The 225,730-nt window shown below is 64.8% G+C and carries 209 protein-coding genes and 2 pseudogenes (2 of these 211 only partly in view); 113 read left to right on the top strand and 98 right to left on the bottom strand.

From position 1 onward, the window contains the following. The 3 genes in view from oxlT to AB3X96_RS08090 are tightly spaced (at most 30 nt apart) and all read left to right on the top strand, a layout consistent with a single transcriptional unit that may run on beyond the window. Positions 1-72 carry the 3' portion of an oxalate/formate MFS antiporter gene (gene oxlT, locus AB3X96_RS08080; protein ID WP_368589286.1) on the top strand. 1,278 nt of this gene lie to the left of the window's left edge, so 72 of the gene's 1,350 nt are visible here — the last part of the coding sequence; its start codon lies beyond the left edge, outside the window; it ends in the stop codon at positions 70-72. A 30-nt stretch (positions 73-102) separates the two neighbouring features. After that, entirely contained in the window at positions 103-1,161 is a 1,059-nt protein-coding gene (locus tag AB3X96_RS08085) for a LysR family transcriptional regulator (protein ID WP_368589287.1), read from the top strand. A 23-nt stretch (positions 1,162-1,184) separates the two neighbouring features. Further along, on the top strand, positions 1,185-2,636 hold the full coding sequence (locus AB3X96_RS08090) for an aldehyde dehydrogenase family protein (RefSeq protein ID WP_176107660.1): 1,452 nt from the start codon (positions 1,185-1,187) through the stop codon (positions 2,634-2,636). Positions 2,637-2,713: 77 nt separating this feature from the next. On the opposite strand, the gene AB3X96_RS08095 is transcribed toward AB3X96_RS08090, so the two are convergent. The 4 genes from AB3X96_RS08095 to AB3X96_RS08110 form a co-directional block, all read right to left on the bottom strand. Further along, positions 2,714-3,691 carry a 2-dehydropantoate 2-reductase gene (locus tag AB3X96_RS08095; protein WP_176107661.1) on the bottom strand — a complete coding sequence of 326 codons (978 nt, stop codon included), beginning with the start codon at positions 3,689-3,691 and terminating at the stop codon, positions 2,714-2,716. Positions 3,692-3,847: 156 nt separating this feature from the next. After that, a complete protein-coding gene (locus AB3X96_RS08100) occupies positions 3,848-4,468 on the bottom strand; it encodes a LysE family translocator (protein WP_176107662.1) in 621 nt (206 codons plus the stop codon). Positions 4,469-4,576: 108 nt separating this feature from the next. Further along, on the bottom strand, positions 4,577-5,158 hold the full coding sequence (locus tag AB3X96_RS08105) for a hypothetical protein (protein ID WP_368589288.1): 582 nt from the start codon (positions 5,156-5,158) through the stop codon (positions 4,577-4,579). A gap of 176 nt (positions 5,159-5,334) precedes the next feature. Next, positions 5,335-5,976, bottom strand: coding sequence for a YigZ family protein (locus tag AB3X96_RS08110; protein ID WP_368589289.1), 642 nt, complete (start codon positions 5,974-5,976; stop codon positions 5,335-5,337). A gap of 114 nt (positions 5,977-6,090) precedes the next feature. Here AB3X96_RS08110 and AB3X96_RS08115 point away from each other — a divergent pair, with 114 nt between their 5' ends. Together AB3X96_RS08115 and AB3X96_RS08120 are read left to right on the top strand one after the other, a co-directional pair. Further along, positions 6,091-6,717: a LysE family translocator gene (locus AB3X96_RS08115; protein WP_013091224.1), complete on the top strand. Its 627-nt coding sequence runs from the start codon at positions 6,091-6,093 to the stop codon at positions 6,715-6,717. Between the two features lie 41 nt (positions 6,718-6,758). Next, positions 6,759-7,418 (top strand): 2-hydroxychromene-2-carboxylate isomerase, encoded by a 660-nt coding sequence (locus AB3X96_RS08120; protein WP_368589290.1) that lies wholly within the window; start codon positions 6,759-6,761, stop codon positions 7,416-7,418. On the opposite strand, the gene AB3X96_RS08125 is transcribed toward AB3X96_RS08120, so the two are convergent. Beyond that, positions 7,403-7,657, bottom strand: a complete 255-nt coding sequence (locus AB3X96_RS08125; protein WP_368589291.1) for a DUF2866 domain-containing protein — start codon at positions 7,655-7,657, stop codon at positions 7,403-7,405. The two genes, AB3X96_RS08120 and AB3X96_RS08125, sit on opposite strands and share 16 nt — an antisense overlap. A gap of 344 nt (positions 7,658-8,001) precedes the next feature. Between AB3X96_RS08125 and AB3X96_RS08130 the strand changes: the two genes are divergently transcribed. After that, entirely contained in the window at positions 8,002-9,114 is a 1,113-nt protein-coding gene (locus AB3X96_RS08130) for a DUF484 family protein (RefSeq protein ID WP_368589292.1), read from the top strand. 33 nt (positions 9,115-9,147) lie between these two features. On the opposite strand, the gene AB3X96_RS08135 is transcribed toward AB3X96_RS08130, so the two are convergent. From AB3X96_RS08135 to AB3X96_RS08145, 3 genes are all read right to left on the bottom strand, one after another. Further along, complete coding sequence (locus AB3X96_RS08135) at positions 9,148-10,887, bottom strand: peptidoglycan D,D-transpeptidase FtsI family protein (RefSeq protein ID WP_368589293.1); 1,740 nt, start codon at positions 10,885-10,887, stop codon at positions 9,148-9,150. Between the two features lie 323 nt (positions 10,888-11,210). Further along, positions 11,211-12,752, bottom strand: coding sequence for a methyl-accepting chemotaxis protein (locus AB3X96_RS08140; protein WP_368589294.1), 1,542 nt, complete (start codon positions 12,750-12,752; stop codon positions 11,211-11,213). A gap of 219 nt (positions 12,753-12,971) precedes the next feature. Next, positions 12,972-13,217, bottom strand: a complete 246-nt coding sequence (locus tag AB3X96_RS08145; protein ID WP_368589295.1) for a hypothetical protein — start codon at positions 13,215-13,217, stop codon at positions 12,972-12,974. An 86-nt stretch (positions 13,218-13,303) separates the two neighbouring features. On the opposite strand from AB3X96_RS08145, the gene aepX reads away from it, so the two are divergent. Genes aepX through AB3X96_RS08160 form a run of 3 tightly spaced genes read left to right on the top strand, consistent with a single transcriptional unit; the run spans position 13,304 to position 17,294 of the window. After that, positions 13,304-15,031: a phosphoenolpyruvate mutase gene (gene aepX, locus AB3X96_RS08150; RefSeq protein WP_368589296.1), complete on the top strand. Its 1,728-nt coding sequence runs from the start codon at positions 13,304-13,306 to the stop codon at positions 15,029-15,031. Beyond that, positions 15,028-16,203, top strand: a complete 1,176-nt coding sequence (gene aepY / locus AB3X96_RS08155; RefSeq protein ID WP_368589297.1) for a phosphonopyruvate decarboxylase — start codon at positions 15,028-15,030, stop codon at positions 16,201-16,203. The genes aepX and aepY overlap by 4 nt, the downstream gene beginning before the upstream one ends. Positions 16,204-16,226: 23 nt before the next feature. Beyond that, positions 16,227-17,294 (top strand): 2-aminoethylphosphonate aminotransferase, encoded by a 1,068-nt coding sequence (locus tag AB3X96_RS08160; protein ID WP_368589298.1) that lies wholly within the window; start codon positions 16,227-16,229, stop codon positions 17,292-17,294. Between the two features lie 23 nt (positions 17,295-17,317). Here AB3X96_RS08160 and AB3X96_RS08165 read toward each other — a convergent pair whose 3' ends face one another. The 12 genes from AB3X96_RS08165 to hyfB all read right to left on the bottom strand — a co-directional run bounded on the left by AB3X96_RS08165 (position 17,318) and on the right by hyfB (position 30,851). Continuing rightward, the gene (locus AB3X96_RS08165; protein WP_167335679.1) at positions 17,318-17,458 is read right to left on the bottom strand and encodes a hypothetical protein; all 141 of its coding nucleotides are present in this window, start codon (positions 17,456-17,458) and stop codon (positions 17,318-17,320) included. Positions 17,459-17,598: 140 nt separating this feature from the next. Beyond that, positions 17,599-18,306: a PIG-L family deacetylase gene (locus tag AB3X96_RS08170; RefSeq protein ID WP_013091233.1), complete on the bottom strand. Its 708-nt coding sequence runs from the start codon at positions 18,304-18,306 to the stop codon at positions 17,599-17,601. A 473-nt stretch (positions 18,307-18,779) separates the two neighbouring features. Then, complete coding sequence (locus tag AB3X96_RS08175) at positions 18,780-19,367, bottom strand: NTP transferase domain-containing protein (protein ID WP_368589299.1); 588 nt, start codon at positions 19,365-19,367, stop codon at positions 18,780-18,782. Between the two features lie 136 nt (positions 19,368-19,503). After that, the gene (locus AB3X96_RS08180) at positions 19,504-21,717 is read right to left on the bottom strand and encodes a xanthine dehydrogenase family protein molybdopterin-binding subunit (RefSeq protein ID WP_368589300.1); all 2,214 of its coding nucleotides are present in this window, start codon (positions 21,715-21,717) and stop codon (positions 19,504-19,506) included. Then, positions 21,714-22,715 carry a xanthine dehydrogenase family protein subunit M gene (locus AB3X96_RS08185; RefSeq protein WP_368589301.1) on the bottom strand — a complete coding sequence of 334 codons (1,002 nt, stop codon included), beginning with the start codon at positions 22,713-22,715 and terminating at the stop codon, positions 21,714-21,716. The genes AB3X96_RS08180 and AB3X96_RS08185 overlap by 4 nt, the downstream gene beginning before the upstream one ends. Positions 22,716-22,726: 11 nt before the next feature. Then, positions 22,727-23,443, bottom strand: a complete 717-nt coding sequence (locus tag AB3X96_RS08190; RefSeq protein WP_368589302.1) for a (2Fe-2S)-binding protein — start codon at positions 23,441-23,443, stop codon at positions 22,727-22,729. 266 nt (positions 23,444-23,709) lie between these two features. Further along, positions 23,710-24,219 carry an NADH-quinone oxidoreductase subunit B family protein gene (locus tag AB3X96_RS08195; protein WP_368589303.1) on the bottom strand — a complete coding sequence of 170 codons (510 nt, stop codon included), beginning with the start codon at positions 24,217-24,219 and terminating at the stop codon, positions 23,710-23,712. Further along, positions 24,219-25,781, bottom strand: coding sequence for an NADH-quinone oxidoreductase subunit C (locus AB3X96_RS08200; protein ID WP_368589304.1), 1,563 nt, complete (start codon positions 25,779-25,781; stop codon positions 24,219-24,221). Before AB3X96_RS08200 ends, AB3X96_RS08195 begins: the two co-directional genes overlap by 1 nt. 3 nt (positions 25,782-25,784) lie before the next feature. Continuing rightward, positions 25,785-27,248 carry a hydrogenase 4 subunit F gene (locus AB3X96_RS08205; protein ID WP_368589305.1) on the bottom strand — a complete coding sequence of 488 codons (1,464 nt, stop codon included), beginning with the start codon at positions 27,246-27,248 and terminating at the stop codon, positions 25,785-25,787. Further along, positions 27,241-27,900, bottom strand: coding sequence for a formate hydrogenlyase (locus AB3X96_RS08210; RefSeq protein WP_368589306.1), 660 nt, complete (start codon positions 27,898-27,900; stop codon positions 27,241-27,243). Before AB3X96_RS08210 ends, AB3X96_RS08205 begins: the two co-directional genes overlap by 8 nt. After that, positions 27,901-28,851: a respiratory chain complex I subunit 1 family protein gene (locus AB3X96_RS08215; protein WP_368589307.1), complete on the bottom strand. Its 951-nt coding sequence runs from the start codon at positions 28,849-28,851 to the stop codon at positions 27,901-27,903. After that, a complete protein-coding gene (hyfB, locus tag AB3X96_RS08220; RefSeq protein ID WP_368589308.1) occupies positions 28,845-30,851 on the bottom strand; it encodes a hydrogenase 4 subunit B in 2,007 nt (668 codons plus the stop codon). The genes AB3X96_RS08215 and hyfB overlap by 7 nt, the downstream gene beginning before the upstream one ends. Before the next feature lie 197 nt (positions 30,852-31,048). Between hyfB and AB3X96_RS08225 the strand changes: the two are divergent. Further along, positions 31,049-31,270, top strand: a pseudogene (locus AB3X96_RS08225) (DUF1275 family protein); the annotation flags it as partial. A 188-nt stretch (positions 31,271-31,458) separates the two neighbouring features. Further along, entirely contained in the window at positions 31,459-31,644 is a 186-nt protein-coding gene (locus AB3X96_RS08230; RefSeq protein ID WP_090809355.1) for a CopG family transcriptional regulator, read from the top strand. Positions 31,645-31,669: 25 nt separating this feature from the next. Here the strand turns inward: AB3X96_RS08230 and AB3X96_RS08235 are convergent, their stop codons facing one another. Beyond that, a complete protein-coding gene (locus tag AB3X96_RS08235; protein ID WP_368589309.1) occupies positions 31,670-32,506 on the bottom strand; it encodes a spermidine synthase in 837 nt (278 codons plus the stop codon). An 89-nt stretch (positions 32,507-32,595) separates the two neighbouring features. Continuing rightward, a complete protein-coding gene (locus AB3X96_RS08240; protein WP_026229011.1) occupies positions 32,596-32,940 on the bottom strand; it encodes a zinc ribbon domain-containing protein YjdM in 345 nt (114 codons plus the stop codon). A 301-nt stretch (positions 32,941-33,241) separates the two neighbouring features. Here AB3X96_RS08240 and xth point away from each other — a divergent pair, with 301 nt between their 5' ends. Further along, on the top strand, positions 33,242-34,051 hold the full coding sequence (xth, locus tag AB3X96_RS08245) for an exodeoxyribonuclease III (protein WP_368589310.1): 810 nt from the start codon (positions 33,242-33,244) through the stop codon (positions 34,049-34,051). A gap of 113 nt (positions 34,052-34,164) precedes the next feature. On the opposite strand, the gene AB3X96_RS08250 is transcribed toward xth, so the two are convergent. Both AB3X96_RS08250 and AB3X96_RS08255 read right to left on the bottom strand, forming a co-directional pair. Then, on the bottom strand, positions 34,165-34,431 hold the full coding sequence (locus AB3X96_RS08250; protein ID WP_176107689.1) for a CsbD family protein: 267 nt from the start codon (positions 34,429-34,431) through the stop codon (positions 34,165-34,167). A 181-nt stretch (positions 34,432-34,612) separates the two neighbouring features. Beyond that, positions 34,613-35,296 (bottom strand): Pr6Pr family membrane protein, encoded by a 684-nt coding sequence (locus AB3X96_RS08255; RefSeq protein ID WP_368589311.1) that lies wholly within the window; start codon positions 35,294-35,296, stop codon positions 34,613-34,615. Between the two features lie 241 nt (positions 35,297-35,537). On the opposite strand from AB3X96_RS08255, the gene AB3X96_RS08260 reads away from it, so the two are divergent. Further along, a complete protein-coding gene (locus AB3X96_RS08260; protein WP_368589312.1) occupies positions 35,538-36,950 on the top strand; it encodes a DUF2252 domain-containing protein in 1,413 nt (470 codons plus the stop codon). Positions 36,951-36,984: 34 nt separating this feature from the next. On the opposite strand, the gene AB3X96_RS08265 is transcribed toward AB3X96_RS08260, so the two are convergent. Further along, on the bottom strand, positions 36,985-37,818 hold the full coding sequence (locus tag AB3X96_RS08265; protein WP_368589313.1) for a polysaccharide deacetylase family protein: 834 nt from the start codon (positions 37,816-37,818) through the stop codon (positions 36,985-36,987). A gap of 275 nt (positions 37,819-38,093) precedes the next feature. Between AB3X96_RS08265 and AB3X96_RS08270 the strand changes: the two genes are divergently transcribed. From AB3X96_RS08270 to AB3X96_RS08300, 7 genes are all read left to right on the top strand, one after another. Next, complete coding sequence (locus tag AB3X96_RS08270) at positions 38,094-38,858, top strand: SDR family oxidoreductase (protein ID WP_176107693.1); 765 nt, start codon at positions 38,094-38,096, stop codon at positions 38,856-38,858. A 93-nt stretch (positions 38,859-38,951) separates the two neighbouring features. Beyond that, a complete protein-coding gene (locus AB3X96_RS08275; protein WP_368589314.1) occupies positions 38,952-39,227 on the top strand; it encodes an oxidoreductase-like domain-containing protein in 276 nt (91 codons plus the stop codon). Between the two features lie 28 nt (positions 39,228-39,255). Next, the gene (locus AB3X96_RS08280) at positions 39,256-40,125 is read left to right on the top strand and encodes an NAD-dependent protein deacetylase (protein ID WP_368589315.1); all 870 of its coding nucleotides are present in this window, start codon (positions 39,256-39,258) and stop codon (positions 40,123-40,125) included. A 46-nt stretch (positions 40,126-40,171) separates the two neighbouring features. Next, a complete protein-coding gene (locus AB3X96_RS08285) occupies positions 40,172-40,789 on the top strand; it encodes a pyridoxamine 5'-phosphate oxidase family protein (RefSeq protein ID WP_368589316.1) in 618 nt (205 codons plus the stop codon). A gap of 33 nt (positions 40,790-40,822) precedes the next feature. Continuing rightward, the gene (locus tag AB3X96_RS08290; RefSeq protein WP_368589317.1) at positions 40,823-41,431 is read left to right on the top strand and encodes a DUF938 domain-containing protein; all 609 of its coding nucleotides are present in this window, start codon (positions 40,823-40,825) and stop codon (positions 41,429-41,431) included. A 285-nt stretch (positions 41,432-41,716) separates the two neighbouring features. Then, entirely contained in the window at positions 41,717-43,126 is a 1,410-nt protein-coding gene (gene gndA / locus AB3X96_RS08295; RefSeq protein WP_368589318.1) for an NADP-dependent phosphogluconate dehydrogenase, read from the top strand. Positions 43,127-43,398: 272 nt separating this feature from the next. Further along, positions 43,399-43,734, top strand: coding sequence for a DUF4148 domain-containing protein (locus AB3X96_RS08300; RefSeq protein ID WP_368589319.1), 336 nt, complete (start codon positions 43,399-43,401; stop codon positions 43,732-43,734). A gap of 154 nt (positions 43,735-43,888) precedes the next feature. On the opposite strand, the gene AB3X96_RS08305 is transcribed toward AB3X96_RS08300, so the two are convergent. Then, positions 43,889-44,209, bottom strand: a complete 321-nt coding sequence (locus tag AB3X96_RS08305; protein ID WP_013091261.1) for a hypothetical protein — start codon at positions 44,207-44,209, stop codon at positions 43,889-43,891. 230 nt (positions 44,210-44,439) lie between these two features. Between AB3X96_RS08305 and AB3X96_RS08310 the strand changes: the two genes are divergently transcribed. From AB3X96_RS08310 to ltaE, 3 genes are all read left to right on the top strand, one after another. After that, positions 44,440-44,751 (top strand): cupin domain-containing protein, encoded by a 312-nt coding sequence (locus AB3X96_RS08310; protein WP_368589320.1) that lies wholly within the window; start codon positions 44,440-44,442, stop codon positions 44,749-44,751. A 164-nt stretch (positions 44,752-44,915) separates the two neighbouring features. Continuing rightward, entirely contained in the window at positions 44,916-45,719 is an 804-nt protein-coding gene (locus AB3X96_RS08315) for a peptidoglycan DD-metalloendopeptidase family protein (protein ID WP_368589321.1), read from the top strand. Positions 45,720-45,920: 201 nt separating this feature from the next. Beyond that, complete coding sequence (gene ltaE, locus AB3X96_RS08320) at positions 45,921-46,928, top strand: low-specificity L-threonine aldolase (protein ID WP_368589322.1); 1,008 nt, start codon at positions 45,921-45,923, stop codon at positions 46,926-46,928. A 142-nt stretch (positions 46,929-47,070) separates the two neighbouring features. On the opposite strand, the gene AB3X96_RS08325 is transcribed toward ltaE, so the two are convergent. Next, positions 47,071-48,441, bottom strand: coding sequence for an MFS transporter (locus AB3X96_RS08325; protein ID WP_368589487.1), 1,371 nt, complete (start codon positions 48,439-48,441; stop codon positions 47,071-47,073). 672 nt (positions 48,442-49,113) lie between these two features. Here AB3X96_RS08325 and AB3X96_RS08330 point away from each other — a divergent pair. Next, positions 49,114-51,567 (top strand): glycogen/starch/alpha-glucan phosphorylase, encoded by a 2,454-nt coding sequence (locus AB3X96_RS08330; protein WP_176107703.1) that lies wholly within the window; start codon positions 49,114-49,116, stop codon positions 51,565-51,567. 72 nt (positions 51,568-51,639) lie between these two features. Here AB3X96_RS08330 and AB3X96_RS08335 read toward each other — a convergent pair whose 3' ends face one another. After that, positions 51,640-52,029 carry a DUF6232 family protein gene (locus AB3X96_RS08335; RefSeq protein WP_368589323.1) on the bottom strand — a complete coding sequence of 130 codons (390 nt, stop codon included), beginning with the start codon at positions 52,027-52,029 and terminating at the stop codon, positions 51,640-51,642. A gap of 155 nt (positions 52,030-52,184) precedes the next feature. Between AB3X96_RS08335 and gltS the strand changes: the two genes are divergently transcribed. From gltS to phaC, 9 genes are all read left to right on the top strand, one after another. Then, entirely contained in the window at positions 52,185-53,387 is a 1,203-nt protein-coding gene (gltS, locus tag AB3X96_RS08340; protein ID WP_368589324.1) for a sodium/glutamate symporter, read from the top strand. A 15-nt stretch (positions 53,388-53,402) separates the two neighbouring features. After that, positions 53,403-54,263 (top strand): class I SAM-dependent methyltransferase, encoded by an 861-nt coding sequence (locus tag AB3X96_RS08345; protein WP_368589325.1) that lies wholly within the window; start codon positions 53,403-53,405, stop codon positions 54,261-54,263. A gap of 83 nt (positions 54,264-54,346) precedes the next feature. Continuing rightward, complete coding sequence (locus tag AB3X96_RS08350; RefSeq protein ID WP_176107707.1) at positions 54,347-54,811, top strand: hypothetical protein; 465 nt, start codon at positions 54,347-54,349, stop codon at positions 54,809-54,811. Positions 54,812-54,934: 123 nt separating this feature from the next. Further along, positions 54,935-55,939: an AraC family transcriptional regulator gene (locus AB3X96_RS08355; protein WP_368589326.1), complete on the top strand. Its 1,005-nt coding sequence runs from the start codon at positions 54,935-54,937 to the stop codon at positions 55,937-55,939. 212 nt (positions 55,940-56,151) lie between these two features. Further along, positions 56,152-57,954, top strand: a complete 1,803-nt coding sequence (locus AB3X96_RS08360; RefSeq protein WP_368589327.1) for an acyl-CoA dehydrogenase — start codon at positions 56,152-56,154, stop codon at positions 57,952-57,954. A 69-nt stretch (positions 57,955-58,023) separates the two neighbouring features. After that, complete coding sequence (locus AB3X96_RS08365; protein WP_176120758.1) at positions 58,024-58,773, top strand: electron transfer flavoprotein subunit beta/FixA family protein; 750 nt, start codon at positions 58,024-58,026, stop codon at positions 58,771-58,773. A gap of 22 nt (positions 58,774-58,795) precedes the next feature. Then, a complete protein-coding gene (locus tag AB3X96_RS08370; RefSeq protein ID WP_368589488.1) occupies positions 58,796-59,731 on the top strand; it encodes an electron transfer flavoprotein subunit alpha/FixB family protein in 936 nt (311 codons plus the stop codon). A 24-nt stretch (positions 59,732-59,755) separates the two neighbouring features. Next, positions 59,756-60,226, top strand: coding sequence for a MaoC family dehydratase (locus AB3X96_RS08375; protein WP_368589328.1), 471 nt, complete (start codon positions 59,756-59,758; stop codon positions 60,224-60,226). A gap of 14 nt (positions 60,227-60,240) precedes the next feature. Beyond that, positions 60,241-61,983: a class I poly(R)-hydroxyalkanoic acid synthase gene (gene phaC, locus AB3X96_RS08380; RefSeq protein WP_368589329.1), complete on the top strand. Its 1,743-nt coding sequence runs from the start codon at positions 60,241-60,243 to the stop codon at positions 61,981-61,983. A gap of 73 nt (positions 61,984-62,056) precedes the next feature. On the opposite strand, the gene AB3X96_RS08385 is transcribed toward phaC, so the two are convergent. Then, a complete protein-coding gene (locus AB3X96_RS08385) occupies positions 62,057-63,058 on the bottom strand; it encodes an AraC family transcriptional regulator (RefSeq protein ID WP_368589330.1) in 1,002 nt (333 codons plus the stop codon). A 241-nt stretch (positions 63,059-63,299) separates the two neighbouring features. Here AB3X96_RS08385 and AB3X96_RS08390 point away from each other — a divergent pair, with 241 nt between their 5' ends. The 9 genes from AB3X96_RS08390 to AB3X96_RS08430 all read left to right on the top strand — a co-directional run bounded on the left by AB3X96_RS08390 (position 63,300) and on the right by AB3X96_RS08430 (position 72,076). Then, the gene (locus tag AB3X96_RS08390; protein WP_368589331.1) at positions 63,300-64,355 is read left to right on the top strand and encodes a 3-keto-5-aminohexanoate cleavage protein; all 1,056 of its coding nucleotides are present in this window, start codon (positions 63,300-63,302) and stop codon (positions 64,353-64,355) included. 154 nt (positions 64,356-64,509) lie between these two features. Further along, positions 64,510-65,832, top strand: a complete 1,323-nt coding sequence (locus AB3X96_RS08395) for an MFS transporter (protein ID WP_368589332.1) — start codon at positions 64,510-64,512, stop codon at positions 65,830-65,832. Between the two features lie 106 nt (positions 65,833-65,938). Further along, positions 65,939-66,919 (top strand): quinone oxidoreductase, encoded by a 981-nt coding sequence (locus AB3X96_RS08400; RefSeq protein WP_368589333.1) that lies wholly within the window; start codon positions 65,939-65,941, stop codon positions 66,917-66,919. Positions 66,920-66,929: 10 nt separating this feature from the next. Then, positions 66,930-67,778 (top strand): TauD/TfdA family dioxygenase, encoded by an 849-nt coding sequence (locus AB3X96_RS08405; RefSeq protein WP_176107717.1) that lies wholly within the window; start codon positions 66,930-66,932, stop codon positions 67,776-67,778. Between the two features lie 18 nt (positions 67,779-67,796). Then, positions 67,797-68,363: an alpha/beta hydrolase gene (locus AB3X96_RS08410; protein ID WP_176107718.1), complete on the top strand. Its 567-nt coding sequence runs from the start codon at positions 67,797-67,799 to the stop codon at positions 68,361-68,363. A gap of 32 nt (positions 68,364-68,395) precedes the next feature. Next, positions 68,396-68,770 carry a Rieske (2Fe-2S) protein gene (locus tag AB3X96_RS08415; protein ID WP_368589334.1) on the top strand — a complete coding sequence of 125 codons (375 nt, stop codon included), beginning with the start codon at positions 68,396-68,398 and terminating at the stop codon, positions 68,768-68,770. Next, the gene (locus AB3X96_RS08420; protein WP_368589335.1) at positions 68,758-70,383 is read left to right on the top strand and encodes a 3-(methylthio)propionyl-CoA ligase; all 1,626 of its coding nucleotides are present in this window, start codon (positions 68,758-68,760) and stop codon (positions 70,381-70,383) included. The genes AB3X96_RS08415 and AB3X96_RS08420 overlap by 13 nt, the downstream gene beginning before the upstream one ends. Before the next feature lie 139 nt (positions 70,384-70,522). Continuing rightward, the gene (locus AB3X96_RS08425; protein ID WP_368589336.1) at positions 70,523-71,668 is read left to right on the top strand and encodes a porin; all 1,146 of its coding nucleotides are present in this window, start codon (positions 70,523-70,525) and stop codon (positions 71,666-71,668) included. Positions 71,669-71,698: 30 nt separating this feature from the next. Next, positions 71,699-72,076, top strand: a complete 378-nt coding sequence (locus AB3X96_RS08430) for a BON domain-containing protein (protein ID WP_368589337.1) — start codon at positions 71,699-71,701, stop codon at positions 72,074-72,076. A 55-nt stretch (positions 72,077-72,131) separates the two neighbouring features. Here AB3X96_RS08430 and AB3X96_RS08435 read toward each other — a convergent pair whose 3' ends face one another. After that, positions 72,132-72,575 (bottom strand): VOC family protein, encoded by a 444-nt coding sequence (locus tag AB3X96_RS08435; protein ID WP_368589338.1) that lies wholly within the window; start codon positions 72,573-72,575, stop codon positions 72,132-72,134. A gap of 241 nt (positions 72,576-72,816) precedes the next feature. Between AB3X96_RS08435 and AB3X96_RS08440 the strand changes: the two genes are divergently transcribed. From AB3X96_RS08440 to AB3X96_RS08455, 4 genes are all read left to right on the top strand, one after another. Beyond that, positions 72,817-73,608, top strand: a complete 792-nt coding sequence (locus AB3X96_RS08440) for a DUF899 domain-containing protein (RefSeq protein WP_176107723.1) — start codon at positions 72,817-72,819, stop codon at positions 73,606-73,608. A gap of 142 nt (positions 73,609-73,750) precedes the next feature. After that, positions 73,751-74,605 carry a lysostaphin resistance A-like protein gene (locus tag AB3X96_RS08445; RefSeq protein ID WP_368589339.1) on the top strand — a complete coding sequence of 285 codons (855 nt, stop codon included), beginning with the start codon at positions 73,751-73,753 and terminating at the stop codon, positions 74,603-74,605. A gap of 121 nt (positions 74,606-74,726) precedes the next feature. Beyond that, the gene (locus AB3X96_RS08450) at positions 74,727-75,152 is read left to right on the top strand and encodes a DUF1801 domain-containing protein (RefSeq protein ID WP_368589340.1); all 426 of its coding nucleotides are present in this window, start codon (positions 74,727-74,729) and stop codon (positions 75,150-75,152) included. A 226-nt stretch (positions 75,153-75,378) separates the two neighbouring features. Then, positions 75,379-77,112 carry an IlvD/Edd family dehydratase gene (locus AB3X96_RS08455; RefSeq protein WP_368589341.1) on the top strand — a complete coding sequence of 578 codons (1,734 nt, stop codon included), beginning with the start codon at positions 75,379-75,381 and terminating at the stop codon, positions 77,110-77,112. A gap of 86 nt (positions 77,113-77,198) precedes the next feature. Here AB3X96_RS08455 and AB3X96_RS08460 read toward each other — a convergent pair whose 3' ends face one another. The 5 genes from AB3X96_RS08460 to AB3X96_RS08480 all read right to left on the bottom strand — a co-directional run bounded on the left by AB3X96_RS08460 (position 77,199) and on the right by AB3X96_RS08480 (position 83,566). Further along, positions 77,199-78,251, bottom strand: a complete 1,053-nt coding sequence (locus tag AB3X96_RS08460; protein ID WP_368589342.1) for a serine hydrolase domain-containing protein — start codon at positions 78,249-78,251, stop codon at positions 77,199-77,201. Positions 78,252-78,294: 43 nt separating this feature from the next. Beyond that, positions 78,295-79,587 (bottom strand): MFS transporter, encoded by a 1,293-nt coding sequence (locus AB3X96_RS08465; protein ID WP_368589343.1) that lies wholly within the window; start codon positions 79,585-79,587, stop codon positions 78,295-78,297. A 303-nt stretch (positions 79,588-79,890) separates the two neighbouring features. Beyond that, positions 79,891-81,072, bottom strand: a complete 1,182-nt coding sequence (locus tag AB3X96_RS08470; RefSeq protein WP_368589489.1) for a porin — start codon at positions 81,070-81,072, stop codon at positions 79,891-79,893. A 329-nt stretch (positions 81,073-81,401) separates the two neighbouring features. After that, positions 81,402-82,517 (bottom strand): succinylglutamate desuccinylase/aspartoacylase family protein, encoded by a 1,116-nt coding sequence (locus tag AB3X96_RS08475; RefSeq protein WP_368589344.1) that lies wholly within the window; start codon positions 82,515-82,517, stop codon positions 81,402-81,404. A gap of 266 nt (positions 82,518-82,783) precedes the next feature. Next, positions 82,784-83,566, bottom strand: a complete 783-nt coding sequence (locus AB3X96_RS08480) for an ABC transporter substrate-binding protein (RefSeq protein WP_176107730.1) — start codon at positions 83,564-83,566, stop codon at positions 82,784-82,786. Positions 83,567-84,217: 651 nt separating this feature from the next. Here AB3X96_RS08480 and AB3X96_RS08485 point away from each other — a divergent pair. Both AB3X96_RS08485 and AB3X96_RS08490 read left to right on the top strand, forming a co-directional pair. After that, positions 84,218-85,447, top strand: coding sequence for an extracellular solute-binding protein (locus tag AB3X96_RS08485; protein ID WP_368589345.1), 1,230 nt, complete (start codon positions 84,218-84,220; stop codon positions 85,445-85,447). After that, on the top strand, positions 85,447-87,375 hold the full coding sequence (locus tag AB3X96_RS08490; RefSeq protein WP_368589346.1) for a diguanylate cyclase: 1,929 nt from the start codon (positions 85,447-85,449) through the stop codon (positions 87,373-87,375). Before AB3X96_RS08485 ends, AB3X96_RS08490 begins: the two co-directional genes overlap by 1 nt. Here AB3X96_RS08490 and AB3X96_RS08495 read toward each other — a convergent pair. From AB3X96_RS08495 to phnG, 7 genes are read right to left on the bottom strand one after another with little or no spacing between them, the layout of a single operon-like run. Then, on the bottom strand, positions 87,348-88,481 hold the full coding sequence (locus AB3X96_RS08495; RefSeq protein ID WP_176124648.1) for an alpha-D-ribose 1-methylphosphonate 5-triphosphate diphosphatase: 1,134 nt from the start codon (positions 88,479-88,481) through the stop codon (positions 87,348-87,350). The two genes, AB3X96_RS08490 and AB3X96_RS08495, sit on opposite strands and share 28 nt — an antisense overlap. 36 nt (positions 88,482-88,517) lie before the next feature. Next, positions 88,518-89,294, bottom strand: a complete 777-nt coding sequence (gene phnL / locus AB3X96_RS08500) for a phosphonate C-P lyase system protein PhnL (protein ID WP_368589347.1) — start codon at positions 89,292-89,294, stop codon at positions 88,518-88,520. Positions 89,295-89,302: 8 nt separating this feature from the next. Continuing rightward, positions 89,303-90,073, bottom strand: coding sequence for a phosphonate C-P lyase system protein PhnK (phnK, locus tag AB3X96_RS08505; RefSeq protein ID WP_368589348.1), 771 nt, complete (start codon positions 90,071-90,073; stop codon positions 89,303-89,305). After that, positions 90,070-91,002, bottom strand: coding sequence for an alpha-D-ribose 1-methylphosphonate 5-phosphate C-P-lyase PhnJ (locus tag AB3X96_RS08510; RefSeq protein ID WP_368589349.1), 933 nt, complete (start codon positions 91,000-91,002; stop codon positions 90,070-90,072). The genes phnK and AB3X96_RS08510 overlap by 4 nt, the downstream gene beginning before the upstream one ends. Continuing rightward, a complete protein-coding gene (locus AB3X96_RS08515) occupies positions 90,999-92,135 on the bottom strand; it encodes a carbon-phosphorus lyase complex subunit PhnI (protein ID WP_368589350.1) in 1,137 nt (378 codons plus the stop codon). Before AB3X96_RS08515 ends, AB3X96_RS08510 begins: the two co-directional genes overlap by 4 nt. Next, entirely contained in the window at positions 92,135-92,746 is a 612-nt protein-coding gene (gene phnH / locus AB3X96_RS08520; protein WP_368589351.1) for a phosphonate C-P lyase system protein PhnH, read from the bottom strand. Before phnH ends, AB3X96_RS08515 begins: the two co-directional genes overlap by 1 nt. After that, a complete protein-coding gene (phnG, locus tag AB3X96_RS08525) occupies positions 92,746-93,252 on the bottom strand; it encodes a phosphonate C-P lyase system protein PhnG (RefSeq protein ID WP_368589352.1) in 507 nt (168 codons plus the stop codon). Before phnG ends, phnH begins: the two co-directional genes overlap by 1 nt. Before the next feature lie 180 nt (positions 93,253-93,432). Here phnG and phnF point away from each other — a divergent pair, with 180 nt between their 5' ends. The 3 genes from phnF to phnN are packed head-to-tail and all read left to right on the top strand — an operon-like array spanning position 93,433 to position 95,500. Beyond that, positions 93,433-94,191: a phosphonate metabolism transcriptional regulator PhnF gene (gene phnF / locus AB3X96_RS08530; protein ID WP_368589353.1), complete on the top strand. Its 759-nt coding sequence runs from the start codon at positions 93,433-93,435 to the stop codon at positions 94,189-94,191. Continuing rightward, positions 94,188-94,952: a DUF1045 domain-containing protein gene (locus tag AB3X96_RS08535; protein WP_368589354.1), complete on the top strand. Its 765-nt coding sequence runs from the start codon at positions 94,188-94,190 to the stop codon at positions 94,950-94,952. Before phnF ends, AB3X96_RS08535 begins: the two co-directional genes overlap by 4 nt. Next, a complete protein-coding gene (gene phnN, locus AB3X96_RS08540) occupies positions 94,949-95,500 on the top strand; it encodes a phosphonate metabolism protein/1,5-bisphosphokinase (PRPP-forming) PhnN (protein WP_368589355.1) in 552 nt (183 codons plus the stop codon). The genes AB3X96_RS08535 and phnN overlap by 4 nt, the downstream gene beginning before the upstream one ends. A 15-nt stretch (positions 95,501-95,515) precedes the next feature. Here phnN and AB3X96_RS08545 read toward each other — a convergent pair whose 3' ends face one another. Then, on the bottom strand, positions 95,516-96,424 hold the full coding sequence (locus tag AB3X96_RS08545) for a LysR family transcriptional regulator (protein ID WP_368589356.1): 909 nt from the start codon (positions 96,422-96,424) through the stop codon (positions 95,516-95,518). A 111-nt stretch (positions 96,425-96,535) separates the two neighbouring features. Here AB3X96_RS08545 and AB3X96_RS08550 point away from each other — a divergent pair, with 111 nt between their 5' ends. Further along, a complete protein-coding gene (locus AB3X96_RS08550; RefSeq protein WP_368589357.1) occupies positions 96,536-97,726 on the top strand; it encodes a M20 aminoacylase family protein in 1,191 nt (396 codons plus the stop codon). Between the two features lie 59 nt (positions 97,727-97,785). Here the strand turns inward: AB3X96_RS08550 and AB3X96_RS08555 are convergent, their stop codons facing one another. Continuing rightward, positions 97,786-98,610: an IclR family transcriptional regulator gene (locus AB3X96_RS08555; protein ID WP_368589358.1), complete on the bottom strand. Its 825-nt coding sequence runs from the start codon at positions 98,608-98,610 to the stop codon at positions 97,786-97,788. Between the two features lie 250 nt (positions 98,611-98,860). Between AB3X96_RS08555 and AB3X96_RS08560 the strand changes: the two genes are divergently transcribed. From AB3X96_RS08560 to AB3X96_RS08610, 11 genes are all read left to right on the top strand, one after another. Next, on the top strand, positions 98,861-99,565 hold the full coding sequence (locus tag AB3X96_RS08560; RefSeq protein ID WP_176107749.1) for a FadR/GntR family transcriptional regulator: 705 nt from the start codon (positions 98,861-98,863) through the stop codon (positions 99,563-99,565). A 72-nt stretch (positions 99,566-99,637) separates the two neighbouring features. Continuing rightward, a complete protein-coding gene (gene ltnD, locus AB3X96_RS08565) occupies positions 99,638-100,528 on the top strand; it encodes an L-threonate dehydrogenase (RefSeq protein ID WP_368589359.1) in 891 nt (296 codons plus the stop codon). A 15-nt stretch (positions 100,529-100,543) separates the two neighbouring features. Further along, entirely contained in the window at positions 100,544-101,872 is a 1,329-nt protein-coding gene (otnK, locus tag AB3X96_RS08570) for a 3-oxo-tetronate kinase (protein ID WP_368589360.1), read from the top strand. Then, entirely contained in the window at positions 101,869-102,531 is a 663-nt protein-coding gene (locus AB3X96_RS08575) for an aldolase (protein WP_368589361.1), read from the top strand. Before otnK ends, AB3X96_RS08575 begins: the two co-directional genes overlap by 4 nt. Before the next feature lie 61 nt (positions 102,532-102,592). Further along, positions 102,593-103,393 carry a 2-oxo-tetronate isomerase gene (otnI, locus tag AB3X96_RS08580; protein WP_368589362.1) on the top strand — a complete coding sequence of 267 codons (801 nt, stop codon included), beginning with the start codon at positions 102,593-102,595 and terminating at the stop codon, positions 103,391-103,393. Between the two features lie 33 nt (positions 103,394-103,426). Next, positions 103,427-104,407 carry a D-erythronate dehydrogenase gene (gene denD / locus AB3X96_RS08585; RefSeq protein WP_368589363.1) on the top strand — a complete coding sequence of 327 codons (981 nt, stop codon included), beginning with the start codon at positions 103,427-103,429 and terminating at the stop codon, positions 104,405-104,407. 141 nt (positions 104,408-104,548) lie between these two features. After that, positions 104,549-104,779 carry a hypothetical protein gene (locus AB3X96_RS08590; RefSeq protein ID WP_368589364.1) on the top strand — a complete coding sequence of 77 codons (231 nt, stop codon included), beginning with the start codon at positions 104,549-104,551 and terminating at the stop codon, positions 104,777-104,779. After that, positions 104,776-105,978 (top strand): 3-oxoadipyl-CoA thiolase, encoded by a 1,203-nt coding sequence (gene pcaF, locus AB3X96_RS08595; RefSeq protein WP_368589365.1) that lies wholly within the window; start codon positions 104,776-104,778, stop codon positions 105,976-105,978. The genes AB3X96_RS08590 and pcaF overlap by 4 nt, the downstream gene beginning before the upstream one ends. Before the next feature lie 255 nt (positions 105,979-106,233). Further along, the gene (locus AB3X96_RS08600) at positions 106,234-106,812 is read left to right on the top strand and encodes a hypothetical protein (protein ID WP_368589366.1); all 579 of its coding nucleotides are present in this window, start codon (positions 106,234-106,236) and stop codon (positions 106,810-106,812) included. 272 nt (positions 106,813-107,084) lie between these two features. Next, positions 107,085-108,035 (top strand): hypothetical protein, encoded by a 951-nt coding sequence (locus tag AB3X96_RS08605; protein WP_368589490.1) that lies wholly within the window; start codon positions 107,085-107,087, stop codon positions 108,033-108,035. A 56-nt stretch (positions 108,036-108,091) separates the two neighbouring features. Further along, positions 108,092-108,331: a hypothetical protein gene (locus AB3X96_RS08610; RefSeq protein WP_368589367.1), complete on the top strand. Its 240-nt coding sequence runs from the start codon at positions 108,092-108,094 to the stop codon at positions 108,329-108,331. Here the strand turns inward: AB3X96_RS08610 and AB3X96_RS08615 are convergent. Both AB3X96_RS08615 and AB3X96_RS08620 read right to left on the bottom strand, forming a co-directional pair. Further along, entirely contained in the window at positions 108,323-108,820 is a 498-nt protein-coding gene (locus AB3X96_RS08615) for a GNAT family N-acetyltransferase (protein WP_368589368.1), read from the bottom strand. The genes AB3X96_RS08610 and AB3X96_RS08615 overlap by 9 nt on opposite strands. 13 nt (positions 108,821-108,833) lie before the next feature. Further along, on the bottom strand, positions 108,834-110,042 hold the full coding sequence (locus AB3X96_RS08620) for a sensor histidine kinase (protein ID WP_368589369.1): 1,209 nt from the start codon (positions 110,040-110,042) through the stop codon (positions 108,834-108,836). Positions 110,043-110,260: 218 nt separating this feature from the next. Here AB3X96_RS08620 and AB3X96_RS08625 point away from each other — a divergent pair, with 218 nt between their 5' ends. Next, a complete protein-coding gene (locus AB3X96_RS08625) occupies positions 110,261-110,620 on the top strand; it encodes a response regulator (RefSeq protein WP_254906040.1) in 360 nt (119 codons plus the stop codon). Between the two features lie 39 nt (positions 110,621-110,659). Here the strand turns inward: AB3X96_RS08625 and AB3X96_RS08630 are convergent, their stop codons facing one another. After that, positions 110,660-111,586, bottom strand: coding sequence for a LysR family transcriptional regulator (locus tag AB3X96_RS08630; protein ID WP_368589370.1), 927 nt, complete (start codon positions 111,584-111,586; stop codon positions 110,660-110,662). Positions 111,587-111,693: 107 nt separating this feature from the next. Between AB3X96_RS08630 and AB3X96_RS08635 the strand changes: the two genes are divergently transcribed. Next, positions 111,694-112,569, top strand: coding sequence for an aldo/keto reductase family oxidoreductase (locus AB3X96_RS08635; protein WP_368589371.1), 876 nt, complete (start codon positions 111,694-111,696; stop codon positions 112,567-112,569). On the opposite strand, the gene AB3X96_RS08640 is transcribed toward AB3X96_RS08635, so the two are convergent. After that, positions 112,570-113,478, bottom strand: a complete 909-nt coding sequence (locus tag AB3X96_RS08640; protein WP_368589372.1) for a LysR family transcriptional regulator — start codon at positions 113,476-113,478, stop codon at positions 112,570-112,572. 70 nt (positions 113,479-113,548) lie between these two features. On the opposite strand from AB3X96_RS08640, the gene AB3X96_RS08645 reads away from it, so the two are divergent. Together AB3X96_RS08645 and AB3X96_RS08650 are read left to right on the top strand one after the other, a co-directional pair. Then, positions 113,549-114,373 carry an NAD(P)H-dependent oxidoreductase gene (locus AB3X96_RS08645; RefSeq protein WP_368589373.1) on the top strand — a complete coding sequence of 275 codons (825 nt, stop codon included), beginning with the start codon at positions 113,549-113,551 and terminating at the stop codon, positions 114,371-114,373. Positions 114,374-114,529: 156 nt separating this feature from the next. Further along, the gene (locus AB3X96_RS08650; RefSeq protein WP_368589374.1) at positions 114,530-115,390 is read left to right on the top strand and encodes an alpha/beta hydrolase; all 861 of its coding nucleotides are present in this window, start codon (positions 114,530-114,532) and stop codon (positions 115,388-115,390) included. Positions 115,391-115,412: 22 nt separating this feature from the next. Here the strand turns inward: AB3X96_RS08650 and AB3X96_RS08655 are convergent, their stop codons facing one another. Beyond that, positions 115,413-116,705, bottom strand: coding sequence for an aspartate carbamoyltransferase (locus AB3X96_RS08655; protein WP_176381033.1), 1,293 nt, complete (start codon positions 116,703-116,705; stop codon positions 115,413-115,415). A 92-nt stretch (positions 116,706-116,797) separates the two neighbouring features. Here AB3X96_RS08655 and AB3X96_RS08660 point away from each other — a divergent pair, with 92 nt between their 5' ends. Together AB3X96_RS08660 and dapA are read left to right on the top strand one after the other, a co-directional pair. After that, entirely contained in the window at positions 116,798-117,013 is a 216-nt protein-coding gene (locus AB3X96_RS08660; RefSeq protein WP_368589375.1) for a hypothetical protein, read from the top strand. 130 nt (positions 117,014-117,143) lie between these two features. Continuing rightward, the gene (gene dapA / locus AB3X96_RS08665) at positions 117,144-118,043 is read left to right on the top strand and encodes a 4-hydroxy-tetrahydrodipicolinate synthase (protein WP_368589376.1); all 900 of its coding nucleotides are present in this window, start codon (positions 117,144-117,146) and stop codon (positions 118,041-118,043) included. On the opposite strand, the gene AB3X96_RS08670 is transcribed toward dapA, so the two are convergent. Both AB3X96_RS08670 and AB3X96_RS08675 read right to left on the bottom strand, forming a co-directional pair. Next, a complete protein-coding gene (locus AB3X96_RS08670) occupies positions 118,036-120,120 on the bottom strand; it encodes a putative bifunctional diguanylate cyclase/phosphodiesterase (protein WP_368589377.1) in 2,085 nt (694 codons plus the stop codon). The two genes, dapA and AB3X96_RS08670, sit on opposite strands and share 8 nt — an antisense overlap. A 153-nt stretch (positions 120,121-120,273) precedes the next feature. Then, complete coding sequence (locus tag AB3X96_RS08675) at positions 120,274-120,729, bottom strand: rhodanese-like domain-containing protein (RefSeq protein WP_368589378.1); 456 nt, start codon at positions 120,727-120,729, stop codon at positions 120,274-120,276. Positions 120,730-120,837: 108 nt separating this feature from the next. Between AB3X96_RS08675 and ftrA the strand changes: the two genes are divergently transcribed. From ftrA to AB3X96_RS08690, 3 genes are all read left to right on the top strand, one after another. Continuing rightward, on the top strand, positions 120,838-121,797 hold the full coding sequence (gene ftrA / locus AB3X96_RS08680) for a transcriptional regulator FtrA (RefSeq protein ID WP_368589379.1): 960 nt from the start codon (positions 120,838-120,840) through the stop codon (positions 121,795-121,797). Further along, on the top strand, positions 121,794-121,970 hold the full coding sequence (locus AB3X96_RS08685) for a hypothetical protein (RefSeq protein ID WP_368589380.1): 177 nt from the start codon (positions 121,794-121,796) through the stop codon (positions 121,968-121,970). Before ftrA ends, AB3X96_RS08685 begins: the two co-directional genes overlap by 4 nt. Before the next feature lie 75 nt (positions 121,971-122,045). Then, on the top strand, positions 122,046-123,263 hold the full coding sequence (locus tag AB3X96_RS08690; RefSeq protein ID WP_368589381.1) for a DUF2252 domain-containing protein: 1,218 nt from the start codon (positions 122,046-122,048) through the stop codon (positions 123,261-123,263). Positions 123,264-123,449: 186 nt separating this feature from the next. On the opposite strand, the gene AB3X96_RS08695 is transcribed toward AB3X96_RS08690, so the two are convergent. The 3 genes from AB3X96_RS08695 to AB3X96_RS08705 all read right to left on the bottom strand — a co-directional run bounded on the left by AB3X96_RS08695 (position 123,450) and on the right by AB3X96_RS08705 (position 126,956). Then, on the bottom strand, positions 123,450-124,928 hold the full coding sequence (locus AB3X96_RS08695; protein ID WP_368589382.1) for a DASS family sodium-coupled anion symporter: 1,479 nt from the start codon (positions 124,926-124,928) through the stop codon (positions 123,450-123,452). 52 nt (positions 124,929-124,980) lie between these two features. After that, complete coding sequence (locus tag AB3X96_RS08700; protein ID WP_368589383.1) at positions 124,981-125,928, bottom strand: lactate dehydrogenase; 948 nt, start codon at positions 125,926-125,928, stop codon at positions 124,981-124,983. A gap of 65 nt (positions 125,929-125,993) precedes the next feature. Beyond that, a complete protein-coding gene (locus tag AB3X96_RS08705) occupies positions 125,994-126,956 on the bottom strand; it encodes a helix-turn-helix domain-containing protein (RefSeq protein ID WP_368589384.1) in 963 nt (320 codons plus the stop codon). Between the two features lie 95 nt (positions 126,957-127,051). On the opposite strand from AB3X96_RS08705, the gene AB3X96_RS08710 reads away from it, so the two are divergent. Next, positions 127,052-128,296 carry a DUF1479 domain-containing protein gene (locus AB3X96_RS08710; RefSeq protein WP_368589385.1) on the top strand — a complete coding sequence of 415 codons (1,245 nt, stop codon included), beginning with the start codon at positions 127,052-127,054 and terminating at the stop codon, positions 128,294-128,296. A gap of 82 nt (positions 128,297-128,378) precedes the next feature. After that, positions 128,379-128,534 carry a hypothetical protein gene (locus AB3X96_RS08715; protein ID WP_368589386.1) on the top strand — a complete coding sequence of 52 codons (156 nt, stop codon included), beginning with the start codon at positions 128,379-128,381 and terminating at the stop codon, positions 128,532-128,534. A gap of 120 nt (positions 128,535-128,654) precedes the next feature. Here the strand turns inward: AB3X96_RS08715 and AB3X96_RS08720 are convergent, their stop codons facing one another. Beyond that, positions 128,655-129,041 (bottom strand): ester cyclase, encoded by a 387-nt coding sequence (locus AB3X96_RS08720; protein WP_368589387.1) that lies wholly within the window; start codon positions 129,039-129,041, stop codon positions 128,655-128,657. Between the two features lie 320 nt (positions 129,042-129,361). Here AB3X96_RS08720 and AB3X96_RS08725 point away from each other — a divergent pair, with 320 nt between their 5' ends. From AB3X96_RS08725 to AB3X96_RS08780, 12 genes are all read left to right on the top strand, one after another. After that, on the top strand, positions 129,362-130,780 hold the full coding sequence (locus AB3X96_RS08725; RefSeq protein ID WP_184227315.1) for a GH1 family beta-glucosidase: 1,419 nt from the start codon (positions 129,362-129,364) through the stop codon (positions 130,778-130,780). Between the two features lie 94 nt (positions 130,781-130,874). Then, positions 130,875-132,113: an ABC transporter substrate-binding protein gene (locus AB3X96_RS08730; RefSeq protein ID WP_368589388.1), complete on the top strand. Its 1,239-nt coding sequence runs from the start codon at positions 130,875-130,877 to the stop codon at positions 132,111-132,113. An 8-nt stretch (positions 132,114-132,121) separates the two neighbouring features. Next, on the top strand, positions 132,122-133,078 hold the full coding sequence (locus AB3X96_RS08735) for a carbohydrate ABC transporter permease (protein WP_176124737.1): 957 nt from the start codon (positions 132,122-132,124) through the stop codon (positions 133,076-133,078). Further along, complete coding sequence (locus tag AB3X96_RS08740) at positions 133,075-133,992, top strand: carbohydrate ABC transporter permease (RefSeq protein ID WP_368589389.1); 918 nt, start codon at positions 133,075-133,077, stop codon at positions 133,990-133,992. The genes AB3X96_RS08735 and AB3X96_RS08740 overlap by 4 nt, the downstream gene beginning before the upstream one ends. 3 nt (positions 133,993-133,995) lie before the next feature. Then, a complete protein-coding gene (locus tag AB3X96_RS08745; protein WP_368589390.1) occupies positions 133,996-135,156 on the top strand; it encodes an ABC transporter ATP-binding protein in 1,161 nt (386 codons plus the stop codon). A 45-nt stretch (positions 135,157-135,201) separates the two neighbouring features. Next, positions 135,202-136,254 (top strand): substrate-binding domain-containing protein, encoded by a 1,053-nt coding sequence (locus tag AB3X96_RS08750; RefSeq protein WP_368589391.1) that lies wholly within the window; start codon positions 135,202-135,204, stop codon positions 136,252-136,254. A 660-nt stretch (positions 136,255-136,914) separates the two neighbouring features. After that, positions 136,915-138,627 (top strand): SulP family inorganic anion transporter, encoded by a 1,713-nt coding sequence (locus AB3X96_RS08755; protein ID WP_368589392.1) that lies wholly within the window; start codon positions 136,915-136,917, stop codon positions 138,625-138,627. Between the two features lie 130 nt (positions 138,628-138,757). Further along, positions 138,758-139,450, top strand: a complete 693-nt coding sequence (locus AB3X96_RS08760; RefSeq protein WP_368589393.1) for a phosphatase PAP2 family protein — start codon at positions 138,758-138,760, stop codon at positions 139,448-139,450. Between the two features lie 141 nt (positions 139,451-139,591). After that, entirely contained in the window at positions 139,592-141,190 is a 1,599-nt protein-coding gene (locus tag AB3X96_RS08765) for a methyl-accepting chemotaxis protein (protein ID WP_368589394.1), read from the top strand. A gap of 118 nt (positions 141,191-141,308) precedes the next feature. Next, on the top strand, positions 141,309-141,473 hold the full coding sequence (locus AB3X96_RS08770; protein WP_368589395.1) for an FmdB family zinc ribbon protein: 165 nt from the start codon (positions 141,309-141,311) through the stop codon (positions 141,471-141,473). A 475-nt stretch (positions 141,474-141,948) separates the two neighbouring features. Beyond that, positions 141,949-142,578, top strand: coding sequence for a hypothetical protein (locus tag AB3X96_RS08775; RefSeq protein ID WP_368589396.1), 630 nt, complete (start codon positions 141,949-141,951; stop codon positions 142,576-142,578). Between the two features lie 340 nt (positions 142,579-142,918). Then, complete coding sequence (locus tag AB3X96_RS08780; RefSeq protein WP_368589397.1) at positions 142,919-144,085, top strand: radical SAM protein; 1,167 nt, start codon at positions 142,919-142,921, stop codon at positions 144,083-144,085. Positions 144,086-144,113: 28 nt separating this feature from the next. On the opposite strand, the pseudogene AB3X96_RS08785 reads toward AB3X96_RS08780, so the two are convergent. Then, a pseudogene (locus tag AB3X96_RS08785) lies at positions 144,114-144,227 on the bottom strand (MerR family transcriptional regulator); the annotation flags it as partial. Positions 144,228-144,476: 249 nt separating this feature from the next. Between AB3X96_RS08785 and AB3X96_RS08790 the strand changes: the two are divergent. The 6 genes from AB3X96_RS08790 to AB3X96_RS08815 all read left to right on the top strand — a co-directional run bounded on the left by AB3X96_RS08790 (position 144,477) and on the right by AB3X96_RS08815 (position 151,049). Further along, positions 144,477-145,388 (top strand): alpha/beta fold hydrolase, encoded by a 912-nt coding sequence (locus tag AB3X96_RS08790; RefSeq protein ID WP_368589398.1) that lies wholly within the window; start codon positions 144,477-144,479, stop codon positions 145,386-145,388. 196 nt (positions 145,389-145,584) lie between these two features. Then, on the top strand, positions 145,585-145,788 hold the full coding sequence (locus tag AB3X96_RS08795; RefSeq protein ID WP_013091358.1) for a hypothetical protein: 204 nt from the start codon (positions 145,585-145,587) through the stop codon (positions 145,786-145,788). A gap of 94 nt (positions 145,789-145,882) precedes the next feature. Continuing rightward, the gene (gene glnA / locus AB3X96_RS08800) at positions 145,883-147,388 is read left to right on the top strand and encodes a type I glutamate--ammonia ligase (protein ID WP_368589399.1); all 1,506 of its coding nucleotides are present in this window, start codon (positions 145,883-145,885) and stop codon (positions 147,386-147,388) included. A gap of 92 nt (positions 147,389-147,480) precedes the next feature. Continuing rightward, positions 147,481-148,119: a 2Fe-2S iron-sulfur cluster-binding protein gene (locus AB3X96_RS08805; protein WP_368589400.1), complete on the top strand. Its 639-nt coding sequence runs from the start codon at positions 147,481-147,483 to the stop codon at positions 148,117-148,119. Positions 148,120-148,134: 15 nt separating this feature from the next. Then, positions 148,135-149,784 carry an FAD-binding protein gene (locus tag AB3X96_RS08810; RefSeq protein ID WP_368589401.1) on the top strand — a complete coding sequence of 550 codons (1,650 nt, stop codon included), beginning with the start codon at positions 148,135-148,137 and terminating at the stop codon, positions 149,782-149,784. Positions 149,785-149,804: 20 nt separating this feature from the next. Continuing rightward, positions 149,805-151,049, top strand: coding sequence for an NADH-quinone oxidoreductase subunit F (locus AB3X96_RS08815; RefSeq protein WP_368589402.1), 1,245 nt, complete (start codon positions 149,805-149,807; stop codon positions 151,047-151,049). A gap of 23 nt (positions 151,050-151,072) precedes the next feature. Here the strand turns inward: AB3X96_RS08815 and AB3X96_RS08820 are convergent, their stop codons facing one another. The 7 genes from AB3X96_RS08820 to AB3X96_RS08850 form a co-directional block, all read right to left on the bottom strand. After that, positions 151,073-152,881 (bottom strand): SLC13 family permease, encoded by a 1,809-nt coding sequence (locus AB3X96_RS08820; protein ID WP_368589403.1) that lies wholly within the window; start codon positions 152,879-152,881, stop codon positions 151,073-151,075. 108 nt (positions 152,882-152,989) lie between these two features. Continuing rightward, positions 152,990-154,651 carry a gamma-glutamyltransferase gene (gene ggt / locus AB3X96_RS08825; protein WP_368589404.1) on the bottom strand — a complete coding sequence of 554 codons (1,662 nt, stop codon included), beginning with the start codon at positions 154,649-154,651 and terminating at the stop codon, positions 152,990-152,992. A 113-nt stretch (positions 154,652-154,764) separates the two neighbouring features. Next, positions 154,765-154,983: a hypothetical protein gene (locus AB3X96_RS08830; RefSeq protein WP_013091366.1), complete on the bottom strand. Its 219-nt coding sequence runs from the start codon at positions 154,981-154,983 to the stop codon at positions 154,765-154,767. Positions 154,984-154,993: 10 nt separating this feature from the next. Then, a complete protein-coding gene (locus AB3X96_RS08835) occupies positions 154,994-156,628 on the bottom strand; it encodes an L-lactate permease (RefSeq protein WP_176107801.1) in 1,635 nt (544 codons plus the stop codon). 308 nt (positions 156,629-156,936) lie between these two features. Next, positions 156,937-157,287 carry a hypothetical protein gene (locus tag AB3X96_RS08840; protein ID WP_176107802.1) on the bottom strand — a complete coding sequence of 117 codons (351 nt, stop codon included), beginning with the start codon at positions 157,285-157,287 and terminating at the stop codon, positions 156,937-156,939. A gap of 99 nt (positions 157,288-157,386) precedes the next feature. Beyond that, a complete protein-coding gene (locus AB3X96_RS08845; protein ID WP_368589405.1) occupies positions 157,387-158,025 on the bottom strand; it encodes a LysE family translocator in 639 nt (212 codons plus the stop codon). A 197-nt stretch (positions 158,026-158,222) separates the two neighbouring features. After that, positions 158,223-159,098 carry a LysR family transcriptional regulator gene (locus tag AB3X96_RS08850; RefSeq protein ID WP_368589406.1) on the bottom strand — a complete coding sequence of 292 codons (876 nt, stop codon included), beginning with the start codon at positions 159,096-159,098 and terminating at the stop codon, positions 158,223-158,225. A 160-nt stretch (positions 159,099-159,258) separates the two neighbouring features. On the opposite strand from AB3X96_RS08850, the gene AB3X96_RS08855 reads away from it, so the two are divergent. From AB3X96_RS08855 to AB3X96_RS08880, 6 genes are all read left to right on the top strand, one after another. Next, positions 159,259-159,693: a VOC family protein gene (locus AB3X96_RS08855; protein ID WP_368589407.1), complete on the top strand. Its 435-nt coding sequence runs from the start codon at positions 159,259-159,261 to the stop codon at positions 159,691-159,693. 411 nt (positions 159,694-160,104) lie between these two features. Further along, on the top strand, positions 160,105-163,380 hold the full coding sequence (locus AB3X96_RS08860; protein ID WP_368589408.1) for an efflux RND transporter permease subunit: 3,276 nt from the start codon (positions 160,105-160,107) through the stop codon (positions 163,378-163,380). Positions 163,381-163,403: 23 nt separating this feature from the next. Then, positions 163,404-164,630 carry an efflux RND transporter periplasmic adaptor subunit gene (locus AB3X96_RS08865; RefSeq protein WP_368589409.1) on the top strand — a complete coding sequence of 409 codons (1,227 nt, stop codon included), beginning with the start codon at positions 163,404-163,406 and terminating at the stop codon, positions 164,628-164,630. Then, positions 164,630-166,192 (top strand): efflux transporter outer membrane subunit, encoded by a 1,563-nt coding sequence (locus AB3X96_RS08870; protein WP_368589410.1) that lies wholly within the window; start codon positions 164,630-164,632, stop codon positions 166,190-166,192. The genes AB3X96_RS08865 and AB3X96_RS08870 overlap by 1 nt, the downstream gene beginning before the upstream one ends. Positions 166,193-166,295: 103 nt before the next feature. After that, positions 166,296-166,982 (top strand): heavy metal response regulator transcription factor, encoded by a 687-nt coding sequence (locus AB3X96_RS08875; RefSeq protein WP_013091374.1) that lies wholly within the window; start codon positions 166,296-166,298, stop codon positions 166,980-166,982. Then, a complete protein-coding gene (locus tag AB3X96_RS08880) occupies positions 166,979-168,469 on the top strand; it encodes a heavy metal sensor histidine kinase (RefSeq protein ID WP_368589411.1) in 1,491 nt (496 codons plus the stop codon). Before AB3X96_RS08875 ends, AB3X96_RS08880 begins: the two co-directional genes overlap by 4 nt. Here AB3X96_RS08880 and dinB read toward each other — a convergent pair. Further along, positions 168,436-169,602, bottom strand: coding sequence for a DNA polymerase IV (dinB, locus tag AB3X96_RS08885; RefSeq protein ID WP_368589412.1), 1,167 nt, complete (start codon positions 169,600-169,602; stop codon positions 168,436-168,438). The two genes, AB3X96_RS08880 and dinB, sit on opposite strands and share 34 nt — an antisense overlap. A 277-nt stretch (positions 169,603-169,879) precedes the next feature. Here dinB and AB3X96_RS08890 point away from each other — a divergent pair, with 277 nt between their 5' ends. Next, positions 169,880-171,460 carry an EAL domain-containing protein gene (locus AB3X96_RS08890; protein ID WP_368589413.1) on the top strand — a complete coding sequence of 527 codons (1,581 nt, stop codon included), beginning with the start codon at positions 169,880-169,882 and terminating at the stop codon, positions 171,458-171,460. 32 nt (positions 171,461-171,492) lie between these two features. Here AB3X96_RS08890 and AB3X96_RS08895 read toward each other — a convergent pair whose 3' ends face one another. From AB3X96_RS08895 to AB3X96_RS08905, 3 genes are all read right to left on the bottom strand, one after another. After that, positions 171,493-172,074: a YceI family protein gene (locus AB3X96_RS08895; RefSeq protein WP_176107812.1), complete on the bottom strand. Its 582-nt coding sequence runs from the start codon at positions 172,072-172,074 to the stop codon at positions 171,493-171,495. A 48-nt stretch (positions 172,075-172,122) separates the two neighbouring features. Further along, positions 172,123-172,698 (bottom strand): YceI family protein, encoded by a 576-nt coding sequence (locus AB3X96_RS08900; protein ID WP_368589414.1) that lies wholly within the window; start codon positions 172,696-172,698, stop codon positions 172,123-172,125. A gap of 116 nt (positions 172,699-172,814) precedes the next feature. Continuing rightward, positions 172,815-173,378 carry a cytochrome b gene (locus tag AB3X96_RS08905; RefSeq protein ID WP_368589415.1) on the bottom strand — a complete coding sequence of 188 codons (564 nt, stop codon included), beginning with the start codon at positions 173,376-173,378 and terminating at the stop codon, positions 172,815-172,817. A gap of 262 nt (positions 173,379-173,640) precedes the next feature. Between AB3X96_RS08905 and AB3X96_RS08910 the strand changes: the two genes are divergently transcribed. After that, the gene (locus AB3X96_RS08910) at positions 173,641-174,891 is read left to right on the top strand and encodes an arsenic transporter (protein ID WP_368589416.1); all 1,251 of its coding nucleotides are present in this window, start codon (positions 173,641-173,643) and stop codon (positions 174,889-174,891) included. On the opposite strand, the gene AB3X96_RS08915 is transcribed toward AB3X96_RS08910, so the two are convergent. Then, positions 174,880-175,158 (bottom strand): hypothetical protein, encoded by a 279-nt coding sequence (locus tag AB3X96_RS08915; RefSeq protein ID WP_176107816.1) that lies wholly within the window; start codon positions 175,156-175,158, stop codon positions 174,880-174,882. The genes AB3X96_RS08910 and AB3X96_RS08915 overlap by 12 nt on opposite strands. A gap of 317 nt (positions 175,159-175,475) precedes the next feature. Further along, the gene (locus tag AB3X96_RS08920; protein ID WP_368589417.1) at positions 175,476-175,814 is read right to left on the bottom strand and encodes a hypothetical protein; all 339 of its coding nucleotides are present in this window, start codon (positions 175,812-175,814) and stop codon (positions 175,476-175,478) included. 247 nt (positions 175,815-176,061) lie between these two features. Between AB3X96_RS08920 and AB3X96_RS08925 the strand changes: the two genes are divergently transcribed. The 3 genes from AB3X96_RS08925 to AB3X96_RS08935 are packed head-to-tail and all read left to right on the top strand — an operon-like array spanning position 176,062 to position 178,463. Then, positions 176,062-176,355, top strand: a complete 294-nt coding sequence (locus AB3X96_RS08925) for an EF-hand domain-containing protein (protein WP_176107818.1) — start codon at positions 176,062-176,064, stop codon at positions 176,353-176,355. A gap of 27 nt (positions 176,356-176,382) precedes the next feature. Beyond that, complete coding sequence (locus AB3X96_RS08930; RefSeq protein WP_176124814.1) at positions 176,383-177,096, top strand: response regulator; 714 nt, start codon at positions 176,383-176,385, stop codon at positions 177,094-177,096. Further along, positions 177,093-178,463 carry an ATP-binding protein gene (locus AB3X96_RS08935; protein ID WP_368589418.1) on the top strand — a complete coding sequence of 457 codons (1,371 nt, stop codon included), beginning with the start codon at positions 177,093-177,095 and terminating at the stop codon, positions 178,461-178,463. Before AB3X96_RS08930 ends, AB3X96_RS08935 begins: the two co-directional genes overlap by 4 nt. Positions 178,464-178,499: 36 nt before the next feature. Here AB3X96_RS08935 and AB3X96_RS08940 read toward each other — a convergent pair whose 3' ends face one another. From AB3X96_RS08940 to bcsD, 9 genes are all read right to left on the bottom strand, one after another. After that, on the bottom strand, positions 178,500-178,766 hold the full coding sequence (locus AB3X96_RS08940) for a hypothetical protein (protein WP_368589419.1): 267 nt from the start codon (positions 178,764-178,766) through the stop codon (positions 178,500-178,502). 265 nt (positions 178,767-179,031) lie between these two features. Next, complete coding sequence (locus tag AB3X96_RS08945; RefSeq protein WP_368589420.1) at positions 179,032-181,692, bottom strand: response regulator; 2,661 nt, start codon at positions 181,690-181,692, stop codon at positions 179,032-179,034. A gap of 320 nt (positions 181,693-182,012) precedes the next feature. Beyond that, positions 182,013-186,659, bottom strand: coding sequence for a cellulose synthase subunit BcsC-related outer membrane protein (locus AB3X96_RS08950; protein ID WP_368589421.1), 4,647 nt, complete (start codon positions 186,657-186,659; stop codon positions 182,013-182,015). Beyond that, positions 186,650-187,837 carry a cellulose synthase complex periplasmic endoglucanase BcsZ gene (bcsZ, locus tag AB3X96_RS08955; protein WP_368589491.1) on the bottom strand — a complete coding sequence of 396 codons (1,188 nt, stop codon included), beginning with the start codon at positions 187,835-187,837 and terminating at the stop codon, positions 186,650-186,652. The genes AB3X96_RS08950 and bcsZ overlap by 10 nt, the downstream gene beginning before the upstream one ends. A gap of 19 nt (positions 187,838-187,856) precedes the next feature. Then, the gene (bcsB, locus tag AB3X96_RS08960; protein WP_368589422.1) at positions 187,857-190,385 is read right to left on the bottom strand and encodes a cellulose biosynthesis cyclic di-GMP-binding regulatory protein BcsB; all 2,529 of its coding nucleotides are present in this window, start codon (positions 190,383-190,385) and stop codon (positions 187,857-187,859) included. Positions 190,386-190,388: 3 nt separating this feature from the next. Next, positions 190,389-192,596 carry a UDP-forming cellulose synthase catalytic subunit gene (bcsA, locus tag AB3X96_RS08965; RefSeq protein WP_368589423.1) on the bottom strand — a complete coding sequence of 736 codons (2,208 nt, stop codon included), beginning with the start codon at positions 192,594-192,596 and terminating at the stop codon, positions 190,389-190,391. Further along, complete coding sequence (bcsQ, locus tag AB3X96_RS08970; protein ID WP_368589424.1) at positions 192,593-193,381, bottom strand: cellulose biosynthesis protein BcsQ; 789 nt, start codon at positions 193,379-193,381, stop codon at positions 192,593-192,595. The genes bcsA and bcsQ overlap by 4 nt, the downstream gene beginning before the upstream one ends. Continuing rightward, positions 193,378-194,235 carry a cellulose biosynthesis protein BcsP gene (gene bcsP, locus AB3X96_RS08975; protein ID WP_368589425.1) on the bottom strand — a complete coding sequence of 286 codons (858 nt, stop codon included), beginning with the start codon at positions 194,233-194,235 and terminating at the stop codon, positions 193,378-193,380. The genes bcsQ and bcsP overlap by 4 nt, the downstream gene beginning before the upstream one ends. A 174-nt stretch (positions 194,236-194,409) precedes the next feature. Further along, positions 194,410-194,865: a cellulose biosynthesis protein BcsD gene (gene bcsD, locus AB3X96_RS08980; RefSeq protein ID WP_368589426.1), complete on the bottom strand. Its 456-nt coding sequence runs from the start codon at positions 194,863-194,865 to the stop codon at positions 194,410-194,412. 566 nt (positions 194,866-195,431) lie between these two features. Here bcsD and AB3X96_RS08985 point away from each other — a divergent pair. After that, the gene (locus AB3X96_RS08985) at positions 195,432-197,747 is read left to right on the top strand and encodes an EAL domain-containing protein (RefSeq protein WP_368589427.1); all 2,316 of its coding nucleotides are present in this window, start codon (positions 195,432-195,434) and stop codon (positions 197,745-197,747) included. A 60-nt stretch (positions 197,748-197,807) separates the two neighbouring features. Here the strand turns inward: AB3X96_RS08985 and hpaI are convergent, their stop codons facing one another. From hpaI to AB3X96_RS09020, 7 genes are read right to left on the bottom strand one after another with little or no spacing between them, the layout of a single operon-like run. Next, a complete protein-coding gene (gene hpaI / locus AB3X96_RS08990) occupies positions 197,808-198,611 on the bottom strand; it encodes a 4-hydroxy-2-oxoheptanedioate aldolase (RefSeq protein ID WP_368589428.1) in 804 nt (267 codons plus the stop codon). Positions 198,612-198,621: 10 nt separating this feature from the next. Beyond that, the gene (gene hpaH / locus AB3X96_RS08995) at positions 198,622-199,425 is read right to left on the bottom strand and encodes a 2-oxo-hept-4-ene-1,7-dioate hydratase (protein ID WP_368589429.1); all 804 of its coding nucleotides are present in this window, start codon (positions 199,423-199,425) and stop codon (positions 198,622-198,624) included. Between the two features lie 6 nt (positions 199,426-199,431). Continuing rightward, on the bottom strand, positions 199,432-199,830 hold the full coding sequence (locus AB3X96_RS09000) for a 5-carboxymethyl-2-hydroxymuconate Delta-isomerase (protein ID WP_368589430.1): 399 nt from the start codon (positions 199,828-199,830) through the stop codon (positions 199,432-199,434). A gap of 19 nt (positions 199,831-199,849) precedes the next feature. Further along, positions 199,850-200,713: a 3,4-dihydroxyphenylacetate 2,3-dioxygenase gene (gene hpaD / locus AB3X96_RS09005; RefSeq protein WP_368589431.1), complete on the bottom strand. Its 864-nt coding sequence runs from the start codon at positions 200,711-200,713 to the stop codon at positions 199,850-199,852. Positions 200,714-200,745: 32 nt separating this feature from the next. Continuing rightward, complete coding sequence (gene hpaE, locus AB3X96_RS09010; RefSeq protein ID WP_368589432.1) at positions 200,746-202,203, bottom strand: 5-carboxymethyl-2-hydroxymuconate semialdehyde dehydrogenase; 1,458 nt, start codon at positions 202,201-202,203, stop codon at positions 200,746-200,748. A 40-nt stretch (positions 202,204-202,243) separates the two neighbouring features. Further along, the gene (locus AB3X96_RS09015; protein ID WP_368589433.1) at positions 202,244-203,002 is read right to left on the bottom strand and encodes a fumarylacetoacetate hydrolase family protein; all 759 of its coding nucleotides are present in this window, start codon (positions 203,000-203,002) and stop codon (positions 202,244-202,246) included. After that, on the bottom strand, positions 202,999-203,772 hold the full coding sequence (locus tag AB3X96_RS09020; protein ID WP_368589434.1) for a fumarylacetoacetate hydrolase family protein: 774 nt from the start codon (positions 203,770-203,772) through the stop codon (positions 202,999-203,001). Before AB3X96_RS09020 ends, AB3X96_RS09015 begins: the two co-directional genes overlap by 4 nt. 201 nt (positions 203,773-203,973) lie before the next feature. Here AB3X96_RS09020 and hpaR point away from each other — a divergent pair, with 201 nt between their 5' ends. Further along, a complete protein-coding gene (gene hpaR / locus AB3X96_RS09025; protein ID WP_176380979.1) occupies positions 203,974-204,381 on the top strand; it encodes a homoprotocatechuate degradation operon regulator HpaR in 408 nt (135 codons plus the stop codon). Between the two features lie 9 nt (positions 204,382-204,390). Here hpaR and AB3X96_RS09030 read toward each other — a convergent pair whose 3' ends face one another. The 3 genes from AB3X96_RS09030 to AB3X96_RS09040 form a co-directional block, all read right to left on the bottom strand. Then, positions 204,391-205,539, bottom strand: a complete 1,149-nt coding sequence (locus AB3X96_RS09030) for a DSD1 family PLP-dependent enzyme (RefSeq protein WP_368589435.1) — start codon at positions 205,537-205,539, stop codon at positions 204,391-204,393. A 34-nt stretch (positions 205,540-205,573) separates the two neighbouring features. Then, a complete protein-coding gene (locus AB3X96_RS09035) occupies positions 205,574-206,248 on the bottom strand; it encodes an HAD-IA family hydrolase (RefSeq protein ID WP_368589436.1) in 675 nt (224 codons plus the stop codon). A gap of 100 nt (positions 206,249-206,348) precedes the next feature. After that, a complete protein-coding gene (locus tag AB3X96_RS09040; protein ID WP_368589437.1) occupies positions 206,349-207,254 on the bottom strand; it encodes a LysR family transcriptional regulator in 906 nt (301 codons plus the stop codon). A gap of 117 nt (positions 207,255-207,371) precedes the next feature. On the opposite strand from AB3X96_RS09040, the gene AB3X96_RS09045 reads away from it, so the two are divergent. Then, a complete protein-coding gene (locus AB3X96_RS09045) occupies positions 207,372-208,451 on the top strand; it encodes a hypothetical protein (RefSeq protein WP_368589438.1) in 1,080 nt (359 codons plus the stop codon). On the opposite strand, the gene aroQ is transcribed toward AB3X96_RS09045, so the two are convergent. From aroQ to AB3X96_RS09060, 3 genes are read right to left on the bottom strand one after another with little or no spacing between them, the layout of a single operon-like run. Next, positions 208,448-208,885, bottom strand: coding sequence for a type II 3-dehydroquinate dehydratase (gene aroQ / locus AB3X96_RS09050; protein ID WP_368589439.1), 438 nt, complete (start codon positions 208,883-208,885; stop codon positions 208,448-208,450). The two genes, AB3X96_RS09045 and aroQ, sit on opposite strands and share 4 nt — an antisense overlap. Before the next feature lie 52 nt (positions 208,886-208,937). Further along, the gene (locus tag AB3X96_RS09055; RefSeq protein WP_368589440.1) at positions 208,938-210,008 is read right to left on the bottom strand and encodes a Gfo/Idh/MocA family protein; all 1,071 of its coding nucleotides are present in this window, start codon (positions 210,006-210,008) and stop codon (positions 208,938-208,940) included. Between the two features lie 51 nt (positions 210,009-210,059). Then, positions 210,060-211,463: an MFS transporter gene (locus AB3X96_RS09060; protein ID WP_368589441.1), complete on the bottom strand. Its 1,404-nt coding sequence runs from the start codon at positions 211,461-211,463 to the stop codon at positions 210,060-210,062. A 282-nt stretch (positions 211,464-211,745) separates the two neighbouring features. On the opposite strand from AB3X96_RS09060, the gene AB3X96_RS09065 reads away from it, so the two are divergent. Beyond that, positions 211,746-212,702, top strand: a complete 957-nt coding sequence (locus AB3X96_RS09065; RefSeq protein WP_368589442.1) for a LysR family transcriptional regulator — start codon at positions 211,746-211,748, stop codon at positions 212,700-212,702. 39 nt (positions 212,703-212,741) lie between these two features. On the opposite strand, the gene AB3X96_RS09070 is transcribed toward AB3X96_RS09065, so the two are convergent. From AB3X96_RS09070 to AB3X96_RS09085, 4 genes are all read right to left on the bottom strand, one after another. Further along, positions 212,742-214,091, bottom strand: a complete 1,350-nt coding sequence (locus AB3X96_RS09070) for an MFS transporter (RefSeq protein WP_184228333.1) — start codon at positions 214,089-214,091, stop codon at positions 212,742-212,744. Positions 214,092-214,152: 61 nt separating this feature from the next. After that, positions 214,153-214,719 carry an isochorismatase family protein gene (locus AB3X96_RS09075; RefSeq protein ID WP_368589443.1) on the bottom strand — a complete coding sequence of 189 codons (567 nt, stop codon included), beginning with the start codon at positions 214,717-214,719 and terminating at the stop codon, positions 214,153-214,155. Positions 214,720-214,764: 45 nt separating this feature from the next. Next, on the bottom strand, positions 214,765-215,217 hold the full coding sequence (locus AB3X96_RS09080) for a MarR family winged helix-turn-helix transcriptional regulator (protein ID WP_368589444.1): 453 nt from the start codon (positions 215,215-215,217) through the stop codon (positions 214,765-214,767). A 121-nt stretch (positions 215,218-215,338) separates the two neighbouring features. Next, positions 215,339-215,986 carry a VTT domain-containing protein gene (locus AB3X96_RS09085; protein ID WP_368589445.1) on the bottom strand — a complete coding sequence of 216 codons (648 nt, stop codon included), beginning with the start codon at positions 215,984-215,986 and terminating at the stop codon, positions 215,339-215,341. 151 nt (positions 215,987-216,137) lie between these two features. Here AB3X96_RS09085 and AB3X96_RS09090 point away from each other — a divergent pair, with 151 nt between their 5' ends. Next, a complete protein-coding gene (locus tag AB3X96_RS09090; RefSeq protein ID WP_368589446.1) occupies positions 216,138-216,665 on the top strand; it encodes a GNAT family N-acetyltransferase in 528 nt (175 codons plus the stop codon). A 94-nt stretch (positions 216,666-216,759) separates the two neighbouring features. Here the strand turns inward: AB3X96_RS09090 and AB3X96_RS09095 are convergent, their stop codons facing one another. Together AB3X96_RS09095 and AB3X96_RS09100 are read right to left on the bottom strand one after the other, a co-directional pair. Continuing rightward, positions 216,760-217,818: an alkene reductase gene (locus AB3X96_RS09095; RefSeq protein WP_368589447.1), complete on the bottom strand. Its 1,059-nt coding sequence runs from the start codon at positions 217,816-217,818 to the stop codon at positions 216,760-216,762. A gap of 81 nt (positions 217,819-217,899) precedes the next feature. After that, entirely contained in the window at positions 217,900-218,202 is a 303-nt protein-coding gene (locus tag AB3X96_RS09100) for a helix-turn-helix transcriptional regulator (RefSeq protein ID WP_176107853.1), read from the bottom strand. A gap of 1,212 nt (positions 218,203-219,414) precedes the next feature. On the opposite strand from AB3X96_RS09100, the gene AB3X96_RS09105 reads away from it, so the two are divergent. After that, a complete protein-coding gene (locus AB3X96_RS09105; RefSeq protein ID WP_368589448.1) occupies positions 219,415-220,566 on the top strand; it encodes a response regulator in 1,152 nt (383 codons plus the stop codon). A 113-nt stretch (positions 220,567-220,679) separates the two neighbouring features. On the opposite strand, the gene AB3X96_RS09110 is transcribed toward AB3X96_RS09105, so the two are convergent. Further along, on the bottom strand, positions 220,680-221,468 hold the full coding sequence (locus AB3X96_RS09110; RefSeq protein ID WP_368589449.1) for an IclR family transcriptional regulator: 789 nt from the start codon (positions 221,466-221,468) through the stop codon (positions 220,680-220,682). A 141-nt stretch (positions 221,469-221,609) separates the two neighbouring features. Between AB3X96_RS09110 and AB3X96_RS09115 the strand changes: the two genes are divergently transcribed. The 4 genes from AB3X96_RS09115 to AB3X96_RS09130 all read left to right on the top strand — a co-directional run. Further along, entirely contained in the window at positions 221,610-222,884 is a 1,275-nt protein-coding gene (locus AB3X96_RS09115) for a Rieske 2Fe-2S domain-containing protein (RefSeq protein ID WP_368589450.1), read from the top strand. Between the two features lie 104 nt (positions 222,885-222,988). Then, entirely contained in the window at positions 222,989-223,771 is a 783-nt protein-coding gene (locus AB3X96_RS09120; RefSeq protein ID WP_176105618.1) for an SDR family NAD(P)-dependent oxidoreductase, read from the top strand. A 16-nt stretch (positions 223,772-223,787) separates the two neighbouring features. Beyond that, complete coding sequence (locus tag AB3X96_RS09125; protein WP_368589451.1) at positions 223,788-224,747, top strand: 2Fe-2S iron-sulfur cluster-binding protein; 960 nt, start codon at positions 223,788-223,790, stop codon at positions 224,745-224,747. A gap of 100 nt (positions 224,748-224,847) precedes the next feature. Beyond that, positions 224,848-225,730 carry the 5' portion of a nitrate/nitrite transporter gene (locus tag AB3X96_RS09130; protein WP_368589452.1) on the top strand. Its footprint extends 377 nt past the window's final position, so the window shows 883 of its 1,260 coding nt (coding positions 1-883); it begins with the start codon at positions 224,848-224,850; its stop codon lies off the right edge, out of view.

A 225,730-nucleotide genomic window follows, 5' to 3' on the forward strand; every position in this document is an offset into this window, starting at 1 on the left:
CTGGCCGTCGCGGGTCATGGCAATGGCAATGCGTCGAGAATGAGTCACTGGCCGGAACAGTCCGGCGAATAACGTGAGCGTCGCGCGCCCGGAACCGACGCCATGAATGTTTCGTTGCAGCAGCTCAAGGTATTCGTCGCGGTCGCGCGCGAGCGCAGTTTCACGCGCGCGGCGCGCGAGTTCGATCTGACGCAGTCGGCCATCAGCCGTTGTGTGCGTGAACTGGAAGACGCGGTTGAATTGAAGCTATTCGATCGCACGACACGCCAGGTCGAACTGACGAATGCGGGTGCGAGTCTCGAGAGAAGAATCGGCCGGCTGCTCGACGAAATCGAATTGACGCTGCTCGAAGAGCGCGCTGCTTACGACGGACACACGGGCGTCGTGTTATTCGCGAGTAATCCGGTGTTGTCGTCGGGCTGGGTGCCGCGGGCTTTGGCGCAGTGCGCGTCGGTTTATCCCGAACTGGTCGTGTCGGTCAAGGATCAGCCTCAATGCAGCGTAATGTCCAGTGTCGAGCAGGGTGAAGTGGATTTCGGCGCGGTCTGCGTGACCGCACCCGTCGATAGTCCTCTCTTACATGCTCAGGTACTTTTCACTACGCCACTGCATGCGGTGCTTCCATCCGTACATCCGCTAGCCCGGAACGACAGCATCGAATGGCACGCGTTGCGCGATTGTCCGCTGATCACGCTGAATGCCGATACCGGCGTGCGTGCCGCGCTCGAACCCGTACTCGCCGCGAACGAATTGAAGCGCCGGCCGATGCAGGAACTCGGACACGTCGCGGCGGTAGCGCGCATGGTCGAATTGGGACTGGGTGTCGGCGTATTGCCTGTCGATGCGCATTGGCCTTCGCCGGGCGCTTCGTTGGTGAGTCGTCCGCTGGTTCCCGAAGCGACATTGACGACGGTACTCGTGCACCGCAGAAACCGCTCGCTTCGTCCCAATGCGGCTGCTGCGTGGGCGCAGTTCGTCGCATCGACGACCGGTCATGCGCGCATCGCGGACGAAGTGCCTGCCGCAGCCGCTGCTGCAACGCAAAGCTTCAGCTGGCAGTCGGTGCGGCAAAGCCTGTTGCCGGAACCTTTGATAGGGGCCGACCGAAAAGCTCGCGCGATGCGCGGCATTCGATCGATGCGCCGCCAGTCAGCCACATAACGTCCTACTCAAGGAGCTTCATGATGGATATCCAGTCCGACCTCAGGCAACATGATCTGTTGATCGACGGCAAGCGCATGCCGCCAGGCACCGGCGAATATTCCGTCGATATCAACCCCGCGACCGAAGATCCGATCGCGCTGGTCGCGCAAGGCAGCGCCGCCGACGTCGATGCCGCGGTGCGCGCGGCGCGCAGCGCTTTGAAGGTATGGAATTCGATTCGCGCCGCCGAACGCGGTCGTATCCTGCAACGGCTCGCGGGCCTGATGCGCGAGAACATGGAAGAACTCAGCGCGCTCGAAAGTCTCGACTGCGGCAAGCCGATTGCCGCGGTGATGCGTCAGGACGTGCCCGCCGCGATCGATACCGTCGAATACTACGCAGGCTGGTGCGACAAGATCAACGGCCAGGTGGTGCCGACGCGTCCCGATGCATTGACCTATACGCTGCGCGAACCGGTCGGCGTGGTCGCTGCAATCGTGCCGTGGAATTTTCCGCTGATGATCGGCATGTGGAAGATCGCGCCCGCGCTCGCATGCGGTTGCACGCTGATCGTCAAGCCTGCCGAGATCACGCCGCTCACCGCGTTGCGCATCGGCGAGTTGGCGCTCGAAGCGGGTGTGCCGCCGGGCGTGCTCAATATCGTCACCGGCAAGGGTAGTGTGGTGGGCGACGCGCTGGTGTCGCATCCCGGTATCGACAAGGTCACGTTCACCGGTTCGCCTTCGGTCGGACGAGGCATCCTGCAGGGCGCGGCGGGCAACTTCAAACGCGTGACACTGGAGCTCGGCGGCAAGTCGGCCAACGTGATCTTTGCCGACGCGAATCTCGACAATGCGGTGCGCGCCGCGGCGTCGGGCGTGTTCTTCAATACGGGGCAAGTGTGCTCCGCTGGGTCGCGGATACTCGCGCATCGTGACGTGTATGACGAAGTGGTCGAGCGTCTGGCTACGCGCGCGAAGTCGATCAAGGTCGGCGATCCGTCGCTGCGCGAAACGTCGATGGGACCGCTGATTTCGGCCGCGCAGATGAAAACCGTATTGAGCTATGTCGACACAGGTCGCTCGGAAGGCGCGTCGCTCGTGACGGGTGGCGCGCGCGTCGGCAATCGCGGCTTTTTCGTCGAGCCCACCGTGTTCGCGAATGTCGAGCACGAGATGCGCATTTCGCAGGAAGAAATCTTCGGGCCCGTGGCAAGCGTGATTCGGTTCGATGACGAAGCGGACGCGGTCCGCATCGCCAATGGCACATCGTATAGTCTCGCGGCCGGCGTATGGAGCGCTGACCTGAGCCGCGTGCATCGCGTGGCGCGCGACCTGAAGGCGGGCACGGTGTGGATCAATACTTACGGCTATACGGATGTGCGTTTGCCATGGGGTGGTGCTGGCGATTCGGGCTTCGGTCGCGAGCATGGCGATGTCGCGATCGAGAATTTCACTGAACCGAAAGCGGTGTGGGTGGCGATCGATCAATAGCGGCGAATGTGAAAAAGGATCGGATGCATGGCATCCGATCCTTTGAGTCGCGGTGCAAGACGAAAAGGAGTATCTGGTCAATTACCCTGTAAAGCCATCTTCTCGCGCAATTTGATCAGTGCGAGTACGACGTCGATGGTGGGTGTCGGTTCGGCAACGAGTCGGCCCATTTCCTGCACGACGGTCAGCAAAGGATCGATTTCCATCGGCCTGCGGTTCTCGAGATCGACGAGCGTCGACGTCTTGTGCGCACCGACCGCGCCCGCGCCATCAATACGCCTTTCCACGTCCACACGAAAGTGCACGCCGAACTGTTCCGCGATTCGCTTCGCTTCGAGCATCATCGTGCGTGAAACCGCCCGCGTGCCCGGGTCGCTCGTGAGGACATCGAGCGTTGCATGCGTCAATGCGCTAATCGGGTTGAAGCACAGATTGCCCCACAGCTTGAGCCAGATCTCGTCGCGAATGTTGTCGCGAATCGGCGCTTCGAAGCCGGCTGCCTGCATGATCTCGTGCAATTGCTGAATGCGCGGGGTGCGTTCGCCACTCGGTTCGCCGATCGGGAACTTCTTGCCGTACACGTGTTTGATAACCCCCGGTTCGACGATTTCCGCCGCCGGATAGAGTACGCAGCCAATCGCGCGCTCGGGGCCGAGCTTGGTCCACTGCGAACCGTCGGGGTCGACGCTCGCAAGGCGAGTGCCGGCAAAGCGTCCGCCATGCTGATAGAAGTACCAATATGGAATGCCGTTGACGCCGGTAACGATCGCTGTGTGCTTGCCGAGCAGTGGCTGCATCGAATCGACCACGCCGGGCAGCGAATGCGCCTTCAGCGTGACGATGACGACGTCCTGAACGCCGAGTTCGCTTGGGTCTGAAGTACAGCGCACCGGCGCGCTGAATGTTTCGCCATCCATGATGAGGCGCGCGCCGTGCTCACGCATGGCCGCCAGATGCGGGCCGCGCGCAATGAAGCTGACGTCCGCGCCGGCGCGCGCCAATTGCACGCCCATTAAACCGCCAATCGCTCCCGCTCCGAAGATGCAGATCTTCATGATGTCGCTCCGTGACGATGAAAAAGCCGTTCGCCCAATGCCGCATTGCACCACTTCGCGGCCGGTCACGGTTCGAGCATAAGGTGGAGCAACGAAAGCTGATAGTTAAAGTTTCTCCGTCGATGTATTAGCTATTCGTTATGAAAAGGCCTCACCTCAGGCACGCCGAACCAGCAGAAAACTCACGCCGATCGCAGCGAGAAAGCCGCCGCAGCAGCGATTGAACCAGCGGCGGATCTTCGCGCGCATCAGCCACTTGCCGAGATACATACCGGCCCACGAATACAGGGCGATCGCGACCCATTCGAGTACCAGGAAGCTCGCGCCGAGCGCGGCGAATTGCGGCAGTATCGGTTGCGCGACGTCGACGAATTGCGGCAGAAACGCGGTAAAAACCAGAATTGCCTTCGGATTGCCGGCCGCGACGAAGAACTCGTGCCGCGCAATGCGCGTGAGCGCGGCTTCCTGGGGTTGCGATGTATCGATGGCGGGCGCGTCGCTGCGCCACAGCTGGACCGCGAGCCAGATCAGATAAGCGGCGCCCGCGAGTTTGATCGTCAGAAAGATCCACTCAGACGCATGCAGCACGACGGCGAGACCGGTCGCGGCGAGCGCCAGCATCATCGCGAAGGCGAGCAGCCGGCCGCTGCCGCCGACGAATGCCTTGATGAAGCCATGCCGTGCGGCGACGTTGATCGAAAGCAGGTTATTGGGCCCGGGTGCGAGGTTGATGGCAAAGCAGGCGGGCAAGAAGAATAGCCAGGCGGTAAGGGACATGACGGCTGCATTCCGAACGGGAGATCACGATGCATCGCGCGGAGGATCGCGCGCGATGCGTTACCGGGATTGTAGCGAAACCGCGCCGCGCTTCCGCCGGCCGCGTGTTCAGTTCACCGCCTTGATAAAGCCAGGGTCGCCGATCAATGTATCGACGCTGAGCTTGACCGTGTCTTCGATCGCGATCGTGTTGCTGGTGAATTTCGGCGACTTCTGCTTCACGGTGCGCGTGGTCGTGTACATGACTTTCTGGGTTGCCGCATCGACGACCACGTAGTGCATCTTCAGTGTCCACAGCGCCGGCGAGCGCTTATCGTCCACCGTGAAGGCTTCGATGCTGCCACTGAGCACGCGCTTGTTGTCGTCGATACGGAAACCGGCCACTCGCAGACTGTTCGCGACGCCATTGCGCACGACCAGGCTGACCTCGTCCTTCAAGACGAGCCCGGTCATCGCGGTGTTTTCGATGCGGTTCGGGGAGACATGACCGTCGCGCGCGGGCAGATACGCGAAGTCGCTTGCAGGGGCGACGCTGAGCGAGCCCGTGCCGTGGGTCTTCGGGTGCGTCGCGCTGGCGCTGCTGTTCAGGCCGAACCATGACCACGAGCACGCGGACAACAGCGTGGGCAGCAGCACGGCGCCGCAGCCCTTGAGCACGACGGATCTCAACGGCGAACGCGCAGCAGCCATGCGGGAGAAAGCGGCGGTCGAAGTCAGAGGAGTTGCCCTTTTAAGTGGAGTCGGCCCGGTGAAGAACAGCATGGTAGCAGCGAACCTTGCGTCTGGCTGGCTAGCCCGGCCATCATAACGGGCCGCAATAGCGATGGACATCGGGACAACGCCCGAAGGGGGTTCGCCGCAGCCGCTCAGAAAAAGCCCGCCTTTCCCTGCGTGATATCGGTCAACGTTGCCTTGGCGCCGTCGAGCGCATTGGCGGGCACGCGCATCGTCATCTTCACCAGCATGCCGTAGGCGCTGTCCACCAGTGCATAGCCTTCGGCGTCCATCCATCGACGGACTTTGGCTTCGTCGGCATAACTGACTTCGACGCCCAGCGAAACCTGGGCAATCCTCTCGACGCGCGGCGCGTCGAGCAGCGCGGACGCGATCGCATCGGTGTACGCGCGCACCAGACCGCCCGCGCCGAGCTTCACACCGCCGTAATAGCGCACGACGGCCGCGAGCACGCCATCCAGATCGTGATGCCGCAGCACTTCGAGAATCGGCCGACCGGCGGTGCCGGACGGTTCGCCGTCGTCGGACATGCCGGATTGGCCGCCCGCGAGCAGCGCCCAGCACACATGTGTCGCGGCCGGATGTTCGTCGCGCAGACGCTGCAATTCGTCCATCGCGGCATCGCGATCGGCGACCGGGAGCGCATACGCGATGAAGCGGCTCTTGCGAATCTCGAGTTCCGCGCTCAGCGGCGCGGGCAGGGTATAGGTGGGCAAGGCGGAAACGTCGGTGGATGAAAGAACGCACGCGGTACGCGCCGCGATGTCCGACATGGTAACGGATCGTCCACGCGAGCGAGGCGCCGAGGGCAGGCTCGCGGGTTCGACTACAATGGTCCGCTGAACGCGCGCCCGTCATTTCGATGCTGCGCATCGCGAGGAGACGACATGCTTGACCTATCCACGTTGGGGACTTTCGTTGCCGTCGTGCTCGGGCTCTTTCTGATTCCTGGCCCGGCCGTGCTGCTGGTTTTGACGCGCACCATGCACGGTGGACGCAAGGCCGGCATTCTGACCGGTCTCGGCATCGCAGCCGGCGACTTCGTGCATACGCTGGGCGCCGCGGTTGGCCTCTCCGCGCTGCTGATGACGTCCGCGCTCGCGTTCAATGCGGTGAAATTCGTCGGTGCCGCGTATCTCGTCTATCTGGGCATTCGCGCGTTGCGCGAAAAGCAGGCGAGTGCGCATCTGCCGGTCGTCGCGCCGGTGTCGGGTTCGAAGGCGTTTTTGCAGGCGATTCCCGCCGAAGTGCTGAACCCGAAGACCGCGCTGTTTTTCCTCGCGTTTCTGCCGCAATTCGTACGGCCCGAGCATGGCTCGACGTTCCTGCAGTTCGCGACGCTCGGGCTGATTTTCGTTGCCATGAGCGCGCTTTACACGACGCTGATCGTCCTGACGATGCGGCCATTGGGCAAACTCGTGAAGCGTTTGACGTGGTTGACGCGCTGGCAGAACAAGCTCATCGGCGTGCTGTTCATTTCGCTTGGCCTGCGCGTGGCGGTGCAAACACGCTGAGTGTGGGTGCGCGACTGGCACGCGCGATTCAGGAGACAGCGATGAATGAAGACTCAACCTCGACGGCGCGCGCGCTCGAGTTCTGGTTCGACTTCGGCAGCAACTACAGCTATCTGAGCATGATGCGGGTCGAAGCGTTGGCGGCCGCGCGCAACGTGACGATCGTCTGGCGGCCGTTTCTGCTCGGCCCGGTATTTCGCCAGCTTGGGTTCGAGAACTCGCCCTTCGTGTTGCAGAAAGAAAAAGGCGCATACGTGTGGAAAGACATGGAGCGTCAATGCCGCAAATACGGCCTTGCGCTCACGCGTCCCAGCACGTTTCCGCGCGCGGCGCTTCTCGCGATGCGCATCGCGCTGCTGGGTGCGAACGAGCCGTGGATCGGCGCCTGGTGCCGCCAGATCATGCAGTTGAATTTCGTCGGCGACCGCGACATCGGCTCGATCGACGTCGTCAGCGAAGCGCTCGACTCGCTTGGCTTACCCGTGCAGAGCGTGATCGACGCCGCGCAAAGCGACGCGAACAAGCTCCGTTTGCGCGAGCAGACCGAACGGGCCATCAGCAAGGGCATCTTCGGTGCGCCGACGTTTTTTGTCGGCGGCGAGATGTTCTGGGGAAATGACAGGCTGGAGGACGCGTTGGACTACTGCGACACGATCGGCACGCCAATGAACGTCGAACGGAGCGCTCAATCAGCCTGCTGACAGAAGCGCCGGCCAGGTACATGAGAGACCACGGCCTGAGCGATTTCGAGTGGAGTACTTTCGGCGGGAACGACGCGGCGGCTCGATTCGGGCTCGTGCTTCATCGTCCATTCGACGAGCCGGTATGAACGGCCCCAAGGCTGTTGCAGCGGATCGGAGACCTTGCAGGAATGAATCTGGCGAGTCCATTGATGGCCGCGCATCGCACGCAGGTGTTCGACTACCATCTCTTCAACCATGATTTACCTCCTTCTTCTTGTGCGCGGGACCATTCGCGGCCGCGTTTTCGGCACCCTTCAAGAAAAAACGCCGCCGATGTTCTGGCGGCTCAACAGGGGATGAAGTACATACTTGCAGCGAACAATTAAGCGAAACTTAAGAACCGCAATCATTACGCAAACGGATCTCGCAGCGTGTAAGCGAGTGCAAGCGAATGCAAGCGAGCGTTGACAACAGTGGGCGCGCACGCCCACATGCCGGCCGACGCGTCGCGAGCCTGCCCTCAAGACCCCGGCGGATCGGCCGTTATCAGTAGAGTTGGGGCGTCGACCCCGTTCGCCTTCAGGGCCGCCTTGCCGATACCGTGACGAAACTCGCCCAAACGCCGCTTTCCGAGCGCCTTCGCTCGCTCGTCGACACCGTGCAGCACAACGAGCGCACGTTGCGGCGCTTCCAGAACGTCGAGTTGCATTTGATCGGCGCGCAGGATTTCGCGTCGTTTCTCGATACCTTGTTCAGCCATCTGCCGCGCGAGTTCGCTCTCGCGAACGTGCTGCTGTGGCTCGACGACCGCGCGCCGATGCTGCTCGAACTGCTCGAGCCGGACAACCTGCAAGCGCTCGATCATGCACAGCTGAAGACCTCGCGCGAGGGTGGTCTCATCGCGCGGTCTTTGTGCGAGGACGATCGGCCGTGGCTCGGCCGCCCTGACGAGCTCGACGACGCGCGCCGCGCGTTCTTCGGCGCCGTGACGGCCCAAGTGCCGGCCAGCGCGATCCTGCTGCCGCTCGCCGCGGGCAAGAACGTCAGCGGCTATCTATGCCTCGGCAGCGACGACCCCGCGCGCTTCGGCGAGGGCATGGCCACCGACATCCTGGAGCGCTTCGCGAGCATCGTCACCGCGAGTCTCGACAACGTCGCGCATCGCGAGCGGCTCAAGCAACTCGGCATGACCGATGCGCTGACCGGCCTCGCGAATCGCCGGTATTTCGACGAGCGGCTGCGCGAGGAGTTGATGCGCGCGGTCCGTTATCGCGCGCCGGTCGCGTGTCTGTTCATCGATATCGACGGTTTCAAACTCATCAACGATAGCCACGGCCATCAGATCGGCGACCGCGCGCTCGCGGCGGTGGCGGCCTGCGTGCGACAGCAGGTGCGGCTTGGCGACACCGTCGCGCGCTATGGCGGCGAGGAGTTCGCCGCGCTGCTGCAAGGCGATCGCAGCGACGCGCTGACCGTCGCCGAGCGCGTGCGGCGGGCAGTCGAGAATCTCGACGTGCGCGACGTGCACGGCGAGCGCATCGCGTTGTCGGTGTCGATCGGCGTGGCCGCGCGCGTGGTCGCGGGCAGCCCGGCCGACGCGATGTCGCTCGGTCAGGCGATGATGGACGAGGCCGATCGCGCGATGTATCAGGCCAAGCACAACGGCCGCAATCGCATCGAGGCGCACGCCGATGCGCTCGATGAGCAGGGCTGATCGAGCGGCGCCAACACCAACAATAACTGCGCGTCACACTCCGGCCGCATCCGGCGGCACCCCGAGCAGCTGCAATGCGCCGCCCATCACACCGCTGAACACCGGTCCGGCGACCGTACCGCCATAGAACGCCTTGCCGGCCGGGTCGTCGATCATCACGGCGACGATCAGGTGCGGATCGCTCATCGGCGCCATACCGACGAACAGCGCGCGGTAGCGATTCGGCGCGTAGCCCGCGCCGATCTGCTTGCGCGCGGTGCCGGTCTTGCCGCCGACGCGATAACCCGCCACGCTCGCGGCGCGTCCGGTGCCGCCATCGCCCGTTGCCATTTCGAGCATGTTGCGGATCGCGCGCGCGGTGCCGGGCGTCGTGACCGGTTGGCTGCGAGCGGCGAACGGCGTCGGCTCGTCCGCATCGCGCGGCTCGCGCAGCAGGCTCACGCGCCGCAGCGTGCCGTCGCCGGCATAGGCGGTGTAGACCTGCGCGATTTGCAGCAGCGATACGGACAGCCCGTAGCCGTACGCCATCGTGGCCTGCTCGACCGGGCGCCAGCGGCGATATGGCCGCAGCTTGCCGGCGGCCACGCCAGGGAAGGGCAGCTCGGGCTTCATGCCGAGCCCGTATTGCTGGTACTTGGTCCAGATCGTTTCGGCCGGCAGGTTCAGCGCGAGTTTCGCGAGCGCGATATTGCTCGACTTCTGCACCGCCTCGGCGACCGTCATCGCGCCGTGATTCGACGTGTCGTGAATCACGGCCGGGCCGATCCGATACCAGCCTGGCGCGGTATCGATGATGCTTTGCGGCCGCACCCTGCCTTCGTCGATCGATAGCGCGACGACGAGCGGCTTGATCGTCGAGCCCGGCTCGAACGTGTCGATCACCGCGCGGTTGCGCAGTTGCCGGCCGGACAGGTGCGTGCGGTCGTTCGGATCGAAGCTCGGATAGTTGGCGAGCGCGAGGATCTCGCCGTTGCGCGCATCGAGCACGACCACGCTGCCCGCTTCGGCGCGGTGCTGCGCGATCGCGGCTTTGAGTTGCGTGTACGCGAGTTGCTGGATGCGCCGGTCGATCGTCAGCTGGATCGTCGCGCCGTTGCGCGCGGGCACGAGCGGCCGCGTCTCCGAGATCACGCGGCCGAGCCGGTCGCGAATCACCTCGCGCTGGCCCGGCACACCTTGCAGCCGCGCGTTGGCGGCGAGCTCGACGCCCTCCTGGCCGTTGTCCTCGATGTCGGTAAAGCCGACCACGTGCGCGGCCGACTCGCCCTCGGGATAAAAGCGTTTGGTGTCGGCGACCTGCGTGATGCCGGCGAGCCCGAGTCGGGACAGATGCTCGGCGGTGTCGGCATCGAGCTGGCGCTTGAGCAGCACGAAGCTGCGCTCGCCGTTCAGACGCCTGCGCAGTTCCGCGGGCGGCAGATCGAGCAGCCTGGCGAGCGGCGCGAACGCGCTTTCGTCGACGAGCTTCGGGGTGGCCCAGATTTCGCACGTCGCGAGACTGACCGCGAGCATCGAACCATTGCGATCGACGATCCGGCCGCGCGTCGCGTCGAGCTCGAGCAGGCGCTGATAGCGCTTCTGCCCCTGGTCGACGTAGAAGTCCTGATTCACGACCTGCACCCAGAACGCACGGGCGGCGAGCGTCGCGAACGCGGCGAACACGAGCAGCACGATGAACTTCGAGCGCCACGCGGGCAGCCGCGCATCGAGCAGCGGGTTCTTCGCGGCTAACGCATAGGGATCGGGCGACGGAGGTTTTTTCTGGCGGATCATGGCGGCGGGCAGCGGACGTTACGTACCTTCGATTGAACAGGGCCGCCAAAACCACGTGGCCTGGCGGCAAGGACTTTCGCTGGGCCGAGTGTAAACAAAACGTAATTCAAATGCGAGGGATGTGAAAGACGAAGTGTTTGCCTTCGAGCAACCGCTAGCCGAGCCGAAGCTCAAAAACGAACAGCCGCGCGGACTTGCAAAATCCGCGCGGCTGATTCGTTCGATTGATGCGTCGACTCCGACGCGGCGTGTTGATGAGGCGCTCCCTGCCTGTGGAGCGCCTTCTTTTTATGCGCGCCCGTCGCGGGCGCGGCGCAGAAGCGTCAAGCCGGCAACGCGAAACTCGCAATCGCGTCGCGCAACACGCCGACCTGGTCCTTCAGCGAATGCGCGGCGGCCGCGGCCTCTTCGACCAGTGCCGCATTCTGCTGCGTGACCTGGTCCATCTCGCCGACCGCGCGATTGACCTGCTCGATGCCCGCGCTCTGCTCGCGCGACGCGTGGCTGATCTCTTCGAGAATTTCGTTGACGCGCCGCACCGACTGCACGATCTCGCCCATCGTCGCGCCCGCGTTGGCGACCAGCGACGCGCCGGTCTCGACGGTATCGGTCGAGGTTTCGATCAGCGCCTTGATCTCCTTGGCGGCCGTCGCCGAGCGCTGCGCGAGGCTGCGCACTTCGGCCGCGACCACCGCGAAGCCGCGGCCCTGTTCGCCGGCGCGGGCCGCTTCGACGGCCGCGTTCAGCGCGAGGATATTGGTCTGGAACGCAATGCCGTCGATCACGCCGATGATGTCGCCGATCTGCCGCGAGCTTGCGGTAATCTCGCCCATCGTGCGCACCACGTCGTCGACGACGCGGCTGCCGCGCGTCGCGACGTTCGCGGCGTCGCTCGCGAGTTGCGCGGCCTGGCTCGCGCTGTCCGCGTTCTGCTTCACGTTGACCGTCATCTGATCCATGCTCGACGCGGTTTGCACGAGCGCCGCCGCCTGCTCCTCGGTGCGCTGCGACAGGTTGGTGTTGCCCGCGGCGATTTCGTTCGCGCCGACGTTGATGTTCTCGGTGCCCTGGCGCACGCGCGAGACCGTGTCGACGAGTCCCGCCTGCATCGTGCGCAGCGCATGCAGCAGGCTGCTGTTGTCGTGCGGCGCGATCGACACCGGCGTCGCGAGATTGCCTTGCGCCATCAGCCGCGCATGCTTGACCGCCGCTTCGAGTTCGCCGCCGAGCGAGCGGCGGATGCTGCGCAGCACGATGAGCATCACGACCGTGGAGAGCGCGCCGAGTGCGACCGTGATCGCCAGCCAGCGCAGCAGGTTGCGGTAGAACGCGCTTTGCACGTCGTCCATATACATGCCGGTCACGAGGTACCAGTCCCATGGCGCGAAGTGCATCGAGTAGCTGGTCTTCGCAACGGGCTGTTCGCTGCCCGGTTTGGCCCACAGATAGTCGACGAAGCCGCCGCCGTCGTGATTGCCTGCGTTGACGATATCGACGAACAGATGATTGCCGGCCGGATCGGTGAACTGTGCGAGGTTCTTGCCGATCAGTTCGGGCTTGAACGGATGCATCAGCATGACCGGCTGCGAGTCGTTGATGGACAGGTAGCCGTCCTTGCCGTAGCGCATCGCGCCGAGCGTCGCGAGCGCCTGTTTTTTCGCGTCCTCCTCGGACAGCGCATGCTGCTGCACGAGCGCGTAGTAATGGGCGGTGACGTGGTTGGCCTCTTCGATCAGCGAGCGCAATTGCTCGCGTCGGTCCGAGATCATCGACGCGCGGTTCTGCCACGCGCCGAACGCGCCGATCAGGATCAGGCCAACCCACAGCACGGCGATCATCGACGTCAGTTTTCGGTTCAGAGTCATAGCGAGGGGAATGGGATTTCTGGCCTTAGGGTCTAGTGGTTTGCGGTCGGATGCCGCTCGCTGTGTTAACGGCGGGAAATCGTGTTGGTCGAGGCAGGGGAAACCCTCTGTTTTACATCGCCATTCATCTGATTAATAAGCGGATTTATTGAGTGTTTTAGCGGCGCTGGTATGCGCGCAATTCGAAAAAGACATTTGCTAAGTATTCGGGAATCTGAATTAATTGGCGATTTGCGATAAAGCGCAGGGCATTGAAAAATGCGCACGAAAATCGACATAAAAACGGGCGGCACGAAGTGCCGGACAACCTGCCGAGCCAAATCCAGCAAGGTTCGCATCACATTCCACAAAACGCCAATCCAATCCAAAAATCTCATTAATTGACTGCGAATGCAAAAAACGACACATTTTTCCACTTAAGAGCAACCACGAAAAATCGCTGCGGCATTCCAAAAGACTCGCCATAAAAAATTCCGCTATAGTCGCCGTTTTCCGATTGCCAGCCGGGCATAGAAGAACGTCAATCCGCCCGCCACCAGGAGTCCCGAAGAATGAATGCACGCGAACCCGCTTTCGTTTCCCAGTCCCGCAGTGCGCGCCTGCGCCAGATGCTCGTCAGCAGTGAACTCGAATTCATGATGGAGGCGCATAACGGCCTGTCCGCGCGCATCGTTCGCGAAGCCGGGTTCAAGGCGATCTGGGGCTCGGGCCTCGCGATCTCCGCGCAGTTCGGCGTGCGCGACAACAACGAGGCGAGCTGGACGCAGGTGGTCGATACGCTGGAATTCATGGCCGACGCGAGCGATCTGCCGATCCTGCTCGACGGCGACACCGGCTACGGCAACTTCAACAATGTGCGCCGCCTCGTGCGCAAGCTCGAACAGCGCGGCATCGCCGGCGTGTGCATCGAGGACAAGCAGTTTCCGAAGACCAACAGCTTCATCAATGGCGAGGCGCAGCCGCTTGCCGAGATCGACGAATTCTGCGGCAAGATCAAGGCCGGCAAGGACTCGCAGAACGACGAGCATTTCTCGATCGTCGCGCGCGTCGAGGCGCTGATCGCGGGCTGGGGCATGGACGAAGCGCTGCGCCGCGCGGAAGCGTATCGACGGGCAGGCGCCGATGCGATCCTGATTCACAGCAAGCTGTCGCGCCCCGACGAGATTCTCGAATTCGCGCGCGAATGGGCCGGCCGCGCGCCGCTCGTGATCGTGCCGACCAAGTACTACAGCACGCCGACCGAGGTGTTCCGCGAAGCGGGCATCAGCACCGTGATCTGGGCGAACCATCTGATCCGCGCGGCGACCTCGGCGATGCAGGCGATCGCGAAGGAAATCCATGCGAGCGAGACGCTCGTCAACGTCGAGGACAGCATCGCGGCGGTCAACGAAATCTTCCGTTTGCAGGACGCCGACGAATATTCGGAGGCCGAAGACCGCTATCTGTCGGGCGGCCGCGCGGCCGGCTCGGCCGTCGTGCTCGCCGCGAGCCGCGGCAAGGGCCTTGAAGCGTTGACCGGGGAGCGTCCGAAGGTGATGCTGCCGATCGCCGGCAAACCGCTGCTGCGCAGGCTCGTCGATGCGTTCAAGAAGCAGGGCGTCAACGACATCACCGTGGTCGGCGGCTATCGCGCCGACGCGATCGATACCGCGGGCATCCGCCTCGTCGTCAACGAGCAGCATGCGCAGACCGGCGAACTCGCGTCGCTCGCATGCGCACTCGATAAACTGAGTGGCGACACCGTCATTTCGTACGGCGACCTGCTGTTTCGCAGCTACATCCTGCGCGATCTGGTGGAAAGCGAGGCCGCCTTCAGCGTGGTCGTCGATTCGTCGCTGACGGATACGGAGAACGCGAGCGTGCGCGATTTCGCGTGGTGCTCGGCCGCCGACGACCGCGGTCTGTTCGGCAACAAGGTCGTGCTGCGGCATGTCGCGAGCGGGCGGGAGCAGTCGTCGGCGGCGAGCGCCGCGCAAGTGCCGCATGGCCGCTGGGTGGGGCTGCTGAACGTGCGCGGCGCGGGCCTTGAACGCCTGCAAGCGGTAATGCGCGGCTTGCGGACGCGCGACGATTTCGCGTCGCTCGACATGCCCGCGCTGCTGAACGCGCTGATCGAAGCGGGCGAGTCGATCGAGGTGCAATACGTGCACGGCCACTGGCGCGGCGTCAACGATCTCGACGATTTCCGCCGCGCGGGCGACTTCGCGCACGCGCAGGCTCCGTTCGCGACGGCCGTCGACGGCGCAACGGCGAACGATGCACACGGAGGCGCGCAATGATCGAAGCAGCACAGTTCGTCGAGGCGGCGCGCGAGCGCGGTTTCGACTGGTATGCGGGCGTGCCGTGCTCGTATCTGACGCCGTTCATCAACTACGTGCTGCAGGACGAATCGCTGCACTACGTGTCGGCGGCCAACGAGGGCGACGCGGTCGCGCTGATCGCGGGCGTCACGCTCGGCGCGAAGAACGGCCGGCGCGGCATCACGATGATGCAGAACTCCGGGCTCGGCAATGCGGTGAGCCCGCTGACCTCGCTCACCTGGACTTTCCGCCTGCCGCAACTGCTGATCGTCACGTGGCGCGGCCAGCCGGGGGTTGCCGACGAGCCGCAACACGCGCTGATGGGCCCGATCACGCCGGCGATCCTCGACACAATGGAAATTCCTTGGGAGACGTTCCCGACCGAGGCCGCCGCGATCGGCCCGGCGCTCGATCGCGCGATCGCGCATATGGACGCCACCGGCCGTCCGTACGCGCTCGTGATGCGGAAGGGCAGCGTCGCACCGTATGAACTGAAGGACGGCGGCGCGCCCGCGCGGCGGGCGCCGGTCGAGGCTCGTGCGCAGTTCCGCGCGCAGTTCGGCGATATCGCCGAGAACGAACTCGCAACGCGCCACGACGCGCTGCAAAAGGTCATCGCGCATACGCCGCTCGACTCGACGGTGGTGCTCGCGTCGACCGGTTTTTGCGGCCGCGAACTCTATGCGATCGACGATCGCGCGAACCAGCTATACATGGTCGGCTCGATGGGCTGCGTGACGCCGTTCGCGCTCGGCCTAGCGCTCGCGCGCCCGGACCTGCGCGTGGTCGCGCTCGACGGCGACGGCGCCGCGCTGATGCGCATGGGCGTGTTCGCGACGCTCGGCGCGTACGGTCCGTCGAACCTCACGCACGTACTGCTCGATAACGGCGCGCACGATTCGACCGGCGGCCAGGCGACGGTGTCGCCGCAAGTGTCGTTCGCGGGTGTCGCGGCCGCGTGCGGTTACGCGTCGGCGGTCGAGAGCGACGATCCGGCAGTCATCGACGAACTGTTCGCGGCGCCGCCGCTCGACGGGCCGCGCTTCGCACGCCTGACGATCCGCCGCGGCACGCCCGCCGGCCTGCCGCGCCCGACCATCGCGCCGCCCGATGTGAAGACGCGCCTGATGCGCCACATCGGCGCGATCTGAACCCTATGCCAACAGGAGCACGCATGCTGCTGCTCAATCCCGGCCCGGTGACGCTCACCGAACGTGTCCGCAACAGCCTGTTGCAGACGGACTTGTGCCATCGCGAGAGCGAATTTTTCGACCTGCAGGAAGAGGCGCGCACGCGTCTCGTCGACGTGTACGGGCTCGATCCGAACGAATGGCAGGCAGTGCTGATGACCGGTTCCGGAACGGCCGCCGTCGAAAGCATGACGGCCGCGCTGGTGCCGCAAAACGGCAAGCTGCTCGTCGTCGAAAACGGCGTGTATGGCGAGCGCATCGCGCAGATCGCCGCGCAATACGGCATCGCGCACGAAGCGCTGAAGCACGACTGGATGGACGCGCCCGATCTCGCGAAGATCGCCGAACGGCTCGACGCCGACAAGTCGTTCACGCACGTCGCGGTGATTCATCACGAAACGACCACGGGCCGTCTGAACGACATCGCGGCGCTCGGCGCATTGTGCCGCGAGCGCGGCCTGCGTCTGCTGGTGGACGGTGTCAGCAGCTTCGGCGCCGAAGCGATCGATTTCGCGGACGCGAGCCTCGACGCGCTCGCGGCGACCGCCAACAAGTGCCTGCATGGCGTGCCGGGCGCGTCGTTCGTACTGGTGCGGCGCGCGGCGCTCGCACGCGCGGCGAGCCGCACGTACTACCTCGATCTCGCGCGGCTCGCGCGTTTGCAGGATCAGCGCAACACGCCGTTTACGCCGTCGGTACACGCGTATTACGCGCTGGTCGAGGCGCTGCGTGAACTCGCCGACGAAGGCGGCTGGCGCGCGCGTCATGCGCGCTATGCGGCGCTTGCCGAGCAGGTGCGCGCGGGCCTGGCCGCGCGCGGCATCGGCAGTGTGTTGCCGGCTGGGGAGTCGTCGGTGGTGTTGCGCGCGTACCGATTGCCCAACGGTATCGCGTATCCGCAACTGCACGACGCGTTGAAGGCGCGCGGCTTCGTGATCTATGCGGGGCAGGGCGGGCTGTCGGCGGAGCTGTTCCGCATCTCGACGATGGGCAACATTCGCGCGGCCGATATCGACCGCCTGCTGCAGGGCTTCAGCGACTTGACAGGCTGACGCTGCGTCGGGCGCGGCTCCCTTTACACCGGGTCCTTGTCCGGCGGCCCGTCAGGCCGCTGCGGCTCCTCGACATGATGCCCCGGCGACGGCGGCACCAGCGGGTCGGCTTCCGGGTCGCGGTTCGGATCGGCGTTCGGGTCGGGAATTGGGCTGGTGTGCATGTCGTAGCTCATTGCGTCACCCTTGCGGTTGAAATGCGCGGGTCCGGCGGGGCGGTTGTTACCGTCGATGCCCGCCGCCGCGTCGGTTATCTGTCTTCAAGCGTAGGCGCTCGCCGCGCTTCCTGCTCGCTCCTTTTTTGCTATTTTCTCGCGCGTTTGCGGCCGACGCTGAGCTGCCAGTAGCGCTCGGTCGCGAACACGTCTTCGTAATTGCCGGGGCCGAACGCCCGCAACTGGCTCGCGTACGCGTTGACCGCTTCGCGTTTCAGATGCGCGCGGCGCTGCACATCGATCGTGTGGCCCGCGCTCGGCGTTGCCGGCGTCGCGACGATGCCGCGCTGCGCGAGATCGGCGAGCCGCGCCTGCACCGCGCCCGGCGTGAGCCGGTGAATCGCTTCCTCGTAACCGAACCAGTCCAGATGCGTGAGGCGCGGCAGGATTTCGCAGCACGCTTCGAATACCCGCGCATGATCCTCGTGATGCAGGCCGAGCGGCATCAGCAGCGTGTTGGCGGTCGTGCGGTAAATCGTTTCCTCCAGCGCCGCCGCCATCTGGCTGATCGACGGCGAGTCGGCGTACTGGCTGTCGCGAAACGGCATGCGCAGCGGAATCGCGTCGAGCACTTCGAGCGCGCGGTTGTCTTCGACCGTGCGTTCGCGGACCGCTTCATGAGCGTTCGCGAAGCCCGCTTTCTGGTCCCACTCCGTGTGCATGTCGTGTTCGGGCGGCGCGGCGAACACGGTGCAGACGGCAGCGTCGGGATGGGCGGCGAGCAAGGCGCCGCAACTGAACACGGCGTCGTCGAAATGGGGCGAGACGATGAAAAGGCGTGGAGTGGTTTCGCTCATGGGCTTGCGTCTGGGGGTTCGAGGCGGGGCGGATGAGGCGTCGAGGCCGTCGGTCGTCAAGGCGCCGCATGTGAAAAAAACATGGCGACACCTCAGCTTAGGCGTAATCGGCACGGCTTGCGCGCGAAACTTGCAGCGCGCAAATCGCGTGCCTGGAAGGCCGCGGATCGAGCGCTCAATCTGTCCATCCAGCGACGGTCGCGGCTTTTCGGCTCGTCGCGCGTCGCTGTCGTGGCCCTGGGAGCGCACGTGTTTTGTGTAGTTCGCGAATTCTCTGAACACTGTCCGCCAGATCTGCAAAAGCAGTGCGCAGCCTCGATAAAGCGTGGCTGGTTGCGGACTGGGACAAATGCAGTCGTTCGGCGGGCGCGGCCGACGTGCCTCTCGGCCCAAATTTGCCTCGAGTACGACCAGAAGGTTGAGATCGAAACGCGTCAGCAGCCAGTCGCGGCTAGGCTGAGATTGGCCGCCTGCTAGAGCGTGCGCAAATCATCCGGCGTATCCACGTCGCGCAGAATGCCCGGATCGTCGACGTCGATGCGCGTCAGCGCTCGTGACTTGAGTAGCGCCTTCGCGCCGGTGTCGCCGTCCAGCGCGAGCAGCGCGTCGCGGCACTCGCTGCCGAAGCCGACTGGATGGCCGCGCTGGCCGTCGTAAAACGGCGCAGCGAGCGGCGCGCCGTTGTCGAGTGCGCGGGCTACCGCTTCGATCGTCGGAATTGCGATGCGCGGCATATCGGCGAGCGCGACGATCCAGCCTTCGGCGTCATCGCTCGCTTCGATGCCGGCGGAGAGGCTCGCGCCCATGCCGCGCCCGGCGTTGGCCGCGAACACGACATCACAGCCGGCATCGTTCAGCACGCGCGCGAGCGCGTCGGAGCCCGGCCGCACCACGGCGAGCACTCGCGTGACGACCTGCAGCAGCCGATGCGCGGCTTCATGCGCGACCAGGGTGCCGTCGGGCATGCGTGCGAGCAGTTTGTTGTGCAGCCCGCGCGGATCGAAGCGCGAGCCGGAACCGGCGGCGAGCAACACGCCAGTGGCGAGCGAGGCATAGGCCATCGGCGGATACCGGTAGAGAGGAATGCCCCGATTGTGCGATGCAACGGGGCGGGAGGCAAGCGCGGCAGGGCAAGCCCGATGCCAGCCGCCCGCCGCTCCGGCTTTCGCTGTTGCATCGTTTGTCGCTGCCGCCGGTTCAGGTCCGCACCACCTTGTCCAGTGTGATCGGCAGATCGCGCACCCGCACGCCGGTCGCGTTGTACACCGCGTTCGCGATCGCGGCCACCACGGCTGTGATGCCGATCTCGCCGATCCCGCGCACGCCGAGCGAGTTGATGTACGGATCGGGCCGCTCGATGAACGCAATGTCGATCGTGCCGATATCGGCGTTCACCGGCACGTGATACTCGGCGAGGTTCGCGTTGGTGAAGCGTCCGAAGCGCTCATCGAGCGTGCTTTCTTCCTGCATCGCCGCGCCGATGCCCCACACGATGCCGCCCATCATCTGGCTGCGCGCGGTCTTCTGATTCAGCACGCGGCCGACGTCGTACACCGCGACCACGCGCGGCACGCGGATCGTGCCCAACTCGGCATCGACGTGGACCTCGACGAACACCGCGCCGAACGAGTGAAACGAGTACTTCTGCTTCTCGTCGCCTGGCTTCACGGTGGCGGTCGCCTCGATCGGCTTGCCGCCCGCGCGCGCGATGATCGCCGCGGCCGGATCACGCTTGTCGGGTTGCGAGCGGCTCACGACCCAGCCGCTTGCGACGGTGACGTCGTCGAGCGGCAAGCCATGCACGGGCGAAGCCGCATCGGCGAGCGCCAGCGCGATCAGCTGGCTGCGCGCCTGGCTCGCCGCGTCGCGCACCGCGGGCGACACGCTTGCCGCCGACTGCGAGCCGCCCGACACCGGCGCGCGCGGCAGCGACGAATCACCGAGCGCGAAGTGGATCTGCTCGGGCGTGAAGCCGAGCGCATCGGCGGCGACCTGGGTCATCACCGTGTAGGTGCCGGTGCCGATGTCCTGCGTGCCCGAGGCGACCACCGCGGTGCCGTCCGGCAAAATCTGCGCGAGCGCCGACGCCTCGCTTCGGTTGGCCGGATACGTCGCGGTCGCCATGCCCATGCCGATCAGCGTGTTGCCGTTGCGCATCGAACGTGGCGTGTGCGAGCGGCGCGACCAGCCGAACTTCTCGGCGCCGATCTGATAGCACTCGCGCAGCGACTTGCCGGACCACGGCTTGTGCTCCTGCGGATCGCTTTCCGCGTAATTTTTCAGGCGCAGCGCGAGCGGGTCCATCTTCAGCGCGACCGCGAGTTCGTCCATCGCCGATTCGAGCGCGAACGAGCCGGTGGTCTCGCCCGGCGCGCGCATGAAGGTCGGCGTGCCGACGTTGAGCTGTACGAGCCGGTGCGTCGTCACCTGGTTGGGCACCGCATACAGCATGCGCGTGACCATGCAGCAGGTCTCGGTCCAGTCTTCGATCATCGACGTGTTCGAGATGCTGTCGTGGCGCATCGCGGTCAGCGTGCCGTCATGCCGCGCGGCGATCACGAAGTGCTGCTCGGTGCGCGGCCGCGCGCCGACCGGGCCGAACATCTGCGGCCGTTCGAGCACGAGCCGCACGGGCCGCCCGGTTTGCCGCGCGGCCATCGCGCACAGCGACACGTGCGACCACGACGAGCCCTTGCAGCCGAAGCCGCCGCCGATCAGCGGCGAAATCACGCGCACGTCGGACACGGGGATCGCGAACGTCTTCGCGAGCACCTGGGCGGTGCCGCTCACGCCCTGGGTCGAGTCGTAGACCGTCAACTGCGGGCCGTCCCAGTGCGCCATCGTCGCGTGCGGCTCCATCGGGTTGTGATGCTCGATCGGCGTCGTGTAGGTGGCCTCGATATGCACGTCGCCGCTTTGCATGCCGTCTTCGAAGCTGCCGCGCTGCGTATCGGTCTGCCGGCCCTGCGGCTTGTCCGGCGCATGCGCGTGCGCTTTCGCCTGCTCGAAGTCGAGCGCCGCGGTGTCCGGCTGATAGACGATGCGCAGCTGGCGCGCGGCATCGGTTGCATGTTCGAGCGTATCGGCGACGACTACCGCGACTGGCTCGTTGCTGTAGTGCACCCGGTTGTCTTGCAGAAGCGACAGGTACCGGCCGGCCGGAGGCGAGAACGCGGATTTGCCTCCGTTCGGCAGACGCGGCGCGTTCTGGTAGGTCATCACGAGCAGCACGCCGGGCACGGCCTCGGCGCGACTCGCATCGATCGACGCAATCGTGCCGGCCGGGATCGTGCTCGTCACGAGCACCCCATGCGCGAGGCGCGCCCCGGGGAATTCGGCTGCGTAACGCGCGTCGCCGGTCACCTTCAGCAGACCGTCGACGCGATCGAGCGGTTGTCCGATCAGATTCATGCGACACCTCCCGCGTTGCCGGCGGCCTGGTTGACCGCGCGCACGATCGCCCGCTGCGCGAGCTGCACTTTGAAGGCGTTGTCGTGACGCGGCTGCGCGCCGCTCAGCGCGGCCGCGGCGGCGTTCTTCAGCGTGGCCTGGCTGAGCGGCTGGCCGCTCAGCATGTGCTCGGCCACGTTCGCACGCCACGGTTTGTGCGCGACGCCGCCGAGCGCGATGCGCGCGCTCTGCACGCGCTCGCCGTCCATCTGCAACGCGGCCGCGACCGATACGAGCGCGAATGCATAGCTCGCGCGGTCACGCACCTTCAGATAGTGCGAATGCGCGCTGAACAGCGGCGGCGGCAGGTCGACCGCAGTGATCAGCTCGCCGGGCTGCAACGTGGTATCGACGTCGGGCCGGTCGCCCGGCAGCCGATGGAAGTCGGCGAACGCGATCGTGCGCTCGCCGCCGGGGCCGCTCACGCGCACCAGCGCATCGAGCGCGGCCAGCGCGACGCTCATGTCCGATGGGTTGACCGCGATGCATTGCGGGCTCGCGCCGAGGATCGCGTGCGCGCGGTTATGGCCGTCGAGCGCCGCGCAGCCGCTGCCGGGCAGGCGCTTGTTGCAATGCGTGAAAGCGGTGTCGTAGAAGTAGCCGCAGCGGGTGCGTTGCAGCAGATTGCCGCCGACCGTCGCCATGTTGCGCAACTGCGGCGACGCGCCCGCGAGCAGCGCTTGCGACAGCAGCGGGTACTGCTCGCGCACCAGCGCGTGATTGGCCGCGTCGCTATTGCGCACCAGCGCGCCGATGCGCAGGCCGCCGCCGGGCAGCGTCGTCACCGAGTCGAGGCCGCCGATGTGTGTGATATCGATGAGCCGCACCGGCCGCGCGACGCCGCCCTTCATCAGATCGAGCAGATTCGTGCCGCCGCCGATGAACACCGCGCCGGGCTGTTGCGCGGCGCGTACCGCGCTGGCGACGTCGCTGGCGCGTTCGTAGGAGATCGCATCCATGTCGGTCTCCGTCAGGCGTGCTCGTGCGCGGCGCGCACCGCGGCGACGATGTTCACGTACGCGCCGCAGCGGCAGATGTTGCCGCTCATGCGTTCGCGGATTTCGTCGTCGGTGAGCGCGGCGGGACGCGCGCGCACGTCGGCGGTCACGGTGCTCGCCGTGCCGCTGCGGAATTCGCCGAGCAGGGCGGTCGCCGAGCACAACTGCCCGGGCGTACAGTAGCCGCACTGGAACGCATCGTGTTCGATGAACGCGGCCTGCACAGGACTCAACGTGCCGTTGCTCGCGAGTCCTTCGACGGTCGTGATGTTCTCGCCTTCATGCATGACCGCGAGCGTCAGGCACGAGTTGATGCGGCGGCCGTCGGCGAGCACCGTGCAGGCGCCGCATTGACCACGGTCGCAGCCTTTCTTCGTGCCCATCAGACCGGCGTATTCGCGCAACGCGTCGAGCAGCGTCACGCGCGGTTCGAGCTGTAGCGCGTATGCGCGGCCGTTGACGGTCAATGTAACGGGGCGCGGCGGCACCACGGGGTTGCTTTGCGGCGCGGGCGGGGCGGGTGCCTGCGCTTGCGCGCGCAGATGCGGCGCCGCGCCGATCGTCGCGGCGGCCGCCGCCGATTGCAGGAAGCGGCGGCGTGACGGTTGGGAAGGTATGGTGGTTTGCTCGGCGGCCGACTCTGAAGCGGGGGTGTCCCCGCAATGCTGACATTCTGTAGGCGTGGTCATGACGATCTGTTGACTCCATTGAAAGGTCAATGCAGGCTGACGACGCGTCGATGTCCAACGCATCGCGTTGACACAAAACCATTCAGCAGCAATTTAAGTGCCGTTGCAGGTGCAGCTACAACGGTATTAAAGACTCGCTGCAAACGCAAAGCCGATCCGCGCAATAAAAGCAGGCCAATATGCGCAATGATCGGGATGGAGCCCGTGTGGAGTCGCGCAAAACGGGCGAAGTTGCGCGTTTTGCACTGGGGAAAACGACCTGCGGCTCAACGCGCCCGGCAGGCTGTGAGGATGCCTCGCAGCAAATCGAGCGGCGGCGGCGGACATCCGGGGATCGTCACGTCCACCGGCAAGATCGACGAAACCGGGCCGCACACCGCGTAACTATTGGCAAAAATGCCGCCCGTGCATGCGCACTCGCCGGCGGCAACGACGAGTTTCGGCGCGGGGGTCGCGTCGTACGCGGCGAGCAGGGCCGCGCGCATATTCAGCGTCACCGGCCCGGTCACGAGCAGCAGGTCCGCATGCCGTGGACTCGCGACGAATTTGATGCCAAGCCCTTCGATGTTGTAGTAGGGGTTGTTCAGCGCGTGAATCTCCAGCTCGCAACCGTTGCATGAACCCGCATCGATCTGCCGGATGCACAGCGCCCGCCCGAGCAGATCGAGTATGTCCCCGCGAATGCGTCGCTCCTCGTGAAGCCATGCGTCTTCCGCCGCCGGCGCGGGTTCGTCGGGGAAATCGGTGCGCGCGAATTGCCGGATCAGTTGCCACATCAGAGATCGTGCCCCGCGTAGTTCAGGTTGAACGACTTGTTGATCAGCGGGAAATCGGGAACGATGTTGCCGATGATCGCGTGTTCGAGCGCCGGCCAGTTCTGCCATGACGGATCGTGGCAATGGCATCGGCCGATGACGTCGCCTGGGGCGAGATCGAGGGCGACGAATACGTCCCCTCGCCAGCCTTCCACCCAGCCTACGCCTTGCGCGTGCGCCGTTGCAGGCGTCATGGCGACGACCGCGGGACCGTCATCGGGAAGATTGGCCAGCAGCGCCCGGATCAGGCGCAGGGATTCATCGATTTCGGCGAAGCGCACCGCGACACGTGCGGCAACGTCGCCGCGCGCATCGCTGACCGCATTGACCGCTATGTCGTCATACGGAGCAGCGCGCAAGTTCGCGCGAACGTCGAAGGTTCGGCCGCTGGCGCGGGCGGCCATGCCACGCACGCCGAAATGCTCGACGACAGCGGGCGTCAATCGTCCCGTGCCGAGGAACCGATCCTGCAGCCCGGACTGGTCTTCGTAGACTTTGCGCATCACGTGAACCTCGCGTTCGATGCGTTCGCATTGCTCGGTCATCACCGCCGCGTCGTCGGGGCGAACATCGACCGATACACCGCCCGGCACGATCCGATCCATCAGGTACCGATGTCCGAACAGGCGGGCGTTCGTGCGTATCCAGTCCTCCTTGAGCCGCGAGAATTGCGCGAGTGCGAAGCCGAACCCGGCGTCGTTCCCGAGCGCGCCGAGGTCACCGAGGTGGTTGGCCACGCGTTCGCGTTCGAGCAGAAGCGCACGCAGATACAGTGCGCGCTTCGACAGTTGCGTACCGCTGGCTTGCTCGAGCGCCATGCAAAAGGCCCACGCGAACGCGACGGTCGAGTCGCCCGCAATCCTCGCGGCAACCCGATGACCGTGCGATGCGGGAGTACGTTCAAACAGCCGCTCGACGCCGCGGTGCGCATAGCCGAGACGTTCTTCGAGGCGCAGCACCTTCTCGCCGACGACCGAGAAGCGGAAATGCCCCGGCTCGATGGTGCCGGCATGAATCGGCCCGACAGCGATCTCGTGTACGCCATCGCCCGCAACCTGCACGAACGGGTAGTCCGCCTCGCTCGATTCGAAGGCTTCGACACCGGTCGCCTGCCTTTGCAGCGGGAAATAATCATCGGGCCAGTTGCCGTGATTGAGCCACGGGCGCGTGTCCTGGGCGCCACGCGCGCGCAGGCCGATCAGATCGAAGACCGCTCGTTGCATGCGAGTCGCGCACGGGAAAACGGTGGCGAGATCGGGATAGTCTCCACCGGCATTCTGCTGACGCCCGATCGGCAGGCGCACCCACGCTATGCCGTCGTCGCATTCGTACGCGGCGTTCACCGAGAAACCGTCTTCGACTGCTTCGCTGCCCCACATTGCAACGAGGCGCCGCTGCTCCGCTCGCGCGGTGCGCGCAAGCTCGAGCCATGCTGATTCATCAGCACTCACCACTGCTGCTGGAATCTGGCCCGCACGATGTGTGAGGCGGCTGGCGGCAAGTTGCATCGATTCGAGTCGCATCCGTCACCCCGCCAACATCGTTGCGGCCTGGCGATACCATGTTGCCAGATACGGTGGCACATAGAGCCCAAGCATCAGCCCCAAGCCGAGATGCACGAATACCGGCAGCGGCGCGGGGCGATGCTCGAGCGGTTTGGCCGTCGTCGTTTCGCCGAACACCATTCGCTGCACGCGCGCGAAGATCGCCGCGAACGCAACGGCGAGGCCCAGCAGCAACAACGGCGCTGTCCACGGTAGCGTGTTCATCGCGGTCGTCAGGATCAGGAATTCGCTTGCGAACACGCCGAACGGCGGCAGTCCGAGAATCGCGAGCGCGCCGAGCATCATGCCCCAGCCGACCGTCGGGCTGACCTGCAGCAGCCCGCGAATGCCATCGATCGCCTGGGTACCCGCCTTTTGCGTCGCGTGGCCGACCGCAAAGAAGATCGCCGACTTGACGAGGGAATGGACGGTCATATGCAGCAGACCGGCGAACGTCGCGACCGGGCCGCCGAGGCCGAACGCGAACGTCATCAGTCCCATGTGCTCGATCGACGAATATGAAAACAGCCGCTTGACGTCCTTCTGCCGAAACAGCGAGAACGACGCGATCAGCACCGATACGAGCCCGAACCCGACCAGCAATCGTCCCGGCAGGCCATTGCCGAGCGCGCCGTCCGCCAGCACCTTGCAGCGTAGCACCGCGTACAGCGCGACGTTCAGCAGCAGCCCGGACAGCACCGCTGAGATCGGTGTCGGGCCTTCGGCATGCGCGTCCGGCAGCCAGTTGTGCATCGGCACGAGTCCGACCTTCGTGCCGTAGCCGACCAGCAGGAACACGAAGGCGATCGACACGATGGACGGGTCCAGGTGCGTCTTGACGGCTGCAAGGCTCGTCCACAGCAGCGCATCGCCGTCGCTCAGTTGCCGGCTCGCGGCGAGGTACAGCAGGATCGTGCCGAACAAGGCCTGCGCGATGCCGACACCGCACAGGATGAAGTACTTCCAGGCGGCCTCGAGGCTCGCGGCGGTCCGATACACGCTGACGAGCAGCACGGTCGCGAGCGTGGCGCCCTCCATCGCGACCCATAGCACGCCGAGGTTATTGGTCAGCAACGCGAGCAGCATCGCGAACATGAACAACTGGTACATGCTGTGATAGAGGCGCATCCGCGTCGCCGTCATCCGCCCGCGCGCCTCTTCGATCTGCATGTACGGCCGCGAGAACAGCGACGTCGTCCAGCCGACGAATGCAGTCAGCGCGACGAGGTACACGTTCAGGGGATCGACGAAGAATGCACGATCGAACGCGAACGACGGTCCGCGTTCGACGGTGCGCGCGGCGAGCACCAGCGTCGCCGCGAACGTCACGAAGCTGAAACCGGCGTTCAGGTTGCGCGCGACCGGAGCGGGGCGCACGCCCGCGAGAGATGCGGCCGCCACGAGCGGAATGCCGAGCACGGCGAGCACGACGTGGGCGTCATTCATCTTTGAGTTTCTCGAGGTGATGGATGTCCAGGCTGTCGAACTGCTCGCGAATCTGGAACATGAAGACGCCCAGAATCAGAATCCCGACCAGCACGTCGAGTGCGATGCCGAGTTCCACGATCATCGGCATGCCGTTGGTCGCGGCCGTGGCGGCAAAGAACAGCCCGTTTTCCATCGACAGGAAGCCAATCACCTGGGGAACCGCCTTCGCGCGCGTGATCATCGCCATGAACGACAACAGCACGCACGCAAGCGCGATCCCGAGCGTGCCGCGCGCGGCCGACGTCGCGAGCTGGCTGATCGGCGACGCGACGTTGAACGCGATGATCACGAGCACGATGCCGATCAGCAGCGTGGTCGGAATGTTGATCAGCGGTTCGACGTCGGCCTGAATGTCGAGCCTGCGCACGAGCCGATACAGAATCCACGGAATCACGCCGACCTTCAGCACGAGCGTCAGTCCGGCCGACACGTACAGATGCGCATCATCCGTCACGAAACCGAGGATCAGGATTGCCAGCACCAGCGCCACACCCTGCAACGTATAGAGATGAATCAGCGACAGGATGCGGCGCTGGCTCAGCATCGCGAACGACAGCATCAGCAGCACGGCCGCGAGGAAATTGATCAGTTGCGTCGCGTAGGCGTGCATTCAGGCTCCCAGCAGCAGATGGACGAGCATGCCGATCACGGCGAGCAGGAAGGCGCTCGCAAGGAACTCCGGAACCCGGAAAATCCGCATCTTCGCGTTGGCGGTCTCGACCACCGCCAGCGCGGCGCCGCCGACCATCAGCTTGACGAACAGTGCAGGCACCGCGAACAGCAGCGCGAGCGGATTACCCGCCGCGGCGATCCCCCACGGCATGAACAACGCAATACCGATGCACGAGTAGGCGAACAGTTTGAGGCTGGCCGCCCATTCCATCAGCGCGAGGTGCCGCCCCGAATATTCGAGGATCAGCGCCTCGTGGATCATCGTCAGCTCGAGGTGAGTGGTCGGATTGTCGACGGGCAGCCGCGCATTCTCGGCGAGCGACACCAGCGTGAAGGCGATGCCGGCGAATGCCAGACTCGGGTAGATCGTCAGCTCGCTGTGGCCGAGCGTCGCGACGATGCTCGTGAGCAGGGTCGACTGCGTGATCAGCGAGGCCGACAGCAGCACCATCAGCAGGGCCGGTTCCGCGAGGAAACCGACCAGCATCTCGCGGCGCGCGCCGAGCGTGCCGAATGCCGTGCCGACATCCATTGCCGCTAGCGACAGCGCGACGCGCGCGAACGCGAACAGGCCGACGAGCGCGATCGCATCCGCGGCGGGAGACAGCGGCAATTCGGTCGACAGCGTCGGCACGACTGCGCAGGCGAGCGTCATCGCGGCCCACACGACATAGGGCGCGCCACGGAACACCGGACTCGCGCCACGAGCGACGACCGACTCCTTGTTGAACAGCTTGTGGAGCATCCGGTACGGCTGCCAGATGCTGGGCGCGCGCCGGTTCTGCAGCCACGCGCGGCACTGGTTGACCCAGCCCGTGAGCAGTGGCGCCGCGGCAAGCGCCACGATGATCTCGAGGCTTTGCGACAGCACGCCGGATACAGTCACCATCGTCTCACCAGCATCAGCAGGAGGATCAGCACGGCGAAGCTGTAGGTCAGGTACACGGCGATCCGGCCGGTCTGCAGCCGACCCGCCCATTCCGCCGCGCGTTGCGTGAGTGCCGCGATACGCTCGTACAGAATCGACCACGTGCGGTCGGCGACCGAGACCCGGTAGGCCGGTTGCGCGTCGAATGGCGACGGCAATTGCCGCTCGATGCGCAGCAGCGGCGCGAAAATCTCGCGGATCGGTTGCCCGAAGCCCTCCGCCGTGTCCTGCATCCGCGCGGTCGTGAACGGGAAGCCGCAACTCCACGGCGCGGCCCGTCGCAGCCGACCGTGGTAGAAGCGCCGCACCAGCACCCACGCAAGGCCGCAGCAGGCGACGAAAAACAGCATGAACACGACGGGCATGTAGCTCGCCCGCGCGGTCGATACCGGCACGAAGATCAGCCAGCCATGATTCTCCGCGCCGATTCCGGCGCCGACGAGCACGCGCGTGACCCGGTCCAGGACCTTGACGAACTGCGTGGGCATCAGTCCGAGCAGCACACCGGCCACCGCGAACCAGCAGAACGCGAGCCGTTCCCATCTGTTCGCGTCGTGTGCGCGACTCAGTTTCGCTTCTCTCGGCTGCCCGAGGAAGACGATGCCGAAGAACTTGACCATCGTGTAACCGGCCAGCGCTGCCGTCATCGCGACGAGCGCGGCCGCGATCGGCACCGTCATCGCCAGCACGGAATTCTGCAGACCGGGCGTGAACAGAAAGCTTTGCAGCAGCAGCCACTCCGCCACGAAGCCGCTCATCGGAGGCAAGCCAGCGCTGGCCGCGACGCCCGTGAGCACGGCCCAGGCGGTCCACGGCATGACACGGATCAGGCCGCCGAGCTTGCCGAGATTGCGCTCCCCGGTGGCGTGCAGCACGGCCCCGGTGCCGAGGAACAGCAGGCTCTTGAAGGCCGCATGCGCGACGATCTGGTAGAGCATCGCGGTCAGCGCAAGCGCGGACAGCTCCGTCATCCCGTACGCGCGAAACAGCACCGCGAGCCCGAGCGCGACGATCATCAGGCCGACGTTGTCGATCGACGAATACGCGAGCAGACGCTTCATGTCGACCTGGATCGTACTGAACACCACGCCGAGCAGCGCCGTGCCGATGCCCAGCACGAGCAGCAGCGCGCCCCACCAGGCGATCTGCACGTGCAGCAGGTCGAACACGGTGCGGATCAGGCCATACAGACCGACCTTCAGCACGAACCCGCTGAGCAGCGCCGATACGGGGGATGGCGCCGCGGGATGGGCGTCCGGCAGCCACACGTGCAACGGGAACACGCCCGCCTTGGCACCGAATCCGACCAGCGCGAACAGGAATGCGAGCGAGGCCCAGAACGCGTCGGGCGACTGCGCGCGCAGGTTGGCAAACGTGTAGTCGCCGGTGCGCGCCTGCAGGATGCCGAAGCAAAGCAGCAGCGCGAGCGCGCCGACGTGGGAGATCAGGAAGTACAGGTAACCCGCGCGGCGGATCTCGCCGAGCCGATGATTGGTCATCACGAGGAACGTCGCGGACAGCGTCAGCGTTTCCCAGGCGACCATGAACACATAGGCGTCGTCGGCGATCAGCACGAGCGCGATGCTCGCAATGCAAACGTGGTACTCGAAGCAGATGAGTCCTGGCGCCGACCCTTCGCCCTTGCGGAAATAACCGGCGGAAAAGGCGCCGATCCCCGCGCTGACGACACCCAGCACGAACAGGAAATAGCCCGATAGCGCATCGACGCGCAGATGAAACGGCAACCCGGGCAGGCCGATGGGCAGCACCGCGGTGGTTGGTTCGGTGAAGATGGCGGCGAGTCCCGCCGCACCCAGCAGCAGCCCTCCCAGCGCGCCGAGCGGAAACAGCCCGTGAGCGACGAATCGCGTGCGATGCAGAACTCCGAGACCCAGCGTGCCGATCGCGAGCCAGGCGGCTGCGACCAGCAGGACGAAATGGACGACCGGGAAAGGTGCCATCCGGAATGTCTCCAGTACGCTCGGTTTGGACGAGGAGCATGGAATGAGCTCCGGCTTGCCGGCCTCACTCGAATCGCATTATGACATCAGAAACCAATCTGGATAACAGGATATGATAATGTCATTATCATGTGAACCACATATTCGCCACGTCTTTGCCACGTCTTTGCTGTTGCTCCAAGCGATTGAGTGATCCTATGCCTGCGCAGTACTTTCGAAGCCTGACGGGAAAACACCGCAGCACGAGCGCGAACCGTCAGCTCGGGTTTTCTCTTGCCTTCGTCGCCGGCGCCACCAATGCGGGCGGCTTTCTAGCGGTCAGGCAATACACGTCGCACATGAGCGGCATCGTGTCCGCGATCGCGGACCAGGCGGCGCTCGGCGACCTCCGGCTCGTGCTGGCTGGCATCGGTTCGCTGGCGCACTCGTCACGCTGGCGATCGTGCCCGTCGTCGATGATCTGTTGACCTGTCTCTGCCGGTTCGAGCGCAGGCACTGAGCTCACGCGAGGACGGGGGAATGCTGGCGTGAAATGCCGGTTCTGGTCGTGCCGTCCAAAGCAAATGCATTATAATTTGGTTAGCATATTTGCCGACTCGTCCTCGCAATGGAAACGAAAACCGCACGCCTGACCGTCCTGATCGACCCCGCCAAGAAAGAGGCATTCGAAATGCTCTGCTCGGCGCAGGATCTGACGCCGTCACAAGTCGTCCGCCAACTGATCCGCGAGTATCTCGAGCGTCACGGCGTGACCTACAAGACCAAGAGCCCACTCGCCAAGCGCGGAAAGTAACGCCCGGGTTGACGCCTCACGCCGGTCAACCGCCGACTTCCCAGTGCCCCTGTCCTTGCTCATGCCAGATCAGCCGCTTCGGATCGAGGCGCTCTCCCTCTTTCAGGCGGCGCGCAGTGACGGACAGTTTGAGTTCGTCTGCAAAGGCAAACGAGAGGGCACGCTCGCATAGCACTTGTCTGGGCGGCAAACGATGCCCGCTTTTCCAGGCGAACGCGACGAAGTTGCTGTCGTCGCCGCACCGAACGAGCGCATAGCAAACGCCAAATGCGGATCTCAGCCACTCGAGTTGCTGCGGTATGGCCGGATCATCGTCCGTGAAGTTGATGACGAGGACGCCCGTCTCGGTCAGTCGCTCGCGACAGGCGGCGAAGAATGCGAGGTTCGCACAGCGGCTCGCGATCCCTTCCGCGACGAACGCATCGAGCAGGATCACGTCCGTGCGGATGCCATCCTGCACCAGGTAGTCCGCGCCATCGGCGCAAACCACCTTGAACCGCGCGTCGTCCGCGGGAATCCTGAATACATCACGCAGCGCGATCACCTCGGGGCTGATCTCGACCGCTTCGATCGCGACCTCGGGCAGATGCCGATAGCAGTATTTCGCCAGCGAACCCCCACCTAGTCCGATCATGCAGATGTGCGTGGGGGCGGGCTGCAGCAACAGAAATCCCATCATCGCGCGGGTATAGCCGAGCGTGAGCTTCTCCGGGTTGCTGAGCGACATGAAGCTCTGAGTGGAGAAGTGATCGAAGTGTAGCGACACCGCGTGCTGCGTCTCCAGCACGAACGGTTGCCCATCACTGATTGGCGTGGACAGGAATTTGACGAACGCGTCGTACGAGGTTCGATCCTCAGCCATTCTCGGTATGCTCGGGTAGCCAACCAGTCGATTGAATCATGCAGTGCGAACCGCGCTTCGGAGCGGGGCCGCCAACGGCGAACGGCCCGTCAGACCTTCTTCAGAAAGCAGGCCTTGAGCATGAAGCTGCCGGCGTCGGTCTTGCAGTCGATTTCGTGATCGCCGCCGACGATCCGGATGCTCTTCACCTTGGTGCCCATCTTCAGCGTGATCGACGAACCCTTGACGCGCAAATCCTTGATCAGCACGACCGAATCCCCGTCGGCCAGCACGTTGCCGTTCGCATCCTTGACGACGCTACCGGCGGGTTCATCGCTCGCATCGGCGCCAGCGTTTGCCGACCATTCGTGACCGCAGTCCGCGCACACGTACAGCGTGCCGTCAGGGTAGGTGTTTTCCATCGCGCATTGCGGGCAGGCGGGGGCAGCGTTCATTGCAGTTTCCATTGAAACGACGTGAAGACAGTCAGTAAAAAACAGGCGGGCAACCCGCCTCGCCAGAGTCGGCATCGTGCCGGCGGCTCATGGGCGCACAAAATTATAATGGAATACACATCCTCTTACCTTCCAATTAGCATCTGCTTTCGGCGCCATTCATCAGACTTGCGGGTAGCTTCGCTGCGGATGTCGACAGCTTCGAGCTGGATGGAAAGTTGCGGGTGATAAATTTGGAACGGGCCAACCGGGCCAAAATGGGGTCGGTGCTCGCGGTGCCACAGGCGACGGAGGGACGATCATGGCGAAGCTGCGCATTGCGACGTTCAACATCAACGGAATCCGCTCGCGCCAGGCGGCGCTTTTTCAATGGCTCGAGCGCGAGGCGCCGGACGTCGTGTGTCTGCAGGAACTGAAGGCGGTGGATAGCGCGTTTCCCGTCGACGCCTTGCGCGAAGCCGGTTATGGCGCCGTCTGGCAAGGCCAGAGCGCATGGAATGGCGTGGCGATTCTGGCCAAAGGCGAAGCGCCGCTCGAACGGCGGCGCGGTCTGCCCGGTTTCGAAGACGACACGCATAGCCGCTACATCGAGGCCGCGGTCGGCGGCGTGCTGATCGTGTGTCTGTACCTGCCGAACGGCAATCCGCAGCCGGGTCCCAAGTTCGACTACAAGCTCGCGTGGTTCGATCATCTGATCGCGCATGCGGCGCAGCTCTACGAGAGCGGCCACCCGGTCGTGATCGCCGGCGACTTCAACGTCGTGCCGACCGACGAAGACATCTACAACCCGCGCTCGTGGCTAAAGGATGCGCTGTTGCAGCCGGAGAGCCGCGAGCGCTATCGAAAGCTACTCGCGCAAGGCTGGACCGATGCGCTGCGCACGCATTTCGGCGACGAACGTGTGTACACGTTCTGGGATTATTTCCGCCGTCATTGGGACACGAATTCGGGGTTGCGCATCGATCATCTGCTGCTGAGCGCCGATCTCGCGCCGCGTCTGCGAGACGCGGGCGTCGACCGCTGGGTGCGCGGCGAACCGCATGCGAGCGATCATGCGCCCGCGTGGATCGAACTGGAGATGGGCACCGGCCGCAAGAAGAAGAGTGGCTAGTAAAGCAGAGCGGCTAGTAAAGCAGCGGGCGATCCGCTTGCCGCGAATCGCCCGCTTTGGTGCGACTGCTTCGCACTATCGTTCGGCGCCTACGATCCGGCGCCGCGCCTGCATCAGTCGTAGTCGCGACCGCCGCGCGACCACAGCGCGCCCATCACGAACCCGGCGAGTGCGACGACGGCCAGCGTCGTGAACGGGCTTTCGGCCGTCGTGTCGCGCAAGAGGCTCGTCGTGTTCGCGCATAACTGCTGCGCCTTGCCGCTCAATTCGCGCGCCTTGCCCGCTACCTGCGCGCTGGTGTCGCCGACTGCGTCGCCGACTGCGCTCTGCACCTTGCCGGCGACTTCCTTTACCGCGCCTGCCGCTGAATTCGTGTCCATATGCATCGCTCCTGTTGTCATATTTACGTGCGGGCGCGCTGCAATTGCAACGCGCCCGCACAAGGGCGCCGCGCAAGCCGCGCCGGTGCGGCGTCAGCCTGCGTCAGTGACGAAAGGGGTGCAAGAAATGCGCCTGGAAACGCGGCGCAACGCATCCGGTCGGATGGAATGTGCTGGAACATCATCGTCGGCGCCTGGAATTGATGCCGACGAACACGGCCAGCAGCATTAGAAAACCGCCGAACAGCAGCGCGGAATTGACCAGCACCTGGCGCAGCCCGAGCGATTCGACGTCGATGAACGGATATGGATAGAAATCCGACAGGCTGCCGCGCCAGAACGTGATGCCGAGATAGGCGAGCGGATAGACGAGCCATAGCAGGCAGTGACGCAAGCGCAGATGGAAGCGCGGCACGAACAGCACCCAGTAGAGCGCGGCGAGCAATGGCAGCGCGCTGTGCAGCGACTCATTGAGCAGGCGCCGGTAGGGCGACAGCGGCCACATTCCGCGCAACAGCACGTTGTACGCGATGCCGACGAACACCATGTACGCGACCACCGCGGTCACAACGGTCGGCTGGCGGAAAAAGCGCACGAGCGGCGAGCGGTGCTTCCACAGCGCGACGCAGGTGAAGCAGAAGGCGCTGGCGAGCACCGTCAGATTGGTGAGGTAGCTGCTCATGCGCGCGAGGGCGTCGAACACGGTGAGACCGTGCGCGAGCGTGCGATCGATGGTCAGGTCGGCTTGCGCGAGGATCGCCATCCACGCGATCAGCGCAATCACCGCCGCCAACGTCAGCGACGACACACTGGGCGTATGCAGCGGCAGCTCGGACTCGCGCTGCGGAACGAGGGTAGGGCGCATGCGCTCGATTCTACGCGCGGTGGGCGCTCGCTCGCATGTGCTTTCTCGCGCATGCGAGCCGGCGGTTGCGAAAATACTACGGGGTACTACGGAGGTCGGATTGCTGACGACGAACGCGCTTAACCGTGTTGTTCCGACCCGTTATGATCGCGACTGCAGCCCTAGCTATTAACAGCGCCACGCGCGGCAAGCAGTCTCTATCGTCGCCGGTTGAAAAATCGCAAGGAAGCGGAGAGAAAGCATGAAAGCCAGCACCATTGCCGAACGGGAAGCGCGCGGCCGCGCCGCACGCGAGCATTCGAAACGCTCGAGCCATCGGGCGGTCGGCGAGTTGCACCGCGATCCGATCGAGCTGCTGAAGCGAAGCAGCGCGGAGCGCGTCGAGAATCTGGTGCCGCTGCGCTATGGGCGCATGGCAGCCTCGCCGCTTGCGTTTCATCGCGGCAGTGCGATTCTGCAAGCGCACGATCTGAGCAAGGTGCACGACAGCGGTCTTAGCATGCCGATCTGCGGCGACGGCCATCTGATGAATTTCGGCGGATTCGCGACACCCGAGCGGCAACTGGTCTTCGACCTGAACGATTTCGATGAAGTCTCGATCGGCCCGTTCGAATGGGACCTGAAACGCCTGTGCGCGAGCCTCGTCGTGGCCGCGCGGCAGATGCGCCTGAGCCGCGGCACCGCCGAGAGTCTCGTGATGACCGCGGTCGGTTCGTATCGCGATCGCGTCGCGCAATACGCGCAGTTCGGCGCGCTCGATCTGTGGTACGACCGCATCACGTTCGACCGCATGGCCGAGATCGCACTGACGCCCGAGCGCCGGCGCACGGTGCGGCGTGCCATGGAAAAGGCCGCGAGCCGCACGCATCAAAGCCTGCTGGGAAAAATGGCATCGTTCGACGGCAATCGTTGGACCGTCCACGACACGCCGCCCGCGCTGTTTCACGTGCTCGGTGCGAACACACTATTTACGGCCGAGGAAACCGAAACCTACCGGACCGGCAACATCGAAAAGATGATCGAGCTGGTGTGGGACGAGTACCGCAAGTCGATGTCGCACGATAGGCGCGATCTGCTCGATCACTTCACGAGGCATGACGTCGTGTTCAAGGTGGCTGGCGTCGGCAGCGTCGGCACGCGTTGTCTGGTCGTGCTGCTCGTCGATCACATGGGCGAGCCGTTGTTCCTCCAGATGAAGGAGGCGCGGCCATCGGTCATCGCGCAGTTCTACAAGTCGCCGACGGTCAAGCATCAGGGCGAGCGGGTCGTGCAAGGTCAGCGGCTGCTGCAAACCGCGAGCGACGTGTTCCTCGGCTGGGGGACGGGGCCGCACGGGCGGCAGTTCTATTTCCGCCAACTGCGCGACATGAAGCTGTCCGCGAATATCGAGTTGTTCGACAGCGAACTGCTCGACGGCTACGCGCGGCTATGCGGCTGGATCATGGCGCGCGCGCATGCGAAGGCGAGCGGGCAGGCGATCGAGATCAGCGCGTACATCGGCCGCGGCGATCAGTTCGCCGAAGCGCTGAGCGGCTACGCGAGTGCCTACGCGGATCAGGTCGAGCGCGACTACGAGGGGTTCATCAAAGCGTGTCGCGCCGGCAAGCTCGAAGCGCGTACCGATGAGGAGATGGCGGCGGATTTTCGCGTGTAGCGCTGTTCACGTGGAGTGTCACTCACGCGCGTCGTCACGCATCGACGCGCGCTTCGCGCAGCGTGACGAACCGCAGATGCCGCTCGCGGGCTGCTTCGATCACGCTCGGCAGCACCGCGAGAATCAGCGGCTGGCCTTCGATCGTCAGCGCGGCGTTGCCATCGTGCAGCAACAGGATGTCGCGCGCGGCGAGGCCATCGAGCAGCCGCCGCGCGACCACGTGCGGGTTGCGCTCGCGCGTATCGTAGCCGCGCCGTGTCCACGCGGCGAGACGCAGATCGAGCTTGCGCAGTACCGGCTCCAGAAAGAGGTTGCGCAGTCCGGCGGGCGCGCGGAAGAACATCGGCCGCGCGCCGCTGACGGATTCGAGCGTGCGTTGCGCCGCGGCGATCTCGCGCGTCAACGCGTGCGGAAACGTGACCGAAAACGTATGCACGTGCACCTGCGAATGATTTTCGAGCGCATGTCCACGCGCGACGATCTCACGCGCGAGTTGCGGATAGCGCTCGACCTTCGAGCCGATGCAGAAGAACGTCGCCCGCACGTCGAACGCGTCGAGCAGATCGAGCACTTTCGGCGTGACGACGGGATCGGGGCCGTCGTCGATGGTCAGCGCGATCGCATCCGCGTTGCGCGGGCTCGCGGGCAGTCGGGTCCAGTTCGGTCCGAGCAGCGTCGTGCGCGGCAACAGTCCGGTGATCGTAAACAGCGCGTGATTCGCGATGATCGAGGCGAGCCACCATGGCCACGCGGCTGGTGCAACAGCCACGCCGATCAGCACGATCACGTGCCAGCCGATCGTGCCGTTCATCAGTGCGGAGTTGCGGCTACGCGGCCAGCGGCGCGACGGGTTCGGGCATTCATTCATCGAAACGTGCTTCCAGTACGCCTTCGTCCGTCCAGGGAAGGCTGTGAATCTTGCGCGCGATGCGCAACCGCGAACGATACCACTATTGCGCGCGTCGACGTGCCGCGCTCGGCGGCCACGTACCCGGCGAAAGCGCGCTGAAAGACTCCCGCGGTTTGCGATCGCCGATTCGCTGTTGTATGGTGCGGAGCGAAAAGCGGCGCGCGTGTCGATGGCGATCGGACCGATTGCCGGAAAAAGCGCGCGTCGCGATCCAATACAACGGGAGATGCGCGATGTGGCAAACAGGAAACGGCAAAGTGGCGCTGGTGACAGGAGCGGGCAGCGGCATCGGCCGCGCGTGCGCGCTCACGCTTGCGAAGCACGGCTATAGCGTGGTGCTTGCCGGACGACGCCAGGCCGCGCTCGATGCGGTCGCGCAGGAAGCGCAAGCGCAGCACGGCGAAGCGCTCGCGGTGTCGTGCGACGTGACCGACGCCGACAGCGTCGCCGCGCTATTCGACACCATCCGCGCGCGCTTCGGCCGGCTCGACGTGCTGTTCAACAACGCGGGACGCAACGGCTCGCCGGTCGATCTCGACGAAGTGAGCATCGACGAATGGCGCTCGATCGTCGACACCAACCTGAACGGCGTATTCCTGTGCACGCGCGCGGCGTTCGGGCTGATGAAGACGCAAAACCCGCGCGGTGGCCGCATTATCAACAACGGCTCGATTTCCGCGCACGCGCCGCGTCCGAACAGCGCCGCCTACACGGCGACCAAACACGCGATCACCGGGCTCACGAAAGCGGTGTCGCTCGACGGCCGCAAATACGACATCGTGTGCGGGCAGATCGACATCGGCAACGCGGGAACCGAGATGGCCGCGCGGATGGCGCGCGGCGTGCCGCAAGCGAACGGCGAGATCGCGGTCGAGCCGCTGATGGACGTGCAGCATGTCGCCGACGCGGTGCTGCATATGGCGAGCCTGCCGCTGTCGGCGAACGTGCAGTTCATGACGATCATGGCGAGCAAGATGCCGTTCGTCGGGCGCGGCTGAGCGGCGCGCAGCACCGTCTCGCAAGCGGGAGCGGCGCGCGCGGGTTCAACTTATACTGGGCGCTCCGCCGTCTCTCCAGGCAAACCAAGCGCCGTGCCCCGCGCCAAACCCAGCGACGACCCGCCGCCGCAGCCGCCCGTGCGGCCCGATTTCGACGACTGCTGTCACAGCGGCTGCACGCAGTGCGTCTTCGATCTCTACGACGAAGCACTGGAGCGCTACGAGATCGCGCTGGCTGCGTGGCGGAAGCGCCAGGCGCAGAAAGCGCGGCCAGCGCGGCGACCGGACACGCAAGGCGCGAAGTCGAAGCCGCAAGCGGACGCGCATCGCTCGACAGCCCGGCGCGGCAAACCGAACCCACACCGCTGATGCGCGTAAGCAACTCCACGTCCCCGTCATGACCGACCTTCAGCTCACGCCGACCGAATCCCTCGCCGACCCGCACACGCTCGACGATCTGCATCGTTTCGTGCAGCGTCATCCGCGCCTGTTCGTGCTGACCGGCGCGGGCATCAGCACCGACTCCGGCATCCCCGGCTATCGCGACGACAACGGCGCATGGAAGCGCTCGCCGCCGATCACGCTGCAGGAGTTCCTCGGCACGCTGGCGATGCGTCAGCGCTACTGGGCGCGCAGCATGGTCGGCTGGCCGCTGGTCGCGCGCGCGCAACCGAATGCCGCGCATGTCGCGCTCGCGCGGCTCGAAGCGGCCGGTCACGTGCCGACGCTGGTCACGCAGAACGTCGACGGCTTGCATCAGCGCGCGGGCAGCCGCGACGTGATCGAGCTGCATGGCGGCATCGACGGCGTCAGTTGTCTCGACTGCGGCATGCAGCATTCGCGCGCGGCGATCCAGCAGACGCTCGAAGCCGATAACCCCGCGCTGCTCGACGTCACGGCCGAAGCCGCCGCCGATGGCGACGCGCATCTGGAGTGGCACGATCTCGGCGGTTTTCGCGTGCCGGCATGCTCGAACTGCGGCGGGCTGCTGAAGCCGTCGGTGGTGTTCTTCGGCGAGAACGTGCCGAAGGCGCGGGTCGTTGCGGCGTCGCATGCGCTCGATGCGGCCGACGCGGTGCTGGTGGCCGGCTCGTCGCTGATGGTGTATTCCGGCTACCGCTTCTGCGTGTGGGCGCAGCGCCAGGGCAAGCCGATCGCGGCGATCAATCTTGGCCGCACCCGCGCCGATCCGCTGTTGTCTCTGAAGATGGCCGCGCCGTGCGGCGACACCTTGAGCGCGCTCGCCGGGTTGCTGGCGGGCGATTGAAAACGAGTACGTTGCGCGAATCACAATAAAAACCCGAGGAAACTGCATGCTGACGACGATCGAACAACTCGAAGCCCTCTACGCACAGCCAGCCGAGCGCTCGCTGCGCAAAGAGATCCCCTATGTCAACGACGACTACCGCGCGTTCATCGCGGCCGCGCCGTTCGCGGTGCTCGCGACGAGCGGCCCCGCCGGTCTCGACTGCTCGCCGCGCGGCGATGCGCCGGGCTTCGTGCGGGTCGTCGACGCACGCACGCTCGCGCTGCCGGACCGCCCCGGCAACAACCGGCTCGACAGCTTGCGCAACGTCATCGGCGATCCGCGCCTCGCGCTGCTGTTCGTGATCCCCGGTGTCGGCGAGACCTTGCGCGTGAACGGCCGCGGCCGAATCTCGAACGACGCGGCGCTGCTGGACAGTTTCGCCGTCGACGGTAAACTGCCGCGCACCGTGCTGCTGATCGACGTCGAGGCTGTGTACTTTCATTGCTCGAAGGCGATCGTGCGCTCGCAGCTGTGGGACCCGGCGCGGCATATCGAGCGCTCGCAACTGCCGAGCACGGGCGAGATCCTGCAACACATCTTCGCCGCGAACGATGGCGAAAAATTCGACGCGGCCGCCTACGATCGCGAGCTTCCCGAACGCGTGCGCGCCACGCTGTACTAACGTAAATCGCAGAACCGAAACGCAAGGCCGACCATGACCGATGCCCGGCAACATTCGCCATCCACCGAACGCAATCGCGAACCGATCCTCGCCGTGCTGCGCGATGCGCTGCCGGCGCGCGGCCGCGTGCTCGAAATCGCGAGCGGCACCGGTGAGCACGCGATCTGGTTCGCCGGCGCGCTGCCCGGTCTCGACTGGCAGCCGAGCGACGCAGACGAAGAAGCACGCGAGTCGATTGCCGCGTGGACCGCGCACGCGGGCCTCGCGAACGTGCGCGCGCCGCTCGCGCTCGACGTGCATCAGCCGGACTGGGGCGTCGACGGGCTCGACGCGGTGGTCTGCATCAACATGATCCACATCTCGCCGTGGAGCGCGGCGCAGGCACTCATCGACGGCGCGGGGCGGCGGCTCGTCGACGGCGGCGTGCTCTATCTATATGGTCCTTACCGGCGCGGCGGCGCGCACACGGCACCGAGCAACGAAGCGTTCGAGCAGTGGCTGAAGAGTCGCAATCCCGAATGGGGCGTGCGCGATATGGAAGCGGTCGTTGCGCTCGGTGACGCGGCGGGGCTCACGTGCGAACGGGTGGTCGCGATGCCCGCGAACAACTTCAGTCTGGTGTTCAAGAAGCGGGCAGGGTAGCGGGAAGATCGACGGGTCGTGCATTCGTTCGTGTCGTCCGCCAAACCTCAGTCCGATCCCAAGCCGAACCCTCCGCGCAAGCGCCGACGCGCGCACAATACCTGTCTACCCGGCGTTACGCGGAAGTTGGAGCACGGCAGGAGCACCGCAGCAGCACGAGCAACCGGCGTGCTTGCCCGCCATCAAGCGGCAGGCGCGCATTTCTTTTATCCTTTCACCCTCGACGCCGCGCCGGTGTTTTTGCAGCGCGGCGCCACGACATTTATTGGACTCTGGAGAATTCAAATGAGCAAACAGGCAATCGGCGTGGTGGGGCTGGCGGTGATGGGCCGCAATCTGGCGCTCAACATCGAGAGCCGCGGCCACGCGGTGTCGGTCTACAACCGTAGCCGCGCGAAAACCGACGAACTCATCGCCGAATTTCCGGACCGCAAACTGGTGCCGGCTTTCACGCTGGAAGAATTCGTCGACTCGCTCGAAAAGCCGCGCCGCATTCTGATGATGGTCAAGGCCGGCGAGCCGACCGACGCAACCATTGCGTCGCTCAAGCCGCTGCTCGAAAAAGGCGACATCCTGATCGATGGCGGCAACACGCCTTTCACCGACACGATCCGCCGCAACCAGGAACTCGCGAAGGCCGGTCTGCATTTCATCGGCACCGGCGTGTCGGGCGGCGAGGAAGGCGCGCTGAAAGGCCCGTCGATCATGCCGGGCGGCCAGCGCGACGCGTACGACCTCGTCGCGCCGATCCTCACCGAGATCGCCGCGAAGGCGCCGGACGGCGAGCCCTGCGTCGCGTACATGGGACCGGACGGCGCGGGCCACTTCGTGAAGATGGTGCACAACGGCATCGAGTACGGCGATATGCAGCTGATCGCCGAGAGTTATGCGGTGTTGAAGCAGGTCGTTGGCTTGTCGAACGAGGAACTCGGCAAGGTCTATACCGAGTGGAACCAGGGCGAGCTCGACAGCTATCTGATCGAAATCACCTCGAAGATCTTCGGCAAGAAGGACGACGAAACCGGCAAGGACCTCGTCGACGTGATCCTCGACCGTGCCGCGCAGAAGGGCACTGGCAAGTGGACCAGCCAGAACGCGCTCGACCTCGGCGCGCCGCTGCCGCTGATCACCGAGGCGGTGTTCGCGCGCGTGCTGTCGTCGCTGAAGACGCAGCGCGTGGCCGCGAGCAAGGTGCTCGAAGGGCCGCGGGGCAAGCCGCTCGAAGGCGCGAAAGAGGCGTTCATCGAATCGGTGCGCCGCGCGCTGTACTTCAGCAAGGTGATCTCGTACGCGCAGGGCTTCGCGCAGTTGCGCGCAGCGTCGGAAGAGTACAAGTGGGATCTCGACTACGGCACGATCGCGAAGATCTTCCGCGCGGGCTGCATCATCCGCGCACGCTTCCTGCAGAAAATCACCGACGCCTACACGAAGGACAAGGCGCTCGCGAACCTGCTGCTCGATCCGTACTTCCGCGACATCGCGAAGAACTACCAGGCGGCGCTGCGCGAAGTCGTGGTGGCCGCGGTCAATGCGGGCGTGCCGGTACCGGCGTTCGCGTCGGCGATCGCGTATTTCGACGCTTACCGCTCGGAGCGTCTGCCCGCGAACCTCGTGCAAGCGCAGCGCGACTTCTTCGGTGCGCATACGTTCGAACGCATCGATAAGCCAGGCAGCTTCCACGCACAGTGGAGCTAAGCGGTTGAAAAAACGGCCCGGCGCGCGACAGTGATAGCGCGCCGGGCCATTGTTCCGTTTGGATCCGCAAGCAGGCGCCGCATTATTGCCAAATATACCGAGGGTTAGCTGTAAGCCTAGCAAATGCGAAATGATTATTGCGCTGGTAGGAATAGAGTTTCGCCGGTTTAAGGGTTTACCCTAGATCGTGACGCCTCTAAACTTGTTTTCAATCGCTGAGGGAAAAGCAGAAACCCCGAAGCGCACCACAACAAGTCCTTTGGAGGTTAATCATGAAGACCCTGATTTCCGCAGTTGCAATCGCCGCCGCCCTCGTTGTTCCGGTCGCTTCGTTCGCTCAAGCCAGCCAGCCGGTGACGCGCGCTCAGGTTCGCGCTCAACTGATCCAACTCGAACAGGCCGGCTACAACCCGTCCGCCAACGACGTCAACTACCCGGCCGACATCCAGGCAGCGCAAGCACGCGTCGATGCGCAGCGCGGCACGGCCGTCGCAGCCAACCGCGCGGACACCAGCGGCTATGGCGCTCCGGCTGCCGGCACGTCGGAAGCAGGCCACGCCGTCGTTCCGGCGAAGGCCAACCGTAACTCGGTGTACTTCGGCAGCTGATCGCAGTAGAAGTGTGCAGGTGTAGTGGGTAGTCGTAGTCCGTTGTAGACGCCGCTTCGTGGAATAGCGCGAGCGCGGCGGGCAAGAAAAAACGCCATCCAGTTCGATCGGATGGCGTTTTGTCGTTTACTGCGCCGTGCTGCGGCGGGATCGGTCAATGCAGGGTTCGCTGCCGCCGGCCGATGTCATCGAACAGCGCGCGGCTCGGCTCCAGCGCGAGAAGCCACGATTCGTCGTAGCCGCTCAGATTGTCGAGCGCCTCGCGCAGACGCTCGATCGCCACCGCGGGCAGCTCGACGCTCGCCTCGACCCCGCTCGACAGTCTCGCGACGCTCGCCAGTTGCACGAGCGCATCGGCGGCCTCGGCGACGTCGGCGGCGAAAATCAGGTGGGTGTTCAGCAGTTCGACGAGGCCGGCAGACGCCGCCACATCGTCGACGTTGAGTTGCACGGCCAGAAAGGTGGCTTTGTTCATCCTCGATTCCTCCCAGAATCCCAAGGTTGTCGTGAACTGCTCCGCGCGGCTTGACTGAGTATAGGCGATGACCGATTGCCCGCAACAATCGGACGAATCGGACGTGGCGGCTTGCTCGCCGAGACGCGCGGGCCATGCGACCTATAATAGGGCCAGCCGCGCAAGCGCCGTCGCCGTGGGCGGACGGCGCCGCCCGCGGGGTTTGCGCGCTTGCCAATTGCTCATCGACCATGAAGATCATCCGCAGCAAAAGCTTTACCGCGCCGCGTGCGTGGGGTGCGCTCGACATCGCGAACATGAACGGCATCACCACGCGTCTGCATTGGACCGACCAGCCGTACAAGTGGCACGTGAACGACGGCGAGGAAGTGTTCGCCGTGCTCGACGGGCGCGTCGAGATGCGCTATCGCGAAGACGGCGTCGAACGTTCGACGGTGCTCGAAACCGGCGACGTTTTCCACGCGACGGTCGGCACCGAGCATGTTGCGCATCCGCTCGGCGCGGCACGGGTGCTGGTCGTCGAAACGCAGGCAAGCGTCTGAAGAACACGGCAGTTTGACGGCGCGCGCCAGCGCGGCGCGCGTGTGGGGCTCGCGCATAATATCCACGCGGCAACAGACAGCCGCGACCTTACGCAAGCGTGGCGGCACGGCAATTGCAGCGGCGTCGATTGAATCGGAACGAGACACACGTCGAGGAAAATCAGATGACACAACAATGGCAACCGACGGCCATCCGCTTGCTGATCGCGGCGGCGCTCGGCGTGGCGATCGCCGGCTGCACGACGATGCCGTGGGAAAGCACGCCGTTCTACAACAACGCGCCGTCGAGCGCGACCAGTCTCGCGACCGTCCCGGTGCCCGCCGGCTTCTACCGCGTCAATCCGGGCGACACGCTGGCCGGCATCGCCTCGGCATATGGACGCAAGCCGCAGGAAATCGCGGCCTGGAACGGCTTGCCGGTTAACGCGGCGGTCGCGCCCGGTCAGGTGCTGCGCGTTTCTCCGCCGATGGCCTCGGGCAGCGTGGTCACGCCGCCCGTTGCAGTGACGCCGAGTGAGCCGGCTGCGCCGGGCGCGACGGCGAACGTGCCGCCGGGCGCCGTCCCCGGTACGGCGGCCCCCGCGGCCGGGCCCCAGCAGGGCGTGCTGCAATGGCCGTTGCGCGGGCCGATCCTGCGCGCGTTCGCGCCGGGCAAATACAACGGCATCGTGATCGGCGGGCAACCCGGCGATCCGGTCAAGGCCGCGGCGACCGGCCGCGTGGTCTATGCGGGCACCGGCATCGAAGCCTACGGCCCGCTCATCATCATCAAGCACAACGACTCGCTGATCACCGCGTACGGCCAGAACAGCCAATTGCTCGTCAAGGAAGGCGACGCGGTCGCGCAAGGGCAGACGATCGGCGAGGTCGGGGTCGATAGCCGCGGTGCCGCGTCGATCCAGTTCGAAGTGCGCCAGAACGGCCAGCCGGTCGATCCGCTGCAGTGGCTGCCCAAGCCGGGCGGCTGAGCGTCCCCGTCGCGTCTATTGATCCAGTGTCTATCGACTCCTCGCAGTCGGATCGGCGCCTTGCGGGGACGCGCCGATTTTCAGCGTCGCCTGAATTGAATACACTGTATGGCTCGTTTGCCGGCGCGTACGCGTTCCTCCCGGAGTGCACGCGCGGCCGGCTGCCGTAGGTTGTCATCCATGGACGCACAGGGACACACAATGATCGATTTGCGCAGCGATACCGTTACCCGCCCGACTCCGCCGATGCTCGCGGCGATGTCGGCGGCCGAAGTCGGCGACGACGTCTGGGGCGACGACCCCACCGTACTGCGTCTGCAGGCCACGCTGGCCGAGCGCACCGGCAAGGAAGCGGGGCTGTTCTTCCCGAGCGGCACGCAAAGCAACCTCGCCGCGTTGATGGCGCACTGCGCGCGCGGTGACGAATACATCGTCGGCCAGCTTGCGCACACCTACAAATACGAGGGCGGTGGCGCGGCCGTGCTCGGCAGCATCCAGCCGCAGCCGCTCGAAAACGCCGCCGACGGCTCGATCCCGCTCGACAAGATCGCCGCCGCGATCAAGCCGATCGACGATCACTTCGCGCGCACGCGGCTCGTCGCGCTGGAAAACACGATCGGCGGCAAGGTGCTGCCGGCTCAGTACGTCGCCGACGCGACGCAGCTCGCGCGCGAGCGCGGCCTCGCGACCCACCTCGACGGCGCCCGCGTGTTCAACGCGGCGGTCGCGTCGGGCAAGCCGGTCGCGGCGCTCGCCGAGCCGTTCGATTCGGTGTCGATCTGCTTTTCGAAGGGACTGGGCGCGCCGGTCGGCTCGGTGCTGGTCGGCAGCCGCGCGCTGATCGACGTCGCGCATCGCTGGCGCAAGGTGCTCGGCGGCGGCATGCGCCAGGCTGGGGTGCTCGCGGCCGCCTGCCTGTATGCGCTCGATCACAACGTCGAGCGTCTTGCCGACGATCACGCGAACGCCACCCATCTGGCGGCGGGGCTGGAGACCATCGAGCAGGTGAAGGTGCAGTCGGTCGCAACGAACATGGTGTTCGCGCAGTTTCCGCAGCAGCATTGCGCGCCGCTCGAGGCATGGCTAAAGGAGCGCGGCATCCTCACGCAGATGCTGTATGCATCGCGCTTCGTCACGCACATGGATGTGTCGCGCGACGATATCGACAGGTTCATTGACGCGGTGAAGGGGTATTTCGCGGCACGTTGATCGCGCTGCATGGGTCGGAAGCGAGGCGGCTTGCGTAGTTGCCGCCTCGTCTTCCCGCACCGGCTTCAACTCATGCGCGGTTCGTTCGAGCCGCGCTTCCTGCAAGCTTTATCCTCGTCTCATGCGCCGTCCGGCGCACATCTCACTTGACCGCCGCCTTCGCCTGCACGCCCGCGCGATGCGATGGCGCGAAGAGCCGCAAGCCGCTCGCGAGGCTCGCCGCGCCGGCAAAGAATGCGCCGAGGCCGAGCGCGAGCGTCGGCCCATGCTGGCGTCCGGCGATGCCGAAGCACAGCGCGACCAGCGCGGCACCGGTCGCCTGGCCGATTAGCCGCGCGGTCGCGACGATGCCGCTGGCGCCGCCGCTGCGCTCCGGCGGCGCGCTCGCCATCAGCGCCTTCAGGTTCGGCGACTGGAAAAAGCCGAAGCCCGCGCCGCAGATCGCCATGCGGATGCCGATGTCGAGCACGTGCGGATGGGCGGGCAGCATCGCCAGCGAGGCCATCCCCGCCGACAGCACCGCGAGCCCGACCGCGCCGAGCAGCCCCGGCGGATAGCGGTCCGACAGGCCGCCCGCGAGCGGCGCGGCAAGCGCGACCACGACGGGCCACGGCGTCATCAGGAAGCCGGTTTCGACCTGGCTGCGCAGCAGCACGTCCTCGAAATAGAACGGCAGCGACACGAATGCGAGGCTCTGCGCGGCGAACGAGCAGACGGCCGTCACCGCCGACAGCGCGAACACCGGCCGCTTGAACAGATCGACGGGCAGCATCGGCGCGGAGTGACCCGCCTCGCGGCGAATCAGCAGCAGCCCGAACACGACGGCGACCGCCGCGGCGCTGAGCACGATCTGCATCGACGCGCGTTGCGCCGCCTCGCCGAGCGCGAAGATCAGCGCGGCGAACGTGACCACGTTGAGCAGCGCCGCCAGCGGATCGAACTGATGCCGGCCCTGCGCGGTATGCGGCAGCGCCGGCATCGCAAAGCTCAGCGCGAGGACGCCGAGCGGCACATTGACCGCGAACAGCCACGGCCACGTTGCGACCGACAGAATCAGCGACGCCACCGTCGGCCCGACCGCGAACGACACGCCGACGATCAGCGCATTGGTGCCGAGCCCGCGACCGAGCCGATGCGGCGGGTACAGATAGCGGATCAGCGCGGTGTTGACGCTCATGATCGCGCTGGCGCCCAGGCCCTGCACGATGCGCGCGGCGGCGAGCAGCGGCAGCGTCGGCGCCAGAGCGCAGCCGAGCGAACTCAGCGTGAACAGCGCGATGCCGCCGATATAGATACGCCGATGCCCAACGATATCGCCGAGCGCGGCGAGCGGCAGCAGCGTCGCGACCATCGCGAGCTGATACGCGTTGATGATCCAGACCGACGCGGCCGGCGCCGCGTGCAGGTCGCCGGCGATCGCGGGCAGCGCGGTGTTGGCGATCGCGGTATCGAGCGTGGCGAGCGCGACGGCGAGCATGATCGCGGCCATCGCGCGGCGATTGGCGGCCGACATCGGGCCGTCGGCAGGGAGAGCCGGCGTGGAGACGCCGACGGTAGGGCTGAGCTTATCGGACAAGGCGTGGCTCGTCGGGTTGGGCATGCCGCTGTCGGCCGCTTCCGGAGAGGCGACGCGCGCACGGCGGTTTTGTTGTGGGCGAGGTGGCGCGCGCGCCGGACCACGGCGGAGGAGCGTGGCGGCTCGTGCGGCGCAACGTCGCGATTGTTGCAGAGACGGCACGATCGTGCAGGGAGGCGGGCAGGCGGGCGAAGAAGAGGCGCTGAGATCTGACTGTAACGCAACTAACCGTCAACCCCGCCCGACATCTCCAAAGCGGGCCAAGGCCCCACATCGAATCCCACACGCGTACGCTCGAACCGTCCGGCAGAACAGGCGGCCCGATGCGATTACACAATTAGGCAATTCGCGGTTTCATTCGCCCGTCATGCATCGAAAAAATAATCGATGTGCGGTTTTGCACTGCATCCGTGCATCGGCCGCGCGCCATTGCGCTGCAACTGGCGGTTTCACCGGGCACGGCATATGCGTCATCGTCCGCTCGCGCAGCGATGTGCGAGATCCCCAAAATGTCCTACTCTGTTTTTTTAACCGTTCCGACAGGCACGCGCCTCCCGTCCGTCTTCCGTGCGGTTCGCGTCTGCCATGTCGAACTTCCCGGAGGCTTCGATGACGACCGTCGATCTGGAATTCGACCAGCTCCACAGTACCGTCGACGCGCTACGGCGCTCAATTTCGAATCGCATGATGTACGGCGTCGGCAAGGACGCCATCACCGCTCACCCGCACGATTGGCTGCATGCGGCCGCGCTGGCCGTGCGCGACCGGCTCGTCGCGCGCTGGATGAAGACCACGCGCCTGCAATACGAGCAGGACGTGAAGCGGGTCTACTACCTGTCGATGGAGTTTCTGATCGGCAGGACCTTTACCAACGCGCTGCTCGCGCTCGGCATTCACGATCAGATGAAGGAGGCGCTCGCGAGCCTCGGCGTCGACATGGACGCGCTGATCGATATCGAACCCGACGCCGCGCTCGGCAACGGCGGCCTCGGCCGGCTCGCCGCGTGCTTTCTCGACTCGATGGCGACGCTCGGCATTCCGGGCTTCGGCTACGGCATCCGTTACCAGTACGGCATGTTCCGTCAGGAAATCGTCAACGGCGAGCAGGTCGAGGCGCCCGACTACTGGCTGCGCGCCGGTAACCCGTGGGAATTTCCGCGGCCCGAAATCAAGTACATGGTGCACTTCGGCGGCCGTACCGTGCAGCGCGGCGAGAAGACCGAATGGATCGACACCGAGCACGTGAACGCGACCGCGTACGACACCGTGATCCCCGGCTACGCGACCGACGCGACCAACACGCTGCGCCTGTGGTCCGCGCGCGCGACCGAGGAGCTCGACCTCGGCGCATTCAATCGCGGCGACTACCGCAACGCGGTCGACACCAAGAACATGTCGGAGAACGTGTCGCGGCTGCTCTATCCGGACGACTCGACGCCGGCCGGCCGCGAGTTGCGGCTGCGCCAGGAGTACTTCTTCGTATCGGCGACGATGCAGGATCTGATCCGCCGCTATCAGCGCACGCACAGCACGTTCGGACGCTTCTCGGAGAAGGTCGCGGTGCATCTGAACGACACGCACCCGGTGCTCGCGATTCCCGAGCTGATGCGCCTGCTCGTCGACGTGCATAACCTGCCGTGGGACAAGGCGTGGAAACACGTGACGCAGATCTTCTCGTACACGAATCACACGCTGATGCCCGAGGCGCTCGAAACATGGGATGTCGAAATGCTGTCGCGCCTGCTGCCGCGCCATCTCGAGATCATCTTCGAAATCAATGCGCAGTTTCTGAAGCATGTCAGCGAACAGTCGGGTCACGACGTCGATATGATCCGCCGCATTTCGCTCGTCGACGAATACGGGCAGCGGCGCGTGCGCATGGCGTATCTGGCGATCGTCGCGAGCCACAAGGTCAACGGCGTGTCGAAGCTGCATTCGCAGCTGATGACGCGCGACATCTTCTCCGACTTCGCGCGCCTCTATCCCGACCGATTCACCAACGTGACCAACGGAATCACGCCGCGCCGCTGGCTCGCGCAGGCGAGTCCGTCGCTGTCGTCGCTGATCGATGCGCGCATCGGTACGCATTGGCGCAGCAATCTGTTCGAGCTCGAGCAGCTGCGCAATCTGCGCAAGGACGACGAGTTCGTCGACGCGTTCCGTGAGGCCAAACGACAGGCCAAGCTGCGGCTCGTGCACCGGCTCGCGCAGCACACCAAGCTGCACTTCGATCCGAACGCGCTGTTCGATCTGCAGGTCAAGCGCATTCACGAATACAAGCGCCAGTTGCTCAACGTGCTGCATGTGATCGTGCGCTACAACGAGATTCGCGCGAATCCGGAGCGCGACTGGGTGCCGCGCGTCGTGCTGTTCGCGGGCAAGGCCGCGTCCGCGTACCGGATGGCCAAGACGATCATCAAGCTGATCGGCGACGTCAGCGAGAAGGTCAATCACGATCCGCTGATCGGCAACAGGCTGAAGGTCGTGTTCGTGCCGAACTACGGCGTGAGCGTGGCCGAGCTGATCATTCCGGCGGCCGATCTGTCGGAGCAGATTTCGATGGCCGGCACCGAGGCGTCGGGCACCGGCAACATGAAGCTCGCGCTCAATGGCGCATTGACGATCGGCACGATGGACGGCGCGAACATCGAAATCTGCGACGCGGTGGGGCGCGAGAACATCTTCATCTTCGGCCACAGCGCCGACGAGGTGGACGATCTGCGCGCAAGCGGCTACAGGCCGCGGCGGATTTACGAGGAAAACGAAGCATTACGCACCGCGCTCGATCAGATTCGCACGGGCTTCTTCTCGCCGGACGATCCGCTGCGCTTCTCCGATATCTTTCACACGCTGGTCGATTGGGGCGATCACTATATGGTGCTCGCCGATTTCGATGCGTTCGCGAAGGCGCAGAACGCAGTGGATGCGCGTTTCGTCAACAAGCACGCGTGGGCCGAAAGCGCGATCGAGAACGTCGCGGGGATGGGGCTGTTCTCGTCGGATCGCACGATAGGCGAGTATGCGCGCAATATCTGGCGCGTGAATCCGCTCAGCCTGGACTGAGCCGGAGAAGCCGTGCGGGGCTGGCGTCGATCAGTCGCGCACGGCTCTTTCATGTTCGATCGACGCGCCGCGTCATGTCTTCGGCGCGGCGGCCGCGGCCTTCGCCCAATGCACGGCCTCGCCGACGCGTTCGACGAACTCGCGATCCGTGCTCATCAGCGCCTCGCGCTCACCGTCGGCCGTCTTGACCATCAACCGATGCGTGACGTCCTGACTCGCCCAGGTCAGCCAGCCGACCACGACCAGCATCGCCCCGGACACGAGTCCCGAAGCCGAATGCAGCACACCGCCGACGATCGCGCCGATCAGCCCCGCCGCCGAGATCACGAGCGGCACGACCTTGTTCTTCTGCACGGTCACGACCCGCACGTCGACGATATCGCGCAGCGGGAAGACCTGACCCGCGGCCGAGAGGGCGTTGCGCGTGACCGACACGCCGCGATCGTTGAATGGGATTTCCATCGATTCAATGCAAGGGTGGTGAAGCGCGCAGCGTAGCAGACTTCGTCGCGGGCAGTGGCGCGACGTCATGGGCCGATTGCATTGCGTCAAGGAAAATCATACTTAGCCTGGACGGATTGGCTAAGATGTCGCAGGTTCGCGCTCGGAGGCCATTCATGACTGTCGGCGTATATGCCACGCTGGTCGCGACGTCTCTCGTGCTGCTGCTCGGCGAAAAGCTCGTGCAATGGATCGGCGTGCTCCGAACCTATTCGATTCCCGCGCCGGTGGCAGGCGGGCTCATCGTCGCGATCTGCGTGCTGATCACACGCGTCACCATCCACGTGCAGGTCAGGTTCGATTCGACGCTGCAGGCGCCGCTGATGCTCGCGTTCTTCTCGACGATCGGCCTGAATGCGCATCTGTCGAATCTGAAGACGGGCGGGCCGGTGTTGATCCGCTTTCTCGCGCTGGTCAGCGGGCTGCTGATCCTGCAGAACGTGATCGGCATCCTGCTCGCGTTCGCGCTCGGCGTCGATCCGCTGCTCGGCATTCTCGGCGGCTCCGTCACGATGTCGGGCGGGCACGGCACCGGCGCCGCGTGGAGCCAGGTCTTCACCGAACGTCACGGGCTGGAGTCGGCGACCGAAATCGCGATCGGCTGTGCGACCTTTGGCCTCGTGATGGGCGGCGTGCTCGGCGGTCCGGTCGCGCGTCTGCTGATGCGGCGGATCAGCGCCGACGAATTGCTGCGCGTCCAGCAGCTAGCGGACGAAACGCTGGTCTTCGAAGAACCGAAGGCGGAGCAGGCCACCACGCCCGCCGCGATCATCACGACGCTCGCGCTGATCTCGATCTGCCTCGCGGGCGGCGAAGTGTTTGCCGACTGGATCGCAGACACCGTGTTCGAATTGCCGACGTTCGTCTGCACGCTGTTCATCGGCGTGATCCTGAACAACGTGCTCGCGCTCATGCGTGTGCGGATCGACCAGCACGCGGTCGCGCTGGTCGGCAACGTCGCGCTCGCGCTCTTTCTCGCAATGGCGCTGATGCGCCTCGACCTATGGGAGCTTGCCGCGCTCGCGTTACCGATCATCTCGATCCTCGCGGCGCAGACGCTGCTGATGGCGCTCTATGCGATCTTCATCACGTTTCCCGCGATGGGCCGCAACTACGACGCGGTCGTGTTGTGCGCGGCGCAATGCGGGCTCGGACTTGGCGCGACGCCGACCGCGATCGCGAACATGCAGGCGATCACGAACCGCTTCGGCCATTCCCATATCGCGTTCCTGATCGTGCCGATGACGGGCGCGTTTTTCATGGACATCGTCAACGCGATCGTGATCAAACTGTTTCTCACGTTGCCGTTTTTCCACTGAGCCCAGGCGAATACCATGAGCAACCAACCACACATCGCACCCGACAGCACCGCCGCGCGCGTCGCGCTATGGCGTGCGCTGCACGTGCAGGCCGACGCGCCGCCGCACGTGCTCGAAGACGAAGTCGGCTTGCAATTGCTGGCTCCCGCCGAGGATTGGCGCAGCCGCGGCGACATGGACCCGCGGTTCACGCGGCCGTTTCGTGCGTCGATCGTCGCGCGCGCACGCTTTATCGAGGATCTGGTCGTCGAGCAGGCCGGCCGCGGTGTGGATCAATACGTGATCCTGGGGGCCGGTCTCGACAGCTTCGCGCAACGCCGGCCCGACATCGCGTCGCGGCTCACCGTCTTCGAGGTCGATCCGCCGGGACCGCAAACGTGGAAGCGTGAGCGGCTCAGCGAATTGGGTTACGGCCTGCCGGACTGGCTGCGTTTCGTGCCGGTCGACTTCGAAGCGGGCGATAGCTGGCGGCAGCGTCTCGTCGCCGAAGGCTTCGACGAAAGCAGGCCGGCCGTCGTCGTGTCGACCGGCGTCAGCATGTATCTGACCACAGAGGCGAATGCGGCGACGCTGCGCGAAGTGGCCGGGCTCGCGCGCGGCTCGACGTTCGCGATGACGTTCCTGTTGCCGCTGGAGATGGCGGACCCGGACGTGCGCCCCGGACTCGAAATGGCGGAGAAGGGCGCGCGTGCGAGCGGTACACCGTTCATCAGCTTCTTCATGCCGCAGCAGATGATCGCCATGGCGCGTGGAGCGGGCTTTGACGACGCGCGGCATGTGTCCGCGGCCGATCTGACGCAGCGCTACTTCGCGGCTCGCACGGATGGACTGCGTCCGCCGGCCAATGCCGAGGAACTGCTGGTGGCGAATACTTAGCGGCCGTTGCGGTGGGTTGAATGCGCGATCGCGTTCCTCACGCGGCTATAATCGCGCTCGAACATGGCCTTCGAAGTCTACTCATGAAAAAGATCGCAGCCTTCGCACTCGTCGCATGCGCACTCGCCGCCTGCTCGTCGTCTCCGGAAAAGCAGGCGCAGCGCGCCCAGCAGGAAATCCTTCACAGCGAGCCGAACCTCCGCGCCGCGCAACGCGACGCGGTGATCGACTGCACGCCGGCGAATTGCGATGCCGCGTGGGCGGCGACGAAACGCTATATCGAGCAGCATTCCGACACGCACGTGATCCGCGCGGACGCGGTCGCGATCGATACCGACGTGCCCGACGATTCGGGCAAGGCCGCTTTTTCAGCGACCCGCGCGAACAAGAGCACGGGCGGCGCGACGTTGTCGCTGTTTGCGCAGTGCCGCGGCATGTATGGGCCCGATAGCGCGAAGGGCGACGACTATGACGAGTGCGCCGAGAAGATCCTGAAGACTCAGAACGGCTACGTGCCGTATCTGCGCTCGCACGCATCGGCGCAATAGGCGAGCCGCTACCGGAAAGTGCGGGGCGGCCAACTCGGCACTCGCGCAGCGATTCGCCGAACCCTCGCCACGATGCGGCGGGAGGCGCTATGCTGATGCGTCTTCGCCTCGCGGAACCCCGTCATGCAAGCTACTGGCGCCACCGTACCGATCTCGCTCGTCAATGGGTTCCTCGGCAGCGTCGGGACGCAGCCGGATATCGTCGACCGGCACCTGTCCGGCGCGAACATCCCGCGCGCGCTGCTGGACCAGCCTGGCGCGCGCGTCACCGAGGAACAGTTCTCGACGCTCTACCGCTCGCTCGCGATCGAACTCGACGATGAGATGCCCGGCATTTTCTCGCGCCCGCTGCGCAGCGGCGCGCTCAAGTTTCTGTGTCTGAGCCTGCTGGATGCGCCGAATCTCGAAACCGCGATGCATCGGTTCGGCCAGTTCTTCCATCTGGTGCTCGACGACTTCCGTTTCGAGTCGCGCCGCGGCGACCTCGTTGCGACGCTGGCCTTGCATCCGGGAAGCACGGGAGCGCAACCGAGCATGCTGGGCCAGGAGCTGATGCTGAAGCTCGCGCATGGGATCGCGTCCTGGCTGATCGGTCAGCGCATTGCGTTGCTCCAGGTGCAGTTCGCCTTTCCTCGTCCTGCTCACGCGCTCGAGTACCTCTATCTGTTTCCCGGACCGGCGAAGTTCGACTGCAATCAGACCTCGATGCAGTTCAGCAGTAGCTATTTCGACCTGCCCGTGCGCCAGCGCAAGGCGAACCTGCGCAGGTTTCTCGCTCGTGCGCCGGAAGACTGGATCTTCGTGTCGTTCAACGAGCAGCTGTTCAGTCATCGCGTGCGGGAACATCTCGCGTCCCGGCTGCCCGACGTCCCATCCATCGAAGAGGCGGCGGAAGGCCTGCACTGTTCGGTCAGAACGCTGTGCCGTCATCTTGCCGCCGAGGGCACGGCGTTCCAGGTGCTCAAGGACGAACTGCGCCGCGACATCGCGATCCAGCGCCTGACCGGCACGCACGAGCCCATCGCCATCATCGCCGGCGACGTCGGCTTCGGCGACCCCACCGCATTCCACAGGGCGTTCCGTCACTGGACCGGCAGCACCCCGGCGGCCTATCGCCGGGGTGGCTGATCTCGTCACATCAAAGCGTCGGCAACCCCTGCCGACGCAGTTCCCACGGGGCGCTTACTTCCTCCGACGTGGCCAGAGATGTCAATAGATCGTCCGGTTTGGACAACCGGGCAGGGCCTCTCCGACGCTACGATTCAGCCATACGTTACCCCGGCCGCATCGGTGCCGAACGGGTGACTTTCCCTACGGACTATCTGATCGGAAGAATGGTAATGAGCTACGTCGCGCCTCTCAAAGACATGCTGTTTGCAATCACGGAACTGGCTGGAATCGACCAACTGGCGGGCTTGCCCGGCTGCGAGGACGCGAGTGCCGATACCGCTCGCGCGGTGCTCGAAGAGGCCGCGCGCCTGCACGAAGGCGTGCTCGCGCCGCTGAACGTGGACGGCGACCGCAACCCGAGCACGTGGAAGGACGGCGCGGTGAGCGCCACGGCCGGTTTCAAGGGCGCGTTTCGTCAATTCACCGAAGGCGGCTGGCAGGGTTTGCAACATCCGTCTGAATACGGCGGTCAGGACTTGCCCAAGCTGCTGTCGACGCCCTGCATCGAAATGCTCAACGCCGCCAACCTGTCGCTGGGGCTGTGCCCGCTCTTGACCGACGGCGCCATCGAAGCGCTGCTGACGGCGGGTAGCGAAGAACTGAAGCAGCGCTACGTGCCGAAGATGATTTCCGGCGAGTGGACCGGCACCATGAACCTGACCGAGCCGCAGGCGGGCTCCGACCTGTCGCTGGTGCGCACCCGCGCCGAGCCGCAGGGCGACGGCTCGTACCGGATCTTCGGCACGAAGATTTTCATCACATGGGGCGAGCACGATATGACGGAAAACATCGTGCATCTGGTGCTCGCACGTACGCCGAACGCACCGGAAGGTGTGAAAGGCATTTCGCTGTTCCTCGTGCCGAAGTTTCTCGTCAACGAAGACGGCTCGCTCGGCGAGCGCAACGACGTGCATTGCGTGTCGATCGAACACAAGCTCGGCATCAAGGCGAGCCCGACGGCAGTGCTGCAGTTTGGCGATCACGGCGGCGCGATCGGGCAGCTTGTCGGCGAGGAGAACCGCGGTCTGGAGTACATGTTCATCATGATGAATGCCGCGCGCTTCGCGGTGGGCGTGCAGGGCGTGGCGATCTCGGATCGCGCGTACCAGCAGGCCGTCGCGTATGCGAAGGAGCGCGTGCAGAGCCGTCCGGTGGATGGCTCCGCGAAGCAGTCGGTCGCGATCATCCAGCACCCGGACGTGCGCCGCATGCTGTCGACGATGCGCGCACTGACCGAAGGCGCGCGCGCGCTGGCCTATGTGTCGGCGTCGCACTGCGATCTCGCGCATCGTCATCCGGACGGCGCGACGCGTGCGAATCATCAGGCGATCTATGAATACCTGGTGCCGATCGTAAAGGGCTGGAGCACGGAGATGTCGCTGGAGGTGACGAGTCTCGGCGTGCAGGTGCACGGCGGCATGGGCTTCATCGAGGAAACCGGCGCCGCGCAGTACTACCGCGACGCGCGCATTCTGCCGATCTACGAAGGCACGACGGCGATTCAGGCGAACGACCTCGTCGGCCGCAAGACCATGCGCGACAACGGCGAGGTGGCCGGGATGCTGCTCGCGCAGATCGACGCGACGCTGGACGCGGTGCAAGAGCACCCCTCGTATGGTTCGAACGCGGCTTTCCAGGCGATGCACCGTCATCTGTCCGCCGGCCGCGACGCGTTGCACAGCGCGGTGCGTTACGTGGTCGAGAACGTCAAGAGCGATCCGAATGCGGTGTTCGCGGGCAGTGTCTCTTATCTGATGCTCGCTGGCATCGTGCTCGCGGGTTGGCAAGTCGCCCGCTCGCTGGTGCTCGCTGCCGACAAGCGCGAGGAAGACCCGGGCTTCTACGACGCCAAGATCGCGACCGCGCACACCTACGCGACGCAGATATTGCCCCGTGCAATCGCGCTCGAAGCGACGATCCGCGGCGCTCGCGATGGCGAAGGCGCGCTGGCGCTGCGCGAAGACCAGTTCTGATCGATCAAAGGACGTAATGTCATTCAAAACGATAGGGCCCGGCCCTATCGGTGTGGGAAGGAGAGAGTTGTGAGAGTTCTTGTAGCAGTCAAACGAGTGGTCGACTACAACGTGAAGGTCCGCGCGAAGTCGGACGGCACGGGCGTCGATATTGCGAACGTGAAAATGTCGATGAACCCGTTCGACGAAATCGCGGTTGAAGAAGCCGTGCGTCTGAAGGAAGCGGGCGTCGCGACCGAAGTGATCGCCGTGTCGGCCGGTGTGACGCAGTCGCAGGAAACGCTGCGCACCGCGCTCGCGATCGGCGCGGATCGCGCGATCCTGATCGAATCGAACGAAGACCTGCAGCCGCTGGCCGTTGCAAAGCTGCTGAAGGCACTGGTCGACAAGGAGCAGCCTTCGCTCGTCATTCTGGGCAAGCAGGCCATCGACGACGACTCCAACCAGACCGGCCAGATGCTCGCCGCGCTGGCGAACCTGCCGCAGGCGACGTTCGCGTCGAAGGTGGTCGTGGCGGATGGCAAGGCGACGGTATCGCGTGAAGTGGATGGCGGCGCGGAAACGCTGTCGCTGACGCTGCCGGCCGTGGTCACGACCGATCTGCGCCTGAACGAGCCGCGCTACGTGACGCTGCCGAACATCATGAAGGCCAAGAAAAAGCCACTGGAAACGGTGAAGCCCGAAGACCTCGGCGTCGATGTCACGCCGCGTCTGAAGACGCTGAAAGTCGCCGAGCCTCCGAAGCGCTCCGCCGGTGTGAAGGTGCCGGACGTGAAGACGCTGGTCGAGAAGCTGAAGACCGAAGCCAAGGTGCTGTGAGGAGACGCAAGAAATGACGAATCTGGTTAACCTGGTAGTAGCAGAACACGACAATGCATCGATCAAGGCCGCGACACTGAACACGATCGCAGCGGCACAGAAGATTGGCGGTGATATTCACGTGCTGGTCGCGGGTCACAACGCGCAAGCCGCGGCCGATGCCGCAGCGAAGATCGCCGGCGTCGCCAAGGTACTGCTCGCCGACGCGCCGCAACTCGAAGCGGGTCTCGCAGAAAACGTCGAAGCGACGGTGCTGACCATCGCCAGGAACTACACGCATATCCTCGCGCCGGCTACCGCGTACGGCAAGAACGTCGCGCCGCGTATCGCCGCGAAGCTCGACGTCGCGCAGATCAGCGACATCACCGCGGTGGACAGCGCCGACACGTTCGAGCGGCCGATCTACGCGGGCAACGCCATTGCGATCGTGCAATCGGCTGATCCGATCAAGGTCATCACGGTGCGCTCGACCGGTTTCGACGCCGTCGCGGCCGAAGGCGGCAGCGCAGCGGTCGAAAAGATCGAAGCCGCAGCCGACGCAGGCATCTCGCAGTTCGTGAGCCGTGAAGTGACGAAGCTCGATCGTCCGGAACTGACGAGCGCGAAGATCATCGTGTCCGGTGGCCGGGGTCTCGGCAATGGCGAGAGCTACACGAAGGTGCTCGAGCCGTTGGCCGACAAGCTCGGCGCGGCACTGGGCGCATCGCGCGCAGCGGTCGACGCGGGCTTCGTGCCGAACGACTATCAGGTCGGCCAGACCGGCAAGATCGTCGCACCGCAACTGTACGTCGCGGTCGGCATCTCGGGTGCGATCCAGCACCTCGCGGGCATGAAGGACAGTAAGGTCATCGTCGCGATCAACAAGGACGAAGAAGCGCCGATCTTCAGCGTGGCCGACTACGGCCTCGTCGGCGATCTGTTCACCATCGTGCCGGAACTCGAGCAGGCGCTCGGCTAACCGCCCCCAGCAAGCGGAATAATCATGAACGAGCTTAACGGATACGATTTCGAAGACCTGCAACCGGGTATGAGTGCCCGGTTCGCCAAGACCATCACGGAGGCGGACATTCTGTTCTTCGCGAGCGCGTCGGGAGACATGAACGCGGTTCACATCAACGAGCAGTTTGCGCAAACCACACCCTTCAAGGGGCGCATCGCTCACGGCATGCTGACTGCCAGCATCATCTCCGCGGCGCTCGCGGGGCAACTGCCCGGCCCGGGCACGATCTACCTCGGTCAGAACCTGCGCTTCAAGGCGCCGGTCCGGCCCGGCGACACCGTGCAGGCAGAAGTGACCGTCAAGGAACTGATTCAGGACAAGCGCCGCGTGGTGCTGTCCACCGTTTGCACGGTCGGCGGCAAGGTGGTGGTCGAAGGCGACGCCACGGTGATGCCGACAAGCTGCCGCGACCGTGTTGTCGAGGACGCGGCTTGCGCCGTCAGCGACGCATGATAGCGAGCCCCGCCATGAGAATGCCATTCAGCATGCCACAAGAGTTTTCTACGGGCTGGGTCAAGGCCGGCTTCGATTTCTGGCGGTTTTCGCCGCTCAAGGATGAATTCGATGCGTCGGTGGATGACACCGACGGCTCGGGCTTCGATTTCGACGGGCCGTTCGCGCGAGGCTCCGTGACCCACACGAGCGCCCACTACCTGCAACAGCAGGCTCAACTGTGGAGCGATGCCGTCGCCGGATTGATCGGCGGGCGCACGGAATTGAAGGCGGTCGCCGAGCCCGAGCCGGGAGACCGGCGCTTTCACGCCGACGACTGGTCCAGCAACGGCTGGTACAGCCTTCTGAAACAGAGCTATCTGATCAACGCCAGGACGCTCGCGGACTTCGTCGAGGCAAGCGCGCTCGACGAAAAGGGCAAGCACAAGCTGCGCTTTTTCATGCGCCAGTTCATCGACCTCGCCAGCCCCGCGAATTTCCTCGCGACGAATCCCGAGGTCCTCCGGGAGGCAGTGGAATCGGGCGGCTCTAGCCTGCTGTCGGGCGTCACGCATCTGCTCGACGATCTGGGCAGCGGCTCGATTTCGATCACCGACCGAAGCGCGTTCGAAGTGGGCCGTAGCGTCGCCACCTCCAGTGGCGCGGTGGTTTATGAAAACGATCTGTTTCAGCTGATCCAGTACGATCCGCTGACTTCGAAGGTCGCCGCGCGGCCGCTCGTGATCGTTCCGCCGTGCATCAACAAGTTCTACATTCTGGATCTGCAGCCCGAGAATTCGTTTGTGCGCTTCGCCTGCGAGCAGGGCCTGACGGTGTTCGTCGTGTCGTGGCGCAACCCGCAGCAGGACATGGCGCAGACCACGTGGGACGCCTACCTCGAGGACGGCGTGATGCAGGCGCTCAAGGTGGCGCGTGAGATTAGCCGGGCCGACCAGGTCAATGCATTGGGCTGGTGCGTGGGCGGCACGATGCTGTCGTCGGCGCTGGCGGTCATGCGTGCGAACGGCGACGACTCGGTGGCGAGCCTGACACTGTTGACGGCACTGCTCGACTTCACCGATCCGGGCGATCTCGGCGTGTTCATCGATGAGCAGGGCGTGGCGATGCGCGAGCATACGATCGGCCGCGGCGGCCTTTATCCGGGCCGCGAACTCGGCTTCGTATTTCAGGCGCTGCGTGCCAACGATCTGATCTGGCCGTACGTCGTGAACAACTACCTGAAAGGCAAAACCCCAACCGCGTTCGATCTGCTGTACTGGAACGCGGACACGACCAATCTGCCCGGTCCGATGTACAGCTTCTATCTGCGCAACATGTACCTCGAAAACAGTCTGCGCGTGCCGAACAAACTGACGTTCTGCAACACGCCGGTGGATCTCGGCAACGTCGATATCCCAAGCTATCTGATGGCGGCCGAGGAAGATCACATCGTGCCGTGGCGATCCGCCTATCAGTCGACGCAGCTACTGGGTGGTCAAACCGAGTTCGTGCTCGGGGCGAGCGGCCATATCGCGGGTGTGATCAATCCGGCGTCGAAGAACAAGCGCAGCTACCGGACCAACGATACCTGCAACGAGAACGCCGACGAGTGGCTCGCGACGTCGGTTCAGCAGCGCGGCAGCTGGTGGAATCACTGGGTCGAATGGGTCAAGCAGCATTCCGGAGAGCAGGTCGAAGCGCGCACCAGGCTCGGCAATAGGAAGTACAAAGCTATCGAGAGCGCACCGGGCCGCTACGTGAAGCTTCGCGCCGCATGAGCGGACGGTGATAGCGTGTGCGGCAACGACGGAGTGTGATGTTCAGTGCATCGCACTCCGTTTTTTTTCGTCGTCACTTCGCATGGCTCGCGCGCCAGTCGCGCGGCGTCATGTGGAAGCGCGACACGAACCAGTTCGTGAACGATCCCTGTTGCGCGTAGCCGAGCAGCGCCGAGACCCGTCCGATCGGGTAGGTGGGATTGCTCATGTAGCGCACCGCGAGTTCGCCGCGGACTTCCTCGACCTGATCCGAAAAGCTGGTGCCGGCCGAACTCAACTGCCGTTGCATGGTGCGCACGCTCAGATGCAAATAACGTGCAACCAGCTCGGCGTTCGCCTGCTCGAGCGGCAGCAGCAGGTAGATCGCCTTGCGGACTTCCAGCGCGGCCGATTCCGCGGCGCTCGCGTTCTTGGGCGAGGCGAGGCTCTCCGCATAGCGCACGAGTTCGGGATCGGCCAGCGGATTCGGGTAGTCGAGATCGGCGCTCGCGCAGACGAAGCCGTTGAAGTCGCTGCCGAACTGCAGCGGACAACCGAAGAAGCGCCGATGAAACGTCAGGTCCGCGGGTGCGGCGTGTGTGAAATGGAGCTCGCGCGGTTTCCAGAACTTGCCGAGCAGAGCGCTGGAGTGCCGCGCGAGGACGCCGAGCGCCAGTTCGATCGCCTGCTTCGTTGGGGTACCCGGTTCGACGACGAGTTCCTCCCGAATGGTGACCGTTTTATCCGCGTCCTCGACGTACACCGCCAGCGCTTCGTTGAGCAGATGACGGTATTCGGCCGCGGCCAGCAACACTTCGCGCAGCGTGCGCTTGTGCGCGAGCAGGACATTGATCACGCCGCTGCCGAAGGTCTGCCGCGTTTCCGCCATTTGCAGCGCGAGGGTCGGGCACGACGCCTTCTCGGCCGTCATTTCGAGCAGCCGGCAACAGGCGGTGGCCGAGACGCGATCGTCCGGATTCGCGAGCGCGCCGGCATCGATGCCGGCCTGTTTCGCGAGTTCGACCGGGTTCAGTCCAAGCCGTCGCGCCACCTCGAAATAACCGCTCATGGCTACCGACGTCACCATCGTTTCCATCGTAGTTTCTCCGGACGATTCAACCGCTGAGTCTTTTTCTAGTCATTAAACGCTTGCTTCGCGCAATTATTGGTGTTAACGCGCAGTGGCACGAATCGCTAAAAGGATGGCGTCCAATCATAAAAGTGTAGCGCTTGATTCCCGTATCGTGTGCACATGTCGTTCGATGTGTTCCAGCGAATTTTCATGCGACCTCGCGATAGCGGAACACCGTCACTCACAACTGGATGGAGGCAATCAAATGCAATTTCTCGACGATTCGCTGCACCCTGAGAATCAGGACAAGGTAGTCATCACCACTGCCCCTTACGGCCCGGAATGGATGCCCGCGGACTTCCCGGAAGACATCCCCGTGACGATGGACCAGCAGATCCAGAAGGCCGTCGATTGCTACAACGCCGGCGCCACGGTACTGCACCTGCACGTGCGCGAACTGGACGGCAAGGGCTCGAAGCGGCTGTCGAAGTTCAATGAACTGATCGCGGGTGTGCGTACCGCTGTGCCCGACATGATCATTCAGGTCGGCGGCTCGATCTCGTTCGCACCGGAAGACGACGGACAGGCCGCGAAGTGGCTGTCCGACGATACGCGCCATATGCTGGCGGAGCTCGATCCGAAGCCCGATCAGGTGACGGTCGCGATCAATACCACGCAGATGAACATCATGGAGTTGCTCTATCCCGAGTATCTGGCGGGCACCTCGCTTTCCAACCCCGCGTTCATGGCCGCCTACAGCGAAATGACGGTTCCGGCCGGTCCCGCATGGGTCGAGGAGCATCTGCGCCGCCTGCAGGCTTCGGGCATCCAGCCGCACTTTCAGCTCACCGGCATTCACGCGCTCGAAACGCTTGAGCGCCTCGTGCGCAAGGGCGTCTACAAGGGCCCGCTGAACCTGACGTGGATCGGCATCGGTGGCGGCTTCGACGGCCCGAATCCGTTCAACTTCTTCAACTTCGTGCATCGCGCGCCGGATGGCTGCACGGTCACCGCCGAGTCGCTGCTGAAGAACGTGCTGCCGTTCAACATGATGGCGATGTCGATGGGCCTGCATCCGCGCTGCGGCATCGAGGACACGATCATCGATCAGCACGGTAAGCGCTTCACGTCGGTGCAGCAGATCGAGCAGTGCGTGCGCGTCGCGCGCGAACTGGGCCGCGAAATCGCCACTGGTAAAGAAGCCCGCGAGATCTATCGTATTGGTGTGCAGTACGAGACGGTCGAAGAAACGCTCAGCGCCAACGGGATGGCGCCGAACCGCCAGGCCGGCGTCAAGAACCTGCCGCTTCGCGCGGCGTGAATGCCGGAAGTCCGGGCCGACGCGTTGGCCGAGGCCGGGCTTCATGGGTAACGCTCCCGCTGCATCGCGGGAGCAGATAGCTGAATCCATAACAGGTCGTCGGCCCAGCCGGGCAAGGCGGCCGCCACGGAGTCAGCGTGGAAGGAGACTAAACATGCTCGTTCAGCATGCAGCGCCCACGACGGGCGAAGTTTCGGCAGCTCAGACAGATGTGCGCGCTTATGCGTGGGTGGTGTTTGCGTTGACGGTCGGATTGCTGCTTTCCGACTATATGTCGCGGCAGGTGTTGAATGCCGTGTTTCCGCCGCTCAAGGCGGCATGGAATTTGTCCGATGCGCAGCTGGGTTCGCTCAGCAGCGTGGTCGCGCTGATGGTCGGTGTGCTCACGTTCCCGCTGTCGGTACTGGCCGACCGCTGGGGCCGCGTGAAGAGCATCGTGCTGATGGCGGCGATGTGGAGTCTCGCGACGGTGGGCTGCGCGATCTCGGCCAACTATGGGCAGTTGCTGCTGGCGCGTGCCTTCGTCGGGATCGGCGAAGCGGCTTATGGCAGTGTCGGTATCGCAGTTGTCCTGAGCATCTTCCCGGTGCGGCTGCGCTCCACGCTGACCGGCACCTTCATGGCGGGCGGCGCGTTCGGCTCGGTGCTGGGCATGGCGCTCGGCGGCGCGGTGGCGGCTCACCTCGGCTGGCGCTCGGCATTCGGCGCGATGGCGGCGATGGGGATCGTGCTGGTCGTGATCTACCGCCTCGTCGTCACCGAAAAGCGTCTTGCGCCGCTGCAGCCGGCGAGCGTGACCAGGCAGACGCAAACGCGCGGCATGCGCATGAGCCTGCGCGAGCTGATGAAGGGCTTGTTTTCGACGAAGTCCGTGGTGAGCGCCTATGTGGGCAGCGGTCTGCATCTGATGGTTCCCGCCGCTGTATGGGCGTGGATGCCGAGCTTCCTGAATCGCTACTACGGCATGGCCACAGGCAAGGCTGCGATGTGCGCGGCGGTGTTCGTGCTGGTGACCGGGGTGGGCATGGTGGTGTGCGGAAACCTCGCCGACCGGCTCAGCAAGAACGTGCGGCAACGCAAGTGGAGTGCCGCGATCGCCTACTGCCTCGCCTGTTTCGTCCTGCTCGCGATCGGCTTCCACATGACGGCGGGGCCGTGGCAACTGGTCGTGATCGGCGTCGGCATGTTCTTCTGCGCCGGTGCGAGCGGCCCGTCGGGTGCGATGGTGGCGAACCTGACGCCGCCGACCATTCACGCCTCGGCGTTTGCGACGCTGACGCTCGCGAACAACCTGCTGGGCCTCGCGCCGGCGGCTGTTCTGACGGGAATCATCGCCGACCGGATCGGTCTGCTGGGCGCGTTGCAACTGGTGCCGTTCGCACCGCTCGTCGCAGCCGCCGCATTCATGATCGGCAAACGGAACTACTCCGGCGATCTCGATCGGCTCAACACGCTGCGCGAGCAAGCCGCACGCTGACATCGGATGGTGCCGCGCGGACGGCGCGGAGAACGGAACCTGTAATGCGCGTCGGGCGCAACGAATTCTGCGAAGTGCAGATCAAGCAAAGAATTGGAGAGTCAACATGGCAAAGGCAGTGCGCTTTCATGAAACCGGTGGTCCCGAGGTCCTGCGCTACGAGGACGTCGAAGTGGGCAACCCTGGTCCCGGTCAGGTTCGCCTGCGCCATCAGGCCGTGGGACTCAATTTCGCCGATACGTACTTTCGCAGCGGCCTGTATCCGGTGCCGCTGCCCGCGGGAATGGGCGTGGAGGCCGCGGGCGTGGTCGAGGCCGTGGGCCCCGACGTCACGAACGTCGCGGTGGGTGATCGTGTGACCTACACGGGCTTCCTCAACACGCTCGGCGCGTACAGCACCGAACGCCTGATTCCGGCCGCGCCGCTGATCCGGCTGCCCGATGCGATCGACTGCGAAACGGCTGCCGGCATGACCATGCGCGGCCTGACCGCCGCGTACCTGATGCGCCGCATTCACGCCTTCAAAGTGGGCGACACGATCCTTCTGCATGCCGCCGCCGGCGGTGTCGGCCTGATCGTTTCGCAGTGGGCGAAGCTGCTGGGTCTCACCGTGATCGGCACGGTTTCGAGCGAGGCCAAGGGCGAGGTGGCCCGTGCGCACGGCTGCGATCACATCATCAACTACAGCCGCGAAGACGTGGCGAAGCGCGTACGCGAACTGACCGATGGCGTCGGCGTGAATGTCGTGTTCGACAGCGTCGGCAAGGACACCTTCGAGGCTTCGCTCGACTCGCTGAAGCGTCGCGGTCTGCTGGTTTGCGTCGGCACGGCCTCCGGCCCGATCCCGCCGTTCAATCCGCAGTTGCTGGCAATGAAAGGCTCGCTGTATCTGACCCGCCCGGCTCTGGCTGACTACATCGCCGATCCGGCCGAGAAGGACGAGCTGGCCGGGGACATCTTCGGGCTCATCGCCTCGGGCAGCATCAAGATCGAGTTGAATCAGCGCTATGCGCTCGAGGACGCGGCGCAAGCGCATCGTGATCTGGAATCGCGCAAGACGACGGGTTCGTCGGTGTTCATTATCTAAGGAGCGAGCCATGCGAGTCGAACAACTGACGTACTCGATCGGCGCCGAGCTGACCGGGGTGAATCTTGCCCACGCCATCTACGACGATGGCCTGTTTGCCCAGATCCGCTCCGCGCTGCTGAAGCACCGGGTGCTGTTCCTGCGCGACCAGGACATCACACGCGCCGAACACGTGGCGTTCGCGCGCCGCTTCGGCGAACTGGAAGACCATCCGGTCGCGGGCAGCGATCCGCAAAATCCGGGCCTCGTGCGTATTTACAAGACCCCGGACCAGCCCAACGACCGTTACGAAAACGCTTGGCATGCCGATGCCACGTGGCGCGAAAAGCCGCAGTTCGGTGCGGTGCTGCGCTGTGTCGAGTGTCCGCCCGTCGGCGGCGACACGATGTGGGCGAACATGGTCCTCGCCTACGAAAATCTGCCGGCGTACGTGAAGGCGCAGATCGCGGACCTGCGCGCGCGCCACAGCATCGAGGCGAGCTTCGGTGCCGCGATGCCGATCGAAAAGCGTCTGGCGCTGAAGGCGCAGTTTCCGGACGCGGAGCATCCGGTCGTGCGCACGCATCCGGAAACGGAAGAGAAGGTGCTGTTCGTGAGCGCTTTCACGAGCCATTTCACGAACTTTCATACGCCGGAGCGGGTGCGCTTCGGTCAGGACGCGAATCCGGGAGCGGGCGATCTGCTGCGCTATCTGATCAGCCAGGCGTACATCCCCGAGTACCAGGTCCGCTGGCGCTGGCAGAAGAACAGCATCGCGATCTGGGACAACCGCAGCACGCAGCACTATGCGGTGATGGATTACCCGCCGTGTCATCGCAAGATGGAACGCGCCGGCATCATCGGCGACAAGCCGTACTGAACCAGCAAGTAGCTTCCCATGAATTACGAATTGAAACCGACCATTCTGATGGTCCCGGGTTTGCGCGACCACGTCGCCGAGCATTGGCAAACCCTGTTGCAGCAACGGCTGCCGAAAGCGCTGTCGGTGCCGCCGCTCGAACACGACAAGCTCAGTTGCGCGGCACGGGTTGCGGCGCTCGATGCCGCGCTCGCGAGAATCGACGGCCCGGTCATTCTGGTCGCGCATAGCGCGGGCGTGATGATCACCGTGCATTGGGCGGCGCAGCACAAGCGCGAGATTCACGGCGCGCTGCTCGCGGCGCCCGCGGACCTCGAGACGCCGATGCCGGCGGGCTATCCGGAGCTGGATACGCTCGAGCAGAACGGCTGGCTGCCGATTCCGCGCAAGCGTCTGCCGTTTCCGAGCATCGTCGGCGCGAGCCGCAACGATCCGCTCGCACGGTTCGAGCGGGTGCAGGACATGGCGCAGGACTGGGGCAGCCGCCTCGTCGATCTCGGCGAAGTCGGGCACCTCAATCCCGCTTCGGGCTTTGGCGAATGGCCGATGGCGGAGACATTGATTCGCCGCCTGGTGCTGATGTGACGCGGCTAGCGTCGGATCAGAAGGAGCCTGAAATGTCGCGTCGGATCGTGGTGGGGGGCGCCGGCGAACTCGCGCCGGGCCAGCGCAAGCTGGCCTTCATCGATGGCCGCAGCATCGTGCTGTTCAACATCGCAGGCACGCTTCACGCCATCGACAACACCTGTCCGCACAACGGGGCCGCGCTTTCGAGCGGCCAGCTGGAAGGTTGCATGTTGCGCTGTCCGGCGCACGGTCTGCGCTTCGACGTGCGCACGGGCTGCATGGCGGGAACAGGCGGATTGAGTGTGACGACTTTCCCGGTCGAAATAATGAATTCAAAGGTGGTGGTGAGTCTCGACGAGCCGAATGCGACGCCCTCGCATGAGCGAGACACCACAACCCAGGAGACGGAAAGATGCAAGGCTTGATGATGCAGCAGTCGCTGCTGGTGTCCGCGCTGCTCACGCACGCGGAACGCCATCACGGCGAACAGGAAATCGTGTCGCGACGCGTGGAAGGAGACGTCCATCGTTATTCGTATCGGCACCTCGCGCAGCGCGCGCGCCGCATGGCCAACGCGCTGGCAACGCTCGGCGTCGGCCAGGGCGAGCGCGTCGCGACGCTCGCGTGGAACGGCTATCGCCACATGGAGCTGTATTTCGCGGTATCGGGCTCCGGGTCCGTGCTGCATACGCTGAACCCGCGACTGCACGTCGACCAGCTCGAATACATCATCGAGCATGCGCAAGATCGTGTGGTGTTCTTCGACCTGACGTTTCTGCCGCTGATCGAGAGCGTCGCGCCCCGGGTGAAGAGCCCGAAGGTATTCGTGGCGTTGACCGATCGCGCGCACATGCCGAAAGCGAACGAGCTGGACGGCATGCTGATCTGCTACGAAGATCTGCTGGAGCTGCACGACGACGTCTTCGAATGGCCGCTGCTCGACGAAAACAGCGCGTCGTCGCTGTGCTACACGTCGGGCACCACCGGCAATCCGAAGGGCGTGCTGTACAGCCATCGCTCTACCGTGCTGCACACCTACGCGGCAGCGCTGCCCGATGCGCTGAACTGTTCCGCGCGCGACGTGATTCTGCCGGTCGTACCGATGTTCCATGTGAACGCGTGGGGACTGCCCTACATCGCCTGCATGGTCGGCGCGAAGCTGGTGTTTCCGGGGCCCGCGCTCGACGGCAAGTCGCTCTATGAACTGATCGAGACGGAACACGTGACGCTGTCGGCCGGCGTGCCGACCGTGTGGCAGGGACTCCTCACGCATGTCGATGCGATGGGCGGCACCTTCTCGTCGATGCGGCGCACGGTGATCGGCGGCGCGCCGTGTCCGACCGCGATGACCGAGGCGTTCCAGAAGCGCCATCGGGTCGAGGTGCTGCACGCGTGGGGCATGACCGAATTGAGCCCGATCGGCACGGTCTGCAGCTTCAAGGCGCATCAGCAGTCGCTGCCGATGGACGAGCAATACCGGGTGCAGGCAAAGCAGGGACGTGCGCTGTTCGGCATCGACATGCGGATCGTCGGCTCGCACGGCAATGAATTACCGTGGGACGGCGAGAGCGCTGGCGATCTGCAGGTGCGCGGCCACTGGGTCACGCAACAGTACTTCGGCGACGACGTCGAGTCGCCGCTGTGCGACGGCTGGTTTCCGACCGGCGACATCGCGACGATCGACCGTCACGGCTTCATGCAGATCACCGATCGCAGCAAGGACGTGATCAAGTCGGGCGGCGAATGGATCAGTTCGGCGGCCATCGAAAACGTCGCGTATCTGCATCCGGAAGTCTCGACTGCGGTGTGTATCGCCGCGCGGCATCCGAAGTGGGACGAACGGCCGCTGCTGCTGGTCGTGAAAAAGCCGGGCAGCGAGCTGGCCGGCGACGAACTGCTGTCCTTCTTCAACGGCCGGGTCGCGCGCTGGTGGACTCCCGATGCCGTGGTGTTCGTCGACACGGTGCCTATCGGCGCAACCGGCAAGGTGCTGAAGAACCAGTTACGCGATCAATACGGGAATTACTACTTGCCCTGACGCACGGCTTGCGCAGCGACGCGGTTCGATTCACGCAACAACGCGGCCGGTCACGCCCGGGCGCACACAAAATCACCAATCATTTGAAGCGACCGCAGCATGGGCTTTTGCGCCACCGCCGGTACGCGAAGGAGACACAATGAAGTTAAAGACAAGCAGCGCTATCGTGTTGGCCATTTTCGCCACCGCAGCTCATGCGCAGTCGTCAGTGACGCTCTATGGCGTGATCGATACGGGTTTCCTGTATCAGAGCACTTCGGCGGCCACCTTCCTGCCGCACGCGCCGAACACGGGCAAGATTTATCAGCTGAAGGACGGCGGTATCTATGCGAGCTTCTGGGGTTTGAAAGGCAGCGAGGACATCGGCGGCGGCTATAAGGTCAATTTCAAGCTGCAGGGCGTATTCAATTCCACGAACGGCAAGTTCGGCCTGTCCGATACGCCGGGCACCACCGCGATCTTCAACCAGTTCGCGACGATCGGCGTATCTGGACCCTTCGGTACCTTCGACGCCGGCCGGCAGATCATTCCGATGATCTACGCGATGGCGGAAACCGACGTGCGCGGCGCGCAGTATTTCGGCAGTATTCTGACCGCTTGGCTGGGCATCAATCAGGCGGCCGGCTGGCCGGGTACGAGCACGAACGCGCCGATCGGCGCGCTGTACGACAGCAACGCGCTCGTCTATAACTCGCCGAAATTCCACGGCGCGTCACTTGCGCTCGAGTACGCACCGGGCGGCGTCGCCGGTCATTTCCAGGGCGGCACGCGCGAGTCGGCCGTGGCCAGGTATTCGAACTACGGTTTGAATCTGTCCGCGGTGTATTACAACGGCCACGATACCAACCCGTTCCCGATCACGTACCCGGCGGCACCCGCCATCCCTGCGACCGGGCTGGCGAACAACCGTTTCTACTATTTCGGTGCGATGTACACGATCGCCGGATTTTCGGTGTCGGCCTCGTATGGCGCCGGCAAGAACCCGGCGCATAGCAACACCGCGGACTTCGAAATGATTTCGGGGGGCCTTGGCTACCAGTTCAATCCGCGTTTCAAGGTCACGTCCGGGTACTACTACCTGAAAGACAAGAACAACTCGGCGAACCATTCGAGCGAATTCGCGGTGGGCGCGGAATACAACCTGTCCCAGCGCACCAAGGCTTACGCGCAGGTGGGTTATGTGGCCAACAAGGGGACCATGAACCAGACCATCATCTATGGCGCCCCGGTTGCGCCCGGCGTGTCCACGACGGCGGCTATGGTCGGCATCCGCCACAGCTTCTGATTACGTCACCTATAACAACTGGAGTATTCGATGAAAAGCATTCAGGCACGCGCGTTGGCGATTGCCACATTGATTCTGGCCGCGTCGGGCAGCGCATGGTCGCAGTCGGGCCAGACAGCCAGCGCAGCTTCGGGCGCGCCCGCGATGTCAGGTAGCGCGGCCGCTCCCGCCAGCCCGAGGCAAGCGAATCGCGCGCTGCGTCGGCAGGTGTATGCCGCGATCGGCAAGCACAAGGAGATCAGCGCCGGCAATATCAGCGTCATCGCAAAAGGCGGCGCGGTGACGCTGAGCGGCACGGTCACCGACGCTTCGCAGATCAATCAGGTCGCGGAGATCGCGAAGGGCGTTCCGGGGGTGACTTCGGTGACCAACAAGCTTACCGTGCAAAAGCCGTTCGGCGGGCAGTAAAAAGAGCTCACGCATCGGGGGAATCAAAGCGCAAGGAGCTCACTACAATAACCCACTAGCCGTCGAACAGCGCCGTGTAACGGCGCTGCATCTCTTCAGGCGTGAGCGCTTCGATCTGCGCGCCGAGCTGCCATTCGTGTCCGAACGGATCGCGCACTGTCCCCGAGCGCTCGCCATAGAAATGATCGGTTAGCGGGAGGACCACGGTTGCGCCCGCTTTGACCGCTTGTGCGAATAGCTGGTCGACGTCGTCGCAGTGGATATGCAGCAGCACGCCCGGCCGGCTGTCGCCGCTCGGGCCGAGCATGTCGTGCTCGGGATATTCATCGGACAGCATCACGATCGCGGGACCGATCTTCACTTCGGCATGACCGATGCGGCCGCCTGGCTCGGTCAGGCGAAACTGTTCGATGCCGCCGAATGCCTGTGCGTAGAACTCAATCGCCTGCGCGGCATTGCGCACGTGCAGATAGGGGTAGACCTCGTGGATCGCGCTCATCGTCACCTCCAGGTGGTGGGCGAATGATTCCTGGGACGTCATGGTCGTTGCGGCAGATTACATTAGAAATCGACAGCCGGGATTGGCCCACCGTGAATCCGGAATCGCGCCACATTTGTCACTCCCATCACTCGATGACCGGCGGCGTAAACTGAACCTTCATCAACAGCGAGCGATGCAAGGCGAGCGAATCGCCTTCCGACCCGAACGCACAGGACATCGCTCTAACCCGGAGGTTGCGATGACGACGAACAAGTCACCTGAGAAGAGTGGGAAAGATGGACAGCCTGCGATGAAGACACCGCCGGTCGTGTCGCGGCAAGAGTGGGAGGCCGCGCGCGAGCAGTTGCTCGTCAAGGAGAAAGCCTTGACACGTGCCCGCGACGCGCTGGCCGCCGAGCGGCGTCGGATGCCATGGCTTGCAGTGGAAAAAGCGTATGCGTTCGACGGGCCGCAAGGCAGAGTGAGCCTGCTCGATCTCTTCGAAGGCCGCCGTCAGCTGGTCATCTATCGCGCCTTTTTCGAGCCCGGCGTGCACGGATGGCCAGAGCACGCGTGCATTGGCTGTTCCCTGGGGGCCGATCAGGTCTCCCACCTTGCGCATTTGCACGCTCGCGACACGACCCTCGTGTACGCTTCCCGCGCACCGCAAGCCGATATTGCGCGGCTGAAGGCCCGGATGGGCTGGGAGATGATTCCCTGGTACACGATCACCGACAGCTTCGACGCCGACTTCGGCGTGGACGAATGGCACGGCCACAACGCGTTCATCCGGGACGGCGAGCGAGTGTTCCGAACGTACTTCATTAACGGGCGTGGCGACGAGGCGATGGGCACGGTCTGGAGCTACCTCGACATGACGGCGCTCGGGCGGCAGGAGACGTGGGAGGATTCGCCGGAGGGCTACCCACAGAGCCGGCCGTACAAGTGGTGGAACTGGAACGACACTTACGTCCCCGGCGCGGCTCCCGATCCGAAGTGGGTCGAGGTGTCGGATGCCGGCGAGGCCGCATTTCGGAAGCACGACGAGTAGCGCCTGAGGAATCGTCACTCGGAGAAACGACGTTCGCCAACGTACGGGACGGCCGTTCTCGCGGTCCAGCGGTATTTGAATGCTAGAGTCACGCTCGCACGCAAAGACAGCAATCACTGCAAGCCTGACTTCGAACCTATCTATGTTCGCACTACCGTGGATCGCGATTTTCCTCGCCGCGCCGGCGACGTGGGCCAGCACGTTTCGCTGGCTGGGCGTCGGCCTGCTCGTGATCGGATACGGCACGGCGTTGGCGACCGGGCAACTCGGCCCTTTCGCGAGCGTCGCCATTGCGCTGCTCGGCGTGGCCGCGTACGCGGTGTCGCCGGCTCGCCAGCGTTACGTTCGATACGCTGGCCATCTGCTGTTCGTCGCGCTCGCGATCGGGCTCAGCCTGCATTGGCTACCCGGCTTTCATAACCCACGCGTGATCGGCCCCGTGCATTTCACGCCGGATGCCGTGCCCTTCACGATGTACCTCAATTTCGACAAGCCGCTGATCGGCTTCTGGCTGCTGCTCGCCTTGCCGTGGATTCGGCCGCCGCACGCGCTGCGCACGTGGTTAGTCGCCGGCGTCGCCGGTTGGCTGATCACGGTCGCGGCCTGCATGGCCGTTGCGTTGTCGCTGGGGATCGTCGGATGGGCGCCGAAGCGGCCCGCCGACAGCGTGCTGTGGTTGGTGAACAATCTCTTTCTCGTCACGCTTACCGAAGAGGCGTTGTTTCGCGGCTATCTGCAAGGCGGTCTGGCGCGACTGTTTGCGCGCTGGAAAAGGGCGGACCTGCTCGCGCTATGCGTGGCGGCCGCGCTGTTCGGCCTCGCACATGGCGCGGGCGGATGGCAGTGGATCGTGCTCGGAAGTGTGGCGGGCATCGGCTATGGTCTGGCGTATCGCTTCGGCGGATTATCTGCGGCGCTGCTCGCACATTTCGGGCTGAACGTGGTCCACTTTTTCTTCTTCACGTATCCGATGCTGCAGCCCGCGAGCAAACTGTGAAACGACGTGGATCGGCCGTGCGCTGGCCGCGAATCCAGGCGAAGATTACCAATGACTGGATCGTTGCGGCATCCCGACGGTTCAACCACGACGTTTCTCCGCTTACGAGGGCCACACGCCGATGAACGCATCCGAACGTATCGACGAACTGATCACAGGACTCACCGACTGGCGCGGCGCGACCTTCGCTCGCATCCGTCAATGCGTGCTGGCGGCGGACCCGGCGATCGTCGAGGAATTCAAGTGGATGGGTAGTCCGGTCTGGTCGCGCGACGGCATGATCGCGGTCGCCAACGCGCACAAGGGTAAGGTCAAGCTGACCTTCGCGCATGGGGCGGGCCTGGCCGACCCGCACGGCTTGTTCAACGCGGGCCTCGAAGGCAACGCGCGGCGCGCGATCGACTTCTTCGAGAGCGACGAGGTCGACGAGCGCGCACTGAAAGCGCTGATCCGCGCCGCGATCGACTATAACCAGAGTCATCTGAAGAAGAATGCGCGCGGCGCCGTACCGAAAGCCATCCGTAAGCCGGCGCCCGGCGACGCCTGAAGCCGGCACGGTCTGCTCGCCGGCCCCGCCGCGCCGCCAGAGCCAGCGGATTGATACCAGAACTGATATCGATATCGCCCAAAATATAATTGGAAAGATATCACCCCGCTCCGTACACTTCACCATCCCTGGACATTGAGCGGCAAGCCTTGCGCCGTGGCGCCGGGTGGGCCGCTTCAGTCAAATATGCCGGTGAGGGTCCCGGCGCATGCATCAAGGACCTAGCATGTCGGAAAAAAAGCGGAAATTGCGCTCGGCCGAATGGTTCGGCACGGCTGACAAGAACGGCTTCATGTATCGAAGCTGGATGAAGAATCAGGGCATCCCGGATCATGAGTTCGACGGACGCCCTGTGATCGGTATTTGCAACACGTGGTCCGAGCTGACACCGTGCAACGCGCACTTTCGCAAGCTCGCCGAGCATGTGAAGCGCGGCATCTACGAAGCGGGCGGCTTCCCGGTCGAGTTCCCGGTGTTTTCGAACGGCGAATCGAATCTGCGTCCGACCGCGATGCTCACGCGCAATCTCGCGGCGATGGACGTCGAGGAAGCGATCCGCGGCAATCCGATCGACGCGGTGGTGCTGCTGACCGGCTGCGACAAGACGACCCCCGCGCTCTTGATGGGCGCGGCGAGCTGCGACGTGCCGGCGATCGTCGTGACCGGCGGCCCGATGCTGAACGGCAAGCTCGACGGCAAGAACATCGGCTCGGGCACCGCGGTGTGGCAGCTGCACGAATCGCTGAAAGCCGGCGAGATCGATCTGCATCAGTTTCTGTCGGCCGAGGCGGGCATGTCGCGCTCGGCGGGCACCTGCAACACGATGGGCACCGCGTCGACGATGGCCTGCATGGCCGAGGCGCTCGGCACGTCGCTGCCGCACAACGCGGCGATTCCCGCGGTCGACTCGCGCCGCTACGTGCTCGCGCATATGTCGGGCATCCGCATCGTCGAGATGGCGCTCGAAGACCTGAAGCTGTCGAAGATCCTCACGCGCGAGGCGTTCACCAACGCGATTCGCGTCAATGCGGCAATCGGCGGCTCGACCAATGCGGTGATTCATCTGAAGGCGATCGCGGGGCGCATCGGTGTCGATCTCGAACTCGACGACTGGGTGCGCATCGGCCGCGACACGCCGACGATCGTCGACCTGATGCCGTCGGGCCGTTTCCTGATGGAAGAGTTTTATTACGCGGGCGGTCTGCCGGCCGTGCTGCGCCGGCTCGGCGAAGCGAACCTGCTGCCGCATCCGGAGGCGTTGACGGTCAACGGCAAGTCGCTGTGGGACAACGTGAAGGATGCGCCCAACACCAACGACGAAGTGATCCGGCCGCTCGACAAGCCGCTCGTCGCCGACGGCGGCATTCGCGTGCTGCGCGGCAATCTCGCGCCGCGCGGCGCGGTGCTGAAGCCGTCGGCGGCGACGCCCGAGTTGCTCAAGCATCGCGGACGCGCGGTCGTGTTCGAGAACTTCGAGCACTACAAGTCGCGCATCGTCGACGAAACGCTCGAGGTCGATGCGAACTCGGTGCTGGTGATGAAGAACTGCGGGCCGAAGGGTTATCCGGGCATGGCCGAAGTCGGCAACATGGGGCTGCCGCCGAAGCTGCTGAAGCAGGGCGTGAAGGACATGGTGCGGATTTCCGATGCGCGCATGAGCGGCACCGCGTACGGTACCGTGGTGCTGCACGTGACGCCGGAAGCGGCGGCCGGCGGCCCGCTCACCGCGGTGCAGGACGGCGACTGGATCGAGCTCGACTGTGACGCGGGCACGCTGCACCTCGATATCAGCGACGCGGAGCTCGAGCGCCGTCTCGCGAAGCATGTGCCGCCCGAGCCGCCGGAAGGTGGCGGCTACCGGCGCCTATATATCGATCACGTGTTGCAGGCCGATGAGGGCTGCGACCTCGACTTCCTCGTTGGGTGTCGAGGCTCCGCGGTGCCGCGGCATTCGCACTGACGCGCCGTTGCAACGATAACGGCTCGAACCATGATCATGCGGGCGATGCATTCGTGCATCGCCCGCATTTTTTTGATTGGTGGCTATCAGCCGAGGTTATCGACCGCGTCGAGCACAAGCCCGAAAAACTCGTTGGCCGCGGCCGGATTCAGCCAGCGCACGACCACCGTCATGCGCCGCTCCGGTTCGACCCACGTGAACGAACTTCCCGCGCCGATGCCGAAGTAGCTCGACTCCGGCACGTTCGGGAACACCTTGCGCCCGGTGTTGAGCCACACGAGGTAGCCATAGAACGGCGCGATCGCGCACGGCGTACGCATGCGCGCGATCCATTCGGACGACAGCACGCGCTGGCCGTTCGCGACGCCGTCATCGAGCAGCATCTGCGCGACCTTCAACTGATCGTTCGCGCTCACCGACATGCCGCCGCCCCAGTGCGTGCCGCCCGGCACTGACTGCATGCGTCGCCCGTCGATTTCGACCCAAGCGTCGTCGTAGCCGACCCATTGCCAGTTTTCGCTCGCACCAATTGGCCGCATGATCGCTTCGCGAAACACCTCGGGCAGCGGCTGACGGAACAGATGCAGCAGTGCGAGCGAGAACTGGTTGATGCGGACGTCGTTGTATTCCCAGTAGCTGCCCGGCCGTTGCAGCGGACGCGGGTCGCCTTTCTTGCCATCGGGCGGCGCGGCGAAATTGACCGCGCGGTAGTGATCCGCCTGATCCGACAAACCGAAGTACGTGCCGCGCCATTCGCTGGTTTGCTGCAGCAGATGCGCCCAGCTGACCGGCGCGTTGTGTTCGTCGTCGAAGCCGATGTTGGGCACGCGCACGCGCACCGGCTCATCGACGTCGGGCAACAGGCCGCGATCGTACGCAACGCCGGCGAGCAGCGCGAGGTACATCTTCGCCACGCTGAAAGTGAGATCGGCGCGATCCGGTTCGCCCCAGCTCGTCAGCACGCGGCCGTCGACGGCGATCGCACCCGATACCGGCCCGCGATCATGCACGGGACCGAGCAGCTTGTTCCACGGCGGCGGGTCGTTCACGTGCACACCCCACGCGCCACCCACGTGGCGGTCCCAAAGCGATTCATGATCCACCGCGAACTGCACGGCTTGTTGCAAACGGTCTTGCATGGAAAAGGTCCTGTCGGTTCGACGAAGCTCGCCAGCCAGGGACTCAGCGTGCGTGCAGTCGCACGCGTGCCCACATCACGGTGAAAAGGCTGAGCACGGCCGCGAGCATCAGATAGAGGCCGGGTGCGAGGTTATTGCCGGTTGCCGCGATCAGCGCGGCGACCGCGAGCGGCGTGAAGCCGCCGAACACGGTGGTGCCGATGTTGTAGCCGAACGCCATGCCGGTCGTTCGCGTGCGGGTCGGGAACAGCTCGGACATCATGGCCGGAATCGGCGCGAAGTAGGTCGCCTTCAGCATCGCGACCCACGTGACCGCGGCCAGCAACGAGCCGAGCGACGGATGCGCGTTCATCAGCATGAAGGCCGGATAGACGGTCGCGAAGAACAGCACACCGGCGCAGAGCATGATGCGCACGCGGCCCACCTTGTCGGACAGATGACCGACGATCGGCGTGAGCACCATCATGATCAGACCGGCCGCGAGCGTCGCGATAAAGCCCGACGACGGCGCGAGCCCGAGTTGCCGCGCCGCGTAGGTAGGCATGTAGAGCAGCATGTAGTTGGCCGTGGTGGTCAGCACGAGCGCGCCGATCGACACGAGCACCTGTTCCTTTTGCGTCGCGAGCAGTTCGCGCACCGGCGCGGCGGATTTCTCCGCGCGTTCGAATTCCGGCGTTTCGTCGATGCGGCGGCGAATGTACAGCCCGACCGGACCGATCAGCAGGCCGAACAGGAATGGAATGCGCCAGCCCCAGCCTTCAAGTTGCGCGGTGCTCAGCGTGCTTGTCAACACCGCGCCGAACAGCGACGCGAGCAGCGTACTCGCGCCCTGGCTCGAGAACTGCCAGCTCGCCATGAAGCCCTTGCGCTCGGGCGCATGTTCGATCAGAAACGCGGTCGAGCTGCCGAACTCGCCGCCCGCCGAGAAGCCCTGCAACAGCCGCGACGCGAATACGCCGATCGGCGCGAGCACGCCGATCGCCGCATACGACGGCATCAGCGCGATCATGCCGGTGCCGAGCGTCATCATTGCAATCGATAGCGTCAGGGAGGCCTTGCGGCCTTTGCGGTCGCTGAACGAGCCGAGTGCGAGCGCGCCGATCGGTCGCGCGAGATACGACAGCGCGAAGGTGCCGAGCGTAAGCAGCAGCGACACGGTGCGGTCGTGCACCGGAAAAAACGTACGCGACAGCACGGCCGCGAAGTAGCCGTACACGACCAGATCGTAGAACTCCAGCGCGTTGCCGATCGAGGTCGCGAGAATCAGCCGCGATACGCTCGAGCGCGAGGTGTGCCGCGCGAGCGCGTCGGCGGTGGTGGCGGAGTCCATGCTCATGTCGAAGTCCTCGGGCGGCATTGGGAGGTGCGCCGGCAGTGTCGCGTGAGCGGCGCGGGCGCGGGATCGAAGCGTGTGACCCGATGTTGGGGTGGCCGATATTTATAGACAATTACAATATTGGGCAGATATCGTTGCCGAAACGGCAAAGCGCAGCCTGCGTCGAATTGCTGACGGGCGCGATCGGGAATCCGGCGTTGCTTGAGCGATTTCGCGCCGCAAAAAGGAAAAAGCGCCCCATAGGGCGCTTTCCATCGATTCAGCCTGGCAGGGAACAGGTGTTCCCCACCGCGAACCGTCTGCTTAGAACTTGTGACGCATGCCGACGCGGAACGCGAGCTGGTTGTCGGCGCCGACGCCCGACGTGTTGAAGTAGCTCGTGCTCGAACCGATCTGTGCCTGCAGGTCGCCACTTGCGGCGTTGTGGCCCGATGCGATCTGATAGATGCCCAGCACGTAGACGTCCGTGCGCTTCGACAGCGCGTAGTCGCCGCTCAGGTTAACCTGGTTCCAGTGACCGACGTTCGCGCCGCTCAGGTGCATGTACGTGTAGCCCGCGCCTGCCGTGATAGCCGGCGTGACCGCGTACTTCGCGCCCGCTTCGTAGGCTGCGAACGTGGTCGAGCCACCCGAGATCGGGGCGAGGCGCGTGTTCGTGTACAGGGCCCACAGCGTCGCAGGACCGAATGCGTAGCGGCCGCCAACGCCGAACGAGCGCAGATCCTGGATCTGGCCGGTGCCGAGCGTCGGGAAGCTCACGTTAGCCAGCGAAGTCGAGAAGGCCGGCGATGCCTGGCCCGGGTAACGGATGTCCGTGTACGCTGCGCCGATACCGAACGGGCCGTTCGCATAGTTCGCGCCGAAGCTGTAAGCGCGCGACGAACCCGCAACCGGTGCAGCCGACGTGCCCGTACCCGGCGTGCCGGCAAAGCCGCCTGCCGTGTTCGAGAAGCCGTACATCGCGCCGAAGGTCAGGCCCGAGAAGTTCGCGCTGCTGAACTTGACCGAGTTGTTGATACGGCTCGAGGTGAGTTGGTCGACGTCGTTGATGTGGTAAGCGTAGTTGCCCGCGACGGTCAGGCCGCCGGTCGAGTAGTTCGAGCCGAGATAGTCGGTCGAGAACGAGTACTGGCGGCCGAACGTCAGCGAGCCGATGTCGTTCTGCGACACACCGACATAGGCCTGGCGACCGAACATTGCGCCGCCCTGGCCGGCGGTGCCGTTACCGCTGTTGAAGCCGTTTTCCAACACGAACAGCGCCTTCAGGCCGTTGCCGAGGTCTTCCGTGCCACGCAGACCCCAACGGCTGCCTTGCGCGACGCCGTCGTCGTACTTGGTCAGGCTGCCATGGCCGGTGGACGTTTTCGAGTTGTTCACGTAGCTGATACCCGCGTCGATCAGGCCGTACAGCGTGACGGTGCTTTGTGCATGAGCGGCGGAGGCGAAGACGGCAAGCGTAGCGGCGGTCAGGATTTTCTTGTTCAACATACTTCTCCGAGTTAGCGAATTTTGGCGATCGCGACGCGCTGCTCTGCGGCAACGTCGCGCGATGGCCGGCAATTTAAGGGAACGCTGAGTAAGGTATGTGACAGGAAAAAATTTTTTCCACGGTGTCGTGTCGGCGCGACACTTTGCGTGGGCACCGGGGGCGGGTGTGTCGGTGGCGGGGCGGGTCGATCGACCCTGGACCGAAGCGGGGCGTGTGGCAGCGGATCGCCCGCCAGGCGGCGGGCGATTGGTTACTTCGGCTGCTGCATGAAAATTCAGTTACATGGCCGGCTGCGACGGCATCGGCGGTCGCAGCGGCTGTGGCGTCAGTTGCTCAGCAACGAGCCGCTGCGGAACGGCGTCACGCCGGCGATGCGCGCGAATTCGAGGCCGGCCGTCGCGAAACGCGCCAGATGCCGCGCGTACAGCACGCCGGCCACGGTGTTCTTGATCGTGACGACGCGGTCCGTCAACGGATCGACGATGTCGGCGATTTCCTGGCCCACGTCGACCCACGTGCCGACCTCGCAGCGATACACGAGCACGCCGCTGATCGGCGCGACGAGCGGCTCGGCGCCCGCGAGCGGCGTCGCCGCGAATTCGAGCGGCGGCAGCGGCGCCGGTTCGCCGTCGACCACGCCGCGCAGGGTCAGATACTCGATGATCGCCTGCGCGTCTTTTTCCGCGTACTCGTACGACACGTCGCGCTGGCCGCGCAGTTCGATCGTGACCGAGATGCCGCCGTTCGGGATCGGGAAGCGCTCGCCGAAACGGCCGCGCAGATCCGACCAGCAGAAGCTGTGAATCTCGTCGAACGGATTGCCGACCGAGTTCAGCGCGAGCAGCGACGCCTTCGCATCGATGTAGCGCGCGAGCGGTTCGACCTCGGGCCACAGGTCCGGATTGGTATACAGGTGCATCGCGGCTTCCCAGTCGCAATGCAGGTCGAGCACGACGTCGGCGTCGTACGAGAGTTTTTGCAGCGCGAGGCGTTGCGAGCCGAGTTCGGTGGTCGGCTTCTGCGCGTCGAGCGCTTCGCGCATCGCCGCGCGAATGGCGGCGCGGTTCTCATCTATGTCGCCGGTCAGACGCGACTCGATGGTCGGCAGCACGAGTTCCGCGAGGTCGTAGAAGTTGCGGTTGAAGTTCTGCGCGCTGCCGGTTTCGAAGCGCCCGAGCATCTGGCCAAGCAGATGCTGGTTCAGGCCGATCGGATTCGGCACCGGCACGACCACGACTTCGCCGCGCAGCTTGCCCGCGGCCTCGAGCGCGGCCAGCTTGCGGCGCAGCGACCACGACACCAGCATGCCGGGCAGCTCGTCCGCGTGCAGCGACGACTGGATATAGATTTTCTGTCCGCCGCCGGGACCGTAGTGGAAACTCGTCAGTTCACGGGCGGTGCCAAGCGACGGGGCAATCAGCGGATGGGTCTGGGTTTGCATGGTTTTGACTTCGCGGCCCGTTCGTAGCGGCCGCGCTAGGTTGTTGATTGCAAGGGGAAAGGTGCGCGCCGGCTGCGCGCGAGGTCCGCGTGCGCGAACTGCGGCCACCTGTCTCCCGGCGACCGCGCGTTGCACGATCTTAGCCGATATGCCCCACGATGTGGCTTCATGTGGCTGGATGTGGAGCCGCAAAACAAAACGGGCTCCGCATCGCGGAGCCCGTTTCGGACAAGCTGCCGGCGCGCCGTGCGGCGCGCGTCGGCGATTTAGCTGCCGTACACGTCGAAGTCGAAGTACTTCTTCTCGATCTTCTTGTAGGTGCCGTCCTTGATCATGTCGGCGATCGCCTTGTCGACCTTGGCCTTCAGATCGGTGTCTTCCTTGCGCATGCCGATGCCGGCGCCGCTGCCGAGGATCTTCGGATCGTTGAGGTCCTGACCGACGAACACGAAGCCCTTGCCGCGCGGCGTCTTCAGGAAGCCCTGGTCAGCCTGCACCGCGTCCTGCAGCGCTGCGTCCAGACGGCCCGAGATCAGGTCGGCGTAGACCTGGTCCTGGTTCTGATACGGCACGACTTTCGCGCCCGCCGGTTCCCAGTACGTCTTCGCGTAGGTTTCCTGGATCGTGCCCTGTTCGACGCCCACCGTCTTGCCCTTCAGCGATTCAGCGGTCGGCAGGATGCCCGAGCCCTGTTTCGCGACGAGGCGCGTCGGCGTGTTGAACAGCTTCGACGAGAAGGCGATCTGTTCGGCGCGTTGCGGCGTCATCGACATCGACGACAGCACGCCGTCGAACTTCTTCGCCTTCAGTGCCGGGATCATGCCGTCGAAGTCGTTTTCCACCCACACGCACTTCGCACCGACGCGCTTGCAGATTTCGTTGCCGAGATCGATATCGAAGCCAACGAGCTTGCCGTCTGCGCCTTTCGACTCGAACGGGGGATAGCTGGCATCAACGCCAAAACGGATCGTCGACCAATCTTTAGCGTGTGCGCCAATGGAGACGGTGGCAATCAAGGCAACCGTCAAAGCCGCTAGCAGTTTTTTCACTGTTTTTACTCCTGGGTGTAGTTCAATTTCGCCCTCGACGGTTGTGCCGCCTTGGGACGCCCGGCGCGACTCGCAAACGGGCTTCTGGTCAGGATGCAAGCCGGGGTGGCCTGCAACGCGCGCCAAGCTTATCAGTTCAAAAATATTGGGAAGCTAGTAAAACACCGGATGGCGCAGGAGGAGGCCCTCTGGAGCGACGCGTGCGCCCAAGCCGATGTGACCGGATCGTACACTGTTGGTGGTGTTTGCGTAACACGGGTGTAATGCATGAGGGGTAATACGGTGAACCGGCGAGCGTGATCGACCGGAATATACGGCGGTATTCTTTGCGAATTCGCCGAAAAGCGGTTCGAAACGCGGGTTTGAAACGTGGATATCGTTAAAGCTCGTGGCCGAATTTGCCGTTAATTAACAGCGGCCTCGAGACCATTGGCTTACACGGTATTACCAACGCCGATATTTTTGCGCGGCCGTTTCGAACCTGTGCGAAAACCACGGCTTTTGGCGCTATCATCGATGCTCCATGCGTAGGCGCCGACCGCCCGCGCAGGCGCGGATCGCACCGAAGCAAATCGTCGGACAGCCGTCAGGATTCAAATGCCGCGCATTTGCGCTAGATCAAAAGGCCTTTCTGCTCAACGGTGTTTATTCATGCGCACGATGTCGTTCACGGCGGATCAAACAGGCTGTTGTAAACCGACTTTTAAGCGACAAATCGCGAGCGTCGGCGCGCGGGTTCGCGCGGCATTATTGCAGCGCCGTTTTTTTATCGGCTTTTTGTCGAGAATTACATCGGGATTTGCATCGATTGGCGTATCGGGATTTCGGTGCGACGTTTTGCCCCGCGCGTTGCGCGTTCTGACAGGCGCACTGCTGTGCGCGAGTTTCGCCGTGGCCACGCCAGCCGCGGCTGCTGACAAGGTGCTGCACGTACTCGCATGGCCCGGCTACGCGGACCCGGATGTCGTCCAGGCGTTCGAAGCGCGCTACGGCGCGAAGGTCGAGGTTACGCTGGTCGATTCCGACGAGGCGCTGTGGGCGCAGATGCATAGCAAGGGCGAGCCGCCTTTCGACGTACTCGCCGCCAACACCGCCGAAATCCGCCGTTATGCGCAGGCCAATCTGCTTGCGCCGCTCGATCTCGCGAGTCTGCCCAATACGAAGAAGCAGTTGCCGCGTTTCCAGGCGCTCGGCTCGATCGGCGGCCTGACGTCGGCGGGCAAGGTCTACGCGATTCCGTTCACCTATTCGTCGATGGGCCTCATCTACGATCGCAAGCAGATTCCGGTGGCGCCGCATTCGATGCTCGAACTGTGGAACCCGCGCTATCGTGGCAAGGTGCTCGACTTCAATAGCGCGCAGCACAACTTCTCGTTCACCGCGCTTGCGCTCGGCTATCCGCATCCGTTTCAACTCGACCCCGCGCAGATGCGCACGATCGCGCACAAGCTCGTCGAGCTGCGCCGCAATCTGCTGACCTACTACACGCTGCCCGAGGAGGCGACCGCGTTCTTCATCCAGCACAAGGTCGCACTGATGTTCGGCAATTACGGCACGCAGCAGGTGCAGTTGCTGCGGCGCGCGGGCGCCGACGTCGGCTATGTGATTCCGGACGAAGGCGCGCTCGCGTGGCTCGACTGCTGGTCGATGACGCGCGCGGCGAGCGACCAGCCGCTCGCGCTCGCGTGGATCAACTACATGCTCGAGCCGAGCGTGAGCGCGCTGCTGACACAGCGCCAGGGGCTCGCGAATACGCTGACCGAGCCGGCCGAAGGCAACCCCAACGCGCACATCGTCTGGATCAGTCCGGTCGAGGATATCGACCGCCGCGAGCAATTGTGGACGCGCATCGTGTCGGGCGACCGTTCGGAGCGCTTCTGATGCTGCATCGCGGCCTGACCTTCAAGCTTTCCGTGCTGCTCGCGTGCATCGGCGTGCTGGCGTCGGGCGCGACCGGCTATTACGCGTATCGCGCGAATCGCACGATGCTGGTCAACGAAGCGGAGCGCAGCCTGCAGACTTCGACGGAGCTGCTCGGCCAGCGCATCGCCGTATCGATCGACGATGTCGCGGCGGACGCGCTGGTGCTGGCGACGATGCCGTCATCGGTGAGCGTCGCGCAGACCGACGACGGCATCGGCCCGAACCTCGGCCGCGATCGGCTCGCGCAGGTGTATTCGAGCTTCATGCTGCACCACCCGGAGTATCTACAGGTGCGGCTGATCACGCGGCAGCATCACGGGCTCGAGCTGATCCGTTTCGATCGCGACAGCGACGGCCTCGTGCGTGTACAGGGTGACGATCTGCAGGAAAAAGCTCAGTTTCCCTACGTATTCGAAACGCTCGCGTTTTCACCGGGACGCATCTACACCTCGCCGATTTCGCTCAATCACGAATACGGCACGCATGCGGCGCAAGGCAGGCCGACGCTGCGTCTCGGCACGCCGATCGCGGATGCGCGCGGCACGGTGGTCGGCGTCGTCGTGCTCGACGTCGATCTGGCCGGCATGCTGCGGCGTTTGCAGAGCGATCTGCCGAGCGACTACCAGGTCTATCTGGCGAACGAGTGGGGCGACTTCCTGGTTCATCCCGACGCGTCGAAGACCTTCGGTTTCGACCGCGGCCGGCGCGTGCTGATGCAGGACAGCTTCCCGGTCACGAAGCAGCTGTTCGAGCAGCGGCGCAGCGAAGTGCTCGTCAACGGTCTCGCGCGGCCCTATGAGGCGCACGGGCGGGTGCTCGCGTTCGTGCGGCGGCCGTTCGGCGATTCGGAAGGCAATCGCTTCATCGTGCTCGGTCTCGCGAAGCCGCTCGAGGACGTGTTGAGCGGCGCGAATCAGCTCGGCACGCGGATCATTCGCATGGTGCTGGTGTTCAGCGCTTTGTCGGTACTGCTGGCAATTCTGTTCGCGCGAGCGCTGACCAAGCCGCTTCATCAGCTCGCGCATGCGGCGACGCATCTGTTCGCCGAGCACGCGATGCACACCTTGCCGCTCAAACGCACCGACGAAATCGGCGTGCTCGCGCGCTGCTTCGAGCGTTTGCGCCGTGAAATCCGCGCGCAGATGGATGCGCTGCACAGCAAGCAGAGCGAGCTCGTGCATCTGGCCTCGCACGACGTGCTGACCGGCTTGCCGAACCGTATGCTGTTCATGCAGAAGCTCGAGAACGCGATCGAGGAGGCAAGCTTCCGCCGCGAAGGCCTCGCGGTGCTGTTCGTCGATCTCGACCGCTTCAAGCAGATCAACGATCAGTTCGGTCACTCCGTTGGCGACAAGGTGCTGGTCGCGGTCGCGCGCCGTCTGAAGGAGGTACTGTGCGCCGGGGACGTGGTCGCGCGGCTCGGCGGCGACGAATTCATCGTGCTGATCGAAGGGCCGCGGGCGGCCGAGGTCACGCCCGAAATCGCCGAGCGCATCATGGATGCGCTGAACGAAACGCTGAGCGTCGACGGTAATAGCATGACGGTCGGCGCGAGCATTGGCATCAGCGAGTTTCCGCACGACAGCGGCAATGCCGAGGAACTGCTGCTGAACGCCGATGCGGCGATGTATGCGGCGAAATCGGGTGGCCGCTGCGCGTATCTGCGCTATCAGGATCTGCTCGCCATGCGGCTCCACGAACAGGCCGAGCAGGCGCGGCTCGCCCACGCGCAACTCGTCCAGGCGCACGCCGGGCGCGATGCGACCGAGGGCGCGAGGAGGAGCCCACCGCGTGACGCGGTGTTGTCCGCGCCGTTGAGCTGTCGACCTGAGACGCAGACGCGCCTTCAGTTCCCCACTCAAACGATCCGCACCCCGCCGCGATAAGTCGCGCGCGGCACTGGCAGCTTGTCGAGCATCGTCACGCGCACGAGATCCGCGCGCAAGCCCGGCTCGATCGCGCCGCGGTCCGTGAGACCGGCTGTGCGCGCCGGTTCGGCCGAGACCGTTGCCATCGCGCGCGGCAGCGACCAGCCCGCTTTTTCGACGAGATCGAACACCGCGGTCAGCAAGCTCGACGGCACGTAATCCGACGACAGAATATCGAGCAGATCCGCGCGCGCGAGTTCGAGCGCCGACACGTTGCCCGAATGCGAGCCGCCGCGCACGATGTTCGGCGCGCCCATGATCGTCGCGATGCCGTGCTCGCGCGCGGCTTGCGCGGCGATGCGCGTGGTCGGAAATTCGGCCAGCACGATGCCCTCGGCCTTCGCCTGTTCGACGTGCTCGATCAATGTGTCGTCGTGGCTCGCGACCGGAATGCCGAGCCGCCGGCACCGCGCGACGATCTCGCGGCGATGCTCATCCGCGTAACGCTCCTGTTCGACCGCGAGTTCTGCGAGCGTGCTCGCGACACGCTCGTCGCTCATCTTGCCGTTGCGCTCCTGGAAGCGGCGCCATTGCTCGCGATCGTGCCATTGGCGCTGTCCCGGTGTATGGTCCATCACCGACGCGAGCCGCAAGAGCGGATGCGCGCACAGCGAATCGAATACCTCGAGCACGTCGGCGGTCGCGATCTCGCAGCGCAGATGCAGAAAGTGCTCGGCGCGCAGCAGCCGACGCGTGGACAGCCGCAGCAGCGATTCGGCGCATTGCGTTTGCACGTGGCGGTTACGCAGCCCAACGCTCGAGCGCGAGCCGATCGCGAGCGCGTCGAATACCGTCGTGATGCCGGCAGCGGCGACCTGTGCGTCGTGGATCACGAAAGCCGCGTCGGTATTCCATTCGACGCCGGGACGCGGCACGAGGTGCTTCTCGAGATTGTCCGTATGCAGTTCGATCAGACCGGGCAGCAGATAATCGCCGTCCCAGTCTTCGGCGTTGCGCGCCGAACTCGCGCCGCGTTCGACGTCGCGAATCACGCCGTCTTCCACGCGCACGGTGCCAATGAATTCTTCATCTCGCGTCACGATGCGAGCGTTGCTGATCAACATCGACTTGCTCCGTAGTCAGTCGGGACTGGTGTCAATTTAATGCCGCAGCGGCGGTCGCAGTTCCAGGCGGCGCGTCGCGACCTTGTTGCGAGTCTCTTCGTCGTGAAAGATACCAACGATCGCCGCGCCGCGCTCGCGCGCCTCGACGATCAGATCGGCCACAACGTCGCGGTTTTCGGCATCGAGCGAAGCGGTCGGTTCGTCGAGCAGCAACAGCGGATGTTCGGCGATCAAACCTCGCGCGATGTTCACGCGCTGCTGCTCGCCACCCGAAAACGTCGCGGGCGCGAGCGACCACAGACGTCCCGGCACGTTGAGCCGCGCGAGCAATTCAGCGGCGCGCGCGTTTGCTTCGGGTTCTGCGACGCCGTGCAGCATGAGCGGCTCGGCGACGAGCGCGAGCGTCGGCACGCGCGGAATCACGCGCAAAAACTGGCTCACATAGCCGACCACGCTACGTCGCAGACGCAGCACGTCACGCGGTTCGGCACCGGTGATCGTGACGGGCCGGCCCTGATCGCTGGTGTCGCGAATCGCGATCGAGCCGGTACTCGCCAGATAGTTGCCGTACAGACAGCGCAGCAATGTGCTTTTGCCCGCGCCCGACGGCCCGACCAGCACCACGCATTCACCGCGCTCGACTTCGAGCGATACGTTCGCAAGCGCGTCGATTCGCACACCGCCCTGGCCGTGCAGCGTGAAAGTCTTGCCGATGCCGGTGGCGCGCAGCATCAGCGCCGCGTTGTCGGCGAAAGCGCGCTCGCCGTGACGTGCCGCGCTGCCCGCGTCAATTACTACCTCAGTGGATTGCATTGTGAGCCTCAAACCGGCAGAACCGAGGAAACCAGCGTTTGCGTATAAGGGTGCTGCGGATCGTCAAGCACCTGGTCGGTTAGACCCGCTTCGACGACTTCGCCTGCCTGCATCACCATCAGCCTATGTGCGAGCAGACGCGCGACGCCGATATCGTGCGTGACGATCAGCACCGACAGATGCAGCGTCGAGGTCAGCGTGCGCAGCAGATCGAGCAGACGCGCCTGCACGGACACGTCGAGACCGGCGGTCGGTTCGTCCATGAACACCAGACGCGGACCGGTGACGAGATTGCGCGCAATCTGCAGACGTTGCTGCATACCGCCCGAAAAGGCGGCGGGGAATTCGTCGATGCGCGCTGGGTCGAGTTCGACGCGCTCCATCCATTGCGTGGCCGTGCGGCGAATCTCGCCGTAGTGTCGCGCGCCGACAGCCATCAATGGCTCGCCGATGTTGGCGCCGGCCGAGACGCCGCTGCGCAGGCCGTCGCGCGGATTCTGCTGCACGAAGCCCCATTCGGTGCGCATCAGCAGACGGCGGCGCGGCTCCGACAGCGCGCGCAGATCGAGCAGGTCGCCGTGCGACGCGGCGTAGTGCAGCGAGCCGCTATCGGCCTCGGCCTTCAGCGCCACCGTGTTGAGCAGCGTGGTCTTGCCCGAACCCGATTCGCCGACGATGCACAGCACCTCGCCCGGATACAGATCGAAGCTCACGTTGCGGCATCCGTTGCGGCCGCCGTATTGTTTGGTGAGCGCGCGGGCGCTCAGAAGCGGCGTCATGCGGATTCTCCTTCGCGCGTGGCGTGGGGCAGTGGTGCTTGCGGTTCGATCTCTCCGTCGCCGCGCCGCTCGTGACAGTAGTCGCTATCCGAGCACACGAACATGCGCGTGCCGGCGTCGTCGACGATCATCTCGTCGAGAAAGCTTTCCTTCGATCCGCACAACGCGCACGCGTGCTGCCACTTCTGCACCTCGAACGGATGATCGTCGAAGTCGAGACTGCGCACCGGCGTATAGGGCGGAATCGCGTGAATGCGGCGCTCGCGGCCCGCGCCGAACAGTTGCAGCGCGGCGTTCATATGCATCTTCGGATTGTCGAACTTCGGGATCGGCGACGGCGATGTCAGATAGCGATGATTGACGATCACCGGGTAGTCGTACGTGGTTGCGATGCTGCCGTGATGCACGATGTCCTCGTACAGCTTCACGCTGATCAGCCCGTAATCGGCGAGCGCATGCAGCTTCTTGCATTCGGCGACGCGCGGTTCGAGCCGGAACAGCGGCTCGGGCATCGGCACCTGATAGACGAGGATCTGCCGCTCGGTTAGCGGCGTTTCGGGAATCCGGTGCCGCGTCTGGATGATCGTCGCCTCGCTCGTGTGCCGGGTGGTCGCCACACCCGTGGTGCGTGCGAAGAAGCGGCGAATGTTGACGGCGTTGGTGGTTTCGTCGGAACCCTGATCGATGACCTTCAGCGTGTCCGTCTTGCCGATGATCGCGGCCGTCACCTGGATGCCGCCGGTGCCCCAGCCATACGGCAGAGGCATTTCTCGTGATGCGAACGGCACCTGGTAGCCCGGCACGGCGACTGCCTTCAGCAGCGCGCGGCGCAGCATGCGTTTGGTCTGCTCGTCGAGATACGCGAAGTTGTAGCCGTGCGCGGCGCTGTCGTATGAGGTGTTTGCAACAGCGGTGTCGGGCGCGTTCATGCTGCTTGCTCCTTGTCGGTGGCGTGGCCTGATTCATCGTTGCCGTGATGCTGCGCGCGCAAGCGCCGCACCAGTTCCAGCTCCGCCTGGAAGTCGACGTAATGCGGCAGCTTCAGGTGCTGCACGAAGCCCGACGCCTCGACGTTATCGCTATGCGACAGCATGAATTCGATGTCCTGTGTCGGCGACGAGAGCGTCTCGCCGAGTTCTTCGGCGCGCAGCGCGCGATCGACCAGGGCCATCGCCATCGCCTTGCGCTCCGAGTGGCCGAACGCGAGCCCGTAGCCCTGCGTGAAGGTGGGCGGCACCGCGCTGCTGCCAGCGAACTGGTTGATCATCTGGCATTCGGTGACGTCGATATCGCCGATGGCGACCGCTTCGCCGAGTTCGTCGAGGTCCATTTCGACCGCGATCGTGCCGAAACGGATCTCGCCCGCGAACGGATGCGAGTGTGCGTAGCCGCGTTGCGTCGCATAGCCCATTGCGAGCAGAAAGCCTTCGTCGCCGCGCGCGAGGTTCTGCAGACGCGTCGCGCGGCTCGCTGGAAACGCGAGCGGTTCGCGCGACAGATCGCCGGGTTCCGCGCCATCCGGTGTCGGGCGCTCCTGTTCGATCAGGCCTTCCTTGTCGAGCAGCGACACGACGCGCGGCATCGCTTCCGGCGCGGGCGGTTCTTGCGAAACCGGCGCATTGCCTTGCGTCACGTGCTGCCGCGCGTCGTCGCCATCGGCGAGCAACGCGAAATCGAGCAGGCGCTGCGTGTAGTCGTAGGTCGCGCCGAGCAACTGGCCACCGGGCAAGTCCTTGAAGGTCGCCGAGATGCGCCGCTCGACCCGCATCGATTCGGTATCGATGGCGCGCGTATAGCCGAAGCGCGGCAACGTGGTGCGATATGCGCGCAGCAGGAAGATCGCTTCGACCAGATCGCCGGCCGCCTGCTTGATTGCGAGCGCGGCAAGCTCCTCGTCGTAGACCGATCCTTCGGTCATCACGCGCGCGACCGCGAGCCGCAACTGCTCGCGAATCTGCGCGACGCTCAGTTCGGCGATCTGCGTATCGCCGCGGCGTGCTTTGTCGAGCAGGCGCCACGACGCTTCGATCGCGCGTTCTCCACCTTTGACGGCAACGTACATCAGTTCACCTTCGCTTCAGTTGTGCGCGGCAGGCCGATCACGCGCGGGCCGCAAACCAGATAACAGTCGATGCCGCACGGAAACAGCGGTGCGAGCATCGCGCGCTCTTGCCAGAACCGTGGGGGAAGACCAACCGGCGAAATCGTTTGGCTCTCCAGAATGCCGGGGCCGCTCAGCGTGACCGGTGCGCCGCCCGTCAGCGCGTCGACGCGGATCAGCAGCGTGGCCGATTGCTCGGGCGACTCGGCGCTGCCGGGTGCGAAGCTTTCGAGCGACGGCAACGCGTCGGCGTCGTGCAGATAGACGAATGCGGCGTCGCCGGGTGCATCGACGAGCGGCGCGCCGGTGTGAAAACGCAACGCCGACGCGAGCGCGGTATCAGGCCGCGCGAGCCAAACCGGTGTCGCGTAGTCGCAGAGCGTCAGCAGCGCAGCGAATGCGGCGGGTTCGACCGGCGTGTTGCGCAACTCGGGCAGCACGTCACGAATCACGCCGATCGTGCCGGGGCGCGACAACGCGTCGAGCAGCGTGCGAAACACGGCCTGGGTAGCGTGGACCGGGTCCGCGAAACCCGGCGTCAGCGTGGACAACGCAATCGGTGAATGTTCCATCAGTCGCCTCGCACCATCGTGAAGAATTCGACGCGCGTCGCCGCGGCGTCCTGCTGCTGTTGCGCGCGCCGTGCCTTCTGTTGCGCGGCGAACGGCTCGATCAATTGACGATGCAGGCTGTCGTGATGCTCGGGCATCTGTAGCAAGGCATCGGCGAGCGCCGCAAGTTCGGCGCGACGGCGGTCACGTCCCAGATGACAGGCGACGCCGACGGTGGCCTCGGCGTCGTCGCTGGCATGCAGACGCAGCGTGGCGCGCGTGACCGTCGCTTCGCCGAGATTGAACGGATCGCCGCTGCCGCCGATGCGCCCGCGCACCATCGCGAGACCGATTTCAGGGGGGCGCAGCCAGTCGAAGGCGGGGATAGGTTGATCTTGCAACGCGCACTGCAGCGCGGCTTCGAGGTCGGCGCGCGGCGTGCGGGCCAGCACGGCCATCCAGGCGCGCCGCGCCGCCGAAGACACGGCGGGCAACGGCGCAGAGGGCGGAACGGAACTCGGGCTCATCGGATTTCCTGTCGATCCAGCGAGTGGACATTGGAGCATCTATTCATCTAAACGTCTAGACGTTTACAGGCGTAGTTGTCTGGACTATGGTGCGCGGCGGACGTTTCATATTTCCATCACGGCTTGCGCACTACAATGCACGTCATGGCGATCATTTGAACCGAAGGGAATGACAGCACCATGACATCGAACGACAGCGCGGCGCCGGCCACGATGCTCGAACGCGGCGCGGGCGTGGCCGTCTGGAGACAGATCGAACAGATTCTCGCCGCCGAGATCGCGGCAAGCGGGTTTGGGGAAGAAGGGCGGTTGCCGAGCGAGGGTGAGCTGGCGAAGCGCTTCGACGTCAACCGTCACACGGTGCGTCGCGCGATGCTCGGCCTCGCAGCGCTCGGCCTCGTCAGCGTCGAGCAGGGGCGCGGCACGTTCGTGCAGCCCGGCGCGATCGACTATTCGATCGGCCGCCGTACGCGTTTCACCGAGAACCTGCGTCAACAACATCACTCGCCCGGCGGCAAGATGCTGTCGGGCGCGCGCGTGAAAGCCGAGCCGAGCGTCGCGAAGGCGTTGGGTCTGCGCGCGGGCGCGGCGGTCTATCGGATCGAATCGCTGAACGAGTCCGACGGCGTGCCGCTTACGTTCGCGCGCAGCTGGTATCCGGCCGCGCGTTTTCCGGAGCTGCCGGAGGTCGTGCAACGCCTCGGCGGCACGACGAAGGCGCTGGCCGAATTCGGCGTGGACGATTATCTGCGCAAGTGGAGCCGCATCGGCAGCGTGCTGCCCGAGCCGGAGGTCGCGCGGCGGCTCAACATCAACCGTCAGCAGCCGGTGCTGTGGGTCGAGAACGTCGACGTCGATTTGCACGGCACGCCGGTCAAATACGGCTTCACGCATTTTGCGGCCGACCGCGTGCAACTACTCGTGGAGCATGACCTGTGAGCGGCCCCGCATGGAGTGCCAAAGCGCGCTTTGCGCTGTACTACGCGCCGTCATGTGAATCGGCGTGGTGGCAGGCGGGCTCGACATGGCTCGGCCGCGATGCGCAAAGCGGCGAGCGCCGCGCGCAGCCGCAGCCGCCTGGCCTGACGCGTCCGCTCGCCGCGTTGACCGACTCGCCGCGCCGCTATGGCTGGCATGGCACGCTGGTCGCCCCGTTCCGGCTCGGCGCCGGTGTCACGCAGAATGACGTGCTTGCGGCTGCGCGGGCGTGGGCGCTAGGGCGGCAGCCGTTCGCGTTGCCGGTGGAAGCGGCCACGTTGGGCGACTTCGTCGCATTGCGACCGGCCGATGCAGATGGCGAGACGCGCATTCGCGAGCTTGCGTCGAACGCGCTGGAGTCGCTAGACGGGCTGCGCGCGCGGCCGTCTGCGGCCGATCTCGAGCGCCGGCTCGCCGCACCGCTCACCGAACGCCAACGTGCGTTGCTGCTGCAATGGGGCTATCCGTATGTGTTCGACGAGTTCCGTTTTCATATGACGCTGTCCAGTTCGCTCGCCGATGCCGACGAGCGCGCGACGCTGCTCGCATGGTGGCGTGAGCGCACGCCCGCGCTCGGGCCGCTCGCGGTCGATCAGGCCGCGTTGTTCGTCGAGCCGGCGGCGGGCGAGCCGTTCGTGCTGTGGCAGCCACTGCCGTTCAGCGACGGCGCGAGACACGGCGATCGCAAGGACGAGCAGCAAGACGAGGTGAGCAGCCAATGAACGGGCGTTTGATCTATGTGATGGGGCCGTCTGGCGCGGGCAAGGATTCGCTGCTGCAATTCGCGCGCACGCGGCTCGCCGGCGAGCCGGTCGTGTTCGCGCATCGTTACATCACGCGGCCGAGCGGCAATGGGGAAGTGCATGTCGCACTGAGCGTCGAGGAGTTCGCCGCACGCTCGGTGCTGGGCCTGTTCGCGCTCGAATGGTCGAGCCATTCGCTGCGCTATGGCATCGGCATCGAACTCGATGCGTGGCTCGCGCGTGGCTGCACGGTGGTCGTCAATGGCTCGCGGCAGTACCTGCAGCATGCGCTCGCGCGCTATCCACGCGCGGAAGTGGTGCACGTGAGCGCCGCGCCGCATATTCTCGAAGCGCGGCTCGGCGCGCGGGCGCGCGAATCGTCGGAGCAGGTCGCGGCGCGGCTCGCGCGGCGCGCGCCGTTTGCGATGCCGGCCGGCGTGCGCTGCACGACGATCGACAACTCCGGCACGCTCGAAGAAGCGGGGCACGCGTTGATCACGGTGCTCAGGGAGCAGGTGAGCGCGTAACGCAGTCACGCGGCCTTATTGCACGGCCCCCATCCGCTCCCGCGTGACCTGCCGCAAACACGCGACGAACTGCTGTACGGCCGGCGTCGGCAGCAGATCGCGTCGCGAGATGATGCTCAGATCGTAGTTCGGCAGCGCGTCTTCGATCTGCGCGACGCGAATGCCGAGCGGCGCGACCCGCTGCGCGAGCGGCCGCGTGAAGCAGCTGATCACGTCGGTCTGCGATACGAGCCCGAGCGTCACCGCAAACGACGACGGCGCGCGCAGCAGCCGCTTCGGCAGCGGCAGAGCATGCGCGCTGAACATCGCCATCATCACGCTGTGCGGGAAGTGATCGGCGCCGACCGTAACGATCCACTCGGCGTCGAGCAACTCGGACAGACGCGTGACGTTCGCGAGCGGATGCCCGGCGCGCATCGTGACGACGAACTGCGTCGAGTACAGCGGCACCTGCACCAGATCGTTATCCAATGCCTGAACGTGATGGATCGCCGCGAGATCGAGTGAGCCGTTGCGCAAACGCGCGAGCGCATCGGGCACCGTCACTTCCTCCAGATGCAGACTCACGAGCGGCATCTTCTCGCGAAAGCTCGACACCGCATGCGGCAGCACCGTCAGCGCGAGCGATGGCATCGTGCCGACGCTGACCTTGCCGGCCAGTTCTCCTTTCACCTGCTCGACGGCCTCGACGGTGCGGCGCATGTCGCCCAGCAACTGCTCGGCGCGCGGCAACAGCGCGAGCCCGCACGCGGTCAGCTCGATGCCGCGCACGCTGCGCACCATCAGCTCCGCATTGAGCGCGCTTTCCAGCTCGCGAATCGTATGCGTGACGGCCGGCTGCGTGACGCCGAGCTCACGCGCGGCGGCGCGCAGGCTGCGGTGATGCGCAGCGGCGACGAAGGCCTGCAACTGCTGCAGTTTCATGAGGGTAACCCCGTATATAACAGCTGTTAATCAGGGTGAAAAAAATAGCATCTTATTCGAACGAAACGGCATGGATATAGTGCGAGGCTACTCACTGGAGCCATGCAAACGATGAACCAGACCCCGCGTTTGACCGAAGTGTCCGATCTGGAACCCGCCGCCGCGAGCCTGCGCGAGATTCGCCATCACATTCATCACCATCCTGAACTCGCGTACGAGGAAGTGCGGACTGCGGCGCTCGTCGCGGAAAAACTCGAAGAGTGGGGCTGGCAGGTCACACGCGGGGTGGGCAAGACCGGCGTGGTCGGCACAATGAAGGTAGGCGACGGCAAGCGCAGCATCGGCATTCGCGCAGACATGGACGCGCTGCCGATCATCGAACAGACCGGCCTGCCGTACGCGAGCGGCACCCACGGCAAGATGCACGCGTGCGGCCACGACGGTCACACGACGATCCTGCTCGGCGCCGCGCAACGTCTCGCGGCCACGCGTAATTTCTCGGGCACCGTGCATCTGTACTTCCAGCCGGCCGAGGAAAGCGGCATCGACAGCGGCGCGCTGAAGATGATCAATGACGGCCTGTTCGAGCGCTTCCCGTGCGACGCCGTGTTCGGCTTGCACAATCATCCTGGCGCGGAGCCGGGCATGCTGCTGTTCCGCAAGGGGCCGTTCATGTCGGCGGGGGACAAGGCGACCATCACGATCGAAGGCGTCGGCGGCCATGCGGCGCGTCCGCATCTGACCGTCGATCCGGTCGTGGTCGCCGCGAGCATCGTGATGGCACTGCAGACGATCGTCGCGCGCAACGTCGATCCGTCGCAGCCGGCCGTGGTGACGGTGGGCTCGATGCACGCGGGCACCGCGAACAACGTGATTTCGAGCAGCGCGCGGCTCGAACTGAGCGTGCGCTCATTCAGCCCCGAGGTGCGTGAGTTGCTGAAGAAGCGCATCACCGAGCTTGCCGAGTCGCAGGCGGCGAGCTATGGCGGCAAGGCGCACGTCGAGTACATCGAAGGTTATCCGGTCGTCATCAATACGGACGCCGAAACGGAGTTTGCGGCGCAGGTCGCGCGCGAGCTGGTCGGCGACGACAAGGTAGTCGAGCAGACCGACATCCTGATGGGCAGCGAGGACTTCGCGTTCATGCTGCAGAAGCGGCCGGGCACGTTTCTGCGCATCGGCAACGGCGTCGGCGAGGACGGCTGCATGGTGCACAACCCGCACTACGACTTCAACGACCGCAGTCTGCCGATCGGCGCGGCGTTTTGGGCGCGGCTGGTGGAGCGCTATCTCGCGCAGTGAGCGACAAGAGCAAATGCCGGGGCGCGCAGCAAACGCGCGTTCCCCGATAGCCGCGTGCGTCAGCCGCGCCGCGCGACCATCTCCGAGACCGTCTGCGCGGCTTGCTGCAGCGGTTCCAGAAACGCCTTCACCATCTGTTTGGCCGAATTGCGCTGCGCGTTGCCGCTGATGTTCATCGCGGCGATCACGCGGCCCTGGCGATTGCGAATCGGCGCCGATAGCGAAATCAAACCGCCTTCGAGTTCCTGATCGACGATCGCCCACCCCTGGCGACGCACCTGCCCGATCACCTTCTTCAGTTCTTCCTTGTCGGTGACGGTGCGCGGCGTGTGCGCGTAGAGCGGCGACGAGTTCAGCGTCGCGTCGAGCGTTTCCTCGTCGAGCGAGGCGAGCAGCACGCGGCCCATCGACGTGCAGTACGCAGGCAGGCGGCTGCCGATCGACAGATTGATCGTCATGATCTTGTGAGTCGGCACGCGCAGCACGTAGACGATCTCGGTGCGATCGAGCACGGCCGCTGAGCAGCTTTCGTGCACCTGCGCCGACAGGCTTTCCATCACCGGTTCGGCGAGGTTCCAGAACGGCATCGAGGTCAGGTACGCGAAGCCGAGGTCGAGAATCTTCGGCGTCAGACGAAACAGGCGTCCCTCGGCTTCCACGTAGCCCAGCGTTTGCAGCGTCAGCAGAATCCGGCGCGCGCCGGCGCGCGTGAGGCCGGTCGCCGCGGCGACGTCGGTGAGCGTCTGTTCGGGGCGCGTCGCGTCGAATGCGCGGATGACCGCGAGGCCGCGCGCAAACGACTGCACGTACGAGTCGCCCGGTTTCTCCGGGGCCGGTTCGACGTTGGCGGGCGCGACGGAAGACGGCGGCAGGGCTTTGCTCATGGACCTTGATCGTGGTTGCAAAAGTGTGCGCGCGGAGGACACGCGACGCGCGCTCGTTTCGATGCGGCGCCGCGTTTTGCGTTGCGGCGCAAAGGCGAGACGATAGCTTAAGCCTTCTATTTCGCCAAATAACGCCGATTTGTGCAAAAAACCCAGGGTTTGCCTGGATGCGATTCGCGTCTCAAAATTTGTATGATGACCCGATAACATGACCAGTTCGCGGCACCCGATCCAACCCAACCGATCCGCCATGTTCGACAAGATTCCCTCGCGCGCTTTGAGCGACACCGTCGCGCAGCAACTGCTGAAGCAGATCGACAAAGGCAGCTTCGCGCGCGGCGCCAAGCTGCCGACCGAAGCCGTGCTCGCGGAACAGTTCGGCGTGAGCCGCACGGTGATTCGCGAGGCGTTGTCGCGGCTAAAGAACGAGGGGGTGGTCGAACCGCGCCAGGGCAGTGGCGTGTTCGTCGCCGGGCACGGCACGATCCGCCCGCTGCGGATCGACTACGCGGAAGCCGTCGAGCCGGGCTCGGTCGTGCAGATCCTCGCGCTGCGCCGCGCGATCGAGGCGGAGGTCGCGTCCGAAGCCGCGATGCGTCGCAGCGATGCCGACATGGCCGCGATCGACGCCGCGCTCGCTCAGATCGAGCGCGCGGTCGCCAATGGCGAAGACGGCGTCGCCGAAGACGTCGCGTTTCATCGCGCGATCGCGGCTGCGACGGGCAATCCGTATTTCCTGAAGACGCTGACGTTTCTCAATCAGTATCTCGAAGCGGGCACGGTCGTCACGCGCCGCAACGAGGCGCTGCGGGAGGACTTCTCGCGGCAAGTGCGCGAGGAGCACGCGGCGATCGCCGCGGCGATTCGCGCCGGCGATCCGATGGCGGCGCGCAATGCCGCGCAGACGCATCTGTACAACGCGGCGCGGCGGCTTGCCGAGGCGGGCATCGCCTGACGCGCGGAAGGCGCGCGGCGATCCCGCTGCGCGCGAACGCACCAATGCAGCACCCATCCATAGAGGTCACGCATGTCGAGAAATGTCGGTGTCATCGGCTTGGGAGCCATGGGGCTCGGCGTCGCGCGTTCGCTATTGCGCGCGGGCTTCAAGGTCCACGCGTGCGACTTGCGGCGCGACGTGTTGCAGGCGTTCGTCGCGGAAGGCGGCGTCGGCTGTGCGACGCCCGCGGAGCTCGGCGCGCAGTGCGAGGTCGTGATTACGCTGGTCGTCAATGCCGCGCAAACCGAGGCCGTGCTGTTCGGTGAGCACGGCGCGCTCACGGCGATGAAGCCGGGCGGCGTCGTGATCGCGAGTGCCACGGTCGCGCCGGAATTCGCCAGCGATCTCGGCAAGCGCGTCGAGGCGGCTGGTCTGTACATGCTCGATGCGCCGGTGTCGGGCGGCGCGGCGCGCGCCGCGTCGGGCCAGATGACGATGATGACGTCCGGTCCCGCAGCCGCTTACGCCGCATGCGAGGACGTGCTCGCCGCGATCGCCGGCAACGTGTATCGGCTCGGCGCCGCGCATGGCGCGGGCTCGAAGGTGAAGATCATCAACCAGCTGCTGGCCGGCGTGCATATCGCGGTGGCCGCCGAAGCAATGGCGCTCGGCCTGCACGAAGGCGTCGATCCGGACGCGCTGTACGACGTGATCACGCACAGTGCGGGCAATTCGTGGATGTTCGAGAACCGCGTGCCGCATATTCTCGCGGGCGACTACACGCCGCTGTCGGCGGTCGATATCTTCGTGAAGGACCTGGGTCTCGTGCTCGATACCGCGCGTCGCACGAAGTTTCCGTTGCCGCTGTCGGCGGCCGCGCATCAGATGTTCATGATGGCGTCGACGGCGGGCCACGGCGGAGAGGACGACTCGGCGGTCGTGAAGATTTTTCCCGGCATCGAATTGCCGGCAAAGCGATAAGCGAGGACAGTGCTCATGACGGCTCGAACGAAACGCGCGCTGCTCGGCTGCATCGCCGACGACTTCACCGGCGCCACCGATCTCGCCAACATGCTCGTGCGCGGCGGCATGCGCACGGTGCAGACGATCGGCGTGCCCACCTCCAACGAAGCGCCGGGCGCCGATGCGCTCGACGCCGACGCACTCGTCGTCGCGCTGAAGTCGCGCACGATCCCTGCCGCCGACGCGGTCGCGCAATCGCTCGCCGCGCTCGCCTGGCTGCGCGCGCAAGGGTGCCGGCAATTCTTCTTCAAGTACTGCTCGACCTTCGATTCGACCGATGCAGGCAACATCGGCCCGGTGACCGATGCGTTGCTGAACGCGCTGTCCGCCGAGTTCGCCGAGCGCGCATCGTTCACGATCGCGTGTCCCGCGTTTCCCGAGAACGGCCGCACGATTTTCCGCGGCCATCTGTTCGTCGGCGATGCGCTGCTCGACGAGTCGGGCATGGAGAACCATCCGCTGACGCCGATGCGCGACGCGAATCTCGTGCGCGTGCTGCAGCGGCAAACTCAGTCGAAGGTCGGGCTCGTGCGTTACGACCGGGTCGCGCAAGGCGACACGGCCGTGCGCGCCGCATTCGAAGCGCTGCGGGCCGACGGTGTGCGCATCGCGATTGCCGATGCGGTGTCCGACGCCGATCTGCACACGCTCGGCGCGGCCTGCGCGGACCTCGCGCTGATCACCGGCGGCTCCGGCGTCGCGCTCGGCTTGCCGGCCAACTTCCTGCGCGCGGGTCTGCTCGTCGAGCAAACCCATGCCGCGCAATTGCCGCGCGTAGAAGGTTTATCGGCGGTGCTCGCGGGCAGTGCGTCGAAAGCGACCAACGCGCAGGTCGCCGCCTGGTGCGCGACGCGGCCCGCGTTCCGCATCGATCCGCTCGCGGCGGCGCGCGGCGAGGACGTCGTCGCCGAAGCGCTCGAGTTCGCGCAACAGCGCTTCGTGCACGCCGAGCCGGTGCTGATCTATGCGACTGCATCGCCCGACGAAGTGCAGGCGGTGCAGCGAGAACTCGGCGTCAACGAGGCCGGGCATCTGGTCGAGAAGACGTTGGCATCGATCGCGCGCGGCCTGCGCGAGCGCGGCGTGCGCAAGTTCGTCGTCGCGGGCGGGGAGACTTCGGGCGCGGTCGTGCAAGCGCTCGACGTGCGCATGCTGCGCATCGGCGCGCAGATCGATCCGGGCGTGCCGGCCACCGCGACGACCGAAGCGGAACCGCTCGCACTCGCGCTGAAGTCCGGCAATTTCGGCGCGACGGACTTCTTCGACAAGGCGCTGCGTCATCTCGACGGAGCCGCGCAATGAGCGGCGCACCGGCACTTCAGGTCTCCGCCGAAGCGCGCGTGCGCGAGGAAATCTGCGCGGTCGGCGCGAGTCTGTATCAGCGCGGCTATACGGTCGGCAGCGCCGGCAACATCAGCGCGCGGCTCGACGATGGCTGGCTGATCACACCGACCGACGCCTGTCTCGGCCGCCTCGATCCCGCCGATATCGCGAAGGTCGACGCAAACGGCCACGCGATGTCGGGCGGCAAGCCGTCGAAAACGCTCGCGCTGCATCGCGGTATCTATGCGCGCAACGGCGAGGCGCGCGGCATCATCCATACCCATTCGACGCATCTGGTCGCATTGACGCTTGCGGGCGTATGGAGCGAAGCGGACGTGTTGCCGCCGATCACGCCGTACTACGTGATGAAAGTGGGCCACGTACCGTTGATTCGCTATCAACGCCCGGGCGATCCGCAAGTGGCCGCGCGGATCGCCGCTCTGGCCAATCGCGTGCGCGCGGTGCTGCTCGAACGTCTGGGGCCGGTGGTGTGGGAGCGCTCGGTCGCGCACGCGTCGTATGCGCTCGAAGAACTCGAGGAAACCGCGCGCTTGTGGCTGATGACGAATCCGCGGCCCGCGCCGCTCGACGCCGCCGCGATCGAAGAACTCCGTGCCGCGTTCGGCGCGCGCTGGTAGCAGCGCGCATTGCCGATGTACGCCACGCACCGTATCGCACTGTCTTGAAGGAGCTGTCGCCATGCCTCGCTTCGCCGCCAATCTGTCGATGATGTACAACGAGCACGCGTTCCTCGATCGCTTCGCCGCCGCCGCGCGCGACGGTTTCAACGCGGTCGAATACCTGTTTCCCTACGAATTCCGCGCCGGCGAGCTGAAGTCGCGGCTCGACGCGCACGGTCTCACGCAGGCCCTGTTCAATGCGCCTCCGGGCGACTGGAGCGGCGGCGAGCGCGGACTTGCGTCGCTGCCGGGGCGCGAGGACGAGTTCCGCCGCAGCATCGATACGGCACTCGAGTACGCGCGCGTGCTCGGCAATCGCAAGCTGCATGTGATGGCGGGGCTGATCGCCGGCGATCAGGCGGGCGAAACGCAGCGCAAAACACAACGCGACGTGTATCTGAACAACCTCGCCTATGCGGCGCGGGCCGCGCAAGGGGAACAGATCACGGTCGTCATCGAACCGATCAATACGCGCGACATGCCCGGCTATTTCCTCAATCGACAGGACGACGCGCAAGCGATCTGCGCCGAAGTCGGTGCGCCGAATCTGAAGGTGCAGTTCGATTGCTATCACTGCCAGATCGTCGAGGGCGATCTCGCGATGAAGCTCAAGCGCGATATGGCCGGCATCGGTCACATCCAGGTTGCGGGTGTGCCCGAGCGGCACGAGCCCGACATCGGCGAGCTGAACTACCCGTACCTGTTCGATCTGATCGATGCGCTCGGCTACGACGGCTACATCGGCTGCGAATACCGGCCGCGCGCGGGGACCTCGGCGGGGCTTGGCTGGCTGAAGCCTTATCTCGACGCCCGGCGCTGACTCTCTCCGACAACCACTGACGGACCCGTAACCATGAAAGTACTGATCACCGGCGGCGCCGGTTTTCTCGGCCAGCGTCTCGCGCGCGAACTGCTCGCACGCGGCGAGTTGAAAGATGCGCACGGCACACCGCGAGCGATTACCGGGCTGGTGCTGCTCGACGTCGTGCGCGCTCATGATTTCGGCGATGCGCGCGTGCGTGCCGATGTCGGCGATATCGCGGAGCGCAGCGTGCTCGAACGCGTGATCGACGATCAGACCTCGGCGATCTTTCATCTCGCTGCGATCGTCAGCGGGCAGGCCGAGGCGGACTTCGATCTCGGCATGCGCATCAATCTCGATGCGTCGAGGCTGCTGCTCGAAGTCTGCCGCCAGCGCGGGCACCAGCCGCGCGTCGTGTTCACCAGTTCGGTCGCGGTCTACGGTGGCGATCTGCCCACGGTCGTACAGGACGACACCGCGCTGAATCCGCAGTCGTCGTATGGCGCGCAGAAGGCAATCGCCGAGCTGCTGCTCAACGATTATTCGCGGCGCGGCTTCGTCGACGGCCGCGTGCTGCGGCTGCCGACCATCAGCGTGCGGCCGGGGCGGCCGAATGCGGCGGCGTCGTCGTTCGCGAGCGGCATCATTCGCGAGCCTTTGAATGGCGAGGGGGCCGTGTGCCCGGTCGCCGGTTCGACCCGGCTGTGGCTGCTGTCGCCGCGCAAGGCGATCGACAGCCTGATTGCCGGCCTCGAACTCGATGGCGCCGCGCTTGGCAAGCAGCGCGTGCTGAATCTGCCGGGCCTGTCGGTCAGCGTCGACGAAATGATCGCGGCACTGCGCGAGGTCGCGGGCGAGGCGGTCGCGAGCCGCATCGTGCGGCAGCCGGACGAGCGCATCGAGAAGATCGTCGGCAGCTGGCCCGGCGCGTGGGATACATCGCGCGCCGAACGGCTCGGGCTTGTCGCCGAGCACAGCTTCGCGGATGTGATTCGCGGCTACATCGCCGATGAAGGAATCGAAGTTCGCTGAAGATCACCCCTCCGCGTATTCCCTGGTGTCGTTTGGCACGGCTGCGGCCGTGCTTGACACGCTTTCGCGCCGGCGCCTATTATCGAGCCTGTTTTGTTCGATATATGACCTTGTGTTCGTATATAGAACACGAGGGCGGGCATGGAAGACGCAAAAATCGTATCGGTCGTCACTCCCAAGCCCATCGTTCACGATCCTGCGCTAAGCTGGTTTGACGTATCGGCCGCCACGCCGCTGCAGTTTTGCAGCTTCCCGCGCGCGGCCGTTGGCCCCCGGGCCGATGCCTCGGCGCAACGAACCGCCGTCATCGGTGCAAGGCCGGCCGCGGCGCGGCGCAGCGCACGCAGCATCTCAACTGGAGACATCCCATGACCGAAGCATTCCTGTGCGACGCGATTCGCACCCCCATTGGCCGCTATGCGGGTTCGCTGTCATCGGTGCGCGCCGACGACCTGGGCGCGGTGCCGCTCAAGGCGCTGATGGAGCGCAACAAGAACGTCGACTGGACCGCGATCGACGACGTGATCTACGGCTGCGCGAACCAGGCCGGTGACGACAACCGTAACGTCGCGCGCATGTCGCTGCTGCTCGCGGGTCTGCCGAAGGACGTGCCGGGCTCGACGGTCAACCGTCTGTGCGGCTCGGGCATGGATGCGATCGGCATCGCCGCGCGCGCGATCAAGTCGGGCGAAGCCGCGCTGATGATCGCCGGCGGCGTCGAAAGCATGAGCCGCGCGCCGTTCGTGATGCCCAAGGCAACTAGCGCGTTCTCGCGTCAGAACGAGGTCTACGACACGACGATCGGCTGGCGTTTCGTGAACCCGCTGATGAAGAAGCTGTACGGCGTCGACTCGATGCCGGAAACCGGCGAAAACGTCGCGACGGACTACAACATCAGCCGCGCCGACCAGGACGCGTTCGCGCTGCGCAGCCAGCAGAAGGCCGCGCGCGCGCAACGCGATGGCACGCTCGCGCAGGAAATCGTCGGCGTGACGATCGCGCAGAAGAAGGGCGATCCGATCACGGTCACGCAGGACGAGCATCCCCGCGAAACGAGCCTCGAAACGCTCGCGAAGCTGAAGGGCGTCGTGCGTCCTGATGGCACGGTCACGGCCGGTAACGCATCGGGCGTGAACGACGGCGCGGCCGCGTTGCTGCTCGCCAACGAAGAAACCGCGAAGCGCTTCGGCCTGACGCCGCGCGCCCGCGTGCTCGGCGTGGCGACGGCGGGCGTGGAGCCGCGCGTAATGGGCATCGGCCCTGCGCCGGCCACGCAGAAGCTGCTCGCGCGTCTGGGCATGAAGATCGACCAGTTCGACGTGATCGAACTGAACGAAGCGTTCGCCTCGCAAGGCATCGCCGTGCTGCGCGCGCTGGGCGTCGCCGACGACGATCCCCGCGTGAACCCGAACGGCGGCGCGATCGCGCTCGGCCACCCGCTCGGCATGAGCGGCGCGCGTCTGGTGACGACCGCGACGTATCAGCTGCAACGCACGCAGGGCCGCTTCGCGCTGTGCACGATGTGTATCGGCGTCGGCCAGGGTATTGCGATCGCTATCGAGCGCGTGTGATGCACGTGTAGCGCGACGAACATCGCAAGCGGTTTGCGACCGTTCATGTAACAGCCCCATCGTTCCTGCGATGGGGCTGTTTGCTTTTGCGCGCGGCCTCGCGCGTACAATCGTTCGCGTCGTATCGTTTGCAGTAGTTGTCCTGAGGATGTGGAGTTCATTGCGGCGGCCACGAACACTGTGTAGCGCGAAGTCATACGCGGCGCTCATCATGACCGTCACGCCGGATCGAAACCCCTGTCGAGGAGAACGCGAATGAAGACAACGACGATAGGCGCAGCGTTGATGCTGGCGGCCGTGGCCGCAGCCCAGCCGGCGCGCGCGCAGGACGACATGGCGAGCACCGCCCAGGCGGTGCTCAGCGCGGCGCAGCCGGTGCATATGACGGCGGAGATCGTCGGCATCGATGCGGGCAACCGCTCGCTGACGCTGAAGGGCTCGGGCGGCAACGTCGCGATCGTACTCGTCAGTCAGCAGGTCGCTGGTTTCGATCAACTGAAGATCGGCGATCGCGTCGACGTGCTCTACAAGAATGCGCTGCTCACGAAGGCGGAAAAGGTCAGCGGCGCGGGCAAGGGGATTCGCGAGCGGGCCGACAAGCAGAGCTATGCGCCGGCATCGGGCGGTTATGAATCGGCTCGACAAACCGAGGTGCTCGCGACCGTACTGAAGATCGATCATAAACAGCGCCTCGTGACGCTGCGCGGCGCCTATCAGACACAGACGTTCCAGGCCGCGCCCAACGTCGACCTGAGCGACGTGAAGGTCGGCGATACCTTGCATGCGGTGTTCGTGTCGGCCGCCGCCGTGCAGGTGACGCCAGTGGGCCAGTGAGTGGCCGGGATCGCGGCCAATTCCAGCGGCCGGGAATGTTTCGCAAACTATGTCAAAAAATGTCGCACCGCCCGACGAACGCCCGCAAAGCCTTGCCTGGCGGGCCTGAGTCGCGGTGAAACAGCGCGACATATCTTCCCTGATGATTTCCACGGTGTGTCCTTCTATAGTCCGTTCGTCGCCACGCGGCAATGACGCAAGTGGCCCGAATCCAGCAAGGACATACCGTGAAAAATCGTTTATTCGCAGGTTCCGACAAGGTCTGCGCCAGCATCGCGCGAGGCGCGCTGCGCAAGGCGGTGTTCGGCGCGGCCGCCGCCGTGTTCGCGCTTGGCAGCGCATCGGCGTTCGCGTGGTCGGGTCATGGCACCGCGTACACGTCGCGCGGCGTCTATAACGGCGCGCACTACGGCTCGTGCGGCGGCGGTAGCTGTTCGCATGCGGGTAGCGTGGCTGGCCCCTATGGCGGCTTCGCGAGCAACACCGGCACGGTCACGCGCACGGCGCCCGGCCAGTTCTCGAACTCGGGGACCGCAACGGGCCGCTACGGCAACACGGTGCAGCACTCGGGCGACACCAACTGCGCAGGCGGTACCTGCTCGCATACCGGCACGATGACTGGCCCCGACGGCAAAACGGCGACGACGTCCGGCGACGTGACGCGCACCGCGCCGGGCCAGTATTCGTCGTCGGGCTCGATCACCGGGTCGAACGGCAATACGGTCAATCATTCGGCGTCGGCCAATTGCGCGGGTTCGACTTGCGCGCGCTCGGGCACGGTGACGGGGCCGGACAACAACAGCGTCTACCACTCCGGCACCGCGACGCGGGTCGCGCCCGGCGTCGTGACGACATCGACGAGCGTGACCGGCACGCAGGGTCACACGGTGACGTCAAGCGGTACGGTGGTCACAGGCGGCGTGGTGGTCGCGGGCGGCGCCACGACGACCACCGGTACCACCGTGGTCGTCGCGCCGAAGCCGGTGGTGGTCGCGCCGCCGCCCCCGCCGCCGGTCGTCGTGCCCGCGCCGGTCGTGTACGTGCCGCCGAAGCCAGTCGTGGTGACGCCGCCGCCGGCCTATGTGCCGCCGCCGCCGGTGGTGTACGTGCCGCCGCCGGCCGTCTATGTCGCGCCGCGTCCCGTGTACGTCGCGCCGCGGGCGGCGGTGTGGGTGCCGGGCCATTGGATCGGGCGCGTGTGGGTGCCGGCGCATTGGGCTTGACGATGGGCGCGCTCCGCAAAACGGCTGCCCTTGCGACGACCGTCGTGGCGACGTTGTTGGCAATCCACGCAGTCATCGACACCAGCGACGCCAACGACGACCGTCGCGCGAATCCCGCCGCCAGCGTGACGAGAGACTGTTCCGCGCGCTACGCCGCGTTGCTCGATCTGGCCGAACTCGCGCGGCGTGACGGCAAATCGTCCGAGGTGGTCGTGCGTGGATTGAGACAGCAGAACGGCGCGATGAGCGAGTGCCTACCCGCAGGCTGGGTCAGGCCTGCACCGCGATTACATTGAACGCGGCCGCGTCAGATCGCATTCGAGAAAAATCGCGCCGGGGATCGGATTGAACACGTAAGCGTCGATCGGCTCGAAACCCAGCGATGCATAGAGCCCGAGTGCCGCTTGCATTGTGGGCAGCGTGTCGAGACGCATGCGGCTATAGCCCCCTTCTTTCGCGGCCGTCAGGATACGCGTGGCGAGTTGCCGCCCCACATGCAGACCGCGTCCCGCCGGACGCACATACAGGCGCTTCATTTCGCAGATCGTGTCGTCGATCGGACGCATCGCGACACAGCCGACGATATCGCCGGGATCGTCGCCCGTGCCGTTGCTCGCGAGCAGCACGCGGCCGCGTGGCGCTGCGAATTTGCCCGGCAGGCTGGCGAGTTCGTCGTCGAATTGCTGGAAGCAGAGATCGAAGCCGAGACTCTCCGCGTACTCGCGAAAGACGGTCCGTACAGCCTCGATCTGCTCGGGGAAGCGGGCAGTATGCAGATGGATCATGCGATGGGTCGGGTCATTGAACATGCAGGGGAAATCGGATCTCGAACGTGGTCCCCACGCCCTCGCGCGACGCAAACTCGATCTGTCCATCGAGCACGCGGCATAGCTCCTTGACGATCGCGAGCCCGAGACCCGCGCCCGGGATTTCCTCGCCGGCCGCGCGCTCGAACTCGTCGAACACGCGCTCGGCATCGGCGGGCGCAATGCCGACGCCGGTGTCGGACACGCGAATCGTCCAGTGTTCGGGGCCATGCATCGCGAAGCGGAATTCGACTTGTCCCGACTTCGTGTACTTGATCGCGTTGGACAACAGATTGACCGCGATCTGCTTGAGCTTCAGCCGATTCGACGTGACGACCGGCAGCGCCGCGTCGAACTCGCTGCGCAGCGAGAGTCCTTTCGCGTCGATCGACGGCTGCATGGAAGCGATGAGTTCGTCGAATAGTTCACGCAAATCGACGTCTTCGAACACGAGTGTCGCCGTGTCGCCGAGTACGACCGAGTACTCGACCATCTGGTCGACCAGTTGCTTCATGTCGGCGGCCTGACGGTTCGCGAGTGTCAGCGCGGCATCGGCTTGCGACGGCGCTCGCTCGATCAGTTGCAGCGCGACCGAAAACGCGTTGAGGAAATTGCGCAGATCGTGCGCAACGCTGCGCGTGATCTGCATGCGTGAATCATACAGATCGCCGACCAGCCGTTGCTTGAACGTCAATTCGTCATTCGCGCGTTCGAGCCGGCTTGTGTATTCGTCGATCTTGCGATCGCGCTCGCCGACCACTTCCTTGATCGACGCATACCTGACCACGCTGAACGCTTCGGCGAGCAGATGCCGCGCGCGGCTCTCGTGACGGCGCGTGCACGTCCGGTCGCGTTCGACGAATTCTTCGAGCGCTTCGACGAGCACCTGCTGAAAGAGGTCCAGTTCGCGCACCAGTTCTTCGATCCGGTAGCCTTGCTGCCAGCGGACATTGCCGTGCTTCTTCGCGTCGCGCTCGATCGATGGTTCGGCGCATTCGAGATCTTCCGCATCGAGCGCCATGCACAGCTGGTCGAGGATTTCCGGCAAATGGTCGGCCAGCTGTTGATACGTGAGCTTGTCCGCTTCGACGAGATCGGCGTCGATGGCGACGGCATGCATCCATTGCCGCGTCAGACGGCCTCGTTCCGCACGGATGAAGTTGGCGAAATTGCGCAGCGGGCTCACGCGTCTGTCGGTCATGATGGATACCGGAATGGAGTTTCTACAACATACAAACACGCGAACAGTTCCGAACGCCTCGATTTGGCGCGGGCAGCGCAGGCCTGTTTGCGCCGGCAATCGGCCAGGCATCCGATGCGCGCCGGCAATTCGGGTCATTATCCGCGCAATTGCCGCGTGTGGAACACCTCTTGCGAGACTCTCATCAGACAAGAAGCAAGTTTCGTCAGCAAACCATGATGTATTCGATATTGCTGGTGGACGACGAACCGGAAATTCTAGCCGCATGGCGGCTGATTCTGGAAAGCGAAGGGTATGAGGTGAGTTGCGCGAGCAACGGCGCCGAAGCGCTCGCCTGTGTCGTCGCTCACGTTCCCGACCTGATCGTTACGGACTGGATGATGCCGATCATGGACGGCGCGGAGTTGTGCCGCCGTTTGAAATCGATGCCGCTATCCGTCAACGTACCGATTCTGGTCCATACCGCGGTGCCGCCGTCGGACAGCGAAGCGCAGTACTGCAGCGCATGTTTGCTGAAGCCGATCGGCGCGGATCTCTTTCTGACCACGATCGCGCAACTCTGCGCGCCACGGTGTTGATACGGCACGATTCGCCGCGATTGCCGTGGTGTGAGCAAGTCAAGCGCGTGCCACGTCGTCGTTCAGCACATCGGTTGAGTCGGCCTTCAGGAAATCGACGAACGCGCGCAGCGGCGCGGGCACATGACGATGGCCCGGATAGTACAGGAAGGGCCCTGAAAACCGCTGCCACCACGGTTCGAGAATCGCTTCGAGCGCGCCGCTGTCCAGATGCGGGCGCAGCATGTCTTCGAACAGGTGAATGATGCCGAGACCCGCGACCGCGCCGCTGACCGCGAGGTCGATCGCGGCGCCAGGCCGCACCAGCAGCGGTCCGGTCGGATTCAATTGCAGCAGCTCGCCATCGCGCTCGAAGTACCAGGTCGGCATCGCGCCGCTCGCGAACTGGCCGCGCAGACAGGCATGCGCGAGCAGTTCGCTGGGATGCTCCGGACGGCCGTGCGCGTCGAGATACGCAGGCGACGCGGCGGTCGCGAAGCGCTGCACGCGTGCGCCGATCGGCACCGCGATCATGTCCTGCTCGAGGCGCTCGTCGTAGCGAATGCCCGCATCGCAACCGATCGACAGCACATCGACGAAACCATCCTCCACGACGACCTCGACGCGAATGTCCGGGTACTGCTTCAAAAAGCGCGCGAGCACGTCGGGCAGCACGATGCGCGCGACGCTCGACGGCACGTTGAGCTTCAGCGTGCCGGTCGGCTTGTCGCGAAAGCCGTTCAGCACATCGAGCGCCGCTTCCATTTCGCCGAACAGCGGCGTCAGCTTCTCGATCAGACGCAGCCCGGCTTCGGTCGGCGCGACGCTGCGCGTGGTGCGGTTCAACAGGCGCAGCCCGAGTTTCGTTTCCAGACGCCGCACCGCGACGCTCAGACTCGACGCCGACACGCCGCTCACGCGCGCCGCGTCGCGAAAGCCGCCCGCGCGGCAAACCGACACGAAGGCGGCCAGATCATTCAGTTCCATGACGATTGATTGTGCAGAATTTTGAACAACCCGTACAAGTTAGACCCGTTTATTCAACAACGCAATTCCGGCGATACTGCCGCTCATCACTTCACCAGGAGATCGTGATGCGGAACTTCAGCTCCATCGACACTTTCGTGCTAGCCGGCCGCGCGGTGCGGCGCATGGGCTATGGCGCGATGCAGCTGGCCGGCCCCGGCGTGTTCGGGCCGCCGAAAGACCGCGACGCAGCGCTCGCGGTGCTGCGCGAGGCGGTCGCGTCGGGCGTCGACCACATCGATACCAGCGATTTTTACGGGCCGCACGTGACCAACCAGGTGATCCGCGAGGCGCTGCACCCGTACCCGCGCGATCTGACGATCGTCACGAAGGTCGGCGCGGTGCGCGACAGCGCCGGCGCCTGGCTGCCGGCGCAGGAACCCGCCGATCTCGAGCGCGCGGTGCACGACAATCTTCGCAACCTCGGGCTCGATGCGCTCGACGTGGTCAACATGCGCGTGATGGGCAACGTGCACGAGCCGAGCGAGGGCTCGATCGAAAAGCAGGTCACGGCGCTCGCCGAACTGCAGCAGCGCGGGCTCGTGCGTCATATCGGCCTGAGCAACGTGACGGCCGCGCAGATTGCCGAAGCGCAGCGCATCGCGAAGGTCGTGTGCGTGCAGAACCACTACAACCTCGTGCATCGCGACGACGATGCATTGATCGATGCGCTCGCGGAGCAGGGCATTGCCTACGTGCCGTTTTTTCCGCTGGGTGGCTTTACGCCGATTCAATCGTCGGAGCTGTCGGAGCTTGCGCGCAAGCTCGAGGCGACACCGATGCAGGTCGCGCTTGCCTGGCTATTGCATCGGGCGCCCAACATTCTGCTGATTCCGGGCACGTCTTCGGTGGCACATCTGCGCGAAAACCTGCAGTCGGCGCAATTGAAGCTCAGCGACGAGGTGCTCGATCAACTGGATGCGATCGGCGCTGAAAAGGGCTGACTACACCGACGCCGCAATAAACTCGCGCAACCATTGATGCGCGGGATCGCGATGCACACGCTCATGCCAGAGCATCGCCATCTCGTAGCCCGGCACCTCGACCGGCGGCTCGACCATCCGCAATGTGTCCAAGCCGCGCACGAGACGCGCGGGCAGCATCCCCACGAGATCGGTGCTCGCGAGCACCGACTGCATGAACAGAAAGTGCGGCACCGACAGCACGACCTTGCGCGCGAGCCCCAGCTTTGCGAGCGTCTCGTCGGTGACGCCGAAAAAGCCGCCGCCATCGGGCGATACGATCACGTGTTCGAGCTTGCAGAACTGCGCCAGAGTGGGCCGGCGCTTCAGCTTCGGATGACCCGCGCGGCCGACCAGCACGTAGCGCTCGGCAAACAGCACGCGACGGCGCAAACCTTCGGGCGCGCCTTCGCTGGTATGAAAGCCGATATCGATGTCGCCCTGTTCGGCCTGGCGAGCGAGCCGCGGCGGCACCGCCTCGACGATCGCGAGACGCGTGCCGGGTGCCGCCGCGCGCAAGCCCGCCAGCATCGGCAGGATGATCGTCGACTCCGCGTAGTCCGTTGCGGCGATGCGCCAGGTTTGCGTCGCCGCGGCCGGATCGAACGGGCTGGTTGGCGCGACCGCGCGCTGCAGTGTTTCGAGCGCTTCGCGTAGCGGCTCGCGCAGTGCCTGCGCTTTCGCCGTGGGCCGCATGCCGCGCGGTCCGGGCAATAGCAGCGGATCGCCGAATACGTCGCGCAGTTTCGCCAGATGCACGCTGACCGACGGCTGCGAGAAGTTCAGCCGTTCGGCGGCGCGAGTCACGTTGTGCTCTTCGAGCAGCACATCGAGCGTGATCAGCAGGTTCAGGTCGAGTCTTCTGAGATTAACCACGGCAATACCTGACATATTCGGAATTCATTTCCAATATACCTCGGCGATGACTATCGTGACTGTTTTCAGCCACGAAGGTCTCGTCATGAACGTTCTTATCATCTATGCGCATCCCGAACCGAAATCGTTGAACGGTTCGCTGAAGGACTTCGCAGTCCGTCATCTCGAGCGGGCCGGCCATACGGTGCAGGTGTCCGATCTGTACGCGATGAACTGGAAAGCGTCGCTCGATGCGCACGACACCATCGAGCGTCATAGCGCCGAGCGCTTCTTCGCGTCGCTCGAATCGAAGCATGCGTTCGAGAACGGCTTGCAGCGCGAGGACATTGCGCGCGAGCAGGACAAACTGAAGTGGGCCGATGCGGTGATCCTGCAGTTTCCGCTGTGGTGGTTCTCTATGCCGGCGATCATGAAGGGCTGGGTGGAGCGCGCCTATGCGTACGGTCTTGCGTACGGCGTCGGCGAACATTCCGATGCGCGCTGGGGCGAGCGTTACGGCGAGGGCCGTTTCGCGGGCAAGCGCGCGATGCTGGTCGTCACGACGGGCGGGTGGGAGTCGCACTACAGCGCGCGTGGCATCAACGGTCCGATCGACGACGTGCTGTTCCCGATCCAGCACGGCGTGCTGTATTACCCGGGCTTCGACGTATTGCCGCCGTTCGTCGTCTATCGCACGAGCCGTGTCGACGACGCGAAGTATGCCGAGGTCAGCGCGGCGCTCGGGCGACGGCTCGACACGCTGTGGACGACCGCGCCGATCGCGTTCCGGCCGCAGAACGGCGGTGCGTATGAGATTCCGGCGCTCACATTGCGGGACGATCTGGCACCGGGGCAGGTTGGGTTTGCCGCGCACGTCGAAGATGTCGGCGCGGCGAGCGCAACGCAAGCGAACGAAGCGGCGGAAGCCTGACTGGATCGTATGTTTCGCTGAAATTTGGTTGTAAGTCGCCATTGCTAGAGTCGTCGACGGACACAGGCAGAAGCATGCCATGACGGCTTTATTCTGGATGCCTGACGAAGGTAAGCAGCCGGAGCGTAGCTGAAACGAGCGGAAGGGCGACCCACCATGAATCCAGTTCGTAGGTTCTGGCTCATTTTGATGCTGATCGCATCGCCGGCGTGGGCGTTCCAGTCGCGCGTCGTCACGATCCCGAGCGCGGCGATGCATCGTACGTTCGACGCCACCGTCGTGCTGCCCGATCAGTACGCGCGCGGCAACCAGGCCGCGCGCTTTCCGGTCGTCTATGTACTGCACGGCTCAGGCGGCGACTACACGGACTGGACCGCGAATTCGCATATCGGCAAGCTCGCCGATCGCTATCACGTGATCCTCGTGATGCCCGACGGCGGCCGCGATAGCTGGTACATCGATAGTCCCGTCGATCCGCGCAGTCGCTATGAAACCTACGTGGGCACCGAAGTGGTGGGCTATATCGACAGCCATTTCCGCACGATCGCGACGAGGCAGGCGCGCGCGATCACGGGCTTGAGCATGGGTGGATTCGGCGCGCTACGCATCGCGCTCGACATGCCCGATGCGTTCGGCGCGGCGGGCAGCATCAGCGGTGCGGTGGACCCGCGCAGCAGCGAGGACGAGCCCGGCATCGCACGGGTGTTCGGCGACCCGTCCCAACATGCGGACTTCTGGGATAGCGAAGCGATCGTCGCCAGCGCGGAGGATTTCGGCCGCGACCATATCGCACTGACGATCGATTGCGGCGTGAACGACTCGCTCGTGCAGTCGAACCGTCTGCTGCACGAGCGGCTCGTCCAACTCGGCGTGCCGCACGATTACGCCGAGCGGCCCGGCGGCCATACATGGAAGTACTGGTCGAACGCGGTCAAATACCAGGTGCTGTTCTTTGCCGGCACGTTCAGGCAGGCGGCGCGCGAAATGCGTGACGCGCGCGCCGCGGCCGCGGCTTGAGCGGCGCACGCGGCTGTCCGCGTCAATCGATTCCGTGAAATACCGCGTCGTCCGGTCCCAGGTAGACGGGCGGGCGCCACGTGGCATCGCGCATCGAATGCTGGACCTGTTTGTCAACGCCGAGCAGTACCGCGAAAATCGCCATCCGCACCGGAATGCCGTTGTCGGTCTGCCGGAAAATCGCGAGCCGTGAATCGTGATTGAGGTCGGTGCTCAGATCGTTCGCGCCGGGCCGGCTGTCGCGCGGCAGCGGGTGCATGATCAGCGTGTCGGCGCCGCACATGCTATCGACGAGCGCCTGGTTGATCTGGAAGTCGGGCGTGTAGCCTTCGAACGATTCGTCGGCGAAGCGCTCCTTCTGGATGCGCGTCGCATACACGACGTCGGCGCCGCGCAGACCGGTGCGCAGGTCATGCGTCTGTTCGATCACGTGACCATTGCGCGAAATCTGTTCGACGATATAGCCCGGCATTTCGAGCATCGGCGGCGAAATCAGCGTGAACTTGATGCCGCGATACAGCGCCAGCAGCTTCACGAGCGAATGCACGGTACGTCCGTACTTGAGGTCGCCGACCAGCGCGATGTGCGCGCCGTCGACGATCTTGCCCAGGCGCGAGAACTCACGCTGGATCGTGTACAGATCGAGCAGCGCCTGGCTCGGATGCTCGCCGGGACCGTCGCCGCCGTTGATCACCGGCACGTTGGTCGCGCGCGCGAATTCGGCGACCGAGCCTTGCTCCGGGTGGCGGATCACCAGCGCGTCGACATAGCCGCTCATCACGCGGCTCGTGTCGTAGATCGATTCGCCCTTCGCCATCGACGAAAAGGTGAAGCCGGTCGTGTCGCACACCGAGCCGCCGAGCCGGCAGAACGCCGCGCCGAAGCTCACGCGGGTACGGGTGCTCGCCTCGAAGAACAGATTGCCGAGCACCGCGCCTTCGAGCACGCGCGAGATTTTGCGGCGCCGCGCGATCGGCTGCATGATGTCGGCGACGCGAAAGAGCGCCTCGACCGAGTCGCGCGAAAACTGATCGACCGACAGCAACTGCGGCTTGCCCTCGAACAGCATCTGGCTTGCAAGCGATTGCGAGTCTACGCTTTGCGTATATCCTTCGCCCGGTTCCGTATTGGCGACGATCTCCGACACGAAGCGCTCGACGATTTCCGGCATCGCCCGCGATTCCTGCGAGTCGTCCGGCAGAAGCCACGTATCCAGCGCCCGGCGCGACACGCCGATGCGGTTAGCGAACGTATCGCGCGTCATGTTCAGGCGACGCATCGCATCGCGTAGGAAGGCTTGTTGCGGAACGCTCATGAGGGCACCTGTCGCAAGTGTAGGGGTCGGCGGGAGTCAGACAGAAAAATGCGTTGATGTACGCGGTGCGTATATTAGTTGCCGGCGCGTAGATGTCAAGCGTTTTCCTGCGCGAGCTGCTTCGTGAGGCGCCGAAGGCCCGCCGCGCGGGTTTCGCGGTTACACTGCGGTTCATGCACTCCGGCCCTATGTTCCCGCTCCGTTCGTCGACCTTCGCCCGCGCCGCTCTGGCGAGCGCGGCGGTTGCACGCGCGAACGGTGTTTCGCGTAACGTCGGCGCCAAAGCCAAAAAACAGCCGCTCATCTGACCGGAGCGCGCAGTTCCGTCGTCAGATGTGCGACGGAACGACCGGTCGACCGCCTGCCTGCGGCTTTCTCCTGTGTTCTGCCTCGCACCGCTGACCCGGATTCGATACGGTCGTCTTCGAGGTAGAAAACATGTCTGATTTCTCGGGTATCTGGATTCCGCTGATCACGCCGTTCGCCAATGGCGCCGTCGATCACGCCGCGTTGCGCGCGCTGGTGCGCCGCTATGCGGACGCCGGCGTGGCTGGGCTCGTCGCGCTCGGCACGACCGGCGAGCCCGCCACGCTCGACGCCGCCGAACAGGACGCCGTGCTCGCGACGATTCTCGACGCCGCGCAGGCCGACGCCAACGCCGCCGACGCGCAGCGGCGTCCGTTGCCTGTGCTGGTCGGCGTCTCGGGCAATCACACGGCGAGCATGCTCGCGCGGATCGAGCAGTTGAATCCGTTGCCGATTGCCGGCGTGCTGATCGCCGCGCCGTATTACACGCGGCCCGCGCAGGACGGCATCGTCGCGCATTTCAGCGCGCTGGCCGACGCGAGCGCGCATCCGGTCGTGCTCTACGACATTCCGCAGCGAACCGGCGTGCGGCTCGAACTCGACACGCTGCTGACGCTCGCCGCGCATCCGCGAATTCAGGCGATCAAGGATTGCGCCGGTTCGCTCGACACGACGCTCGCGCTGATTCGCGACGGCCGTCTGCAGGTGCTCGCGGGCAACGACCTCGAGGTCTTCTCGACGGTGTGCGCGGGTGGCAGTGGAGCGATTGCGGCGTCTGCGCATTGGCGGCCCGAGCGCTTCGTCGCGCTGTACCGCGCGTTGACGGAGGGCAAGCTCGACGAAGGACGGCGCATTTTTCACGCGCTCGTGCCGCAGATCCAGCTCGCGTTCGCGGAACCGAATCCCGCGCCGATGAAGGCGCTGCTCGCGGCGACGGGGTGGGTGCGCAATGAATTGCGCTTGCCGATGACGCGCGCGAGCGCGGCGTTGACCGAACGGCTCGCGGCGCTCGGAGAGACGCTGCCTAGATAGCCACTCCGCTTGCGCCCATCGTTCTGCTGCGTAGCATGGCGCCGAAGTCGTCGGCGCTGACTGGCTTGCCGAGCAGGTAGCCCTGCATTTCGTCGCACATCATCGAGCGCAGCTTGTCGAGCTGCGATTGAGTCTCGACGCCCTCGGCGACCACGTCCATTTCGAGTGAGTGCGCGAGCGCGATGATCGCCGACACGATCGCGCTGCCCGCCGCGCCGTTCGCGTCGAGACCGTGGGTGAAGAAGCGGTCGATCTTCAGCTGCTTCACCTGAAAGCGCTGCAGATAGGCGAGGCTCGAATAACCGGTGCCGAAGTCGTCGATCGAGATGTCGAAGCCGCTCGCCTGAAACGCGCGGATCACTTCGACGGTGCGCGCGGCGTCCTGCATCGCGACGCTCTCGGTGATCTCGAACATGATCTGCTCGCACGCGACACCCTCGGTCCTGACGATCTCCTGGATCGTCTCGACGAGGTCCGGCTGCAGCAACTGACGCGGCGACAGATTGATCGCCACCTTCATCGCCGGCAGGCCCTGTTCGATCCAGCCGCGAATGCGCCGGCAGGTCTCGCGCACGACCCAGTAGCCGATCTGCACGATCTGCCCGGAGCGCTCGGCGACCGGGATGAATTCGGCCGGCGTCAGCGCGCCCAGCTCCGGATCGTGCAGGCGGATCAGCGCCTCGGCGCCCGCGAGCGCGTCGCCGCCGTGCTGAAACTTCGGCTGGAACAGCAGCGAAAAACGCTCGTTCGCGAAGGCGTCGTGCAGCACTTGCTGGATCTGCAGCGTACGCGTAGCGGCCTCGTTCATGCTGCGCTCGAAGAAGCGGTAGGTGCCGCGGCCGGCGCGCTTCGCTTCGTACATCGCGGCGTCCGCGTGCTGGAGCAGCGTCTCGACGCTCTCGCCATCGCGCGGATAGAGCGCAATGCCGATGCTCGGCATCACCTGCAGCGGTTGTTCGTCGCTCCACGTGCCCTGGCGCATCCGCTCGAGCACGCCGTCGGCGAGCGCGGCCGCGTCTTCGCCGCAGGTAAGATGTTCCGCGAGCACGACGAACTCGTCGCCGCCGAGCCGCGCGACGGTGTCGCTCGAACGCACGCATTGCTGCAGACGTTGCGCGAAGGCGGACAGCACCGCGTCGCCGGCCGAGTGACCGAGCGAATCGTTGATCGTCTTGAAGCCGTCGAGATCCATGAACAGCACCGCGAACGACGAGCGCTGGCGGCGCGCGACGCTAATCGCGCGCTCGATCCGCTCGGTCAGCGTCGCGCGGTTCGGCAGGCCCGTCAGCACGTCGAGCGTCGCGAGCCGCACGATCTGGCCGTTCAGCTTCGACACCGCGCCGAGCAGGAAGGTGGTGCGCACGTCGAAGCGCGACAGCATCAGCGTGACGATCAGCACCGCGAACGTGAGCAGGATCACCGCGGTGGCTAGCCATTGCGCGTCCATGTCGTTGGCCGCGCCGCAGATCGCATCGGGCGCGAAATCCGCGGCGCCCATCGCCGTATAGTGCATGCCGCTGATCGCGACGCCCATCACCAGCGCCGCGGCCAGACGTTTGCGCGCGATATGACGCTCGTGTTCATTGCTGAGCGCGCGCGCCATCCACAGCGCGGCGCTCGATGCGCCGATCGCGATCGCGATCGAGGCCGCGAACCATACAGGCTGATAGTGGATGGCGGGCGCCATGCGCAGCGCCGCCATCCCGGTGTAGTGCATGCCGGCGATACCGATTCCCATCACCACGCCGCCCGCCAGCAGCCGGGCCGGCGTCAGGCGTTGCTGGGTCGTCAGGAAGAGCGCCAGATACGAAGCGCCGATCGCGAGCGCCAGCGAACAGGCGGTCATCGCGATGTCGTAGCCGAGCGGGATCGGCAGCGAGAACGCGAGCATCGCGACGAAGTGCATCGACCAGATGCCGACGCCGAGCGCGAACGCGCCGCCGAGCCGCCAGGCATGCCGCCGGCGCGCCGAGGCGAGCAGGAAGATGCGGCCCGTCAGATCGAGCGCCGTGTACGAGGCGAGCGTCGCGACCGCGAACGAAATCGCCACGAGCCATAAATTGTAAGAACTCTGCATGTTGGGTCCGCCGCGCGAGGAATGCGGCTTGACATCTTATCGGCACTCTTCGCACTTTGTTTAACTTATTTGCGTCCGGCCAACAGGGGCCAAAACGGGCTCGCGGACGAAAGCGGATGCCGCACTCGAAGGCTTGTCCGAGTGCGGGCCGCGCTATGCGGCGGAACGCGGGGCGGACGACGGACCGGCGTCCTGACGGCTCAGCGCGAAACCCTCGTCGATCCAGCCGGTGACACCGCCCGCCATCAGCTTGACGGGCCGGCCGAGCCGGGCGAGCCGTAGTGCGCCGCGCGCCGCGCCGTTGCAGTGCGGGCCCGCGCAGTAGGTGACGAACAGCGTGTCCGGCGCATAGGCCGCGAGCTTCGACGCGACGATCTTGCCGTGCGGCAGATTCAGCGCGCCTGGCACGTGGCCCTGCGCGAACAGCGCGGGACTGCGCACGTCGAGCAGCACGAAGCCGGGCGCGCCGCTCGCGAGCGCGGCGTGGACGTCGGCGCAATCGGTTTCGAAGCGCAGCGACGCGTGGAAGTGCGCGATCGCGGCGGCGCTGTCGGCGGCGGGAATCGCGGTGACTGCGTTCGGGGCGGCGGTGAGGTTGTCGTGAGTCATGGCAAGGAACGAGGAGTTGATCGGGTGGTCTGGTGGCCGAGTCGATTGTGACGAGCGGCGGGTCACCCGGTAAGTGGCGTGATCGTCAATCTTCGGTAACATCGCGCCATGCACAATCATCTCGTCGTCGCGTTGGCCTACGACCGGCTCTGCACCTTCGAATTCGGCTGCGTGACCGAACTGTTCGCGCTCGAGCGTCCCGAGCTCGGCGTGCCGTGGTATCGCTTCGCGGTCTGCGCGGGCGAGCCCGGTCCGATCCGTGCGGCGGGCGGCATCACGCTGGCCGCGCCGTACACGCTGAAGCTGCTTGCGAGCGCCGACACGATCGTGATTCCGGGTTGGCGCGATGCCGACGAAGTGCCGCCGGCCGCGCTGCTGCGCAGGCTCCGCGCGGCCTACGAGCGCGGCGCGCGGCTGTGCTCGATCTGCTCGGGCGTGTTCGTGCTCGCGGCGGCCGGCGTGCTCGACGGCAAGACCGTGACGACCCACTGGCGCTACGCGGACAAGTTGCAGCAGCGCTATCCGCAACTGCGCGTGCGGGCCGACGCGCTGTATGTCGATGAAGGGCAGGTGATCACGTCGGCGGGATCGGCGGCCGGGCTCGACATGCTGCTGCATCTGGTGCGGCGCGATCATGGCAGCGCGGTCGCGAATCGGGTCGCGCAACGGCTCGTGGTGCCGCCGCATCGCGAGGGTGGCCAGGCGCAGTTCGTGCCGCGTCCGATGCAGCACGACGAAAGCGGACGGATCGCGAAGCTGATGGACTGGGTGCGCAGCCATGCGGCCGAGCCGCATACGCTGAACTCGCTGGCCACGCGGGCGGCAATGAGCCCGCGCACGCTGCAACGGCAGTTCCGCGACGCGACCGGCATGGCGCCTTATGAATGGCTCGTCAGGGAGCGCGTCGCGCTTGCCCGTGAGTTGCTCGAAGCCGCCACGCCGCTGCCGATGGCGCGCGTCGCCGAGCTGGCGGGGTTCGGCTCGGAGGAGTCGTTGCGGCGGCATTTTCGGCGGATCGCGTTGACGAGTCCCGGGACGTATCGGCGCAGGTTTGGCGGGGAGGGGTGAGCGCGCGCGGAGCGCGGCCGCATCGGCGGCGGCGCCTGTGGCAGGAAACGTGGACGGCGCTCAGGAATGCGGCGGCCGCCCAGCCGGCGCCGATCACGGCGCTCGTCGCGACCTCGATCAACGAAGTGCGCAGCGCGCAGGGTTCGCTGAATCCGCGCCGAACCCGGCATTGAATTCGCTGCACGCGCCGCGGTCACAGCAGCAGGCACGCAGCTCACGTCGAGCTTGCTCATTCAACGGAACCCGCTATGTCCGACATCGCAAAGATCATCGCCAGCTTCAACGCCGGGCGCGACCCCGAACGGCTCGCGATGAAATACAAAGCCATGCGCGGCTCGCCGTTCGTGTTTTTGCGCGGCACCTGTCATCTGTTCTATCAGCGACTGCCGCGCGCGAACGTCCTCGACGACGCGCCGCATGTGTGGATCTGCGGCGACATGCACCTCGAAAATTTCGGCAGCTACAAGGGCGACAATCGCCTCGTCTACTTCGACAACAACGACTTCGACGAAGCCTGTCTCGCACCGGCTCCGTACGAACTGGTGCGTCTGTTGACGAGCGTGCTGGTCGGCGCGGCCGACCTGAAGCTGAGCCGCGCTGAAGCGCTCGCGCTATGCCACACCGCGCTCGATGCCTACGGCGCCGCGCTCGCCTACGGCAAGTCGCGCTGGATCGAAGCGGAGACCGCGGTCGGCATGGTGCGCGATCTGTTCGTCGCGCTCGCGAGCCGCACGCGCGCCGCGCATCTCGACCGGCGCACGGTGCTCAAGGGCAAGACGCGCATGCTGAAGGTCGACGGCAAGAAAGCGCTGCCGGTCAGCGATGAGCGGCGCGCGGCGGTCGTGCAGTTCATGCAGCGCTTCGCGGCTACGGAGCCGAATCCCGACTTCTACCGCACGCTCGATGTCGCGCGACGCATCGCGGGCACGGGCAGCCTCGGTGTCGATCGCTACGTGATTCTGGTCGAGGGCAAGGGCTCGTCCGACGGCAACTACCTGATCGATCTGAAAGAGGCGCTGTCATCGTCGGTCAGTGCTCACGTGAGCGCAACGCAGCCGAAGTGGCAGACCGAGGCGCAGCGTGTCGTCGAGGTGCAGCGGCGCAATCAGGCGGTCTCGCAGGCCTTTTTGCACGCGGTCGAATTCAATCAGCGCTCCTATGTGCTGCGCGGTTTGCAGCCATCGGAAGATCGCGTCGCCCTTGCCGACTGGGACGGCAAGCTGCCGCGGCTCGAAGCGGTGATCAACAGCATGGCCGAGTTGAGCGCGTGGGCGCATCTGCGCAGCGGAGGACGGCAGAAGTCGGCGATCGCCGATGATCTGATCGCGTATGGCAGTCGGCGCGATTGGCAACTGCCGCTGATCGATCTGGCCACGCAGTGCGAGGCGCAGGTCGCGGCGGATTGGAAGGCTTATTGCGAGGCTTATGACCGGGGGAGTTTCGAGGCGAGCGGCGCGGGCCAGTAGACGATCTTCGTCTCGCCAGCCTGCGAGAGCGTTAGCGCCGCGGACGGCGTCGCGGTGATCGGCGCCGCTCGATGACGAGCTGGGAAGTTGCGCGAGTCAGGCCCGCTCGCGATTGACGAAGCGGGAAACGCAGCAGGATCACGTGCGCGCGGGCCGTCCGGTCCGCGCGTCGAAAGTCGCGTTGTCTCATACGTGCCCCAGCACCTTCCACCAAAGCGGCCCAACCACCAGCCAAGCCACCATGTAAAACAGGCTCATTAAAAAGCCCGCCTTCCACCATTCACCCTGGGTCACGTAGCCCGCGCCGAACATCACCGGACCGGAGCCGATGCCATATTGCGTCAGGCAACCGTTCACGTTGCTGAGAATGCCGAGCGAGACCGCGGCGACGAAGGGCGGGACGCCGGCGGCGACCATCAGCGCCATCGAAAGTGGAAACAGCGCGCTGATATGCGCGGTCGCGCTGGCGAAAAAGTAGTGAATGTAAACATAGATCGCCGCCACCAGCATATAGACGGCCAGCATCGGAAAGCCCGCGAGGTGCTGGCCGAATTCCTTGCCAAACCAGGCCACCATCCCATATTCGTTGAGCTTGGAGGCCAGCATGATGAGCAGGCCGATCCAGATCATCGTGTCCCAGGCGGACTTCTCGTTCAGCGCGTCCTGCCAGGTCAGCACGCCGCTGATGAACAGCAACGACACGCCGATCGCCGCCGCGAGCGTCGCGCCGATGCCGAGATCGTCGCCAAACACCCACAGCACCAGCAAGCCGACGAAGATGCACGCCATGATGATTTCTTTGACCGAGATGGAGCCCATCGTCGCGAGCTCCCGTTGCGCGAGGTCGGTCGCATCGGGGGTGCGTCTGACGTGCGGCGGGGCGATCCACAGCATCGCGATCGGAATCACGGCGAGGCACAGCAGACCGGGGATGGACGCCGCCAGCGCCCAGTCGAGCCAGCTGATCGACACGCCCTGGTCCGCGGCCAGCTTGACCGCCAGCGGGTTGCCCGCCATCGCCGTGATGAACATACCCGCCGTGATGATGTTCGCGTGAAACGCGCAGAGGATCAGATAGCGTCCCACCTTCGCGCGTGATTCCGGATCGTCGGCGTGGCTGCCCAGCACTTCGGAAATCGCTCGCGTGATAGGCAACATCACGCCGCCCGCGCGCGCGGTGATGCTCGGCATCGCGGGGGAGATCACGAGTTCGGTCAGCACGAGCCCGTAGCCGAGCCCCGTCGTGCGCTTTCCCAGCAATCGCATGAACAGAAGCGCGATCCGGCGGCCAAGGCCGGTCTTGATCACGCCGCGTGAAATGAAAAACGCGAGCATCACGAGCCAGACGAGGTCGGTGCCGGTGGATCGGGTGACGTCGGCGAACGTCAGGACGCCCACCAGCACGCCGATGGTCGAGCCGATGATGGCAACCACCGACATCGGCAGCGGGGCGGTCATGATGCCCGCAATGGTCGCGACGAAGACGGCGAACATATGCCACGCCTTCGGCTGCAGGCCGGCGGGTGCGGGCAGAAACCACAGCACGAGGCCGACCGCGACCGGCACCAGATATTTCCAGATGCCCGCCGGCAGTCCGACCGACGGCTTCGGCGTGGCGGGCGGGGAGCTGGTGGGCTGTGAAACCTTGGCAGGTGTGGGAGCCATGATGGACCTCGTGCCGGCGTTGCTGGGTCTTTTGGGAGTGCGCGAGAAAGCGTCAGCGCTCGTGAAGCACGCTTTGCGTCGCCTCCTTGACGATGCGCGCGCTGCCCAGCAAGGCCTCGCGCTCGATAGGGTCAAGTTCAGGATAGGCGATCAGGCGCGCGCCCGCGCCATTGACGACCATCGGCAGCGACACGCACACGTCCGGTACACCTTCCACTTCGGGCTGGACGATCCCGACCGTCAGGATCAGATCCATGTCGTGCACGATGGCCTCGCAGATCCTGCCTATCGCGCTGGCGATGCCGTAATGGGTGGCGCCTTTGCCTTCCTTGATGAGCTTCGCCGCCTCGTGAACGGAGCGCAGGATCAGATCCCTGCTGGCGGGGCCCAGCTCCTTGCCGTTCCTCGTCAGGAAGGTTTCGAGGGGCATGCCGCAGACGGTCGCGGCGGACCACTGGATCACCGCCGATTCGCCATGCTCGCCGAGCACATAGGCGTGAATCGCGGAGGCCACCACGCCGAGCCGTTCGGACAGCAGGGAGCGCAGCCGCCCGGTGTCGAGCGAGGTGCCGGTGCTGATGACGCGCTCGCGCTCGCCACGCAGCTGGTGGTACACGGCGCCGGTCAGCACGTCGCACGGGTTGGTTGCGATCAGGTAGATGGCTTCGGGCGCGAGCGGCGCAATGCGCCCGACGATTTCGGTCGCGATCTGCGCATTGATTCTGGCAAGGTGCAGGCGCGTTTCGCCGGGTTTGACGCCGGCGCCGGCCGTGATCACGACGATGTCGGCGTCGCGCGCGTCTTCGTAGTCCCCTGCGCGGAACCGGCTGTGCCCCCAGAATGCCGCGGCATGGGCGAGATCCAGAGCCTGCCCTTCAGCGCGCACCCGCGCGACGTCGATGATGACGACTTTCGCGCTCGGAATGGCCAACGCCACGAACAGGGCTGCCGATCCCCCAACCAGTCCCGCGCCGACGATAACGATCTTGGCCTGCCGCATCGCGAACCTCGTTAAGTTCGGGTTTCACCCCCGAAGCATAGTCGCACGCGCGCGTTTGCCATCAATCAGACCTTAGTCCTACGCGGCGGCGCGCTTTTTCGCCTCTGGAGAGAAGGCGAGCGCTCGGTGAGCTGCGGCGACATCGGTTGCTCGGCACGCCGCGCGCCCGCGAACTGCTGCCTGAATTCAACCGGTGTCATGGCCTTGGCGGCTTTGAATTGCCGGTTGAAATTCGCGACGTTCGCAAACCCGGAGCGGGTCGCAATGACGGAAATCGGCGCTTGCGTGTCCGTCAACATCCGGCACGCGTGGCCGATTCGCACACGCGTCACGTAGCGCCCGACGCTCTCGCCAAGATGCTGCGTGAAATGCCGCGTCAAAGAGCGCTCGGACAGCCCCGACGCCTTGGCCAGCGCGGAAAGCCGCAGCGGATGCGCGAACTGTGTCTCGATCAATGCGAGCGCGCGATTGAGCTGATCGGATTCGTGGCCAGTGGCGGCGCCGGTCCGCGCAGCGAATGCGCTTGGGGATGCGAGCGGCGTGGCGGGAAGCGTCGACAGCAGATCCAGCACGTCGAGCGCCGCCTGCAAGCGTTCGCGCGGTTTGTCGGACAGCAGGCGGTCCAGGTGCTCACGCATGCGCGTGCCGGCACCCTCTTCGAATGCGAGGCCGCAGGCCGCTCTGCGCAACAGGTCGCAGAGGCTGTTGTATTCGGGGCAGACATCGGCGAGTCGCCGCAGCCACGCGCCGTCGAACCAGACGACGATCGCGACCTGCGGGTGCGCCGCGTCGATCGAGCGGTTCGAGGCCCAGGTGTGCGGCAGATTCGGCGGCACCAGCACCAGATCGTCCGCGCCGTAGGTCGCGACGGAGTCGCCGATGTACCGCTTGCCCTGACTGTTCATCGTCAGCGTCAGCTCGTACTCGGGATGGTGGTGCCATTCGAAAGGGATGCGGGGCAGCCGGCGGTGATAGACCCTGACCGAACAGTCCCGGCCAAAATCCACATGCTCGAAAGCGGCTTTCATGTCCGAAATCGTCAAATCATTGACCGGATAGTATCACGCGCGCACTGCTCGTTGGCGTACGCTTCAAGCATCAGAAACCCCATGGAGACGATGCAATGGCCTTGCAAATCGACGATCTGCCGGCAGCCATCCGTCAAGCGAAGCGCGAACTGCGCGCAATGCTGCCGAACTACCGTGAAGTGTTCGCCGACGTCGCAGCGGCGATGACGAAGGAGGCCGAGCGAATCGCAACGCTGCGTGAGCGCGGCGAGCCGGTGATTCCGGAAATCCAGTTCGCCGACATCGTCGCGAACCGCGTCACCGACGAGCAGATCGCGCTCGTCAAAGCTCGCGGCGCCTGCGTGATCCGCAGGGTGTTCGACCGGTCGCTCGTCGAGCAATGGGATCAGGACATCGCGGAATACGTCGAGCGCAACGACCTCGACGCCAAGCTGCTGAATCGCGCGGAAGACAAGTACTTCGGCCAGCTCGCTTCGAGCAAGCCGCAAATCTACGGGGTGTACTGGTCGAAGCCGCAGGTGCTCGCGCGCCAGTCGAGCGCGCTCACCCAGGCCCGCGTGTTCCTGAACCGGCTGTGGCGCACCGAGAGCGAAGGGCGCGTGCATTTCGATCCGAACCATGTGCCGGTGTATGCGGACCGCCTGCGTCGCCGGCCGCCCGGATCGGAATCGCTCGGATTGTCGGCCCATTGCGACGGCGGTTCGGTCGAGCGCTGGATCGAGCCAAATTTCCGCAACGTCTATCGCCACGTGTTCTCTGGCAACTGGCGCGACTACGATCCGTTCGATGCCGCGTGGCGCACCGAAGTCGAGGAGATCGCTTCGCCGGCCGTCTGTTCGATGTTCCGCACGTTCCAGGGCTGGACCGCGCTGACGCCGCAAGGTCCCGGCGACGGCACGCTGCAATTGGTGCCGATGGCGAACTCGATGGTCTACATCCTGTTGCGCGCGCTTCAGGATGATGTCGCCGAAGACGATCTGTGCGGAGCGATGCCGGGGCGCGCGCTGTCGATCAAGTCCGAGTATCACGCGCCGCTGTTTCATGCGCTGTCGTCGATTCCGTTGATGCAGGCGGGCGACACCGTGTTCTGGCATAGCGACGTCATTCACGCGGTCGAGGACGCGCATCGCGGCAACGGTTATAGCAACGTGATGTATATCGCTTCGCTGCCGGCCTGCGCGAAAAACGATGCGTACCTGAAGCGGCAACTGCCGAGCTTTCTCGAAGGCAGGAGCCCGCCGGATTTTCCGGCCGATAACTTCGAAGTCGATTTCGTCGGCCGCGCGACGTCGGACGATCTCACCGAGCTTGGCCGTGCGCAGATGGGCTTCGATTCGTGAGCGGAAAGGACATGGCTGCCTCTGGACCGGGAGCGGAACTTGCTGCCATTTCAGCATGGCAACGACCCAAGGAGGACCGGCCATGGCCACCACACCGAACAAGGACGAAAACCCGATCCGGCCGGATGAGTCCGACGTCGTGCAGACGGATCTGCCCGACATCGGTCCTTCGCAGGACCCGGACGCGCCGCCGCTCGATCCCGACATCGACCCCGATCGCGAAGAGGACAAGCCGTAGACGAGCGCATTCGCTCGATACATAGAATAGATGTGCCGCTGGGCGGTTCAGTGCAGCGTCAATCGTGGCGACGGGTTGATGCCACAGCGCAGCGCGTGAGCGCGGCGTGTCCCTGCGCCGCTACAACTGACTCTCGATCGCGGCTTTGTCGATGACCGACCAGACTTGCTGGATCTTGCCGTCACCGAACTCGTAGAAGACGTTCTCGCAGAACTCGACGCGTTTGCCTTGCACGGGAAGCCCGAGAAACATGCCGATGGGCGTGCAGTCGAAATGCAATCGGCTTGCGATATGCGGCGGCTCGCAAACCAGCATCTGAATCTCGAAGTGCAGGTCCGGAATTTCGCGGAAATCTCTTTCCAGCATCTCGCGATAGCCCGGCAAACCGATTCGTTGTCCGTTGTACTTCACGTCTTCGCCAACGAAGTCCCGCAGCTTTGACCAGTCCTGCGTGTTCAGACAGGCGATATAGCCGCGGTAAAGTTTCGACAGATTGAATTCGTTCATCGCAATCGTCTTCCATGCCAAAGTAGTTAAGCAGATTGTCGGCGTTCTGGGATTTAGCGTTGAATGGCGGCTCGGGATCCTCGTCTGAAGCCGCAACCATCCGCTGCAGTCGAACGACCTCGATGCACCCCGCATCACCCTCGCACGGATGCGAGACACCCTCTCCAGACAAACCCGGATTGCTGCTCCGATTTCGCCACTGTTATCGTTCACTCGACAGTGTGGAAGCGCTTCCACTTAAGTGTTCACAGGAAGTTCGAACGAGAGCGCATCGAGTTCCGCCACACCCGGTTCAACGACCTCATCGCAGGAGAGAATCCGTGGTAAACAACGCATCCGCAGTCGTCGACGCCGAACAACCAAGCGCTCACGGCGACCCGCATTCCGATCCATTCACACCGCCCGCCGATTCGTCGCTATGGCGCCAGGATTTCCTGCTCGGCGCGGCCACCGCGTCGTATCAGATCGAAGGCGCGGTCAATGAAGACGGCCGCCTGCCGTCGATCTGGGACACGTTCTCGGCCACACCGGGCAAGGTGCTGGCAGGCGACACCGGCGCCGTCGCATGCGATCACTATCATCGCTGGGAACAGGACGTCGATCTGCTCGCGGGCCTCGGCCTCGAAGCGTACCGGCTGTCGACCGCATGGCCGCGCGTGATGGACGAAAACGGCGCGCCGAACCACAAGGGACTCGACTTCTACAAGCGCCTGCTCGGACGGCTAAAAGAGAAGAACATCACGACTTTCGTCACGCTGTATCACTGGGATCTGCCTCAGCATCTCGAAGATCGCGGCGGCTGGCTCAATCGCGAAACCGCGTACCGTTTCGTCGATTACGCGGATCTGATGAGCCGCGAACTGCACGGCTTCGTCGATGCGTGGGCGACGCTCAACGAACCGTGGTGTTCGGCGTATCTCGGCTACGGCAACGGTCATCACGCACCGGGACTCTCGAACCTGCGTTTCGCCGCGCAGGCCATGCATCATCTGCTGCTCGCGCACGGTCTCGCGATTCCGGTGCTGCGCGCGAACGATCCGCGTTCGCACAAGGGCATCGTCGCGAACGTCGGGCGCGGCACGCCGAATAGCGACAGCGCCGCCGACCGTCGCGCGGCCGAACTGTTCGAAGTTCAGCACAACGCGTGGATTCTCGATCCGCTGTTCAAGGGCGAGTATCCGCAAGACCTGTTCGAGCTGTGGCCGGGCAGCGAGCCGCTGGTGCTCGAAGGTGATATGCAGACGATCAATACGCCGCTCGATTTCCTCGGCATCAACTATTATTTCCGCACCAACGTGGCGAGCGACGGCGGGCATGGATTCAAGGACGTGCCGCTTGCAGATGTCGAGCGTACGCAGATGGGATGGGAGGTTTACCCTGACGGTCTTCGCGATCTGCTGACCGGCTTCAAGGACACCTATGCCAATCTGCCGCCGATCTACATCACCGAGAACGGCATGGCATCGGACGACAAGGTCATCGACGGCCGCGTCGAGGACACGCAGCGCATCTCGTTCCTGAAGCGCCATCTCGCCGCGGTCGATCAGGCGATCAAGGCGGGCGTCGACGTGCGCGGCTATTTCCTGTGGTCGCTGATGGACAACTTCGAGTGGGCGTTCGGCTATGAGCGGCGCTTCGGCATCGTGCACGTCGACTACCAGACGCAGAAGCGCACGATTAAACGCAGCGCGGAGCTGGTGTCGAAATTCCTCGAAGATCGCAAGGCGCAGGCGCAATAAACACAATCAAAACGACGCAGCAACGATGTAAAACCGGGTGGAGCTGGTTGGTATTTCGACTTGACACACAGGCGCGGAGCCTGGAGGAGACGGAATGAACAGCAACAGAATGGTCTTGCGAGGCGTAGTTGCGGCACTGGCGCTGTATGGCGTCGTCGCGCACGCGGAGCCGCTCAAGGCTAACGTGATTCACTGGTGGACCTCGGGCGGCGAGTCGGCCGCAATTCGTCAGTTTGCCGTCGCGTACGACAAGGCCGGCGGCCAATGGGTCGACAACGCGGTCGCCGGCGGGGACCAGGCGCGCGCCACCGCGATCAACCGCATCGTCGGCGGCGATCCACCCACAGCCGCACAGTTCAATACGTCGAAGCAGTTCCACGATCTGATCGATCAGGGACTCCTGAATAACGTCGACGACGTCGCCGCGAAAGAAAACTGGAACGGCATTTTTCCGCAATCGATTCTCGACAGCATCCGCGTGAAGGGCCATTTCTACGCGGCGCCGGTCGACATCCATATGCCGGCGTGGTTCTTCTACTCGAAGCCGGTGTTCCAGAAAGCGGGCATCGCGAGTGAGCCCAAAAGCTACGACGAATTCATCGCCGATCTCGGCAAGCTGAAGAGCGCGGGCGTGATTCCGCTCGCGTTCGGCGGTCAGCCGTGGCAGGAGAAGATCACGTTCGACGCGGTGCTCGCCGATGTGGGCGGCCCGGACCTGTATATGAAGGTCTATCGCGATCACGATCAGAACGCGGTGAATTCCGAGGCGTTCAAGAAGGTGCTCGTGTCGTTCAAGAAGCTGCACGATTACGTCGACCCGGGCTCGCCTGGCCGCAATTGGAACGACGCGACCGCGCTCGTGACTTCGGGCAAGGCCGGCGTTCAGATCATGGGCGACTGGGCGAAGGGCGAGTTCCTCGCGGCGAATCAGACTGCGGGCAAGGACTTCGGCTGCTTCCCGGGCTTCGGTCCGCGTTCGCCGTACCTGGTTGCGGGCGACGTGTTCGTGTTCCCGAAGACCGACAGCGCGTCGGCTATCAAAGCGCAGAATCTGCTCGCCACGGTGATGACCTCGCCGTCCGCGCAAGTCGCGTTCAGCGCGAAGAAGGGCTCGATTCCGATTCGGGGTGACGTGGATGAAAGCAGCCTCGACATCTGCGCCAAGGAGGGCATCGCGATCATGAAGGACAAGTCGCGCCAGTTGCCGAACCCGGAAATGCTGCTGTCGCCCGATACGCAAGGTGCGCTGACTGACGTCGTGACGAACTTCTGGAACAAGAACGAGTCCGTCGACGACGCGCAGAAAGCGTTCGCCAGCGCACTGAAGGGCTAGGCCTCGCCATGCACGCGCTCAAGCTGCCAGCCGAGGGTTCGAACCCACCGGGCAAGTCGCAACCCAGGCCGCGAAACAAGCCGCTGAACCGGCGGTTTTCGATAGCGGTCTGGCTGGCCTTGCTGCCGATGCTCCTGACCGTCGTGTTCACGTATCTGGGCACGATGGTCTGGACCGCGCGCGTGTCGCTCAGCAATTCGCACACGTTTCCGTCGAACGACTTCGCGGGCCTCACGCAGTACGTACGGCTGTTCCACAACGACCGCTGGCTGATGTCGCTGCAGAACATCGTGATCTATGGCGCGTGCTTCATCGTCGCGTGCATGGTGATCGGTTTGCTGCTGGCAATCTTCATCGATCAGCGCGTGGTCGCGGAAGGCGCGTTGCGCACGGTGTTTCTGTATCCGTACGCGATGTCGTTTGTCGCGACCGGGCTCGTGTGGCAGTGGATTCTGAATCCCTCGCTCGGTGCGCAGCAGGTGCTGCGCAACCTCGGCTTCCCGCATGCGCGCTTCGACTGGATCGTCGATCAGGACTGGGTCATCTACACGATCGTGATCGCGACCGTCTGGCAGGCTTCGGGCCTCGTGATGGCGCTGCTGCTCGCGGGCCTGCGCGGCATCGACGAAGAGTTGTGGAAAGCCGCGCGCATCGACGGCATTCCACGCTGGCGCGTGTATGCGAGCATCGTGGTGCCGATGCTCGGACCGTCGATCTCGACCGCGTTCGTGTTGCTGTTCGTGATGGTCGTGAAGCTGTACGACGCGGTCGTCGCGATGACCCAGGGCGGCCCCGGCACCGCCAGCGAAGTGCCGGCCAAATTCATCATGGACTATCTGTTCGGACGCGCGAATATCGGTCTTGCGTCGGCAGCATCGATCGTGCTGCTCGCGACGGTGCTCGCGGTTCTCGCGCCATTCTTCTATGCACGCAGCCGTGCGGCGCTGCGCGGGGAGAGAGGATGAACACGCTCGATTCCACGCTCAAAGGCGGCCTGCCGCAGCGCGCGCGCACGCGGCCTCGCCGTTCGGTGTTCTCGCCGGCGCGCCTCGGCATCTACGCGTTCCTGCTGACCGCCGCGGTGTTCTTTCTGTTGCCGCTCTACGTGATGCTGGTCACGTCGGTCAAACCGATGAGCGAGATCCGCCTCGGCAATCTGCTTGGGCTTCCGATGCATTTCACGCTCGACGCGTGGGTTGCCGCATGGCAGTCGGCCTGTACCGGGCTCGATTGCAACGGCATTCGCGTCGGCTTCTGGAACTCGGTGCGCATCGTCGCGCCGAGCACGGTGCTGTCGATCATGGTCGGCGCGGTGAACGGCTACGCGCTGTCGTTCTGGCGGCCGCGCGGCGCGGGCCTGCTGTTCGGCGTGCTGCTGGTCGGCGCGTTCATTCCGGTGCAGGTGATGATCTATCCGCTCGTGCGGGTGCTCGCGAGCGTGCATCTGTTCAGCTCGCTGCCCGGCATCGTGCTGATTCACACGATGTTCGGCATGCCGGTGATGACGCTGCTGTTCCGCAACTACTACGCGTCGATTCCGCAGGAGCTGTTCAAGGCCGCGCGCATCGACGGCGGCAGTTTCTGGCGCATCTTCTTTCAGCTGATGCTGCCGATGTCGACGCCGATCATCGTCGTCGCGCTGATCATGCAGGTCACGAACATCTGGAACGACTACATTCTGGGCCTCGTGTTCGCCGGCACGAAGAATCTGCCGATGACGGTGCAGCTGAACAACATCATCAACACGACGACAGGTGAGCGGCTCTACAACGTCAATATGGCGGCGACCATTCTGACGTCGATGGTGCCGCTCGCGGTTTATTTCATCTCGGGCCGCTGGTTCGTGCGCGGCATTGCGTCGGGCGCCGTCAAGGGGTAAGGCATGACAGACATGGCTAATACGATCGATGCGGCCGCCGTGCCGGGTGCAAGCGCGGGCGCTGCCTCCGACGCCGCGGCGCTCACGCATCCCGCCAATGTGGCGGTCCGCAATCTGACGATTCGGCTCGGCGCGAACACGGTGATCGAGAACCTCGATCTCGACGTGCTCGCCGGCGAGTTCGTCGTGCTGCTGGGGCCGTCGGGCTGCGGCAAGTCCACGCTGCTGCACAGCATCGCCGGATTGATCGACGTCAGCGACGGCAGCATCGAGATCGCCGGCGAGGACATGACGTGGGCCGATCCGAAAGATCGCCGCATCGCGCTGGTGTTCCAGTCGTACGCGCTCTATCCGACCATGAGCGTCGAGCGCAACCTGTCGTTCGCGCTGCGCATCAACGGCACGCCGAAGGCGGAAATCGCAAGGCGTGTCGCACGCGCGTCGGAGATGCTGCAACTGGGGCCGCTGCTCAAGCGCAAGCCGTCGCAGCTGTCGGGCGGACAGCGGCAGCGCGTCGCGATCGGCCGCGCGATCGTGCGCGAAGCCGATGTGTTCCTGTTCGACGAACCGCTGTCGAACCTCGACGCGAAGCTGCGCACCGAGCTGCGCCGTGAGCTGAAGCAACTGCACCACAGCCTCGGCGCGACGATGATCTATGTGACGCACGACCAGGTCGAGGCGATGACGCTCGCGACACGGATGGCCGTGATGCGCGGCGGCGTGATCCAGCAGTTCGGCACGCCGGCCGAGGTCTATGCGCGGCCGAACAACCTGTTCGTCGCGACCTTCCTCGGCTCGCCGGCGATGAATCTGCTGAAGGGCACGCTCGCAACGCGCGACGGCGTGCTCCACTTCTGCTCCGGGAATGCGCAGATCGACGTGTCGGCATACAAGTTCACGCAGGCACCCGCGCACGGTGTGCCGTGCGTACTCGGTGTGCGCGCCGAAGACGTGCATATCACGGCAGGCGGCAGCGAGCGCGGAAAAGTTTCGCTGATGGAGCCGATGGGCAACCACCGCGTGATCTGGCTCGACTATCATGGCGAACAGATCGCGTCGATCGATCAGACAAAAGCGCCGATTGCGGAGGATGACACCGTGGCGTTCTCGTTCGACGCCGCGCATGTCTCGCTATTCGACGAAGCGAGCGGCGCGCGCTTATAACGCCGCGCCGCGTCACGCGCGAAGCGGCTCGTCGAGACAGGTTTGATGGAGAACCGCGTGGCAACACTCAAGGACGTCGCGCAACTGGCCGGCGTCGGCATGTCGACCGCCTCACGAGCGATTTCCGGCAAGGGACCGATTTCCGCCGATGCCGCGGCGCGCGTGAAGGCGGCGATCGAGGCGCTGAACTTCCGCCCGTCGTCGATCGGCCGGGCAATGGCGACGCAGCAGCTAGGCATCATCGGCATCTTCGTGCCGACCTTCTTTGGTCCGTACTACGGCACGATCCTGAAGCAGACCGACACCGAGCTGCGCGCGGTCGGCCGGCATGTCGTGGTCGCGACCGGTTGCGGCGAGGTGTCGCCGCGCGAGCAGGCAATCGAGGCAGTGCGCTTTCTGATCGGCCGCGATTGCGATGGCGTGGTCGTGATCAGCCACGATCTGCACGACGAAGACCTGATCATGCTGCATGGCATGCATCCGAAGATGGTGTTCCTGAATCGCGCGTTCGAGCAGTTGCCGGAAGCGTCGTTCAGCGCGGATCATCGGCGCGGCGGCGAACTCGCGGCGCGCACGCTGCTCGATCACGGGCATCGCGACATCGCGGTGATTTCCGGGCCCGCTACCGCGTCGGACAACGTGATGCGGATCGACGGCTTTTTCGCCGAACTCGCGCGAGCAGGCATTGCGCGCGACGACGTCCTGCTGATCGAATCCGACTTCTCCCCCGAAGGCGGCTACGCGGCCGCGCAGAAGCTGCTCGAGACGCAGCGGCGCGTGACCGGCCTGTTCTGCGCGAACGACACGATGGCTGTCGCCGTGCTCGCGCGTTTTCACCAGGCGGGCATTTCGGTGCCGAACGACATTTCCGTGATCAGTTACGACGACGACTACTCGGCCGCGTACGCGGCGCCCGGGCTCACGTCGGTGCATATTCCGACCGGAGACCTGACGCAAAACGCGGTGCGCTGGCTGATCAATCAGTGTTACGGCACCACGTGGGAGATCTTCCGCGAGTTTCCGGTCAGCGTGACGATGCGCGAATCGGTCGGGCCAGCGCCGATACAGAAGAAAATTACGCGTGGCGCAACCCGGTAGAAGGATTTGCCTAATCGTGGCGGTGTGATGTGTGGCGCGCGGACGCGCGCCGCCCCGGTTGTGTTATGCCGGCGCCGTTTCAAACTTGCGAACCAAACGGGGACGCGGCTGCCGGCTATACGCGGCGAGGCTTTTCTCATAGTCCAACGGATTTTTCTTCGAGTTTTTTAACGCGAGCCGTCGCGCGCTTATTCGCGTTTTCACTTACGGATGTGACGGTCATTTAAAGGTCGTCGTAATTCTTCGCAAGACTGCTTTGCGGTTTTCCCTCATTAAACTTGCGTCAAATTTCTCTAAACTCCGCTGTAACAAGTTGTTACGGGGTGAGTGTGATGCTGGCCATCTTTCTGATCGCCTGTCCGATCGGCATCGCTGCGCTATTTAGTTTTGCGCGCCATGTCGATCCGCAGACGGGACGTTTCAAACGGTAGATTTCCTGCGCGCGTTCTTTCCGCGGCCGTGCCGTGGAGATTTTCGCTTTGTCATTAGTATTCGTTGGTTCGTCGTCAATTTGAAAGGGGCAACCGTTTGCGTCCTTTCGATTTGCTTTCTGTTTTTCGTATTCGTCAATAGCCCGTTTTACCTTTCAGCAAGTCTTGCCTTGGCGTGCGGGTTCGCGGCACGATGCGCGATTACCTTCGATTTGGGTCGGCATCGCATATGCAAGATTCTCTGCAGAAAATGGCGGCACGTGCGAGCGTGCTGAAGGGCGTTCTTCCTTTGAGCCGGATCGCGGCGGCGCGTGATGCGCTGGCCGGTGTGCAGCTTGCGTCGATGGACATACCGCAGGTGCTCGGCTATGCGCGCATTGCCGGCATGCCGGCCGTCACCGGACTTTATACTGTATTCCTGCCGCTCGTCGCGTTCGCGTTTTTCGGCGCGTCGCGGCATCTGGTCGTCGCTGCCGATTCGGCCACGGCGACGATCTTCGCGAGCCGTCTGGAGACGATGGCAGCCGCGTCGAGCGCCGAATACGCGGCGCTCGCGGCGATGGTCGCGCTGCTGACGGCCGGGTTGCTGCTCGTCGCGCGCATCTTCAAGCTCGGTTTTCTCGCCGACTTCCTGTCGCGCACCGTGCTGGTCGGCTTTCTCGCCGGCGTCGGCGTGCAGGTCGGCATCGCGATGCTCGGAGACATGCTGGGCGTGCCCGGACATGCGACGCGCAGTGTGGACCAACTGCTGCTCGTCGTGAGCAAGGCCACGCAGATCAATCGGCCGACGCTGGCGATCTCGCTCTTCGTGGTGGCTGCGATTCTCGTCTGCAAGCGTTTCTGGCCGCGCCTGCCGGTGCCGTTGATCGCGGTCGTCGGAGGCATTGCCGCGAGCGACCTGTTCGGATTCGCCGCGCACGGCATCTCGATTCTTGGTCCGGTGGAGGGCGGCTTGCCGCCGCTGCGGGTTCCGTCGGTGACGTGGCAGCAGACGCTCGATCTCGTGCCGGTCGCGGCGTCGTGCTTCGTGATGATCGTCGCGCAAAGCGCCGCCGCGAGCCGGGTGTTCGCCGAGCGCTATCACGAGGTGGTCGATACCAACGCGGACCTGCTCGGCATCGCGGCCGCCAACGCGGCGGCGGCGTTTTCCGGCGCGTTCGTCGTCAACGGCAGCCCGACGCAGACCGCGATGGCCGATCGAGCCGGCACACGCAGCCAGTTGGCGCAGCTCGTGTTCGCTGCGGTCGTGGTGATCGTGCTGCTGTTTTTCAGCCGCTATCTGCAGTATTTGCCCCACTGCATTCTCGCGAGCATCGTGTTTACGATTGCGGTCGGCCTGATCAACGTGCAGTCGCTCTTTTCGATTCGCCGCGAAAGTCCCGGCGAATTCGCGCTAGCGTTGTTCACGGCGGCGGCGGTCGTGCTGATCGGCGTCGAGCACGGCATTCTGGTCGCGGTCGCGTTGTCGTTGCTGCGTCACGTCCGACACAGCTACCGCCCGCACACGATGATGCTCGCGCCCAACGGCGACGGCATGTGGGTGCCGGTGCCGGCGGTGCCCGGCATCGAGACCGCGCCGGGGCTGATCGTCTATCGCTTCGGCGCCGACCTGTTCTACGCGAACGATCATTTTTTCGTCGACGATGCGCGCCGCCTGATCGAGCACGCACCGAACGCCGTGCGCTGGTTCGTCGTCGATGCGAGCGCGATTACGGATGTCGATTATTCGGCGGCGCGCTCGGTGGGCGAGTTGTGCTCGGCGCTCAAGCGCGATCGGATCGAAGTGGTCTTTGCGCGCGTGAATCGCTATTTGCGCTCGGATATGGATCGGCATGGCATCACGCCGATCGTCGAGGAGCGCTGCATTTTCGGCACGCTGCATGAGGCGCTGAGTATGGCGGGGGTGGAGAAGCCGCATGAGCAGGTGAAGGGGGCGCCATAACGGGGAGGGCGCGTGCGGTATCGGAACGAGAAAAAAGTTGGTGGCAAACGTTGTCTGCGCCTCATTTCTTGTCGCCTGGCTGGATTAGGCTGATCTTTCGCTGCGATCAGCAGATATTAATTACAAAAACATGAACAGCTTCGACTCGACCATCGAAACATATCTGTCCAGCATACGCTTCGGTCATTTCACGACCCAATCGATACAAGCCATCGCCGACCTGTACTCCTTTAAAGGCTTGGTATTGATTCCCGTGCTTTGGTGGATCTGGTTTCAACGAGACGAACGCGCCGAATGGCGGCGCGAAATCGTGCTCGCGACGCTTCTCAGCGGTGCCGTGGCGCTCTTCGTCGGAAGGCTGCTGGCGCACTGGTTGCCATTTAGAGTGCGTCCCATCTATAACCCCGAACTTCATCTGCAGTTCGCAAGCGGCGCGACCAAGGCTGCGCAGTTGTCGGACTGGAGTTCGTTCCCGAGCGATCACGCGATGCTATGGATGGCTATCGCCACCGGCATCTTCCTCGTGTGGCGGGGCATCGGCGTGCTGGCGCTTCTCTATACCGCGCTGTTCATTTGCCTTCCGCGCGCCTATCTCGGCTTTCACTATCCGACCGATTTGCTGGTGGGCGCCGCGCTGGGAATCGGGATCACGTTGATCCTGACGCGCGATGCGATTCGCAAGCGCTACGCGACCCCGGTGCTGCGATGGATCGAACGCTATCGGGGACCTTCGGCAATACTCGCCTTCCTTCTGTGCCTTCAACTCGTCACGCAGTTCGAAGAGTTGCGTGCTCTGGCGTGCGGCGTGTTCAAGCATCTATGACCCGCCCGGCGCCTCGCTTTCAGTGAGCTGAGATTAGCGAGCACTCTCTATTGCCATCTCATGCAATATTCTGTCTAATGAAATCACAATAAAACGTCCGATTCATTCGAATCGCTGACACAGTCGACGGGGGTTCACTTCATGTACTCTCTGCTGCCGCTCAAGGCCCAGGTGTGTCGTCACGCGCGAACGCTCGCCGGGTATTTTCCAGCTCCATTTACACGCGACGAATCAAGCGGTGTCGATATCCTCGGTGTGATGACGCCGAGGCTGCTGAACGGGACCACGCTGCTGAACCTCAACTATGGCGAAGTTGACCGCTTCACCGACAAAACCCGCGCGACGGGCACCTTGTTCGTCGCGATAGGCGACGACTTCGTGCGCGTCGCCACTTCGGTCAAAAGGCAAACCGGCGAGCGGGCCGTGGGCACGGTACTCGACCGCTCGCACCCCGGCTATCGGATGCTGCGCAGCGGGCAGCCCTACACCGGTTACGCGACGCTATTCGGCAAGCAATACATGACACGGTACGAGCCGATCCGGGACAGTTCCGGCGACGTAATCGGCGCGCTATACGTCGGCCTCGATGTCAGCGAGGTGTGGAACCTGTCGATCGGAGCCAGGCTCGCGCTGCTGACCCTCGCCGCGAATACCGTACTCCTGCTGGGCTATGGTCGGCTGCTGCAGGCAGTGATCCTCCCCGACCAGGCGAGCCCCGAGGGGGCGTCACCGCCTTTCCTGCCAACCGGGGTGATCGGCTTCGGGCTGCTCGGCGCGCTGCTGGTCAGCGCGCTGGTCTACGTGACGACCCGGCGCGGTCTCGGCATGCAACTGCTCGAAGCGAAGGCCGCCGCGGAAAAATTGGCGGCCGGCGACTTGACCGCGCAAGTCCATGTCAGCCGGCGCGACGAACTGGGCGAGTTGATGCAGGCGATGAACGGCATCAGTGTCGGCCTCGCGTCGGTAGTCGGCAACGTGCGACGGGCGTCCGATATGATCGCGCTGGGCGCGCGCGAGATTGCCGCCGGCAACGCGGAACTGTCGTCCCGCACCGAGGCGCAAGCCGGCTCGCTCGAGCAAACCGCTTCGACGATGGAGCAATTGACTGCGATGGTCCGCGCCAATGCCGAACGCGCATCGCACGCCAACCAGCACATCGCGTCGGCCTCCGATCTCGCGGTCAAAGGCGGCACCGTGGTGGGCCATGTGGTCACCACCATGTCGCTGATCCGCGGCAGTTCACACAAGATCGTCGACATCATCAGCATGATCGATTCGATCGCCTTTCAAACCAATATCCTGGCTTTGAACGCGGCCGTCGAGGCGGCGCGCGCCGGCGACCAGGGGCGCGGCTTTGCGGTCGTCGCCGCCGAAGTGCGCAGCCTGGCCCAACGCAGCGCGGTGGCCGCCAAGGAAATCAAGGCGCTGATCACCGACTCGGTCGGCAACGTCAACGCAGGCGGAGAACTGGTCGACCAGGCTGGCCGGGACATGACCGAAATCGTTACGGCGGTCGATAGTGTGGTCACCTTGATGGGTGAGATCACCCACGCGAGCAACGAGCAAAGTACCGGCATCGGCGAAATCAATCGCGCGATCGGACACATGGACGAGATGACACAGCAAAACGTTGCTCTGGTGGAGCAGGTGGCAGCCGCGGCGGCCAGCATGCAGGAACAGGCGTCCACGTTGGAGGATGCCGTGCAGGTTTTTCGGCTGGTAGGTGACGGGCCAAACTGATCATCGCGGTCAGTGCCGCAATCAGCGCCCGCACTTTCCTGCACTAGAATGGGTTATTGCCGACGTCGTAAACGCATCTGGTCGGCACGACGTGCAGGATTCTCGTTGGAGGAATGCCATGCCGACTTACCGGTACAGGTGCGAGAAGTGCGGTGAGATGTTCGAACATGCCGAGCATCTTGCTGAACATCAAAACGCTCATCCCGCTTGCCCGAAGTGCGGAAGCGAGAAGGTCCAGCACATACCCACGCCATTTGTGCCGAAAACGTCCCGAAAAAGCTGAAATCTGTCTTCGCGGTTCTCAGGGACGTTCGAACGTCGGTTCTCGCCTAACGACGGAACTTCGCTCGCCGATTTTCGCCGTCGCCTCGTGGAGATTGGGGGACTTGGCTGGGAGCGTGCAATTCTGGCAACAGGCTGCGATGTAAGCCCGCAAGTATCGTGCCGCCAATCGCATGGAAGCCCGTAGCGGCCGCCCGGCAGAACTTGCTATGAATTGATCCCATACTGTGCAGCCACCAGTATCTGCTTACCGCTCAAGCCGCACGACCGTGGTGCCTGCCCCAGAGCCGCAAAGCGGAAGCAGTGCTTCAAATCCGACGAACCGTTGAAATAGCCCTCGAATTGCCGAAGGCTGAAAAGAGTTCTACACGAAAGCCCAACGGACGAAAAGAAATCACTTTCCCACCCCCGACCTTCTGCAGGGGGCTGGGCCGACGTATGCTGGAAATCCAGGTGACTCGACTCTAACACTCGCCATGGATACGCGAGATGCGTTCGATATATCGCTAAGCGAAGTCAGTTCGGCGTTCGAGGCCTTGGAACTAGCTCGTGCCACCTCGGGCGAGGATTCACTCGCTTACACCGAGGCGTGCGAGCGGTATCGCATCACGATTCTCAGGTGGAAGTCAATTTACGCGTTGCTGGCTGCCAATGGAGCGCGAACCATGATGCCAAACGTTGGTAAGGGACGGCGCCTGCTCGTCCTCCGCAGAGGACATGAGCCGATTGCCGAATCCATCTTCGTGATCGCCCGGGTGCGAGGCTTCGTTTCCACGCTTGAGACGTGCGCTGATGCGGTACGGGGGCAAATCGTGAGCGACGCGCAACTGACGGTGCTTGACGGCGACTGCCATCTTGCATCGAAGTTAAAAACGATCGAGTTGATCAACAGGCACTGCCCGCAATGCCGCGTCGCGGTTCTGTCCAGTACGCTGTCTCCTTTCGCAGAGTGGCCGGGTGTCGATGCGGTCATCGACCGTGGCGCATCGCCAAAGCAGATGCTCGAGTGTTTCTGCCAACTGATTGATTCCTCCCGGCTCGACGACAGCGCTGTTCTTGCGCCCCCCCCCCCCCCGATATTGGCCTATGGTCGGCATGATTCATAGCGCGCTTGGCAAGCACGGATTCAGTCAGGCGTTTCGTGTGGTCCGCTGCGATCAGCGGGTCCAGCTTTAGGCATCGGCTTCGCGATTTCGGCAGCGACGAAGTGACCACTTCGACTTGACCATGGCAATCGAGAAGCGCTCGCGATAATCTGCGGCGTGCGCGCCGGACAGACCGGGGAATTCCGCCGAACAAGTTCGGGACGTCATCTTTGGTGCTGTCACGAGGGAGTTCATTTCACGATGCCTCCCGACGGCAGGCGTAACAATGCATCACGCTCAGCAGGTTGAGCGTATTCTATGAAGCCTCGTGACGAATTCGTCGGCAGGTCGTGAGGGTCTCATGGATACGACAGAGCGAATCATCAAGTGGCGCGATCTGCGGCATGTAGACGGCGCCGTCAGCGAACCGCGCAACCCGCTGCCCGCGGTGTGTGATGTATCGGTGACGAACGTTTGCAACGCCGCATGCGACTTCTGCGGGTTCTCTCGCGAGAAGAATCTGGCGGGGCCACGTCGCTATCTCGATCCTGAGGAATTCGCGCGCGCACTGCCGATCCTGCGCAGACGCCGGATTCGTTACATGACGCTGCAAGGCGGCGAGCCGCTGGTTCATCCCCAGATCGCATCGCTGGTGGCTTCGGCCACCAGGGCCGGCATTCAGTGCGGTGTGATCACGAACGGCTGGTTTCTGCCGCGCCACATCAAGCAACTAGCGGAGGCCGGCCTCAAGCGTCTGCTGATTTCCATCGATAGCGCGGACATGCGCGAGCATGAGCGCAATCGCGGCCTGCGCGGTCTCGAGGCCCGCATCAACGAGGGCATCACTCAGGCCCATCGCTTCGGCATCGAGGTGTGCGCATCGATTACGGTGAGCCGTCTGGTCAATTACGAATTGCTTCCCGAGACGCTCGAGCGGCTTGGCTTCGATGCGGTCGTTTTTTCCTATCCGCGGCGCGAGGCGTTTGGATCGACATCGCTCGTGTACGACGAAGACTCGAAACTCGTCGACCTGAACACCGACGAACTACTCGAAGCGTTGAGCGCGATCGCGCGCCTGAAGAAGCACTTCCGTGTGATGGACCCGAGCGCCGCGCTGGACGAGGTCGCGCGCTTCGTGCGCGGTGAACCGCAACTGGTTCCATGTATCGGCGGCAGCAAGTACTTTTATATCGACTGGAACCTCGATGTCTGGCGTTGCGAGGCGTGGCCTGAGCCGATGGGCTCCGTGTTCGACCTCGACCGTCTGCCCGATCAACGGGAGCCCTGCAATGCCTGCATGATGGGATGTTACCGGCATGCCAGCATTCTGATGCACGGCGCGATCGCCGTGACCGATTCGGTGTCCGCGCTGGGCCGGGGTCAGCTTCGGACTGCTGTCAGCTTGTTGTTCCGGCGCAGTGTCGCGTATTCGCTGTGGGCGCTTTCGGTCGAGGAATTACCTCGAGCGTCGCTTATGTCGTTCGCAAGACGGACTGGCGGACGCCGTTTCACTCCGCAAAGTGGATAGGGCTCGCCCATTCGAACGCTGGTCCGCGTTACTCGAGCGGCGGAATCGCGCCTTCCGACAAGGTCTTGATCACGTCGGTGATCTGGTCGCACGAACGTGCGCCTTCGATCAGAAGCATGCAGTCCGGAAAACCGCGAATATCGGACTGTGTTTCAATCATCGTCCGGTGCCGCTGCTGTTCATCTATGGCGGCCGCGACGCTCTCGTCGACACGCCCGCGACGCTGACCCGCGCGAGCGCGCTGAATCCACGCATCCAGAGCAAGGTGTACGCCGACGCGGGTCACGCGTCGCGTCGTTCATCGAGGAACCCGATCGTTTCAATCGCGATCTGGCCGAGTTCGTCAGTTCCGTGTCGGGGAAATGACGCGCGCTTTCATGAGGTCGTAATCATGGCACCCGAAATCGAAAGAGTTGCTGCGGAGGACTTCTTTGCTGGCTTTGCGAGGCTCGACATCGAAACTGACGACGTCGCGTTTCGAGGCGTCATCGGCGGAACCGGATCGCCGGTGCTGCTGCTGCACGGCTATCCGCAGACCCACGTTGCATGGCGATTGATTGCTCCGACGCTCGCGAAATCTCACACCCTCGTCGTGCCCGACCTGCCGGGATACGGTGCCAGCCGGAGCCGCAACGATCAGCGGCGATGGACCAAACGCCGTATGGCCAGTGCGCTCGTCGCGTTGATGGCGCGGCTAGGGCACGAACGATTCGCCGTAGTCGGGCACGATCGAGGCGCTCGCGCCGGATACCGGCTTGCGCTCGACCACCCTCGGCGCGTCAGTGCTTATGCGTCGCTGTGCGTCGTGCCCACGCTCGATGCTTTCGCGACTGTCGATAAGACTTTTGCGCTCGATGCCTGGCACTGGTTTTTTCTGGCGCAGCCCGCGGACCTTCCAGAGCGAATGCTGGCGGCCGATCCTGACGCTTTCATCGACGCCGCGCTTGCGAAGATGGCCGGAGGACTCGAGAGAATCGATCCTCGGGCGCTCGATGCCTATCGAGCCGCATTCCGGAATCCCGGCGTGCGGCACGCGATTTGCGAAGATTATCGTGCCGCTGCTTCAGAGGATCTGGAGCACGACGCGAGCGACGCAGCGGCGGGCCGAAAGCTTGCCTGTCCGGTGCTGGTGCTGTGGAGCGAGAAAGAGCAAAAGGCGAGGAAGGCTTCACCCACAGACACCTGGTCCAGGTGGGCAGAAAACGTGACCGGCAGGGGTCTGCCCGGTGGCCATCTGCTGCCCGAGGATGCGCCGAACGAGGTGTTGAACTCCCTGCAAGATTTCCTGATCGAACGGCTTTAACTGGCTGCTGGCACCGCGCTTTTGCGGCCGGACCCAGCGGCTGTGCTCGTCATTGGAAGCGAGAAAACCGTCAAAGGACCGATTCGATTGCCTAAGATCAAGTTACGCGCTCCGCGAGGAATGCACCGCGGCTCGCGAGCGTCTTAATCGTCGCGCAGCCGTTTCCCGCGGGCGACTTTTCCACAAGGAGGTCACGATGAAATCAGACGACAAGGGCGACGTGCGCGCTTTCGTGCAAACGGCGGAGCAGGGTGGCGAGCATGTCTGGGTAATCACGCTGGTCGACTTCGCGGCCCGTGAGGTCAGACGCTCGCTCGTTTCGGACGAGACATATGCGACCGCCGCCGCCGCCAGAGATGCGGGGCAGGCCCATTTGAAGGGCTTGGAGCAAGACCGCTAGGCCCACTCACCGCCGCCTTGTTTTCGCCCACGGAAGTACTAACGTTGGACTATAAGTAAACCGGCGGTAACGGGGGCGCAAGAGGGCAAAGCTCATGGCCAGTACGCAAGGAAGCACCGGATCGCCGTTTGCGGCGTCCGTCGAAGCGGGCAGCTATCGCGTCACGCGACCGCAGAACGCATGCGATGTGATCGACCTGCTGCAAAAGCGCGATATTCAGATCGTCGATCTGAAATTCACCGATCTGCCCGGCCTCTGGCAGCATTTCTCGATCACGCTCCCCGAAGTTCACGACGACCTGTTCAGCGCCGGCATCGGTTTCGACGGTTCATCGATCCGCGGCTTCCAGGAGATCCACGAATCGGACATGCTGCTGCGGCCCGACCCGGCAACCGCCTTCGTGGACCCGGCTTGCGGCACGCCGACGCTGTCGATCATTTGCGACGTAGTCGATCCGGTGCTGCGACTACCGTATTCGCGCGATCCGCGCTACGTGGCGAAAAAGGCGGAGAACTATCTGCGCCAGACGGGCATCGCGACGACGTGTTATTTCGGGCCGGAGCTCGAATTCTTCATCTTCGACTCGATCCGCTTCGGCCAGGATCAGCACTGCGGCTATTACTACGTCGAGTCGGCCGAGGGCGACTGGACCACCGGCCGCGACGAGGGTGCCTACGGCGGCGGCAACCTCGGCTACAAGCAGCACTATAAGGAGGGCTATTTTCCGGTGCCTCCTCATGACACGCTGCAGGAGATCCGCTCGGAAATCGCGCTGACGCTGCAGCAGGCCGGCGTGCAGATCGAAGTGCATCACCATGAAGTCGCGACCGCCGGACAGAACGAGATCGACATGCGCTTTGCAACGCTGACCCGCATGGCCGACAACGTGATGATCTACAAGTACATCTGCAAGAACGTCGCGCGTCGGCACGGCAAGGTTGCAACCTTCATGCCGAAGCCGCTGTTCGCCGACAACGCGAGCGGCATGCATTGTCACCAGAGCCTGTGGAAAGACGAGCAGAACCTCTTCTACGACGCGGGCGGCTGGGCGCTGACTTCCGACATGTGCCGCTGGTACATCGGCGGATTGCTCCAGCACGCGCCCGCGCTGATGGCCTTTTGCGCGCCGACGACCAATTCGTACAAGCGCCTCGTGCCGGGATACGAGGCGCCCGTCAATCTGGCGATGTCGCAGCGTAACCGCTCGGCCGCGGCGCGCATTCCGATGTATTCGGATTCGCCGAACGCGCGGCGCGTCGAGTTCCGCTGTCCGGACCCGTCGGCCAATGCGTACCTGGCTTTCGCGGCGATGCTGATGGCCGGCCTCGACGGCATCGAAAACAAGACCGATCCTGGCGAGCCGCTCGATCGCAACATCTATGATCTGCCGCCCGAAGAAGCGCGCAACATACGGCAGGTGCCGGGTTCCCTCGAAGCGGCGCTGGCGGCGCTCGAAACCGACAACACGTTCCTGCGCAAAGGCGATGTCTTTACCGACGACGTGATTCAGACATGGATCGACTACAAGCGCAGCCGCGAGATCGACACGATCAAATTGCGCCCGCATCCATGGGAGTTTTATCTGTACTTCGATATCTAGAAGAACAGGCCTCAAACCTCAAAGCAGGATCGGCGCGCAAATCAGTAGCAATACCGCGGAGTGCTCACGGCATGCAAGGAGAGTACGAGGCCATGGTTCGCGTGAGTATCGAAGGGCGCGAGATTCAGGCGCCGGGCAATTGCTCGATTCTGCAGGCCATGGGGCATGCGGGGCAGACTCTCGTCGAGGGTGTCGGCTGCATGTCCCAGGGCGTGTGCGGCTCGTGCCGTGTGATGGTGCGACGCAGCGGCGAGCAGGAAGTCAAAACCGCGCTCGCCTGCGAGACCCTCGTCGAAGAGGGCATGCAGGTCGCCTTCCTCGATTACTTCACCGAGTCGGAACGTCACCTGTATCGAATGGAAGAGATCAGCGACAGCTGGCAGGCGCTCAGCAAGATCGCCGAGATCTTCCCCGAAGCGGCGCATTGCCGTCATTGCAGCGGCTGCGATCGCGCCTGTCCGAAGGGGCTGGACGTGCAGCGCGGCGTGAACCTGGCGGTCGAGGGCAATCTGCCCGCATCGAGCCAGGTGTTCGACGAATGCGTGATGTGCAACCTGTGCACGCTCGCATGCCCCGAGCATATCCGGCCCAACCATCTGGGGGTATTCGTGCGCCGGATGATCGCGTCGCTTTCGCTGCGTCCGGCCAATCTGATGCGACGCCTGCGGCAGATCGAGAGCGGCGAGCTGAAGATCGACTTCGATGCGCCTGGCGCTCAACCGCCGCGCTGAGCGGAGCGAATCGTCATGTCCGCCGGCATACCCTACGAAACCGCGCGGCAGCGCTACCGCCCCGGGATGGCGGCCACGCTCCGCGGCGACGACGTTCCGGTCGATGAACTGCTGAAGACTTATCACCCCGATCATGGGCCGCATGCGCGGGTCGCGCTGAGTGTCGGGGTCAATCGCGGCGAGCCGTGTCAGCCCGATCTCGCGCGGCATCTGCAGGCCAACGCGCTGATCGACGATGTCGATATCGCCGGCGCGCAGCTGATGACGACCGATGTGCTGGTGATCGGCGGCGGTGGTGGCGGCTGCGCCGCGGCGCTCACGGCGGCGAAGCAGGGCGCGCGCGTGATCCTCGCCACCAAGCTGCGTCTTGGCGACAGTAACACCGTGATGGCCGAAGGCGGAATCCAGGCGGCCATCGGCGAGGACGACAGTCCCCAACTGCACTTCGAGGACACGCTTCGCGCCGGACACTTCTGCGGCGAGCCCGAACTCGTGGCCCAGATGGTGATGGACGGCCCCGACGTGATTCGCTGGCTGATCCAGCTCGGCATGATGTTCGATCTGGAAGAGGACCAGCCGATCGGCGGCAATCTGCTGCGCAAGAAACCCGGGGGCGCGTCGGCGGCGCGCATTCTGTCGTATCGGGACTATACGGGCCTCGAAATGATGCGCGTGCTGCGCGAGGCGGTGGACCTCGACCCGGGCATCGAGTTGTGGAACCGCTGCCCGGTGGTAGAGCTGCTGTCCGACGAGCACGGCGGCTGCGCCGGCGCGGTGATCTACAACCTCGAATGGCGTAGCTTCGTGCTGGTGCGCGCGCGCGCGGTGATCCTCGCCACCGGCGGCGCGGGGCGACTGCACCTGAATTCGTTTCCGACCTCGAACCATTACGGTGCCACCGCCGACGGCCTCGTGCTCGCCTATCGGATCGGCGCGCGCCTGCGCGAGCTCGACTCGTTCCAGTACCATCCGACTGGCATCGCCTACCCGCACCATCTGGCGGGCGGCCTGATTTCCGAGGCGGCGCGCTCCGCGGGAGCGAGACTGCTGAACGGCGAAGGCGAACGTTTCGTCGACGAACTCAAGCCGCGCGACGTGGTCGCGTCGGCGATCCTGCGTGAGTGCGCACTAGGCCGCGGGATCGAGCGTGACGGCCAGCCCGGGGTGTTCCTCGATACGCCGACACTCGAAATCGAGCACCCGGGCATTCTGGCCAAACGCCTCATCACGCTTCGCCATCTTGCAGACAAGTGCGGCATCGATGCGGCGCAGGAGCCCTTCCTCGTTTATCCCACGCTCCACTACCAGAACGGCGGCGTCGCGATCGACAAAAATGGCGCCACCAACGTCCCCGGCCTTTTCTGCGTCGGCGAGATGACGGGCGGCATCCACGGCCGCAACCGTCTGATGGGTAACGCGCTGCTCGACATTCTGAGCATGGGCCGCCGTGCCGGCGCGAAGGCCGCGCAATCGAGGGCGTGGGTGATGACGAACCGCGCCGGAATCGGTCACGTACACGCGTGGCAGAGAGAGCTCACGCTGGCGGGACTGCCGCTTCACGTGAAGGCGCCGCAGCTCTTTCCCGCCTATGCCCATTTCGATCTGCGAGTCGATGCGGGATTGCGCGCGAGCGCGCGGGGTCGCGTGATCGGCGGCATCCGGTGACGGGAACCACGGAGCACGCGATGCAAACGCTGAATCAGTGCTTGATGAGGGACGATTTCCGTGTCGGCGCCGACCTCGATGCGTGGTTCGCGCGCGGCGGCGGCGAGGGACTCGCCAAAGCGCTCGACGACCCGGCGGCGATCATCGCCGAGCTCGCCCGGGCCGACTTGCGTGGTATGGGCGGCGCTGGTTTCCCCACGCATCGAAAATGGGCGCCGGTTGCGGCCGCCCCTGACGGCGACAAGTACGTCATTTGCAATGGCAACGAAGACGAACCGGGCACCTTCAAGGATCGCTTTCTGCTCGAACACACGCCGCATCAGGTGATCGAGGGCGCGCTGATCGCCGCGGTGGCGACGCGGGCCAACCATGTCGTCTTGTACGTGAATCCGCATCAGACGGGCTCGCTCGCCGCGACTCGCGAGGCGGTCAAGCAGTGGTCGGGGCACGCGCAATTCGCCGCTATCGAGCGTTGGATTGGTGCGCCGCTGTCGCTTGCAGTCGTGCCCAGCTCGGGGTTGTACATCGGCGGAGAGGAGACTGCGGTGATCGCCAGCGTCGAAGGCGGCTTTCCGTTTCCTCGGCGCAAACCGCCTTTCCCGGCCGAGCAGGGCGTGCACGGCGCGCCGACCATCGTCAACAACGTCGAGACGCTGGCCCACGTGCCCGGGATTCTGCGTCACGGCGCGCAGTGGTACCGCGAGCTCGGAGCGGGGAGCGCGGCCGGAACCAAGCTCTATTCTCTTTCCGGCGACGTGCTGCGTCCCGGCCTGTATGAACTGCCGATGGGCACGAGCCTGGAGACGCTGGTGTTCCAGCACGGCGGCGGCATGCTGCAGGGCAAGGAGTTCAAGGCGGTCTTCACGGGCGGCCCATCCAACACGCTGCTGACGAAGCGCGATCTCGACGTGGCACTGGACTTCGAGTCGGTGCGTCAACGCCGTTCGCGTCTGGGGACGGGCGCGATGATCGTAGTGTCGGAAGGCACCAGCATCGTGCGCAAGGTCGCGGACTACGTGAGCTTCTTCGCCCAGGGTTCGTGCGGGCAGTGCCCGCCTTGCAAGGGCGGAACGTTTCAGATGATGCGGCTTCTGAACCGGCTCGACACGGGCCGCGGCGTGCGTGCCGATCTGGATGCACTGGAGAATCTGTGCCGCGTTCTTCCCGGCAGCGGGCGTTGCGGTTTGATCGATGGCGCGGTGACGGTGGTGGAGAGTTCCATCGATCAGTTCCGCGCGGAATACGAAGCGCTGTTGATGGCGTAGGGGCAGGGCGGCCGATATCGCGGCTAGAAGGGCCAATACAACGGCGCAATGAACACGACCACCGCCATCGACCACAACACGATCAGCAGGCCGATCTTCCAGTAGTCGCCGAACTCATACGCGCCCGGGCCGTACGTGACGAGGTTGACCGGCGTGCTCATCGGCGTCATGTGCGCCGCGCCCGCACCGAGCGCGACAGCGACCAGGAACGGCGTCGCCGACACGCCGAGTTCCTGCGCGGTGGCGACCGCGATCGGCACCGTCACGAGCGCCGCCGAGTTGTTCGAGATCACCTGGGTCAGCACCGCGGCCACGCAGAAGAGTCCCGCCAGCACCGCGCGCGGACCGCCCGAGCCGACCGCCTGGATCACGTAATCACCGATCTGATACGCGAGCCCGGAGTTCGACATCGCGGTGGCGAGAGGAATCAGCGCACCGACCAGCACGCAGGTATTCCAGTCGATCGTGTACAGCTGGTTCAGTGTGATCACGCGCGTCAATACCATCGCGGTCACGCAAATCAGCGTCGCCACCGCGGGCGGTACCGCGTTCGTCGCGAGCAGGATGACCAGCACCGCGAGGATCACGAGCGCCTCGCGCGCGCCACGACTCAGCGCGATGGTCTGGCGCCGTACCATCTGCGGAGAATCGACCATCAGTATCTGCGGGTCGGAGAAGTGCTTGTCGAGCGCTTCCCATGTTCCCCTGAACAGCAGATGGTCGCCCGCGAGCAGCGTGGTCGACGGCTCGGGCACGTTGTTGCCGCCGCGCTGTATCGCGAGCACGATCAGATCGCCTTCGTGCGTCGCCATGCCCGGAAACACGGTTTGTCCGATCAGCCCCGAGCGCGGTGGTATCACGACTTCGGCGAGACCCGACGAGCGATTGAACAGCGCATTCGTGACCGCCTGCGCTTCGGCGAGCGGCTCGCGAATCGCGAGATGCAAGTCGTTCGCGAGCCGGGCGACGCCTTGCGCGTCGCCGCGCACCAGCAGGTGATGGCCCTCGCTCGCTTCTTTCTGCGCGAGTTCGGCGCCTTCATCGTCGGTCAGGCCGAGCACGCTGACGCCGGGGTATCGCGACAGATCGATGCCGTCGAGCGTCTTGCCGATCAACGGCGAGCCCGCGCGCACGCGCAGCCGGAACACGCCGTCCGCGAGCCGGTATTGCTCGACCAGCGTGTGCGCGTGCTGGCTGAAATCGGCCGGCAGCGAATTCGAGCTGCGCCTGGGCAATAACAGCGGCCCGAGTATCAGAATGATCGCGAGGGTGCCGGCGAACAGCGGCAGACCCACGATCGACCATTCGAAGAAGCGGATCGGCGCGCCACCGAGCGCATCCGCCGCGCTCGATGCGATCACGTTGACCGGACTGCCGAGCAACGTGAGCTTCGCGCCGGTCAGGCATGCGATCGACACGGGCATCATCAGCTGCGACGGCGCGAGCTGCGTCTGCACGCAGATGATGACCGCGATCGGCAGCATCGCGACGACGGCGCCGTTCATGCCGATCAGCGCAGTGGATACCGCGGACAGGATCAGCAGCGACGCGATCAGTCGCTTGCGGCTGCTGCCCGAATGGCGAATCAGCCACTGTCCCGCCCATGTGCCGACACCGGTCGTTTCGAGGCCGATGCCGATGCCGAGCAGCGCCGCGATGAACACGATCAGCGGATCGCCGAAGCCGCTCAACGCCTCGCGCATCGTCAGAACGCCGGTCAGATATAGCGCGATCAGCGACATCACGGCGACGACGGCGGCCGGCACCTTGTTCCAGATGAACAGCGCCATCGTCACGGCGAGGACCAGCGAGGTCACGATCATCGGGTTCATCTGTTTTGCCCGTCGTATGGAGCTGCGCGTCGCGGCCGGCTGTTTCGCGCCCGGTGCGAGAGCGCGGCAGCCTCGCCTGCCGGCCAATGCGGGAGCCGGTGCCGCTCCTCAATACCCGAGCGCGGCACCGTCGCCGCGCGGATCGGCGCCGCCTTCGTAAAAGCCCTGTTCGCGGTCGACACCGATCGCGTGCGCATGTCCCATGTTGTCGTTCCAGTCGGTGACCATCTGCACCGGCTGGCCGCGGCGCTTCAATTCGCGCACGACCTCGTCGGAGATGCGCCCCTCGAGCGACATGTTGCGCGACTTGGTACCCCACGTGCGGCCCATCAGCCAGCGCGGCGCCTCGATCGCCTGCTGCACGTCGTAGCCGAAGTCGACGATGCGGGTCACGAGCGCGGCCTGGGTTTGCGGCTGACCTTCGCCGCCCATCGAGCCGAACGCGAGGCAAGGCTTGCCGTCGCAGGTCATCAGTGCGGGAATCAGCGTGTGGAAAGTGCGCTTGCCCGGTTGAAGGCAGTTCGGGTGGTGTTCGTCGAGCGAGAAAAACGCGCCACGGTTCTGCATGATGATGCCGGTGTCCCCGCCGAGCACGCCGCTGCCGAAGTCGTGATAGATGGACTGGATCAGCGACACCACCATGCCGTCCTTGTCGGCCGCGCAGAAGTAGCAGGTGTCGCCGTCCGGCGCGCGGCGGTCGTGCGGGTACTGATAGGCGATGCCGGGCGGGACCGTCGAGATGTCGAGCGCGCGTTCGGGGTCGAGCAGCTTGCGGCGTTCGTCGCAGTAGGCCTTCGTGATCAACTGGTCGACCGGAATCGTGACGAAGCGCGGGTCCGTCAACCACTCTTCGCGATCCGCGAACGCGATCTTCACCGCCTCGGCCAGGTGGTGATAGTAGTCCGCGGTGCCTTCGCCCCACGCGGTCACGTCGTAGCCTTCGATCAGGTTCAGGATCTGCAAAGGCGTAAAGCCCTGCGTGTTCGGCGGTAGCTCGTAGACCGTATGACCGCGATACGTCGTGCTGATCGGCGTGACCCATTCCGCACGGTACGCGGCGAAGTCGACCGGTTGCAGCGGCGAGCCGGCGGCACCGACGCCGTCGCAGATACGCGCCGCGAGATCGCCTTCGTAGAAGCCGGCGCGCGGGCCCTGATCGGCGAGTTGCTGCAACGATTGCGATAGCGCGGATTGCACGAGCTTCTCGCCGTCGGCGGGCACGCGGCCGCCCGGCATGAAGATCGCGGCCGTTTCCGGGAAGCGCGTGAGGATCGGCACGTCCTGCACGGTCCAGTCCGCGAGCGAGCGGGAGACCGGCACGCCGTCGCGCGCATAGCCGATTGCCGCCGCAAACAGTTCCGCCCAGTTCAGGCGCCCGAAGCGCTCGTGAGCGAGACGCCAGCCGTCGATCGCGCCCGGCACGGTCAGCACCGCCTGCGGGCCGCGCGCCGCGATTTCGTTGTCGATGGCGATGCCGCGATAGTGCGCTAGTGTCGCGCCTTGCGCCGCCGGTCCGCTCGCATTGATCGCGTGAATCTGATCGCTGTTGCCGTCGGCGATCAGCCAGAAGCCGTCGCCGCCGAGGCCGGCCATGTGCGGATAGGCGACGCACAGCACCACGTTCGAGGCAATCGCGGCATCGACCGCGGTTCCACCGCGTTGCAGCATCTCGACACCGGCCTGACTGGCCAGATAGTGCGGTGTGGCGACCATGCCATGCGGTGCGCGCGTGGGTGGGCGACCGGTACGAGGCCCATTAGGATGACTCATGATGAACATGCTCCCGTGAGGACGAGCCGCCACAGCGGTCCCGGCGCCTTGCGCGAGCCGGGAGCGTTCGACGGCAAAGCAATTGCGGCGAAGGAACGCACGCGCCGCTTTGATCAGGAAGCCCGATCGTCGAACTCGACGCCCGCGTCTCTGACTTTGTCGTTGGAGTGATCCATGAACCGCGTGATGATCGGCAACGCTCCGCCGGCGATCACGCAGAGAAGCCCCAGCCCCAACAGCAGCATGTTGCCGGTGACCGAACCCCTGCTGGTGAGCGGAAAGCCCGCGAACATCAGGAGCAGCGCCAGGGTTTCCGCAACGAGCTTGTCCATGCGAGTGACCTCACGCGAATATCACGAGGAGGATCGTGCCGATGCCGGTCAGGATGGCGACGATGACCGTCCACGGAAGGGCCAGCTTCATCACCGCGCCCTCCTGGCCCTTGATGCCGGAGATGCTGGTGCCCAGCACGATGTTCGCCGGGCCGATCGCGTTGCCATACGCACTGCCGGCCGCCTGCGCGGCGATGATCGCTTCGGTCGGCAGCGAATGCAGTTGCGCGACGTCGCTCTGCAAGCCGCCGAACAGCACGTTCGACGCGGTGCTGCTCGACGTCATGAAGGCGCCCAACGCGCCGATCACGCTCGCGATGCCCGCATAGACGAGCGGCGGCGACACATCGGCGATACCGTGCGCGAGCACCTGGGTCTGGCCGCTATGGTCGAGCACCCGACTCGTAACGAGGAAAGCGATGACCGGCAGCGATGCGGGCACGCCGTCGACGATCAGCGAGCGCCCCAGATTCTCGCCGCCATGCCGCGATTGCCACGCGCCGTAGAAGCCGTTCACGCGGTATACGATCCACACGACGATCGCGGAGATCAGCAGCATCGTCCCCGGGTGGGTGAACGGCGAGAACGGCGCGTAACGCTCGACGGCCGCGTTTCGCACGCCAAAGCCCGTGGTCACTTCGGGAAACGGCAGGCCGATGCGGAATTGCCGCATCGCATCGTTCAATGGGCCAATCAGCAGAATGCCCAAGGTAACGACCGTCAGCACGACATACGGCAGGAATGCCATGCCGAGACTCATCACCGGCTCTTCGGTTTCGGTCTGCATGCCGACGGCGGCCGGGTCCATCGCGGGGCGATCCGGGACTTCGGCGGCGGGAACCGGCTCCCTGAACCGACGCCAGCGCGAAAGCGGATACAGGGCGACCATCGCTACGGTTGCGGCGAGGAAGGTCGACAATTCCGGGCTCAGGAACGCGAAGATCAACTGGCCGAAGCCGAGGATCGTGCCGAGGATCAGGACCAGCGGCCATCCGTGACGCACCGCTGCCCAGCGCCCGTATAGCCACACAATCAGCAGGCCGCCGAAGTACGTCGGAATGAGCAGCAGCAGGCACGATTCGAAAGCGGCGCGTCCCACGTCCTGGATGTCGGCCACCTGCAACGTTGCGAGCCAGCCGACACCGAGTGTGCCGAAGAAGCGTGCCCATGCGTGCGCGATGATCGAGATGGTGGCGGCATGGACCGGTCTCACACCGATCGCGAGCAAAAGCGGGGCGACGACAGCAATCGGCGCGCCGAAACCCGCAATGCCTTGAAGAAAAGATGAAAACACCCAGCCGAGCCCGAGAATGACGAATAAGTCATTTCGGCTGAAACGGGAAATGCCGTGTCGAAGTGCGTCGTAGCCACCGGCCTGTTTGGTGATCTGATAAAGCAGAAGCGCCGGCCACATTACATAGAGAATGAATATGGCGTCCCATACGCCTTTGCCACTCGCGACAGCCAAAGTCGTGATCGGAGTGCGGAATGCGAGTACGGCAATCAGGCCGGCGACGAACATTGCGCCAGGGCCCGCCTCGGGCGCCCGCCAACGCAGTGGCACGAGAAAGACAAGCAAGGCAATGATGGAAAGTGTTGCCAGAATCCAGTGAATTAGATCGACTGGAAGGGTTATGTCATTCATCGCTCTCCCTCTCGCAGTTGATACGCCTCGAATGCTGTGAGGGGGCACTTTTCTGTATGGCCCGAGCTAATAATAGTTCGTTTTCTTAATGCCGCAAGCTAGGAGCGGAAACGGGAATTTTATTGCGCTGCGGAAATTGACGTTTTATCGCGGCGGGTTTCCGTCTGCAAAGAGACGATGTGCGGATTTGAATAAACGATAATTAACGTTTTTAAATCGGCGTGGCGAACGCCTTTTGAAAAAATTGGCGCGCGATCGAATCAGCGCGCGCAAATCGATGACGGGAATGGATGCGGGCACCGGGACACTCACTCGTCCGCGAAAAAATGACCGATGAAGAAACAGCCAGCCGCAAGCGCAGCGCCCAGTACCGCGACCGTATAGGCAAGCCTGGAGCCATGCCACAAGCTATCGAACCATTGATGCAACTGCGCCATCAGCACCGCCGCATTGCCGCCGATTTGCTGTAGCTCGATCTGATAGCGCGGATCGACCATGCTGTACATCGCGACCGCGTTATCCGGCGGCGGCACGCTGACGTAAATGAGCAGCGCGGCGATCAGACTCACGACGAGGATCGCCGCGCCGGTGAAATAGAGCCGCTTCTGCAGCGGCGAGCGATGAGTGGAGGAAGGTGCGTCGTGATCGTTGCCGTTCATCGTTTCGTGGGTGGGCGCCTTGGCCAGCCGTCAATGATGGAGCCGAACCGCCAGTATCGCAGAGCGCAGCCCGGGGCCAGGCGGACGCGCTCAACCCATCTAGTTCTTCGACGTCAGCAGCTTGATCCCCGCGATCCCGAACATCACCGCGAGCGAGCCGTCGAGCCAGCGCCGGATCGCCGTATAGACGCGCCGCGCGGACGCCGTCGAAAACAGCATCGCGTAGCTGCTGAACACCGTCGCGCCGATCACCATGCAGCCAAGCACGACCGGCATCACGTGCGCGGCGCCGTGGACCGGTGACATCGCGAGCGACACGATCGACAGCCACACGAGCACCGCCTTGGGATTGGTCAGATGCAGCAAAAGGCCGCGCAGATAGAGCCGCCCGAGCGGTTCGTCGACACGTGCCGCGCTCGCGGCCGGCTTGCCGGCGCTCAACGCTGAGCGCGCGGACTTGAAGCCGAGCCACAGCAGATACAGCCCGCCGGCGATCCGGATCGCAACGAGGCATTCCGAGTAGGTGGCGAGCACCGCCGACAACCCGAGCGACGCGAGCAGCGCCCACGAGAACGAGCCCGACACCACGCCGAGCGCGAACACCAGCGCGGCGCGCCGGCCAGAGCTCATCGCGAGCGACATGATCGCGAGATTGCTCGGCCCAGGGCTCGCGGTGCCGACGAAATAGGCGCTGTAGGCGATCAGGACATCGGCGGTGAGCAGAGGGCTGGCGATCATGGCGGGTAGATGTGATGGGCCGGGCGTGGGTTTGGCTATGCAGTGAATGCAATGCGACAGACAACGCAGGCGGTTGAATGAAGCGACGATTTTGCGCGCCGTCGCACGCAACTCACAGATACAGTTGCGCGTTCGTATGGCAGCACACTCGAATCGAAAGCGAATCGAACCCGCATTGAATGCGCCGGGCAACGCGCTCAACTCTGCGCCGCGCCCGCAATGCACTCGGCCAACGCGTCGGCGACCACCGGCCGACTGTGCCGCGGCCGCAGCACGAGGCCGATCTCACGCTCGAAAGTCGCATCGCCGAGCTCGAGTGCGACGACGCTCGCCGGCCATTTGCCGAGCCCGGCCGTATTCGGAACCAGCGCGACACCCATGCCGCGCGCGACCAGTTGCACGATCGCCTGCAATTCGTCGAGTTCGACCGCATCGCGCACCCCAACGCGCGCGCGCCGCAGAAAACGATCGACCAGCCGCCCGCCGAACGACGCGCGGTCGTAGCGGATGAACGGCTCGCTGCGCAGCAGTTCACGCCACGAGCGGCCGCCGCGCACGAGCTTTTTCGGCGCGAGCAGCACGAACGGTTCGGCGACCAGCGTGCGCCATTCGAGCTCCGACGGCAGCGCGAACGGCGGTTTGATGATGACGGCCAGATCGAGTTCGCCCGCGTCGACCTGGCCGAGCAGCCCCAGCGACACGCCCGGCACCACGCGAATCCGCCAGCCGGGACGGTCGACGCGAAAGCGCGCGAGCGCGTCGGCCAGCAGCGCCACCTGCGCGGACGCGATCGCGCCGACCCGCAGCATGCCGCTTTCGGCGGCGCCGCCGCTGCGCTCGGAGAGCCGCGCGTAGAGCGTCATCATTTCCTCGGCGAGCGCGAGCGTTTCGCGGCCCGCCTCGTTGAGCGTCGCCGAGCGGCCGGTGCGGTCGAACAACGGGAAGCCGAGTTCCTGCTCGAGCCGCTGCATCTGCGCGCTGACCGCCGATTGCGTGAGCCCGATGCGCGCGCCCGCGCCGGAAAACGTGCCGTACTGGCTGACGGCGATGAAGGTTTTCAACTCGCTGAGCATGGTCGATCAATCGATTTTGGTGATGGTCAGGTCAAATATATATCGTTTCTCAACATTTTTATTCATGATTAGACTTTGCCTCATCTGAGCCGATTCCCTGCCGTGCGAGTCGTGCCAGTCGTAACCCAATCCTCACACCCACCCAGCGAGTCTTCCTATCATGAGCGTTGCCGAAACCGCTTTGCGACCGTTCCATCTGGCGTTTCCTGTTCATAGCCTCGCCGCCGCGCGCGAGTTTTACGGCGAATTGCTCGGCTGCCCGGAGGGGCGCAGCTCGGACGCGTGGGTCGATTTCAATTTCTACGGCCATCAGATCGTCGCGCATCTGGCGCCGGATGAAGTCGGTCACCGTCATACCAGTGCCGTGGATGGCGACGCGGTGCCGGTGCGCCACTTCGGCGCGGTGCTGTCGATGGAGCAATGGCAGGCCGCCGCAGATAAACTGCAGAAGGCCGGTGTCGAATTCATCATCGAACCGCATGTGCGCTTCAAGGGCGAGGTCGGCGAGCAGGCGACGATGTTCTTCCTCGATCCGTCGGGCAATGCGCTCGAGTTCAAGGCGTTCGCCGATATGTCGTCACTGTTCGCCAAATAAGCGTCGCTGGCGTTGACGCCGGCACACGGATAGCTGCAAATGAGAAGGCCGGTCGACCATTCAGGTTGACCGGCCTTTTTCGTTGAAGGGGAATGACCGCGCAAAGCAAAATCGACTCGTGTTGCGAATAAAACTGAAAGCATGTTTCACAATATTTCGAACGAAAGCCGTGCTGTGAATCAGCAAACGTTCCATTAACTGCGCGTAAATTTATTCAACAAACGTTTGCCTGTCGCCTAATTCGCCGCAAATCCGGCGACTGCTTTTCGCCTTCAAAAACGGCGCATTTGCTTTCAACAAGCTTCCTGACAATTTCGCCATTCTCGCGCCATGCAGGCGTTGGTGCTACCGATCTAGCATAAGCGGAGATTCAATCCCTCCCTCCACCCGCATTTTCTCTGGCCCGTTTCAATGTGGATCGTCAACGTAGCGCTTAAGCGGCCATACACGTTCATCGTGATGGCGATTCTGATCGTGCTGGCGACGCCCTTCGTGCTGTTCACCACGCCCGTCGACGTGCTGCCGGAAATCAACATTCCGGTCGTCAGCATCATCTGGACGTACACCGGGCTGTCGGCCGAGGACATGGCCACCCGCATCACGTCGGTCAACGAGCGCAGTCTGACCACGACGGTCAACGACATCGAACATATCGAATCGCAGTCGCTGCCCGGCATCGCGATCCTGAAGGTGTTTTTGCAGCCGAACGCGAACATCCAGACGGCCATCGCGCAGACGGTCGCCGTCGAGCAGGCGCAGTTGAAGCAGATGCCGCCGGGCGCCACCGCGCCGCTCGTCATCAGCTACTCGGCTTCCAGTATTCCGGTGATCCAACTCGGTCTGTCGAGTCCGAAGCTCTCGGAGCAGGACCTGAACGACACCGCGCTGAACTTCCTGCGTCCGCAACTCGTGACGATTCCGGGCGCGGCCGTGCCGTACCCGTATGGCGGCAAATCGCGGCTGATCTCGGTCGACCTCGATACGCGCGCGATGCTGGCCAAGGGCCTGACGCCGGCCGATGTGGTCAACGCGTTCAACGCGCAAAACCTGATTCTGCCCACCGGCACGGCCAAGATCGGGCCGAAGGAATACACGATCGACATGAACGGTTCGCCGCCGACGCTGGAAGGCCTCAACGATATTCCGGTGCGTACCGTCAACGGCGCGACGACCTATCTGCGTGAAGTCGCGCATGTGCGCGACGGCTACTCGCCGCAGACCAACATCGTGCGGCAGAACGGCCATCGCGGCGTGCTGATGTCGGTGCTGAAGAACGGCAACGCGTCGACGCTGTCGATCGTCGATACGTTGAAAGGCCTGTTACCGGCCGCGCGCGCCGCGCTGCCGCCGGATCTGCAGATCACCGCGCTGTTCGACCAGTCGGTGTTCGTGAAGGCGGCGGTGCAGGGCGTGGTGCGCGAGGCGCTGGTCGCGGCCGCGCTGACCGCCGCGATGATCCTGCTGTTCCTCGGCAACTGGCGCAGCACCTGCATCATCGCGATCTCGATTCCGCTGTCCATCCTGTCGTCGCTGATCGTGCTGCACGCGCTCGGGCAGACCATCAACATCATGACGCTGGGCGGCCTCGCGCTCGCGGTCGGTATCCTGGTAGACGACGCGACCGTGACGATCGAGAACATCGAGCGGCACCTGCACATGGGCACCAATCTGCACGACGCGATTCTCGACGGCGCCGGCGAAATCGCGGTGCCGGCGCTGGTGTCGACGCTGTGTATCTGTATCGTGTTCGTGCCGATGTTCTTCCTGACCGGCGTCGCGCGCTATCTGTTCGTGCCGCTCGCGGAAGCGGTGGTGTTCGCGATGCTCGCGTCGTACATCCTGTCGCGTACGCTGGTGCCGACGCTCGCGATGCTGCTGATGGGCCACGCGCACAAGCCGAAGGCGGGCGCGAAGCCGGGTCTGTTCACGCGTCTGTATCACCGCTTCGACGCCGGCTTCGAGCGCATGCGCGCGGCCTACATCATGATCCTGAGCAGCCTGCTCGTGCGCCGCAAGATGTTCGGCACGCTGTTCCTCGGTTTCTGCGTGCTGTCGATGGGTCTGTTTTTTGCGCTCGGCGAAGACTTCTTCCCGAGCGTCGACGCGGGCGACATCCGTCTGCACATGCGCGCGCCGACCGGCACGCGGATCGAGGAAACCGCGCGGCTGGCCGACGAGGTCGAAAAGATGATCCGCGAAGTCGTGCCGCCCAAAGAGTTGGGCACGATTCTCGACAACCTCGGCCTGCCGTATAGCGGCATCAACCTTTCGTACAGCAATGCGGGCACGATGGGCACGCTCGACGGCGAGATCCAGATCGCGTTGAACGAAGGCCACGAGCCCTCGCAGATCTACATGGACAAGCTGCGCACGATCCTGCCGCAGCGTTTCCCGGGCGTCGAGTTCTTCTTTCAGCCCGCCGATATCGTCACGCAGATCCTGAACTTCGGCCTGCCCGCCGCGGTGGACGTGCAGATTGCCGGCGCGAATCAGCAGGGCAACCTCGATGTCGCGCGCAAGCTGTTGAAGCAGGTGCGCCTGATTCCCGGCACCGTCGACACGCATATCCAGCAGAAGCTCGACGAACCGGTGCTCGGTCTGAACATGGACCGTACCCGCCTGCAACAACTGAACCTGACCGCGAACGACGTCGCGCAGAACGTGCTCGTTTCGCTATCGGGAAGCTCGCAGACGTCGCCGGGCTTCTGGGTCAACAACAGGAACGGCGTCGAATACAGGGTCCAGGTGCAAACGCCGCAGTACCAGGTGTCGTCGATCGACGAACTGCTGCGCACCCCGGTGTCGGCCACGATGAACGGGCCGACGCAACTGCTCGGCAACCTCGTGCAGGTGTCGCCGAAGAGCCAGTTCGCGGAAGTCACGCATTACAACATCCGGCCGGTGATCGATCTTTTTGTGAGCGTTGAAAAGCGCGATCTGGGCAGCGTGGCGAATCAGGTCGACAGGATCGTCAACGAGGTGCGCGGTACGCTGCCGCGCGGCAGCACGATCACCGTGCGCGGCCAGGTAGAGACCATGCGCAGTTCGTTCTTTGGGCTCGGCATCGGCGTCGCGATGGCGATCGTGCTCGTGTATCTGCTGATCGTCGTGAACTTCCAATCGTGGGTCGATCCGCTGATCATCGTGAGCGCGTTGCCGGCGGCGCTCGCGGGCATCATGTGGATGCTGTTCCTGACTGGCACCCACTTGAGCGTGCCGGCGCTGACCGGCGCGATCATGACGATGGGCGTCGCGACCGCGAACAGTATTCTGATGGTCGCGTTCGCGCGCCAGCGGCTCTCGGCCGGCGCGCCGCCGCTCGCGGCCGCGCTCGAAGCCGGCGCGAGCCGGATCCGTCCGGTGTTGATGACCGCGTTCGCGATGATCATCGGCATGATTCCGATGGCGCTCGGTCTCGGCGAGGGCGCCGAGCAGAATGCGCCGCTCGGCCGCGCGGTGATCGGCGGCTTGCTGTTCGCTACCGTATCGACGCTGTTTTTCGTGCCGCTCGTGTTCGCGGGCATTCACTCGTGGCTCGCGCGCCGTCATCGCAACGGCGGCGACAACGGCGGCGATGGCGGTGGAACGGGCGGCAATGGCGGTGGAACAGGCGGTGATGGCGGTCGAAGCAGCGGCCATAGCGACAGCCCCGCGCCAGAACACAGCAGTGCGGCGACGCCCGCGTAAAAGTTAAACGTTGGTTGACTGAGATGACCGAAAAAACTCATGCATCGCTAGCGATCCCCACGCGGGAAACCGAACAGGGGGAGCGCTTGCTGCCGCCGCGCCATCGCGAATGGAGGCACGCGAAGATCGCGATCCTGATCGTGTTCGTGCTGCTCGCGATAGGCACGCTGCGCACGGTGATCGCGAACGTGATGCAAAACCGCGAAGTCACGGCGACCGCGCAGCAAAACGCCACGCAGTACGTGAACGTCGTCACGCCACAGCAGACCGACGGCGGCGGCAACACGCTGCTGCCGGGCACGTTGCGCGGCTATGTCGAATCGCCGATCTATGCGCGCGCGACCGGCTATCTGCTGCACTGGTACGTCGATATCGGCGCCCGCGTGAAGCAGGGGCAATTGCTTGCCGAGCTCGATACGCCGGAAATCGACCAGGAACTCGCGCAGGCGCTGGCGCAGCGTCAGCAGATCAATTCGAGCCTCGCGCTCGCGAAGAGCTCGCTGGAGCGCTGGCAGCAGCTTCGTCAGCGCGATGCGGTGTCGCAACAGGAACTCGACGAACGGCAAAGCACCTACACGCAGGACCTCGCGAATCTCGCCGCTGCCGATGCGAACGTCAAGCGTCTGCAGCAGCTCGAATCGTTCAAGCGGATCATCGCGCCGTTTGCCGGCGTGGTCACGCAGCGCAACGTCGACGTCGGCGATCTGATCGACGCGGGCAGCGGCACGAGCCGGGCGCTGTTCGCGCTCGCGCAGTCGGACCCGTTGCGCGTCTATGTGCAGTTGCCGCAGGCCTACGCGCAGAACGTCGCGGTCGGGCAGAAGGTCGTGGTCACGCAGGCCGAGCTGCCGGGCCAGCAGTTCAACGGCACGATCACGCATATGTCCGGCGCGATCGACGTGCCCACGCGTTCGTTGCAGATCGAAGTGACGCTGCCGAATCCCGACGCCAGGCTGCGCCCCGGCGCCTACGTGCAGGTCGAGGTGCCGGCCGCCGCGCACGAGCGCCTGACGGTACCGGGCAACGCATTGCTGTTTCGCGCGGAGGGTCCGCGCCTCGCGGTCGTCGATGCGAAGGGCAACGTGAGCCTGCACAAGGTCGTGATCGCGGTGGACCTCGGACAGCAGCTCGAAATCGAAAGCGGTATCTCGCCGACCGATCGCATCATCATCAATCCGAGCGACTCGATTGCCGACGGCGATCACGTTCAGGTGCAGCCGCTGCCGAAGAACGGCAAGGAGGCGTCTTGATGTTCGCGGCTTCCCGCCGGGCGCGCCCACGCTGCACCGCGTTCACCGCGCTGGGCGCTTGCGCCGGCGCGGCCTTGCTCGCCGCCTGCACGGTGGGTCCCGACTATCAGCGTCCGCAAGCCGAGGTGCCGCCCGAATGGCACACCGATTCGTTCTGGCGCGTCGCCGCGCCGTCGCATGCGCCGATTGCGCCGGACTGGTGGACGGGCTTCGCCGATCCGACGCTCGCGACCCTCGAAACCCAGGCGCTCGCGCAGAACCAGACGCTCGCCGCGGCGAGCGCGCACTATGAGCAGGCCAAGGCGACACTCGCGAACACCAGCGCGCAGCGCGTGCCGGAAGTCAATTTCTCGGCCCAGGCCTCGCGCTTTCGCATTTCGCACGACCGGCCGCTGACCAACTACGCGACGCCGACTCAATCGACGGTACAGAACAACATCCAGCTCGGACCGACGCTCAGCTACGACACCGATCTGTTCGGCCGCATCCGTCGTGAGGTCGAGGGCGCGCAGGCGTCGGCCGAACAGTCGGCGGACGACCTCGCGAACGCGCGCCTCGTGCTGACGACCGATCTCGCCACCGACTACTTCTCGCTGCGTGAGCTCGACAACGAGATCGACGTGCTGAACCAGTCGGTGAAGCTGCAGCAGAAGGCGCTCGACTACGTGAACACCGAGCACGATCTCGGTTCGGTATCGGGCCTCGATGTGCTGCAGCAGAAATCGCAGCTCGATGCGACGCGCGTGCAGGCGCAACTGCTGCTGAATCAGCGCGCGCAATTCGAGCATGCGATCGCCGCGCTGGTCGGGGTGCCGGCGCCGCAGTTCGCGATCGAGCCGAAGGTGCTCGACATCAAGCCGCCGACGGTGCCGCTCGGCGTGCCGAGCGACGTGCTGCAGCGGCGGCCCGACGTCGCATCGGCGGAACGCGCGATGGCGGCCGCCAACGCGCAGATCGGCGTGGCCAAGGCCGCGTTCTTCCCGAGCCTGACGCTGACGCCGGGCATCGGCTGGGAGAGCACCGAGTTCGCCAATCTGCTGAGCGCGCCCACGCTGATGTGGACGCTCGGCGCGGCGGTCGGCCAGGTGATCTTCGACGGCGGGCGGCGCGCGGCCAACGTCAAGTTCGCGAGCGAGGGCTACAAGGCGACCGAGGCGAATTATCGGCAGACGGTGCTAAGCGCGTTCCAGCAGGTGCAGGACGGCATCACCGGACTGTCGGTGCTCGATGGCGCGGCGAAGCAGTCGCGTGAGGCGGTCGAGGATGCGCAGCGGCTGCTGTCGCTCGCGAACGATCGTTATTCGGGCGGGCTCGTCGCGTATCTGAACGTGATCGACGCGCAGGAGTCGCTGCTCACGAGCGAGCGCACGGATGTGCAGATTCATGGGCAGCAGTTGACGCTTTCGGTGGCGCTGGTGAAGGCGCTCGGCGGCGGTTGGGATGGCGGCGCGCAAGGCAGTGCGATGGCCGCGAACGAGGCATATGCAACCGACGCTGCGGCGATGCCGCAGCAAGCGCCCGCCGGCGACGCGCAGCAGAAAGACATGCCGCCTGCACGCTGAATCGCCGCGGCCGAGCTTCCATGCCGACGCAGTGGGATCGGCGCGAAGAATCGAGGGCGTTCGTATAATGCAAGGTTGACAGCCACTAGTGGCGGGGACACGGATGAAATTGCTGATTGTTGAAGACGAGCACAAGGTAGTGGACTACCTGCGCTCCGGTTTGACAGAGCAGGGCTGGGTCGTCGACGTCGCGCTCGACGGCGAAGAGGGCACGCACCTGGCCACCGAATTCGATTACGACGTGATCGTCCTCGACGTGATGCTGCCCAAGCGCGACGGCTTCAGCGTGCTGAAGGCGCTGCGCATGCGCAAGTCGACGCCGGTCATCATGCTGACCGCGCGCGACCACGTGAACGATCGCGTGCGCGGCCTGCGCGAAGGCGCCGACGACTATCTGACCAAACCGTTCTCGTTCCTCGAACTCGTCGAGCGTCTGCATGCGCTCGCGCGCCGCACGCGTTCGCAGGAGTCCACGCTGATTTCGGTCGGCGATCTGTTCGTCGATCTGATCGGCCGCCGCGCGACCCGCGACGGCGTGCGCCTCGACCTGACCGCGAAAGAGTTTCAACTGCTCAGCGTGCTCGCGCGCCGCCAGGGCGATATTCTGTCGAAGACCGCGATCACCGAGCTCGTATGGGACGTCAATTTCGACAGCCACACGAACGTCGTCGAAACCGCGATCAAGCGGCTGCGCGCGAAACTCGACGGCCCATTCCCGTCGAAGCTGCTGCACACGGTGCGTGGCATGGGCTACGTGCTCGAAGTGCGCGAAGAGGCCGAGTCATCATGAACCGCTCGATTGCCCGCCGCCTTGCGTCGATGTTCGCGCTGGTGGCGCTGTTCGTGTTTACGCTCGTCGGCAGCGGGCTCTTTCTGGTGCTGCGCTCGCAGCTCGAACATCATCTGCGCGAGTCGCTCGACGATCGCACGCAGATCGCGCGCATCATCGTCTCTCACGCGGTGACGCCCGAAAAATGGCGGATGGCCCGCGAAAAACTCACCGACATGACGCCGCACGACCGCAGCACCATGTACTCGGTGACGAGCGCGGAGCCGAACTTCCACTTCGGCACGCCGGTGCAGGGAACCGTCACGAAGAGCTGGCCCGGCGGCTACGCGCGCATCGCGCCGGAGGGCGGCGGCCCCGACATGCTGACCTCGACGGTGATCTTGCCGGCCAATGGTGCGCGGCCTGCGGTGCAGTTGCAGGTCGCGGCGAGCTATTCGCCGAACCTGCGCACGATGCGCGTGTTCGGCTCGGCACTCGCGGCGCTGTCCGCGCTCGGCAGTCTCGCGGTGCTGCTGCTCAGCTACTCGGTCACGCGCATCGGCCTCGCACCGCTCACGCGTCTGACGCGCGACGCATCCGCGGTCAGCCCGAACAACCGCTCGCAGCGGCTCAATACCGCGTCCTTGCCGCTCGAACTGAACGATCTCGCCAACTCGTTCAACGGTGCGCTCGAACGGCTCGACGGCGCCTACGGCCGCCTCGAATCGTTCAACGCGGACGTCGCGCATGAACTGCGCACGCCGGTCACGATCCTGATCGGCCAGACGGAGGTCGCGCTGACGCGCAACCGCTCGGTCGACGATCTGCGTCACACGCTGCAATCGAACCTCGAAGAATTCGAGCGGATGCGCGCGATCATCAACGACATGCTGTTCCTCGCGCGTGCCGACCAGGGCGAACGCGCGACGGGGTTGATCGAGGTGTCGCTCGCGGCCGAAGTCGCGCATACGCTGGAATTTCTGGAGATTCCGCTCGAAGAGGCGCGCGTGCATGCGAAGTTGCAGGGCGATGCGTTCGCGCGCGTGAACCGCTCGCTGTTCGGCCGCGCGTGCACGAACCTGCTGATGAACGCGATCCAGCACTGCGAGCCGGGCGCGACGATCAGCGTGACGATCGCGCGCGGGGAAGGCGCGATGCGCGACCAGGTGCGCGTCGCGGTGGCGAATCCGGGCGAGCCGATCGCGCCGGACGTCCTCGAACATCTGTTCGACCGTTTCTATCGCGCGGAAGTCTCGCGCACCAATAGCCGCGAAAACCACGGGCTCGGACTCGCGATCGTGAAGGCGATCGCCGAGATGCATCGTGGCACCGTATCCGCGCACAGCGCGAACGGCATCAACACGTTTTCGTTTTCGATGGCGGCGTCGGTGATGTCCACTTCGGGCGATATACCGGCCGCGCGTGCGAGCGCGAATGCCAGTGCGAATGCGGCCGGCGTCGCCGCCGATACATCCTATTCGTCGCTCGCGAAAGGCAAGTCGGCCTGAACCGGCAGGCGCGGCTTCAGCGCCTGTTCGCTGGCCGAGCTCAGCGTGCTGATGCGCACGCCCAATAGCCGCAGCTTGCGGTTCAACTGCACGCGTCGCAAACATTCGGTCGCCGCGCGGCGGATTTCGGTCGCGTCGGCGGTCGGTTCGCCGAGCGTCAAGTCGCGCGTGACGGTGCGGAAATCGTCGTAACGCAGCTTGATGCCGATCGTGCGGCCCACGTAGCCCTTGCGCACGAGATCGTCGGCGACACGCACGCACAGCCCCGTAAACGCGCTAGATAACGCCGGCCGATCGTGACGCGGATGCAGATCACGTTCGAAGGTGGTCTCGCGGCTGATCGACTTCGGCTCCGATTCGACCACCACGGGCCGCTCGTCGTGACCCTGCGCAACTTCCATCAGCCACGCGGAATAGCTGCGCCCGAAATTGTCCTGCAACAGCCCGGCGTCGGCGGCGGCCAGATCGCCGACCGTCGCGAGGCCGAGCGCGCTCAGCTTCTCCGCCGCCTTCGGGCCGATGCCGTTGACCTTGCGCACCGGCAGCGGCCATACGCGCAGCGGTATGTCGGCTGGCGTGAGGATCGTCAGGCCGTCGGGCTTGTCGAGTTCGGAGCCGATCTTCGCGAGCAGCTTGTTCGGCGCGACGCAGATCGAACACGTGAGACCGGTGGCCTGATGAACGGCATCCTTGATGCGCCGCCCGATATCGGCCGGTTCGCCCGGCAGCTCGGTCAGGTCGATATAGATCTCGTCGATGCCGCGATCCTCGATGCGGTCCGTGAACGTCCTGACGGCCGCCTTGAAGAGGCGCGAGTAGTGGCGATACGAATCGAAGTCGGTCGGCAGCAGGATCGCGTCGGGCGCGAGCGCGGCGGCCTTCATCATGCCCATCGCCGAAAACACGCCGAGCGCGCGCGCCTCGTACGTTGAGGTGGTGACGACGCCGCGGCCCGCGTAATCGCGCAGCTTCGCGAAGCGCCTGCTGCCGTCTTCGAGCACTTGCGGCGCGCTGTTGCGGCCGCCGCCGATCACCACCGCGCGGCCGCGCAGTTCCGGATAGCGCAGCAGTTCGACGGACGCGTAAAACGCGTCCATATCGAGGTGCGCGATGCGGCGGGATGGCGAATTCATGGAAATTGAAGCGGGCGATGGGAATGAACGAAAGCGGTGACGGCGCGCGTCGCGACGCCGGTAGGCCGTAATGGTACCTTGCCGGGCGCGCCACCGGTCAGGGTCGCCGCGGCTGGCCGCATGCGTGGCATTCAACGCAATGTTGAAAAAGCGGCTCCAGTAACTATTCTTCACACTGAAATCCGCAGGTTGCGTGGCGGGTCCAGGCGGGGCCGCAACCGCTGCAGCCGAATTCGCCGCGACCGTCCACCACCGGGCTCGACAGATGATCAAGCGCATGTCGCTGATTTCGGCGTATATCGCACTCGGCTGCGCCGCAACGGTGCTGCCGGTCCTGATCAGCATCTATATCGCGAACGAAGACGTCGCCCGCCGCGAGCAGCGAGATCTGAGCCTTTACGCGGAGAAGGCCATCATGCGCACGGAACTGGTCACGTATCAGGGCTTTGCTGCGATCGCGGACCTGCAGGCCGAGCACGCCGAGCCGTGCTCGCCGGAATACCTGAAACGGGCTGCCCATGTGATCTTCAACTACCGTTACGTGCGGGACGCGGGCGCGTACGGCGACGGGCGCTATCTTTGCTCGCCGCTTCTGGGCGACGTTCGGACCCGGGATGTCGAACTGCCGCCGCCGCGCTGGCGCAGCAACGACGGCTACCTGGTCTGGTTTCAGCAAAAGAATCCGCTCAGCGACTTGCGCGAGGATATCCAGATCGGGCGCAACGGCGAATACGTGTCGATCGATCCCCAGTCATATGTCGATGTGATGGATCCAGCGGGAAGGGCGATCGCTACGATCAACACGGAGATAAATTCGATCGTTGCACTGTCGTCCGGCGCGGACCCCGACGAGATGCTCCATGCATGGAAGCAGGCGGGGCGTGTCGATAGCGATGAATGGAACTACGCGGTGGCACGCTCGGAGTCGCGCGCCCTCGGTGTCGTCGTCAAAGGCCGGCGCACCAGCCTGCTCAGGGACTGGCCCGGGCTGCTGGCGACGTGGCTATCGTTCGGCGTCGCGATGGGCGCCGCGTTCGGCTGGTTCGCGTTCAAACGGATCTCGCGGCAGGTGTCGTTCCAGGCCTCGCTCGAATGGGCGATCTCCCATAAAACCATCGACGTCGTCTATCAACCGATCGTGAATCTCGCGACCAGCGAATGCGTCGGCGTCGAAGCGCTGGCCAGATGGAATCTGAACGGACGCGATATCTCGCCGAATATCTTCATCGCATTGGCCGAGCAGCATGGCCTGATCCAGTCGTTGACCGACCTCGTGTTCGATAAAGCGCTGCAAGATCTGGCAGAGCTATTGCGTTCGCGGCCGTCGTTCTACGTGTCGGTCAACGTCAGCGGCGAGGATCTGCGCACGCCGCGCTTTCTGAACCTGATCAACGCGAGGCTCGCCGGAACCGGCCTGCGTCCCGCGCAGATCAGGATCGAAGCGACGGAGCGCAGTTTTCTGAACGCCGATGTGACCCGGCAGACGATCGCGGCCTTCAGAAGCGCCGGCCACCCGGTCTATATCGACGATTTCGGCACCGGCTATTCGAGCCTCGCCTATTTGCAAACCTTCATGATCGACGTGCTGAAGATCGACAAATCGTTCGTGGACACGATCGCCCAGGACGCGGCGTCGAGCATCGTCGCGCCGCATATCATCGACATGGCGCACGAATTGGGGGTGGAAATCGTCGCGGAGGGAATCGAGCGCAGCGAGCAGGTCGAGTATCTGGTGCGCCGGGGCGTTCAGTATGGCCAGGGCTGGCTGTTCGCGAAGGCGATGCGTCGCGAGGAACTGGTCGCATGGCTCGAGGCGCGCCGCGCGTCGCACGCGCCGGCGCAGCCCGCGATCCAGTAGTTCAGCGCCCGGCCTGGCCGGGCGCGATGCGCTTACTGCTTGATGCCTTCGGCCTGGATATGCAGCGTGGTCTTCATGTTGAAGCCGTACGCCTTGCCGAAGTCGATGCCGAAATCGTCGCGATTGAACGTCGCGACCGATTCCGTGCCGCACACTTCGCGCTTCAGCATCGGGTGCTGGATGCACTTGAAAGATTCGATCTTCAGGTTGACCGGCTTGGTCACGCCATGCAGCGTCAGCGTGCCGATCACTTCGACCGGCTTGTCGCCGTCGAAGCGGATCTGCGTGCCCTTGTAGGTCGCGGTCGGGAACTTCGCGGTGTCGAAGAACTTGTCGCCGACCAGTTCCTCGTTGAGCTTGTCGTTGCCTATGCCGACCGAGCTCAGATCGATCGTCGCCTCGACCGTGCCGGTCTTCGCCGCGCGATCGAGCACGACGGTGCCGTTGGCTTTCTGGAACTTGCCGCGCCAGATCGACAGGCCGCCGAAGTGGTCGGTCTCGAAGCTCGGCGATGTGTGCGTCGGATCGAGCAGATAGGTCTCGGCGGCGGCCATCGCGTTGAACGAGCATGCGGCGGCGAGCGCGCCGGCGGCGAGCAGGAAGGATTTCTTCAAGTTGGACTCCAGGGGTCTAAAGGTAATGCAGTGCTGCTGTGTTGAACGTTATTTGTTTGCCGCGACCAGATGAAATTTGATGACGACTTCGTCGGCGACCACCGACGTGTCTTTCCATTCGCCGGTGCCGACGTCGAACTGCGTGCGTTTGATCGGCAGCGAGCCGTCGAAGGTTTGCGTGGCGCCCTGGCTCGCGATCACGACCGGCACGACGACCGTTTGCGATTTGCCCTTGATCGTCAGCTTGCCGGTCACCTTGTACTGGTTGCCGCCGGCCGGCGCGATCGAGCTCGACACGAAGGTCGCGCTCGGGAAGGCGCCGCTGTCGAACCATTCCTTGCCTTGCGCCTGCTTGTTGTAGTCGTCGGCGCCGAGGTCGTAGCTCGCGGTGTCGATCGACACGTTCGCGCTGCCCGCGGCCGGCTTCGCCGGATCGAAGTTCAGCTGCGCGGAGAACTTCCTGAACTTGCCGTCGACGGGCACGTTCATCTGTTTGGTCGTCGCGATCACGCTGCTTTTCGCGAGGTCGACGTCGGCGTGCGCGAGGTTCGTGCCGATGAGCGCAAGCGCCGCGAAAGAAGCGAGCGCCGCGCGATGAGCGGAGAGATAAAAGGGTGTCTTCATGATGGTACGCATCCTATCCGAGCTTCGCGGCGTGATTGCACACCGCGAGGAATTTGATTGCCAACCAGTCGTAACCAATCGACAGGCATTGTGCCTTTCTTCAAGCTGTCATGTCGTTATGCATGGGTCTTCAGAAACGGCACCATGCGCGCGAGCAGGCCGTCACGATCGACGAACTGATGCTTGAGCGCCGCGAGCACGTGCATCAGCACCAGTGCGAGCAGCGTGTAATTGAGCAGCACGTGCACAGTGCGCAGCGTGGCCTTCAGCGCCTGATCGGGACCGATGATGGTCGGCAGCGGCACGACGCCCAGATACACGACCTGAATGCCGGCCGCCGAGCTGTAGAAGTAGCCGGACAGCGGAATCGCGAGCATCAGCAGATACAGCAGGCCGTGCACCAGATGCGCGGCGGCCTTCTGCCATGCGGGCGTTGCGGCATCGAGCGCGGGCGCGCGGTGCGTCGCGCGCCACAGCACGCGCAGCAGCGCGAGCGCGAACACGGTCACGCCGATCCATTTGTGCCACGAGAAGTATTTGAGCTTCGTCGGCGTGAAGCCTGGGATATCCGTCATGATCCAGCCGACGTAGAAGCCGCAGATCATCAGCGCGGCGATCAGCCAGTGCAGCGCGATTGCGGCGCCGTGGTAGCGCGTGGGAGCGGAAGCCTGTGTTTGCATCGTTTTCTATCCGTTGCTCGCGATAAGCCGCGTGGGAATGCGGATAGTAGGGAGGCCAATAGAAACTGAATAGGGGGTGCGCGGGAACAGATTGTTTCTTCGTTGACGTTAATTGTGTTGAAAGGCTTGCGCGTGACAAGGCACGCCGACTGCCGTGGACCGGTCGCTGCGGCAACCGCTGTGGTAACTTGTGGCCCCGAACAACAAGGTTGCGCGCGCTTTGCGCAGCCACCGACATAACCCATTATCCGGGCTTCAAGCTGTGAATTCCGTTTTTCTTTCCTGGGGCATTGCCGCGGCCGCCACCGCCGGTGTGATCACACGGCCGTTCAAATGGCCCGAAGCCGTGTGGGCCGTCGCGGGCGCGGTGCTGCTCGTCGTGCTCGGCCTGTTGCCCTTGCATCTGGCGATCGAAGCGATCGGCAAGGGCACCGACGTCTATCTGTTCCTGATCGGCATGATGCTGCTATCCGAAGTCGGCCGCCGCGAAGGGCTGTTCGACTGGGTCGCGGTGCTCGCGGTCAATCATGCGCGCAGTTCGCCGCGCAAGCTGTTCGTGCTCGTGTATCTGTTCGGCGTGGTGATCACCGCGTTTCTTTCCAACGACGCCACCGCCGTCGTGCTGACGCCCGCCGTGTTCGCGGCGGCGAAGAAAGCGAAGACGCCGCCGCTGCCGCTGCTGTTCGTCTGCGCGTTCGTCGCCAATGCGGCGAGCTTCGTGCTGCCGATTTCGAATCCGGCCAACATCGTGCTGTACGGCAATCACACGCCGCCGCTGGGACCGTGGATGCTGCGCTTCGCGCTGCCGTCGGTGCTGTCGATCGGCGCGACCTTCGTGATGCTGCGCTGGACCCAACGCGACGCACTGGCTGGCGTCTGCGAGGCGAATCTCGACGCGGTCGAGCTGTCGGCGAGCGGCAAGGTCGCGCTCGCGGGCATCGCGGTGACGGCCGGCGCGCTGCTGACGGTCTCCGCGTACGACATCCAGCTCGGCATGCCGACCGCGATCCTCGGCGCGCTGACCGCGCTCGTCGTGCTGATCAAGGAACGCAAATCACCGCTGCCGATGATCCGCGAAATTTCGTGGAATGTATTGCCGCTCGTCGCCGGGCTGTTCGTGCTGGTCGAGATGCTCGATCACACCGGCGTGATCAGCACGTTCGCGGGTGCGCTGCGGCGCGCGACCGAGCACAACGAAATGGAAGCGGCCGCGTGGGCCGGCACGAGCATCGCGGCGCTCAGCAATCTGATCAACAACCTGCCGTCCGGACTGATCGCGAGTTCGACCGTGATGCAGGCGCAGAGCCCCGAGCGCGTCATCGACGCGTTCCTGATCGGCGTCGACCTGGGGCCGAACCTGTCGATCAGCGGCTCGCTCGCGACCATCCTGTGGCTCAACGCGATTCGCCGCGAAGGCGAAGACGTCGGCTTCATGAAATTCCTGAAGGTCGGCGTGCTGGTGATGGTGCCCGCGCTCGTGCTGGCGCTTGGGGCACGGATTCTAACGGGCTGAACGGACGGCTGACCGGTCCTTGCTCCGCGGGCTTGCGCGGGACCCGCGGCGTGCGGCGCCGGCGAGCTGGTCCAGTTGCGCGCCGACCGAGCGCAGCCTCGCTTCGAGGTGAGCGACGCGCTGACGTTGCGCGGGCACCATCGACGACCGGTTCAACGCATGCAGCCGGCGATGCCAGTACGACAGCGGAAAACGGTCGCGCGCTGAAAGTGCATTGAAAACGACTTCGAGGTGGGCAATTTCCCTGTCGATATCTTGGTAGCTCATCACGAAGGTCCAGGAAAGATGTGGGGATAGGGGCGCGCGAACCTAAAAGGGACAGCAAGCTCCGTTCCATGCCGCCTTTATGTAGTCAAAATCAGCCGTGACGGCGCAAAGCGCCACATGTGAGCGCGCCTCGCGCGCTGCGCGATGGTAAGAAGCGGCAAAGTCCATGCAAGCTTTACTGGCGGCGCTCCACCTTTCAACCAGACAACGGGAATTCACCAGGCGTGCGCGCCAGGCGCGTGTCCTATGCTGAGTCAACGGCGTGGCCCGGCCGTGTGCGATCGAAAATCGCCCGCGCGAGGGCCCGGAACGCGCTTTCAATGCGGCACGGTCACCAGCGGTTGCGCATAGCTGAGCGTCGGCGCGGGCACCACCGCATAGTTGGGCGCGGGCGGCAGGACCGCGGCGGCGGTGGCCGAGGTGTTCGCCGGCTGTACGGGCGGCGCCGCGACGATGGTCGCGGCCGCCACCGGAACGGCGACAGGCGGCGCAGATACGTACACGGGATCGACCGGCACCGGGTAGTAGACCGGCCGTGGCGGCGGCGCGTAGACCACGGCGGCGGGCAGATACACGACGACTCTCGCGTAGGCAGCGGAAGAACAGGCGAGACCGATGGCGGTGAAAGTCGAAGCACAGGCGAGACGGATACTCATTTTGGACTCCTGATGCGTGAAAGCCGACAGACGGCAGACGGAACGATACGCAGCAGGTCCGCGAAGCGAAACCGCAAACTCATTTCATTCGATGTCACGCGGCACCGGCACTGGGCGCCGTGACATGATTCGACATGATTCTTGAATTGCGGTCGCGCGGCGTCTGACCAAGAATTCGGCCTGTCATCGAAACGGATCGCGGCACCCAGCCAGGCGACGGTCGATGTTCCAACCGAAGGAGTCAGTCATGAAGAAGTTGCTCGCCACCGTGCTGCTGTGCTGCGCGTCCACCGTCACGTTCGCTCAGGCCGCCGCGCCGCAAGGTATCAGCCAGCAGCGCATGGAGCGCATGGAGCAGCAGTTGCAGACGCGCTTTTCAACCGCGAACACCACGCACGACGGCAAGCTGACCCGTGACCAGGCGGCGGCCGGCATGCCGATGCTCGCGCGTCATTTCGATGAGATCGACACGCAGAAGGCCGGCTACATCACGCTGCCGCAGATCGAGGCGTTCATGCAGGAACGCGGCGCCGCACACTGAGCGGCTCGGACATCGAGGAGCTTTCGGATGGAACGCCCCGCCAGGATCATCGTGCTCGACGACGAAGCCGAGTTGCGCAACATGCTGCTGCGCTTCCTGCGCGGCCACGGTTTCGACGTGCGCGCGGCCGAGGACGGCAAGCGTCTGAACCGCTACCTGGAGCGCGAGCCGTTCGATCTGCTGATACTCGATCTGATGATCGGCGAAGAGGACGGCCTCGAGATTTGCGCGAAGCTGCGCGCGCAAGGGCAGACCTTGCCGATCCTGATGCTGACCGCGAAGGGCGATCCGCTCGATCGCGTGACCGGCCTCGAAACCGGCGCCGACGACTACCTCGCGAAGCCGTTCCTGCCGCGCGAGCTGGTGGCGCGAATCAATGCGCTGCTGCGCCGCCAGAAGATGGCCGCCGGCGACGTCACGGTGACGTCGCAGCGCGTGCGTTTCGGCAACTTCACGCTCGACGTCGGCAAACAGGAGCTATCGCGCGCGGGTGAGCCACTCGAGATTCATTCCGCGCAGATGCTGCTGCTGGTCGCGCTCGCGTCGTCGCCGAATCGCGCGGTGAGCCGCGACAACCTGCTCGCGCGTGCGCGAGGGCGCGACCATGATGCGCTCGATCGCAGCATCGACGTGCAGGTGCTGCGGCTGCGGCAGATCGTCGAGGACGACCCGTCGAAGCCGCGTTTCATTCGTACCGTCTGGGGCGTCGGCTATATGCTCGTCGCCGATGTGGAATCATGATGCGCTCGCTGTCACGCAGGCTGCTGCCGCGCACGCTGCTCGCGCGCAACATCGCGCTATTGATCGCGCTCGTGATGCTGAGCCAGATCTGCTCGATCGTCGTGCTGCTGCATTACGTCCAGCGGCCACGGGTCGAGCGCGCGGCGGCCGTGTTCGCGACCTACGTGACGACGCTCGACAACCTGCTCGCGTCCACTCCGCCCGCCTCGCGCGCGGCGCTGACCGCACGACTCGACGCGCGCGAGCAATTGCCCCCCGAAGCGACCGACACGCCGCCGCACGATCTGTTGCACGCGTATCGCACCTATCAGCGCGGCGTGTTCATCGACAGCCTGCAGAAGCACCTGCCCGCGGATATGCCCGCGCGCTGGCAGACCGAGGGCGCACAGCGGCTGTGGATTCGCATGCATGGGTCGCTTGCCGGCGCCGGCAACGCGGCGGGCTTGGCGAGCGCGCCATACTGGATTGCGCTGCCGGTTCCCGAGGACGCGCAGGGCAGCGGCCTCGAAGCGGCGATCTTTCTGTCGTTGGGTCTCGGCGTGCTTGCCGCGCTCGCCGGCTACGCGATCCAGTTGCATCTGAACGAACCCTTGCACGAGCTCACGCAAGCGGCGCGCCGCGTAAGCGCCGGCGATCTGCCCGCACCGCTGCGGATCGACGGCCCCGCCGAAATCGCCGCCGTGGGCAGCGCATTCAATCAGATGACGCGCGCGTTACAGGACGCCGAAGCGACGCGTGCGTTGATGCTCGCGGGCATCTCGCACGACATCCGCACGCCGTTGACGAAGCTGCGCCTGTCGATGGCGATGGCGATGCCGCAAGGGGCCGACAGCAGCTTCGTGATCGCCGCCGAATCGTATCTGGACCAGATCGAGACGATCCTGCAGCAGTTCATGGACTACGCGGGCAGCGGCGAGCGCGAGGAAGCGCAGCCTGGCGATCTGAACGCGCTGATCGAACGGCTCGCGGGCGACTTCTCTGGGCTCGGGCATGAGTTCGAACTTTCGTTGGGCAGTTTGCCGGCCGTTCCATATCGGCCGATCAGCATGATGCGGCTGCTGATGAACCTGATGCAGAACGCGATCGTCTACGGCGGTAGCGGGCTTGCGGTGCGCACGTGGGCGACGCAGGACACGGTGACGGTCGCGGTCTGCGATCGCGGCAAAGGTTTGACGGCGCAGGAGTTGGAAAAGCTGAAGGCGCCGTTCCAGCGTGGCCGCAATGCGCGTGCACACAGCGGCGGCACGGGGCTGGGTCTGTCGATCGTCGAGCGGATCGCACGGCTGCACGGCGGCGGCCTGCAGTTTCATCCGCGCGAAGGGGGCGGCCTCGAAGTGTGGGTCGTATTGCCGGTAAAGGCGGCATAACCGCGAAACGGGAGCAGGGCGCGGTGTTGTTGCCGCTCACTCGCGATCGAGCCACGCGTCGAGCCCGACTCGAAACGCGACGCCCGCGATCACCGGCACGGTCAGCATCAGGATGATGCCGAAGTTCGGGATCTCGTCGCCGTACATGATCGGGTTGTACAGCACGACACCGGACACGATCGCGAACATCACGACGCCAATGGTGACCATCAGGAGATTGCGCACGGACAGGGACAGCGTCTTGCGCTTCGGCTTATCCGTCGTGTCGTGAGCGCCGGGTGCTTCGTCGTGTTGGGCAGGCATGATGGTTCTCGTGGCTAAAAATGCGGCATCGGAAGCGGCCGCGGTGGACACCGCGCCCGGCATCATACCCGCGCGCGCACGGCTGATGCGGTTGTCCGCGCCGTTGCGGGTACTCACCCTTACCAACAATATATGCCATTCCAGTCTGCGATTTCAGGCGTCGGCTTGCGACCTCGCGGGAAGCGCCATTGCAGCCATCTGATGTAGCACGTCTGAAGCATCATGAAGACACCTACGCCACGGCGGCAGAGGTTCGATGTTTGGACTAGGACGCTGCTTCAGTGTGATCGAGCCATTGCGCGAACTCGTGCCGCAACTGCGCGATATCGAGCGGCTTGCCGAGGAGCCGCGCACCCGGAATCGCCGCCCCGATCTCCGCGCTGCGACCGTAGCCCGACACCAGCAGCACGCGGATGGCGGGCTGCACTTGCCGCACGGCGCGCGCGAGTTCATCGCCGGACATACCGGGCAGCGTGAGGTCGGTCAACAGCACGTCGTAGTGTTGCGTGTTCGCGAGCGGCAGCGCTGCTTCCGCGCTCGCGACCGCGGTGCACGCGAGACCTAGCGCGCCGAGCAGTTCGCCAAGCGCCTCGCGCGATTCGGTGTCGTCCTCGACGAACAGCACGCGTGCGGCTTCCTGGGCCGCGCGCGGCTGCGCCGCCTTTTGCGGCCTTTTCTTCGGCTCTTTTTTCGACGTTTTCTGCGGCGCCTTCGTCGCGCCATACGTGTCGACGGTTTCGTACGCCGCGGGCGGAACGCATGCGGCGATACGCGCTTCTCGCATCTCGGCCGCGCGGTCCGCGGGGGTGGCGCCCGAGCGTAGAACGTTACGCACGAGACGGGCGAGATCGTCGCGCCGGTACGGCTTCGACAGCAGCGTGATGCCCGCGTCGAGCTTGCCGTGGTGGACGATTTCGTCGCGCGTATAGCCCGATGTGAACAGCGTGGGCAGCGGCGGCGTGCGCGCGGCCGCGCGTTGCGCGAGTTCGACGCTCTTCAGCTTGCCGGGCATCACGACGTCGGTGAACAACAGATCGATCGGCACGTCGCTGTCGATGAACTCGAGCGCGGCGTCGCCATTCGACGCGGTCAGCACCTTGTAGCCGAGCTGCGCGAGCATTTCGACCGCGGTCAGCCGCACGTCGGCATCGTCCTCGACGACGAGTATCGTTTCGCCGCCGCCGACCGACGCCGCGGTGCCGTCGACGGTCTCCGGCGTCTCTGCCTCGCAGCAGCGCGGAAACAACAGCGACACGGTCGTGCCGCGTCCCACTTCGCTTTCGATCGACACCTGTCCGCCGCTTTGTCGCGCGAAGCCGAACACCATGGACAGGCCAAGGCCGGTGCCGTGGCCGTCGGGCTTGGTTGTGAAGAACGGTTCGAACACGTGTTGCAGCACTTCGGGCGGCATCCCCGAACCGGTGTCGGCAACCGAGAACTCCACGTATTCGCCCGGCGACAGGTCTGGTTTGCCGCGGCAGAACGCGGCGTCGAGCGTGCGGTTGGTCGCGCGCACGGTGAGCACGCCGTCGGTGCGCATCGCGTCGCGTGCATTGATCGCGAGATTGAGCAGCGCGTTTTCGAGCTGATTGCGATCGACCTGCACGTTCCACAGATCGTCGCTGAGCACCGTGTCGATCCGCACCGTTTCGCCGAGCGCACGGTGCAGCATCTCGCTCATGCCGGTCAGCAGGCGGCGCGGATTCAACACGGTCGGCGACAGCGGCTGACGCCGCGCGAACGCGAGCAGATGCGCGGCGAGCTTCGCGCCGCGTCTGACGGCATCGGTTGCGGCGGATAGACGCCGCTGTGTGACGGGGTTGTCGTCGGCGTCGGCGGCGAGCATCTGCAGATTGCCGTTGATCACCTGCAGCACGTTGTTGAAGTCGTGCGCGACGCCGCCCGTCAGGCTGCCGATCGCTTCCATCTTCTGCGCCTGGCGCAGCTGCTCCTCGGCGAGCGCGCGCGCCGCGATCGAATCGGCGACGCGCTGTTCGAGTGTTTCGGTGAGCTGAAGAAGCTGCTGTTCGGCGATCTTGCGCTCGTGAATGTCGATCAGCACGCCCGGAAAGCGCGTTGGTTCGCCGTGTTCGTCGAACTGGCAGCGGCCGTTCGCCTGCACCCACATATAGCCGCCGCCGGGACGCCGGATCCGGTACTCGGCGCGAAACGGCTCGCCGCTGCGGATCGCTTCGGCGGTCAGGCGGTCGTTGAGTTCCTGGTCGTCGGGATGGATGATCTGCGTGGCCGCATCGCGCGTGAAGCCTTTCGACGCTGTATCGCGCCCAAATGAAAAGGTGCGCGCGAAGCGTTCGTCGCCGGTAACCTCGCCCGTGCGCACGTCGAGCACCCAGGTGCCGAGCACCGCGCCGGTGTTCAGTGCAAGTTGCAGGCGCTCGTTGGTCTCGTGCAGTTCGGTTTCGGCTTGCTGGCGCAGGCGCTCGGTGAGCACGCGCCCGGTGGTTTCGACGACCGTCGCGAGTACGCCGGCCGGCGCGCCGCTGTCGCCCGCGACCGGGCTGTAGTACAGATCCATCCACACGTCTTCCGGCTTGCCGTCGCGCAGCAGCACGAGCGCCTTGTCGCGATACGACAGCGTGCCGCCGGCGAGACAGGTGGCCATTACGTGACGATTGAACTCGGCGACTTCGGGCCAGCCGTCTTCGACCGGACGGCCGAGCAGATACGGATGCCGGCCGCCCGCGAAGACCGCATAGGCGTCGTTGTAGATCATGTAGCCGGGCTCGTCCCACAACAGCACGAGCGGCATCGGCGACGCGAGCATCGTCAGGACCGTCGAGGTCAGACTGCGCTGCCAGTTTTCGATCGCGCCGAGGCTGGTCGCGCGCCAGTCGAATTCGCTGATGCGTCGCGCCATCTCGCCGCGCCAGCCGGCGCAGCCGTAGTCTTGTGCCGGAAAAGGCATGCAGCGCTCCACCTGAATTCACGTCGAAAATGGTCGGCTCGGGACTGAAGCTTCGCAGGCTTCGCGCAGCCTCGCGAGCTGCAATTATTGTATGGCACATCGCCATACCGTTGATGCTTCGCGGACGCTATTCGGGGTTTTGCCGGGTAAGCAGCCATGTCCGAAAACGTACCGATTCGGCACGTCGTTCGATGCACGGGCAACATTTACCGCGAAGTGCGTTTGCTGCACAGCGAAAGCGGAAGAAGCGCCCGCATTTCCGGCGTCGATCGATACGCGCCGTACGCGCTATGCGAGGGGATGCGAATGAAACTGAGGCGTCAGTTGGACAACGACAGATACTGCGAAGTCAACGGCACTGGCGGGAACGGCTGCAAACCGGTCTGCTTGTTGAAGCTATAGCGCACGTACACGGCCGCAAGCCACTCGCGATACTCATAAGCGTTGCCGAACGACGCCGTTGCGCCGACCGCGAGCTGCGGCGCGAGCTGATATTCGCCGACGCCGCTGATCGAATACGACACACCGGTCTTGCTCTGCCCCGGGTAGACGGCGGTCAGACCGTTGCCGAGGGATTGCGCGGCGGCGGCCGCGTCGCCCTGGCGCGACGAGCCGTCGTTCAGCGGGAAGTAGTTCGACGCGTCCTCGCGGTAATGCTGCACGCCGATCGAGCCTTTCACGTCGTACGTAAACAGGCCCGCGCGGCCCGACCATTCGACCGGCAGATTCAGGATCACGTACTGCTGCGGACTGAAGTAGCCGCCCTGGCCGTACGTGAAGAACGACAGATTGCGGTTGTAGCCCATGATCGTCGTGTTCACGCCGACCGTCAGCGTCTGGTCGGCGTCTTTCAGCAGACGCGTGTAGACGCCGCCGCCGCCCTTGACCGCGTTGTTGCTCGGCACATTGGTGCCCATGTAGTGCTGATACGACGCGTTCACGTACAGGCCGCTCGTGTCGTCGTCCCACGTGAGGCTGGCGCGCGCGCCGGTCGATGTGACGCCGCCCCATTCGAGGCCGGCGGCCGCATCGCGCGCGCCCGCGTACGACAGCAGGCTGTCCGTCACCGCGCGCCGCGCGACCGCGATCGAGTACGACACCTTGTCGGTGATGCCGCCGTTGTATTGCGCGCCGCCGACGATGTTGGTCTCGCGGAAGCCGATCGGCGTCACGCCGATATCGCCGCTGATGCTGCGGCTGTCGTAGCCGACCGACAGCCCCACACCGCTCGCGGTCTGGCTGCCGTAGTTGTTGTTGCCGTTTTGCGCGGCGTTCTTTGACGAGTCGGTCGAAAGCCCCGCGCCGAAGCGCGCGAGCGTCGAGGTGCTGTTCGACGCGGTGCCGGCGTCGAGCGTGACCGGGGTCGCGCTCACGACCACGTGGCCGTTGCCCGCCTTGATGCGCCCCTGGATCGGCGCCTCGATGTCGGTGAGCGACGACAGGCCGTCCTCGCCGACGCGATTGCGGAAGATCAGGCCGCCCGACACGGTGCTCGACTGCTCTCGATTGATCTGCGCGAGCTCTTCGGCGACGCCGAGCGTCTGCGCGTTCGCGGCGTTCGTCTGCGGGTTGTTCTGTGCGCTGCCGCCGGGCGGGTAGTACGACTGCGCGTAGCCGGCCGGCGGTTGCGGAATGTACGGCTGCTGCGCGTAGTAGCCCTGATTCGGGTATGGCGGCTGCGGTTGATAGGGCTGCTGCTGTGGGTACGGCTGATATGGCTGATACGGCTGCGCGTAGCCTTGCTGCTGCGGATACGGCGGCGGTTGCTGCGCGTAGACCGGCGCGGGTTGGCTCGTTTTCGCGGTGCTCTTCTTCGTGTTCTTCTTCGTGCTGGCGCGTGTCGATCCGTACGGCAGCGGCGTCGTCGATGCGGCGTTGGCCTGCGCTTCTCGCGCGGCCGGCGACATCGGCCATGGTGTGGCCGCATAGCCGTCCTGCGCGCCGTAGGGCTGCTGCGGATACGCCGGCTGCTGCGCATAAGGCTGCGGCTGCGGATAACCCGCGTTGTACTGCTGCTGCGGCATCGGCTGCATGGGCGCTGGGCCTTGCCCCGGATAAGGCTGCAACGGCGCGCCCGACTGGTTCGAGCCGTAGGATTCCTGGCCGTAGCCGCCGACTTCGGCGGCGGAGCGGGGCGCTCCATACGGGGCAGCAACGGGTGCGGGCGGCGCGGCAGGCGCGTTATAAGGCGCCGCGGCGGGCGCCGTATAAGGCGCGACATACGGCGCGGGCGGAGGGGGCGGCGGATAGTTCGGCACGGTCTGCGTCGGCGAGGAAGACTGCGTATTCAGGAACGGAAGCGCGGGACGCGCGGCATGGTCGGCGTCGCTCGAAGTCGCGATCGCCGTCTTGCCTTCGAATGGATTGGTGCCCGGCAGCGGCGTCGCGCCGATCTGGCTCATCGCCGCTTCCCAGCCGCGCGGCACGTTGCCGCCTGCGGTACGGGGCGCGTTCGCGACCAGCGGCGTATTGGCCGCGACCAGCGAGCGTTGCAGATAGGTCGACGCGAGCGACAGCTTGCCCTGGGCGCGATACATGCGGCCCACGGTGGCGAGTACGCCCGGATCGTTCGGTGCGAGGGCGAGCGCCTGGTTCGCGAGCGTTTCGGCGTAGCTGAACTGCTTCGAGCCGGCCGCGGCCGAGATCGCCGCCTGCAGCAGGCTCAGGTCGTCGGGGCGGCGCTGCAGCGCGACGCGGAAGCTCGTGAGCGCGTTGCGGTCGTCGCCCGCGCTCGCGTACATGCGGCCGAGCGCGGCCTGCAGGTCGGGGTTGTCGGGCATCGCGGCGAGCCACGGCGCGATCACCTCGTAGGCGCTCGCGAGATCGCCGCGCAGACGTACTGCGTCAGCCTGCCGGATGACGATGCCGAGATTCAGGTTGTCGAAGTCGGTGCGCTGCTGCGGCGTCAATTGCATGCTCTGCAACTGGCGCATCACGTTGCCGAGCTCGACCTGCTGGTTGGCCGCGGACAGAATGCCCGCGTATTGCAGCAGCAGATCGGTGTTGCCCGGCGCCGCACTCATCGCGGCGCGCACGAGACTCAGCGCACGGCTCGGATCGCCGGCCTGCTGGTACGCGCCGGCGATCACGCCGATCAGCTCGGGGTTGTTGCCGGCCACCGGCTCGGCGGCGCGCAAGGTCGCGATGGCCTGCTGCGTCTGGCCGTTCTTCGCCATGCGCGTCGCGAGATCGGCCTGCTGATGCACCCACAGCCGATGCTGCAGCGTCGTCATCGCGTCGGTGCGCTGCGCGGGCGCAATGCGGTCGAGCTGCGCGAGACCGGTCGACCAGTCCTGGGTTTCCGCCGACAGCAGCGCGCTCGCGTACAGCGCATCGGTCATGTCCGGATGGGTGGCGAGCAGGCCGTCCATCATGCTGCGCGCATTCGCGACCGCGCCCTGGCGCACATAGATGCGCGCGAGGTCGAGCCGCAGCCACGGATCGTCGGGCTTGTTCAGCAGCGCGTCCTCGAACAGGCTGCGCGCGGTGCCGAGATCGCCGCGCGCTTCGGCCGCGCGTGCCTGCGCCGCCTGCGCATCGCCGCGCAAACGGTCGATGCCGCCGACCTTCGCCTGTTGCTCCGCGTTCAGCTGATTGGCGAACTGCAGCGCCTCGTCGGCGCGGCCCTGCGCGGCGAGCGCGCCGACGAGGCCGCGAATCGCGTCGGGGTTGTCGGCCTGGCGGCGCAGCGCCATCCGGTACGCCTGCTCGGCGCCGGCCGGGTCGCCGGTCTGAAGCAGCATTTCGCCGAGCTGCACCTGCGCGGTCACGTCCGAAGGATTCAGCGCGATTGCGCGCTCGAACAGCGCCTTCGCCTTCGCGAACTCGCCGTTGCTGCGCGCGCCGATCGCTTCGCTCGTGTAGGTCCAGTAGGTCGCGCTGTCGAGCGCGGTTTTCCAGCGCGCCGGATTGGGGCCGCGCGAGGCGCGCTCCAGGTAGTTGCGCGCGTCGGCGAAATGCTCCTGCTTCAGCGCGGCGATGCCCATGCCGCCGAGCGCGTCGGTATCGTTAGGACTGTTTGCGAGCACCGACGAGAACCTGGCGCGCGCGGTCACGATATCGTCGCGGTCGAGTGCGGCGAAGCCCTCGGCGATCACGCGGCCGCGCGCGTCGGCGGCGGCGTTTTGCTGCGCGCGGGCGCGCGCCGCGCTGTCCTGCTGCACCATCGAGTCGAAGCGCGCCTTCACCGCGGCATCTTCACCGGCGGTCTGGAAAAACGACTCGTACAGCGCGGCGTCGGAGGGCCGCGCATCGAGCCACAGCAGCGCCTGGCGCCAGCTCTTTTTCGCCGCCGCGCCGACCGAGGTGTCGCCCGCGAGCTTCTGCAGCCGCGCGATACCGTCGCGCCGCGTGACGTCGCGATAGGTCAGATGCTGCGCGTACGCGAGTGCGAAGCGCGGGTCGTTCGGGTTGTCGTGCGCGAGCTGTTCGAGGCCCCGGCGCGCTTCGTCCCAGCCCTGCGGCGTCGCCGACAGCGCCTGGTAGTACTCGAGTTGCAACTGCGGCGTGGCGGGCTTGCCGGTCAGCGCGCGCTGATACTCCTGCACCGCACTCGCGCTCTGACCGGCTTGCGCGAGCCGGCGCGCTTCGTTGATCGTCTGATCGCGCGGGCTGGTCTGGCCCAGCCGGCGGCCGAGCTCATCGAGATTCGGATAGTTCGGCGCGGCCGCCTTCAACCGCGCGAGGTACTGCTGCGCGCCGGCGCCGTCCTTGCGGTCGGCCAGCACCATGCCCATGCCGAACAGCGCGTCGGGCTGCTTCGGATCGATGCTGAGCACCTTCTGCCAGGCCTGCTCGGCGAGATCGCCGCGCTGATGCGACTGCCAGTACTTGCCCTGATCGATCAGCACGGTGAGCGGATCTTGGGTCGCCTGCGCGAGCGCATCAGGCGCGGTCGCGGCCGCGCAGAGCACCGCGCCGACGGACAGCGCGATGCGCAGCGACGCGGCCAGAGCGTTCAATCGCATGCGGCCCTCCACGCGGGCACGAGACTGCCGGCTTCATCGAAGCGGAAGCGGCCATCGATGAACCCCGTGCCGAACAGACCCAGCACACGATCGTAGTAGACCGGTTCGCGGCCCGGCACGCTCGCGTCGAGCGCGGCGAGCCGCGTGCGCGCGAGGCCGAGGCCGTGCTCGTCACCCAGCGTCTTGAAGTACGGCGCGAGCGCGCCCCAGTAGCTGAGCGGGCCTTCGCCGCTCGACGCACCAGTGGTTGACGACACCTTCTCCGGCGGGAAGCCGTTCTGCGCGACCTTCGCGCGCATGCCCCCGAGCGCGCCGAGCCACGGCTTCGCGAGCGGATCGGCGGGCGACGCGAGGCCGGCCCACAGATAGACGCGGATCGCGTCGTAGCTGCCGACGTCGCCGTTCTTCGGATCGACGACGAACCGGCCGTTCTGCCACGCCGCCCAGTCGGGCGCGAAGCCTTGCGGCGACACGGTTTTGACGAACTGGTAGGCGTTGTCGGCGAGCTTGGCCCACGGGCCGTCCGGCACCTCGTGCGCGAGCGCGCGCAGCACCGGCAGCGGCAGATAGCTCGGGTTCAGACGCGTGACGCTGCCGTTCCTGAAACCCTGCACGCCCGGCAGCAGCATCGGCCCGAGGCCGGACAGATTCGCGACTTCGTCGTGCGCGATGCGCTCGGCCAGCGCCTGACCGAGCTGCGTGTAGGCGGGGTTGTGCCACAGACGGCCCGCCTGCAACAGATCGTAGGCGATCCAGAGGTCGGAATCCGATGCCGAATTCGGATCGAGCACACCGTACGAGCCGTCCGGCTTTTTGCCCCATTGCCACGCGGGCAGCCGCACGCTCTGCGGGTCGAACTGGTCGCCCGCGAGATTCGCGCGGGTCCAGCCGAGCAGCTTGTCGAAGGTCGCGCGGTCGTTGGCGACCAGCGCGAAAAAGAGCGCGTAGGACTGGCCTTCCGAGGTGGTCTGCTGGGTCGGCGTCGAGTAGTCGATCACGCGGCCGTCGGCCTGCACGAAGCGTTGCACGAAGGTTCGCCAGGCGCTCCAGTCGCCGCAGGCGGCGCCGTTCTGCGCGGCCTGAGCGGTGCCGCTCGAAGCCGCAAGACTCGCCGACGCCGCGATGCCGATCCCGAGCGCCAGCGCAAAAGAGCTTCTTCTGTCCATCCGAAACCGCATACGAGTCATATCCGTTCCATCAGTCCTTCAGTCGACGCGCGGCAAGCGCGCGCAGCGTCCGGTAGCACAGGCCCGCGATGATCAGCGCGGCGAGCACGCCGCCGAACAACAGCAGCAGCGGATGCGACGACAGCGCCCAGCGCAGATACTCCTGCGGCGACAAATGGCCGACATAGTATGCGGAGCCGTTCGACGTGATGGTGACGTCGCGGCCATGGATCACGGCCATCGCGCCTTGAATCTTCGGCAGCACGTCGGCGTCGAGCAGCGCGGCGGACAGGTCGGCGTCCGACGGACCGGCCGCGCTGATCAGCGCAACCGCGCTGCGGCCGCTCTGCAGCGGCGACTCGAAGCCGGTCAAGAGCGCCGCGCCGTTCGAGCTGACCATCGTCAGATCGGCGCGCGCGGGTGTGCGCTCGACGCCGCGCTCGCCGTGCCACCAGTCGCGCAGCTTGAACACGAGGTCGGTGAGCTGGAACGTGTGCGCGTCGCCGTTACTGGAGAACGGCATCGACTTCGACCAGCGCTGCAGCAGCGGCTGCTTGCCGGGCGCGCCGAACACCAGCAGGTCCTTGTCCGCGAAGTGGTCGACCTCGGCCGCATGGGTGACGGTCACACCGGCGACCGGAAAGCCAGTCGATTCGCCCATCCGGCCCATCGTCAGCAGATACAGGCTGTAGTCGCTCGCGTCCGGGTCGTCCGGCAGCACGACGGCGGTTTCGGAGAGATCCGCCATCCGCGTGAACGGGAAGCCGCTGTTGGCGAACGCGGCCAGGTCGGGCAGCGCCATGTAGTGCGGGAACGACGACAGATCGATCGTCGAGTTCGGATCGATCGCGCCGACCACGTTCTGCAGCAGGCGGCCCGTGCATTCGCCGGTGTTCGGGATGTCGTAGTAGAAGTGCAGGCGCAGCTGTGTGCGCGGCGTCATCAGGAGCGGCGGGATGCGGATGTTGCGGCGCGCGTCGGCGGTGCCGTCGGGCATGATCAGGTTGAAGTAGCGGCTCAGCTCGAACACCGACGTAGAGCGTGCCGGAATCGGCAGCGCCTGCACGAAGCCGTTGTTCACGCTGATGTTCAGCGACGAGCGGTCGCGCTTGGGTCGCACCGTGTAGCGGTAGCGCAGAGCGATCGGCGCGCCGCGCGTGTGCCACATGAACAGATCGGGCGCCACACGCATGTTGATGCGCACCGCGTCGGCGTCGTAGCCGAACACGGTCAGGTCCTTCGGATCGGCGAGTTCGCCGAAGCGCACCGCGCGGTCGGTCGCCAGCCAGTTCGGCGCGTCGTACGGCACGCGCGGCGTGATCGCGTTCAGCGACGTAATCGTCGCGCTCGCGCCGGACAGCGTGCTATGGCCGATGCCGAGCGACTTCGCGGCGGTCTTCAGCTCGGCCTCGTCGCGGCCGAGCACGAGCAGCAGCTTGCCGCGCGCGTTCGCATCGCGCTCGACCACCGCGATGGTCGGCCCGGTGATCTCCGGAATCGTCACGCCGGCCGGATGGTGGTCGCTGGTCGCGAACACGACCGCGTTGCCTGACAGCGGCGGGTTGTCGAGCTGGGTCGGAAACAGCGCGCCGCGATAGCCGGCGAGCGAGCCGAACCATGACGCGACGATGCCGGCCGCTTCGAGCGTGCCGTCGCCGGGTTTCTGCGCGAACACGAACGGCAGTTCGAGGCGGCGCACGTCGCGGCGGTCGAAGAACGGCTGCGGCAGCGCGGCCAGTTCCGCCTTCGTCGCGAGCGACGAGTAGGTCAGGTCGAGCGAGCTCGCGTTGCTGATCGTCGCCCACAGCGACGAGTTCGCGGGGTCTTCGCAGGCGGTCGTGTAATGGCCGATCAGTTGCAGGTTCAGGTGGTTGAAGTCGGTGATGAAGCGCGGATCGATCGTGATGTCGCGTGCGACCAGCATGCCGGCCTGCTCGTGCGGAAGCGGCAGTGTCGCGGCGACCTCGCCGTTGATCAGCACCTTCAGTTGCGACAGGTTCGCCAGCAGCGCGGGCGAGTAGCTGTAGATCAGATGCAGTGTCGCGCCGGTCACGACCTCGTCGCCGCGCACCGAGAACGCGATGCCGTTCTGGCCGTCGACGCCGCGCAGTTGCAGCGGGTCGAGCGCGCCGAAGTCGGCAAACGTTAGCGTTTGACGACGGCCTCCGGGCACCAGCGTGCCGGGCTCGGCGGTAGTCGGCGTGCGCATGCCGAGCGCCTTCACCGACGACGCCGCGAGCGCGGGCGTCGGCGCGGCGAGCTGGTCCTGAGCGATTGCGTTCGGATCGAACGGTACCGCCGCGCTCGGCGCGGGCACATTGCCGACACCGGTCGCGACTTGCGGGGTTTGCGCCGCGCCGGCGGCTGCCGGCGCAGCCGCTTCAGCGAGCGGCACGAACGACGCCAGCGCGGTCTGCAGCGCAAGCCAGCAGGCGACGCCGCGCATGATTCGCCGCGAGTGTCGCGAGCGGTGGAGGGCGAACAGACGCGATTGGGGTTCCGTGCTGTTGCGCCCGTGAGCCGGGTGTTCGGTCTTGTCGTTCGGCATCCGGTAGCCCATAGATCAGTCTTTCGTTTTTAGCTTCTTGACGTCCGCGGGACGGCTTTTGATCGAACTGCGCAAGTCGTCGTACAGATGCTCGAACAGACCTGCGATGCCGCGCACGCCGACCCTCAGCACATGCGACAGGCCGCGCAGCGGCGTGTCCGTCTCGCGTCCCTCGGCCCAGCCGGTCCACGCGTCCGCGCGGGCGAAGGTGGTCTTCACGAACTCGTACTCCTGTTCGGGCGACAACGACGAAAAGCGCAGGCCCACGCGGCCCGGCCCGGTAAAACTGACGGTGGCGGGAAACGCGTACTCTTCGTCGCCGCGGAATAGCGACACGGTCACGGGCTCCTGCATCGGCACTTCGATCATGCTGGGCAGCGCGACACCGACACCGCCTTCCGAGTAGTCGATCGTTTCGCATGCGAGCGTGCGGCCGGTCGAGAACTTCAGCATCACCGGCATCTTCATCGCGACGCGGGGCACCGCGCGGATCTGGCGACGCTCGCTCGCGGCGGCCACGCTCGCGCCGAGGATCAGCATGTTGTAGCTGGTCCACGCGAGATTGAGCAGCGTGGTCTCGACGATGCTGCGCACGTGCCAGTTCAGATAGATGTGCACGAGACCCGCGAGGAAGCCGAGCAGGTTCAGCAGCAGCAGGAACAGATACGGCCGCGAGATCGACCAGTCGAAGTAGCTCTTCTCGATCACGCCGCCCTTGGCCGTCACGTTGAACTTGCCGAGCTTCGGATTGATCAGCGCGAGCAGCGTCGGCGCGGTGATGTACGACGCGAGCACCGACTCGTACACCTCGGCCCAGAACGAATGGCGGAACATGCGCTGCATCCGCGAGTTCGTGATGCTCGCGTGCATCATGTGCGGCAGCGCGTAGATCGCGATCGTGCTGGCCGCCGCTTCGATCACATGCGCGCCGAAGAACAGGTACGACAGCGGCGCGGTCAGGAACACGAGACGCGGCACGCCGTAGAAGAAGTGCATCATCGCGTTCAGATAACAGAGCCGCTGGCCGATCTTCAGCCCCTTGCCGGTGAGCGGATTGTCGATCCGGAAGATCTGCGTCATGCCGCGCGCCCAGCGGATGCGCTGGCCGATGTGACCCGACAGGCTTTCGGTCGCGAGGCCGGCGGCCTGCGGAATCGCCAGATACGCGGTGGTGTAGCCGAGGCGGTGCAGCTTCAGTGCGGTGTGCGCGTCTTCGGTCACGGTTTCCACCGCGATGCCACCGATCTCTTCGACCATGTTCCGGCGCAACAGCGCGCACGAGCCGCAGAAGAACGTCGCGTTCCACAGATCGTTGCCGTCCTGCACGAGGCCGTAGAACAGCTCGCCTTCGTTCGGCACCTTGCGGAAGGTGCCGAGGTTGCGCTCGAACGGGTCGGGGGAGAAGAAGTGGTGCGGCGTTTGCAGCATCGACAGCAGCTTGTCGCGCAGGAACCAGCCGAGGCCGATCTGCAGGAACGAGCGGGTCGGGATGTGATCGCAGTCGAAGATCGCGAGGTACTCGCCGCTCGTGATCTTCATCGCCTCGTTGATGTTGCCGGCCTTCGCGTGACGGTTGTTCGTGCGGATCGTCCAGTTCACGCCGACTTCCTCGCAGAACGCCTTGAACTCCGGGCGGCGGCCGTCGTCGAGCACGTGGATCGACATCTTGTCGGCCGGGTAGTCGAGCGCGAGCGCCGCGTAGACGGTCGGCTTCACGACGGCGAGCGGCTCGTTGTAGGTCGGGATGAACACGTCGACGGTCGGCCATTCGTCGCGATTGGCGGGCAGCGGCATCGGCTTGCGCTTGAGCGGCCACGCGGTCTGGAAGTAGCCGAGCATCAGCACGAGCGTCGCGTAGACCTCGGCGGAGACGAGCAGCAAACCCCAGGCGGCGTCGAGCGGCTGCTCCCAGCCGGTCGTTTCGGTCAGACGCCAGTACATGTAGCGGCCCGACGCGACGATCGACAGCATGATCATCACCATCGTCGCGTAGCGGCCGGGCAGACGCCGAAACATCAGCGCGAGCACGAAGCACAGCGTCGCGAAGGTCAGCTGCTGATAGACCTCGAGCGGCACCGTGAACACGAAGTACAGCATGTACAGCGCGAGCAGCGTGACGAGCCCGGTGACGATGCGGCTGTTCCAGAAGCTCGCTTCGATGAAGCGTTCGAACCGCGAAGGCTCGCCGCCCTCGGGTTCGCGGGAGGAGGCTGGGCTGCTCATGCGACGTTCCTCGGCTGGGCGGCGATCGCGTCGAGCGCCGCCATGAGCCACGCGCCGCACGCGCGCAAATCGGCGGCGGCCTGGCTCAGTGGATCGTAGTGGATCAGCGTCGTGTCGCAGGCGAGCGCTTCGCTGACGCCTTCGTCGAGATGAATCACGCCGGGGAACACCTTGCCGGCGAGCATCTGGCGCAACACCTTCAGCACGTCCTTGGTCAGCTGGCGCGACTGGTCGATCTGGTTGACCACGTAGCCGACGCCGCCGAAGTCCGCGCGCGGCGCCGCGTAGGTTTCGATCAGCCGCTCCATGTGCGGGATCGCCGCGTACGACGCGGCGTCGGCGAGCACGATGTTCAGCGCGAAGGTGGCCGCGCTCAGCGCGGTTCGCACGTAGACCGACGAGCCGGGCGGCGTGTCGATGATGACGATGTCGGCCGCATCGAGCCGCAGGTTCTGCAGCGACTGCGCGAGCCATTGCGGATGCTGGTCGATATGGGCCTCGAGGCGGCGGCGATCATCTTCCAGCAGCGCGCCATAGGGCAGCACCGTCACACCGTCGATGCCGTCGAACATCACCGTTTGCCACGGGTTGCCGGAGAGCGTTGCGCGCGACACGCCGTCGATGCTGTCGAGCGGCACGCCGAAGTGCAGACGCAAGGCGTTCTGCGGATCGAGATCGAGGGCGATCACGCGCCGGCCGCTGTTGGCGAGCACGGAGGCGAGATTGGCGGCGAGGGTGGTCTTGCCGACCCCGCCTTTGGCGGATACCACGGCAATGACCTTCATGGCCGACGCGAACCGTTGCTGAGCCAGGACGGGAAGCCGCCGCGCGCGGGACCGCCGGATGGCTGGGCGCCTTGCACGGGCGTGCCGCGCAGACGGTCGAAGAGCGAGTTCAGCGACGTGGTTTGGGGCGCGGGCACGGCAGCTTGCGGCGGCGCGGATGGATTCTGCGCGGCAAACATCTTGCCGAGGATCGACGGCGGTTGGGCCGGTTGCGCGGGCGGGACAGCGTAGGTAGGTTGCGTGGCCTGTAACGGTTGCGTCGGCGCTGCCGGTGCGGCGCTGACGCTGGGTGCGACCCATGCGGGCGCGGTCGGTGGAACCGAAGCTTGCGACGCTGCCGGAGCCGGTGCGGATATCGGCGGGATCGGCGGGATCGGCGGGATCGGCGCGGACGCGGCGGCAACGGGGACGCCCGGCGCGGCGCCGATGCCCGATGATGCGACGGCCGCCGCCGCGCGCGCGGCAGCCTCGTCGGGTCCATCAGCGGTACTGAAGCGCGACGCGCCACTCGGCGCCGCCGGCTGCGCGGGAGTCGCCGGCACCGGTGGAATGTCACGCCGGTGAGGGCGCGTGAACAGCGGCGCCTTCGCGCGCGTCACCGATGCCATGTCTTTCGGCGTCGTGTCTTCATGGACGGCGACCGGCCGTGGCGCCACGCTCGCCGGCGGCTGCTGTTTCGGGTCGCGAAGCTGGCCGATCGCCGGAATGGCCGGCTGCGTCAGTTCGAGCGTGACGAGCAGCGGCCAACGGGTGCGCGCGGCGCGCGCGTCGTTTTCGCGACCGATCTCCTGGTACGCGTTGGCGTCGCCGCCGAATTGCTCGAACAGTTTTTCGATGTCGCTCGATGAACTCATGATGCCGTCGTCTGGTACATACCGTGCATTGCCCCGAGCCGATGTCTCGGAGCGCTGTTTTATTTGAACTGCCTTTCCTGCTTCCACGCGTCGGCTGTATCGACGTCGCACATTTTTTGCATTACTACCGCACTGTCTTGAACCTGGTATGTCGTTCTGCAGAGCCGCTGATGCTCAGGCGGGATGACGGCCGAGGCGGAATTCGAGCGAGCTGTCCTCGCCGAATGCGCTCGTCTGCACCACCGACAAACCCTGCGCGCCCAACGCGCTCAACCACGTCTGATAGGCGCCTTCGAGAAACGCCGGCGTCCAGGCGAGCGCCGAATCGCCGAAGGCCGGCAGCGGCGCGCAATAGTGAATGATGCGCAGCGACTCCGCCTCATCGGCGAGTGCGACATAACCCCAATCCATCTGATCCCAGTGAGCGTTCAACACCTGCTCGAGCTCGGCCGTCGATGAGCAGGCGGGCAGTGGATGCGCGAGCGCGAAACGATTGCCGACGCGATGCATCAGCTGACGCAATTCGTCGCGACCGATTTGCGCTTCGAACTCGCTCGCCAGTGCGCTCAGCGTGCCGCGCCACTGCGGTGAGATCTGGCGTTCGAGCAGATATTCGAGGATTGGGACCATGTTTTTCGGAAGTGGTCGCTGCCCGTTGCGCATTCGCAAACGTTTGCCCAATTGAGCAGCGGAGTCGTTCGGCAATCGCACGCCGCGCCATTTACGCCATTTCTGCCGGAATGTCTAGCGTGTCCGGCACACTCGTCAGAAGTCTACTTAAGACAGTGACTTTTAGCCACTTTCCATTGATGCGCATGCGAGACACATGAATTACGTAATTTTTGCTGATTCAAACTAAATCGAAACGTTTGCCTTTGCTTCATGCAAAAAGGCTTGCGCAACATAGAAATCATGCATTCGGCGGGTGGTAATTCGCGCGAATCGAATTGCGGAATTGCCTGAAACCGCAATGAAAGTAATCGTCGCTTGCCGGCAATGGCCGAGAACGATCTCCGATTCAAACAATTCGTAATGGGTACGCGGCGAAAGCGGCGGGGCGCGATCGGGTGATGGCGGCGCGTAGTGAGCGCGTCGCAATTTATACGTCGTCTGTCTCACGTTAGCCATAAATGTTTATCGAACGTTTGCCGATAACCATTGGCGGAGTGACCGGAAACCCAGCCTGATCAGCCTTTATGTCTGCCATCCCAACGCAGCACCCGTCCCAGCCGAGTATGCGTGAGCGCTTTCACCGGCGCTCGCTCGAGCATCAGCGGCCGCTTGCCCTCGTGAAGCTGGGCTTCACGGTGCTTGCGTTCCTGTCGATGGTGGCGGCGCGCGAACTGGTCGGCGCACCGGCCGCGCCGCTCGGGTACCGGCTACTGTGCGCGTTCGTGCTTGCGCTGCTGGTACTGGCGATCCCATCCACGAAATCGACGGCGCTGTTCGGCGCAATCTGTGTCGCGTACGAGCTGGTGCTGATCGGCGGGCTCGTGCTGAATGCGCAAGGCCTGGCACAGCCGTTGCCGTGGCTCTTGCCGGCGTTCGTCGTGATACCGATCTGCGCGGCGCCGATATGGCTCACGCCCGCGCATTTCGCCACCGGCAGCGCGCTGTTCTACGCGGTAGCCATCGCGCTGCTGCGCGGCAAAACTCATGCAACCGAGGTCAACGTGGCCGTGTGGACGTGGGTCATCGCGATCGGCGCGCCGACGACGGCGGTGTTCCATTTCGCCTTCTATCATTTCCGGCGCAATCACTTTCTGCTCGAAGGCCAGCTCGCCCAGCTCGCCGCAACAGATTCGCTGACCGGCCTGCAAAACCGCCGCTCGTTCGTCAAGCACGCGGAGGGACGACTCGACACGCTGGCGCCGGGCGCGCAGATCAGCGCGATCTTCCTCGACATCGACAGCTTCAAGTCGCTCAACGACCGCTTCGGCCACGCGGTCGGCGACCATGCGCTGTTTCAGGTCGCGCAGGTGCTGAAGGACGCGGTCGCGCTTTACCACAGCGTGAGCCGCATCGGCGGTGAAGAGTTCGCGCTGCTGATCGACGACGACCTCACCGGCGCGCTGCAATTCGCCGAGCGGCTGCGCCTCGACATCGCCGCGATCGAACGGCCGGACGGCAATCTCACCGCGAGCTTCGGCGTGGCCGAGCACCGGCGCGGCGAAAGCTTCATGGTGCTGCTCGATCGCGCGGACGAAGCGTTGCTGCGCGCAAAGCAGACGGGCCGCAACCGTGTCTGCGCGGAGCGCGCGCTACCGTTCGACGCGCTGCAGCCGCCGTTCGACGACGTGCTTGCGCCGCGTTACCGCTGGGAAGACTTCTATCTGATCTCGCACTTCCAGCCGCTCTACAGCCTGTCGCATCAGAAGCAGGTCGGTTTCGAGGCGCTGCTGCGCGGCGAGCACGACGACGGCACGCTGGTGCCGCCGGTCGTGATGTTCGCGCCGAAGCCGTCGAGCGACGAAGGCGCGCTCGACCGCGCGAGCCATGCGGTGCATCTCGGCAACGCGCGCCGCGCGCTGCCCGGCGATGCGTGGCTGTTCCTGAACATCCTGCCGTCCACCTTCGTCGCCGACGGCTATGCCGACCAGTTGACGAAGATCGTGCGCGCCGCGGGGCTCGAACCCGAGCGCGTGATTCTGGAGATCCTCGAATCGCATGGCGGCAGCGTCGACGAGATGTCGCGCGCGGCGGCGCGCTATCGCCAGCACGGCTTCCTGATCGCTGTCGACGACTTCGGCGCGGGCCAGTCGAACCTCGACCGGCTGCTGCGGATTCGGCCGGACATCGTGAAGCTCGACGGCGAGCTGATTCGCGCGACCACGCACGGCACGCAGCAGCCGATCCTGCCGAAGCTCGTGTCGCTGCTGCATCAGGCGGGGATGCTGGTGGTCGTCGAAGGTGTCGAGACGACCGACGAGCTGATTCTCGCGGTCGAGTCGAATGTCGATTTCGCGCAGGGCTATCTGCTCGGGCGGCCCGCTGTCGAGATCGCGCCGCCCGAGTCGGTGCATCGCCAGATCGACGATGCATTCGACGTGATCGCGCAGGGCCGCGCGCATCAGTATGCGTTGTTCGAATCCGAGCTGGAGCCGTACCGGGTCGAACTGCGGCGCGCGGCCGACGGCTTGCGCGCCGGCGTCACGATGGACGACGCGTTCGCGCTGCTCGCGACCTTCAAGCGTTGCATCAGCTGCTTCCTTCTCGACGACACCGGCCGCCAGATCGGTCACGAGGTGCGCGGGCCGGCATGGTGCAAGGACGCCGCGTCGCTGCAGCCGGTCGCGAATCCGCGCGATGCGCGCTGGGATCATCGGCCGTACTTCCGCAATGCGGTGCTGCTGCCCGGCGAGGCGATCACCAGTAATCCGTATCTGTCGCTCGCGAGCGGGCGGCCGTGCATCGCGGTGACACTGGCCGTGCAATTGGCGAACGGGCGCTGTGTGATGGGGGTCGAGCTGGATTGGTCGGCGCGAGGCTTGCCCTGGCCGGCGGGGGAGTAGGGGAAGGCCGCGAGCGCGGATTGGGGGGGGCGGCCCGCGGCTTTTGCGGCCGCTTTTGCGCTAATACCCGCCTTTGACCTGCGGTGCCATCGCCGCCGTGTTCTTGTACGACGCGGCGAGGTCCGCGGCTGCGCGACTCAGCAAGCCGGTGTCCGTGCCGACCGCGACGAAGCTCGCGCCCGCCGCCAGATATTCGGCCGCCAGCGCGGGATCGGGTGCGAGCACGCCCGCGGCCTTGCCAGCGCCGCGCACGGTATCGATGCCGCGGCGAATCGCGTCTCGCACGCGCGCATCGCCCGGTTTGCCGAGCAATCCCATCGACGCGCTCAGATCCGACGGCCCGAAAAACACGCCATCGACGCCATCCACACGCGCGATCTCCGCGAGACCGTCGAGGCTCTGCACGGTTTCCGCCTGCACGATCACGCACAGTTCGTCGGCGGCGGTGTTCAGATAGTCGGGCACACGATTCCAGCGCGACGCGCGCGCGAGCGCGCTGCCGACGCCGCGAATGCCCAGCGGCGGATAGCGCGTGGCCGCGACCGCATCGAGCGCCTGCGCGGCCGTGTCGATCATCGGCAGCAGCAGCGTTTGCGCGCCGATGTCGAGCAACTGCTTGATCAGCGCGGCGTCGCTCTTCACCGGCCGCACGACCGGATGCGACGGATACGCGGCGACCGCCTGCAACTGCGACAGCGTGCTGCGTACGTCGTTCGGCGCGTGCTCGTTGTCGATCAGCAGCCAGTCGAAACCGGCGGTGGCGAGCAGTTCGGTCACATAGGCGTCGGCGAGCGCGGCCCACAAGCCGAACTGCGGCTTGCCGTCAGCGAGTGCGCGTTTGAAGCGGTTGGTCGGCAAGGACATGTCGTTGCTCTCAGATGAAATTCAAACCGATGCCGCCCAGCGGGCCATAGTCGACGTGGAACGTGTCGCCCGCGCGGGCCGGAATCGGGCTCGTGAATGAGCCGCTCAGGATGACGTCGCCCGCGTTCAGTGATTCGTCGTACGGAGCAATCTTGTTGGCGAGCCACGCGACGCCGGTGGCCGGATGGTTGAGCACCGCCGCCGCGAGCCCGCTTTCCTCGACCGCGCCGTTCTTGTACAGCAGCGCGCCGACCCAGCGCAGGTCGACGTCGAGCGGACGAACGGGCCTGCCGCCGAGCACGACGCCCGCGTTGGCGGCGAAGTCGGAGATCGTGTCGTAGACCTTGCGCGGCGCGCGCGTTTCGCGATCGAACTGCTCGATGCGGGCGTCGATGATTTCGATGGCCGGCGTTACATAGGCGGTCGCGTCGAGCACATCGAACAGCGTGACGCGTGGCCCCTTCAACGGTTTGTTCAGCACGAACGCGAGTTCCACTTCGACGCGCGGCGCGATGAAGCGATCCGCGCGAATGTCCTGGCCGCTGTCGATGAACATGCTGTCGAGCAGCGGCGCGTAGTCGGGTTCGTCGATCTGCGACGAGCGCTGCATCGCGCGCGACGTCAGGCCGATCTTCCTGCCCTTGATGACATGGCCTTCGGCGAGTCTCAGCTTGACCCACTCGCGTTGAATCGCGTAGCCGTCCTGTACGGTCATCTGTGGATACTGCGCGGAAAAATGGCGCAGCTGCGTGCGGGTCTTTTCCGCGTGATCGAGTTGCGCGGCGAGGTCGCGAATGGTTTGTTCGTCTAGCATGATGTGTCAGCCCTTGAGCCGCGCATGCAGATTGTTGTGCTTCCAGGTGCCAGCTTCGCTGAACTCGTTGATTTCGAGCGACAACGCGAGCCCCTGCCGTTCGAACTCAGTGGCGAAGCACTGCTTGATCAGCGCGAACAGCGCGTCGCCGGTCGCCTTTTTGACGGCCTCCGAGCGACCCGCGCCGATCTTCAGGTTCGCGTGCAGGAACGCGGCGTCGGGACGCCCATCGGCGATGCAGTACTGTTCGCAGCGCAGCGCGCGCACGCGAACGCCGCCGAGAGGATAGACGCGCTCGCCGTTGTCGCGCTGCGCGTCGAGGCACTGCGCGAGGTCTTTGCAGAGTTCGCTGAGCCGTTGAGCATCCGCGAGGTTGGCGCTGTATTCGAGTGTCAAGTGAGGCATGGCGATTTCCTCGCGAGAGTCAGACGGGTAGCGGTGTGACCGGGAAAATCGCGTTGATCTGACCGGTGCCCGAACTGCCGAAATAAGGCGTGATGACTTCGACCTTGCCGTCGTAACGATCCCAGCCGAGCGCACCGAGCAGCATCGCGGTATCGTGCATGCCACCTTCGCCCCAGCATTTCTCGTTGTAGAGCGGCAGCATGTCGCAGAAGGTCTTCCAGTCGCCGGCTTCCCACATGCGCACCACGCTGCGATCCATCTGTTCGAGGAACGGGCTCCAGACTTTGTGCAAGAACTGATCGGCGGTGCCGTTGTTCGCGAAGTGATGCGACAGCGAGCCGCTCGCGAGAATGGCCACGGTACCGTCGTAGCGTTCTTCGATGGCCTTGCGCACCGCGAGGCCGAAGCGCGCGCTGGTTGCGAGGTCGTGCCACATGCACCAGCCCGCAACCGACACCGTCTTGAAGTGCTGATCGCCGTTCATATAGCGCATCGGCACCAGCGTGCCGTATTCGAGTTCAAGCGTGGTCTCGCTGTGCGCGCGGCTTTTCACGCCCATTTCGTTGGCGACTTCCGCGATCAAGTCACCGAGCCCGACATTGCCCGGGTACGCGTATGGCATGTTCCTGATGAAATGCGGCAGTTCGTTGCTCGTATACACGCCTTGGAATTTCGGCGCGCAATTGATGTGGTATTCGCTATTCACGAGCCAGTGCACGTCGAACACGACGATCGTATCGACGCCAAGTTCGCGACAGCGTCGGCCGATTTCGTGGTGTCCGTCGATCGCGGCCTGACGGCAACCCTTGTGCGGACCGTCGAGCTCGGATAAGTACAGCGACGGCACGTGTGTGACTTTTGCTGCCAGCGCGAGTTTGCCCATCGCGGTCTCCCAGGTTTTTTTCGAGGTCGCGGTTAGACGCCCCAGCGCGGAATATGATGCGAGCCGAGCGACACGCAGACGTTCTTCGGTTCGAGGAATACTTCATAGCTCCACGTGCCGCCTTCGCGGCCCACGCCCGACGCTTTCGTGCCGCCGAACGGCTGACGCAGATCGCGCACGTTCTGGCTGTTCACGAAGCACATGCCGGCTTCGACGGCGGCCGCCACGCGCAACGCGCGGCCCGTGTTCTCGGTCCAGATATAGCTCGACAGACCATACGAAATATCGTTGGCGAGACGGATCGCCTCGGCTTCATCGTCGAACGGAATCAGGCATGCGACCGGTCCGAAGATCTCCTCCTGAGCGATGCGCATGCGGTTGTCGACGTCGACGAACACGGTCGGCGTGACGAAGTTGCCGTGACGCAAGGCGTCGGGCAACTCGGGCATATCGAGGCCGCCGCACGCGAGCGTCGCGCCTTCCTTCGGGCCGAGTTCGATATAGCTGCGTACCTTCGCGAGATGCCCCTGGCTGATCATCGGGCCGATGATCGTGCTGTCCGCGAGCGGATCGCCGACCGTCAGACGCTTCTCGCGCTCGATGAAGCGCTCGGCGAAGCGCGCGTAAATGGAGCGCTGCACGAGAATGCGCGAGCCCGCGGTGCAGCGCTCGCCATTGTTCGAGAAGATCATGAACACCGCGGCATCGAGCGCGCGTTCGAAGTCGGCATCGTCGAAGATCACGAACGGCGACTTGCCGCCAAGCTCCATCGAGAACTTCTTCAGGCCCGCGGTTTGCACGATGCGATTGCCGGTCGCGGTCGATCCGGTGAACGACACCGCGTTCACGTCGCGATGCGCGACGAGCGGTTCGCCCGCTTCCTTGCCGTAGCCGTGCACGACGTTCAGCACGCCCGCCGGAATGCCCGCTTCGAGCGCGAGCTTGCCGAGCATCGACGCGGTCAGCGGCGACAGCTCGCTCATCTTCAGCACGGCGGTGTTGCCGAACGCGAGGCAGGGCGCGACCTTCCAGGTTGCCGTCATGAACGGCACGTTCCACGGCGAGATCAGCGCGCACACCCCGACCGGATGAAACAGCGTGTAGTTCAGATGCGAGTCGGTCGGGTACGTGTGGCCGTCGACGCGCGTGCACATCTCGGCGAAATAGCTGAAGTTGTCGGCCGCGCGCGGCACCAGTTGCTTGCGCGTCTGCGAGATCGTCTGACCGGTGTCCTTCGTTTCGGTCTCCGAGATTTCCGGTACGTGCTTCGTGATCAGCTCGCCGAGTCTGCGGATCAGCTTCGCGCGTTCCGCAGCGGGTTTCGCGGCCCAGGCGGGGAACGCGCCTCTGGCCGCTTGCACGGCCGCATCGACTTCTTTCGCACCGCCGCGCGCGACTTCGGCGAGCACTTCCTGCGTGGCTGGATTGACGGTTTCGAAGTAGTCACTCGAGGTGCACATCTCGCCGTTGATCAGATGGTCGATCGGCATTGCCTTGTCCTTTTGCTGTTCGCTGGTTTTTTGCTGTCCATCAGGCGCGGCCGAAGTCCGCGTCCGATGCGATCGTGTTGACGAGACGGCCGAGGCCGTCGATCTCGCAGACGACTTCATCGCCCGCGTTGACGTTGACGATGCCTTCGGGCGTGCCGGTGAGGATAGCGTCGCCTGGAGCAAGCGTCATGAAACCGCTCAGGTATTCGATCAGCGCGGGAATGTCGGTAACGAGATCGCGCGTATTGCCGCACTGCTGACGCGTGCCGTTGACGAACGTGCGCAGCTCGAGCTGCGTGACGTCGGCGATGTCGGCGGCGTCGACGAACCAGGGGCCGAGCACCGTGCCGCCGTCGCGATTCTTCACGCGCAGATTTGGGCGATAGTAGTTTTCGAGGTAGTCGCGAATCGCGTAGTCGTTCGCAATCATGTAGCCGGCCACGTGCTGCATCGCGTCTTTACGCGCGACGTTTTGCGCGGTTCGCCCGATCACGACCGCGAGCTCGCACTCGTAGTGCATGAACGTGACGTCGGCGGGGCGGCGCGTAACGCCGCGATGGCCGAGTACCGTGCCCGGTCCCTTCAGAAATACCAGCGGCTCTTCCTGCTTGTTGAACTGCAGTTCCTTCGCATGCTCCGCGTAGTTCAGGCCGAGCGCGAAGATGGTGCCGACTTCGATCGGCGCGAGCCAGACCACTTCGTCCTCGCGACACACGCGGCCGTCGGCGAGACGGACACCCTGCGGGTGCGGATACGCTTCGTGAATCGCTCCCGCATAGGCAACGCGGCCGCGCATCATGATTGTTCTCCGTGGTGTTGAGCGACGCCCACGAACGAGACGGTCAAGGGCGGCAGCGTACCGATCGACAGCGTGGCGGTATCGCCGACATGCGCGACCGGCGAGCCGTGCCGCACGCCGAGCGTGAGCACGTCGCCCGCGTTCAGCGTCATGAAGTCGGTGACGTCGGCGAGTAATTGCGCGACGTTGCGCACCGACGATGCGGTGCTCGCCATAAACGGTTCGCCACCGTTCAGCGAGACGGCGATGTCGAGCCGATCCGGCGCGGGGACATGGCGTGCGGCGACGAGCGCGGGTCCGATCACGCAGAAGCCGTCGCGTGCGCGCAGCCGTACGTTCGGGCGATACACGTTGGTATGCGGCACGCTCAGATCCCCGACCAGCGTATAGCCAGCGATATAGGCCGCCGCGCATTCGACGCCGACACGCGTCGCGGTGCGGCCGATCACGATGCCGAGCGACGCGCCGACCTCGACGCCGAGCGTGTCATCCGGCACGACCACGCGCGCCCGATGCCCGGCCAGCGTATTGCGCGGCTTCAGATACAGAATCGGCGCTTTCGGCGGCGCCTTGTACGGTGCCGCATGCACTGCGTCGCCCAGCGCGTTCAAGGCGGCGCGATCGTTAAGCAGGACTCCATACACCGCGCCGCTGACCGGCGCGCGACACGCGACGCCGCGCGCGAGCAACGCGGCCGCGGTGTGCGCGTCCACGTCGCGAGGCAGCGCGTCGCCTTCGGGATGCAATAGATGATCGGCAAGGGCAAACATAAGTGCGCAGCCTCGTGACGAAAGTTCGGCGAGAGTTCGGCGAAAACACTAAGATGTTAGTAGTATCCGGCTTGATATGATTGATGGTCAATAGGCTGTCGGTTGATCGCGGGTTTTCCCGTAAGCTTCGACAGCTTTTCTTTCCGATTCCTTGCCAACATGCCCGCTGCGTCCACCCGAGTTTTGCACCGCAACCTGCCGATGCTGTTGTTACGCGCTCGCGAAAAAATGATGGAGCGTTTTCGTCCGCTGATCACCGCGCACGGACTCACCGAACAGCAATGGCGAGTGATTCGCGCGCTCAACGAGCACGGCCCGATGGAGCCGCGACAGATCTCCGACATCTGCACGATTTCGAGCCCGAGCATGGCTGGCGTGCTCGCGCGCATGGAGAGCATGGAGCTCGTGACGAAGGAACGTTTCGCGGAGGATCAGCGACGCGTACTCGTGTCGCTGACCGATACGAGCGTCGAACTGGTGCGGGTGATTTCGAAGGATCTCGAGGCGCACTATCGCGAACTCGAGCGCAAGGTGGGACCGGAGATCGTCGAGCGCGTGTATCGCGCGGTCGACGATTTGCTGGCGGGGTTGTCGGAAGAGGATGGGTGACGCGGCGGCTTACCAGCCGTAAAACCTCTGCCACGCGACGCTGCTGCCGTCCGGTGCGACCGCGTGATATTCGGGAAACTGTGCGCCGGTCGCGCACGCGTGGTTCGGCAGGATGCGCAGTTTCATACCGATCGGAAAGCGCTGCGCGATGTCGTCGCTCTGTGCATCGGCGTGCGGATCGGCCTGAGCCGCCGCAAGAATCCCGTGCTCCTGGTTGGCGCCGCTCACGACATAGCCCGGCAGCAACGTGCCATTGAGCAAACACGGCTGCCCATAGCCGAAATCGTGCGACTGCCGCGAGGTGCCGCGATCGCGGCTTAGCGCCATCCAGCCCGCGTCGAGAATCGCCCAGCCTTTGTCTTCCTGATGACCGATCACGGTCGTGAGTACGCTGAGCGCGATGTCATCGAGCGTGCAAACGCCTACGTTGTGCATGACCAGATCGAACAGCACGTAGACGCCGGCCCGCACCTCGGTGACGCCTTCGAGATTGCGTGCGGCGAGCGCGGTCGGCGTCGAACCGACGCTGACCGCCGGACACGCGATGCCCGCTTCGCGCAGCCGCTCGGCGGCGCGCACGCAGCCGGCGCGTTCCTTCTCCGCGAGCGCGGCGAGCGCTTCAGGCGTATTCAACTCATAGCTCGAACCCGCATGGGTCATCACGCCGCCGACTTTCACACCGTTCTCGTGCAGAATCCGCCCGACGTCGAGCAGCGTCTGCTGTTCAGGCTGGATTCCGGAGCGATGGCCGTCCGTATCGACCTCGATCCAGACCTCGAACGTTTCGCCGTGCTGGTCGCCGAACCCGGCAATCGCCGCGGCGGCGGTCGGGTTGTCGACCACCAGCTTCAGATCGCAGCCCTGACGACGCAGCGCGAGCGCGCGCGGCAACTTCGACGGAACCATGCTGACGGCGTACAGGATGTCGTCGACGCCGGCCGCGAAGAACGCTTCCGCTTCCTTCAGCGTCGATACCGTGATGCCGCGCGCGCCGGCGGCGATCTGCGCGCGCACGACGTCGATGCACTTGGTGGTCTTCACATGCGGCCGGAACGCGACGCCGAGCGCATTCATCCGCCCTTGCATCCGCGCGATGTTCTTCTGCATCCGCGCGACGTCGATCAACGCGGCCGGGGTTTCGATCTGTTCGAGTTTCATGTTTGCACCTGAGGAACGAGGTGAGGTTCCAGGGTCAATGACGACGATCGCGGCCAAAGCTTGCGAGCCACGGCACGAGCCCGTCGAGCGATGCCGCTTCGACCTCGGGCGCTTGCGCACCCGCAACGAGCGGCAGGCCGACCTGGTTGTGCCAGTAGGTCCGCAGACCCACGGCCGCGGTGCCGAACATGTCGTAGCTCGACCCGGCGACGAAGGCGGCGCGCCGCGGTTCGACGCCGAGCTTGTCGAGCGCGAGGCGGTACGGGAGCGGGTCCGGCTTGTAGACGCCGGCTTCCTCGGCGGTCACGATCGCGTCCCACCGCACACGCAACAGCGCGGCCGCCTGCAAGCCGAGCCGCGTCGAGCAGTTGGTGACGACCGCGAGCTTGCAGTGCGGCGCGAGCGCGCGCAATGCATCGAGCGCGCCAGGCCACGGCTTCAGGTTCAGCCAGTCCGTTTCGAGCGCGTTCGCGGCCGCCTCGGACAAACCGACTTGCGAGGCGGCCTCCCGGACCAGTTGTTCGTAGGGAACGTACCGGCCGCAGCCGTACGTCAGCCGCAGATAGGCGGCACGCCATGCGCGGCCCGCTTCGTCGGAGCCTGCCGCGCGGTTCCACGAGGTCCACGAGTCGAGCAGGGCGGTGAGCAGGTCGAACAGGACCGCGTCGGGGTAGGCGGGGGTGTCGGTGGCGTGGGCGGCAGCAGTCATGATTGCATGTGGGCCGGCTGTTGAGGATGAGTCGATTATAGGTTTTTCGACAGGTCGTCAGCGTTCAGATGGGATGACTCTTAGATTCAGACCAACTGAATCATCGTCGCCACGGTGGCAGCGGCCTGAAGCGGCTTTGCAGATACTGCATGAAATGGCGCGTGCGCGCCGGCAGCCCCGTGCGCTGATGCGTGAGCGCGATCACGTTCGCATCCGGCGCTTTCCAGCCCGGCAGCAGACGCACGAGTTTGCCCTTCGCAAGGTCGTCTGCGACGTCCCATTCGGAGCGCAGAATCACGCCGCGTCCCTCGCAGGCCCATTGGCGGATCACGTCACCGTCGTTGCAGCTCAGATGCGCGGACACGCGCACGCTGCGGCGCGTGCGGCCCTTGCTGAACTGCCACAGCGACACGTCCTCGTTGTTTTCGCGCAGCACGATGCAGGGTAGCTGGCTCAACGCTTCCGGCGATTCGGCTTGGCCGATTCGCTTGACGAGCGCGGGCGCCGCGCAGACGAAACGCGCGTTCGGCGCGATCGTATAGCCGATCAGGTTCGACAGCGGCAGTTCGCCGATATGCACGACGATATCGAAGCGATCGAGCGTTTCGGTCAACGGCCGGTCGGACAGCGTCAGCGCGACGTCGATATCGGGGTTCTGGTGCTGGAACTCGCCGATCAGCGGCGCCAGATGGCGTCGTCCGAAACCGAGCGGCGCATTGATCTTCAGCGTGCCGACGAGGCCGCCGCGGCGAGTTTGCAGATCGTCGAACAACGCGTCGAACTGCGCGATCAGCTCGGCGCCGCGCTCGCACAGCAGCAGGCCTTCGTCGGTGAATTGCAGGCGGCGCGCGCTGCGGTTCACGAGCTGCGCGCCCAGCTTCTTTTCGAGTTGCTGCAGACGCTGCGTGACCGCCGACGGCGACAGCGCGAGCCGCCGCGCGGCGGCGATCAGGCTGCCGCTCGCGCGCAGTGTGAGCAGGAAGCGGATATCGGCCGAATCGTTCATGAGGGGAGGTGGGTGCAATGGCGGAGCGTGGAATCTCGCAGCATAATGCGTCCCGATCGATCACAGGGTAAAGTGGCGCTTCCGGTCTATCGATTCAATCATTGGAAGAGAAGTCCCATGTCGTTGCCTCATCAGTCGTCCGCGAACGACGCAGCGCCCAATACTCCGCTGAAACAGGCGGTTTTTCTGCATACGGGCTGGCGCAGCGCGGGCACGTGGGTGTGGTCGCGGCTGCGCGAGCTCCAAGGCGCGGCCGGTTTCTACGAGCCGCTCAGCAACGTTCTCGCCGATCTCAAGCTCGCCGACGTGCCCGCCTCGCGGCCGACCTTGACCTCGGGGCACCCGCCGCTCGCCGCGCCATACTTCGACGAATACCGGCCATTTTTGCGCGAAGACGCGCGCGGCGTCGCGGGTTACGACCGGCGCTTCAGCATCGATCGCTTTACGCGCGAGCCCGATGCGACATTCCCGTCACTGCAGGCCTATCTGCACGCGCTGAGCGCGCACACGATCGAGCAGGGCCGCGTGCCCGTGTTCAAGTTTTGCCGCACGGGCGGTCGTCTGCCGTGGCTGAAGCGCGCGTTTACCGGGGCGCTGCACGTGGGTGTGCTGCGCAATCCCGCGTCGCAGTTCGCGTCGGGTTGGCTGCTGCGGCAGCAATGGAGCAATGCGTTTTTTGTCGCCGCGCCGTTTCGCGTGCTCGGTCTGAATCAGATCGACCCGCTGGTGAGCGAGGCGATCGGCGCGTGCGGCGTGCGCCTGCCGCCGCTGCCGCCGCTGCCCGATGACGCCTATGCGCTCGCGTGCGAGCAGTTCGCGCGCACGGTGGACAGCGACAACGCGTATCGCGCGTTCATCGCGTTGTGGATTCTCTGCGCGCTGCGCATGGGCGAGGGCGTCGATCTGCTGATCGATGTGGAGCGGCTCGGCGAGTCGCGTGGCTACGCGACCGACCTGAGCGCCGCGTTCGACGCGCAGTGCGGCTTGGCACCCGACTTCACGAGCGCGCGCGATCTGGTCGTTGAAACGCGGCGCAGCGCGGCGCGCATGACGGGCATCGACGGCGGCGCGTTGCGCGCCGTGCACTCCGCCGCGCTGAAATTTCTGAAGGCGCAGGCGGGTATCGACCCGGCCTTCGTCGAGGTGGTCCGCCACAAAATGGTGCTGGCCAACGAGCTGACCGAAACGTGGCGCTAGGCCGCCGCCGACACCGCCGCGCGCAGCCCGAGCAGATAGCTGTCCACGCCGAAGCCGCAAATCTGCCCTTTGACGATCTCCGCGAACACCGACTGATGCCGGAACGCTTCGCGCGCGTGAATGTTCGACATGTGGATCTCGACCACCGGGACGGTCAGGATCGCCAGTGCATCGCGAATGCCATAGCTGTAGTGCGTCCATGCGCCGGCATTGATCAGCACGCCGTCGGCGTTGTCGGTGAACGCCTGGTGAATGCGCTCGCACATCGCCGCTTCGCTATTGGTCTGAAAGCTGTCGACCCGCACGCCGAGCTCGTCGCCGAGCGCGCGCAGCCGTGCGTCGATTTGTTCGAGCGTGATGGTGCCGTATTGCGCGGGATCGCGCTTGCCGAACATGTTGTGGTTGATGCCGTGCAGCATCACGAATGTTTTCATATAGCCATCCTGAGTGATCAACTGAGTAGTATCGACGCGACTTCAGCTTGTTTTAGTGGACCGCCGCCGCGACAGCGCGGGTCGTCTCGACGACCGCGCCGGTCCTGGCCGCTTCGACGATCGCCTCGGTGATACGCAGATTCTGCAAACCGTCCTGCGCGCTGACGAGCGGCGCCTCCTTGCCGTGAATCACGCGCACGAAATGCTCGAGCTGCAGCTTTAGCGGATCGTCGCGCGTCATGTCGGCGACGCTGACGTCGAACGGCTTCCACCACGAGCGGTCCGCGGCTTTGGCGTAAGTCTTCAGACGCATCGTCGGTACCGCGAGCGAGCCGAAGGTGCCCGCGATCACGTAGCAGTCTTCGTCCGGATACGACGGATAGGCCTTGTTCTCTTGTGATGTTTGCTCCCAGCTGCGCGCACTCGCGGCGGTATCGGACAGCATGAAGCTGCCGAGCGCGCCGTTCGCGAAGCGCAGGTTGATCGCGACCGTGTCCTCGACCGGAAAGCCGCGCGTGGCATGCGACGAGAAGGCCTGCACGGCGACGATGTCGCCGCACAGCATGCGCAGGTTGTGCACCTCGTGAATCATGTTCAGCAGGATCGGACCGCCGCCGGGCTGGCGCCGCCAGTCGGCGTCAGCGAAGTACTCGTCGGGTTTGAAGAACACCGCGCTGCCCATCACCGCGACGAGCTTGCCGAGCCGTCCCTCGTCGATCAGCTGCCGCGCGCGCGCCATGATCGGACTGTGCGCGCGATGATGACCGATCAGCAGCGGCACGCCGCTGCGCTCGGCGTCGGCGGCGAGCGTTTCCGCTTCGTCGACGCTCGGCGCGATCGGCTTTTCGAGCAGCGTCGGCACGCGCGCCGCGAGGCAACGCGACGCGTGTTCGACGTGCAGCTGGTTCGGCGTTGCGAGAATCACGCCGTCGGGGCGATCGCGTTCGAGCAGCTCGTCGAGCGTGCGGAACAGCGGCACGCCCGCCTCCGCCGCGAGCGCGGCGGCCGCGGGCGACGGATCGACGATCGCCGACAGCGTGCACGCGTCGCTTTGCTGCGCGACCGCCATATGAGCGCGGCCGATGTAGCCCGCGCCGGCGACGGCGATCCGGGTGCTGGTCATGAGCGGGTTCCCTGAAAGTACTGACTAAAACGCGCTAACGGGCAAGCGGGCTCAAGCAACGGCCTTTTTCCCTGCGGCCATGCTTTGCGCGCGCAGCGCGTCGTAGCTGAGCTTGTCCATCGGCACGACGTTCTTTTCCCCGAGGTCGCTAAGCCGCACACGGAAGTTCTCGCGCGCGCTCCATGCGGAAATCGCGCAGACGATCGTGATGCCGAACGTGATCGCGCCGATCGTCAGCGGCACGTTGTGCGATCCCGGCGGAGCGACGTACGCGAACAGGGCCGGCAGCAGAGCGGTGATCGTCGTGCCGATGTTCTGCCCGATCGCCATCGCGGAGACGCGCGAACGCGTCGGGAACAGTTCCGGGTAGAAGCTCGGGAAGATCGCGTTGTAGCCTTGATAGATGACGCCCCACATCAGGATCGACATCACCATCGCAAGCGGCACGTTGTGGATGCTGATCGCGTACAGATACGCGAAAGAAAGCAGCCCGGCGCCGAGCGAGCCGACGATGATCGGCAGACGCCGCCCGATCCGGTCGGACAGATTGCCCACGTACGGAATCACCAGCACCGCGACGATGTTGCCGATCACCGGAATCCACAGATACAGGCTCTTCGAGAAGCCGATCCCGTACGACGGCTGCACCGCGTACGCCGCACCGAAGATCGTCGCGACGACGGGGATCACGTTCATCAGCGAGCACAGCACGACGCGCAGCATGTCGCGCCAGTTGTACTTGAACGCTTCGACGATCGGCGAGCGCGGCACACCGCCGCTCGCGCCTTCCTTCTCGAACGCGGGCGTTTCGTGGACTTCGCGGCGGATGATGTAGCCGGCGATCAGCACGATCGCGCTGAGCAGGAACGGAACGCGCCAGCCCCACGCATTGAACGAGGAGTCGTTCATGAAATAGGCGAGCGGCAGGAATACCGCGGCGGCCAGAATCTGGCCAGCCTGCACGCCTTGCAGCGTGAAACTCGCGTAAAAGCCGCGTCGCCCGAATGGCGCGTGTTCGAGGATCATCGAGCTCGCGCCCGAGATTTCACCGGCGACCGCGAAGCCCTGGATCAGACGCAGCACGACGAGCAGCACCGGCGCAAGAAAGCCGATCTGGTGATAGGTCGGCAGCAAACCGACCGCCATCGTCGATAGGCCCATCAGGAACATGCAGAGCAGCAGTACGTTCTTGCGGCCGTGTGTATCGCCCCAGTGCCCGAGCACGATTGCGCCGATCGGCCGCGCGACGTAGCCGACGCCGTAGGTTGCGAGTGATGCGACGATCGCGATCTTGGGGTTGCCGGAAGGGAAGAATAGTTGAGGAAAGATGAGCGCGGCGGCCTGCGCATAGATGAAGAAGTCGTAGTACTCGAGTGCCGAGCCAATCCAGCCGCTGGCGGTTGCCTTGCGCGCCTGCGAGCTATGCCCGCTACTTGCCGATGCGTTCGTTTGCATGTCGTCTCCTGAATGGGAAATGTTTTTGTCAGCTTCTACGGCTGAATCATTGGCGCTTTTAAACGGGCACCGCGCAAGCCAGGATTTTCCTGATCTCGTTGCCGCGGTGCAGCACAACGGCATGGTCGACGCATGTCATACGCCGCCGCGGCGCACTGCGGGTTAACCATGTCGCAGTGCGCGGGGCATTGCATTCAGACCGCCATTCAAACGACCGGCACTTGCCCAACCAATCCGTTGGAGCTAGGGTAATAGCGTTATGCACCGACACAATGCGTCCAGATGCAAAATCAGAATGCGCTCACAGCCACGAATGAATCCTTCCTGCGCGATCTGCAGCTGTTCTGTCATATCGCGCGGCGCGGCAGTTTTGTCGCGGCCTCGACGGAGATGGGGCTGTCGCCGTCGCATGTGAGCAAGCGCATCGCAATGCTCGAAGCCGGTCTGGGCGTGAAGCTGTTTCAGCGCACCACGCGCCGCGTCAGCGTAACGAGCGACGGCGAAGCCGCGCTGCAATGGGCGCAAAAAATTCTCGATGACGTGCAGGGCATGGCCGACGCGTTCGCCGATCGCCGCACCGAGCTGAGCGGCCTGTTGCGCATCAGCACGAGTTTGCGGCTCGGCCGCAAGCACGTGTCGCCGATTCTCGCGATGCTGCGCGAGCGTCACCCGAACCTCGAAGTCTGGCTCGAACTGCTGGATCGGCGCGCGGATGTGGTCGGCGAGAACTTCGATATCGACGTGCGCGTGGGCGAAGTACAGGAGCCGCATCTGATCGCGCACAAGATGGTGGAGAGCGCGCGCATTCTGTGCGCGTCACCGGCTTATCTCGAGCAGCACGGCGCGCCGGTCGAACTCAACGATCTGACCGGCCACGATTGCCTGCTGTTTCGCGGCCGCGACGACCGCTTCGGGGTCTGGCGTCTCAGTGGGCCGCACGGCGAAAAGAGCGTGAAGGTGACGGGCACGGTCGCGTCGAACCTGAGCGACATCGTCGTGCAGTGGGCGAAGCAGGGCTACGGGATCGTGATGGTGTCGGTCTGGGACGTGGCCGAGAGCCTGCGCGCGGGCGAACTGGTGCGCGTGCTACCCGACTATCAGCAATCCGCCGATGTGTGGGCGGTGACGGCCGAGCGCTTGTCGTCGTCGGCGCGGATTCAGGTGTGCATCGAGTTTCTCAGGGAGCAGTTGACACGCGGACCGTATGCACTGGTGACGCGCGGCGTGGGCGGACTCTGAACAGCGCCTGCCTGGGTCCGGCGCTCACCGCTTGCGTGTTTACACGCTCGAAGCCGTATCCTCTTCCGCCGCGTCGAGTTCGCTGCGCTGAAGTGTCGTGACGGAGTCGGGAAACACCGTGGCGGCCGTAACGGGCCGCGGGTCTTCGATGCTGTAACGCAGGCGCCAGCCTTCACGATAGAAGCGCAACTGCCGGTATCGCATCAAATAGACAAGACCGACGAGCGCCGCGCCGAAGCCCGATGCCGCGCCGACGCCGAGCGCCCAGCGCGGGCCGAAACGGTCGGCGACCCAGCCGACCACCGGCGCGCCGAGCGGTGTGGTGCCGAGCGCGATTGCGAGCAGGATCGCGATGACGCGGCCGCGCATCGCAGGCTCGGTGGTCAGTTGCACGAGGCTATTGGTCGAGGTGGTGAAGGTCTGCGTCGACACGCCGATCACGACCAGCACGATGCCGAACAGCACATAGTTGGGCATCAGCGCGGCTGTCGTGCAGCCGATGCCGAATATCGCACCTGCGCCGAGCAGCAGCCCGATGGTGGGCCGCGCGCGGCGCGCGGCGAGCAGTGCGCCGGTGACCGAGCCGATCGCCATCGTCGAACTGAGCAGGCCGTACTCGCTGGCGCCGGCACGGAACGCGGTGACGGACATCGTCGAGATGAAAATCGGGAAGTTCAGGCCGAAGGTGCCGATCAGGAACAGCATCAGGAGCGCGGCCTTCAGATCGGGACGCGTCCACACATATTTGAAGCCTTCGACGAAGCTGCCGCGCGAGCGCACATTGCGCGGCTTGATATGCAACTGGTCGAGCCGCAGCATGCGCAGCGCGCCGAGCACCGCGACGAACGACAGCGCATTGATGAGAAACACCCAGCCGCTGCCCACCGACGCGATCAGCAGACCCGCGACCGCCGGGCCGAGCATACGCGCGGCGTTGAACGACGTGGAGTTCAGCCCGACCGCGTTGGCGAGATCGCGTTCGCCGACGAGGTCGGATACGAAGGTCTGACGCGCAGGCGAATCGAACGCGGTCACGCAGCCGAGCAGCCCCGCGAACACGTAGACCTGCCAAAGCTGCACGAGCCCCGTGACCGTGAGCAGACCGAGCGCAAGCGCCAGCGTGCCCATCGCCGTCTGCGTCGCGAACAGCAGCTTGCGGCGATCGAAGTGATCGGCCGCGTAGCCGGTGAGCGGCAGCAACAGCATCTGCGGGCCGAATTGCAGCGACATCACGATGCCCACCGCCGTCGCGTTGTGATGCGTAAGCTCGGTGAGCACGAGCCAGTCCTGCGCCGTGCGCTGCATCCACGTGCCGATGTTCGAGACGAGCGCGCCGCTCGCCCAGACACGATAGTTGAATATGCGCAGCGAACGGAACGTGGTGCTCACGGCAGGGGTGTCCTCAACGCGGGGTGGACTGCATGGGTAGTGACTCGCTTCAATTCGGGCTTTAAGCACGCGAGCGTTCGAGCAGATCGAGCACTTCCTGCGTCGTGCCGGTTTCGCCGAGGCGCGGGAAGATGCGCGTGATGCTGTTGGTGTGCGCGTCGGGGTTCAGATCGGTCATCGCGTCGACGACGAGCGTGACGTTCAGGCCGGCCTCGCTCGCGAAACGCGCGGTCGATTCGACGCCGATGCTGGTCGCGATACCGACGAGCACCACTTGCGTGACGCCTTGTTGTTGCAGATACGAGGCCAGATCGGTGTTCGTGAAGGCGCCCCACGTGCGCTTCGTGACCAGATGGTCCGACGGTTGCTGCTTCAGTTCGGGCAGCAGATCGGCGAAACCGGCCGGGAAGTCGGCGGAGCGGGGACCCTGATCGGTGCGGCCCGGTGCGCCGGCGGTGACGTTCACGAGCACGACCGGCAAGCCGTGGCGACGGAACGCGTCGAGCAGCGCGACCGAGCGTTCGACGATCTCGCCGGCCGGATGGGGCGCGGTGGGCAACGCGACGACGCCGCGCTGCAGATCGACGACGACCAGTGCGGTTTTGGCATCGAGAGTAGTGAGTGCCATGAAGTGCTCCTGCAAGTGGCGAGACGCGCGTGCGCGCATCGCGAGTTACAAATCGACGAGGCGTTTCAGCAGATCGACGCCCGTCGCGAGCTGTTGCTGTTCGGCTTCCGTGAAGCGGGTTTGAATCGTGCGGTACAGCCAGTCTTCGCGCGCCGCGCGGCTCGCCTTGACCTTCTTGCGAAAGGATGGAGTCAGCGATAGAACCGTCTGCCGTCCATCGTTGGGGTCGGGCGCGCCGTTGACGAGCCCCGCGGCTTTCAATGCCGCGAGCGTTTCTCCCATCGACTGCGGACGCATGCCGTGCGCGCGCGCGAGCGCGGTGACCGTGGCCGGGCCTTCGCGTTCCAGCAAATTCAGCACCTGCACCTGCGACGGCGTGAAGTCGCCGACATGCGACTCTTCGCGCAGACGCCGGCGTAGCTTGCCCACCAGCACGCGCAGGTCTTCGGCCAGCGTATGGAGTTCTTCCGACGTAACGGGGAGAGGGGACTTGCTCATGCGATGAGCTCGCGCGATGACATGATGTGAAGGTATCCTGCTAAGGCTACCTTCGTATTTCGCTCGGGTCAAGATGTGATGTGACGGGACGCCGTACGCGAGGGCGGCGCGACGATCGCGCTCAACGCGCCCGCATCCGCCGGTTGAAAAAGCGCCATGCCGCGGCGCCGGCCAGCATCGCACCGCCGAGCGCGAGGCCCAGCAACACCAGCGAACTCAGATGCTCGCGCACCACCGGGACGTTGCCGAACAGATAGCCGGCCGCGATCAGCGACACGATCCACAGCGCCGCGCCGGCGGTGACGAATGTGACGAAGCGCGAGAACATCATTTGCGACACGCCCGCGGCGAATGGCGCGAACGTGCGCACCACGGCGATGTAGGGCGACAGTAGGAAGGTCAGGCTACCGCGCGCTTCGCTGAACGCGTGGGCGCGGCTCAGCGCATTGCGGTTCAGCCAATAGTAGTTGCGGGTGTAGACCTTGTCGCCGACCGCGTGGCCAATCGCGTACCCGACGATGCTGCCGCCCACCGTCGCGACGAACAGCAAGGGCGCGATGATCCACACGTTCAATGCGCCGGTGGCCGCGAGCGCTCCGCAGATGAAAATCAGCGGATCGCCGGGCAGAAAGAACAGCGGCAGAAAAGCGTATTCGACGAACACGACGACGAACAGCAGTGCGTAGATTGCCGTGCCGAATTGCACGATCAGCATACTCAGGTGCTGGTCGAGGTGCAGCGCGATCTGCAGCACATTCATCAGGTTCATGTCGGCATGAGCCTCAGGTGGCGTTCTGATCTGATGAGTGTAGTCCTGCGAGCGTGGGTGCAGGGCGCTTGCGCGAGTTTATGTCGTTTGACGCTTGTCGATGTTGCCGCGCCGATGTCAAACTCAGGTCGTCTTCATCAGATGCAAGGCCATGTCGCGCGACTCCGTCATCACCTTCCGTTTTGCCGCGCCGCACGAAGCGGAATCGATTCGTGCCATCGAATTCGAAGCGGGCCTGCGTTTCGTCAGCGTCGGCATGACGGGCATCGCCGACGCACCGCCGATGGTGCGGGAGGTCGTCGAGCGCAAGATCGAAGCGCGCGAGATCATCGTCGCGCTCGATCAGCAGGAGATTTGCGTAGGCTTCGTGATGTTCGAGCCGCAGCCGACGTGCATCTACGTTCAGGAGCTCGATGTACTGACCTCGCACGCGGGCAGACGCATCGGCGCGGCATTGATCGAAGAGGTCGCGCGAATCGCGCGCGCGCGGAAATTGACGCAACTCGTGCTGTCGACGTATCGCGACGTGCCGTGGAACGCGCCGTACTACAGGCGGCTCGGCTTTCGCGACCTCGCCACAGTTGAGCTCGACGCGGCATTGCTCGCGCGGCGCGACGCACATATCGCGCGCGGGCTCGATGAGTCGAAACGGGTGTTCATGCAGCGCGATCTGGTCTAGCGCGCAAAAAAAAGCGCCGGGCGTGGCTGAAATTCAGTCGCGCTCGCCGCTTCATCATTTCATACAGCGGACATGAGCCCGCTGTCACTGCCGATTACACCGCTTCCAGCGCCGGATAATCGGTGTAGCCGATTTCACCACGCGCATAGAACGTCGCCGGAACCGGCTTGTTCAGCGGCGCATCTTCAGCGAAGCGGCGCACCAGATCCGGATTCGCGATGTACAGCTGACCCCAGGCCACCGCATCCGCTTCGCCGGCGTCGAGCACCTGCTGCGCGGTTTCCTTCGTGAACTTCTCGTTCACGATGTACGGGCCGCCGAACGCTTCCTTCAGCTGCGGGCCGAGGCGGTCGTCGCCGAGCGCTTCACGCGCCGCGATAAACGCGATCTTGCGCTTGCCGAGTTCGCGCGCGACATAGCCGAACGTTGCGGCCGGATCGGAGTCGCCCATCGTATGCGCGTCGCGGCGCGGCGCCAGATGCACGCCGACGCGGTTCGCGCCCCACACGCCGATGCACGCGTCGGTGACTTCGAGCAGCAGACGCGCGCGGTTTTCGATCGGGCCGCCGTAGGCATCGGTGCGCTTGTTGGTGCTGTCCTGCAGGAACTGGTCGAGCAGATAGCCGTTCGCGCCGTGCACTTCTACGCCGTCGAAGCCCGCGGCCTTGGCGTTTTCCGCGCCCTTGCGGAATGCTTCGACGACACCGGCGATTTCATCGAGCTCGAGCGCGCGCGGCGTCACGAACGGACGCTCGGGACGCACGAGGCTCACGTGACCGCCGGCCGCGATCGCGCTCGGCGCGACCGGTAGCTCGCCGTTCAGGAACACCGGGTCCGAAATACGGCCGACGTGCCACAGCTGCAGGAAGATCTTGCCGCCCGCGTCGTGCACGGCCTGCGTGACGAGTTTCCAGCCTTCGACCTGCTCCTGCGACCAGATGCCGGGCGTTTCGGCGTAGCCGACGCCTTGCGGCGTGACCGACGTCGCTTCGCTGAGGATCAGGCCGGCGCTCGCGCGTTCGGCGTAGTAGCGCGCCATCAGCGCGTTCGGCACGCGAATTTCCTCGGCGCGCTGACGCGTGAGAGGCGCCATGATGATGCGGTTCGGCAATGTGATATCGCCAATTTGCAGCGGATCGAAAAGAGTCGGCATGAGAGTTCACCTTGGCGGCGGGCAGGGCCCGAGCCTCATAAAACTGCGTAAAAAGGAAACGCGGCGATGCGAGATCGGCGCTCAGAGCGTGGTGTTCATGTATTCGAGGAACGCCTGAATGACTGGCTCGTTGCGTTTGAAAAACACCCATTGACCGACCCGTTTCGACGTAACGAGCCCCGCACGCTGCAACGCGGCGAGGTGCGCCGACACGGTGGACTGCGACAGGCCGCAGCGCGCGTCGATCTTGCCCGCGCACACACCGTGGTCGAGCGGCAGCTCCTGATCGGCGAAATGCGCTTGCGGCTCGCGCAGCCAGCCGAGAATCTCCCGGCGGACCGGGTTGGCCAGCGCTTTGTGGATCGCGTCGAAATCGGGCGTCATGTGGATGGATTTCAGGTGGTTCGACAAGCGGCACGCTGGTTGGCGTGCACGCAATTGCATCGCTACAGTACGAATCATATATCGTAATTTGGCGATATGGGCGAAGTCACTACTGCGAATGGGGCGATAGGCGATAGGCATGAAGTTTTGTTCGCGGTGCGTGACGGTGCGCGGCGATTGACGAGCAATTACGAATTGCAGCCTTGCCGTGCCGGCGCGATGAGTGCGTCACTGGTGCTTGCCGTGTTGGATTCTTGCGGGCGTACAGGGCCTTAACGATCCCGCAGGCCCGCGAAGTCGAACAGGAACAGGCGCACTTCGCGCCATCATCGATCCGTTTCGCTCGCTGGCACTGATGGGTCATGCAGCTCGACCTCGCGACCCTAACAGGCGGGGTCTGCAGCGAAACCCGCCAAGCCACGTGTACAGTCGAACTTACCCCAATAGCGCTTCTTTCGAGGCGTCGATTCAAGGTCCGGCCGATCGTTGCGCGCAGCAATTTCAGATGAAACGGTAGGTCGCTCGATAGAGCACCGGCAGCGACGAACTCATCTGCCGCACCCAGTCGCCGTTGCCTCCTCTTTTGCGAGATCTGATTCCGGTGCAGATTTAAACGGCGGCATCAGTTCGGCTCGCATCTGCTCGCGCTTGATCGTTCTGTCTTGAACGCCGCGAGCGCGTCCGTCGGGCTCCCTTGGCCATCTTCCCGGTCCAGTTGCCTACGTTGTCGCGATTCACACTTGGCGAATTCTATTTCTACAGTCATCCAGTTTTTTGCCCTATTTGTTGTTTTTCCTCCTTTTCCTTTTCATCGCGAAAAGATCCAAAAATCGATGGCAAAGCATTTGCCGATAAAGCCGAGCCTTCGGCTTTGTCCTATGTATTGTGTGGAGACTTTAGGACGAAGCTGATTATCTTGCTTATCCAAAAAAAATAAGATTATCCGGAACTTTAGTCGTGAGCAAGTCGTTTCGATTTTTGTATTCATAGGCAATTCTTTAATGCCTCAAATGCGAATTCTTTCATTCATGCCCCCATCGGGCGGGTGGCCATGAATGATGCGCGGTATTGAGAAGCGATTTGTATGTAAGTGAAAGATTTCAGAGGGAAGAAAAATTAACGTCTCTTTCGCGGCGGCCAAGGGCAACGACGAATAACGCGGACGTCGCAATCTCTGATGCCAAATTTTAGTTTTTGAGAAAGGATTGGATTATGAATAAGTCGTATAAAAGTGTCTGGAATGAATCCCGTGGCACCTGGGTCGCCACTTCAGAGTTGACGACGTCTCGTGGTAACGCGATCAAATTCACCGCCACGGGCGATGTCCTACTGGAGGTCTACCTCAAGGACGACACGGCCGACGATTCTCCGATCGTGATCGGTGTCAGCGACACCGGCATCGGCATGACTCCGCAGCAACAGGAGACGCTATTTCATGCTTTTACACAGGCCGATTCGTCGATTGCGAGGCGCTACGGCGGAACAGGCCTCGGACTCGCGCTCTGTCTGCGCCTGACTGAATTGATGCATGGCACGATTCGGGTGAAGAGCGAGTTGAATGCCGGAAGCACCTTTGTCGTGACCTTGCCCATTCCGGTGAGTGCAGCCACCCCGGTCAGCGCCCCAGGGCATACGAAAGCCGAACCGAAGTCCACCGAGATCGACACACGCGCCATTCACATCCTCGTCGTCGACGATCAGCTCGCCAACCGGGAGTTGCTCGTCGCTCAACTTGCCACGCTGGGATACGAGGCCGATATGGCCGAAAGTGGCGGGGCGGCATTGCGGCGCTTCAACGAGCGCCACTACGATCTGGTGATGACCGACATCAATATGCCGGGGATGGACGGGTACGCGCTCGCGCGGTGCCTTCGTGCCCAAAGTTCGACGGTGCCGATCATCGCGATTACTGCGCACGTCGCGGCAGAAGAGCGCGCGCGATGCACGAACGCGGGAATCGACGAGGTCCTGCTCAAACCTGTCCTGCTCGACACGATGGAAGCGACGGTGCGGCGGCTGGTCAACGAGGCAGCCAGGCGTCCCGCGAATGACACCGTGGCGAGGCGCGACATTTCGCAAGGGCCATTGCCCGAGCACATCCATGCCGCGATGACTCAGGCGCTGAGGGATTCGCTTCGGGAACTGCATGGCGCCATTGAGCTTGGGGATATGAAAACGGTGCTCGCCCAGCTTCATGCGGTACGCGGATCTTTCGCGATGATTCAGGAACCCGAAGTGGCGAATGCTTGCGCACAGATGGAGCAGCACGCCAGAAATCACGACATTCCTGGGGTTAAGGAGGGGCTCAATCGTTTTGAGCCACTCGCTTATTCGACGCTCGCGCGGCGCGTTATGAGCGTATAGCCGGAGACGTGAGTTTTTGGCTTCAGCCATGAATCGGCGTCAGGAGAAGCAAGAACTGAGTGTCGACTTTCCTGACTGCGCTCCCGACGTCGGCCGGCATCTTCATGCCGATTTCACCGACGCGCCACACTGGGCACCCGTCCAGTTTCCCCTTGATGCCCCAGCACTCGCGACAGATTGCCCACCTCTCGCTTGAGCAACGCCGCGAAGTGCGCGATGCGCTCGTCGGTTACGCGCACGCTCGGCCCGAAGATGCACACCGAACCCGCCACCTGGTTCGCACCGTTGAAGAACGGCGCGGCCACTGCGACCGCGCCTGCGATCAGTTCGTGATGGCTGGTGCCGAAGCCCTTTGCGCGGACCGCATCGAGATCGGCGGCGAGCGCCGCCGTGTCCTGATCCGGATCGCTCAGATAGCGCCGCAGATCGTCCTCTGACAGCGGCATCTGCGAAAGAATCGTGCGGCCGCTCGCGCCGAGCACGAGCTTCTCGCGATAGCCGACTCCCCGCCGGAAACTGAGCGGCTGCGGACTTTCCAGTTCGGCGACGCAAATCCGGTAGGTCCCCTCCGGCACGAACAACGCGACCGTCTCCGAGGTCGCTTCCCAAAGTTCGCGCAGCATCGGCTGCGCGAGCTGCGCGATCGTATTGTTCGCCATCCAGGCGTGCGCGACTTGCGCGACCGAACTGCCGAGCCTGAAGCGCTGCGGCTCGCCCGACGACGCGAGAAAGCCGTTCTGTTCGAGCGTATTCAGCAGCCGGTACAGCGTCGGTCGGCTCAGGTCCACGCGGGTCAGCAACTCCGCGACGGTCAATTCCTTGTCCCCGGGGCGGAACGCCAGAAGAATATCTAGCGCCCGCTCGACTGCCCGCACATTTTCGTGCGGCTTTTTTTCTTCCATTTGAAATTTCCTTTCCGCGATGGTCCGCGTCGATTGCACATTGTAGTGAAAGTCCCTATCGGCACGAACTTGACTCACATCAATCTGTCCGTACAATGAGACCACATTCTCACACAATGGACAACTGGATTCGGAGGGATTATGGACAAGAACATGTCGGAGACGCTGGTTCGCACGGGCCCGGGCACGGCGATGGGCAATCTGATGCGCCGCTACTGGGTGCCGGTGCTGCTCGCGAGCGAAATCGCGGAGCCCGATTGCCCGCCGGTGCGCGTGCAGATCCTCGGCGAAAAGCTGCTGGCCTTTCGCGATTCCGAAGGCCAGCCCGCGCTGATCGACGAGTTCTGCTCGCACCGCGGCGTGTCGCTCTACTTCGGCCGCAATGAAGAGAACGGCATCCGCTGCTCGTATCACGGCCTCAAATTCGACCGCAACGGCAACTGCGTCGAGGTCCCGTCCGCACCGCAGGCGTGCAAGCACATGGGCATCACCGCGTATCCGTGCATCGAACGCGCGGGCATCGTGTGGGCGTACATGGGGCCGAAGGACCGTCAGCCGGCGCCGCCGGATCTCGAGTGGTGCAACCTGCCGGAGAGCCACGTGTTCGTGTCGAAGCGGCTGCAGGAATCGAACTACCTGCAGGCGATGGAAGGCGGCATCGACACGAGCCACGTGTCGTATGTGCACCGCTACGAAGTCGACGATGACCCGATGCACCAGGGCACGAAGGCGCTCGACTACATCAAGGCGGACGGCAACGTGATCTTCGAGATCGAGAAGCAGCCGTTCGGCCTCACGCTGTTCGGCCGCCGCAACGGCGAGCCGGATTCGTACTACTGGCGCGTCACGCAGTGGCTGTTCCCGTGGTACACGCTGATCCCGCCGTTCGGCGACCACTCGCTCGCGGGCCACGTGTGGGTGCCAATCGACGATCACAGCTGCTGGGCGTGGAGCATCAACTTCCGCCCGGACCGTCCGCTCGACGAGCAGGAACTGGCCGATCTGAACGCCGGCAAGGGCATTCACTGCGAGTACGAGGAAGGTGGCACGTTCCGTCCGAAGGCGAACAAGGACAACGACTATCTGATCGACCGCAAGGCGCAGAAGGAAAAGCGCGCGTACTCGGGCGTGTTCGGCTTCGCGATGCAGGACGCGTCGCTGCAGGAAAGCATGGGTCCGATCCAGGACCACAGCAAGGAAAAGCTGTTGCCGACCGACCGCGCGATCGTGATGGCGCGCCGCATGATGTACGAGGCGGCCACGGCACTGGTGCCCGACACCGATCCGCCCGCGATCGACGCCGATCAGCAGCGCGTGCGCGCTGCCGGCGTCTTGCTGCCGCGCGATCAGAAGCCACAGGAATGGGCGGTGATCCATCTGCACGACGGCAAGGACCAACCGATCTACACGATCTGATGCACGGCGGGGCCGGGCTTCTCTCCGCCCCGCGTGTCGTCGTCCGGTCCGACTGGACCTTCCGCCCATTCCGCAAAAGGAGGCCGGCTGCGCGCCGGCAAGCAATGCAGCAACGTAAAAGACTCGAAGACAAGGTCGCGCTGATCACTGGCGGCGGAGGCGGCATCGGCGCCGCGACCGCGCGCGTGTTCTGCGCCCAGGGCGCTGCGGTAGTGCTCGTCGATGCGAATCCAGAGGCGCTCGCGCGCGTCACTGAAGACCTGAAGGAGGCCGATCCGTCGGCGCGTGTCGAGACGTTCCCGGCCGACGTGTCGGATGACGCCGATGCGGTGCGCGCGGTGCAGTTCGCCGCCGCTTCGTTCGGCCGGCTCGACGTGCTGGTCAACAACGCGGCGATGCGCAACTACAGCGCGCTCGCCGACGCGACGCCGGCCGAGTGGCAGGCGATGGTGTCGGTCAATCTGGTCGGCACGTCGAATTATTGCAGGGCGGCGCTGCCGTTCCTGCGTCGCGCGGGCCGCGCGAGTATCGTCAACGTATCGTCGTGCTATGCGGTGACCGGCCGCAAGGGCATGGGCCTGTACGACGCGACCAAGGCCGGCATGCTGGCGATGACCCGCACGCTCGCGTTCGAGGAGACCGCGAACGGCGTGCGCGTGAACGCGATATGCCCCGGGTCGACGCTGACCGGATTCCACGTGAATCGCGCCATTGCAGCGGGCAAGAGCGTCGAAGTGCTGAAGACGCAGCGCCAGGACACGTCGCTGATCGGCCGCTGGGCGTCGCCCGAAGAGATCGCGTGGCCGATCCTGTGGTTCGCGAGCGACGAGGCGTCGTACATCACCGGCACGACGCTGATGGTCGACGGCGGCCTGTCGGCGATGTGAGCGGAGGAGAGGTGGCATGAACATGACCGATTCCACGCTGATGGTGCGGGTCGCCGCACGGCGCGACGAAGCCGACGGGATCGCCGGCTTCGAGTTCGTCGATGTCGACGGCCGCGAGCTGCCGCCGTTCGAGGCGGGCGCGCACATCGACGTCTACGTGCCCGGCGGGCCGGTGCGGCAGTACTCGCTGTGCAACGCGCCTCGCGAGCGTCACCGGTATCAGATCGCGGTGTTGCGCGACGCCGATTCGCGCGGCGGATCGCTGCGCATGCACGACGCGGTGAACGAAGGCGACGCGCTCCGCATCGGCGTACCGCGCAATCATTTCCCGCTCGCCCGCCATGACGCGAAGCCGCTATTGCTCGCGGGCGGCATCGGCGTCACGCCGCTTCTCTGCATGGCGGAGCAGCTGGCAGCGATGGGCGCGGCGTTCGACATGCATTACTGCGCGCGCTCGAAGAGCCGTGCGGCGTTCGTCGAGCGAATCGCCGCGTCGTCGTGGGCGGACAACGCGCAGTACCACTTCGACGACGAGCACGGCATGCTCGATCTGAACGCACTGCTGACAGGCGGCGCGGACCGGCATCTGTACGTGTGTGGTCCGCAGGGCTTCATGAACGCGGTGCTCGATACGGCACGCTCGCTCGGCTGGAGCGACGATCGTCTGCATTACGAATACTTCGCGGCGGCGCAGCCTGCCGGCGACGGCGGCTCGTTCGACGTGCGGCTCGCGCGCTCGGGCCGCGTCGTGTCGATTGCGGCCGATTGCACGGTCACGCAGGCGCTCGCGGCGGCGGGCGTCGAGGTGCCGGTGTCGTGCGAGCAGGGCATCTGCGGCACCTGCATCACGCGGGTGCTCGAAGGCGAACCCGACCACCGGGATCTGTACCTGTCGCCCGAGGAGCAGGCCCGCAACGATCAGTTCCTGCCGTGCTGTTCACGTGCGAAGTCGAGGGTGCTAGTGCTCGATCTGTAACGGCATTCGCCGGCGCCGGTCACAGCAGGCGGCCGGCGCCCTATCCATCAGAAAGAAAGAAAACGGGCGGCCGCTGGCACGCCCCGGCATTGGAGGAGTCATGGAGAAGAATCTGGCGTCGTCGGAGGGCATGTCCGCGAACGTCTGGGCCACGAACGGCGCACGGGAGGCGAGCAGCGCCGACACGAACCCGTATCGCTGGGTCGCGCTGTTCATCGTCTGGGCCGCGTTTCTGCTCAGCTATGTGGTCCGCGTGGCGTGGAGCACGGTGGCCGCGCCGGTCGGCGCGTCGCTCGGCATCAGCGTGTCGATGCTCGGTGCGTTCGTCACCGCGTTCTACGCGGGCTATGTGCTTGCGAACGTGGTCGGCGGCATGCTGACCGATCTGCTCGGCGGTCGCGCGATGCTCACGCTCGCGCTGCTGCCGCTCGGCGTACTCACGTTTACGTTCGGCTATACGCATTCGCTCGCCTTCGGCATCGTGATTCAGGCGGCGATGGGTTTCGCGGCAGGCGCCGACTACTCGGCCGGCATGAAGATCATTCCCGCATGGTTCACGCGCGACCGGGGCCGCGCAATGGGCCTCTACACGACCGCGACGTCGCTCGCCGTCGTGATCGCGAACGCGGTCGTGCCGTCGTTCTCAGCGCGGCACGGCTGGTCGAACGCATTTCATATGCTCGGCATCGTCACGTTCGCGTGGGGCATCGTCACGTTGCTGCTGCTGAAGAACCGGCCGTCGAACGAAGCGAAGCCCGCGCGCAACAGCCTGCAGGACATGCTCGGCCTGTTGCGCAACCGGAACCTGATCGCGCTGTCGATCGCGGGCTGCGGCGGCTTGTGGGCGACCGTCGGCTTCGCTGCATGGGGCAACGCGCTGATGACGCGCCAATACGGCATTGCGCCGATCGTCGCCGGATCGATCGTCGCGTCGTTCGGCATCGGCGCGGTGATCGCGAAGCCGACGCTCGGCTGGATCTCCG

This window comes from Paraburkholderia sp. BR13439 (assembly GCF_040948805.1).
Classification (GTDB): Bacteria; Pseudomonadota; Gammaproteobacteria; order Burkholderiales; family Burkholderiaceae; genus Paraburkholderia; species Paraburkholderia youngii.

Excerpts from the sequence above, each read along its gene's own strand:
- AB3X96_RS08085 (WP_368589287.1), top strand. The coding sequence starts at position 103 with ATGAATGTTTCGTTGCAGCAGCTCAAGGTATTCGTCGCGGTCGCGCGC.
- AB3X96_RS08090 (WP_176107660.1), top strand. The coding sequence starts at position 1,185 with ATGGATATCCAGTCCGACCTCAGGCAACATGATCTGTTGATCGACGGC.
- AB3X96_RS08095 (WP_176107661.1), bottom strand. The coding sequence starts at position 3,691 with ATGAAGATCTGCATCTTCGGAGCGGGAGCGATTGGCGGTTTAATGGGC.
- AB3X96_RS08100 (WP_176107662.1), bottom strand. The coding sequence starts at position 4,468 with ATGTCCCTTACCGCCTGGCTATTCTTCTTGCCCGCCTGCTTTGCCATC.
- AB3X96_RS08105 (WP_368589288.1), bottom strand. The coding sequence starts at position 5,158 with ATGGCTGCTGCGCGTTCGCCGTTGAGATCCGTCGTGCTCAAGGGCTGC.
- AB3X96_RS08110 (WP_368589289.1), bottom strand. The coding sequence starts at position 5,976 with ATGTCGGACATCGCGGCGCGTACCGCGTGCGTTCTTTCATCCACCGAC.
- AB3X96_RS08115 (WP_013091224.1), top strand. The coding sequence starts at position 6,091 with ATGCTTGACCTATCCACGTTGGGGACTTTCGTTGCCGTCGTGCTCGGG.
- AB3X96_RS08120 (WP_368589290.1), top strand. The coding sequence starts at position 6,759 with ATGAATGAAGACTCAACCTCGACGGCGCGCGCGCTCGAGTTCTGGTTC.
- AB3X96_RS08125 (WP_368589291.1), bottom strand. The coding sequence starts at position 7,657 with ATGGTTGAAGAGATGGTAGTCGAACACCTGCGTGCGATGCGCGGCCAT.
- AB3X96_RS08135 (WP_368589293.1), bottom strand. The coding sequence starts at position 10,887 with ATGATCCGCCAGAAAAAACCTCCGTCGCCCGATCCCTATGCGTTAGCC.
- AB3X96_RS08140 (WP_368589294.1), bottom strand. The coding sequence starts at position 12,752 with ATGACTCTGAACCGAAAACTGACGTCGATGATCGCCGTGCTGTGGGTT.
- AB3X96_RS08145 (WP_368589295.1), bottom strand. The coding sequence starts at position 13,217 with ATGGCGAGTCTTTTGGAATGCCGCAGCGATTTTTCGTGGTTGCTCTTA.
- aepX (WP_368589296.1), top strand. The coding sequence starts at position 13,304 with ATGAATGCACGCGAACCCGCTTTCGTTTCCCAGTCCCGCAGTGCGCGC.
- aepY (WP_368589297.1), top strand. The coding sequence starts at position 15,028 with ATGATCGAAGCAGCACAGTTCGTCGAGGCGGCGCGCGAGCGCGGTTTC.
- AB3X96_RS08160 (WP_368589298.1), top strand. The coding sequence starts at position 16,227 with ATGCTGCTGCTCAATCCCGGCCCGGTGACGCTCACCGAACGTGTCCGC.
- AB3X96_RS08165 (WP_167335679.1), bottom strand. The coding sequence starts at position 17,458 with ATGCACACCAGCCCAATTCCCGACCCGAACGCCGATCCGAACCGCGAC.
- AB3X96_RS08170 (WP_013091233.1), bottom strand. The coding sequence starts at position 18,306 with ATGAGCGAAACCACTCCACGCCTTTTCATCGTCTCGCCCCATTTCGAC.
- AB3X96_RS08175 (WP_368589299.1), bottom strand. The coding sequence starts at position 19,367 with ATGGCCTATGCCTCGCTCGCCACTGGCGTGTTGCTCGCCGCCGGTTCC.
- AB3X96_RS08180 (WP_368589300.1), bottom strand. The coding sequence starts at position 21,717 with ATGAATCTGATCGGACAACCGCTCGATCGCGTCGACGGTCTGCTGAAG.
- AB3X96_RS08185 (WP_368589301.1), bottom strand. The coding sequence starts at position 22,715 with ATGGATGCGATCTCCTACGAACGCGCCAGCGACGTCGCCAGCGCGGTA.
- AB3X96_RS08190 (WP_368589302.1), bottom strand. The coding sequence starts at position 23,443 with ATGACCACGCCTACAGAATGTCAGCATTGCGGGGACACCCCCGCTTCA.
- AB3X96_RS08195 (WP_368589303.1), bottom strand. The coding sequence starts at position 24,219 with ATGTGGCAACTGATCCGGCAATTCGCGCGCACCGATTTCCCCGACGAA.
- AB3X96_RS08200 (WP_368589304.1), bottom strand. The coding sequence starts at position 25,781 with ATGCGACTCGAATCGATGCAACTTGCCGCCAGCCGCCTCACACATCGT.
- AB3X96_RS08205 (WP_368589305.1), bottom strand. The coding sequence starts at position 27,248 with ATGAATGACGCCCACGTCGTGCTCGCCGTGCTCGGCATTCCGCTCGTG.
- AB3X96_RS08210 (WP_368589306.1), bottom strand. The coding sequence starts at position 27,900 with ATGCACGCCTACGCGACGCAACTGATCAATTTCCTCGCGGCCGTGCTG.
- AB3X96_RS08215 (WP_368589307.1), bottom strand. The coding sequence starts at position 28,851 with ATGGTGACTGTATCCGGCGTGCTGTCGCAAAGCCTCGAGATCATCGTG.
- hyfB (WP_368589308.1), bottom strand. The coding sequence starts at position 30,851 with ATGGCACCTTTCCCGGTCGTCCATTTCGTCCTGCTGGTCGCAGCCGCC.
- AB3X96_RS08230 (WP_090809355.1), top strand. The coding sequence starts at position 31,459 with ATGGAAACGAAAACCGCACGCCTGACCGTCCTGATCGACCCCGCCAAG.
- AB3X96_RS08235 (WP_368589309.1), bottom strand. The coding sequence starts at position 32,506 with ATGGCTGAGGATCGAACCTCGTACGACGCGTTCGTCAAATTCCTGTCC.
- AB3X96_RS08240 (WP_026229011.1), bottom strand. The coding sequence starts at position 32,940 with ATGAACGCTGCCCCCGCCTGCCCGCAATGCGCGATGGAAAACACCTAC.
- xth (WP_368589310.1), top strand. The coding sequence starts at position 33,242 with ATGGCGAAGCTGCGCATTGCGACGTTCAACATCAACGGAATCCGCTCG.
- AB3X96_RS08250 (WP_176107689.1), bottom strand. The coding sequence starts at position 34,431 with ATGGACACGAATTCAGCGGCAGGCGCGGTAAAGGAAGTCGCCGGCAAG.
- AB3X96_RS08255 (WP_368589311.1), bottom strand. The coding sequence starts at position 35,296 with ATGCGCCCTACCCTCGTTCCGCAGCGCGAGTCCGAGCTGCCGCTGCAT.
- AB3X96_RS08260 (WP_368589312.1), top strand. The coding sequence starts at position 35,538 with ATGAAAGCCAGCACCATTGCCGAACGGGAAGCGCGCGGCCGCGCCGCA.
- AB3X96_RS08265 (WP_368589313.1), bottom strand. The coding sequence starts at position 37,818 with ATGAATGAATGCCCGAACCCGTCGCGCCGCTGGCCGCGTAGCCGCAAC.
- AB3X96_RS08270 (WP_176107693.1), top strand. The coding sequence starts at position 38,094 with ATGTGGCAAACAGGAAACGGCAAAGTGGCGCTGGTGACAGGAGCGGGC.
- AB3X96_RS08280 (WP_368589315.1), top strand. The coding sequence starts at position 39,256 with ATGACCGACCTTCAGCTCACGCCGACCGAATCCCTCGCCGACCCGCAC.
- AB3X96_RS08285 (WP_368589316.1), top strand. The coding sequence starts at position 40,172 with ATGCTGACGACGATCGAACAACTCGAAGCCCTCTACGCACAGCCAGCC.
- AB3X96_RS08290 (WP_368589317.1), top strand. The coding sequence starts at position 40,823 with ATGACCGATGCCCGGCAACATTCGCCATCCACCGAACGCAATCGCGAA.
- gndA (WP_368589318.1), top strand. The coding sequence starts at position 41,717 with ATGAGCAAACAGGCAATCGGCGTGGTGGGGCTGGCGGTGATGGGCCGC.
- AB3X96_RS08300 (WP_368589319.1), top strand. The coding sequence starts at position 43,399 with ATGAAGACCCTGATTTCCGCAGTTGCAATCGCCGCCGCCCTCGTTGTT.
- AB3X96_RS08305 (WP_013091261.1), bottom strand. The coding sequence starts at position 44,209 with ATGAACAAAGCCACCTTTCTGGCCGTGCAACTCAACGTCGACGATGTG.
- AB3X96_RS08310 (WP_368589320.1), top strand. The coding sequence starts at position 44,440 with ATGAAGATCATCCGCAGCAAAAGCTTTACCGCGCCGCGTGCGTGGGGT.
- AB3X96_RS08315 (WP_368589321.1), top strand. The coding sequence starts at position 44,916 with ATGACACAACAATGGCAACCGACGGCCATCCGCTTGCTGATCGCGGCG.
- ltaE (WP_368589322.1), top strand. The coding sequence starts at position 45,921 with ATGATCGATTTGCGCAGCGATACCGTTACCCGCCCGACTCCGCCGATG.
- AB3X96_RS08325 (WP_368589487.1), bottom strand. The coding sequence starts at position 48,441 with ATGTCGGCCGCCAATCGCCGCGCGATGGCCGCGATCATGCTCGCCGTC.
- AB3X96_RS08330 (WP_176107703.1), top strand. The coding sequence starts at position 49,114 with ATGACGACCGTCGATCTGGAATTCGACCAGCTCCACAGTACCGTCGAC.
- AB3X96_RS08335 (WP_368589323.1), bottom strand. The coding sequence starts at position 52,029 with ATGGAAATCCCATTCAACGATCGCGGCGTGTCGGTCACGCGCAACGCC.
- gltS (WP_368589324.1), top strand. The coding sequence starts at position 52,185 with ATGACTGTCGGCGTATATGCCACGCTGGTCGCGACGTCTCTCGTGCTG.
- AB3X96_RS08345 (WP_368589325.1), top strand. The coding sequence starts at position 53,403 with ATGAGCAACCAACCACACATCGCACCCGACAGCACCGCCGCGCGCGTC.
- AB3X96_RS08350 (WP_176107707.1), top strand. The coding sequence starts at position 54,347 with ATGAAAAAGATCGCAGCCTTCGCACTCGTCGCATGCGCACTCGCCGCC.
- AB3X96_RS08355 (WP_368589326.1), top strand. The coding sequence starts at position 54,935 with ATGCAAGCTACTGGCGCCACCGTACCGATCTCGCTCGTCAATGGGTTC.
- AB3X96_RS08360 (WP_368589327.1), top strand. The coding sequence starts at position 56,152 with ATGAGCTACGTCGCGCCTCTCAAAGACATGCTGTTTGCAATCACGGAA.
- AB3X96_RS08375 (WP_368589328.1), top strand. The coding sequence starts at position 59,756 with ATGAACGAGCTTAACGGATACGATTTCGAAGACCTGCAACCGGGTATG.
- phaC (WP_368589329.1), top strand. The coding sequence starts at position 60,241 with ATGAGAATGCCATTCAGCATGCCACAAGAGTTTTCTACGGGCTGGGTC.
- AB3X96_RS08385 (WP_368589330.1), bottom strand. The coding sequence starts at position 63,058 with ATGGAAACGATGGTGACGTCGGTAGCCATGAGCGGTTATTTCGAGGTG.
- AB3X96_RS08390 (WP_368589331.1), top strand. The coding sequence starts at position 63,300 with ATGCAATTTCTCGACGATTCGCTGCACCCTGAGAATCAGGACAAGGTA.
- AB3X96_RS08395 (WP_368589332.1), top strand. The coding sequence starts at position 64,510 with ATGCTCGTTCAGCATGCAGCGCCCACGACGGGCGAAGTTTCGGCAGCT.
- AB3X96_RS08400 (WP_368589333.1), top strand. The coding sequence starts at position 65,939 with ATGGCAAAGGCAGTGCGCTTTCATGAAACCGGTGGTCCCGAGGTCCTG.
- AB3X96_RS08405 (WP_176107717.1), top strand. The coding sequence starts at position 66,930 with ATGCGAGTCGAACAACTGACGTACTCGATCGGCGCCGAGCTGACCGGG.
- AB3X96_RS08410 (WP_176107718.1), top strand. The coding sequence starts at position 67,797 with ATGAATTACGAATTGAAACCGACCATTCTGATGGTCCCGGGTTTGCGC.
- AB3X96_RS08415 (WP_368589334.1), top strand. The coding sequence starts at position 68,396 with ATGTCGCGTCGGATCGTGGTGGGGGGCGCCGGCGAACTCGCGCCGGGC.
- AB3X96_RS08420 (WP_368589335.1), top strand. The coding sequence starts at position 68,758 with ATGCAAGGCTTGATGATGCAGCAGTCGCTGCTGGTGTCCGCGCTGCTC.
- AB3X96_RS08425 (WP_368589336.1), top strand. The coding sequence starts at position 70,523 with ATGAAGTTAAAGACAAGCAGCGCTATCGTGTTGGCCATTTTCGCCACC.
- AB3X96_RS08430 (WP_368589337.1), top strand. The coding sequence starts at position 71,699 with ATGAAAAGCATTCAGGCACGCGCGTTGGCGATTGCCACATTGATTCTG.
- AB3X96_RS08435 (WP_368589338.1), bottom strand. The coding sequence starts at position 72,575 with ATGAGCGCGATCCACGAGGTCTACCCCTATCTGCACGTGCGCAATGCC.
- AB3X96_RS08440 (WP_176107723.1), top strand. The coding sequence starts at position 72,817 with ATGACGACGAACAAGTCACCTGAGAAGAGTGGGAAAGATGGACAGCCT.
- AB3X96_RS08445 (WP_368589339.1), top strand. The coding sequence starts at position 73,751 with ATGTTCGCACTACCGTGGATCGCGATTTTCCTCGCCGCGCCGGCGACG.
- AB3X96_RS08450 (WP_368589340.1), top strand. The coding sequence starts at position 74,727 with ATGAACGCATCCGAACGTATCGACGAACTGATCACAGGACTCACCGAC.
- AB3X96_RS08455 (WP_368589341.1), top strand. The coding sequence starts at position 75,379 with ATGTCGGAAAAAAAGCGGAAATTGCGCTCGGCCGAATGGTTCGGCACG.
- AB3X96_RS08460 (WP_368589342.1), bottom strand. The coding sequence starts at position 78,251 with ATGCAAGACCGTTTGCAACAAGCCGTGCAGTTCGCGGTGGATCATGAA.
- AB3X96_RS08465 (WP_368589343.1), bottom strand. The coding sequence starts at position 79,587 with ATGAGCATGGACTCCGCCACCACCGCCGACGCGCTCGCGCGGCACACC.
- AB3X96_RS08475 (WP_368589344.1), bottom strand. The coding sequence starts at position 82,517 with ATGCAAACCCAGACCCATCCGCTGATTGCCCCGTCGCTTGGCACCGCC.
- AB3X96_RS08485 (WP_368589345.1), top strand. The coding sequence starts at position 84,218 with ATGCGCACGATGTCGTTCACGGCGGATCAAACAGGCTGTTGTAAACCG.
- AB3X96_RS08490 (WP_368589346.1), top strand. The coding sequence starts at position 85,447 with ATGCTGCATCGCGGCCTGACCTTCAAGCTTTCCGTGCTGCTCGCGTGC.
- AB3X96_RS08495 (WP_176124648.1), bottom strand. The coding sequence starts at position 88,481 with ATGTTGATCAGCAACGCTCGCATCGTGACGCGAGATGAAGAATTCATT.
- phnL (WP_368589347.1), bottom strand. The coding sequence starts at position 89,294 with ATGCAATCCACTGAGGTAGTAATTGACGCGGGCAGCGCGGCACGTCAC.
- phnK (WP_368589348.1), bottom strand. The coding sequence starts at position 90,073 with ATGACGCCGCTTCTGAGCGCCCGCGCGCTCACCAAACAATACGGCGGC.
- AB3X96_RS08510 (WP_368589349.1), bottom strand. The coding sequence starts at position 91,002 with ATGAACGCGCCCGACACCGCTGTTGCAAACACCTCATACGACAGCGCC.
- AB3X96_RS08515 (WP_368589350.1), bottom strand. The coding sequence starts at position 92,135 with ATGTACGTTGCCGTCAAAGGTGGAGAACGCGCGATCGAAGCGTCGTGG.
- phnH (WP_368589351.1), bottom strand. The coding sequence starts at position 92,746 with ATGGAACATTCACCGATTGCGTTGTCCACGCTGACGCCGGGTTTCGCG.
- phnG (WP_368589352.1), bottom strand. The coding sequence starts at position 93,252 with ATGAGCCCGAGTTCCGTTCCGCCCTCTGCGCCGTTGCCCGCCGTGTCT.
- phnF (WP_368589353.1), top strand. The coding sequence starts at position 93,433 with ATGACATCGAACGACAGCGCGGCGCCGGCCACGATGCTCGAACGCGGC.
- phnN (WP_368589355.1), top strand. The coding sequence starts at position 94,949 with ATGAACGGGCGTTTGATCTATGTGATGGGGCCGTCTGGCGCGGGCAAG.
- AB3X96_RS08545 (WP_368589356.1), bottom strand. The coding sequence starts at position 96,424 with ATGAAACTGCAGCAGTTGCAGGCCTTCGTCGCCGCTGCGCATCACCGC.
- AB3X96_RS08550 (WP_368589357.1), top strand. The coding sequence starts at position 96,536 with ATGAACCAGACCCCGCGTTTGACCGAAGTGTCCGATCTGGAACCCGCC.
- AB3X96_RS08555 (WP_368589358.1), bottom strand. The coding sequence starts at position 98,610 with ATGAGCAAAGCCCTGCCGCCGTCTTCCGTCGCGCCCGCCAACGTCGAA.
- AB3X96_RS08560 (WP_176107749.1), top strand. The coding sequence starts at position 98,861 with ATGTTCGACAAGATTCCCTCGCGCGCTTTGAGCGACACCGTCGCGCAG.
- ltnD (WP_368589359.1), top strand. The coding sequence starts at position 99,638 with ATGTCGAGAAATGTCGGTGTCATCGGCTTGGGAGCCATGGGGCTCGGC.
- otnK (WP_368589360.1), top strand. The coding sequence starts at position 100,544 with ATGACGGCTCGAACGAAACGCGCGCTGCTCGGCTGCATCGCCGACGAC.
- AB3X96_RS08575 (WP_368589361.1), top strand. The coding sequence starts at position 101,869 with ATGAGCGGCGCACCGGCACTTCAGGTCTCCGCCGAAGCGCGCGTGCGC.
- otnI (WP_368589362.1), top strand. The coding sequence starts at position 102,593 with ATGCCTCGCTTCGCCGCCAATCTGTCGATGATGTACAACGAGCACGCG.
- denD (WP_368589363.1), top strand. The coding sequence starts at position 103,427 with ATGAAAGTACTGATCACCGGCGGCGCCGGTTTTCTCGGCCAGCGTCTC.
- AB3X96_RS08590 (WP_368589364.1), top strand. The coding sequence starts at position 104,549 with ATGGAAGACGCAAAAATCGTATCGGTCGTCACTCCCAAGCCCATCGTT.
- pcaF (WP_368589365.1), top strand. The coding sequence starts at position 104,776 with ATGACCGAAGCATTCCTGTGCGACGCGATTCGCACCCCCATTGGCCGC.
- AB3X96_RS08600 (WP_368589366.1), top strand. The coding sequence starts at position 106,234 with ATGAAGACAACGACGATAGGCGCAGCGTTGATGCTGGCGGCCGTGGCC.
- AB3X96_RS08615 (WP_368589368.1), bottom strand. The coding sequence starts at position 108,820 with ATGATCCATCTGCATACTGCCCGCTTCCCCGAGCAGATCGAGGCTGTA.
- AB3X96_RS08620 (WP_368589369.1), bottom strand. The coding sequence starts at position 110,042 with ATGACCGACAGACGCGTGAGCCCGCTGCGCAATTTCGCCAACTTCATC.
- AB3X96_RS08625 (WP_254906040.1), top strand. The coding sequence starts at position 110,261 with ATGTATTCGATATTGCTGGTGGACGACGAACCGGAAATTCTAGCCGCA.
- AB3X96_RS08630 (WP_368589370.1), bottom strand. The coding sequence starts at position 111,586 with ATGGAACTGAATGATCTGGCCGCCTTCGTGTCGGTTTGCCGCGCGGGC.
- AB3X96_RS08635 (WP_368589371.1), top strand. The coding sequence starts at position 111,694 with ATGCGGAACTTCAGCTCCATCGACACTTTCGTGCTAGCCGGCCGCGCG.
- AB3X96_RS08640 (WP_368589372.1), bottom strand. The coding sequence starts at position 113,478 with ATGTCAGGTATTGCCGTGGTTAATCTCAGAAGACTCGACCTGAACCTG.
- AB3X96_RS08645 (WP_368589373.1), top strand. The coding sequence starts at position 113,549 with ATGAACGTTCTTATCATCTATGCGCATCCCGAACCGAAATCGTTGAAC.
- AB3X96_RS08650 (WP_368589374.1), top strand. The coding sequence starts at position 114,530 with ATGAATCCAGTTCGTAGGTTCTGGCTCATTTTGATGCTGATCGCATCG.
- AB3X96_RS08655 (WP_176381033.1), bottom strand. The coding sequence starts at position 116,705 with ATGAGCGTTCCGCAACAAGCCTTCCTACGCGATGCGATGCGTCGCCTG.
- AB3X96_RS08660 (WP_368589375.1), top strand. The coding sequence starts at position 116,798 with ATGTCAAGCGTTTTCCTGCGCGAGCTGCTTCGTGAGGCGCCGAAGGCC.
- dapA (WP_368589376.1), top strand. The coding sequence starts at position 117,144 with ATGTCTGATTTCTCGGGTATCTGGATTCCGCTGATCACGCCGTTCGCC.
- AB3X96_RS08670 (WP_368589377.1), bottom strand. The coding sequence starts at position 120,120 with ATGCAGAGTTCTTACAATTTATGGCTCGTGGCGATTTCGTTCGCGGTC.
- AB3X96_RS08675 (WP_368589378.1), bottom strand. The coding sequence starts at position 120,729 with ATGACTCACGACAACCTCACCGCCGCCCCGAACGCAGTCACCGCGATT.
- ftrA (WP_368589379.1), top strand. The coding sequence starts at position 120,838 with ATGCACAATCATCTCGTCGTCGCGTTGGCCTACGACCGGCTCTGCACC.
- AB3X96_RS08690 (WP_368589381.1), top strand. The coding sequence starts at position 122,046 with ATGTCCGACATCGCAAAGATCATCGCCAGCTTCAACGCCGGGCGCGAC.
- AB3X96_RS08695 (WP_368589382.1), bottom strand. The coding sequence starts at position 124,928 with ATGGCTCCCACACCTGCCAAGGTTTCACAGCCCACCAGCTCCCCGCCC.
- AB3X96_RS08700 (WP_368589383.1), bottom strand. The coding sequence starts at position 125,928 with ATGCGGCAGGCCAAGATCGTTATCGTCGGCGCGGGACTGGTTGGGGGA.
- AB3X96_RS08705 (WP_368589384.1), bottom strand. The coding sequence starts at position 126,956 with ATGAAAGCCGCTTTCGAGCATGTGGATTTTGGCCGGGACTGTTCGGTC.
- AB3X96_RS08710 (WP_368589385.1), top strand. The coding sequence starts at position 127,052 with ATGGCCTTGCAAATCGACGATCTGCCGGCAGCCATCCGTCAAGCGAAG.
- AB3X96_RS08715 (WP_368589386.1), top strand. The coding sequence starts at position 128,379 with ATGGCCACCACACCGAACAAGGACGAAAACCCGATCCGGCCGGATGAG.
- AB3X96_RS08720 (WP_368589387.1), bottom strand. The coding sequence starts at position 129,041 with ATGAACGAATTCAATCTGTCGAAACTTTACCGCGGCTATATCGCCTGT.
- AB3X96_RS08730 (WP_368589388.1), top strand. The coding sequence starts at position 130,875 with ATGAACAGCAACAGAATGGTCTTGCGAGGCGTAGTTGCGGCACTGGCG.
- AB3X96_RS08735 (WP_176124737.1), top strand. The coding sequence starts at position 132,122 with ATGCACGCGCTCAAGCTGCCAGCCGAGGGTTCGAACCCACCGGGCAAG.
- AB3X96_RS08740 (WP_368589389.1), top strand. The coding sequence starts at position 133,075 with ATGAACACGCTCGATTCCACGCTCAAAGGCGGCCTGCCGCAGCGCGCG.
- AB3X96_RS08745 (WP_368589390.1), top strand. The coding sequence starts at position 133,996 with ATGACAGACATGGCTAATACGATCGATGCGGCCGCCGTGCCGGGTGCA.
- AB3X96_RS08750 (WP_368589391.1), top strand. The coding sequence starts at position 135,202 with ATGGAGAACCGCGTGGCAACACTCAAGGACGTCGCGCAACTGGCCGGC.
- AB3X96_RS08755 (WP_368589392.1), top strand. The coding sequence starts at position 136,915 with ATGCAAGATTCTCTGCAGAAAATGGCGGCACGTGCGAGCGTGCTGAAG.
- AB3X96_RS08760 (WP_368589393.1), top strand. The coding sequence starts at position 138,758 with ATGAACAGCTTCGACTCGACCATCGAAACATATCTGTCCAGCATACGC.
- AB3X96_RS08765 (WP_368589394.1), top strand. The coding sequence starts at position 139,592 with ATGTACTCTCTGCTGCCGCTCAAGGCCCAGGTGTGTCGTCACGCGCGA.
- AB3X96_RS08770 (WP_368589395.1), top strand. The coding sequence starts at position 141,309 with ATGCCGACTTACCGGTACAGGTGCGAGAAGTGCGGTGAGATGTTCGAA.
- AB3X96_RS08775 (WP_368589396.1), top strand. The coding sequence starts at position 141,949 with ATGGATACGCGAGATGCGTTCGATATATCGCTAAGCGAAGTCAGTTCG.
- AB3X96_RS08780 (WP_368589397.1), top strand. The coding sequence starts at position 142,919 with ATGGATACGACAGAGCGAATCATCAAGTGGCGCGATCTGCGGCATGTA.
- AB3X96_RS08790 (WP_368589398.1), top strand. The coding sequence starts at position 144,477 with ATGGCACCCGAAATCGAAAGAGTTGCTGCGGAGGACTTCTTTGCTGGC.
- AB3X96_RS08795 (WP_013091358.1), top strand. The coding sequence starts at position 145,585 with ATGAAATCAGACGACAAGGGCGACGTGCGCGCTTTCGTGCAAACGGCG.
- glnA (WP_368589399.1), top strand. The coding sequence starts at position 145,883 with ATGGCCAGTACGCAAGGAAGCACCGGATCGCCGTTTGCGGCGTCCGTC.
- AB3X96_RS08805 (WP_368589400.1), top strand. The coding sequence starts at position 147,481 with ATGGTTCGCGTGAGTATCGAAGGGCGCGAGATTCAGGCGCCGGGCAAT.
- AB3X96_RS08810 (WP_368589401.1), top strand. The coding sequence starts at position 148,135 with ATGTCCGCCGGCATACCCTACGAAACCGCGCGGCAGCGCTACCGCCCC.
- AB3X96_RS08815 (WP_368589402.1), top strand. The coding sequence starts at position 149,805 with ATGCAAACGCTGAATCAGTGCTTGATGAGGGACGATTTCCGTGTCGGC.
- AB3X96_RS08820 (WP_368589403.1), bottom strand. The coding sequence starts at position 152,881 with ATGAACCCGATGATCGTGACCTCGCTGGTCCTCGCCGTGACGATGGCG.
- ggt (WP_368589404.1), bottom strand. The coding sequence starts at position 154,651 with ATGAGTCATCCTAATGGGCCTCGTACCGGTCGCCCACCCACGCGCGCA.
- AB3X96_RS08830 (WP_013091366.1), bottom strand. The coding sequence starts at position 154,983 with ATGGACAAGCTCGTTGCGGAAACCCTGGCGCTGCTCCTGATGTTCGCG.
- AB3X96_RS08835 (WP_176107801.1), bottom strand. The coding sequence starts at position 156,628 with ATGAATGACATAACCCTTCCAGTCGATCTAATTCACTGGATTCTGGCA.
- AB3X96_RS08840 (WP_176107802.1), bottom strand. The coding sequence starts at position 157,287 with ATGAACGGCAACGATCACGACGCACCTTCCTCCACTCATCGCTCGCCG.
- AB3X96_RS08845 (WP_368589405.1), bottom strand. The coding sequence starts at position 158,025 with ATGATCGCCAGCCCTCTGCTCACCGCCGATGTCCTGATCGCCTACAGC.
- AB3X96_RS08850 (WP_368589406.1), bottom strand. The coding sequence starts at position 159,098 with ATGCTCAGCGAGTTGAAAACCTTCATCGCCGTCAGCCAGTACGGCACG.
- AB3X96_RS08855 (WP_368589407.1), top strand. The coding sequence starts at position 159,259 with ATGAGCGTTGCCGAAACCGCTTTGCGACCGTTCCATCTGGCGTTTCCT.
- AB3X96_RS08860 (WP_368589408.1), top strand. The coding sequence starts at position 160,105 with ATGTGGATCGTCAACGTAGCGCTTAAGCGGCCATACACGTTCATCGTG.
- AB3X96_RS08865 (WP_368589409.1), top strand. The coding sequence starts at position 163,404 with ATGACCGAAAAAACTCATGCATCGCTAGCGATCCCCACGCGGGAAACC.
- AB3X96_RS08870 (WP_368589410.1), top strand. The coding sequence starts at position 164,630 with ATGTTCGCGGCTTCCCGCCGGGCGCGCCCACGCTGCACCGCGTTCACC.
- AB3X96_RS08875 (WP_013091374.1), top strand. The coding sequence starts at position 166,296 with ATGAAATTGCTGATTGTTGAAGACGAGCACAAGGTAGTGGACTACCTG.
- AB3X96_RS08880 (WP_368589411.1), top strand. The coding sequence starts at position 166,979 with ATGAACCGCTCGATTGCCCGCCGCCTTGCGTCGATGTTCGCGCTGGTG.
- dinB (WP_368589412.1), bottom strand. The coding sequence starts at position 169,602 with ATGAATTCGCCATCCCGCCGCATCGCGCACCTCGATATGGACGCGTTT.
- AB3X96_RS08890 (WP_368589413.1), top strand. The coding sequence starts at position 169,880 with ATGTCGCTGATTTCGGCGTATATCGCACTCGGCTGCGCCGCAACGGTG.
- AB3X96_RS08900 (WP_368589414.1), bottom strand. The coding sequence starts at position 172,698 with ATGAAGACACCCTTTTATCTCTCCGCTCATCGCGCGGCGCTCGCTTCT.
- AB3X96_RS08905 (WP_368589415.1), bottom strand. The coding sequence starts at position 173,378 with ATGCAAACACAGGCTTCCGCTCCCACGCGCTACCACGGCGCCGCAATC.
- AB3X96_RS08915 (WP_176107816.1), bottom strand. The coding sequence starts at position 175,158 with ATGAGCTACCAAGATATCGACAGGGAAATTGCCCACCTCGAAGTCGTT.
- AB3X96_RS08920 (WP_368589417.1), bottom strand. The coding sequence starts at position 175,814 with ATGAGTATCCGTCTCGCCTGTGCTTCGACTTTCACCGCCATCGGTCTC.
- AB3X96_RS08925 (WP_176107818.1), top strand. The coding sequence starts at position 176,062 with ATGAAGAAGTTGCTCGCCACCGTGCTGCTGTGCTGCGCGTCCACCGTC.
- AB3X96_RS08930 (WP_176124814.1), top strand. The coding sequence starts at position 176,383 with ATGGAACGCCCCGCCAGGATCATCGTGCTCGACGACGAAGCCGAGTTG.
- AB3X96_RS08935 (WP_368589418.1), top strand. The coding sequence starts at position 177,093 with ATGATGCGCTCGCTGTCACGCAGGCTGCTGCCGCGCACGCTGCTCGCG.
- AB3X96_RS08940 (WP_368589419.1), bottom strand. The coding sequence starts at position 178,766 with ATGCCTGCCCAACACGACGAAGCACCCGGCGCTCACGACACGACGGAT.
- AB3X96_RS08945 (WP_368589420.1), bottom strand. The coding sequence starts at position 181,692 with ATGCCTTTTCCGGCACAAGACTACGGCTGCGCCGGCTGGCGCGGCGAG.
- AB3X96_RS08950 (WP_368589421.1), bottom strand. The coding sequence starts at position 186,659 with ATGCGATTGAACGCTCTGGCCGCGTCGCTGCGCATCGCGCTGTCCGTC.
- bcsZ (WP_368589491.1), bottom strand. The coding sequence starts at position 187,837 with ATGCGGTTTCGGATGGACAGAAGAAGCTCTTTTGCGCTGGCGCTCGGG.
- bcsB (WP_368589422.1), bottom strand. The coding sequence starts at position 190,385 with ATGGGCTACCGGATGCCGAACGACAAGACCGAACACCCGGCTCACGGG.
- bcsA (WP_368589423.1), bottom strand. The coding sequence starts at position 192,596 with ATGAGCAGCCCAGCCTCCTCCCGCGAACCCGAGGGCGGCGAGCCTTCG.
- bcsQ (WP_368589424.1), bottom strand. The coding sequence starts at position 193,381 with ATGAAGGTCATTGCCGTGGTATCCGCCAAAGGCGGGGTCGGCAAGACC.
- bcsP (WP_368589425.1), bottom strand. The coding sequence starts at position 194,235 with ATGAGTTCATCGAGCGACATCGAAAAACTGTTCGAGCAATTCGGCGGC.
- bcsD (WP_368589426.1), bottom strand. The coding sequence starts at position 194,865 with ATGGTCCCAATCCTCGAATATCTGCTCGAACGCCAGATCTCACCGCAG.
- AB3X96_RS08985 (WP_368589427.1), top strand. The coding sequence starts at position 195,432 with ATGTCTGCCATCCCAACGCAGCACCCGTCCCAGCCGAGTATGCGTGAG.
- hpaI (WP_368589428.1), bottom strand. The coding sequence starts at position 198,611 with ATGTCCTTGCCGACCAACCGCTTCAAACGCGCACTCGCTGACGGCAAG.
- hpaH (WP_368589429.1), bottom strand. The coding sequence starts at position 199,425 with ATGCTAGACGAACAAACCATTCGCGACCTCGCCGCGCAACTCGATCAC.
- AB3X96_RS09000 (WP_368589430.1), bottom strand. The coding sequence starts at position 199,830 with ATGCCTCACTTGACACTCGAATACAGCGCCAACCTCGCGGATGCTCAA.
- hpaD (WP_368589431.1), bottom strand. The coding sequence starts at position 200,713 with ATGGGCAAACTCGCGCTGGCAGCAAAAGTCACACACGTGCCGTCGCTG.
- hpaE (WP_368589432.1), bottom strand. The coding sequence starts at position 202,203 with ATGCCGATCGACCATCTGATCAACGGCGAGATGTGCACCTCGAGTGAC.
- AB3X96_RS09015 (WP_368589433.1), bottom strand. The coding sequence starts at position 203,002 with ATGATGCGCGGCCGCGTTGCCTATGCGGGAGCGATTCACGAAGCGTAT.
- AB3X96_RS09020 (WP_368589434.1), bottom strand. The coding sequence starts at position 203,772 with ATGTTTGCCCTTGCCGATCATCTATTGCATCCCGAAGGCGACGCGCTG.
- hpaR (WP_176380979.1), top strand. The coding sequence starts at position 203,974 with ATGCTGTTGTTACGCGCTCGCGAAAAAATGATGGAGCGTTTTCGTCCG.
- AB3X96_RS09030 (WP_368589435.1), bottom strand. The coding sequence starts at position 205,539 with ATGAAACTCGAACAGATCGAAACCCCGGCCGCGTTGATCGACGTCGCG.
- AB3X96_RS09035 (WP_368589436.1), bottom strand. The coding sequence starts at position 206,248 with ATGACTGCTGCCGCCCACGCCACCGACACCCCCGCCTACCCCGACGCG.
- AB3X96_RS09040 (WP_368589437.1), bottom strand. The coding sequence starts at position 207,254 with ATGAACGATTCGGCCGATATCCGCTTCCTGCTCACACTGCGCGCGAGC.
- AB3X96_RS09045 (WP_368589438.1), top strand. The coding sequence starts at position 207,372 with ATGTCGTTGCCTCATCAGTCGTCCGCGAACGACGCAGCGCCCAATACT.
- aroQ (WP_368589439.1), bottom strand. The coding sequence starts at position 208,885 with ATGAAAACATTCGTGATGCTGCACGGCATCAACCACAACATGTTCGGC.
- AB3X96_RS09055 (WP_368589440.1), bottom strand. The coding sequence starts at position 210,008 with ATGACCAGCACCCGGATCGCCGTCGCCGGCGCGGGCTACATCGGCCGC.
- AB3X96_RS09060 (WP_368589441.1), bottom strand. The coding sequence starts at position 211,463 with ATGCAAACGAACGCATCGGCAAGTAGCGGGCATAGCTCGCAGGCGCGC.
- AB3X96_RS09065 (WP_368589442.1), top strand. The coding sequence starts at position 211,746 with ATGCAAAATCAGAATGCGCTCACAGCCACGAATGAATCCTTCCTGCGC.
- AB3X96_RS09075 (WP_368589443.1), bottom strand. The coding sequence starts at position 214,719 with ATGGCACTCACTACTCTCGATGCCAAAACCGCACTGGTCGTCGTCGAT.
- AB3X96_RS09080 (WP_368589444.1), bottom strand. The coding sequence starts at position 215,217 with ATGAGCAAGTCCCCTCTCCCCGTTACGTCGGAAGAACTCCATACGCTG.
- AB3X96_RS09085 (WP_368589445.1), bottom strand. The coding sequence starts at position 215,986 with ATGAACCTGATGAATGTGCTGCAGATCGCGCTGCACCTCGACCAGCAC.
- AB3X96_RS09090 (WP_368589446.1), top strand. The coding sequence starts at position 216,138 with ATGTCGCGCGACTCCGTCATCACCTTCCGTTTTGCCGCGCCGCACGAA.
- AB3X96_RS09095 (WP_368589447.1), bottom strand. The coding sequence starts at position 217,818 with ATGCCGACTCTTTTCGATCCGCTGCAAATTGGCGATATCACATTGCCG.
- AB3X96_RS09100 (WP_176107853.1), bottom strand. The coding sequence starts at position 218,202 with ATGACGCCCGATTTCGACGCGATCCACAAAGCGCTGGCCAACCCGGTC.
- AB3X96_RS09105 (WP_368589448.1), top strand. The coding sequence starts at position 219,415 with ATGAATAAGTCGTATAAAAGTGTCTGGAATGAATCCCGTGGCACCTGG.
- AB3X96_RS09110 (WP_368589449.1), bottom strand. The coding sequence starts at position 221,468 with ATGGAAGAAAAAAAGCCGCACGAAAATGTGCGGGCAGTCGAGCGGGCG.
- AB3X96_RS09115 (WP_368589450.1), top strand. The coding sequence starts at position 221,610 with ATGGACAAGAACATGTCGGAGACGCTGGTTCGCACGGGCCCGGGCACG.
- AB3X96_RS09120 (WP_176105618.1), top strand. The coding sequence starts at position 222,989 with ATGCAGCAACGTAAAAGACTCGAAGACAAGGTCGCGCTGATCACTGGC.
- AB3X96_RS09125 (WP_368589451.1), top strand. The coding sequence starts at position 223,788 with ATGAACATGACCGATTCCACGCTGATGGTGCGGGTCGCCGCACGGCGC.